Below are 230,686 nucleotides of genomic sequence, written 5' to 3' on the forward strand. Positions count from 1 at the left end.
CCCAGCTACGAACTTTCCAGTAACAGATGGTTCGGGAGGGGAGGGTTTTACCGGCGTATTCAATCTGATTGGTAGTATTACCCGTTACCTTGGCGGAATTCCATAAATCAGCTTTTTCGGCATTCAATAAAGCGGTCGACGATGCTACCAGTATCTGATAAGCCGTTTGAAGCTGACCGCGTCCGGTAGCCGTTAACTCCCAGCTTAAGCGGGGTTTATCGACGTCGACGACCGGGTTTTGTTTGTACTCAGTTCGTAAATGAACTGGTGTTAGGTTAGCGGAAATTGCCTCCGATGTCGTGAATAGAATCGTTATGAAGCACGTCATTAGCCAGACGGTCAGCGCATTAAGCCGGGCGAATTTCATAGAGTGAATGGGTATATGGACACTATAAGTAACAGACAGGCGGTGACCTACTTATAATACGGATTGCCCAGCGAGTCAATGTAAGCCCAGGGGTAATTCCATTTATCCATGTACACGTTTCCGGTCTGGAAGTTATCGTTGGCGGCCCGGAGTTTTTTCGCTAGAATACCCTCAAGTTGTTTCTGAGTCCCGGCCAGTTTAGGCTTATTGGCCAGATTCGTGAGCTGATAGGGATCCTGCTGGTTATCGTACAGCAGCCACGGGCCTTTCAGGTCGCGCACGTAGGTAAATCGCGCCGTACGAATTCCCCGATATTCGCGGCCACCGCGCCCATAATTCCATTGGTGAAACGGTACGATACAGGCAATCAGGGCGGCATCGTCCAGCCGGGGAGTACGGGGCTGGCGTATCAGGCTGGCAACGTTCTTCCCCTGTACACTGGCCGGAATGGACTGGCCACTCAGCGAAAGCACCGTAGGCATCACATCGGTAAGTGTGATGGGTACATCCAGCGTGCGCCCTTTCCGACTCAGTTCAGCGGGATACTTGAGCAAGAACGGTATCCGAATGGACTCGTCCCAGGGTTTCTGTTTGTTGATCTGATCGTGCGAGTACAGCATATCGCCGTGGTCGGAAGTGAACACGAAAATGGTGTTTTCATCCAGTTTAGCCCCTTTCAGCGCGGCCTGTAACCGACCAATGCAGTCGTCGAGGGCGTTGATATGCGCGTAATATCCTTTCAGAGCCCGGTTGGCTTCCATCGTGTCTTTGGCGGGTACATTGGGTCGCAGGGACAGGGATTTGTCGGCGTACCGCTGGCGGTATTCTTTCGGGGCCGTCTGGTACGGGTCGTGCGGTGGCCCCCAGGCGAGCACCAATAGAAACGGCTCTTTGCGCGACTGAGTCATGAACGAAATGGCCGAATCCGTCTGGCTGATGGCATCGTACTGCTGCCAGACAAACCGCTTGTTCACCTCGTTGTAGTAAGGCGAATTGTTGTAATCGTGGGTGCATTCCAGCCCCCGCCAGTACTCGAAGCCCTGCCGCCGATCGGCCGGAATCGGTGCCAGACGACCGGCTGCGAAATCTTTAGCCAGTCCCCCGTTGATGTGCCATTTACCAATGAATCCGGTTTTGTAGCCGTTTTTCTGGCATACTTCGGCCAGCGTCACAGCTTCGTTGCGCAGCGGGCGGTCGTTATAAAATACCCCGTGGGTGGTGGCATGCTGCCCCGTTAACAGGCTGGCCCGGCTTGGTGAGCAGACCGGCACTTCGGCCACGCACAGGCGGGCGTTGACCGATTCCTGGGCCAGTTTATCCAGATTCGGCGTGATCACCTCCCGATTACCCGCGTAGCCGAGGTCCTGCGCCCGCCACTGGTCGGCCATGACAATCACGATATTAGGTTTACGGATACCGGCCTGACTGGGCGTTGGCTGGGTAGGTGTGGGCGATGGTTTCCCGGCGATCAGACCGGTTAGCAGCGCACCGGCTACACAAAGGGATATATACTTCATAGCTGATTATCGGTTGGAGGGCTATCGAGCGGCTTCTTTGAGTTGGTCAAAAATGGGCAGCAGTGACTTCTTTACCGCTTTTCCCATGGGCTCAACCGCCAGATTACGGAGTTCCAGCGGGTCGGTTTTCAGGTTGTACACTTCTTCGTAGCTATCCGCCGGTTCGCGAAGGTTGAAATAGTGGACGTACTTTCGGTCGGCACTCAGCACCCCTTCGGATTGTGGGATGAATACGGCTGGGGTATTAAACATATGCTCGAAAAAGAATTCCGTTCGCCAGGGTGTTTTAAGCGATGCGCCATCGCGATTGTCCATAAGTTGCGTAAGGCTGCGGCCCTGCATCCGGCTTGGAACGTGCACACCCGCCATCGTGAGCAGGGTGGGAGCGAAATCAATATTGAGCGTATACTTGTCGGTGGTACGGCCTTTCCGGTCCGGTCGGCGGGGATCATAAATGATGAGCGGCACCCGGATCGACAACTCGTGGCCGTACCATTTATCGGCAAAGCCATATTCGCCTTCGTAAAACCCGTTGTCGCTGGTGTACACGATGATGGTATTGTCGGCGAGTCCGCGCTCCTGCAAGGCTCGGCGGAGATGGCCCACCACGTCATCAATGCCCGTAATCAGTCGGTTATACGATTTGGTCGTCTGCTGAAACATCGAATCGGTAGCGAATCGGCGGCTCCAGCGAATGCGGGATTCGTTCTGGTCGTTGTGCCGAAACCAGTCCGGAAACTGCCGGTAGTAGTTGTCGTCGGCAGCAGCGGGGCGTTTCAGGATCTGGTCGCGGTAGAGGTCGGTGAACCGCTCGGCGTAGGGGAATTCGGGGTTGGCCGCATCCTGCGCGTGGGGCGCTTTAAAGCTCACCGACAGGCAAAACGGTTTTCCGGCCGGATTTCCCTGAATGAACTCGTCCATTTGCTGGCCCATCAAGTCCGTCAGGTGAATTGGCTTTCCTTGCGCATCCTTTGCCGCATAGTTGCCCTGCCCGTCGAAGCCGCGCCAGTAATCGTATTCATTGACGGGCATCACATTTCCCACGCCATACTTGCCAATGAACCCTGTTCTATACCCGGCTTTGCGGAGTAGCACCGGGTAGGTCTGCGCCAGGGCAGAATCTGTAAAGGGTGTCACAAAATCCACAATCCCGTGCCTACGGGCGTACTGCCCGCTCAGGATACTGGCCCGGCTGATGCAGCAGATGGGCGTAGTCACGTACGAGCGCCTGAAATAGAACCCCTCCCGCGCCAGCCGGTCGAGGTTAGGTGTCTGGATTGTTTTGTTTCCGGCAACGCCCAGCGCATCCCACCGCTGGTCGTCGGCCAGCAGGAAAATGATATTGGGAGCTGTGGGCGGGCGCGATGCCGGATCAATCGGCTGCCGAAGACCGAGCACCACGGCCAGACCGACAACGGAGAGCAGGAGCCGTTTCAAGAATTTTTTAGGAAAGGGTTAGAAATAAAGTTGTTCATTTGAAAATGTCAAAGCTTAGCGGACCTCAAGTGCGCTGTTTTAGTGAGAGCACAGTGCATAGCAGCTTATCGACAAACAAGGCTGCCTTATCACTGTCAAATTGAAATTTTTTTAGGAATTTATGAACCTCTTTAAGATTTAATGTGCCTGTAAGTAATATTCCTCCGCCTGAAGACCTAAAACGGGTAACCAATTAGAACTTTACGTACTTGTTAACGTAAGGCTATCGTTCTCGGGAAGACGAGCGTAAAGCCAGGTAATTGTGACATTGATTAGCTGCTTCCGTCCGAATAATAGCCTTATCGTGATACAGTTGTCCCGATTTTCAATTGTTAATTCAGTCTATTGCATCTGTTAGCCCTACTTATCATTTGCCTGACATTCTCAGGAACTACCTCTCCGGAAGCCGTTGGCAACCCGTTTTACTTTAAATCAGGTATCAGGCACAGCCATCAATCGGGTCAAAAAAAGAAGAAGGTCGCTAAGGCGCTCCGGCAAAAGACCAGAGGTCGAAAAACCAGTGCGCGTAAGCCCGTTCAGGCCCGATCCAAGTCGAAGAAGACTCGCCAGTCTCTGTCTGCTACTAAACGAAATCGTACGATTGTTCCGGCCAAAAAAAGGAAACCCGTTGTTAAAAAAGTAGCCTTGCCCTTAAGTCAACGACTCGCTATTATGGGGAGCCGGTACGCAACCATCCCGACCCTAGACGGTCAACTTAGCGGAACGGTGTATTACCTGGCTTCCGGGCACGGTGGCCCCGATCCGGGAGCCATTGGCCGGTATGGTAAGCAGCTTTTACCCGAAGATGAATATGCGTATGATGTGACGCTACGGCTTGCCCGGCTGCTTATCCAGCATGGCGCAACGGTGTACATGATCGTGCAGGACCGGAATGATGGTATTCGGGATCAGGCGGTGCTGCCCATCGATTACGATGAAGTGGCGTACCCAAACCAGACCATACCCCTAAATCAAACCAGTCGGCTACGGCAGACAACGACGGCCGTCAATGGTGAATACGCCCGCCACAAAGGGCAGTACCAGCGGTTTATCACCATTCACGTCGATAGCCGTAGCAAAGGAGAAACGACCGATGTTTTTTTCTACCATCACCCGCAGAGTAAAGTCGGGTTGCGACTGGCGCGGCACATTCATAAAACGTTTCTGGCCAACTACCGGCGCCATCGCCCCGCCCGTCCCTACATGGGCCGGGTGAGCAGCCGGGGAAGCTTATACGTGGTGAAGAATAGCCACCCGCCTACGGTCTTTATTGAACTGGGCAACATCCAGAATTCGCTGGACCAGCGCCGGTTCCTCATCCCGCAAAACCGGCAGGCCCTGGCCAACTGGATGTGCCAGGGCATACTGACAGACTATAGGACGAGGTAGCTGATTTTAGTCTTTACTTCTTCATGGTCAAAACATTAGCCGGGGCGGATGCATCAGTTTCTACCGTTTTCTTCGCGTGCGAGGTGTCGGTGTTCAGGAGCCGGATACCGCCGGAACGCTCCCCGGCTATGTGCATCAGCAAGTCAGCTTTATCGGTAAAGTGAAAGGTATCTAGCGTAATGTCGCGGCTATTCTGTACCTGCATAACGGTTTTATTGCTGGTGAGCAGCGACACATTTTTCAGCCGGATATTCTCGGCTTCGATACAAACCAGCCCTTTGTGGCTTTGCAGTACCGCATTCTCGATCAGAATATCCTTCACCGCCATCTCGGGCAAACCCCGGATCAGAATAGCTGTTTCGGCACCTTTACAGGTCACGTTCCGAATCTGAAACGACCGGAACTGGGGCGTAGCCTCAGAAAGGGGCTGCGGTTGGATGACGGGTAGTTCATTGCTTTCGCCCTGTTGTGGCACCGGGTCTTTGGCGGCATAATACATGTCGAACAGAATAGCCTCCCCGGCAATATCGGTCATGTCGATCCCATCCACGAAGATGTTCTCGACCACACCACCCCGGCCCCGCGCTGTCTTGAAACGCAGGCCAACATCGGTGCCCATGAACGTACAGTTCGACACATACAGGTTTTTTACCCCGCCCGACATTTCGCTGCCGATCACAAAGCCGCCATGCGCATGATACACCCGGCTATTCCGAACGATGATGTTTTCGGTGGGAACGCCCCGTTTGCGACCCTGCTCATCGCGCCCCGATTTAATGCAGATACCATCGTCGCCCACATCGAACGTACAGTCGTCGACAAGCCCGTTCCGGCAGGATTCCAGGTCTAGCCCGTCGCCGTTTTGGGCATACCACGGATTTTTGACCGTAACCCGGCGAAGGGTAATGTCTTCACAGAGAAGCGGATGCAGGCACCAGGCGGGCGAGTTCTGAAACGTAACTCCCTCCAGCAGAATGCGCTTACAGCGGGTAAGGCTCACCATATTTGGCCGAAGAAAATCCTTGATGCCTTCGTAATAAGCCATCGATTGCCCCGCTTTGATGGGTTCGCTGGCCCCTTTCAGCGATTGCGCTGTTGGGTACCAGGTATCCTGTTTTTCGTTCAGTACGCCACCGGAAGCGACCAGTTTTTTCCACTGGTCGGCGGTGAGTTTGCTTTTCTTGACCATCCGCCAGGCTTCTCCGGCGCCGTCAAGTATACCTTCGCCCGTAATGGCAATATTCTCCAGGCCAACGCCCGAAACAGGAGCCTGATTCCGAACAGCCTCTTCACCCTCCCAGGTTGTGCTCACCAGCGGATACACATCCCGGCGGTTTGTGAACTGAAGCAACGCTCCTTTGGCTAAGTGAAGGTTTACGTTACTTTTCAGCGTAATGGGACCCGTCAGCCAAAGGCCACGCGGAATCAGCACGACACCCCCGCCAGCTTTATTACATTGGTCAATCGCCTTGTTGATGGCGACCGTGTTCAGTGTCAGACCATCGGCGACCGCGTCCAATTTGCTGATCGTAATCGTATCCTTTTTAAAGCTGGGCGTTACTGCTTTGGGTAGGTCAGGTGGGCTGGCCGACACAACTTGAGCGATGGCGGCAAGGCATAGAATAGTGAATCCTGTTGCTGTTTTCATAAGGGTCTTCTACTACAAAAGAGCCGGAACAGATTCTAGTCCACGGTTCCGAATCGGGTATCCAGTTGGAATTTCTCTCTAAAGTGACCTTAAATCCGGCATCCATTCAAGCGATATCCCCCTTTTTTTTGTGCAATCGTTGCCGGGAACGATGCCAAACTCTGGTTTTAGCTTGGCTTGAATGGAAGAACACACCGTCTTTGCTTTATCAGGCTCCAATTAATCGTGCTAAATAGTCCTGAAAAATTCACAGAAACTTTTACAGGCAACGATCTGGAACAGGAACTTTATGTACTTTTGACACAAAGAGAAAAATGATGTTTATGAAGCGGATATACAGCCAGCTTATTGCGCTACTACTGGTCGGGAACAATTGGGTACAAGCCCAGCAGGCACATGTTAATCTTGACTGGAACCCTCAAAAAAATACCCAGAACTTGCTGCCTTTCGGTGCCAGCGTCATCTCTCCCGAAGTTCGTGACGACCACACCGTTACCTTCCGGCTCAAAGCTCCCGATGCCAGAGCCGTTCTGCTGACCGGTGGTCCTATGCTGCTGGCCCTGAAGGCAAAAGATCCCATTCCCTTTCAAAAGAGCGACGACGGTCTGTGGTCGTTGACGGTTGGGCCGCTCAAGCCCGATATGTACGTATACAAATTTATTATCGACGGCGTGCAGGTTGTCGATCCGAACAATACGCTGACGGGCTTCAACGACCAGCCCGGCTATAGTAATCTGGTCGTTCAGGGCGATGGCCCCGCTTATTACGATGCGAAGCCTGTTCCGCACGGAGCGGTTACACGACACATTTACCATTCGGACGTGCTCAATGGCGAGCGGGAAATGTACGTCTATACGCCCCCCGGTTATACGCCTAAAAAGAAGTACCCGGTGCTGTACCTGATGGGTGGTAGTGGCGAACTGGCCTCCGGATGGGCGCTCGATGGTCGTGCCAATTTCATTGCCGATAATTTGATCGCCGAAGGTAAAATGGTGCCAATGCTCATTGCCATGCCCAACAATCAGGTGGTTCATCGCAACGATCCGGCGCATACCGAGAAGACGTTCCCACTATTGGAAGAGGAATTGAAAAAGCAGGTCATCCCGCTGATCGACAAGTCCTACAGCACCCGCGCCGACCGCAAAGGACGTGCCCTGGCGGGTCTGTCTATGGGAGGGCGGCATACGCAACTGGTTGGGTTGAAAAATCTTGATCTGTTCAGCGCCTTCGGTGTCCTGAGTGCGGGCGATCTGGAAACTGAAAAAGTTAGTGCGGCTTTTCTCAACGACCCGGCCGCGAACCGGAAGGTTGATTACTTATTGGTAGGGCAGGGAACCGGTGAGGTAGAAACCATCGGTAAACGGGCCGTAGCCCTGCATGAAGCGCTGCAAAAGCATACGATTAAACATGATTATTACGTCGGTGGCGAAGGGGCTCATGACTGGGGCACCTGGCGGCATCTGCTGTATTACAAACTATTGCCCAACCTTTGGCGGTAATGACAATGATAGCGAATGATAATAAACCCAAGTATATGAAAATCAATATAACCACTCCACGTTTGCTGGTAACCCTCGCTGCAACGGTTGTTGCAGTTGGCGCTCTGGCGCAGGCACCCCAGCGGACCCCCACGCCCAACGACACGCTCAAATCACCCAAAGTGCTGGACGACAAGCGGGTGATGATTCAAATTTACGCACCCAAAGCCAGCGAGGTAAGAGTGGGTGGTGATTTTCTGTCGGGCGGTAAACCCATCAGCCTGACCAAGAATGACGTGGGCGTCTGGTCGGCGACGACCGGCCCGCTCCGCCCGGATTATTATTCGTACACGCTCATGGTGGATGGCGTTCGGACGATGGACCCCAAGAATCCGATTATCAAACAGGGCATCAGCAGTTTGGAAAATATCATGCTCGTGCCGGGTGCCGAAACCGCTTTTGAGGATAACAAGGCTGTGCCGCATGGCGAAGTTCGGGAAGTCTGGTACTCGTCGAAATCGCTCAACATGATGCGCCGGATGCACGTGTACACGCCACCGGGTTATGAAAAAGGTAATACCAAATACCCCGTCTTTTACCTGCTCCACGGTGCCGGAGATGACGATTCGGGCTGGAATACCATTGGCCGGGCGGGTTTTATTATCGATAATCTGCTGGCTGCGGGACAGGCCAAACCTATGATTGTGGTCATGCCTAACGGGAGTATGCCGCTGCCCCCATCGAGTGGAATGAATCCTCAGGCCATGAATACCATCCGGTCCATGTTCGCCAATGATTTGCTCAACGACATCATGCCAACGGTGGAGAAAACCTACCGCACATTGCCCAATCGCGAAAATCGGGCGTTGGCGGGCCTGAGCATGGGTGGTTTCCAGACGCTGGATGTGAGCCTGACCCGCCCTGAACTATTCAACTACGTTGGGGTATTCAGTTCCGGATTTTTCGGGGCTTCCATCGACGAAGCCGAAACCAAATATGCCAAATCGCTGAACGATCCTTCGTTCAACAAGAACAAAAAACTGTTCTGGATCGGTATTGGTAAAGATGATTTCGTGATGGATGCCAACAAGAAAACGCTGGCCCTCCTCGACAAGCACCAGATCAAATACCAGTACAAAGAAACCTCCGGCGGTCACACCTGGATCAACTGGCGGCAGTACCTCAATGAGTATGTGCCCATGCTGTTCAAGTAAGTGAAACTTGATTTTTAAAAAATACCCCACCCCAAACGGTACGCCGTCGCGGCCCTCCCCTTTTATCAAGGGTATAGTTTGAGGTGGGGTATTTTCTTTTAACCATACCCATTCTACAACCTACCTCATGAACCCAACTCGATTACGTTTACTGCTTTGCTTCCTGTGCTTTTCTACCCTTTCCTTTGCCGCTAAAGTCGATTCGCTGGATGTGCCGTCGGCCGCAATGAAGAAGAACCTGCGGGCGGCTGTGGTGCTGCCGAATTCTTACGCCAAAGGCAAAGCCAATTATCCCGTTTTGTATTTGCTGCATGGGGGTGGCGGGAAGTTTAACGACTGGCTGAATAAAACGCCCGATAAAATGCTGCTGCATAATCTGGCCGATCAATACAACATCATTATCGTGACGCCGGAAGGGGAACCCTTAAGCGGTTATCTGGATAGCCCCATTCAGAAAGACAACCTTTTCGAAACCTACATCACCAAAGAGGTCGTCGAAAAAATTGATAACACCTACCGCACTATCCGCGACCGTAAGGGGCGGGTCATTACGGGCCTAAGCATGGGTGGTCATGGTGCCTTGTACCTGTCGGGCCGTCATCCGGAGGTTTACTGTGCTGCCGGTAGCATGAGCGGAGCACTCGATCTGTCAATCACGCATTGGAAAATTACGCCGGAGTTTGCAAAACAGATTGCGCCGGGATTCACCCGGATATTGGGACCCGTTGGGGCAACACCCGACTTATACGCGGCTAACTCGGTCGTGAACATGGCCGATAAACTGAAAGCCAACGCCCTGCCACTGATCATTGATTGTGGAGTCGACGACTTCCTGATCGAGCCGAACCGGGAGTTGCACCGTCGGCTGGTGTACAACCAGACTCCGCACGACTATACCGAGCATCCCGGTGCGCATACCTGGGACTATTGGGAGAATTCGCTCCCATCGCATGTCTTGTTTTTTAGCAAAATATTGACCCAAAACGGCATTGTTGTTCCCTGATCTACCCGTGACTTGTATGAAAAAACTTATTATCTGCCTTAGCCTGCTGGTTACCGGACTGTCTCAGGCGCAGAATTTTCCGGCGCGCACCCCGACGCCCAATGATACCCTGGTTTCGGCCAGAATTTTACCTGATAGTAGGTTGCGTTTTAGCATCTACGCCCCCAAAGCCACCGAGGTAACGGTGAACGGCGACTTTATGGCAGGGCAGCCAGCCGCCAGTCTGACGAAGCAGGCCAATGGCGTATGGGCAACCACCGTTGGGCCATTGGCTTCCAATCTGTATACGTACGATTTTATGGTGGACGGCATCAAAACGTTCGATCCGAAAAATCCGCAATATAAAGAGAGCCTGAATGGTCTGTCGAACCTGGTTACGATACCGGGAAAAGAGACCGATTACCTGACTGAAAAAAATGTACCGCATGGTCGGGTCGAGATTGTCTGGTACCCATCGGCTTCACTGGGTATAACCCGCCGGATGCACGTGTATACCCCACCGGGTTATGAAAAGTCGACGGCCAAATTACCGGTTCTGTACCTGCTTCATGGCGGGGGCGATAACGATGCCAGTTGGATGACCGTGGGGCGGGCCAATTTCATCCTGGATAACCTGCTGGCCGAAGGGAAGATGAAACCCATGCTGGTGGTCATGCCTGCTGGACATACGCCCACACCCGGTATACACATGGGCGCTGGCCCGGAGCAGGACCCGTTTTGCATTGATTTTATGGGTAGCGTGATGCCGTTCATTGAGAAGGAGTACCGCGTGTCGACCCGTCGGGAAGACCGGGCTATTGCGGGCCTGTCGATGGGGGGCATTCAGGTACTGAACATTGCCCTCTGGCATCCGGAGAAATTCAGCTATGTGCTTCCACTGAGTACCGGCTACTTCCCGCCTGTCATCAAAGAGCTGGAAGAAAAGTACCAGGCCGTGCTGAAAAATCCGGAAATCAATCGGATCAAATTAGTCTGGATTGCCATGGGTGGCCCAGCCGATATTGCCTATCAGAATAACAAGAACATGATGGCCCTCTTCGATAAGAACGGTATAAAATACCAGTATGTCGAAGTGCCCGGCGGGCACTCGTTCCTGGCGTGGCGAAATAATCTACACACCTTTGCCCCATTACTATTTCGCTAACTACCTGCGATCAGGGACTGGCTTCCTGAATCCCGCGTTCGTATCTCCCAACTTGTACACCCTTCATGAAAAGACGAAGCTTTCTTAAAAACAGCTCCACAGCCGGGCTGATGGCCATTATCACGCCAACCGGCATCCTGGACATTCGTAAAAAACAGGCTACACAACCTGCCGCCGTTGCCGAATCGTTCGCCGACGCCTTCCTCAATCCGCCAGCGTCGGCACGGGCGCAATGCTGGTGGCACTGGATGAATGGCAACGTCACCGCCGACGGAATCACCCGCGACCTGGAAGCCATGAAGCAGATCGGGCTGGGCGGGTTCCAGAACTTCGACGCCGGCACGGGTATTCCCAAGGGTCCTGTGGTGTATCTGAGTCCCGAATGGCTGGCGCTGAAAGAACATACCATTAAGGAAGCCGAGCGGCTGGGGCTGGAGTTTACCATGCACAACTGCCCCGGCTGGTCGTCGAGTGGCGGGCCGTGGATCACACCCGAACTCGGCATGCAACAGGTGAGCTGGAGTGAAACTTTCGTGACGGGTGGCCAGGCCGTAACGCTCCCGCTGGCGCAACCGCTTACCAATCTGAATTATTACCGGGATGTGGCGGTGATTGCCTACCCATCGCTCCCCGGCGAAGTATCGCTGTCGGCTGTTGTTCAGCAGGTTAGTGCCAATGGGAGTGGGGCGGTTTCTGCCGACGAACTGGCCGGAAGCAAAGGTGTGTCGATTATGGCCGAGGCCGAGGATAAACCTGTTACGCTGCTTATTGAATTTAAACAGCCCTACGAAGCGCGCTCCATTGCGTTTTTGAGTAAGCCCCTGGGCAAACCCCGACCGGCTGGTGGTTTTGGTGGCGGTCCGCAGCTAACGCTCGAACTGTCGGACGATGGGCAGACGTTTCGGAAGCTAACCTCGATTGGTACCGGGCGTTCGTCAGATCTGTCGCTGAGCCTGGCGGAGTTCCCGGCAACGAAAGCGAAGTTTTTCCGGCTGACATCGCCCGGAGCGCGTCAGTTCTCTCAGCTTCGTTTTTCGGGAGCGGCACGGCTGGCCGACTGGCGAAAGAAAGCCAACAGTGCCTTTGGTGTCATGGGCGTCACGCCCGATCCCGACGGCAGTACCAAAGCTGCTATCCCGCTGGATGCGCTTGTCGATCTCAGTTCATTCATAAAAGACGGAGTGCTCACCTGGACGGCCCCGGCGGGCAACTGGACGGTACTTCGGATGGGCTACACCCCAAACGGCGAGATGAACCGGTCGGCACCCGATACGGGCGTTGGGCTGGAATGCGATAAATACAGTGCAGCGGCCATTGATTTCCATTTCAATAAAATGATGGAAAATCTACTGCCAACGCTCGGGCCAATGGCAAAAAAAGGCCGCGTCGGGATGCTCATCGACAGTTATGAAGTAGGTATGCAGAACTGGACGGCGCAGTTTCCGCAGGCGTTTCAGGCCCGCTCGGGCTATTCGCTCCTGAACTATCTCCCGGCATTCACCGGGCGCATTGTGGGCGATGCCGATACCACCGAGCGGTTCTTGTGGGATGTACGCCGAACCCAGGCCGATCTCATCGCTGATAATTACTACGGACGATTCCGCGAGTTGTGCCATAAAAACGGTATTACGGCCTACACCGAACCCTACGACCGGGGGCCAATGGAAGAAATGCAGATTGGTGCCCGCGTCGACGTGAACATGGGCGAATTCTGGAATGGTCTTTCGGCGATCTTTCAGAACAACCTGACCATGCGCCGGACCACCAAGCTGGCGGCTTCCATCGCACACATCAACGGACATGCGGTTGGAGGTGGCACGCCCGAAAACCCGCAGGTGGCGGGGGCGGAAGCCTTCACCGGCGAACCCGAGTCGGCGCGCTGGCAGGAGTACCCTTTTGCTATGAAAGCCCTGGGCGACAAGATGTTCACGCAGGGGCTGAACAAGATTATTTTTCACCGATACGCGCACCAGCCCCACCCAACCGCCGTGCCGGGCATGACGATGGGGCCGTGGGGTATTCACTTCGACCGGACAACGACCTGGTGGAATCAGGGACGGTCGTGGCTGGATTACATTGCCCGTTGCCAGAGTTTGTTACAACAGGGGCTGTTTGTTGCCGATCTGGCCTATTTCACCGGTGAAGACGGTAATCAGTACACGAAAGTAGAGCCCCATGAATTAACGCCAACCCCGCCGGAGGGCTACGATTATGATGTTATCAATGCTGAAACGATCATAAAACGAGCCAGCGTATCGAACGGAAACCTGACCCTGCCCGACGGCATGAGCTACCGGGTGCTGGTGATGCAGGACCATAAAGCGTTGAGTATCGAACTGGTTCGCAAACTGCGGGAGCTGGTCAAAGGCGGGCTGATTCTGGTCGGTTCCAAACCCGCTACATCGCTGGGGTTACGGGCAAAAACGCAGGGAAATGATGAATTTCAACGGCTGGTGAACGAAATCTGGGGAGCTGGTAACGGTACTGAAAATCGGTTGGGGAAGGGGCGTGTTTTCTCTAAGCAGCCTATTCAAACGGTGCTGTCGGCGCTGGCCATCAAACCCGATTTCGAGGTCACGTCCCGCTCCGGCGACGCGCCCGTTACCTACATTCACCGGCGCATCGGGAAGACGCAGGTGTACTTTCTGGCCAACCAGCGACGAAGCCCCGAAGACCTGGTTTGCACTTTCCGCGTCGACGGGATGCTGCCCGAACTGTGGGATGCGGCAACGGGTAAACAGACGCCGTTGCCCTTTTATACTATGGCCAATGGGCAGATGCAGGTGCCGATTCAACTCGATCCGGCTGGCTCTGCTTTTATCGTGTTCCGCTCGGCTGCAAAACCAAAACAACTGCAATCGGTCAGCAATGGGAGCGGGCTTGTTCTGACGAATAAACCCTTTTCAACCCCCGCCCGGAAGCTGTATAAAGACGTTTCGAACAGCTTTGCCATCAGCCTGTGGGCCAAGCCGGAGTCGAACATCATGCTATCGACGAGTGGGTTTCTCGACACGGTAAAAGGCTCCTGGACGGATTTTTACGCTATTTACCCTCCCGCCGGTACGGACTTGTACGGAGAGGGTCATGCTGCCTGCGGGCTAGCCATCGGGCGAAACGGCGTGGTAGTCTGGGAGCGTACAACCGGAAATCCCATTCTTAAACTGGCCGCCCCGGTAGATATAGCTGGCTGGTCGCATATTGCGCTGATATACGCCGATGGTATTCCGGCGGTGTATGTTAACGGCAAACTGATTCAGCGCGGGAAAGCCGCCGGAAGCATCGTTCATCCCGGTTTGGGACAAGCGTACCTGCGTGATGGCGCGTCGTTCTACAACGGCGATCTGAGCGAACCGCAGCTAATAGCGGAAGCCATAACGGAAGACCGCGTTCGGCAACTCGCCAGCCAGCTCCGGCCGCAACTCGAAACCATGCCCGTTGTGCAGCTGGCCACGAATGGCGTGCCGGGTCTGCGCTTCTGGCAGAATGGCCGGTACACGCTGCAATACAGCGATGGCCGTAAGACGCCTATAACCGTTGCCGGAATTGCTCAGCCAAAGGAATTGACCGGTCCCTGGCAGGTCAGCTTCCCCCCAAATCTGGGTTCTCCGGCGCAGATTACCCTTCCCAAACTAATGTCGCTGAGCAGCCACGAGCAGGATGGGGTGAAGTATTTTTCGGGTACGGCCAGTTACCGTACAGCATTCACGGTGGCGGCCGGTTCGCTCGGGAAAGGAAAGAAACTCATGCTGGATTTGGGTCGGGTAGAGGTGTTGGCGGGGGTCAGGGTCAACGGCAAGGATCTGGGTGTATTCTGGAAGCGTCCGTTCCTGGTCGATATCACCGATGCCGTAAAACCCGGTGCCAACACGCTGGAAATTGCCGTCACCAATCTATGGCCCAACCGCCTGATCGGTGACGAACAACTGCCCGATCCCGACAAGTTTACCCCCGGCGGTGGGTCCAGTGGCATTGCCAGCCTGAACAACGGAGCTATTGTGGAGCTACCCGCCTGGTACAAAGAAGGGAAGCCCAAACCCGCCGATGGCCGGGTGACGTTCACCACCTGGAAACACTACAAAAAAGACTCACCCCTACTGGATTCCGGCCTCATCGGTCCGGTGGTATTAAAAATGGCAGAAGAAATTGCGGTATAAGTGGATTAAGAATAACCAACTATGAGAAAAAAGAGAATCAGTATCGGTTTACTCAGCCTGCTCACGGCCTCCGTTACCTTCGGTCAGAACTGGACCGAGACCAAGACGGGCAACTGGGTGAAAGTGACAAACAAAGGCGGTCAAACGCTCGGCTATTCGCCCACGTCGGGCGTGAAACTTCTGTCTGATAAAGGGTTTGCGTTTAAAGACCTGAACAAGAACGGGAAGCTGGATAAATACGAAGACTGGCGTTTGCCGGTCGAGGTGCGGGCCAAAGACCTGGCCACTAAACTAAGCGTCGAACAGATTGCCGGGTTGATGCTGTACAGCAAACACCAACCCATTCCGGCGGCTCCCGCAGGACCGTTTGTGGGCACCTATAACGGGAAAATCTTCGCGCAGAGCGGGGCCAACGTGTCGGATCTGTCGGACCAGCAGCGGGAGTTTCTGACGAAAGATAACCTCCGGCACGTCCTCATTACCTCGGTTCAAAGTCCGGAAGCGGCTGCCGCCTGGAACAACAACGCACAGGCACTGGTCGAAGGCCTCGGCATGGGTATTCCCATAAACAGCAGCTCCGACCCCCGGCACGGCACCCGCGCCGATGCCGAATATAATGCCGGAGCGGGTGGTGCTATTTCCATGTGGCCCGGCTCGCTGGGACTGGCCGCTACGTTCAACCCCAAACTGGTACAGAAATTCGGTCAGATTGCCGCTACGGAATACCGGGCGTTAGGCATTGCTACGGCCCTTTCGCCACAAGTCGACCTCGCCACCGACCCCCGCTGGAACCGGGCAAGTGGTACCTTTGGCGAAGACCCGAATCTGGCAACCGACATGGCTCGTGCGTATATCGACGGCTTTCAAACCTCAACCGGTGCCAATGAAATCACCGGCGGGTGGGGCTACGCCAGCGTCAACGCCATGGTAAAACACTGGCCGGGTGGCGGTTCGGGCGAAGGTGGCCGCGATGCACACTATGGCTACGGTAAATACGCGGTTTATCCCGGCAATAATTTCCAGACGCACTTCATGCCTTTTCTCAATGGAGCCTTCAAACTGAAAGGCAAAACGGGTATGGCGTCGGCTGTGATGCCGTACTACACCATCTCGTATAATCAGGACAAAAAGTACGGTGAAAACGTGGGTAATAGCTACAACAAATACATCATTCACGACCTGCTCCGGACGAAGTACAAATACGACGGCGTCGTCTGCACCGACTGGCTCATCACCGCCGATGAAACGGCTGTCGATGTGTTCCTGACCGGCAAATCCTGGGGTGTCGAGAAGTTGTCCGTTGCCGAGCGGCATTACAAAATCCTGATGAACGGCGTCGATCAGTTTGGCGGAAACAACGAAGCGAAACCCGTAACCGACGCGTATCAGATGGGCGTTAAAGAGCATGGCGAATCGTTTATGCGCGCCCGATTCGAACAGTCGGCGGTGCGGTTGCTGAAGAACGTTTTCCGCGTCGGGCTTTTCGAAAATCCATACCTGGACCCACAGGTAGCGCAGAAAGCCGTAGGTACGCCCGAGTTCATGAAAGCCGGGTATCAGGCGCAGCTGGAATCGGTGGTGATGCTCAAGAACAAGGCGAAGGCGTTACCCCTCACCAAAGGCAAGACCGTTTACATTCCAAAGCGGTTCACACCAGCGGGGCGTAATTTTCTGGGGATGCAAACGCCCGAGAAACTGGATTATCCGGTTAATCTGGCGGTCATCAAAAAATACTTTACCGTGACCGACAATCCGGCCGAAGCCGATTACGCACTTGTCTTTATCCAAAGTCCGAACTCGGGGGGTGGGTACGATTCGGAACAGGCTAAAGCGGGCGGAACGGGCTACGTTCCGGTAAGTTTGCAGTACGGCGACTACACCGCTCAGGCTACCCGCAACCCAAGTATTGCGGGTGGTGACCCGATGGAGACGTTCACCAACCGAACGTATGCCGGGAAAACAGCGAAAACCATCAACAGCAGCGACCTGACGATGGTTACCGAAACCTACGCCAAAATGAAGGGTAAGCCAGTCATTGTGGCCCTTCAGGTATCCAACCCAACGGTGGCCAAGGAGTTTGAAGCGCAGTCGAACGCGATTCTGGCGCATTTTGGCGTGCAGGACCAGGCTTTGCTGGAGATCATGACGGGCGCTCACGAGCCCTCGGCCCTTTTGCCCATGCAATTCCCCGCCGACATGAAAACGGTGGAGACCCAGGCGGAAGACGTCCCCCGCGACATGACCGCTTACAAAGACTCGGAAGGTAACACCTATGACTTTGGCTTCGGTCTGAACTGGAAAGGCGTGATTAAGGATGCCCGCACCGCTACCTACAAAAAGCCCGTTCTGAGTATGAAATAGGCTATTTATGTGCGTTAGGCTGAAAAGCCTGACAAACGAGGTTTTAAGAAACCTCGTTTGTAACTACGCTCGGCATAGTCTGTGACTATGTCGGTGTGTTATCCGGTCTCTGACCGGCTTGGTATATCTTATCAAGAAACGGAGAGGCTAATAGATGGTGTTAGATCCTCATACCTAACACCACTGAAGCTATACCGGTCAGAGACCGGATAACACCCGGCCGTAGTCACAGACTATGGCCAACGCCGTGGAGAAGCGGGTGATACTAAATTTTATAAACCAGAAATGGCGGGCTTTCCAGTCTGCCATTTCTGGTTTATAAACTGGTTGGTAGGATGATCGACTTTGCTTAAGGAATAGCGAGAGTGCTTGCCAAATAGCCAGTCTTAGGCAATTAGGTATAGATGCTATGAATGGTTAGCCTGCCTCCTGGCAATTGATAAGGTTTGACGCCCGATACTGAACGACTGAACTGGTTCGGTTGAAAGGTGAAGCAGATGGGGGCTCATGGTGAGAAATATACATCAACTGGCTTCTACCTTCTGGTATGAGGTTAATATCCCTTACTTATTGGATAATAATTGCCATCATCCTTATTCGTAAATACTTTTCCTTTGTATTGTTCAATACGTGAGGTTGGCGTAAAACTGACCTTATTTCCGTACTACCTGTATGTCTGATCGTAAGACCCGCCTTGCCATAATCCTGATCACCTCCCTGTTTTTTCTGTGGGGATTTGCGCTCAACTTAAACCCGATTCTGATTCCACACCTCAAAAAAGCCTGTCAGCTCAGTGATCTGCAATCGGCCTTGATCGACTCAGCTTCGTACATCGCTTATTTTCTGATGGCGCTGCCTGCGGGCCTTTTCATGAAACGGTACGGCTACAAATCCGGGATTACACTCGGCCTGCTGCTTTTTGCCTTTGGAACCTTCCTCTTTTACCCAGCCGCCGAACAACGGATGTTCGGATTTTTTCTGGTTGCCCTGTTCATTATAGCCAGTGGACTCACGCTGCTGGAAACGGCTGCTAACCCTTACATTACCGTATTGGGCGATAGCGACACCGCTACGCAACGGCTGAACTTCGCGCAGTCGTTCAATGGACTGGCGGCTTTTCTGGCCCCGCTCATGGGTGGTACGTTTATCCTGTCGGGCAAAAACCTAACGGAGCAGGAGCAAACGGCCATGTCGCCGGGACAGCTCGACGCGTACCTGAGCGAAGAAGCCGCATCGGTCCAAGTGCCTTTCCTGATTATTGGCATTGTGGTCTTAATGGTCGCCATTGTGCTCTGGCGTACCCCGTTGCCGGATATTATTGACGAAGAAGACACGCCCGAACAGGCGACAGGCTCTATTCTGGGCGAGAAAAATCTGATTCTTGGCGTTGTCGCACAGTTTTTTTACGTGGGCGCTCAGGTGTGTATCAGTAGCTTCTTTATCCGGTTCTCCGACAAAGTAGCGGGAGTAGACGAAAAAACGGCGGCCCTGTATTTATCCGGGTCGTTGCTGGCCTTTATGATCGGGCGCTTTTTTGGAACCTACCTGATGCGCTTCATCGCACCACCCCGTCTGCTGGCTATTTACAGCATCATCAATGTAATTCTGCTGGCGTTCGCCATTGTCACGGAGGGCATGGTGCCGATCTACGCGCTGGTGGGTGTCGAGTTCTTCATGTCGATCATGTTCCCAACCATTTTCGCGTTGAGCATCCGGGGGCTGGGGTCGAAAACGAAAATTGGCTCGTCGCTGGTTATCATGGCTATTGTGGGCGGGGCCGTTTTCCCGGTCATCATGGGCCGCATTTCGGATCTGACGACCATTCAGATCGCTTATGTCGTACCGGCACTTTGCTTCCTTGTCGTTTTCTATTTCGCGCTGAAGAACAGCACGGTAACCAACGTGAAACTGGCGGTGTCGCATTAATAAAGAGAGGGTAGTCGGGCGCTTCCGCTCGGGTTAATCCTTTTTTATAAATATTAAACCTGTTATGATGGATTCAGTAGTGTGTGTAACGCCCCGACAACTGGCGTATCAACAAGTGCAAAAGCCAGACCTGAAGCCGGGACATGCCCTTCTCAAGATCAGACGAATTGGCATATGCGGCACCGATTTACACGCGTTTGAGGGCACACAGCCTTATTTTACGTACCCCCGTATTTTAGGACACGAACTGGCGGCCGATCTGGTCGATGCGGATGATGCCCCCGGTTTTTCGATAGGAGAGGCCGTTACCTTTTTGCCTTATTTCAACTGTGGGTATTGCATTGCCTGCCGTACCGGAAAGCCAAACTGCTGCGTCCGGTTGCAGACCGTTGGTGTTCATATCGACGGCGGTATGGTCGAGTATTATTCCGTTCCGGTGCACACCCTGGTGCATGGGCAGGGACTATCGCATGACGAACTGGCGCTTGTAGAACCCCTGTCGATTGGCGCGCATGGCGTTCGCCGGGCCGACATTCAGCCGGGCGAAAATGTGCTTGTCGTTGGTGCGGGGCCCATTGGCTTAGGAACGATGGAGTTCGCCCGGATTGCCGGTGGAACGGTTATCGCGATGGATATCAATGCCGGTCGGCTGGATTTTTGCCGTACGCAGTTGGGTGTTCATCACACCATCAATGCCCAGTCGCCGGATGTTATAGAGCAACTGGCGGCTATCACTAATGGCGATATGCCTACGGTGGTCATCGACGCTACTGGTAGTTTACGCGCCATCAATACAGCCTTTTCGTACCTGGCGCACACAGGTCGGTACGTGCTGGTGGGCTTGCAGAAAGGCGAAATCAGCGTGAGTCATCCGGAACTGCACAAGCGGGAAGCTACCCTCATGAGCAGCCGCAACGCCACCCGCGCCGATTTCGACCATGTTATTGCCAGCATGAAAGCCGGTCTGGTTAAACCAACAACCTACATTACTCACCGCGTTAGTTTCGACCAGATAGTACGTGAGTTCGATAGCTGGCTGGACCCCGGCAATGGCGTCATTAAAGCCATGGTGTCGCTTGGATAACATTGCCTACTAACAGTTAAGTAAATTTTGCGCTGAACTTCCTTAAACTAGAAGCTCGAATCGCAACAACCCAACAGCCCCGCATGAAAAATAACCGCCGAGATTTTCTTCAACACGCTGCCGGACTGCTGGCACTTGGCACCCTGAGTATCAGTGAAGTCCTCGCCAGTCATTTGGATTTAGCCAACAAACGGGCCGATAAACCGTATGTGGTATTCGTTACCGGCGACCATGAATACAGTGGCGAACTGACGCTGCCATACATTGCTGAGGAACTGGAAAAGAACTACGGTATGCGGACGAAAGTCCTGAAAGCCTATCCAGACTACAATTCCGAAAAGGACATTCCCGGTCTGGAGGCTCTCAAAGAGGCTGATCTGGCGGTTTTTTTCCTTCGCTGGCGGCTGTTGCCCAAAGATCAACTTCAGTATATCGACGATTACCTGAAGTCGGGGAAGCCGGTCATGGGCTTTCGAACCACGACCCACGCGTTCAACTACCCCGATGGCGACGACCGTAAAAACTGGAATGCGTTCGGCGAGTTTGCGTTCGGGGCTCCTCCGGGCTGGGGTGGTAAGGCACAGCACACGCACTACGGCCACAAAAGCACGACCGACGTGACCATTATACCCGAAGCCGCCAAAAATCCGATTCTAACGGGTGTGGCTCCTTCGTTTCATGTGGCTTCCTGGCTCTATCGTGTTTTACCCGATTATCCGGCGAAGGGAGCGGTGCCCCTGCTCATGGGTAAATCGGTTAACCCCGACAAAGCCGCTATCGACAACCCCGTTGCCTGGACCTGGAAAAATCAGTGGGGCGGCAAAGCCTTTATGACGACCCTGGGCCATCCCGAAGATTTTCAGGTGGAGTCGTTCCAGCGCCTGGTCATCAACGCCATTCACTGGGAGCTTGGTAAGCCAGTTCCCAAACGGTGGAAAGGTAAATTAGCGATCGACGTTCCTTATGGCCATCCCAGTAAATCCTAACTTCTATGAAAGCCTTTGTTAGCAGAAAAACCAATGTTTACGCGTTGCTTGCCGTACTGGGCCTGTTAGGACTGGGCATCAGCGCATTCAAGTTTTATGCCTCGGATTCGCTGAAGCTCAAAAAAGAGGCCCATATCATGCTGATTGGCAACAATCTGGGGTCGAGGATGATGAACTACGACCAGTTTGAAACCGAGATGCAGGTTCGCTATCCGGACAGTATGCTGTATATCCGCAACATGTGCGACCCCGGAGATACACCCGGTTTCAGACCCCGTTCGAGCCGGTTCTCCCCTTGGGCGTTTCCGGGTGCCGAGAAGTTCCAGACCGAGTACGCCAATCCTTCTGATAGCCAGGGTGAGTTCGAATCGCCTGACCAGTGGCTGACCCGGCTTAAAACTGATATTATTATTTCCTTCTTTGGCTATAACGAATCCTTCCAGGGTCCCGCTGGTCTGGCCAACTACAAAGCCGAACTGGACGCGTTTATCAAACACACGCTGAGCCAGAAATACAACGGTAAAACCGCTCCGCAACTGGCTATCGTATCGCCCATTGCCTTCGAAGATTTATCGGCTACGCTCGATCTGCCTAATGGCAAGAAGGAAAACGCCAACATCTTGCTCTACACCAAAGCCATGAAGGAAGTGGCCGAGCAGAACAAGGTGCTGTTTGTCGATGCCTTTACCCCATCGCAGCAGTGGTACAATACCACCAAAGAGCCGTTAACTATTGATGGTTCTCAATTGAATGCAGAAGGGTATAAAAAGCTGGGACTCCTTCTGGCCGATAAGGTCTTTGGCAAGGCGGCTCCTAAAGCGGAAGCCAACCGGAAGCTGGTGCATGAGGCCGTAATGGAGAAAAACTGGATGTGGCATAACGACTACAAAATCCCTAACGGCGTTCACGTCTACGGGCGTCGCTACAATCCGTTTGGCCCCGACAACTACCCGGCCGAAATCGAGAAGATCCGGCAGATGACCGCCATTCGGGATACGGCCGTCTGGCTGGCCGCTACCAAAGGGCAGACGATTGATATTGCCGCTGCCGATGCGCGTACCCGGAAACTGCCCGAGGTGAAAACCAATTTCAACCCTGAGAAAAACGGGAGTTTGACTTACCTGAGCGGAAAAGAAGCTTTGACTAAGTTAAAGGTGCCGCAGGGCTATAAAATTGAGCTTTTTGCATCGGAAGAGGAGTTTCCTGATCTGGCGAAACCCATGCAGATGTCGTTCGATAACAAAGGACGTCTTTGGGTGGCGGCCATGCCCAGTTACCCGCACTACAAACCCGGCGACCCTAAGCCGAACGACAAAATCCTGATTCTGGAAGATACCAACAACGACGGGAAAGCCGATAAGCAAACTGTTTTTGCCGACCATCTGCACCTGCCGCTCGGTTTCGAAATCGCCAAAGAAGGGGTCTATGTCTCGCAGGGACCAAATTTCAAACTCTTCACTGATACGAACGGGGATGATAAAGCCGACAAGAGCGAGATCCTGATGAGCGGCTACGATGACCATGACACCCACCATAACAGTCACGCCTTTACCGTCGACCCATCGGGTGCTATTTACTCAGGCGAAGGTGTTTTCCTGCATACCAATGTCGAAACATCGTACGGGCCGGTTCGGGCGACAAATGGCGGTTTTTACCGGTATGCGCCCCAACTGCACAAACTGGAGCGGACGGCCCAGCTTTCGATCCCAAACCCGTGGGGAATTGCTTTCGACGATTGGGGGCAGCCCTTTTTTGCCGAAACATCCAGTCCCGACGTTCGGTGGATGATGCCCGGCACGGTGCTGCCCCGCTACGGGGAAGCCACCCACAAATCGGTGCAGTTAATTGAAGAAGCGCATCGTGTGCGTCCAACGTCGGGTCTGGAATTTGTTTCCAGCCGTCATTTCCCCGACGAGCTACAGGGCGATTTCCTGATCAACAATACCATCGGGTTCCTGGGCATGAAAGAGCATACGCTGGTTGACGATGGTACGGGTTACAAAAGCAAGCACCGGATGGATCTGGTCGTGAGCGAAGACCGGAACTTCCGGCCCGTCGATATGGAGTTTGCCCCCGACGGGTCGCTGTTCCTCATCGACTGGCACAACATCCTCATCGGGCACATGCAGCACAACGCCCGCGACCCCCTGCGCGACCACTCGCGGGGTCGTGTGTACCGGATTACGTACCCTTCGCGCCCGCTCGTGACGCCCGCTAAAATTGACGGAGCCTCGGTAGAAACCTTACTGGATAACCTCAAACTACCCGAATACCGCACCCGTTACCGCACCCGGCGCGAACTCCGGGGCCGCAATACGACCGAGGTGCTGGCCAAGCTGAAAACATGGGTGGCCGGACTGGATAAAAAAGACCCCCGCTACGAGCACCACCTGCTGGAAGGTCTCTGGGTGAGCTGGGGCATGGATAAAGTAGACCAGACGCTGCTCCGCCAACTGCTGAAGGCGAAGGATTACCACGCCCGCGCGGCAGCTGTTCAGGTGGTTCGCTACACCGGGCACCAGGTGCCCGATCAGGCCGATCTGCTGATGCAGGCCGCCCGCGACGAAAACAGCCGTGTGCGACTTGACGCTATCGTGGCCGCTTCCTGGATTGGTAAGGAAAAAGGATTGCCTATTTTAGCAGAAGCCGCCAAAAAGCCATTAGACGACTGGATGATTCACGCGCATAAAACGGCGGTGGCTCACCTGAAAGGTATGAACGTGCCAAAAGAAAAGGAAGTCCAGGAGGTATCATCACTGAAGGGGCAGGAACTGGCAATGTACAATCTGGGTAAGCAGATTTATGCCAAAGAAGGCTATTGTACCACCTGTCACCAGCCCGATGGAAAAGGACTGGCTGCTTCCGGATTTCCGCCCCTCAGCGGTACGCCCTGGGTAACAGGAAGCGAAGAGCGGCTGATTAAAATTGTGCTGAAAGGGGTGATGGGCCCGATTGAAGTGGCCGGTAAAAACTACCCCGGACAGGTGCCCATGACACCCTTTGGCGGGCTGTTGAAAGACAACGAAGTAGCCGCTGTGCTGACCTACGTCAGAAACGCCTTTGGCAACAAAGCGTCAGCGGTTAGCCCCGCTACGGTGAAAAAAGTTCGTGCTGCTACGGAACGGAAAGTGGATTTTTATTCGCCAACGCAACTGCTCAAGGAGCACCCAATGGGCACTGAAGACGGCGTTAAGTCGGCCAGCACGAAATAGTAATCGGGTTGAGTAGTGAAGTAAGGGCAATCTGTTGAGTTGAGCTCTAGCGTTAACCGATTACCTACAATTAATAGCTTTATTTTATGTCTTTATCGAACAATGCATCGGGTATGTCGGCGGGCCAGTGGGCACCAATTGGCTTCAATCTGTTAGTCTGGACGGCCGCCATATCCGAAGAAATGAACCCTATTGCCGAACGACTGAAAACGATTGGCTACGACGGCGTTGAATGTTTTATTGACCAGCAGGACGTTAGCGTCTATCAAAAATTTGGCGACCACCTGAAGCAGCTCGGGTTGCAAAGCACTTGTGTAACCGTGGTTGGGCCGGACGAGAATCCGGCCAGCGAATCGGCCAAAGTGCGCGAACAGGCGGTCGTTCAGTTGAAAGGGGTAGTCGACCGGGCGCATGCGCTGGGTGCAACGGTCATTTGCGGGCCGTTCCACTCCGCTTTTGCCACGTTCTCCCGACGCGAACCCCAACCCGACGAGTACGCTTACAGTGCCGAGGTGCTGCATGCCGTGGGCGATTACGCCAAACAGGCAAACATCGTCCTGGCACCCGAAGCCCTCAACCGGTTTGAGTGCTACCTCTGCAACACCATGAGCCAACTGGTCGAGCTGGTACGGAGGGCCGATCACCCCAACGTACGAGCCATGTTCGACACCCACCACGCCAACATGGAAGAAAAACACTTTCCTGACGCTATCAGGACCATTGCCCCTGTGCTGGCCCACGTCCATATCAGCGAAAACGACCGGGGCACCCCTGGCGACGGACATATTCCCTGGGATGATACCTTCCGGACGCTCTCCGAACTGAATTATTCCGGCTGGATGACCATTGAAGCGTTTACCCGCAACGACATCAATTTTGCCAATTCTATCAACGTCTGGCGGGAGTTCAGCAAACCGTGGGACATTGCCGAAAATGGTCTCAAGTTTATCAAAGCCATGCAGGCTAAATACACGAACGCATAACTATGCCTACACCTGTTTCTTTTCGCTTCGGCGCCGAAGCGTACACCTGGTTCATGAACAACAATGGTCTGACCCATGCTAACCGGCTGGGGCACATGATCGACATTACGGCGCAGGCAGGCTTTGCGGGTATAGAACCCATTTTCAACTGGATGGGCGATTTGCCCGACCCGGAAAGTCTTGGTCAGAAACTAACCGAACAGGGCGTTGAACTAGCCGCAATTGCCCTCGCCCTCGACTGGAACGGTATCGAAGAAACCGAACAGGAACGCTACGAAGCCGACCGGGCTATTAGTCTGCTGAAGCATTTTCCGGGGGCGCTGCTCTGCACCGTGCAGAAACCGACGGGGCGGCATGATCTCGAAACCCGCCGACGGAATCTGGTCAACATCGTCAACCGCGTATCGCGCCGGGCGGTCGATCAGGGCGTGCCATGCAGCTTCCACCCAAATTCACCTCATTCGTCCATTACGCGTACGGAAGAAGATTACCGTGTCATCATCGAATCATTGGATGCGTCGGTAACGGGCTGGACACCGGACGTGGGTCACCTCATCAACGGCGGCATGGACCCGCTCACCAAGATGAAAGAGTACGCGTCGCTCATCAATCTGGTGCATTACAAAGACTGGAACGGCGAGCCTGAGTTTGCCCTGCTTGGAAAAGGGAAAGTCGATTTCGTGAGCATCACCCAATGGTTGATCGAGCAGGAATACGATGGCTGGATCATCTGCGAAGACGAAGGCCCCGAAGCCATGGACGACCCGGACGGCGTAACCCTGCACGATGGACGCTGGGTGTACGAAACCCTGCTTCCATCGGTGTAGTAGTTGAGTGGTTGATTAGAAGAGTGGTGTCAGGTGTGAGCACCTGACAAGCGAGGTTTCTCAAAACCTCGTTCTCTTCAATTTACGATCGGTTTTGAGAAACCTCACGTGTCGGTCTCATAAAACCGACACCACATCAACTATTCCCCCCATTTCATTCACTTCACAATTCCACTACTTATCGACTATGCCTTACGTAGAAACCAACGGCATCAATTTATACTACGAAGAGCGGGGGAGTGGCGAGCCGCTGCTATTGATTATGGGCATCACCGCCCCCGGCTCCGTGTGGGCCAGACATGCTGATGACTGGCAGAATCACTTTCGCTGTATTCTCGGCGATAACCGGGGCGTAGGTCGGTCTGATAAACCGGCTGGGCCGTACACGACTGCCCAAATGGCCGACGACTATGCCGGGCTTATTGATACCCTCGGACTGGGAAAAGTACGGGTTGCGGGGGTGTCGATGGGGAGCACCATTGCTCAGCAACTGGCGTTGCGGCATCCGGATAAAGTGCACTCGCTGGTACTGCTCTGCCCCTGGGCCCGCTGCGACCGTACCGCCGAAGCTATCTTCCGGCATATGGCTACCATTAAGGCCCGGCTCCGTCCCGAAGAGTTTACCAACTATATTCAGTTCCTGATCTACGCCAAGCGTAGCTGGGATGATGACGCCACCTTTGCCGGGCTTTTGGAGGGACGGCAGCAGGCCGCTGTTGATGCAATGCCGCAGCCACTACATGGTTTGGAGGGTCAGGCTGAAGCCTGCATTACCCACAATACCCTGGCCGATTTACCGTCCATTGACAAGCCCTGTCTGGTTATTGGTGGCAGGAAGGATATTTTTACCCCTGTCTGGATGACCGAAGAAGTCGCGGGAGCTATTCCGAACAGCGAACTACATTTATATGAAGACGCTGGTCACGCCTTCCATTGGGAGTGTATTGACGACTTCAACCCGCGGGTGCGGGATTGGCTGCTGGCTCATTAACAGTACCAAAAGCCAACGCTACTCGGGCCATTTTTCCAGGCCAGCGGCTATGCGTAATGCCCGTTGTACATCGTCCCAGTAAAGCCCGCTTTCGTAGCCGGTCGAGATTCGGTCGCAGGTTTCCAGGAAATCGTTGGCATTCTCAAGCCATTGTAGCTGGAGCGAGGGCTGGTTGTCTTCAGGAGATTGCTGAACGGATGGGTTTTCCATGTGGCCAAAGGTATTATTTTTCAGCTTGTCTGCCCAGAGAAATGTGTCTTTTCTATACCTGAAGACTCGTCCATATTTAACACGCTGACTAACAACCTGAGAATCTCTCTCTATGTTCTCATTGTAAAGTGTATGATATAGGTATATTATAACGTTTGGCTACTCATTTTGAGTAAATAAGCGTTTTAGAGCTGAACGTCTAAGTTTATTTCTAAAAATAATAAACAAATGATGATGCTATCAGTTATATGATATAGATAAAACATACACTCAGCGCTATGAAAATTGCAGTAGAGAAGGGTCAGGACAAGACCTTGCTGGAAGATGGTCGCCAGCAGGTTACCATTACAGATATTGAAGAGGGCACCAGTGAATATAAAGGTATTCCGTTCTTTGCGGTACGTTTTGAAAACGAAGACGGCTATGTGTCACATCGATTCTATCAATCGCAGGCAGGCATGCCAGCCATTATCAGCCTTTTTGACATGGTCGGGATACCTGCCCAAGAGGGTAAAGAGCTTGATACGAAGCAACTAATTGGCAAAGAGCTGACCATTGAAGTAGGAGAGCGTTCCTACAATGACCCCGAGAATCATAACGAACGTGTGCTGAAACAGGCCGTTAATTTCCTGGCCAGCTAACGATACCCATTACCGACTATTCCGTCCCTTTTCAGGTGAGCCAACCCTAAATGGCACTAAAAAGCGCCTTATCAACTGTGTTGATAAGGCGCTTTTTAGTGCCGGGTGCTCTATAATAAGTTAGTTGCCCATGTGCTAAACTCTTGCGCAGGTTAGTCAGAACCGTCTAACTTACATCAAGTTAAGGCTCATCATGCCGGACAAAAACTGTAGACAACCGTCTTTCACCCGGTTAAATTCGTTGATCACATTCGTGGCGTGTCGTTCAATAGTGGCCGACAGTCCATATCGGGTGTCTTTGCAGGACGCATTTTCCGAGTGGTAAATGCACTCATTACTTTCACAGATAATATTACGGCGAAGCTGATTAATATCACCCTGAAGGTGATTCAGGGCGCGGTAGTAATCGACGGCATCGTAGCGAAGACTACGGCAGTTGTGTTGTTCCATCACGTCGTGCAGAAGAGACCGGAGCTGCAAAATTTCTTCCTCCTGCTGCCGAATGATCTGTTTCCAGTGCTGATTATCCTGATGACAGCCAGCGGTGGTGATGGGTGAACTTGTGGGAATGGGTTGGGCTGTAGGGGTCATATTTATGAGCCTTTAGTGGTTTTATGAAGGATGATTTCGACCTGTTGATACAATTCGAGAAAAACATCGGGACTATCGATCTGACCAGTGTGCCACCATAGTTCCTGCCCCTGTTGTAGTAAAACAAAAGCTGGTAAGGCACTGAAATTAAAACTGCGAACCACCTCCGGATGCGTGGTATCCGTAATTCGCATGATCTGAACTGCTGGATTTAATCCTGTCTGAATCGTCTCCATCACTTGGTCTACTTCGGCACGTTTTTTCGATTCCGAAGGTGTCACCACCAGCAGAACAGGCCGTTGAGATGCCGTTGTTGGCAGCGCAGAGTAAGTTACCATAACAATTTGCCGGTTGATGACTGTAAAATTGTTTGTTTTTAGAATGAGTGTTGTTGAGAGAGATCAACTCAAAAACTGATTTTACTCAGCTACGTAGCCTGACCAGGTACTTACTTTGCATTCAGAAATAATAAAACCGTATGTCTGGCGACTCATTTGAGGCTGTTTTCTCGCATGCTACCATTGCCATCATTGTTTCTGATGAGCATGGGCGTATCATGTCGGCTAACCAGTATGCCCATAGTCTCTTTGGCTATGAGCAGGGTGAAATGAGCGGCCTCAGTATTGATGTGTTAGTGCCGGCAACCGTTACCGGTCGCCATAAACAGTTGCGGGCCTCTTTTATGGCTGATCCACAGGTTCGTGCGATGGGCCATGGTCGGGATCTATACGCCCGACGCAAAGACGATACCGTATTCCCGGCGGAGATAAGCTTAAGTTATTTCCGGCAGGTCAATACGTTGTACGTGGTAGCGTACATACTCGATATCACATTTAAAAAGGATGCCGAGTATGCCATGCTGGAGCAGAAAAGACGGATTGAGCAGCTTAATGGCGAACTGGAACAGAAAGTGGTCAACCGGACGCGCGCGCTCATGGCTACCCTCCACCAGCTCGAACAATCTAAAGATGAACTGGCAAAGGCATTGGCTACCGAACGTGAACTGGGTGAATTGAAGTCGCGCTTTGTCTCTATGGCTTCGCACGAATTCAGAACGCCCCTTAGTGCCATTCTTACATCGGCATCGCTTGTTGAGAAGTACCCGCACGTTGAGCATCAGGAAAAGCGACTTCGACACATTCAGCGAATTAGAATGTCCGTAAACCACCTGAATGATATTCTGGAAGAGTTTTTGTCGGTGGGCCGGCTGGAAGAAGGGCGTATTGAGGCCCGGAAATCGTGGGTTGAGCTACCCCAGATTGTCAATGAGGCAATGGCCGATCTACAGGGTATGCTGAAAAATGGGCAGCAAATTCAGACGGAGTTCGACTGCCCGCAGCCCGTTTTAACGGATAAATCACTCCTGCGAAAGATAACGGTGAACCTGCTGTCCAATGCCATAAAGTATTCCGGCGAGAATAAGGTGGTTCAACTCAAGGTCCTGGTCCTGGATAAATTGATACAGATTATCGTCAGTGACGAAGGAATCGGTATATCGGAAGATGACCAGAAACGACTTTTTGAACGTTTTTTTCGCGCCAAAAACGCTACCAATTTTGAAGGTACCGGACTCGGCCTTCACATTGTTGCCAAATACATCGAACTGCTCAATGGGTCAATCGAACTGTCAAGCCGGTTAGGTGAAGGCACTACCGTAACTCTTTTACTACCTTATGAAAAATATTCTGTTAATTGAAGATAATGATATTATTCGGGAAAATACGGCAGAGATTCTGGAACTGTCCGGTTACCGGGTCACGACGGCCAACAACGGCAAAGCCGGAATAGAACTCGCGCTGGTCGACCGGCCTGACCTTATTATCTGCGATATTATGATGCCGGTTCTGGATGGATATGGCGTCCTGCATATCGTCAATAAAAACCCCGCGCTTACCGGAATTCCTTTTATTTTTCTGACCGCCAAATCGGAACGGGACGATTTCCGGCGAGGTATGGAGTTGGGAGCCGACGATTACCTGACTAAACCCTTTAGCGAAAGTGAACTCCTGAGTGCAATTGAAAGTCGCCTAAACCGATTTACAACCCTGCTTTCCGACAACAGCATAGGGGAGGAAGGACTGTCTCAGCCGTTTACGGATACGCAGTCGTCGGGCTGGTTTCAATCGCTGATCTCTGATCGTAAGCTGCACCGTGTACCCAAAAAACAATTCGTCTATAGCGATGGTGATGAGCCGACGCGGCTTTATTATCTGAAAAACGGACGGGTAAAAATTGTGCGGACCAGCCATGATGGTAAAGAGCTGGTGACCGACCTTTTGGGTCCGAACAGTTTCATCGGTTACCGTGCATTGCTGGAGAATACAAATTATACGGATTCGGCGGTTACGCTCGATGACTCGGAACTGATCTATATCCCTAAAAACGAATTTCTGCACATGTTGGGTACGCAGCCCGAAGCCGGTCGCCAGTTTGTTCATTTATTAGCGGGCCATATCAATGGTAAAGAAGAGCAGTTATTGAGTATGGCTTACAGCTCCCTGCGCCGTCGGGTGGCCGATACACTACTCCGGCTAGGTACTTCGCCGGACGGTGAGCCGGTACCACCGATCCAACTGTCGCGCGATGATCTAGCGGCCGTTATTGGTACGGCGACGGAATCACTGATCCGAATTCTGACCGAATTTAAACACGATGGCTTAATTGAAATGAGTAGCGCAGGTATCCGGCTTGTAGAGCCGGATAAACTACGACGAGCTAACTGGTAGTTGAATGGTCTGCTTTCCGGGCGGTTCAGAAGAAGTCCTGAGACAGGCGTTAGTTTAAATTCTATCGTTCGGATATAGGCAGTAGATGATTCAACTGGCTAAGGTTGTAAATTAGCGTTCTTTAGGGAGCGGAATTGTGAAGCAGCCAGAAAATAGAAAAATTATTCACATTGACATGGATGCTTTTTATGCATCTGTTGAACAGCGGGATAATCCTGAATTACGAAATAAACCCCTGGCCGTTGGGGGGTCTCGGCAACGGGGCGTGGTAGCTGCGGCCAGCTATGAAGCCCGCCAGTATGGCGTCCGGTCGGCTATGGCTTCGTCTATCGCCCTTCGAAAATGCCCTGATTTACTGTTTGTCAAACCCCGCTTTGACGTCTATAAAGCCGTTTCAGGTCAAATTCGGGCTATCTTCTCCCGCTACACTGATCTAATCGAACCGCTTTCGCTGGATGAAGCTTACCTGGATGTTACTGATACACTACCAGCCAACTCATCGGCTACCCAGATTGCCCAACTCATAAAAGAGCAAATTAAAGCGGAGACCCTGCTTACGGCATCAGCGGGTGTTTCATACAACAAATTCTTGGCTAAACTAGCATCTGATTATCGAAAGCCGGATGGATTGTATGTCATTAAGCCGCATCAGGGGCTTAGTTTCGTGGAGGGCTTAAAGGTCGGTCAGTTTCATGGCATCGGCCGTGTAACGGCCGAAAAGATGAACCAGCTTGGTATTTACACCGGTATGGATTTGCGGAAGCAGACAGAAGCCTTTCTTACCCGTCATTTTGGTAAAGTGGGCTTTTATTATTACTCCATCGCACGGGCTATTGACCATCGGCCCGTGACGCCCAATCGAATTCGTAAATCGGTTGGGTCCGAAAATACTTTTGCAGATGATTTAATGGATCAGACCCAGCTAATTGATCAATTATTGCCGTTGGTCGATAGTGTATGGAATTACTGCGAACGAACGTCTGTGCGCGGCAGAACCCTCACACTGAAAGTGAAGTATGCCGATTTTGAACAGATTACCCGCAGTCGCACATCGCTGAATCTGCTTTCCAGTAAAACCACCCTGATGCAGATTGCCGCTGATTTGTTGGAGACTCTGTTTCCGCTCTCGAAAGGTATTCGATTGCTGGGCGTGTCGTTATCGAATCTTCAGCCGGGCGAGCGGCCGGAAAATGGGCAGCTTACACTCGACTTATAAACTTGTTGTCTCGTTCTTACGCATCTTTTGCCACTAACGGGCTTATCGCAACGCTGATATAAAGAGGAAGTATCTATAAATTGGAGTAGGAGTCGGAACCTATAAGGGTAGGCGTTATGGCCATTTCCCAGACTTTTCTTCTATAACGAGCCAGTAATTGCTCAAATGCCAGGATGGTCAATTGCTGATTCCGATCAGAACAGACTTTATTGATTTTATACTTTCGCTTGCTCATCAGTCTATAAATGAAGCATATTATATTTGTTCAAATATATGGGGTAGTAGACACTAATTATGCTATATATTATCAAAACTGATTGTGTGGTAGATTTTACCCTATATAGTCTGTAGAAATATAAAAATATTTCAATTAAGCGGGTGGGTTATAAGAAAAGGCACCTTCTTGGCTGATTGCGCACAGCTCTGAACTGGTGAGCCGCTGTCCTTCAGAATTTAGTTGATGCGTACCAGAAGCGCACATTCTTACGGGTATCAAAAGGCGCAAAAAGGAGTTGCAACGGATGAGTTATGGAGTTGATGGAGGTATATATGGACAAGGATTGCCGTCTATACAAAAAAAGAAGAGTGGTCAGTTCTTTTGATTTACCTTTAACTACCGCCTAAAACTCCCTCTATGGTATTTATCATGCCTAAATCTTTGTCGATTACATTGCTCGTGGCTGGGATATTGATGCCATTTAGTATACTTGGATATATATATTCATTTTATCTGTATCCTATATGTCTACTTATTTTACTATATCTAATGATCAGAAGGGCGCGCAACCGCAAATAAAATCGAACCCGTGTTGATTACGGATTGCTGCATTGTCGATCGAAAAATACGCCCATTAGAAGTTCCACTGAGTCACTTACCAAAACATTTATATCCCCATTGAAGTAGTTTTGTAAACCTCGCTAACACTAATTTGCATGGATGCAGTCTACGAGTGGCTACTTCACAGTACGGGTAACGAAGGCAATTTTTACACTATCCTTAATTCCCATCAGGCGGCTGGACAGGGAAGAGAAAAGGTGATAACCGTTATGGCCAGACAACCCGATTTCAAGGTGGTGAACTTATTGATTACTCATAAGCACGCTAATGACGCTGACTCTTTCCTGACAGAGTGGTCGAAGGAGCATACCCAACAGCAGCAATTATCGTTTGCTGATCCAGCGGAGGTTATAGACTATCTGGCAACGGGGAAAGTGTCTGGCTCCGGGCTTGTTGACGGGAGCGTACAGGTGCTGGTAGGAACGCCTGCGGGTGAAGCCGGTACAATCACATTTGAACGGAACTAACAGGCGTCTGTTGAGTCATGTTTTAACAGGTATCACTCAGGTACTCAGGAATGAGCCCGGGTTGGTACCTTTTTTGTTTATTGCCTGGTAAACGGTCAGATTATGTATCTGCGTGTTATAAACGGGTATAACTGATTAATTGAAGAAGTATTTGAGTAGGATTAATTTATTAAAAAATGTAATAAAATACATAAGCTATATTTTAAGTAGAAAATGGTCTGTATATAGGCGAGTTATAGATATTATTGTATGATGCTGGCTGTCCCGGTTGGTTTGACCAATGCCCTTTGCGGTTTACCAATTCAGGAGGTTTGCAGGCTATATTAAACTAACTCGCTATGATGAATTCATTACTTGATTATGCCCGGAACAGACGCTGGAAATGGCTGCTTATCCCTCTCTTCTGCTTCATTGTCCAGTTTAGTTATGCCCAGTCGACTATTACAGGTACCGTAACCGATGCTGCCACCGGAGAAGGTCTGGCCGGTACAACGATCCAGGTTAAAGGAACGAACGTTGGGGCGACGAGCGACGCCAGTGGAAAGTACCAGATTTCGTTGCCCGCTACGGGTAAAGTACTGATTTTTTCGTTCATCGGTTATCAACCTACAGAAGTTACGGTTGGCAACCGTAGCGTTGTCGATGCGAAACTGAGCAGTTCCGATAATGCCCTTAGCGAAGTGATTGTGGTGGGATACGGTGTGCAAAACCGACGCGACGTTACTACAGCCATTGGCTCTGTCAAAGCAAAAGATTTAGCTAATCAGCCGGTGGCCAGTTTTGATCAGGCACTGGCGGCAAAAATCGCCGGGGTGACCGTAACGCAAACATCGGGTGCGCCGGGTGCGGCTCTCTCCATTCGGGTGCGGGGTACGGGCTCTATCAGCGCCGGTAACGATCCGCTCTATGTCGTAGACGGAATTCCACTGTCGCGCGATACCAAGTTTGCAACGGGCGGTACCAACACGCAGTTTCCCGACAATCCAATCAACGTACTAAGCACGCTTAATACCGATGATATTGAGAGTATTGAAGTGCTCAAGGATGCCTCAGCAGCCGCTATTTATGGCTCCCGTGGTTCCAATGGGGTTGTTCTACTAACTACCAAGCGGGGTAAGGAAGGTAAAACGGTGGTGAGTTATGACTCCTACCTTGGCGTTCAGCAGGTGTCAAAGAAGATCGATATGCTCAATGCTTACGAGTATGCGCAGCTGAGCTACGAAGCCAAGAACAATGCCTATATCGACCGGAATCCAACCGGAAAACCAACCGATTCGAATGATATCCGGAATAAAGGGGTAGGAGCGCCCAGTACACTTATCCAACCCGAAATCGTGCCCTACCTTTCCGGGCAGCCGGGCCTGACGAATACTGACTGGCAGGATGCCATCTTCCGGTCGGCACCGATTCAGAATCACACCATTTCAGTTTCGGGTGGAAAAGAGAACGTGAAGTTCTACGTGTCGGGAAACTACCTCGATCAGCGCGGGGTGGTTATCAACTCGGGTTTCAAACGGTACAGCGCAAGGGCTAATGTCGATGTGAAAAGCGGACGGCTTACGGTAGGTGTCAACCTGAATCCAACCTATTCCTACCACGATCTCATTAAAGCCGAAGGTCCCTACCTGGGCGAAGGCGTAGTGGGTCTAGCGTTGCAGATGGCTCCGATCTTCCCGGTATATAACGCCGATGGCTCCTATAATTTCGGTAATAACGGCTGGGGGTACGGTGCTACATCGATTCTGAATCCGGTAGCTATTGCCAACCAGGTGAGCGACAAGCTGAGTCAGCTCCGGGTATTGGGTAATACGTATGCGCAGTACGATATTTTAAAAGGATTATCGTACCGACTGAGCCTGGGGGCCGATGTCAACAGTTTTCAACGCGATTATTATCGGCCATCGACGCTTGAAATCCGCGACCGGAAGGGGCCATCCGTACCGACGGGCTTTTCCAGAGCCCAGAACTTTGTAAACTGGCTCGTCGAGAATACGCTGAACTACAACCGGTCGTTCGGGGTACACAATGTCTCGGCGCTGGCGGGTTTCTCGTCACAGAAGGATAGGCGGGTTGCCAATGAGTTAACGGCTACCAACTTCCCCAACGATTTGGTTCAGACGCTTAACGCCGGTCAGGTTTCGTCCGGGAGTTCGGATATTCAGGAATGGTCATTGCTCTCCTACATAGGTCGGGTTCAGTACGATTACAACGGTAAGTACCTACTGTCGGCGGCTATTCGGGCCGATGGGTCGTCGCGTTTCGGGAAAGATAACCGGTGGGGGTATTTCCCGTCGGTATCGGCAGGCTGGAACGTCTCACAGGAAACATTTCTGAAATCAGCTACCTGGCTGAGCGATTTGAAACTGCGAGCCAGCTACGGGCTGACTGGTAACTTCCAGATTCCAAACTACGGTTCGGTTAGTTTGCTCGGGTACCAGAACTACATTCTCGGCCCCGAAACCATTGTGAGCGGGTTGGCACCTACTAATTCGGCCAATGACAAACTGAAGTGGGAAAAAACGGCTATGTTCGATGTGGGCTTCGACGTGAGTTTCCTGCGCAACCGGCTGAATCTGACCTTCGATTATTACCACGCCAACACCTCCGATCTGCTCCTGAACGTTCCTGTTCCCCGCGCATCAGGCTTTAGTACGGAGCTGCAAAACATTGGTAAAGTCAACAACCAGGGTATTGAACTCACACTGGGGACCCGTCAGACGTTCGGGCGTTTCCGCTGGGAGGCCAGTGCCAACATAGCCGCCAACCGCAACAAAGTGATCGCGCTCGGACCCTCCGGCGACCCGATCATTGTGGCCGGTGGCGTAGCGGGTGCTCAGTTCATTACCCAGATCGGCCGCCCTATTGGCGAGTACTACACGATGATCAACGACGGTGTATTTAAGAATCAGGCCGAAATAGACGCCTATCCGCATACTACAACCACCCGCCCCGGCGATTTTAAATTCAGGGATAACAACGGCGACGGTAAGATTGACTTTAGCAGCGACCGGGCCGTTACGGGCAGTTACTTTCCCAAGTTCACCTTTGGGTTTACCAACAACTTCGCCTACCGAGGCTTCGATCTGGGCGTTGCCATTCAGGGCGTTCAGGGACATAAAATCCTGAACCTGATCCGGCGCTACATTTACAACATGGAGGGCAACGGCAACCTGTTCCGGGGAGCGCTGGACCGCTGGCAGTCGCCCGATAATCCGGGTAACGGGCTGGTTAACCGCGCTAATCGTCTGGCTTCCGGCTCCAATGGGGAAATCTCTACCTGGCACATCGAAAGTGGATCGTACGTGCGTATCCGCACCATTACACTCGGGTATGCGCTGCCAACGGCACTGCTTCAAAAAATTCGCCTGAGCCGCGCCCGCCTGTATGTGACTACCCAGAACCCGTTCACGTTTACCAAATACCTCGGCTACAATCCGGAGGTAAACAGCCGCCCCGACAGCGCCCTGTCATCGGGTGAGGATTATGGCACCTACCCATTACCCCGCACAACCTCGGTCGGCATCAACCTATCCTTCTAGCACTAGTTATGAAAAAGATAACCGTTTTACTAGCCTGCGTAATTGGGCTTTCGGCTTGCCAAAAAGACTTTTTGGACTTAAAGCCTTTATCGCAGCCAAACGCCGATAATTTTTACAAGACCGCCAACGACTTCGGCAACGCGGTCAATGGTGCCTACGATGCGCTTCAGAGTGCGAGTCAATACGGGGGTGATTACAACACCATCGTGGAGGCCAGAAGTGATAACGTTCTGGATAACGACCCCTCGTCGAGTGCCGGGTTGCGTTACAACATCGACCGGTTTATTGAACCAACCACCAACTCGGTCCTGCGGGATACGTGGGGGAGTTTGTACACCGGTATTAACCGTTGCAACCTGATTCTGGACAAGATCGATGCCGTGTCGATGGACGCGACCCTGAAAGCCCGTTACAAAGGGGAGGCTCAATTTATCCGGGCGTTGTCGTATTTCAATCTGGTTCGGTTGTGGGGGCGGGTGCCGCTCGTGCTCAAAGCCGGTTCAACAACCGAAGCCCGGTCGTTTGTACGAAACGAGGTAACCGAAATCTACGCAGCCATTGAAAAAGACCTGACCGATGCGGCTGCCGGTTTACCAGCCACCTACACGGGTGTAGACGTTGGCCGGGCTACGTCCGGTGCCGCCAAAGGCTTGCTGGGGAAGGTGTATGTGACCGAGAAAAAGTACGACCTGGCCGTATCGACCCTGCGTGACGTAGTGAACGGAACTACTTTTCGGCTGCTGCCGAATGTAGCCGATGTTTTTCTGGTCAGCAACAAGAACAATGCGGAGATACTGTTCGCGGTAAAGTTCAAAAAAGGTGGTTTGCAGGGCGAAGGGCACGGTTCCTGGTACGGCACCAGCATTGGCGACAACATTGAACCCTCGCTCCGGGCGGCTTATTTGCCAACCGATAAGCGGCTTCCGCTGACGGTTCAGGTGCCGGTACCAACCAGTATCAATGCCGTACCCCGCAAGTTTTACGATGAACTGTCGGGTACGAACGACGTGGGCAACGACTTTCCGGTGCTGCGCTTTGCCGATGTATTGCTGTTATATGCCGAAGCGCTGAACGAAGTGGGTTATCAGGCCGATGGAGAGGCATTCCGGACGCTCAACCTGGTCCGGACGCGGGCAGGTGTGCCTACGTACGCCAGTGCGCAACTGGCCACTAAAGAGGCCTTTCGTACGGCGATCATCAACGAGCGCCGGTTGGAACTGGCGCTGGAGAACGACCGCTGGTTCGATCTGATTCGCACTGGTACGGCCGTAGAGGCCATCAAGGTAACGGGCATCACCATGCCTGCTTACCGGACGTTGTACCCTATTCCGCAGTCAGAAATCGATACGTATAACAACAAAACAACCTTCCCGCAAAATCAGGGGTATTGAGGAAAGTTAGTAACCACAGAGGCACAAAGGCCACAGAGGATTGAGTTCTCTGTGGCTTTTGTGCCTCTGTGGTTAAAAATTTAACGTGAATTCGGGTTAGCCTGTTTGTCAGTTCTCTTGCACCTCTTTAATAATCATTTAGCTAATTACTTCATCGACGGGTTTCCGGCTCTTTCCTTGCGTAACGCTTGCCATACCTGACTTGCTGCGGCCCCTTCCTTTTCGCCAATGCTGGTTTGAATGATGGAAACCAGCTGCGTTAGTTCTCCCTCACTCAGCCCATTATGCAAGCCGATGTTCAGATGACTGCGTAACTGACTGTCAACACCACCCAGACTGGCTAGCGCCGAAATGGTGGCCAGTTCGCGCGTTTTCCAGTCGAGGTTGTCCCGTCCGAAAATGTCACCAAACAGGTGTTCTTTTAGAAACTGGTCAATAGCCGGGGCAAACTCAAAAATTCCCCCTTTTATGGGCATTCCGATGAGCTTCGTCTGGTTATCTGTTCCAAACTGTCGTCTGTTTCGATCCGCTGGCAGGAGCGACGGTTCTTTGCCGGCCGGATCGTTTATACCCCGTTGCTTACGTTCTTTCAGCACATCCATAAAAGCTTGCAGAGCGTTCAGGCTGCGGGGAAATCCGGCATAGGCGTACAGTTGTACCAAAATTTCTTTGATCTCGCTGACCGTCAAACCAGCATCCAGACCAGCATTCAGTGCTTTCGTCAACTGAGGTATAGTTCCCTGTGCCGTGAAGGCCGAAATGGTGACGATAGCTTGCTGACTTTGCGTCAATCGAGGGTCGGTTTGCATCGTTTGTTCAGGAACTGCTTTCGCTGGTTGTTTTGCTTGTAAGTCGCTGCCTGTACAGGCCAGCAAAATGCCCATTGCCAATGCTGTTCGACGTAGAATCATGCGGAAGCTGTTTGTTTAGGATGAATGTGAATGGCTAAGTAAACTGTAAGGGCTTTATCTTCACCCAAAGGTCTGTGTAGCCTAGCGGTCAATCATCTTTTGCGCCTGCTCAGAATACCTTCCGCCCTGCACGTCGATGCTGGAAAGAGCCGCTGCGATGGATGCGAGATCTTCGACACTCAGTGTAATGGACACGGCCCCAAGGTTCTCCTCCAGTCGGTGTACTTTAGTGGTCCCGGGAATGGGCACAATCCACGGCTTTTGGGCTAACAGCCACGCCAGAGCAATTTGGGCAGGTGTGGCTTTGCGCTCGCTGGCCATGCTACCGAGCAAGTCGACCAGTGCTGCGTTCGCTTTTCGGTTTTCTTCGGAAAAACGGGGAACCGTATTGCGGAAATCCGTTATGTCGAAGGCCGTTGTTTCGTCGATTTTACCCGTCAGAAATCCCTTTCCCAACGGGCTGAAGGGCACAAAGCCGATTCCCAGTTCTTCCAATGTGGGCATAATTTCCGCTTCCGGCTCGCGCCACCAGAGAGAATATTCGCTTTGCAGAGCCGCTACCGGTTGCACCGCATGCGCCCGGCGAATGGTGTTGACGCTCGCTTCCGACAGGCCAAAATGCTTTACCTTGCCTTCCTGAATCAAGTCTTTAACCGTACCTGCCACGTCTTCAATCGGTACGTTAGGGTCAACGCGATGCTGATAAAACAAGTCTATAACGTCAACTCTCAGCCGTTTTAATGAAGCTTCGGCAACGGCCCGAATGTTCTCGGGACGGCTATTCAGCCCGGCCTGTTTTCCATCCTGAAAGTTGAACCCGAATTTAGTGGCAATGGCTACCTTGCCTTTGAACGGTTCGAGGGCTTCGCCAACCAGTTCCTCGTTGGTATAGGGGCCATATACTTCGGCTGTGTCGAAGAGGGTGACGCCCTGCTCAACAGCTGCCCGAATCAGTTTGATGGCCTCTCCCTTTTCTGTGGCCAGACCATAGCCAAAGCTGAGACCCATACAACCCAACCCCAGGGCTGACACCTGTAGCCCATTGGTTCCTAATGTGCGCGTTTGCATACCAAGCGGATTTTAAATTAATGACTTAAATTCAACAAGGTTCGCTGGAAAACAGTCGTTTTCAAACATGATCTGTCTTCTGCACCTTTCTCGTTGTACAAAGGTCTTTACTTCTATCTCACCGGATAGTATACAGATTACGGGTTATACTACCAATATTACTGGTTCTGGCAGGATCAGGCTGCAAAACCCACGCAATGCACTAATTTTGAACTTGTTAAAACAAACCGTGCTATGGACCTTTTGCGACGATTTGAGACTGTCAATGAGTACAATATTTTCAACAATACAGAAACACGTCACCCGCTGGTGAGTGTGATTGATATGTCGAAGGCTAACCCAAGGCAAATTTCGACTATGCATTATGGGTTATACGCTATCTTATTAAAAGACGTCAAATGCGGTGATCTTCGTTACGGTCGGCATACCTACGATTATCAGGAAGGCACGCTGGTATTTATTGCACCCGGGCAGGTAATCAGCGTTGAAAATGCCGGAGAAGTTTATCAACCCAAAGGGTATGCAGTTGTTTTTCATCCTAATCTGATCCATGGTACTGCTCTGGGACGGCATATTCAGGATTACTCCTTCTTCGGGTATCAATCGAATGAGGCCCTGCATTTGTCTGAACGGGAAAGGAAAATTGTACTGGACTGTTTTTCGAAAATCGATTATGAATTAGAACATGCCGTCGACAAGCACAGTAAGCGATTGATTGTCTCCAACATCGAGCTGTTATTAGATTACTGTGTCCGTTTTTACGACCGGCAGTTTATCACCCGTGATACCGTGCATCAGGGTGTTCTGGAACGGTTCGAGGCCTTGCTGAACGCGTATTATCAGACCGATAAGCCCTTCACAATTGGGTTGCCTTCGGTAGCCTGGTGCGCTGGAGAATTGAACCTGTCGGCCAACTATTTTGGCGATCTGGTGAAAAAAGAATCAGGAAAAACAGCGCAGGAGTATATTCAGTCGAAAGTGATGGATGTAGCTAAAGCGCGACTCTTTGAACCCGACAAATCCATTAGTCAAATCGCTTATGAGCTGGGTTTTAAATACCCTCAACATTTCAACCGATTGTTTAAACAGCGGGTTGGTCAATCGCCCAATGAGTACCGGATGCTACAGCAGAATTGAGCGATATTAAGAACAGCATTACCATGACAGAAAACCTCTTAACTGTTAAAAGCTACCTAATTATGATTCGTTTCAGCCGATTGTGGCAGCTGATGACGGCTGGTCTGCTGCTTATGCTATCGGCTGGTCATACATTCAGTCAACCCAAACCGCAAATGGTGCGAATGGCCAAAATCGTTGTCGACCCAGCTCAACTGGAGGCTTACAAAGCGGCTCTCAAGGAGGAAATCGAAGCCTCTGTGCGCCTTGAGCCCGGTGTCCTGACGTTATATGCCATGACAGAAAAGGACAATCCCACGCACATCACAATTCTGGAGATTTATGCGAATACCGATGCCTACAAGGCGCATATTCAGACACCCCATTTCCTGAAATACAAAACCGGCACCAAGGACATGGTGAAGGCACTGGAACTGGTGGAGACGGTTCCGCTCGTACCCGACATGAAGATTAAATAGCGGTGCTGAACATGAGTGTATATAGGCTAATAACCACCTTCGGGCTACCCATCCGGGGCAGAACAAATGAATGCGTCAGTCAGAATCTGCCCCATACCTAAATTGACTATCTTTAGGCGGTATCTATTGACCAGCACCTACACATGACAAACTGTAACAGTATCGTTTACGTCTCTCTAATGCTATTGTTGGCAGTTGCCTGTCAGCGAGCGGCCACACCAACAACAACTATTCCGACAACGAAACGCGTCGTTATAACAGGAATCGACCCGTCTAAAAAACCCGGCGATGATTTTTTTAAATACGCCAATGGCATCTGGACTGATACTGCCCGAATACCCGAAAGTCAGGCCGGTGTAGGAGCGTATTCGTTCATGAATTACCCGCAGCGCATCCGGCTGCAAGGCATTCTGGACAGTGTTTCGTCCAGGCAATTTCCAGCAGGGAGTATTGAACAAAAGGTGGGCGATTTCTATGCGTCAGGCATGGATGTAACCGCCATTGACAAACGCGGGTATGAACCCATTAAGCCCCTGCTCACTCGAATCGACGCGCTGACCGATGTACCTGGGGTATTGAAGCTGGTGGCTGAAGAACAAAAGGCAGGAGATCGGTCCATCATTGGTTTTTACGTTGGCCCCGATAACAAGCGAAGTTCGATCAATATTGCGCAGTTCAGCCAAACCGGAATAGGCCTGCCTGAACGGGATTACTACTTTAAGACCGATTCATCGACCAGCTTGATTCAGAAAGCGTACCGAAACTACCTCACGCGCCTGTTTGAACTCACCGGCACTGATGCAAATACGGCCCGAAAAAATGCATCCGTTACCTACGACATCGAAAAACAACTGGCCACCGCGCATCGAACGAACATCGAACGTCGGGACGTAAAGGCAAACTATAATAAACTGGCGATTGCTGACCTTGCCCAAAAACAGCCTACTCTAAACTGGCCGACGTTATTATCTAACTTAGGCGTACAGGCTGATTCTGTCAACGTAGCACAGCCGGGATATTACGACAAGCTGAACACGATGTTAACGTCCGTTTCCATCGAAGACTGGAAGGTCTATTTGAAAGCCCATGCCCTGACCAACTATGCCGGTTACCTGAGTCAACCATTTGTGGACGAGTCGTTTGCATATTCGAAGATTCTGACCGGACAGGCGGCTAAAAAAACAAGGGCAGAGGAAATGACACAGGTGGTCGATGGATCGCTCGGCGAGGCACTGGCCCAGATATACGTAAAAAAATACTTTCCGGAAGAAGCCAAAAAACGGATAACGGCTTTGGTAAACAATCTCAAAAAGGCTTTTGAAGCCCGGATCAATAAGCTCGATTGGATGAGCGATTCGACCAAAAGCCGGGCGAAAGAAAAACTGTACGCCTTTACCGAGAAAATCGGCTATCCCGACAAATGGCGGGATTACTCGACGGTGGACGTAAAACGAGATGCTTACTTTGAAAACCGTTTGTCGGCAAACAAAAATGATTATCTCCAAAGCGTCGCCAAAGTAGGGAAGCCGGTCGACCGTACGGAATGGCATACCACTCCACCCACAGTAACGGCCTATAATAATCCTCCACTTAATGAAATCGTTTTTCCGGCGGGTATCTTGCAGCCGCCCTACTTCGATGTGAATGCCGACGACGCGCTGAACTACGGCGGTGTCGGTATGGTGATTGGTCACGAAATAACCCACTCGTTCGACGATCAGGGCGCGCAATTCGACAAAGTCGGCAACGTAACGAACTGGTGGACCAAAGATGATTACGCCAAATTTAAAGCCAGAACAAACCAGGTAATCGATCAATACAACAAGTTTACCGTGCTGGACTCGGTACACGTAAAAGGGGCGTTAACGGTAGGTGAAAACACGGCCGACATTGCCGGGGTGGCTATTGCCTACGATGCCTTCAAACTGACCGAGCAGGGAAAGAGCACAGCGAAACTCGATGGCTTTACGCCCGATCAACGGTTCTTCATCTCGATCGCCCGAATTTGGCGCGTAAAAACCAGAGATGCTTACATGGGCATGTACGTCAATACGAACCCGCACTCACCCGCCAAGTGGCGCGTAAACGGTCCGCTGATGAACTTCACGCCGTTTTACAACGCCTTCGATGTGAAACCTGGCGATAAGATGTACAAACCTGAAAAGGACAGGATTGTCGTTTGGTAAAAATAGGTCTGACACATAAAAATGGGAACCGCGACAAACGGTTCCCATTTTGACTACAAATACCCTCAATTAGACTACAGGCAGCGAATGGCAGGTTTCGACCTTTGATGTATCATTAACAAGTAAGGTATACGACATGATACATCACAACGAAATGGCAAGCAGTCAACCTGCGCTGACGCCTGTAGCATCTACTAAAGTCTGGTTCATTACAGGTACTTCGCGCGGATTTGGACGCGTTTGGGCCGAAGCTGCCCTTAAGCGTGGCGACAAAGTAGCGGCAACCGCCCGCAAGCTGGAAAGCATTGCCGACCTGAACGATACATACGGCAATAATGTACTGACACTCGCGCTCGACGTAACCCAGCCCGAACAAGTTAAAGCGGCCGTAACGCAAGCTCACGCTCACTTTGGCAAGCTTGATATTGTGTTTAATAATGCCGGGTATTCACTGGTTGGCACCATTGAGGAAGCCAGCGCAGATGATATTCGCGCTCTTTACGAGACGAATGTTATCGGGCCGGTTTCTGTCATTCAGGCGGCCTTGCCCTTATTGAGAGAGCAGGGTGGCGGTCACATTCTTGGTACATCGAGCAACCTAGGCCATGTAACCTTACCGGTGATTGGCTACTATTGCTCGTCAAAATGGGCATTTGAAGCAATTCATGAAAGTCTGGCTACGGAGGTTAAGCCGTTTGGCATCAACGTAACAATTATTGAACCGGGGGCCTATGCCACCGAATTTGGAAGTCAGGAATCGCTGAAGTTTGCTCAGGGACTCGACATCTACGCTGATTTCAAAGCCCATTTTTTCGGGAGTTTAGGCTCCCAGGAAAGAGGTGATCCAACGGCAACACCCGAAGCACTTTTTGCCGTTGTCGATGCCGAAAACCCTCCACTACGGTTCTTTCTGGGCAGTCATAATTTGCCCTCGGTACGCACGGCCTATGCGGAGCGACTGGCAACATGGGAAGAATGGGCGGAGGTTTCCAACTCAGCTCAGGATAGGGCCAATTAGGGAAGTACCTCCTCGGTCTGCCAAGACCCAGACCGAGGAGACAATTTTGTTTTGTCGGCAAAAAAGCCGCTGAGTAAACGTTTGCACATCTTTCCAGTATCGATTATCTTTTTTGCATACTAAGCCATGAAAAAAGAAGAAAACGGCCCTTATAAAATCGAATCGCTGGCCGATGCGCACCGCGCCTTTGGTTTGCCAACCCCTAAGCATCCGTTGGTTAGCCTCATCAATGGTGCCCATCACCCTGTAGCCATGAATGCAATCCCAGGTGCTCATGTGCTGGGATTCTACAAACTATCGTATAAACCAAAACTCAGTGGTCGGTTGAAGTACGGCCAGAGTTATTACGATTTTGATGAAGGTGGCTTATTATTCGCTTCGCCCGGACAGGTAATCGGCAGCAATCACGACGATGGGAGCATCTGTTCGCAGTATACGTTGCTCATTCATCCGGATTTCTTTTTAGGTTATCCGCTGGCCAAAACCATCAGTCAATATGGCTTCTTCTCGTATTCGACCAATGAAACGCTGCATCTTTCGGAAGATGAAAAAGCAACGATCATGGATCTCTTTAAAATGATCGAAAAGGAATTAAATAGCCGAATCGACGATTTTAGCCAGGACGTTATTATTGCTCAAATCGAGTTGATGATGAACTATGCAAATCGCTTTTACAAACGTCAGTTCATCACCCGTAAAGCCATAAACCATGATCTGTTACAAAAGCTGGAAGAGCTGTTGAATCACTATTTTACCGACGAAACGTCATTACGTCAGGGCTTGCCGACTGTCGCCTATCTCGCTGACCAGTTAAACCTGTCGCCTAGTTATTTAAGCGATATGCTACGGTCATTGATCGGGCAGAATGCCCAGCAGTATATTCACGACAAAGTAATCTCGACCGCAAAAGAAAAACTATCTACCACAAATTTGTCAGTAACCGAAGTGGCGTATGCATTGGGATTCGAGCACTCACAATCATTCAGCAAACTCTTTAAAACAAAAACCCAGCTGTCTCCCCTGGAATTCAGACGGTCGTTCAATTGAACAGACTATTGCATAACCTGCTTTTTCTGCTGACTAGCTTTAAGCCTACTTACAAAGCGCTTATTTCCATTACTCTTAACCTATGCAGCCCATCGAATCAGCGCTTACGCTCCATAGACAAAATAATAAACTTGCTATCCGTATTATTTCGCCCACGTTCGGACATCTTCCTCCCGAAATCGCCCAACAATATGGCCTGACGCACCGTAAACCGCATTACTTTTTTCTTTTTATGTTTGATGGGCAATCCCGACATGGTGTGGATCTCCAGCAATTCGATGTAAAGGCTAACGAACTCCTCTTTATCTTGCCTCATCAAATCCACCGCTTACCGGCCAGCAAAGAAGATACGAACTATGTCAAGCTGGGTTTTGATGACAACTGCCTTTCTCTATTACCCAAACAATATCCCTTTCTTATCAACCCGTTCAACACCCAAAAAATACAATTTACGGCATTGGCGGCTGCCCGATTAAAATCCATTTTCGATGTACTGCTCAATTTATTAAGTGCCCCAGAAACAGAACCTGAGCTTATCCTGGCCCACCTTAACAGCCTGCTAACCGAAATTAATTTGGCTTATTTTGCCACCGGCAAAAGTCTAGCCACCGACAAACTTTCTGTATACATCCGCTTCAAACTCTTTGTGGAAGATAACCTCACCGATCATATAAGCATCCACGAAATTGCCCGGCAACTCGCTCTCAACACCAATAGTTTATATACCATCGTTAAGCATTACTCCGGATTGTCACCCAAAGAATACATTACCAACCGGCTCATTCTGGAAGCCAAACGTCGTCTTTACTATGCGGAGAGTTCCATCAAAGAACTAGCCTACGACCTTGGTTTCAATGATCCTGATTACTTCTCCCGCTTGTTTAAAAAAGTGTCGGGTCAAACCATAGCGGCCTTCGTTCAGGATTTGTCAGGGAACTAATGCGTTTTGTCCAGTTCACGGCCTGACGTTCTCAAGACCTTTGTTCGCATACTAACAAGCAAGATGATGAACAGAAAACTAGGAACAAATGGCCCGCTCGTATCGGCCATCGGGTTAGGTTGCATGGGCATGTCGGGCGCTTACGGAGAGTCCGACGAAAAAGAAGCCATTGCCACCATCGAAAGAGCCCTCGAACAGGGACACAACGTTTTAGATACGGCCGATTATTACGGGGCAGGCCATAATGAGGAGTTGATTTCCAAGGCCATCAGTGGTAAACGCGACAAAGCGTTTCTCTCGGTAAAAACGGGTCAGTTATATACGCCCGGACCTAACGGGGCTATGGGCCCGGGTCCGGTAAGTGGTCATCCTAACTACCTTCGCAACGCCGTTTTTTATAGCCTCCGCCGTCTTAAAACGGACTACATCGATCTCTACACACCGGCGCGGGTTGATCCGGCAATTCCTATTGAAGAAACGGTCGGTGCACTCGCCGATCTGGCTCAAAAAGGGGTGATTCGTTACATTGGCCTTTCGGAAGCATCGGCCGATTCTATTCGTAAGGCCGCTACAGTACATGCCATCACCGCCTTACAGATCGAGTACTCACTCTGGAGCCGCGACATTGAAGCTCAAATTATGCCAACAATTCGGGAATTGGGCATCGGATTAGTCGCCTATGCCCCGCTAAGTAGAGGTTTTTTAAGCGGTGAAATAAGAACACCGGACGATCTCAAGGATAGTCGTGTCAACATGCCCCGCTACCAGGGAGAGAATTTCTATAAAAATCTGGAATTAGTGGAAACGATTAAAAGGCTGGCTATTGAAAAGAGCTGCACTGCATCTCAGTTAGCGATTGCCTGGGTGCTCGCTCAGGGAGACGATATCATTACCATCCCCGGCTCCAAACGCATTAACCATCTGGAGGAAAATATCGCTTCCAAAAATGTAAAACTCACCCAGGTCGACCTGCAACGCATTGAAGAGATTATGCCAGCAGGAGTCGTATCCGGCACCCGCTACCCCGAACGATACATGAATGCCCTGAATCGGTAAACGATTCTTTCTGTGCACAGCGATATACATCATCAGTAGCCGACGATACGGCAAAAAAACGTTAACGTCGGCTACTGATGATGTACCCAAATCGGTGCTGCCTAAATCCGCTTTTCCGGGTCGGCCTTGAAAGGCTGATTGTACTGCCGTTTGCCCGTGGTTTTATACAACGCATTGGCCACCGCACCAAATACCGGTGGGAAAGGCGGTTCGCCTAAGCCGGTTGGGTCGATGTCGTTTTCGACAAAGTGAACGTCGATCTGTTTTGGTGCTTCGTTATGGCGAATGAGCCGGTAATTATGAAAATTGCTTTGCTCAGGTGCCCCGTTTTTATGCGTCAACGCTCCGTAAAACGCATTACCAATCCCGTCGACAACCGCACCCTGCACCATGTTTTTGGCTGAATCGGGGTTTACCACGATACCGCAGTCGATGACACTGAATACCCGCTCCACGTACGGCTGACCATCGCGGGTCACCATATCAACCACGTGAGCCGCGTAGGAGTTGTGGCAGAAATAAGCCGCCACGCCCCGATGGTACTTCTCGTTGCCTCCCTTGTTCCAGTTCGATTTATCCCGTACCAGGGTGAGTACTCCAGCGTATCGGTCGGGGTCATACTCGTTGTTTTTACCGACTGGATTTTCCTTTGCCCGTTTCAATAGCTCCAACCGCAACTCGATGGGGTCTTTTCCCATAGCCTCGGCCACTTCATCCAGGAATGATTGCTCGGCGGCTGCGTTGAAGTTGGAACGCGGTGCCCGGAACGCTCCAATCGTGATATTGGACGGAATCTCCCAGCCCTCGGCCAGGTAATTGTCCACGGCTCCGGCCGGAAACCGGTTGGCATGTACCGGATGTTCGGGTATGCCGCCACCTTTGACATGGAAACCGATCAGGTTTTTATTGGCATCCAAAGCGGCCCGATACGTTGCCGTGTACATCGGGCGGTAAATGCCATAAGTCATATCATCTTCGCGGGTGTAGATCAGTTTGATCGGCGCTTTGACTTTTTTCGAGATCAGAGCCGCTTCGGTCATGTAATGCGCATACGCCCGACGGCCAAAGCCGCCACCCATCCGCGTCATCTGAATCTCGATCTTGTCGGCGGGAAGGTTAAGAACTTTTGATAAGGTGGGTTCTACCCAACCCGGTGCCTGTAGCGGTCCGACAAATACCGCTTTGTCATCCGTGACATGGGCAAAGAAATTCATCGGCTCCATCGTATTATGGGCCAGAAACGGGGCATTGTAGGTACGTTCGATAATCTGAGCCGCATTCTTGAACGCCGTTTCGGGGTCGCCGTCTTTCCGTAATAGCTGCGCTGGTTTTTTAGCCATCTCCTGCATTTTTTCGAGTTGGGCGCTTGTACTTTCGAGCCCACCCGGAATGGTGACCTCGCGTTTGCCGTCCCGTCCCGCCATCGTATCTTTGCTATCGCCGGTCGGCTCCCATTGGACAAGTAGCTTTTTGCGGGCATTCATGACTTCCCAGGTCGATTTGCCCACCACAACCAGCAGATCGTTGAAGGTACGGGTATCGAAACCGCCCTGTACAAAACCGTCTTCGTATAATTTCAGGCTGAAAACGTCTTTGATGCCCGGCATTTTCAGAGTTTGCGATGCATCGAACGATTTCAGTTTCATGCCAAAAGCCGGTGGGTGCTGAATCATGGCGATCAACATCCCGTCCGCCCGATAATCCAGCCCGAACAGCGGCTTGCCGGTAATTACCTTGAGACCCTCGACGTTTTTCTTCGAGTTTCGAACAATGGTAAAATCTTTCGGAGATTTTAGTTTCATGCCTTTGGGCACGGCAACAGTAGCGGCTTTGGTGGCCATTTCGCCATACTTGGCCGACTTCCCGCTCGAATGCGAAAGTACGCCTGCTTTGGCGGCTACCTCACCGACTGGCACATTCCACGTTTGGGCGGCTGCTTCGCACAGCATTTGGCGGGCGGCTGCACCGGCTTCGCGGAGGGGTTTCCAGTACATACGCACCGAATTACTGCCTCCCGTAAATTGGGGGCCTAATTTGGTATTGTCGTGCGGCCCCATTTCAACGACCACATTTTTCCAGTCGGCGTCCAGTTCTTCGGCCAGCATCATGGGCAAGGACGTCATCACATTCTGGCCAAATTCGGGGTTTGGGCACAGAAGTCTGATTACGTTGTCGGGGGTAATCTGAATATAGCCGTTCAGCTCGACCCATTGACCGGGCACGTTCAGAGCCTCCAGTTTGTCGGCCGCTTTAGCGCTTGACAACCAGCTAACGCTGAGCATCATACCGCCACCTGCGAGCATCGACGCTTTTAAAAAAGAACGCCTGTTATAAGTGGTTTTAGTCGTTTTCATGTCAGTAAGGGATAATGGAAAATGTAAAATGAGTAATGTAAAATGGCTGATAACCAGTAGTTAATTGTCCATTATTCATTATTCGCTATCCATTATTGGTTGAGGCTGATTTGATGGCTTCTTTGATACGCAGGTACGTACCACAACGACAAATGTTGCCACTCATGGCAGCATCGATGTCGGCATCGGTTGGTTTCGGATTGCTTTTCAGCAGAGAAGCCGCGCTCATAATCTGTCCCGCCTGGCAGTAGCCGCACTGCGCCACGTCGTGTTCCAGCCAGGCTTTCTGAACCGGGTGGTCGCCTTTGGCCGATAGCCCTTCGATGGTGGTGATGGCTTCTTTGCCAACAGCTGATACGGGTAGTTGACAGGAGCGAACCGCCGTATCGCCGAGGTGAACGGTGCAGGCGCCACACTGTGCCATGCCACAACCATATTTGGTACCAGGTAAATCCAGATGATCGCGGAGTACCCAAAGGATAGGTGTGGATGGGTCAACGTCCACTAGCCTGATTTTTCCGTTAATTTTTAAGTTATACTTTGCCAAGGTGTAAATGGGTTAAGGATATCTACAAAACGTTTACGTAGACGGCTATCTGTCAATAATTTCCCTTAAACGCTTGCCGGTACGGCTACAGAGATACCGCCCAGGCTAATTCCTGCCGGGAGCTAATCAACAGTGGTTAAACTAGAAAGGGAATGTACAAAGATCTGATTGATAGCTAAAAGAGACGGTATACAAATTACGGATGTTCCTACCATTTTTACGGATTCTACGGGGGTTAGGATGTCCGGAACCGCGCAGCTAAGGCAATGGGGCAGCACCCGGTAAATTTACTTTACCAATCCCAGAAGTCTAGACTATAGATTATACCCTCAATGAATTTCAAAGAGAAGCGTCACTTCGCCCCCCAGTTCGATCTGGTCGCCATGTTGCAGCGGGTAACCCATACCGAGAATATCGGCGCGATCCAGGCTGCCGTCCGGGTGGAAAATCTTGGTTTTGTTACCACTGGCCGGAAGTCCGCCGGGGTCGGCCAGCAGCGAATATTGCCGTCGGGCTGCATCGTAGCGGAGGGTCGCGTGTGCCCGGCTGACGGCCCCGTTGCCCGCCCCCCGTTCGGCATCGTAGCCGGGATCATGGTCGTTCAATATAACAATGTCATTTGTTCGAACATGCCCCGAAGCCGTTTGGGTCGAATGCCCCCGGCCAATGCAGTAGCTGTTCTTTCGAGTAGGATCGAGCGAATAGGCATCCTGCTCCATCTGCCCTTTCACCGCAACAAGACGAGCCAGCAGGGGCGAGGTATTTGGTCTGGTCTTGTCAGGAATTAGCAGGCCCAGGTTACCTTCCCGGTATGTACAGTCTGGGAGCGCATCAGAATAAAATGTATAAGCCAAACGCCAGTTGGCGGGAAGCTGAATGTAATTGTCGGCTAGTTGCCGGGCAAGTTCACTTCGAAATTTACCCTGCTGACTGGCCCATAGGGCAACGTTGTACACATCCTCCTCCTCGGCATTCGAGCAGAGAATACACAGGTCGAGGGCCGAAGGGGCTGTTTCGGGCTCGTTTTGATACGGTCGTAATTTATCGATGATAAACCTTAGCAGGCGGTCGCGCTGCTGCCCGGCGGGGGGAAGTCCCTTCGAAACGGGCTTCGGGATTTCTGAAGCTGGCTCCGATGCGGGTTCCGATTTAACGGCTTGAGCGGGTGTAAACCCGAATAAGTTTTTGACGCTATCCAGCAGGCTCATAGTTTTTCAGTGTAGTGGCATACCATCCATTTCCGTTTGAGGGAAACCAAAAGTAGCCGTTAAAAACTCCCTAAATACCCCTGTTGTTTCAGGATTGGGGCCACAATGCTGTTGGCAAGCTGAACGGCTTCTGCCGATGATTCGCCTAATTCAATGCGAACACTAACCACCGTATGTGACCGGCCATCGGGCGTTGGCGCGAAGAAAACATACCAGCCGTCATTCCGCCGAATGCCCTGTACGATGCGCTCCGGCGTACCGGTTTTACCTGCCACTCGCGCCACGCTGATTTTAGACCGGCCTTCCGACGGATTCGACTGGTCGATCATGAATGATTCCAATTGTTTCGCGTAGTCGGCTTGTTTGGCTACCGGCTGTCCACCTAATACGGGCTGGGGCTTTCCGGCCAGGTCCAGCACATACCGCGAGGGCTGTAGTATACCCTGATTGGCAATGGCTCCCGCCATACGTGCCAGAGCCGCCGGGGTGGATGTTAGCTGGCCCTGCCCCCAGGCTAAACCCGAAAACTCACTGCGGTATCGTCGGGGGTATTGGGCGCTGTTGTAGAGGTTCCGGCGAATGACGAACGATGAGTCGCGCCAGTGCTCGCGTATGGCGCTGCATTCGGGGTCGGTACGAGTGTCGGAGAAGGAGTAGCCCCCTACAAAGTCGATGTTCATGCCCGTGGCCAGATAGAGATCGGCCAGTTGGTTGTCCAGCTTGTGGTCGTTGGCAGTGCGGATAAAATACACGTTACTCGAGCGGACAATGGCCTTCCGCATATCCACTGTTTCGTTACAGGGTTCAGATTCCCGCGTACCCCGTCGAATAATTTCCTCGCACGAGATCCGGTAACTAACATCCGAAGCCGATGAGCCTAGTTTATTGAATGCGGCCATAGCCGTCAATATTTTGGCCGTTGAACCGGGTGCCGTGGGGTAGGTCATGCCCAGGTCCCGCTCGGTTACAAGATACGGTAGTTTTTGCCGGTCCCGGTCCGACAGCAGCATGGCGTCGGGGGTTTGCAGATTGGGAAGCGGATGCACGGCCGAGGTGAGCACATCGCCCGAAGCGGCATCCAGCACTACTACCGAGATACGCTTGTTCCGAAAACTGGATTTGGCCAGCGCATTCTGAATGGCCACCTGTAACTCGGCATTCACGCTGAGGTGAATATCGCGGTTTTTGGCTTTCCGTTCGGCTACTTCGCGGCTATCGAGTCCGGCGCGTAAAGCCGGGGCCAGTTCGCTGTAATCATAGACCGACAACGTTCGTGTTTGCTGTACCGACGGACTGAATCGGTCGGCCCGGAAATCGGTGGTGACCAGGTCTGTTTTACGGGGGCGGCTGTTGAAGCCTCGTAACTCGCTGAGGTGGGCAGCTTCGGCATAATACCCATTGCTCTGGCCCCAGAAGAGTTGCGTATTAAGATCGCCTACCCAGAAGAAAAGCTGGTTGCCAAATGGATAATACCGCTGTAGACGCTTCTTTGTCAGTCCCTCAACGACATCTCCTTTCAAGCCACTTTCCCGGAGCTTTTCGAGTTGCCGGGTCACAACATCCGGTGCGCTTGCCGCCAGAACGAGCCCGTTGCGGTCGTAAATGGTACCGGCAGCTATGGCTCGTGTGAGTCGTTCGATGCGGGGATTGTAGCTGTACACCGGGTCGCCGTTGCGCGTAATGACCCTGGCGGGCCGGATGATGTACTCACGACCCCGCCAACTGATGATCGGGAGTAAATGCCCAATCAGCACCACAACGCCCGCCAGGAATCCGACGATACCGGCCATCAGCACGATGTCGTAATGTTTTTCGAGGTATTCGCGCTGTTCGGCCTGCCCCGGTCGATGGGCCACGCTGAAGACGGCACCCATTGCCGTGAGGTTGATAATGAGGGAAATTTTGCCATAGCTCAGAAATGGCACGCTGATTCCCGTGAGTGGCAATAAGCCAATTGAACCGCCCGCAATGATCAAAAACTGTGTTCCGGTGGCGATGGCGATACCAGCAACCAGGAAAAAACTAAACGGCTGCCCCGCCCGGCGTGCGTGCAGGAACATTCGGTGGAGTAATATGCCAAAGAGCAGAAACACACACACGACACCCAAACCACCCAACTCTTCGCCTAAACTCGGCAGGATCATGTCGGTATGAGCGGCAGGAATGGAATTAGCAAACGCCTTGCCCAGGCCCTGCCCCGACCAGCCTCCCGATGCCAGCGCCCAGTAGCCATGTGCCAGATGGTCGCCCCCGTACACATCGTTGTTCCAGGGATTGAGCCACATGGCTTTTCGATCGGCAAGGCGGTCGCCAACGGATGGTAACTTGTCGCCAAAGGCAAACATAGCCATCACCAGCAGCAGCAAGATAGGAGCCTCGGCCAGGAGAGCTGCCCAACCCAACCCGGTTTTCGATCGGGCATCACCTTTGACGAACAAGTATGCAACGACAGCGCCCAGACTAAGAAGGGTAGCGAGCCAGCCCGGCAAGAGCCACAACGTCAAGCCGTAGCCTACCCCCGTTGCCAGCGTTAGCGGGAGATTTCCGCGGGCAATGCTGTAGAAAAGAAGGAAGGTAAAGCAGACAACCAGCGCCGGTCCCATATCGCCCAGCAATAGGTACAGTAGCATGAGTAATCCGGCACCAGCCAATGCACCAAAGCTCACAGCAAACCGCCACTGTAAATCGGGAAGTTGCCGAAGTTGCTGCTCGTTGGCCGCAAAGAAACCCGCAAAGAAGAGCAGGAGCAAGTATTTGGTTATTTCGCTGGGCTGGAATGTGAGGCCAAGAAAAGACAAATTGACGCGTACGCCACTGCCTTCTGGTCCCGACCCTAGCAGCAGGGTAAACGCGGCCAGCCCAGCGGCCAGTACCAGCCACGTCCAGCCCGAAAGCCTCACGGCGTTATGATTTCGGTACGAAAAAAGCCAGTCGTACTGCCAGGTAGCGTAGAAACGGCCAATGTTGAGTTGGGATAAAACGGTCATCCCTAGCAGGCCAAGTGCAATGCCCTGTACCGTTTGTCCAGCGTACAGCATGTCCTGCAAAGGGTCCTGAATGGCGAGTAGTGTCAGGACCGATAAGCCGGTCAGCAACATCAGAATGGGCAACAATAGCGGATCGGGCCGGAAACGGCGGATTGTCCAGAACAACTGTACGGCCCAGAAAGCCAGTAGAAACCCGCCCACAATGATCCACAACTGCCGGATAAAGGTATCTGGGTTACGAACAGTAAGTGCATGGTCGGTTTTTAACTGGCTGTATACGGTCGACCCAATCAGCCGGAGCTGATGCGCACGTGCGGTGAAGCGCACATCCTGATTGCCGCTGAGGTTTGATGCGCCTTTGCGGCTGCCGAACTCAAATCCAGGCTTCAACGGTACAACACTATAGCCTGACCCCGCCTTCAAGCCGGTAAAGGTGAATTTTCCGTCGGCATCGGTGCGGGCGTAAATGTATCGGTCGGCCAGGGTATCTGGCTGGGCAGTGGCGGGGTGGCGTTTCAACTGAACCAGCACGCCCGGCATTGGTTCGTCGTCGTGGGTAACTTTTCCACTGAAAGCTGCCGAACCGTTGCCGGTGTTTACACTGGACGGGTAGGTTTTGGGGTTCGTTAGCTCCCGGTTGTACAATACGGAGTCGAATCCCATTTGCTGCCGGGATAGCCGAAGGCGGCTTTGAAAGTCGGCCCCGCCAATGCGGCTACGCCATTTTACAGGGGCTACTACCGAAAATTGACGCTTGTTTATAGCCCCCAGATTATCGAGTGTCTGGTTCTGCGCCAGTTTGGCAGGGAGCGAGTCGGCAACGAGGGTAACATCTTTCGGGTCTGCGTAATAATTACCAGTGGTCAGAAGCTGTTTAATAGCCGTCGATTTCAGGCCTGTTGTCAGGTTGAGTGCCTGCCCGTTGGCATACGCTTGTTTTGCCTGATCAAGGGCTGGCCGGAAGTTGGTGTACAGCCGATAGAACAGCAGCAACAACATGACCGATGCGATAGGCAAATACAAGCGTTCGGTAAGTGATTTCATGCAGTAATGGTTAGTAGACAGGGGGGAGTACCTACCGTATTGAGTCCTGAACGGCCGTCGAATCGGGCGTAGCCGTTGAGCCGCTATTGGGCGTTGCTGCCGGCGGTACTGGCGTGATTTCTACCGAATCTGTCGTTGTTTCTTCTTCTGATTCCGGCTCTGTTGTGGTTGCCGAGTCTCTCCGAGGTGCAAAATCTTCGGTTTTCAGCGAATCCCGGTCAAGGGCGGTCGAATCAACCAATGTTGAGGCTGGCGTCTCTTTGTCGCGTTCTTTATAGTAAATAGCAAAGCCGATAATTAACCCGGCTACCACAACGGCCAGCGCAATCAGCCAGGTGTTTGACTGGGCAGCAGGCTCATAGTCGGGAGTGGATTCGTAGGTTTCGGCTGGCTGCGCTACTGGTATGGGTGCGGCCATCGTCTGCGACCGGGGTATGGGTATGGGTGCCTGCCGAATACCGGATCGGTTAGCCTGTAGCAACTCAACGTTGGCCTGGCCGAGTAGTAACGCCAGCTCGGTAATCTCGCTCAGCCGTTGAGCCGGGTCTTTTACGAGTGTCCAGTCAATGAGGGTTTTCAGGCTTGGCGGCAGGTATTGGCCCGATGGCAGTACCAGAGCAGGTGGTTCTGTTCGCAGTACCTGCCCCATAAAGGTGGCGATCCCGGCGCTGTCGGCCATTGAGAATGGTACTTTACCCATCAGGCATTCATAAAAAACGACGCCCAGCGAATAATAATCCGTGGCTACATCTACCCCCCTGGGGTTGTCGAACTGCTCGGGCGAGGCATATTCATAGGTCATCAGCGACTGCCCCGTCATGGTTTGGGTTTGTTCCCGTAGTCGGGCTACGCCAAAATCGGTCAGTAAAAAATGCAGTTCACCACTGGGCAGGGGCCGGTACAGGATATTCTCCGGTTTTATGTCGCGGTGGATAATCCCCTGCGGGTGAATGGCGTGGAACGCTTCGGACATCTGCAAACCTAACCGAATGGTGGTGGCAACCGGTAACTGACCTTGTTCCTGAATGAGCGTCCGCAGGTTACCGCCTTCTACCCACTCCATCACAATAAACGGGAGGGGCATATCCAGTTGCACTTCTCGTACCCGCACAACATTAGGGTGACGGATACTGGTCATAATTTCGGATTCGACCCGAAACCGACGAAGGGTTTCCGGGTCGGTATTCAGGGTAAAATGCTTGATGGCTACTAAATCGCCCGAGTCCAGATGCCGCGCTTTCAGTACGCGGGCATTGGATCGACCGAGTTCGCCTATGATCTCGTAACCCGGGAAATGGGTGTTGACGCTTACAGTTGGCATTGGTATTTTATTAAAACAACTCAGATTGGGATGAAGTCAGGGAATCGGTAGCCGGAGGAATATCCGGCGACTCGTAACTCGTAACTTTACAGGATACGCGCGTTCCTCGGTCACTGTCCGGAGCCGACTTGGATGGTGATGAATTTGGCTCCACCAGATTGAAATACACTTTTTCGCTTTTATACAGACCACCGTTCTCCTTGTAATAGTTCACCTGAACTACTACGTAAGTAAACGATAATCGGGTTGGATTAGTCAATTGAACCTGCAAATGTTTGATGCCGCCAAACAAGCCGACCTTAAAATCAGTTGCTTTTGCCCGAACGCTTCTCACCGCCCTAAGCGCTTCCTTACGAAGTTGCTCTTGCCGACGAGCTTCCTCTTCCTGTTGTCTGATTCGGGCGGCAGCGGTGTCTAAAGTGGTTGTTGCGGCAGGATTTCGGGTGGTAGCTGGTTCGGCCTGAAAGGAGTTGCTTTCCGGCTTAGGGTCGCGTTTCGCCGTGATGTAATACACTCCCGCCAGGATCAGAACCACTAAGGCAGCGAAGGCCAGAATCCGGCTGTTACCAATCTTCTTTGAAGGGCTAGGCTCCGGTCGGGGAGAAACATGGGCTGTCTCTAGAGAGGGCGCTGACGGGCCGGGTTTATTCAAGACGTCCGGTTTGGAAGCCGCTACAACTGGGGGTGCTGCGGCAGACCGGTTCGACCGGCCAGCTTCCAGATAAGCCAGTTCGGCCTGTTTGAGTAGCCAGGTCAACTCATCCGGGTCATTCAGCCGGTCGGCGGGGTTCTTCCTGAGCAGACTCTCCAGTACGGGCGTAAACAGACCCAGCGACTGGCTATTCGCCGAGACGGTCAACGGGGGTGGGGCATCGGTGAGTACCTTGTTCATGAAGGTAACTATACCTGAATGGTCGCTCATGACAAACGGGACTTTACCCGTCAGGCCTTCGTACAGTACCACGCCCAGCGAGTAGTAATCCGTGGCGGTGTTGACGCCTTTGGGGTTGTTAAACTGCTCTGGAGAAGCATATTCGTAGGTCATTAGTGACTGCCCCGTGAGCGTGTTTGACTGTTCGTGCAAACGAGCCACGCCAAAATCAGTCAGCAGAAAATGCAGTTCACCGCTGGGCAGGGGCCGGTAAAGAATGTTATCCGGTTTTATGTCACGGTGGATAATTCCCTTCGGATGAATGGCCCTGAACGCGCTGGCCATTTGCAGTCCGAGCCGAATAGTGGTTGGGATGTCGAGGTGCCCCTGTGCTTTGAGAAGGTCGCAGACGCTGCCGCCTTCGATCAGCTCCATAACAATAAAAGGCAGCTCAGCCTCCAACTGCACCTCCCGGACTTTCACAATATTTGGGTGGGCAATGCTGGTCATAATGGCCGATTCCCGCTGAAATCGACGGAGGGTTTCGGCATCGGTATTCAGTGCGAAGTGTTTGATAGCGACCAACTCGCCCGTATCCAGGTGACGTGCCTTGAGAATTCGGGCATTGCTGCGGCCCAGTTCACTCAAAATTTCGTAGCCTGGAAACTGGGTGTTAAAGCGCACGGTAGTCATCAGGGACGCAGGGGTTTAGTCGGAGCCGGAACGGGAATCGATTGCTTCTGTACAGAAACCGTAATGATGGTGTTCAGGCAGGTATCCTGCCGGATAGCCGCCCGAACGGGTACACCGACTTGCTTGAAATATACGTTTTTTAGTTGAAGGATCGCGTTGCCATCTGTCTCAATACCGGTATCGAAACCGCTGATAACCAGATTGTCGAGGCTGATAGCACCGTGCCGGCTCACGCGCATGGCTACCGTGGCGTTGGCTGTATCGGCAGGTATAAGAACGGTCAGCCGGTTACTTCCCAACACCGCCACCAATGAATCGGTGAGCAAGAGCGGTTGGTTGATGCGAAGTGTGTCATCGGTCAGTACCAGCCGATGATCAGTGCTTCGGTAGGCCGCCTGCACCAGGGAGTCGATTTTAGGGGTGACTGGCACGGTCAAGTCAACCGTATCGGCCGTTAATTCGGCAGTGTTCAGGCTATCGGAGGGGATGAAGGTGGTTTTCGATGGCCAGGATTGATACCAGTAAATGCCACCCGCCAAACACAGTAGGACAATGATCATAGCAAGCCAACGGCCCGTCGACGACTGCCTGACCGGCTCTGGTTTTACGGGTTCTGCAGCCGGAGATACAGTTGGTTTATCGGCTCTGGCCGGGTGAATGGCAGCGCTCGCTTCGGCAGCCGCGGGCTCATTCGCCGGTGTGGTGTTGCGGGCCAGTACAACGGTAATGTTATCGTTGCCGCCCTGCTGATTGGCTACCCGGATTAATTCGGATAATTGCTTGTCTAACGAAACGTTTTGATTCAGGACCGCTTTTATCTGAGCCTGAGTAATCATATCCGTAAGGCCGTCGCTGCACAATAACAGTTGATCGCCCGGTAGAAACGTTGTTTCACCCGATTCCAGAAAATCAGGATCATCGACCCGGTGCGTAGCCAAACCCACTTCGCGCAGAATTTCGTTACGGCGGGGGTGAGCCATCGCTTCGGCTTCGGTCAATTCATTAGCGTCTTCCCGAACGCCCACCAGGGAGTGGTCATGCGTGAGTTTGGTCAGCTCACCCCGCCGGTAGCGATACAGCCGCGTATCGCCCACGTGAGCATAGTACAGTTTATTGGTACTGGTATCAGCCAGAGCGGCTGTTAGTACGCAGCACATCTGCCCCAGTTTAAGGTCTTGCTGGCGTTGTTCGTTGATCTGGTTATTAGCAAACACAACCGCTTCGCGTAGCATGGACAAAGGGTCTCCATTGGGTGTTGCCATGTAGCGCTCAATGGCTTCCCGGGCAATGGCGGCAGCCCGGTCGCCCCCGGCATAACCGCCCACACCATCGATTACGGCCAGTAATGCGTTCGACTCTGACCAGAGTGGTGTGCAGATAAAGGTGTCTTGATTGTCCTTTCTGCGTTGGCCAACATCCGTTAAGCCGGCGATTAGTAAGTCATTCATTCGAAACGAAAAAAGAGTCAGATATGTAATTCAGTGCTACTACAACTCTCCCAATACCGGTTGGTTTGGTTTTAACGGGGTAAGTCCTGAAAATGCCTGAACACCAGATAAAGGACGAACACAAACAGGAGTAGGACAAGCAGAAAATCGATCATGGCGTCAGAAGTTGCGCTGGAAATGAAGGGTTACCATGCTGTTGAGCAGAATCTGGGCTTTATCGGGTAAGTCAAGCCATTGAGGATTAGCCGGTTCGCTTCGGGCGATAAGATGCTCGTTGACCCGGGTTTCGTTGCGGCTGAAAGAGGCAATCTGAAACGAGTGTGTCGAGTCGTTATACCGGATTCGGGCATGTGGGTTAGACACGTAGGCCGATTCAAGCAGCAGGTAGTTCGGGAAGTGTTGATTGTCGGGTTCTTTACGGGCAACCACAATTTCCCGATCACGCATTAGATAGGTGTCTTCCTTATTCAGCTCGGCAATGTAAAAGCTAATCTGCGCCAATCCCGCATCGATACTACGGGGCAGAGGAGCGGCTGCTGGGGCACCCCGCAATGGTACGCTGACCGGTGCCTGCGCGGCAATAGTTACCGGGCTGTCGAAATTGAATTTCACCACAAAGGCGCCGGGCTCACGGAAATCAATATGCTGAAAAGCATGAATATCGACGTCAACTTTTTCGTACCGGTTTGTTTGTTTTACCCGGCGGGTTACATTCACTTTTTCGGCAGCGACACCGGCAGGGCCATTACCGGGCAGAATACCCGTTAATGCGCCAATAACTTTCAACTCGGTAGGGCCAACCGGCTCGCCGTTGAATTCCTGACCGGCACCAAACTTGAAAAACCAGCTCGATGCCACCGGCGACACCCGGCCATACTGACTCTTGTGCGAATCAATAATGGCTTTAAATGCCTCAACCGCTTCGTTAACCACGACAGGAAAGGCGTTTTGCCGCTCTTCATAGATGTCGGGGTGCATAATAATCAGGAAATGAGCATTGAACAGTAAACTTGTTCCGAAAGACTCCCGGTGCAATGAGTCTTCGAAGCTGGCGATTAGTTCGTCCAGAATGCGTTTGTTAGTAACGGTAGATGTGGAACGGGTATCGGTTTGGCTGGGTGGTATTATCAGGCTACTCAATTTACCGAGCCAACCACCGGGCTTATTTGCCATGTGCAGACTGTTTTTGGGAGGGATTGTCTTTTTATAAACGTCAACTAGGGTGGCTTTCTTTAGTTTGGCTGTCGGAAAATTTATTACTTATGCGCTTGCCGGAGTATGCCCACCTAATTCTGAGCTATCCGAGTAGAGATACCTGCTTTATTTTTTGAAACAATAAGATAACGTGAATAATGGCTGTAATCTCGATCGATTCAAGCCACTATTCACGTTATTGAGCGATTTAATGTCGTTTGATATTAATTTAGTTACTTAGTTATAGTTACCGTTTGCCCAGCGCGGCCAGCGGCAGTGAAGGCTTTAAATTTAACGTTACCGGTTTGGGTAACCGGTTCACTGTAAACTTCGCTTTTGGCGGTAGGCTCCGTTCCGTCGGTGGTGTAGCGAATAATCAGCCCAGGAAACTGGACGTTAGCGGATACTTTGCCATTACTAACTTTAGCACCCACAGCAGGTATCCGGTATTGATACCCTCCGGCAAAAACATCCAGGCGCGGAAGCTCCCGTTTCCCGACAACATGTACGAACTCAGACCAGGCCTGGTTGTAAAGCTGATCACTTTTTGCATCGTCTTTCTCACGCGCCCAGGCAGGATCTTTAGCCCAGGCTCGTTCGGCAACGGCGAGCAATTTTGGCAAAAGTTTGTATTCGAATTGCTGGGGGGTTCGGTTTGTTTCGGACCAGAGGGGGGCCTCGATACCGACCAGATTTGCCTTCCCGGCTTCGGTGACAGCTTCCCGGCTTTTAATCATGGAGGGAGCAATGCGTTTTCGGGTGAAGTCGTCTTTCAGATTTCTCAGGTAATTGTAGGGAATAAACGAAAAGGGTTTGTCAGTATCGACATATCCGCCCCAGTACTGGCCTGGCTCTTCCGAAGAGGGGTTGTAGGCGAGGTCAAGATACATATGGGTCACGCCGGTCAGAATGACTTTATATCCGGCGTTGGCCATTCGATAGGCAAGGTCTTCCGCCCCGGAACCCGGACTGTTTTTCCAGACGTTGACCCGGAAGTTTTCGGAGGCAAAAGCCTGGTTTGGTACCCAGGTGACTTTGCCATTTTGAGTAACCTTTTTCAAGCCAATTTCCTCCCAGCCTGACAAAAACAGACCGCGACTTTTTACTATCTGGTTGATTTTCCCGAAATAGTAATACCATAAATCGTCGGTCGTTTTTACGGCAGGATTGCCCGCCATCAGCTTCTGCACAGCAGGCGATTTCTGCCAGACGCCTTCCGGAACTTCATCGCCACCAAAATGGATGGTTTTCAGTGGAGCATCTGCTTCTTTATACATAACCCGCAAATCGTCGACTACTCGCTCCATAAACGTATATGTTGATGGTAACGACACATTGATAACGTTGTCGTTCCAGCCCTGTACCGACCGATAGACCGATTTATCGGCCACATCTCGCAATAAGTAGCGCTCGGCCTCGGCCTTGTTTCCTGCCTTCAGTAGTTTATCATAGCGAGCATCCATCGCTTTTATGGCAGCTCGGGCATGTCCCGGCGATTCTATTTCCGGAATTACGTCAATATGCCGGTCACGAGCATATTTCAGAATTTCTATGAAATCGGCTTTACTATAGAAACCGGTTCCTGATGTATTGCTGGTCGACGGGCCGGAGCCATAGGAGGGAATCAGGTTCTTCTGCTCGTCGGTTGTATGGGCCCGTTTGGCACCAACTTCAGTAAGTTCTGGTAAAGAGGGCATCTCGACCCGCCAACCTTCGTCTTCACTAAAGTGGAAATGAAAGGTGTTCAGTTTGTACAGGGCCATGACGTCCAGCACTTTAAGGATTTCGGCTTTAGGCTGGAAGTTTCGGGCTATGTCTACCATCAAGGCTCGGTAGGGAAAGCGGGGTGCATCGGATACCACAATCCCCGGAATGGTAATAGACCCTGTTTTGCCAATGAGAGCAGCCGCTGGTATCAGCGTTTGTAGTGACTGAATGCCGTAAAACATACCCGCCCGCGTTGTTGCTGACAGGCGAATGCCGTCCTGATTAACCGTTAATTCATACGCTTCGGCACCGAGCCCGGCTTTCTTCTGAAGAAAGATGGCTTTTCCAGAACCCTGCTCCTGAAGAACTAGCTTAGTACCTAAAATCGGCGTTAAAGCAGTAGCCAGAAACTCGGCTTCGGGTCTGAATTCTTTTTCGGCGGCAATGACCATCTGATCGGTTAGGACAAAAGGTGTTCCCTGCTTCTGATACGAAACGGGCGTTGGAAACACAGTTGGTAACCGATCCTCTGGAATAGTCTGTATCTTCTGGTTTTCTGTGAATAGCGTCTCGGCCAGGCTACGATCCGATTTCTCGAATATTTTACCGGAATTGATAGCTACTTCGACTGGGAAAGCCTGCTCCGGGTTTTTGTCGAGAACGAGGTAGAACCCAACCGGGAAATCGGTCTTATTGCGGATCTTTCCTGCTAAAACCTCCAGTCTGGTTGATTGTCCGGGAGGGAGCGCTTTGAAAGCAGGACCGGGGCTTATGTAATGCAAATCGCCATTGAACAGCGTTACTTTCGCTATTGTAGAATCGAAAGTAGCGGGCGCTCCGCCATTGAAAAATAACTTCCAACCTGTTACGGGGAGTTCTTCATCACCTGTATTCGTCAGGGTTAATACCGATCGTGAGCGAGCCTGGTTTTGGTAGTTATTGTCAATTAGTTCCAGCGAAATTTTCAGCCGTTTGGGCGCTTCATCAGCAACTGCAGATTCGGATTTATCTGAATCGGAAGACTTCGAGCAACTGAAAAGCAGGGATATACATAAAAGCAGGAGAGAGAGGGAACGCGTTCTCATAATGTCAGGGTCGGTTGCAATATAACAGATACAAAGGCGGGTAGAGTTATGTACCAGTGATCTTGCACCATACATAACTCTACCCGTGGAAAGGCAAGTTAATCAAAAAATCAACGTACTTTCTTTATTTCCTGCATAGCAGGCAACTGGTGCCCGAACTTTAGCAGCGGATTTGATTCTTCTGCCACTCGTAGTGGTGTAACAGGAAGTTATTCGATTGCGTCTTCTTTGTAGTGCCGTATGTCTAACAGGGTTACTGTTTCGTACCAATAGGTTCTTAAGTTACTAAGGTACATTTTCCAATCTGCGTAGCTGAACGGCTTTATAGTAAATGAAGAAGCGCCAAAGGAGTAAGCACGCTCTACCAACGTGGGCGTTTTGTTTGCCGAAAGCATTACTACCGGTAGTACTCTTCCTTTGGGGTGGGCACGTAGCAATGCCAAAAAATCTAATCCATCGACTTTATCCTGAAGGTCGATATCGAGCAATACTATTTTGGGCCCTTTACCCTGTAGTCCTTCAATATACGTTTTCGCTTCCTCAAAACTGCTGACATGTATAAAGATTGCTTCCGGAAAGTTACTTTGTGAAGCTCGCTGGAGTACATCGGCAATTAATGGATCATCGTCTACTAAAAGGATTGGAAATGGATGAGACATGTTTTTTTTTGGCAGTTCTAAAGCTTAATGTGATGAATGTGAACGGAGTGAGGTGCTTGTTGATCCAGACACCTTCATACTACATTGTCTCAGAAAAATAACTGACCTATTCAGCTGAGTCGTTTGAAATTGGGTATACAAGTGAGTTAATTTTTAACCGCTAGGTCTGCTGTTTATCGACAAGGCTGGCCTTATACCCGAGGAAGGATTGACAAGCTTAGTTTTACAGTCTAAAAATAGCTTTAGTTCCTGAAGTGGCCTAATTATCGGCCAAAATTAGTTTTGAGTAGTCATATATACTTATTAGTACACTGTTAAGTTAATTAATAGTATAAACTTTTGATGCTGTTAATCAGGTAAATATGTATATAAAAGTTTAACAGAATTAAGCTATTATAAAAAATTAATATGTTTACGTATTTAGTTAGCAGCCATCGCTGGTCAAAAAAGGAGTAAATCTGGAGAAAGCTACTGCGTGAGCACTGCTGACTGATGGTAACTACTAATTTAAGTAGATTTCTCTTCTCTATTAGGCGTCAATAAGGGTACCAGGTTCTTACGATAAGCTCTTCCAAGTGGTATAATATCTTTATCGATCAATACGGTATTAGTTGAGATAGCTTTAAGAAAATCTGTATTGACGATATAGCTGTTGTGAATTCGTAGAAATCGTTTATCTAAGTCTTCCTGCATTTTACTAAGCGAGCGTTTGATGGTGAAACGCCCCTGAACGGTTTTAATGAAAGTGTAATTTCGCTCGGAGTAAAGGAACAGGATTTCGCTTAAATCAACCCGTATCTGTTTATTCTGAGCACCGCGGATAAATAAGTGCGAACTGGGCTGGAGAGAAGTTTGAGAGGGGACAGGGCTGAGGATATTATCCAGTAAAGAACGGAGGGTAAGCGGGTGAAATGGCTTGATCAGGTGTCCTCCTACACCAAGTGCCCGTGTTTGTTCATACAGCTTATTCTCGTGGGAATTTGTTGTCATTATGAATTGCTTACTTAATGTTGAGAATTGATTAAGTAAGATTAATCCATCCGGCCTACCATCGAAAAACAGATCACAAATCATTATCTGTGGACGTTGATCCCTAATTATACTCGCTGCGGAATCTATATCGTGCGTTAAATAAGGCGATGTGAAGCCCATGTTCACCAGCACTTGGTTCAACCAGGACGCATCAATTAAATTGTCTTCAATAATAAGAATAGAGGGAGTTCTATAGCTATCCATATAATTCTAAAGAGGTCAACTTTTACATGAAGTGTATGGCTGTGAAAGTGCATTGAGGTGCTAATACACTATCAAAGGACAGTTTTGGGAATACTGTTCTCATATACTAGTCATCAACCAGCGCAAGTATTTAGTTAATACGAGATACCCGCCGAAAAGTCACACCTGTTAATATACAATTTGCCGTCAGCGGATACTTGGCTAAGATACGTTCACTAGAAAATCACACATATTGTCATTTGTGTTTGTGAAGTCTACTCTGTGTAAGGTTAAACTATGAGTTACTGTATCGTATGTAGGGTGTATTCCTAGTGTTAAGACAAGCGTTTCTGAAGGATACAAAAATTTGAGTATCTAAACGTTTTAATTGACCAACTGAATAAGTAAGCGATATAGACTGTTCATTTTTTACTGTATAAAATGATATATAAATATGAGTAAGTAAAACTCTACGTATGCCTGAGCATTACGCTTATTATTTAGTCGAAATAAATGCTGAATGTTTACCAATATTGGTTGATTGTCCTCAGAGTACTTCTCTTTCAAGACGTTATCCCCACCATTGAAAATAACTTGTTTATATTTCACTGTCAAATGCCAGTTTAGCTGAACGTAAGCTAGTTGTGTGTGTACAATCAAGTTGTAAAGTAGCAGGTACATAAAATTATACACAATTAATTACTTGACAGATATAGATCGTTTTGACGGTTAAATTATATGATCTAATGTAACACCTTATTAGGTACCGAAAGTCAGGTGTATTTGCTATTGAACAAATGTTAAGTAGACCACTTTTTATGGTTTAAGCTTAAGCATGGCACGAGGAGAATTTTAGTAACTTAAGAATCTAATATTTATTACCCATCCGTACTTACCACTTAATCAAGAATATGAATACGACTTTATCTGACGAAGACATGATTCGTCACTATCTGCCCCATGAGCCGAATAGTTGTTTCGAAGTATTGTATAAGCGTTACGAGGCTAAAGTATATCGTCATTGTTTGTCAATGATAAAAGATGCCGATCAGGCTCAGGACTTTACGCACGATATATTTCTAAAAGTTTTTGTTAAACTTAATGCTTTTCAGGAGCGCTCCAGTTTTTCGACTTGGTTATACACAATTGTAAGTAATCATTGCCTGGATCAGATTAGAATAGCCAAACGTTTAAGCTTAAGCTCAATTGATGATGATTCTCAACTAAATGTACCCGACTCAAATTGGGCGCATATTCAGGAAGATAAACTTCAACTTTTAAAGATGGCTATGAATTCACTGGCTGTTAAAGAACAAACATTACTGCGATTAAAATATGAACAGGGGCTGAGCATTGATGACATTGCCAAATTGTACGCTATTACATCAAGTGCTGTTAAAATGCGTCTTAAACGCAGCCGAGAAAAAGTACAGTTAATGTACGCTCAGCAAAGCAAACTTTAACTAAACGAAGATAAGTTTACTTAAAGTACTCAGTTTTTCTTCTAAATTCCGAAGCCTGGCCATTTATTAATTAGATCAGGCTTCGGTATTATTTTTTATGTTTTCTTTAAGACAAACTATTGATAAGGGGTATACTTTTTTGCAGTAGGTAACCTGAAATAGGTAAGTCAAATGCTAGAAGTTTTTAATATAAATATGAAATTTCTAGGTCATGACTTACGTAGAATAATGAGTATATAATTCATCTACCAGTGTACGAATCATTACTTTCAGCGAGTTGGGTTGCTCGACTTGAACTTGATTGCCATACATAATTAGCCAGCGGGCCAGCCCTTCGGCATAGGGTGTTTGAAAGTGTATACGGACAAGGTCTCCAAGATCTTCTTCGTGCTGAAAACCATAGGCATACTTTTGCTCCTGCATGTACCGGGTAGCTAGTTTCTGAAAAACAACCGTAGCTGCCATAACGGGCAAATCTTGCTTGCCAACACGGTCGAGGTATTCCTGTAACGATAGATGCTCCCGTCGCGAAAAACGTTCGTCTGTATCGGTAAGTTGGCGAATGCGATCTACGCGAAAGTCCCGGTAATCCTGCCGGATTTGACAAAAGGCAATCAAGTGCCAGTTCATGCGGTAATGATACAGCCCCACCGGTTCAACTCGGCGCTGGGTTTCGGCGTTGTTATAATGCGAGTGGTATCGAAGATTCAGCACATGCTGTTGCGCAATAGCGTGCTGAATCTTATTGAGTGAACCTTCTCCTTCGGTTGCTGGGTTTAAAGGCTTCGCAATGTTGATATGGGCCTCCAGACTATCTAGATATTCCTGATCGGGACGTTTCAAAACGGATTTTATTTTATATAAGGCCGATTCGAACTCTGTCCGAACGGATTGATCCGTCCATTTCTCAATTAGTTTGCCTCCTAAAAGCAGGGCACTCGCTTCGGCGTTTGTAAACATGACCGGAGGCAGGTGATAATCGGTAAGAAAATAACCGACGCCTGCTTCAGCCCCGATAGGAACGCCCGCTTCTTCCAATGATCGGATATCGCGGTAAACCGTACGAAGGCTGATACCGAACCGGTCGGCCAATTCCTGGGCGCGAATAACTCGCTTGGTTTGCAGATGAATCAGGATAGCCGTTAAGCGGTCGAGACGGTTCATGGCGACGGAAAGAGTGATCTCGCTCGCAAATTACAATCCTTCATTTGAACAAGTCGGCATTTTTTTGTGTAGAATGGCTAATAAACGTATGAACAAAATGAAAGATCTCCGTATCAAGAATAACACGCACCGTCATCAGTTTGAACTGGAAACCGATGGCAAACTGTCTATCGTCGCGTATCAACAGGTAGACGACGAAACACTGGCATTAACGCACACGGAGGTCGATCCTGCTTTAGAGGGGCATGGCGTTGGCTCCCAACTGGTTGACGAAGTGTTGCAGTATATCGAAGAGAATAAGCTTAAAATCGTACCACTCTGTCCGTTTGTTGATGTGTACATAAAACGTCATCCTGCTTGGAGCCGGGTGGTCTCGACTGCATATAACACCAGCGATTTCTGAATCGCTGGATAAATAGCTTACTGGTAATGATCTAGTCTGGTTACTGAAGTACTCAGGATTAACGCTTTCATAAAGCAGGGATACTTCAGGATCTGGTTTTATTTTTTGTCGGTGGGCCGAGCTTTGGGTGGGTGTAGAGGGGAAATGCGGTCTCCTTTTCTCACCCATCGCCAGATGTCCAGAGGCAGAGCCGGATAAATGGAAATGCCAATGCTGTAGTAACTTCCGTTGAAATTCTGGTCAATATCGGTCTGGAAAACTGAAACCCGGTACCCAATCTGTGCCGTAAGACCAACCCAGCGTGTGGCCTTCCACTGGGTATAGGCACCCGCCTGAAGAGGTACAAAAAAACTCCGGCGCGAACGGTCAATGGGGTAGTCTTTTGTCAGATTTAACGGAATTGCATAGGCTACGCCACCCCCAAGCTCGACCGGAAAACTAACCATCCATCGCTTGTTGTTGATCAAGTTCCACCAATACTGCGTACTAACGAACCATAAATCGGTGCGGGTGTAATAAGTGAGATTAATTCGTTGGGCTGCGTCGCGTCGCCAGTCGATCAGTCGTAAATACGTTGCATAATTGATCCAATAATACCCGATGGTTAACTGATGCCGCTTGGGACCAAATTCAATACCAGCGTTGATACCCCATACGTTAACGTGCTGCTTCTCAAGAAATGAATCGCGAAAGTCGAGGTTAAACGCGGGCTTAATCCGAAAGTGAAGTGGCCGAGTAGTATCGGCCGACACAACCGTATCGGACTGGGTGGTGAGTAACGAAAGAGTAAGTAAATAAGCCGCCACCATGTTGATTTCCTGGCCAAAAATCGTCCCGAAGGGTAGATAAGTTATATGATCGATTACAGAACGCGAAAAAAAGGATCATACCACCAATATCATACCGTTTAAGCTCCTGATCGGAGTAGATAGCCAACTCCCATAGCCGTGTGAATTAATTTATGATCGAAGTCGCGGTCAATTTTCTTGCGCAGAAAATTGATGTACACTTCTACTTTATTGGTACTGCTAACGGTTGGATTATCCCACACTTTTTCGAGTATCTGCGCTTTTGTAACAACGCGTCCCGCATTTTTGATTAGAAATTCGAGCAACTGAAACTCCCGCGCCGTCAATCGAATGCGCTGATTGGCCCGGTAGGCTACTTTTTCCGCTATGTTAAGCTCAAGGTTATCGACGGTAAGTATAGAAGGTGCGTTAAAGCCCCCCGTTCGTCGGCGATGCAGGGCATAAATGCGGGCTAGTAATTCGTCGGAGTCACATGGCCGAACAAGGTAATCGTCGGCACCCGCATAAAGACCTCTGGCTTTATCGGCCGACTCTCCGAAACGAGACAATAATAAAACCGGGGTTGAATCATTTTCCTGCCTAAGCCTCCTGATCACATCAAGACCATTCATTCGGGGCAGGTGCGTATCGAGCACAATCATGTCAAAACGGGCGTGCAGCCCCATTGCCAGACCGCTGTATCCGTCGCTTGCCAGTTCGAGAGTATACTGTCGTTCGGATAGCGTTCGGTGGAGGACATCGAGGTAATCTGCATCACTTTGAATAAGAAGAATTTTCATGCGCCCGTTGAAGTTAGTTGGAATTCAACAGCAAAAGTGAGTACCCGACTTTAAAGCTGGTTTAAAGTTCAATTAAAACTTCTTTAAAATTCAACTCAACCAAATCAGAATGTTCCTGACAAGAGCCACCTGTTTTTTTAAGACCTTATTAATTAGACTTTAACAACACCTTAACAAACGCGTTGCTATTTGCCCCCGAAATCAGCCGGGCAGGTTTTCCGGCATGCATTGTTCTATGAATCGGTTACGCTTAACTACATGTTCCGCTTTTGCACTCCTTGCCTTTTGGCTGTGCACATTGTCTTCTTTGCTGGCGCAAACACCGGTAGCCGGTGCTTTACCGGATACCATCCGGCAAAGTCTCCCACAACTCGAACAGCAGTTTCTGGAGAGAAATTTTCAGCTTATTGCTCAGCGTTATCAAATTAATATTGCCGATGCAGCCATTACACAGGCAGGGTTGCGGCCTAATCCAAATTTATGGTTTCAGGGTAACCTTTTTAACCCTAACACGGGCAAGGTGTTACCGTATGGGCCGCCAACCCAGGCTGATAAAAATGCCGGAATTTACAATAGCGGCTATTATGCCGTTCAAATACAACAGGTTATCTTGCTGGCTGGTAAACGCAGTAAACTGGTTTCTCTTGCCGAAAGTAACAAGTCTTTGTCCCGGTTGGCATTTCAGGATGTCATGCGGACACTCCACTACCAGCTATACACTACTTACGCCAATTTATATTATGACTTACAGGTTCTACGTCTGTTTGACGATGAACTGGCTCGACAGCAGCGGCTACTTGAATCATATCGAATTGTTCTCCGAACCGGAGGTGTACCAGCGTATGAAGTGACCCGACTGGAAGTGGCTATCCGTGATTTGCAGGCCAACAGTGCTAATTACCGCACACAAATTGCTGATGAGCAGGCTACGCTGCGGGTTTTGTTGCGTCAGCCTGCCGGTACGTTCATTCTGCCAACCGAACTGCCTCCCTTAAAGACCACGCTCCCGGTTCTGGCAACGGCGCTCGACTCTGCTCTGACGAATCGACCCGACATTGGCCTGTCGCAGGAGCAGATCAATAATGCCGAACGAAGCCTTGCGCTCGAAAAAGCCCGCCGGACGCCAGACCTGACGACTGGACTGTTATTTGAAAAGTATGGGAATGCCTATAATAACTTTACCGGCTTTCAGCTAGCTATGGATTTACCAGTTCGGAACCGCAATCAGGGGGCTATCCGATCGGCGGAGACGACCCTGAAAAGCGTGACGGGTGGATTGGAGAATCAGCAAACGATTGTTCAAAGTGATGTATTGAATGCCTTTGATAAACTGAAAACCTATTATGAGCAACTCAATACCCAGCCTGAAGGGTATCTTGACCGAATCCGGAATATTTCGGTAGAAGCTACGAAAGCCTACAACGCACGAACCATTGGTTTGCTGGATTATCTGGACAAAATCAGAACGTATCAGCAGGCACAACTGAATAACATTAACCTGCTCAACAACTTGTACAATACCCAGCAGTTGGTTAATTACACCACCAGCACCCGCTTCTTTTAGCGTAGAAAGGTTTTTGCTGATTGGTCCAGCTTTGCGTGTAACCGTACAAGCCAACCGAAAATACTATAGAGAAGGGGCTCTCTCCTGTGCCGGGACAGACGCGGATTTCTGCCTAAGTTGTTTGGTCGTTTTTCGGGAGCCATCATGACTCCAGCCCGGTGGGCCGAAGATATATCCCAACGCAGCTCGTATCGACGGTGCACGTTGAAGATCCTGACCGATGGATACCCATTCGTGAAAGGCAATTCGAACGGGGTTGTGTGAATGGATATTGGTGGTTAGCCCATAAGTTGGTCGGCTTTGCTCTTGGGCAAAGGTGTCGAAGATGCGGTCCCAGATGATGAGGACACCCGCATGGTTTTTATCCAGGTAATGGAGGTCCGAACCGTGGTGTACCCGATGATGTGAGGGGGTATTGAAAATAAATTCAATAGGAGCTGGCAACTTGTTGATGTGCTCTGTATGAATCCAGAATTGATACAACAGACTTATGGATTGCATGGTCATAACCGCCACCGGCGAAAAGCCGACGAGGGGCAGCCATAACCAGAACACAAAGGCACCTGTTATGTTACCTGTCCAGGTTTGGCGGAGTGCCGTACCCAGGTTATACTTCATTGAGGAGTGATGCACCACGTGCGATGCCCAAAAATACCGGCTGCTATGGCTGATCCGGTGAAACCAGTAGTAGCTGAAATCATCCGCAAAAAACAGGATCACCCAGGCCCACCATAGGGTTAAATCGATTGTGTATAACCGAAACTGATAGATTAGCGAAAGGGCGCTAAATACAATAGCCTTGCCGACAAACCCGATGATGACATTCCCTATCCCCATGCTCAGGCTACTGAACGTATCCTTCCGGTCATAGTAATCCTTATGCTGAATTGCCGTTAGAATAACTTCGGTAACAAGCAGAATTATGAATCCGGGAATGGCGTATTGGATTAGATCACGCATAAAATACCTGTATATAATGCAATTTAAGCATTAATCATCGCTTCTACGTTTATTTTTTTGTGAGCGGTATGAAAAAGGCCCGGCAGACAGAGTGTAAGATTTCTGTTTGCCGGGCCTTTGATCCTGATTAAAAGAACTATCGGTTCATTGAGATTAAAAACTCTTCATTGCTACGCGTACCTTTCATATGGCCTAGCAGAAAATCCATGCTTTCCATAGGATTCATGTCTGCCATATGCTTACGAAGAATCCAGACACGCTGCAATGTCTCTTTATCCAGTAACAGGTCTTCACGGCGCGTACCCGAAGCCATAACATCGATAGCCGGATAAACGCGTTTGTTAGCCAGTTTGCGGTCGAGCTGAAGTTCCATGTTGCCGGTACCTTTGAACTCCTCAAAGATAACCTCGTCCATTTTAGAACCCGTATCAATCAATGCTGTAGCGATGATGGTAAGTGAACCGCCATTCTCAACATTTCGGGCCGCACCAAAGAAACGCTTAGGCCGATGCAGTGCATTCGCGTCGACACCACCCGACAGAATCTTGCCCGACGATGGAACGACGGTGTTATAAGCCCGCGCCAGACGTGTAATCGAATCCAATAAGATAACTACATCATGACCACACTCAACCATCCGTTTCGCTTTTTCAAGAACCATGCTCGATACCTTCACATGCCGGTCGGCCTGCTCGTCGAAGGTTGATGAAATCACTTCGGCGTTTACACTGCGCGCCATGTCGGTCACTTCCTCGGGACGTTCGTCAATCAGTAGTACGATGAGGTAAACCTCCGGGTGATTTTTCGTGATGGCGTTGGCAATTTCTTTAAGAAGAACTGTTTTACCAGTTTTGGGCTGGGCGACAATCATACCGCGCTGTCCTTTACCGATAGGAGCAAACAAGTCCAGGACACGAGAGGAGTAGTTCTCCGGGCGGTTGCTCAAATGTAGTTGTTCTTCGGGGAAAAGTGGGGTCAGGTACTCAAACGGAATCCGATCCCGGATTTCCTCCGTCGTTTTGCCGTTAACCGTCGATACGCGAAGCAGTGCAAAATACTTTTCGCCTTCTTTTGGCGGACGAATGGCACCCCGTACGGTATCACCGGTTTTTAAGCCAAAGAGCTTGATCTGCGAAGGAGATACATAAATATCATCGGGGCTGGCTAAGTAGTTGTAGTCGGCAGAGCGTAGAAAGCCGTAGCCGCCATCCTGCATGATTTCCAGTACGCCTTCGTTGTCGATGATACCATCAAATTCGCGAATATGCTGGTTATACTGCCGCCTTATCCGATTCTGGTATTCCTGAGCTTCCCGCAAAGGTTGCGAAAGCTGAGGTTGAGCAGGTTGGTCGCTCTGACCGGATTCCGACTGAGGCTGCCCTTCCTGCGATTCGGCCGGTGCTCCTGCGGGCTCGACGACGGCGGTTGTTTCTGCGGCAACTGGCTGGCCTGATGGCTGCATGTTTGCCGCGTTGTCTTCCGTTACAACCGTCGGTGTCATGAACTCCTCATCGGCCTGACCACCATAGTTCAGGCCCGACTCATCGGTTACAATACGCTGGGTACGGGGCCGTTGATCCCGGCGTTGAGAATTATCGCGTGGGCTATCGCTACCATTTCGGTCGCGGTTCGCATCAAAACGAGGGCGGGCATCCCGTGGGCCTTGCGACGAGCCATCTGGCCGCGGGTTGCGCTGCTGGTTTAAATCCGGACGGCCATTGCCGTTGCGGTCACTACGGGGTGGGGGTGTCCGGAAATTACGGTCAGATGATGAGCCATCACCTTCGTTGCGATTGCGAACGGGTTGGTTAAACGAATTAGGCCGTTGCCCGGGATTCACAATGCGTTCCCGATTTTCACGGGGTTGACGTACCGGTTGGGGAGTCTCAGGCGCTGGTTCAGCGGTTGTGTTTTCGCTGGATGAAACTGGAGCCACAGCCGGAGTAGATGTTGTCTGCTCTGTAGCGGGCGAGGCTGTTATAGCGTTCACATCTGTAGACTTCTCTTCTGCCACTGTGGGTTCGGAGACTGTCACCACTTCCGCTGCATCACGCTCGCGACGACCCCGCTGACGGGGTTTGGCAAGCTCGGGAGAGGGTGTTTCTGTGGCAGAAATCGTCGTTGTGTTTTCTACCGCTGTATTTTCTACAGGAAGGCTAACCGGGGCTGCATCGGCTGATGGAACGGCCTTTGTACGACGTCCACGACGCGGAGCTTCTTCTACTGAAGGCGTTTCCTCAACAGCCACCGGGCTTTCAGACTGTTGCTTTATGATTTCGTAAACGAGTTTTTCTTTTGTGAATTTGCTGATATTACGAATGCCAAATTGCTCGGCAATGGGGTGAAGCTCCGAGAGAAGCTTCATGTCTAATTCTTCTTTCTTAAACATAGAGGTCAGGTTAGCAATAAACCTTAATAGGACCGACAAAGCGGCAAGAATGAACGTATGGGATTTGTTGAATGAATTGGCCGTTTCAGCAGGCAAGTTGGCAGACGAATACTAGTCTAAAAGTGGGGTCACTGACTTATCAAACCAAATTAACCTAAACAGGTTCAAGCAATTACGTGATGAAAATAACTCTAAACTATAAATTGGGGTGGTTTGTCTAATCCAAACACAACCGCCTGGTGGGGCCAGACGCGGAGGTTGTCAAAACGTTTGGAAAACGGAGGTCCGCCGTAGCTATGAGCGCTGCTTTGGTAGAAGCACTACTTGCCGACCAGATTGATGGTAGCAAAGATAGTATTTTGTTCCGATTTTATCATCATAACGTTATTCTGATGTAAATGTTTCCTGAGCGGTTTTTTTATTCAATAAGTCCGAAAACTTTTATGCCGTTAAAAATCCTTAAATCAACAGGGAATGACAAATTTTGTTCACGATAAAACGTTGCTCTAGCAGACGGAAATGGAAACCAGGCATCTTTACGACTCGTCGATGGCCGATATGAATCTTGTCGTTGATTGGGGAAATTCACGACTGAAGACAGGCAGTTTTGCTGGCCCGGACTTGGTAGAGGTTGGATTATATGACTCAGTAGAAGCTTTGCTGGACGACTTCATCAAGCGTCCCGTAAAACAAGTGCTGGTTTCCTCAACTAGTCGGCCTGCTGAAGAAATAAGGCGCCGGTTTACAGGACTGGATATTAACGTTCAAATACTGGACAGCCAAACGCCGGTACCCATACGCAAAGACTACGATACCCCCGCTACACTGGGGGCAGATCGGGTGGCTGCTGCGGTTGGCGCTGTGACCTTGTTTCCGGGTCAGGATTGTCTTGTTCTCGATCTGGGTACCTGTCTGACGGCAGATGTTGTCGATCGCGAATCGGTGTTTCAGGGAGGGCTCATTTCGCCGGGAGTACATATGCGCTTTCGGGCTATGCACGAGCAAACCGCCCGGTTGCCCCTGGTTGATGTTCCGGTTGACTTGGCGGAGGGCTGGCCTGTATTAACGGCTAAGAATACCCAGCAAGCCATGCAGAGTGGCGTACTGAATGGCCTGGCTCTGGAAATGAACGGCCTGATTGAAAACCATCGTCGGGAAAGACCGGGTATTGCCGTACTGTTATGCGGGGGTGACGCATCTTCCTTTGAAAGTCGTCTTAAACCCCCGATATTTGTGGTGCCTGAATTGGTGCTGATTGGATTGAATCGAATTTTACGCTATAATGTTGAGAATTTACAAGCGAATACGCCAGACGTTAACGCATAGTTTGCTGGCTGTTGCCGCGACATCGCCCATGGTATTGGCACAGGGATTAGGGAATTCCCCTTATTCAGCCCTGGGTATTGGAGAATTGTATAGCCCTGGCAATATCACCAACATGGGCATGGGCGATGTGGGCATCAGTAATGCCAACGCTTTCTATTTAAACCTGCAAAATCCGGCTCTGTTAGCCCGTAGAGGCCGCTTCACCATATTTGAAGTAGGTTTGATGGGGCAGTCAAAATCAATTAGTCAAACGATCAGTAATAGCCTTAAGAGTCAGAGTAATTTTGGGGCCAACTTAGGCTATCTGGCTTTGTCGTTTCCTGCTAACTCGCGATGGAATATTTCGCTTAGCCTGAAACCCTATACGTATGTAAATTACAACATTCGGAAAGTGGAAGCCGTTGCCGGAACACCTTATACGGCTGAGTATAACTATACTGGTAAGGGCGGGTTGAATAAAGTTACGTTCGCTAACGGATTCAGGGTTACTAAAAATATTTATGCGGGCGTAGAAGGCGCATTTCTGTTCGGTAATATTACTAACTCCTCAGATGCAAGAGCCGTTGTTAGCGGTAGTTCAGATATACGGGTTACGCACTTAAACAGAGCAAACTACAGCGATATTGTCTGGAAGCTTGGGGCAGCCTGGCGACCTAAGTTAAATAATACATGGACACTCAATCTGGGTGCTACCTACGATCCGCAAATGCGGGTCAAGGCAACACAAACGGATATATACCAGCAGACAACCTTAACCGGTCAGGCTATTTCGGCTCCTGACACCCTGCGCCTTAACTCGAATGCACAGGCTACCTTGCCTCAGCAAATGCATTTTGGCGTAAGCATCGAGAAAGGGAATACACTTCTTGTTGGCGTTGATGTCGGTTTTCAAAAGTGGAGCCAATACCGGACTGCGGAAAACAAACAAGGTAATCTGGCCGATGGAACGAATGTTGCCGCCGGACTTGAGTATACTCCTAAGCCGACATCTAACCGGTACCGCGATTTGATCACCTACCGGGCAGGATTTCAATATAACAAATTGCCTTATCTGGCGGGAGGCACGCAACTTACGGATGTGAATGGTAGTCTAGGTATCTCCTTACCACTTGGCGCTTATTATGTAAACCACTTAACGCTTTCTCTGGTAGGTGGGCAGCGAGGAGTGTTATCCGGTACGCAAATCAAAGAACAATATGTACGTATCGGGCTGGGTTTCTCGCTGAATGACGTATGGTTCCGGAAGCAGGTTGTTGATTAACTGGATAGACGTGTTGCAGGTCAATATGATGGCCGCAGCTGCCGTATTAAAGGTGACAGAAGCAGATAGGCACAGATCTTTTCCTGTGAGTATCTGCTTTTTAACTGTATACTAAATTGCTAACTCAAGCCGCTTCTAAATGGGTGACATAATCTCTAATACATATAATAAAATGGTATCCCGGTTCGAAGAAAGACTGTTTATCACAAGCATTATTCTTTTTTTGTCCTGTATGCTGTTCGCTTGTGAGGAAGCCAAAAAAGCGAAAAAAGTCAATCCGTATTCAGGGCCGATTGAGGAAATAAATGATGTAAGGCTGCTCTACAGTGAAGCAGCAAAGTTAAAAGTCAAGCTAACAACGGCCAAACAGTTCCGGTATAGTAACGATGATCGACGTTACCCCAAGCCTGTAAATATTGTCTTTTACAACCCTACGGGTGAAGAAGTAACGACAATTCGCTCCGACTCCGGTCGCTACGATAAAGCCAAAGATGTGTATGTGGTAATGGGTAATGTCGTAGTCGTTAACAAGCAGAAACAGGAAAAACTGCTAACGCCTGAACTGAACTGGAAACCTCAGACAAAGAAGGTGTATACTGAAAAGCGCGTCACCATTCTGAGTCAGCTGACCGGTGAAAAACTCTATGGGATTGGTCTGGACGCGAATCAAGACTTCAGCCAATACTCAATTCGGAAGCCAACCGGCGTCTTTAACGTTGAAGGGGGAATTTAAAATAATTGTTCGACAGCTGAACCGTCGAACAATTATTCTTACTGTTTACACTGTTCGAGAATTGGTGTTACGGCTTTAACGTCGGTTATTTTCGTTTCGCCAGCCCATTCTTTATAGATGTATGTTATAATTTCCGCTATTTCGAGATCACTCAGCTGTGGTTGGGCAGGCATTGGACGATTGTACGGTTTCCCGTTAACTACAATAGGACCTTTTTGGCCGTACCTAATCAAACAAATGACACGTTTCTTATCTTGCAGATAATCGGATCCCGCAATGGGCGGGTAAAGGGCAGCCAAACCTTCTCCTTTATTCTGGTGGCAGTTGGCACAGTTGTTTTTATAGAGAAAAATGCCTTCGGTAATATACCGTTGCCGTTTAATTTCTTCGTCGCTCTGGCAGGAAAGCAAGTTGATAAGAAAAAGCCCTGCTACTAAAAATCCGATTAGTCGAATCATTTTTTATACTCGGCTAATAACCGATTCATGTCATTCATTAATTTATCGACACCATCTTCGGTTGTGCCGTCGTAAATACCACGGATGTGCTTGGCTTTGTCGACCAGAATAAACGCTCCGCTATGCACAACGCCACCGGGTGCAGTAGAATCGGACTGGGCCGTAACCATGTAGCTATTCTGACCAATGTCGTAAATCTTCTCCCGGTCGCCCGTTACAAAAAGCCACTGGCGGCCTGTTACTCCCAGGTTTTGCGCAAACTCTTTCAGAACAGCCACCGAATCGTGAGCCGGGTCAATGGTGTGCGACAAGAGCATAACATCCGGATTACCCTTAAACTTTTCGTATACCCGTTTTAACTGAACCTTCATTTTAGGGCATATCGTTGGGCAACTGGTGAAGAAAAAATCAGCTACGTAGATCTTATTATCAAGGGTTCTGGCCGTAACCGTATCGCCAAACTGACTCACAAAGCTGAAGTCTGGAATAGACTGGTAGACGGAATCGGTTACTGATTTACCATTGACCACTTTAGTTACGGCCTCCCGCTGGCCTAAAATAGGAAGGCTGTCTCCGGACGATCCGGTACAGGCCTCAAGCAGGCTACAGATACAAAGCAGGGTAATCCAAATACTATTTTTTACCCAAAAACTGGCGGGCCTGTTCAATGCTGGTATTAACTTTTGTTTTGACATCGGTGATTTGTTCTTTTTGCCCGTTAAGGTAACGAAGGGCGTCGTCAGAGGATAATTTGGTAAGTGTATCGCCATTGTACCGCCCCATCCAATCCATCATGAGGCTATCCGCAATTGTTAGGTTTGTTCGTATGCGTGAGGCCTGTTCCCGCTCTTCATCGGTGCGTAGCGTAGTAGCTGCTGAACTGTTATCTTTCAGACTATCGAGCGATGCAATGCGCTGGTTTAGTTGTTTGCGCAGCTTCATGATGTCATCAATTTTAGGCATGATCTGGTCATGAATGGCAAAAACTTCATTTTCTGCTTCTTTAACGGTGTCTTCCGCCGATTTACACGCGTAAAACTGTCCGGATGCTATAAGTAGCCCGGCAAAGGCAAGGAAACGCTGGTTCATTGTGTAGCGATGTTAAGGGTAGTTAGATTAGGTAGTAAAGCCCCACGTCATTTGACCGTTGACGTAGGGCGTTGTTTTAAAATTTCACGGGCATTCTTGAGAGCACTGGCCGATGGGTTTTTCCCACCAATCATCTGGGCGATTTCATTGACGCGCTCATCCAGGGACAATCTCTTGATTCGGCTAACTGTTTTTGCGGCCGAATGGTCTTTGTAAACGAAGTAATGCGCAGTGCCCTGACCCGCTATCTGGTGGAGATGGGTAATGGCAATAATCTGGTGGCTGTGGGCCATATCACGCATCATGTTCCCCATCTTGATGGCGATTTCACCGGATACGCCCGCGTCAATTTCGTCAAAAACGATGGTTGGCAGGGAGCGTTTGCTGGCTAGGATGTACTTGATCGCCATCATCAGCCGCGAAAACTCACCACCAGACGCTACGTTTTTTAACTGCTGAGGTTTAACACCTTTATTGGCACTGAACAAAAACGAAATCGTATCAATGCCTGTTAAGCTGGGCTTACTGGTTTCGGCCTGTATCTTCAACGATGCATTCGGCATTCCCAGGTCGTTGAGCAGTTTACCAATCTCGCTTTCTATGGCTTGTAGAACGGCCTTCCGGGAGGAGGATAATGCATCGGCGCTAATTTGCAATTGGGCGCGGGCGGCTTCGGACTGTGCTTTGGCTTCGGCAAGGGCGTCGTCCAGATTCAGGACTTTGCTTACTTTTTGGCCAAGGTCATTTCGCAGCGCAATCAACCCCGCCACGTCTTTTACCTGGTGCTTAGTCTGGAGCTGATACATCAGGTTTAAACGCTCCCGGATGGTATCGGCACGGGTATCGTCTATTTCAACCCGGTCCTGTTCAACGCTTATTTCGTCTGCCAAGTCGCGCAACTCAATAAGGCTGCTTTGCGCCCGTTGCAGCAGTTGTTCGTATTGGTTAGACAGCTTGCTGATATAAGTCAAATTGCTGACCGTGCCCTTCAGGAAGTCGATAACTGACTGCTCTGTATTGTCCAGATATTCATACGCTACCTGTAGCCGCTCCTTGATATCTTCAGCGTTTTCCAGAATTGTCAATTCCTGTTCAAGTGTTTCCTGCTCATCGGGCTGTAACTGGGCTTTCAGCAGTTCTTCGTACAAAAAGTTGTTGTAATCAAACTCTTTGCGCATGGCCGAAGCCTCAGACTGGAGCTGGTCATAATGCGTTCTTTTTGCCCGGTAAACCTGATAGTCGGAGCGATAGGTGCGTAGCTGCGCTTCATTCTGGGCGTAGGTATCTACTATCTCCAACTGATATTCGTTAGAGCCCAGCAGTACCGAATCGTGTTGTGAATGAATATCCATCATCTCACTCGTAATCCGTCGGAGCGTATCGAGGTTTACGGGTGTATCGTTAACAAAGGCCCGTGATTTACCACTCACACTAATTTCCCGACGAACGATGCATGTATCCGAGTAATCGAGTTCTTCGTCGTCGAAGATCTGCTCGATCCGATAGCCGGATACGCCAAATGTCCCCTCAATAATACATTTCTGTTCGGGGTTGTACAAGACGCGTGTATCGGCCCGGTTGCCAAGCAGCAACCCAATAGCACCGAGAATAATTGACTTTCCTGCGCCTGTTTCGCCCGTTACGATGTTTAGTTCGCGGTCGGGCGAGAGCTCCAGTTCGTCAATCAGCGCGTAATTCTTTATGAATAGATGCGAAAGCAAAATCAGCGAATAGTTAGCAGTGAGTAGGGGACGGCAAATAAAAACAAAGTTATGTGCCGTCAGTAACTCACTGGATTAATTTCCGGTAGTTTTCTGTTTTAGCCGGGTCGAGGAATGACAATAAATCGAATGCCTGTTTTCGCTCGGCTGGTGTTCCTTCGTAGAGGATATTGAACAACTCCTGCGACTTAGCATCAAAAAACGAATTGATTAGAACAGAATTCGGTAGTTGCAGGCCAATGGTGCGTATGGTATTCAATAAGGCAATGGTTTGTTTGCGAACCTGCACAGGGTTGGAGGCAAAGATGTCAAGACCCTGGCGATGGTAGGTGTAGAGACCATCTCGAAACGGTAGCAGTTGCTGATTCTGAAGGTTCTCAACAAGCCAGTACCGATTTCGACGGTCGCCCCCCGTTTGCCACGAACCATTGGGTGATCCCTGTTGGGCCAAATTGGTAATGGCATAGGCGCGTTGAATAAACTGATTTCCTCCCTGCTTGTTGAACGTATCATAGTCGACAGCCAGAATAACATTGGCATAAAATGCCAGTAAAGAGGTAAGATCGTCTGAAAACTGGTTTTCCCGATAATAGACAGGCGTTGTAGGCAGATAAACAAAGTTAAATGCCCGGTCAACATAGCTGAACGTAGTCGTCTCGTACGTTGTGCCGTATACAGGCCGTGTCACAATGATCTGTGCCGTTGCTTCGAACGCTCCCTGGGTCAACGATTTCAACAGGTTGATGTTCAGAGAACAGTTGATCCGTTCAGCCACCGAAAACTGGTCGTTGCTCCACCGCCGGTTGTTCATAAACTCGGTGATGATGCCTTTCAACTGGTTCACGTAGGAAAAATCAGTTTTCTGTTGGGCAAATAGCTGATCAGAATTTATTGTAACCTGGCAATTCAGCTCCTGAGCGCTTGCCGAGCCTGCCAAACAGCTTACTAACAGTAAAATGCGTATTACTTTCATGGATGAGACCCTACTATGTCATAGCGACTTTACGACTAACATAACCAAATCCAATGCCACTTCGTCTTTTGATTTAAGTGGAAATTCATGAGTCTGTTCGTCCTTATCTATAACGGTAATCTTGTTGGTGTCGTGCCCGAAACCGGCTCCTGAATCACGAAGTGAATTTAATACAATCCAGTCTAAATTCTTAGCATAAAGTTTTTTAAGCGCATTCTCGTGCTCATTGTCCGTTTCCAGCGCAAAGCCCATCAGCAACTGCCCGGCTTGCTTTCGCTTTCCAAGTGTAGCCGCAATGTCGGTGGTTTTCGTTAATTCAAGAGAAAAAACAGCTTCATTCTTCTTAATCTTCCGGTCAGCCGGATGAGCGGGGGTGTAATCTGCGACGGCGGCACTCAGAACAATGATCTGAGCCATACCAAATTCCGATTCCGTTGCCTCGAACATTTCCTGCGCCGACCGGACATTAATGCGCTTTATGCCGGGCGAGGGGAGGGGTAGGGCAGTTGGTCCACTCACCAGCGTTACCTGAGCCCCGGCTGCGGCAAATGCGTTTGCAATGGCATAGCCCATCTTTCCCGTCGAATGATTGCTAATGTACCGCACCGGGTCGATGGGCTCCTGGGTTGGTCCTGCAGTAATTAGCACGCGCTTTCCCGACAGAATACCCGGGTTGACTGGTTTTAGGTCGAGCTTACTTGTCCAGAAATCAGTTAACACCTGAACAATTGTTTCGGGCTCTGCAAGTCGACCTTCGCCTACCAGGCCACTGGCCAACTCGCCATGTTCTGCCCTGATAATATGATTGCCAAAGCTCTCCAGCCGACGCAGGTTGTCAACCGTAGATGGGTGACTATACATGTCGACATCCATTGCCGGGGCGAAAAATACCGGGCAGCGGGCAGACAGATAAACCGATGACAGCAGATCATCACAAAAGCCCGTTGCACAACGGGCCAGTGTATGGGCCGATGCCGGTGCAATCACAAGAGCGTCGGCCCAAAGTCCCAGATCAACATGGTTGTTCCAGCTACCGTCGCCGGGACGATCTGATGCCGTATTCACAAACGTCGAGAAGACAGGACGCTTTGATAACGTAGCCAGCGTGAGCGGGGTAATGAATTGCTGGGCCGATGCTGTCATGATAACCTGCACCTCGGCACCGGCCTTTATCAGGAGCCGAACGAGTAGTGCCGATTTATAGGCTGATATACTGCCTGTTACGCCTAAAAGAATACGTTTCCCCGCAAGTGACATTCGTTAATGATTGTTGGTTAACAGGTATTGGTAAAAGGAGTCGGTAAGGGAATAACTCAATAACCAGATATAAAACACCAATGACCGCACAGCGATTACCGTGCGGTCATTGGAAGATCAATACAAAATAAGTTATTACTGAGCGTCTTCGTCGTTATAGCGCCAGTATACTTTACCTTCCAGAAACTCATCGGTGGCAATGGAAGTCGGCTTGGGCATGCGCTCGTAAAACTTGGAGATCTCAATCTGTTCCCGGTTTTCGAATACTTCTTCGAGGTTATCGACCGCCGAAACGAACTCGGAAAGCTTGTTGCTCAATTCTTCTTTATTTTTGGTAGAAATCTGACGGGCACGCTTCGAAATGATCGATACCGATTCGTACAGGTTCCCGGTTTGAGCCGCAATCTTGTCGTTATTACGGGTGATAATAGATGGATTTGTTGCCATAATAGAGTATAATCGGTATTTGGTATATAGTCACCAGAGTTAGGGCGTTGAAGTAATTGACTACAAACTTCAGCCCGTAAACTGTATTAATTTGCTGCCGTCACCTTTGCAGGGCGATTGGCATCTTTTAATCGCGCTTTTTCCTTTTCACGTTCCTGTTCCAGCTTATCCAGACGATCAATCTCTTTCTGACTGGTTTCAAACATTCTCTCCGACTGTTTAAGGAACTGGCTGTTTGGGTATTTGTCCACAAATGCCTGATGATAACTGATCGCTTCCTGATAACGTTCCTTTTGTTTTGTTTCCAGGCTATTCTGTGCCAGACTAAACTCGGCATCAACTTTCAGATAAGCCAGTTCTTCGTTGTATTCCGAATCTGGAAAATCCTTCTGGAAGTTATTGATGGCAATGACTGCGGATTTGTATGAGGCAATATTAAAGCCACTGGTTTTGTAATAGAGCTTGGCTTTTTCATAGGCTTTACGCTCCAGTTTTCCACGTAGTTCCAGAATCAGCTTTGTCGACTCCTCTTTGTATTTGCTGTCAGGATAAGCATTAATGAAATCCTGAAGGGCCGATGTTGCCGTCAGCGTGTTAGACTGATCCAGGTTAAACGAAGGCGTGTCTTTGTAAAGCGAGTAGGCATACATATACATGGCCTCCTGCGCATATTCTGAACGCGCAAACGTCTCATAAAACTTCTTAAACAGGGTAGCACTCAGCAGGTATTGCTGTTGCTGGTACTGCGTGTAGGCATAATAAAACTGAGCCATTTCCGACTCATTACTACCCTTCAGTACCGGAATCAACTCTTCGAACAACAGGCCTGCCCGGTACCAATCTCCCTTTTTGTAATATTCAAGAGCACCTTTGTACTTCGCGTCATCACTACCACTTTTCTGCAGTTTTGAAAATGGGCTGCATGAGCCAAGCAGAAATACGACTCCAATCCCTAGCAGGATTTTACCAATATGACGGTTTTGCATATGCTTGCAAAGATACAAAAAAAATAAAGGCTTCATCGATTTAACGAGGATGAAGCCCTGCATAGTACTGAAAATGATGGAGGATATCGGCTATTTTAGCTTATTTTAACAACAAGTGCCCGGATTACTGATGGCGTACCAATAGTCGTTTCGTAGCCACTTTTTTTCCATCAACGGACAACTGATAAAGATAGTAACCCGTATCCAGATGGCGCGTACCGATCCGAACTTTACGTTCGTTGTGCTCAAGTTCATACTCGGCAACGGGAGCACCAAGCAAATTAAGCAGAACCAGTTTTGCATCTCCTATGCCATTAAACTGATATTCTATCTCAGCAACGTCATCGGCCGGGTTGGGATACGCGTTTGATACCCATAGTTTTTCAGTTGTATAGAGCCGGTTTTCTGCTTTTCCTTCCTGAGCTACAACTGATGTTCGGGGTGCACTCTCCACCGTTGGCGCACTTTCGGCAGCTGTTGCATGGGTTGGAATTTTTGCTCCGCTATGGGTCATCATAATTGAGCGATAATGCTCATTGATGGCGCTATTTTTATGCAGGGTTATGGACCGGTCCAGACCAGATAAGGATGGGCTTGGGGCGATCGAAAACCGCTGCGTTGGCAAGCCCGTTGTTGGTTTGCGTACAGATGAGGTCCGACCCAGTTCTAGTCGGCTTCCTTTCCGCGCATCAGAATCCCGCTGGGCGACCTGCGCCTGGAGCGGGGCAACTGCGGTTAGCAAGCCCATCAATACACCAATAAGTATAATTTGTTTCATGTAAGTCTACTTCAGGTACACACCTATACAACACAAACCTATTCATCTTAAAAGACAAAGTCAACGGGCTATTGTCTAAAAAATTGTTAAAACAGTCAATTATTACCTTTTCGAACCAATTTTTGAGCCAAAGGTTTAATTGTACTCTTATTTTTTAATGGTTTTCTAATTATTGGTTGCTCTGCCGGGGGCGTTTCAAGCCATAAAACCTGATTCTTAGTTGGTTTTTCGGCCTCCCGCCACCGGAAACCATCTAGTTGCTGCACATCAGGTGTTAATTCTTTTGGCGGAATAAGTTGAGAATCCGGATGCCCGTAAAACCTGATTCGCCCAACCTTGTTCTCCTCAAATTCAATGTTCATTCGGCTCGATTCTACATGATTTAAACCAATTAATTTATTCTTTTCATCAACGGCATAATAAAGACTTTGCCCGTTGCCATCTACGAGTACACGGTCCAGAACTGTCTGCTCCTGATTAAGTACCGTGGTAGACGCAGGTGAACTGCTTTTAGACGTCAATACGCGTTTAGAGATGGTATTCGTTGCAGCGGTAGATACCGATCGTGGAGAATTTGTTTTGGACGCAACCAGAGCCGGTTCTTCAGCTGCTGAATTCAGGGGTGTAGACGTGATTTTAGTCTTGAAAAAAGCGGTTATGGTACGGCCTTTTATTTGGTTATAATTCTTCAGTGTATCGAGGGAAATCACGAATGATTTTGCCTTCAGATACATCGTTTGAATCTTGTTATTTTTAAGCACCGCCCGCATGGAATCGGCTTCCATCTGGTATTTATTCTGACTCCAGACAATGGGTTTTTTAAAGAAATAAATCGTTGAATCTGCCGTGTCGTAAATGAGCGAATCGCACTTGCTTTGCAAGTCTGATTTATATAAAATAACGTTTTTCTGGCCGAGTAATCGGCGGGTATTTGTTAGTTTATTATCAAACGAAAATAAGGTATCGGCCCGCAGATAGAGTGTGTCTTTGGCGGCTTCGTTGGCCAGACTTTTGGCAACAGCGTGACCGGTTACCCGCGAGATGCCGGCCTTCCCATTGTATCGGACATGATCGCCCGTAATGACGGCTTGCCGGTCTTTGGCAACCATGATCACATTGCCCTTGGCAATACCTAACTCCGACACGTTATCGTAATAGAGAGAATCGCCCGTCAGGCGGTATTTAGGCGTTTCAACGGTGGCTCTCCGCTGGAAATTTGATATACCGGATGTGGTGTTGTACTGGCCTGCCACTGCCGTTAGAACCCCGTCTTTGTTGGTTATGCGCGTCGGTCCCTGAAAAGTGGCGATTCGGGTTATGGAATTGTACAGCAGTGAATCGGCCGTGAGGGTGCCCTTGGTATTAACCAGCCGAACATTCTGGCGGAAGGTGAACAATTTGGTACGGGTATCGTAATAACCTTCCCGACTTGTCAGCACGTTTTCTTTGTCGACAATACGGCCGGGTGTGGGGTAGTGCGCAATGCCCGACAGCATGTCGTAGTCGAGTTGTGCTGTTGTGAGCGTCATTTTTCGGTCGCGTAAGCTTACCCGCCCCCGTACATTAGCCTGACGGGTGTTACCGTAATAGAACAGCGTGTCGCCCCGAACCGTAATGGTATCGCCCTGAATAATCTGCACGTTGCCATACGCTTCAATGACATTGGTCGTTGCGTTTTGAATGGCAAGATCACAATACATCAACATCCCTTTTTGGCGAAACCGGACATTATTGTATATTTTTCGAACAACCTGGCCGGGCACATTCATTCCTACCAGACTGTCGGAACCTGGTAATAGCTCAACTTTATCGGCTGCGCTACCAGGCGTTGAGGGGCGCCCGGCCGGAGGAGCGCTAACCTGTGCCAGCAAATCGGCTGAAACAAGTAACGAACCAAAGAGGACGAAAGCGACAAGAAAACGGGTAAGCAAACGAATCATAGTGACAAAACTACGGCTTAGGGCCGACTCCAAATGATTGAAAACGGATTTTTAGGATTTATTAACGACAATCAACTCTTCAAATCAACCGATCGGGTGCTTCTGGCGGTTAGCGGGGGGATCGATTCGATGGTCATGGCGGAGCTGTTTTATCGGTCTGGTCAACCGTTTGCGATAGCTCACGTTAACTTTAGTATGCGCGGAGCCGCTTCCGAAGCTGATGCTGTTTTTGTTGAAAACAAGGCCAACGGTTACGGGGTTCCGTTTCACTTGATCCGTTTCGATACGAAGGCTGTTGCTCATGAGCGGGGTATATCCATTCAGATGGCCGCCCGTGAACTTCGATATGCCTGGTTTTCTCAATTGCTCAGCGAGTTTTCGTACACCTGTCTGGCAACGGCCCATCATAAAAATGACGTTCTCGAAACCCTGTTACTCAACCTGACGCGCGGCACGGGATTAGCTGGTTTACATGGTATTCTGGCAAACCAAAATCAGGTTGTGCGTCCTTTGTTATTTGCAACCCGTGATCAAATTGCTACCTATGCAGCCGCCAATAGTCTGGAATACCGGGAGGATAACTCAAACGCTGATGTTAAATATGCCCGCAATCGAATTCGCCACCATGTTGTGCCCGTTCTGACTGACCTAAACCCCGGACTTTGGCAAACGCTGCCTCGAACGGTTGAGCGGCTGAGAGCCGCCGAAACACTCATGAGAGCTGAATTGGATCAGTCCTGGCAGGCCATTGCTGAGGTAGGGGCACGTTCTATTTTACTTCCTCACGACAAGCTACTTGCCCAGTCGGAACTCCCTTTTCGACTAATGGAATGGGTAAAGCCATTCGGGTTCACGAGCGATCAGGCATCATTGCTGGTTACCTGTCTTACGCAGCCCGTGGGACAGATATTTCGGTCGGCTACGCACCGGATAACCCACGAACGAAACGGCCTCCTGATTGAGCCGATCCACCAGCCTACAGAGATTGAGGTTCAGCTAACCGACTGGCCGGATACTCCTGTTCTGACCGGGGATCGTTTTGCCTTGACGATCGATGTAGTTGAAAGGCCGGCTGATTTCACTATTCCGACTGAACCCGAGGTGGCCTGTCTTGATGCTGACCAGCTAACGTTTCCGTTAACGATTCGTCTTTGGAAACAGGGTGATAAGATTCGCCCTATTGGTTTAAACGGGCATAAACTGGTCAGTGATTTATTGAATGATCTGAAATTAAACCGAACGGAACGCGAGCAAACCACTGTGCTTCTATCGGGAAATGAAATTGCCTGGGTCATTGGTCGACGAATAGCGCATCCGTTCCGCATCAGTAGCAAAACGCGTCGAATTGGTCGATTTACGTGGAGAGAAGTGTAAATCTATTGCTATTCAGTGAGTTATATAGTATGGTATTGATGCTGGCAAGGGGTTCGCTAATAGCTGTCGAAAAATTGGCATTCAATTTGTAGCTAATTGAGCGAGCCCATATTTTTATAACTCACTACTATTTATGAACCGAGTTGTACGTTTCCTGCTACTTGCAGGGTTAGCTTTGTCGAGTCTGACTGTTCAGGCCCAGAGTGCGCGGCTACGAGCGGCAAATAAGCAATTTGATGATCTTAGCTACGTCAGTGCTGTGCGGGCGTATGAAGAATTTCTGCGGACAGACAAAAAGAGAGACGCTGCCGATACACGCGATGCGTTGATCAAACTTGGCTATAGCTATCGTAAGCTACAGGATACGCGCAATGCCGAGCGTATTTATGGTGAGCTTGTAAAAACCTACACCGACTTAGATAGTGAAATATACTTGTACTACGCGCAGGCACTAGCCTCTAATGGTAAGTATCGGGACTCGCAAAAAATGTACAGCCAGTACGGAGAGAAGCAGGCTCAGGATTTGCGGGGCCGTCGTTTTACCGTGTCGTATATGGATATGAGTCGGTTTTATCAGGACTCTTCTTCCTATCGAATCCAGAACCTTCCGATCAACTCCCGCCAGGCTGATTTTAGTCCGATGTACTATAAAGGTGGGCTTGTGTTCGTGTCGTCGCGTGATGAAACGGGTGTGATCAAGCGTGTGTTCAGCTGGAACCAGACGCCGTTTCTTGATTTGTATTTTCACCCCGATACGAATCAGCTTCGGGTACCTGGAGCCGGTTTGGTTAATGCCGCTGTATTAGGTGGCGGCACCGAAACAAGGGAAGAAAGTGGTGAAGCCGCCGGTGAAAATAAGGCACTGTCGAAAACTGAAATTTTCAACCGGACGCTCAACACCAAATATCACGAAGGGCCAATGACCTTCACCAAAGATCAGAATGTGATTGTCTTTACCAGGAATAACGCCAGCAAGGGCAAATCGGGGAAAAGCTCGGATGGTGTCAAAAAACTCAAGCTTTATTCCTCTATCAATAAGAACGGTAAATGGGTTGATATACAGGAATTGCCTTTCAACAACAATGAATATTCTGTGGGACATCCCGCTTTTTCGCCTGATGATACAAAATTATATTTCGTATCGGATATGCCGGGCGGCTACGGCGGAACGGATATTTACGTTGTCGAATACACCAATGGCCAATGGGGTAGCCCGGTAAACATGGGTAAGGAAATCAATACCGAAGGCAATGAAATGTTTCCGTTTGCCGCCGAAAACGGGAGTTTGTACTTCTCCTCCGATGGGCACGAAGGGCTGGGTGGCCTTGACGTGTTTATGGCCGAGTTGAAAGAAGGAATTGCCTATAAGGGTGTTCAGAACGTCGGTGCTCCCATAAATTCAGAGAAAGATGATTTCGGGTTTATTACCGATAACAATGGCGCGAGTGGCTATTTCAGCAGCAACCGTAAAAAAGGAATCAGTGATGATGATATTTATTCATTCAGGCGGTCGTGCAAACAACTTAATATTCTGGTCTACGATGCTAAATCCGGTATGCCGCTTGAAGGTGCTGATGTCCGTATTCTGCGGAATGGCGTTAACCAGGATCTACGTATAACGAACATAGAAGGCCGGGCGGACTTGTGCGTAGATTCAAACACAGAATATGAATTCAGGGCTATTAAAGAAGGGTTCGCCATGAACAGCGTTCGCTTTTCAACAATGACACAATCTCCAAAACCATTGCTGAATGTATCAATCTACTTGGAGCGCTCTGAGAATACAGTAATAAAAGGGGTGATTAAGACAGAGGTGAACCAGATGCCGGCAACGGGCGTGAAAGTGACGCTTCGTAACGAAAAGGATAATTCGGAACAAACCGTGACGACAGGCCCGGATGGAGGCTATGAGTTTGATGTTAAACCAAATGCGCCTTATACCATTATAGCGCAGAAGGATCAGTACGCAACTAAAAAGGCCCAGTATAACAAAACGAAACGCAAATCGCAGGTCCTTACCGATTCGCTCGGGTTGTATGGCGTAGGAGATGTCTTTCAGCTGAAAAATATTTACTATGACCTTAATAAGTTTTTTATTCGTGCTGATGCGGCTCGGGAGTTGGATCATGTACTGGATATTCTGAAAGAATATCCGCAAATGCAGATAGAGCTACGTTCTCATACCGATTCACGAGCAACTGATACCTACAATATCCGTCTATCGGAAAGCCGTGCCAGGGCCGCTATGGATTATCTGGTAGCAAGAGGCATCTCTGCAACTCGGATAGTTGCCCGTGGTTATGGCGAATCTGAGATCATAAATGGTTGCATTGATGGAGTGAACTGCTCAGAGGGTGAACACCAGCAAAACCGTAGAACTGAATTTAAGATTTTGGCCGTACAATGAATAGAACTCAATTATAATGAAAATGAAGAAGGCCTACCACAAGCGGGCCTTCTTCATGTAGGTGCTATCTAGGAAGACTTAACGTGTTTTTTATGGACTGTTGTGCTCGTGGCCGTGGTCTTGGTTGGCGTAGCTTTTTTAACGGTCGTTGTAGTTGTTTTACTTACTGGTTTCTCTTGTGATGGGGCAGTGGCAGACGCAGTGCCTCCGTACAGTGCAACTGCTATGAAAGCAGCAAAAATGGTCGTTTTCATACGCTTGAGAATGGTTTTTTTCGTTATTGCCCGCCACCCTGGCGGACTTTTCGGGTGAAAGGTCGGCCAGATGAATTAAATGCCGATGAATGATAACTTAAAAAAAGGTTAAACTGTTAGCACCCGAATGGTTACCGACAGTTGTCCCACGTGTCGCATGGTGTGCTCGGCGGCATGTGTTAGCAAGCCAATGACCGTTGAGGGCAGTTGTGCCCGACCGACACCCCGCGTCTCGGTCAACGTTTTTTCATCAACCGTCTGTAAATAAGCGAGGGATTTCTCGACCTGTTGGTTAAATTTCACAGCCAGTTCGGGCGTCGATAGGGTTGTCTCGTCCGGGTTTCCTTCAGAGCGTAATGAGGCTAACTGCTCGTCTGACAATGCTTCCTGCCGGGCATAGGTGAACAGCCGGTCGAGTACACCGGTCAGGTGCTGCAAGTGAAAACCCACCGAAGCCACATTGGCCGGACGCACCCAAAGTAACGCTTCCGGGAAATCGGTCATCAACGCACTAACTTCTTCACAAGCCTGCATCAGCGCATGAGCAACGGGCTGTACCAACGGAGGCACATCTGGAAGTGGTCCCCGTAGCCATACTTCGCGTGTTTCTGTAACCATAGCGATTTAAATTACGGTACCACCATCTGCATAGAATAAGCTGCCTGTGCTGTACGACGACGCACTGGAAGCCAGAAAAAGGGCCAGTGGGCTAATCTCATCCACCGTTCCCATGCGGGCAATAGGTATACGATTCGTGAAATGATCCAGAATTTTTTCGTTCTGCCAGAGAGCCTGACTGAATTTGGTTTTTATCAGACCTGGGCAAATGGCATTGACCCGTATACCATCAGGTCCCCATTCCTTTGCCAGTACTTTCGTCAGCATATTGAGCGATGCTTTACTCACGCTGTACATGCCAAGACCTGGGTCGGGCGTGTGTCCGGCAATGCTGCTGATCATGATGATACTACCGCCACCCCGTGCTTTCATGCTTGGATAGCAAAGTTTGCTCAACTCAAAAGGGGCTTTTACGTTCGCCTGCATGATCTTGTCGAAAGCGGCTCCATCGCAGTCGAGGGATGGGCCGAAGACGGGATTCGACGCGGCATTATTGATAAGTATATCAATGCCACCATACGTAACTATACTCTTGTCGACCAGTTGCTGAAGCTGATCCATATCGCCCACATTGGCAGCAATGCCTGTTGCTTCGCCACCTTCTAACCGAATTTTGTTAGCCAGTGCGTCGCAGGCGTCCTGCTTACGGCTGCTGATAATAACGTTTGCGCCAAATTTGGCAAAAACACGGGCCATGTCTTCGCCAATACCTTTACTGGCACCCGTTATGATAGCGACTTTACCGGTAAGGTCGAACATTGCTTTTTCAGAAGCTGCAATTTGTTGTGGTTCCATATGTAAAACGATAGTAAACACAAAAGTCGCCAAGGATTCGCAAATACCCGATAATATCGTTTTGCATCCTTTGCGACTCTATAAGTGGTATACTGTTACGGTTATTTCTCGAAGAAACACACCGAACCGCCTACCCAATCTTTGTTCTTATTAAAGTTAACCCCAATCATTTCACCCCGACTCAGGCGGCTGAGGTTGGTTAGTAACGTTGGGCGTTTATCTTCTTTAGGCCAGATAAATAGCATTCGGATTTCGCATTTCACCAGCCCGTCCGGCGATTGAATGACGGGCTCGTATTTAACCTTTTTCTGTAATAGATAACCATCCCGTTGATGTAAGGGTATCGCGTCGAGATCCTCGGCAGTAATGTTCAGCTTCACGCCACTACCCGCAAATGAAAATAACGGTTTCAGGACGTAATTTTCCAAGTCTTTGGGGTAACTGCTTAAGTCAGACAGGTAATAGCTAGCGGGTACGTAGGGACTTCTCAGTAAAGGCAAGGTGTATTTACTAATCCGGAAAAACCAGTTTGGGTGCCCTACCCAGTCAACATCAACATCATCGGTGAGGTGAAAGTCGGTCTGTAGATCAGGGTAGTTTTGCAGATCATCGAATATTAGACGGTTATAAATTCGTCTGATCTGAATTAAACGGCCATCTTTTTCATAAAACAGCTTCCGTCCGTCTTTTTTAATTTTGCTGATACAAACCGCCGGGATGCCCAGGTATTTTTCTGCCAGAACAAAATCAATACGCGTTTTCTGTTTCTCTGGATAAATCTCTAACAGTATGACCTCTTCCGGTTGGCAATCGCCCACGATCATCTGGCGCAACTGATCCAGATAAGCTGCATTATCAGCAACTGTAAATAAGTGAGAGAGATTTTTCGGAATGGGATAAAGACTCCGGAAAAGGCTTGCCAAATAAGGCTGAAAACAATACAGAGACGGAAAACCCTGAAATTCAATTAGCTGAGGAGTTAACTCACCCTGCTCGTCTATGCAAACCGCAAAATCGACCGCCATAAACTGTGTATGCCCATCTTCATTTGGCACGCGTTGTTCAGTGGGAATGGCCTTGTCCGTCAGGGCTTTAAAATCATCGCGGGTGACGACAGCAATAATATCGTCGCAAGCCAGTAAAAGCTTATCGGTCAAAACTTTGGGGACGAAGATGGGGGTTTCAGCTACCCGAAAATCCAATTGGTTGGGATAATCGGTTTCAACTTTAGCCAAAAAAGCCCGGTAGCTCTCCGGGCTAAAGGCTTCATTAAAGGCGTCTCTGACAGGCTTTATCATAAGGCGTTGGGATAAATCAGACCGATACCAATTAATCTCAGGTCGGCAATAATTTTATGGTCGATAGCTGTTTCTTAAAGAGCTATCGACCATACGAAAGAAAACTATGCAACTTCGTGCTCTTCGACGGTAGACGATAACGACCGAATGGCCTGACGCAAAAATCCGGGAAGAATAACCGACTCGGTCAAAGGTATTTTGTCAGGGTCCTGAAGGTAAGAAACCATGTCGTCGTATTTCTCCTGGCCAAAATTCAGCACGATATGATTGCGTTTTTCGGGTTGTAAGAAGTAGCGTAGCATCCCCTCGTTGTCGGCTTCGGGGTGGAACTGCGTACCGATGATTTCGGGAGAAAATCGCATGGCCATAACCGCTCGGTCCAGCAGTACATGCGGCCTGATTTTCTCCAGACACAAGATATCCGCGCCCATTTCGGTCATTCGCTCAGCGTCGGGACTAGTAATTTGATAATCGCGGGAGTCGACTGCGAAGAATGGATCGGGTAAGCCTTCCAGCAACGTTTCCGAATCACCTTCATCTGTTTTATGCACCGGAAAAATACCAAATGATGTTGACTTACGGCGGCTTAACAAACCCAGACCGAGGTGGCGAACAACCAGTTGGAACGAATGGCAGATCAGGAAAACGAATTTCTTCCGGTCGTTGTGAGCGTTCCAGTCAAAAATCTGGTCAATCAGCTCAAAATAGCGACTTTCCCATTCATCAGATGAGGCCATCGGGCTACCGGGGCCACCCGACGAAATATAAATATCGTAGTCTAAATCGGGGAGTTCGTTATTCGCCCGAACATCAAATACATCGAATGCCAGCTCGGCATGGTCGTTTCCCTGTACGTTTCGAATTATGTGTAAAATACAACGCATGCCTTCATTGGCATGGTTGTTATTCATATCGAGAACAGCAATTTTTACTAAGCTCATAGAGTGTGTGTTACGGCTAACTGCTAGTTAATTATCCTTTAAAAATAAACTACCTGATGCCGAAAGAAGTTTCCTGAACAATGTAATCGACTACCTGCTTGAGGTCGTTTGTCTGTTGGAAAACAGCTAATTGACGGTCGGCGCCGGTGCCCATTTCCAGGATTTTAAGAACATATTCGCACTCTGCACGGCTACCGAGTTCATCAACGACATCGTCGATAAAGTTTAGCAGTTCGTGGATCAGTTCATGGGTTGGTACTTCAATTTGCTTACCAAAATCAATCAATTTACCTTCAATACCGTACCGGGCAGCCCGCCATTTGTTTTCGTTGATCAGGATACGACGATACGGACGGAAGTTGAGGTTTTGCTGGTGAAGCTTGTAAATTTTAGCTACCAGCGCCTGCATGATGGCCGCCAGACAAATGGTTTCATCCACCCGCATTGGCACATCGCAGATACGAAACTCAATGGTGTCGAAGAACGGATGTAGCCGTATATCCCACCAGATTTTCTTGCCGTTGTCGATACAGCCGGTTTTCACCAGTAAATTGATGTACTCATCGTACTCCGCTGCCGAAGAAAAGAAATCCGGGATACCGGTGCGGGGAAACTTGTCAAATACCTTTGATCGGTACGATTTGAAGCCCGTGTTACGGCCCCGCCAAAAGGGCGAATTGGTCGATAGGGCGTAAATGTGCGGTAAGAAATAGCGTACCGCGTTCATAATCTGAACGCCTTCATTCCTATTTTCGATGCCTACGTGTACGTGTAACCCAAATATCAGGTTCGAGCGGGCCACATCGCGCAGTTCGTCGATCAACCGGTCGTAACGTTCATTGGGGGTGATCAGCTGCTCTTGCCAGTCTGAGAAAGGGTGTGTTCCGGCAGCCGCAATCTTTAGATTCTGGTTGTCGGCCAGCTCCAGGATCATCTTTCGGAGATACGTGACTTCCTGGCGGGCTTCGTGAATATTATTGCAGATATTAGTACCAACCTCAACGACGGCCTGGTGCATTTCGGCCTTTACGCGCTCCTGGAGAACAATTTGGCCGCCATCAACAATCTTTGACATGTGAGACCTTAACTCGCCCGTAGCCGGGTCTATTGTCTGAAATTCTTCTTCTATTCCTAGGGTGAAAACGGGCATATACGTTAAGGTTAGTGGCTGGCAGGCTACCGCAGAGGGCCTGAACTAGGGGTAAGATACATTTTTTTTGTAAACCTGATACGCTATAAATGGTTTTTTGACCAACTGAAAATCAAACCAAACACAGTATGAGAACGCAGCAAGAAAAAAAACTGATAACAAAGTATTGGCTATTTGGTGGGGGCGGTGCCATGTTGCTGGGTAGCGGACTTGCCGTGTTACTCCACGGTTCCAAAATGAAAGAAGTCAATGTTGATCCCTGGTTTTGGGTGAGTACGGGTGGTTTTGCACTTATTATGACCGGTTTGGGTTTCATTGGGGATGCGAACCGTTTCCGAACAATGGTCGACGTTTTGCGCGAGCTGGATAAACGGGATCAGGAGTAACCGTTAAGAACCCGCTAAATTGGCTATACCAGTTAAATAACGGTCAGAAGTTAGGATTTTAACTCACAATTTCTGGCCGTTATCTAACTTATTCTGTTCACATACCCACCATGGCTGAAACGCCCGGACGAACCATTCTTGAGACAGTAAAGCAGTACGGAAACCGGCTGTCTCGGTTTATTCGCGGGCAGGTGAAATCAGAGGAGGATGCCGAAGATATTTTACAGGACGTTTGGTACCAGCTCGCCAGAGTTGTTGACCTCGACGGCATCGAGAGCGTAAGCGGCTGGCTGTTTCAGGTGGCCCGAAACAGAATTACCGATACCTATCGGAAGAGAAAAGACGATTCATTATCTGATTTGATGGGTGATGAGGATGACGACGATTTCCGCTTTCGGGAAATTCTTCTGGCCGATGCCGAAACCCCCGAGGATCAGTTTTTTAAGGATATTTTCTGGGAAGAACTAATGAAGGCGCTGAATGAGTTACCCGAAAATCAGCGGATTGTTTTTGTTCAGAATGAACTCGAGGACCGAACCTTGCAGGAGATTGCCGATGAGACGGGGGAGAATCTGAAGACGATCATCTCCCGGAAACGCTATGCCGTTCAGCACCTTCGGAAACGATTACAACGCCTATACGATGAACTTGACAACCTATAAGCTATGAGAACTCCTTACAGGCGGATACGATTTTTTGTGCCAATCTTCATACTACTGGCGTTGCTGGGCGTTTCTTACGCCGTTTACTGGCTCTGGAATACGGTGCTGGTTGCGGTTGTACCCGTTAAGTCGGTAACGTTCTGGCAGGCAGTGGGGTTATTGGTCCTATCCCGACTTTTATTCGGAGGGTTCAAATTCGGCCCGCGAAACGGAGGCTTCCGGGGAGCAGGTGGCGGACTTCCCTGGCGGGATAAATTGCGTCAAATGAGCGACGAAGACCGAAGGAAATTCAAGAGTGAATGGAAGAAACGATGCCATGATAAGTCTGGATCGTAAATTATACCAGTTTTGGCTCAATCCACAAAGCCGTGAAGCAGCCAAGAAATAAAATGAGCCACACCCAGTCCGGCACCCTGGCTATGGTGGTTCGGGAGGGTTGCAGGGATGATAATGTAGCCTGCGCATGAGCCAGCATAAACCGGCTGACCATCTGCCGGTCGGCTATCGGGTCTGATCGGTTACGCGCGTTTACGAAGAGTGCCAGCGAATCCTGCGCCGGTTGCCAGCCGGTATGTCTGAACAGCGATAAACCAACTGCCGAACGTTCATTGACGGGCGAGGGTATAAGAACTACCGTATCCTGACCAATGAATAGTTTCTGCGACGAGCCAGTCGTGTTATTGACAAGAACTTCCTGTTGCAAACCGCTATACACCGGTGAATTTACCTGAATTGTGGGCTTGTCAGAAGAGGATAGTCGGGCCAGCACCGCCGTCCAGACCCGGTTGTACCCGATGCTGTCGCCACTGAGCGATAACGGGTAGGTTTCGCTTAATAAACTAACCCCAATACGTCCGGCAGATCCGCGTGTGCTTCGCTGCACGGCAATCGGGTAACCGGCTACAGCGAACTGGTTTAGACTTTCCGAGAATCGGTAGGGGAGTGCAGTCAGCCCATTGCTAACCGGGACGGTCGCTTCGTTGCCTGTTTTTCTTACCTGCCAGCGGCTACCTAATGCCTGATTGATCACCCGGCTTTCGGTTTCTGGATTGGTGATGTTGATGAACAGAACGGCTTTCCCATCGGCAACGGCTTTACGAACGGTCGGATTGACGGCATTGGCGGACTCCGTGATGATAAGATCTGGCGTGGTTTTGTCAATGGATTTACCCGCTTTGTTGATGCTGACGTTGCTGCTGATATTCTTCGATAAGGTGGTCGATACCTGAACCGTATGTCCCTGTTTACCCAACCAACCCGCTAATGTGTTGCTTTCGAAGTCGGGGCTGTTGAGTAAAAACAAAACGGTAAGCGGCTCAATTGGCCGGGTAAAGTATCGAACCGTGTCGAGGGTATTTTTGCCCAGGACTAACTCCGTTTGGGTGCGCCCACGCGAAAAAGCGGGAAATTGAAGCGAAAATGGCTGCACACCCGCGTGCAGGGCCACACTGTCGAGTGTTCTGCTGCCAAATTTTATCCGAAGCAAAGCCTCCTCCGACGATAGAATCCGGCCCGTTACCCGCTGAATCTCGCCCTGTCGAACAACGCCTTTCCAGTGCAGACTCTGCACTGAATTTGGCTCGGAATAAGGTATCCATTGCAGAGCCGACTGGCTGATCTGGGTCAGAGTTGCCGTTGGAAATCGTTGGCCAATCAGGGTCAATGAATCGTACTCGTCCTTTAAATTCCGGCTGGTAATACTTTCCTGAAGGTTGAGGCTGTCCCGAACCTGACGGGCTACGGCTGACGGCACTTCGTCGCCAACGAGCAGTACATGCGTGGCCAACCGTTCACGTTGCCATTCAAACTGGAGAAAATAGCCAAGTACAACCAGCCAGAGAAGGATATTCAGACCTGTCCGAAGGGATTTTCGGCCGGTAGATATTGATTGGTTGCGGGCAATAAGCCAAAGCTGACCAACCAATAGAATGGTTAACGCCAGGACGATAAACCAGGTGATCGGGTCGGTCCAGTTTACAGGTGTTTGCATTCGAAATTCAGATAAATTGGCGGCTAGTTGATATGCTGCCAGAACGCTTGTTGAAGGGCGCGATCACTGACGTAAGTTGGGCCGGTTCGTTCCGACGTCCCCGTTAGCGCGTACAGTTTTGTTTTAAGCTGCATTTTTTCGGCGGGATTGAGCGATTTTCCACCCGCTAATTTTTGTAGCGAAGTCAGCACCGACCAGTTTTGCAGCCCACTATTGACAACACCGTTAGCCAGCGCGTTGCCAAGTTGTTGCATCGTTTGTCGCTGTTGCGGGCTCAGAGTTGATAGATCGAGATACCCGATAGCCTGCGCTACCAGCAACTCAATTCGTTCTTTCGAATAAACCCGCTCCTGGTTAAAGCCCGTTGTCACGTTTTTGAACTCGCCCGTTAATCGTGTTTCCTTTTCTTTCGTCTGGGGTGGGTCGAAACCGGTTTTCTTGACGTACGACCGGGCTTTCTGCTGCGATATTTTTAAATACTCCAAGGCTTTCTGCTCAAACGGCAGGGCTTTTTCGGGTTCGTACATGCGCAAATGCAATTCCGACTGCCACATCTGCTCCAACGCCATTTTCAAGATCGAACGGGTCGATTCTTCGTGGAAGGTGTTGGTTTCGGCATTGTCGTGGGAGTGAACGTATTGCTCCATCAGGGCTGCCACCGGGTCTTTGTCATTATCGGGGCCAGATGGGCCGTGGTCGTGGTGCGGCTCCTCAACGTGGTGTGCTTCGCCATGCTCTTCGCCCGTGTCGTGGGCGTGAACGAATCCCTTGAGTGGATCGCCATCGTCATCGGTGGGTTCAATATGCCCGCCCCCGGCCGATGTCTCGAACTCTTCGCCCAGAAACTGGCCATAACGCAGCCGCAATACTTTCTGATCGAATCCGATCTCATTCGACTGGCTCTTAAATGCATGACTGACACTGCCTTTGGTAGTCAAGCGTTTCCGGCTGGCAATCAACTTTTCGGTGTCGATAATAATCTGTCGCTGACTTCGGAAATACTCAGGCATAATGTTCACCGCCATCGTTGCCAACTCGCTTTCTTCCACTTGGGTCGTATCTTTATACACCAGAAAATAGGTGTCGGACTTGGTGAAGTTAGGTTCGGGTTGGCGGTTGTCGAAGGCTGCCCAGTAATAATACAACTCGTCGCCGGGGGCAAATTTTAGTTCGTTTAGATCGAGCGTTTTAGTCAATCTGGCCTCTTTGAAATTGGCCTGACTCAGCGGAAACTTCACCTCCCGGAATTTGACATTCTCGCCCGATCCCCGTGCCACGGTAGCAACCAAGAATGTATTGGAAACCGAAAAATCATCTGAAATCCGGGCTCCTACCGTCAGTGTTTTTGGGTCTTTGATAGTATGAAACTGGTACAGTTCTTTCGAATCCGGCTCAATTTTAGGAGCTAGATCGGGTTTTGCTTCCAGCCGGTAAAAGTCGGATTGATACACAACGGAATCTTTTTTGCCTTCCGTTTGCCAATAGGCTTTAATGGCATACAGGCCGGAGTTGATCAGCCGATCCTGATGCGTATAGTTATCACCGGTTTGACGAAAGGGGATTTCCTGCCCGCGACCATTTACTAGCCGAACAGAAAGCTGATTGGTATGACTGAATTGCACCTGCCACGAAAGAACCGCCCCCACAATGCTCGATGCATTCAAATTCGATGAGTTTGTCTCGGGAAGCCGGGTGTAAGCCGGGGGCTGAATGCGGAGGGCTGCCGATTCGAAGGAGGGAGCCTCGGCTTTTTTGTCGGGTGTAAATGTTGCCAGAAAACCTTTGGCCACAGGGCGTCCTTCGACGTCCGTATTTTTTAATAAAGGATAACCGAAGTAAACGCCTAACGCTGCCAGTAAAATCAGTCCGTAAGCACCCGCTTTCGCCAGCACGACCATCGGGATACATACGTTTTGTATATGGGTGTTCAGCCGGTCGAGTTGAAGTTGTTCGGCTAAATTAAGCTCGGGCTTTGTCAACAAGGGAAGGCTATATTCGACATCACCAACGGCCCGGTGGATAAGGCGGATGGCCTGAGGTTTCTTGTCCTGATACAGCTTGCTCAGGAAAACACCTATACAAAAACCCGCCAGGGCAAATACCAGGGCTATAACCGATGGCCCCGTAAACGTGGCGGTCAGAAAATAAGCTGAAATAGCCAGCAACAGGCACCGAAGCAGAGCATTAGCATAGAGTTGGTACGTGACCGACGAGACAAGGCGTTTCAGTTCGTTCATGCGTTTTTTGTTAAGGCGATCCAGCGTTCAACGGCTAACAAACTAACGAATAACAAAAAAAGGCCATGCTGTATGCCTGCATGTTGTTCGGTTGTAGGTTTGTTCGTTGGAACAAATAGGAATTTTAAGTCACTGGCACTGAGGGAAGCGTTGGTCAAACTAAGCCCATAATGGTGCAGTAACTGCAACCCAAGCCATTCGGGCAACTGCCCCGTGGCGGCCCGGTCCGACGTTTGGGGTGTTAAGGACTCGTTTGTGAATGTTACGTTAGTCTGTCCATCAATTTGGGCCATGTCCGAAACGGTATAAAGTGTTTGAACGGATGGCTTTAACGGTTGTTTATCGGTCAGTATCCAGTCGTAACTGCGATTGGGTGTCAGTTTTTCATCAATCGAGAAGTCAAATCCGTACACATCCGCCAGAGCGGCTACCGCGGCTTTAACGGTTTGCTGCTCCTGCGCTTTTTGATAACGTAGCAAAACGGCTATCGGTCCCGAATGGGCGGGTGCCGACTTAAATTTTAACGTTGGGTCAAGGGTCGGAAGGCTTACCAGCTTTCCCGTTCGGTTGATGAACAGCTTACGCTCATTTTTAACCACCAGATACGGACGAGGCTGAGCCGATGAATCGACCACTGTATGCAAACTGAATTTGGCGGGTACCGAAATGGCGGGTACACCGGCCAATTTTTGATTATTGACCAGGTAAAGGTGGAGTTCGGTGTTTTTAGTATCCAGCCGGTTAATAGCGGTTTGCAATTGTAACGTGCTGAATCGGGTAAATGGCTGACCAGCGATCGGCTTGTCGTCCATCTCACTCAGACGCTCATCGGCCCAGATAACTTTCTCCCCTTTCTTGCGGGCGTCGGTGAGTTCAAATTTGTAGTTGTCTGCAACGGCTTGGCTTGGCTGTACCAAATGTACTTTCTGAATGGCGGGTGGTTGTTGAAACCAGTTTAGTATGGGTTGCGCTAATAGAAAGGCTAGCAGGATCAGCAGCAGGCAACGAATAATTAGCAGGGGAACATTATCGAGCCGAAAGCCGCGGCTTTGTTGCTGTTGCTTCTTGATGAGCCACTGTGTAGCCGCCCAGGGCAGGGTTTTTCCTTGCTTCTGGTGCCAGAAGTGAATGGCCACCGGAATCGCGACGGCTAATGCACCCCACAACAAAAACGGCTCAACAAACTGCATAGGAAATGACTTGGCTTAACTGGTTAAAAACTGTTTTAACACCAGAGCGATTGGGTCGCTCAGGCGAACGCGGATGAGCCGGACGTGCGGAATGCGCAAACTTTCTTCCAACTTTGTCAGATATAATGTTGCCCGTTCGCGAACGGTTTCCCGAATGGCATCAGCCTGTAATTCGATTTCGCGGCCTGTCTCCAAATCCTGAAATCGGTAAAAACCGTTCATTGAAAAATTAACTTCTTCATCGCCCAGTAATTGAAACAAAACGACTTCCCGACGAGGAGCCGCTACGCTCTGAATAAGTTGCACCCATTCATCGTCAATCTGCAAAAAGTCTGACGCGATGATGAGCACTTCGGCCTGTTTACGCCCGAATTCAGGAATAGACGGGCTTCGATTGTCCCAGGCACCCGTAGCCGAACTGCCTTCCAGCGTCGCTACGATTTTCTGAAATGCCTGTTTTCCTGCCGGCACCAATGCCTGAACCAAACCGTTTTGCAGCGAGAACAGGCTTAGCTGATCGCCCTGCCGATTACTCAAATAGGCCAGTGAGGCTAGTAGGATTTTGGCATATTGCAACCGGCTTACCTTCCCTTCAGCGTAATTCATCGACCCCGACAGATCGATAAGGAAACGAACCTGTTGATTGCTCTCTGTGGCCGATTCCCGAACGAGGTAGTGGCCCGATTTGGCGAACAGCTTCCAGTCAATGCGTTTCGGATCATCGCCGGGGGCGTAGTGCCGGAACTGCTCGAACTCGGTCCCAATTCCCGACCGCCGACTGGTTTGAATACCCAGCAATAACTCGTCGCTCACCAGTTTACTGGCCAGTTGAAGGTTGTTGAGTTTGAGGAGTTCGGTGATGAGCATCAGAAAGGGTTATTTCACAGTCGACAGTAGTTCCTTTATTACCTGATCGGTGGTGATGCCTTCGGCTTCGGCGCGGAAGTTAAGGGCAATTCGGTGGCGTAAAATCGGGTAGGCCAGTGCCTGTATATCGTCGGGTATGACCGAGAATCGCTCGTTCAGTACGGCTCTCGCCTTGGCACACAAAACCAAAGCCTGCCCGGCCCGTGGCCCTGCACCCCATTCGCCCCATTGCTTCACAAAGGATGATTTCGTTTCGGCAGGGCGCGACGCCCGCACGAGCCGGTTGATATAGTCGATCAACTCATCGCTGATGTGTACCTGACGGGTCAGCTTTTGTAGCTGGATGATGTCTTCGTCAGACAGGATCGTTTGCAGTTCCGGGCGGGCGGTGCCGGTTGTGCTTTTCAACACTTCCAGTTCTTCGCGCTCCGACGGATAGCTGAGCTTGATGTACAGCAGAAATCGGTCCAACTGAGCTTCGGGTAGGGGGTAGGTACCGGCCTGCTCGATGGGGTTCTGGGTGGCGATGATCAGGAACGGTTTGGGTAGCATATAATCATTGCCGCCGTATGTAACCTTATACTCTTGCATGGCTTCGAGCATGGCCGCCTGCGTTTTGGGAGGTGTCCGGTTAATTTCGTCGGCCAGCACAACATTGGCGAAGATCGGCCCCCGATTGAAAACGAACACCTTATGACCCGTCTCGTGATCATCTTCTAGAACCTCTGTACCCACAATGTCGCCGGGCATCAGGTCGGGCGTGAACTGAATTCGTTTGAAACGCATCGCCAGCGCATCGGACATGGTTTTGACCATGAGGGTTTTGGCGAGGCCGGGAACCCCTTCGAGCAGACAGTGACCGCCCGCCATTAGCGAAATAAGCACTTCGCTAATGGCTTCCTGCTGTCCGATAATAACTTTCCCGATTTCCTTTCGTAGCTGGGGCAGCTTGGCCACCAGGGCTTTGTAGTGAGTTAAGTCTGTTGAATCCAATGGTTTATCTTTCAGGTTGTATGAAGGAAATGTATAGTGAACAATGAATAATGGACATCACATATCGGCTGAAATTGCCTTAAGAGACTACCAGCACTATTTAGTCATTATCCATTGTACATTAATACTAAGCGGTGAGCGCGTAGGTAATTATATTGACGCCGAATTTAGTGTTGTCTTCGGCTAGAAATCGTTTGTTTCGGAAATCGTAATCCCACTCGCAGCCGTAATCTTTATTGCTGTATAAGACACCGATCCGGCCGTTTACGGTGATGGCTTTCAGGTAGTCATGTACAAGGTCGTCGCCCCAGCCGTTCAGCTCAAAGGAAGTAGTTGGCGGACCTTCATCGAACTTGAAAAAACAGGTGTAAATGGGATGGGTATTTGGGATTTTCTGCAAGGCTTTCGGGCCGAATGTTCGGCCCATTTCCTGCTCAAAGGATTTAGCAAATAAACCGTCGACATCGTGGTTACAATCGTCAACAAACACGAAGCCGCCATTCTGTACGTATCGTTTGAAGTGGTCACGCTCCTGTGCTGAAAACTCGACCAGCTTGTGCCCACTCAGGTAGCAAAAAGGGCTTTTAAATAAGTCGGGACTACTCAACTGCACCACCTTTTCTTTCTGATCAATCGGGAGCGTTGTGTATTCAACCAGCGAATGCAACAGGTTCGACGGCATCCGTTGGTCGGTGTCCCAATCGCCGGACGTGTACTGAATACGGGTAAAGAAAAAAGGTTTCAAAGGCTTTTGTTGAGAAAGTATTTAAGTCAGCGTAATTGTCATTCGCCACTTGGCTGGCCAACGATATTACTATTAGTGGTTATTATTACATTCCTTTTAGTGAATGAGCCAAAAACACGAATAACCAGCTGTAAAAAAGGCTTTCTTAGCTTAAAAATAGCTGTTTTTAAGCTTCATGCCTACATTTTCATTGGCTTTTCCATCACATAATCATCCATTATAAAGCCGTTGCCAATGTCGATCGTTTCATTGTCAACGATGAAAAAATCCATCCGTTCATAAAACTGAACGGCCTTGTTATACTTGTTTACATTTAATGAGAGAGTGTCGTTACCATGAGCTGAAGATAGCTCAGCCACCTCGTTAATAAGCAGTTTTCCTACGCCTTTGCCCTGACTGGCGGGAAGCAGATAAATCTTGTGAATCTTGGTTTTGGACAGCCCTTTATAATCGAACTCGTAGGACGTAAATCCAAGGTAGGTCTTACTCTCACTTTCCTGAGCCAGCAGAAAAACGTGGTTCTGCTCATTCACCTGACGATTAAGAGCGTCCATACTGTACATCATATCGAGCATATAACCGATTTGGTCAGCAGAAAGAATCTCGCCGAAGGTTGACGGCCAAGTCTGGTAAGCAATGGCGCGAATGATGGGTAAGTCGTGTTCGGTGGCTGGGGTAATGGTAATCATGTAGTCAGTAGTGCGTTATTAAGCAGGTCGGCTCATTAGGGCGCGTGGTGTTTCCAGATTAGTCTGCTTATCGAAAATGGCTTTCACCGGAATGGAGAAGCCGGGTATAGTCAAGGCAGTTAGGGTATCATCTATATAAGCAACCGCGACAGAGGCAAAGGCCATCGTTGCTTTGTCCAACTGATACTGTTCTGCCGATTTTCGAACCGGGTCAACCCAATAAGGGCTTTCTCAGAATCAACAGCTCCTAAATTATTAAGGTGAACATGGACGCGCAGCAAGGTCATTAAGTTGGCTGTAGCATCCAGGTGCCGTCGTTTTACGGGCGAGTGCATGATAACTTCACCATTAATGAATTCGGCTTTAATATCGTCGCGCAGCCATTCCCGAAACGCCCGGCGACGTTGAGCTTCATCGGCCAGAATAGCTTGCGCCTGTTCAATGACTGATTTGGCATCGGGAGTCTCTACTAATTCGGCAACGCGGGTATCCAGCATAATTCGTTCGTTTTATGATGAAGTTACGAAAAAATAGGTTGTTTAAAGATCTAGTGCCGACCGTCGATGCGTTGAACCGTTCCGGTCGGGCGAGGACCATAAGACATACACCCGACCGGAACGGTTCGACGCATCGACGGTAATTACTACATCTTCACCATGAACTACCTTTTAAACGATGGCTTACACTGCATCCGATAAACTTGTGAAGGTGAACTCCCGGATTTTCATGGGCGGAATGAGATAGTTCTGATCTGACTCAGTACTGACTACCCGTTCGGGTTTGCCCAATGATTCCAGATTGTTCAGCATGATTACCGGGCTTTCGTTGAACCGGAAGTTTTTGACCGGATGCTTAATCTTGCCGTTTTCGATGTAAAAAGTCCCGTCGCGGGTGAGGCCCGTGAGTAAAATGGTTTGTGGGTCTACTTCGCGAATGTACCAGAGCTTGGTTACCAGAATGCCCCGCTGGGTGCTTTTGATCATGTCTTCCAGCGAAGCCGAACCGCCTGCCATAATCATGTTGTTAGGATAGGGAAGTGGCTTTTTACCTTGCTTTTGTGCCCAATAACGCGAATAAGCCAAGTTTTTGACAACCCCCTTTTCAATCCACATCGTTTTTGCCTGAGCCTGCCCATCGCCCGACCACGGTGATGCCGGTAATTCTGGATGCGTCGGGTCGGAGTAGATCGTAACGCGTTCGTCAACGATTTTATCGCCCAGACGCGATTTGCCGCCTGCTTTGCTGAAATACGACCGGCCTTCATCGGCTGATCGGGCATCCATGTTATAAAAGATGTTCTCCAGCAGAACGACAGCTGCCGTCGGTTCCAGAATGACAGTGTATTTACCCGGCTCAATAGCCCGCGCTTCGGCCGATCCTTTGGCTTTCTGAATGGCAATACGGGTGGCTGCTGCGGTATCTAGCTTGTTGAAATCGCTGTAGCCACGGGCTACATAACCTGATCCTTTACCGTCGTTAGTACGGACCGTCAGGGAGAAGTTGACGTTGGTGCTGGGGTAATAAGCAAAGAGCCCTTTGGAGTTCATCATGGCCGAATAGCCGTAATTATCCTGCAGGAAGCCAGCAGCCGCCAGCTTTTCGGCGCGAGACAGTTCAAGGCTTTTAGCCACTACCTCGGCTCGGGTGTCGGGGGTAACTTTAGCTGTTGAATCGAAAAAGCCGTTCGACTTTATGTATTGCTGAGGACCCAGAACACCCATATACTCGGGGTTTTCGGGTGCCAGTTTAGCCAGCTCTTCCGCTCGACGCACGACTTTTTCCAGTGACGCATCATCGAACTCATCAATAGTGGCTACACCGACTTTCTTGCCAAAAGCCGATTGAACCTGTAAGTTCTGATTGATGAGCGAGCCACTGGTCGACACTTCATTTCGGGCATAGCGCAGATTCCCCCGCTCTTCACCAATCAGGTTTACCTCGCATTCGTCAGCTTTCGAGTAGCTGAGAACTTTCGTGAGCAGTGCTTTCGCTTCTGCTTCAGTAAGTATGATAGCCATATGTTTTGGGCCACAGAGATGCACCAAGACGCACAGAGTTACACAGAGATTTTCTTGAAAAGATTCTTTGTGTAATTTCGTGTCACTTGGTGTATCTCTGTGTCATAACGTTTTAGATTTTTCTAGCCGTATTGATCACATTGACGCCGTTGAAGCGAGCGGTGCTGCTGCCGTGCGAAACGGCGCTCGACTGTGAGGGTTGCCCTTTGCCATCGAAGAAGGAGCCGCCGAGCCGGTAATCGCGTTCGTCGCAAACCTGCGCGCAGGAGTTCCAGAATTCTTGGGTGTTCGACTGGTAAGCCACATCTTTCAGCATACCCGCAATTTCACCATTCTTGATTTCATAGAAGAGCTGTCCGCCAAACTGGAAGTTGTACCGCTGTTGGTCAATCGAGAACGATCCGTCGCCGATGATGTAGATGCCTTTTTTAACATCCTTAATCATTTCCTGAACGGACAAAGGCGTTTTACCAGCCGCCAGCGACACGTTGGCCATGCGCTGAAACTGGACGGAACTCCAGCTGTCGGCATAGCAGCAACCCTGCGATTCTTTCTCGCCGATGATGTGCACCTGATCACGGATGGCCTGATAGTTCACCAGCGTACCATCTTTTACCAGATCCCACTGCTTGGTTTTCACTCCTTCGTCATCGTACCCAACGGCACCCAGCGACCCAACCTGGGTTTTATCAGCGATGAGGTTGACCTGCTTGCTGCCGTAATTGAAGTTCTTCGACTGCCATTTATCAAGCGTAGCGAAGCTCGTTCCAGCAAAGTTGGCTTCGTAGCCCAATACCCGGTCCAGCTCCAGCGGGTGACCGACGGATTCGTGGATAGTGAGCCACAGATGCGACGGGTCGAGGACGAGGTCGTACTTCCCGGCTTCTACCGACTTGGCTGCATGTTTGGCGCGGGCCTGTTTGGCGGCTGCCGTTACATCTTCCAGCATGTCGTAGCCTTTGTTATAGCGAGTGGTGATGCCCGTTACTTTATCGGCCGGGTTAACTTGCAGGTATTCGTAACCCATACCCATTGGTGAGCTAAGGGTGTTGCGCGTCTCAAATTTCCCCGTCTTGGGGTCGATGGCGGTAACGGTGAAGTTGGGCCAGATGCGGTGAATATCCTGATCGGCATAGGTACCGTCGCTGGAAGCAAAATATTTCTGCTCGTTCACCATAAACATGACCGAATTCACGTAGTTCGCTCCGTTTTGCAGGGCCGCGCTGTTAACCGATAGCAGCAAATCAACCTTTTCTTTAATGGGCACTTCGAATGCGTTGCGCTTGATCGGCGCTTTCCACGATACTTCACCGTAGCCTTTCTGGGGAGCCAGTTGCACCGGCTCTTTCATAAGTCGGGCGTTGGCTTTAGCAATGGCTACCGCTTTCTCGGCGGCTTTAGCCATAGCAGCCTCGTTTTTGGCATCGACAACGGCGGCAAATCCCCAGCAGCCATCGGCAATCACCCGAACGCCAACGCCATAGGATTCGGTATTGACGATGTTCTGTACTTTATCTTCGCGGGTAATCACGAACTGGTTCAGATAGCGGCCAATACGCACATCGGTATAGCTGGCACCTTTGCTCTTGGCCGCATTCAGGGCGGCATCGGCCAGGCGTTTTTTGACGGCTACGTCGATGCCGGGTTCAATGAGGGCCTCGGGGCTAACGGTTCGGGAAAAGGCCGGAAGACTGGGCAGCAGGATGCCCGCAGCACCCATGCCTATAAGTTGGTTGAAATCTCGACGGTTCATGTGTTTTTAGTTGGGTCACAGAGATGCACAAAGAGACACAGAGATTCACAGAGAAAAATTTGTAAATCGTTTGATGCCGTCGCGCAACATCTTGACGCGAAAATTTATAAGTAAGCCTAAGCGGTAGTTGCCAAATTTTAGATAAGTCAGTAATTGGGCCATGTATAAGTCATTGAGATCTTCTACCGTTTTAAGGTCAATAACTAACTAATTCTCAACAAGCAAGTCTAGTCGATAGCCATGTTCCAATACAATATCCTCGTAAACAATTGACATTGGTTTTTCACGCTCCACGTAGAGGCCAAGTGAATGAAGTTCGTAAAACAAACATTCCTGGTATGCCGATTCAAGTAGGCCGGGGCCAAGTGCCCGATGTACCTCAATAGCTTTTCCTGTGACGATTGTTGCTAGTTCATACTCCGTGTATCTCTGCGTACCTTGGTGCATCTCTGTGGCAAAAATTTACACAGCATCAGACAAACTCGTGAACGTGAAGTCCCGAATTTTCATGGGCGGTATAAGGTTGCCGCCGGCGCGGACGGGTTTGCCCAGCGCTTCGACGTTATTCAGCATGATTACCGGACTTTCGTTGAACCGGAAATTCTTGATCGGGAATTTGATCTGACCGTTTTCGATGTAGAACGTCCCATCACGAGTCAGGCCCGTATAGAGCTGGGTTTGTGGGTCAACGGCGCGGATGTACCAGAAACGTGTGACCAGAATGCCCTTGTCGGTGCTTTTGATCAGGTCGGCCAGCGATTGCGTACCGCCCAGCATAATGAAACCTCCCGGTGCCGGAACAGGCTGAACGCCCTTCTTATCGGCCCAGTAGCGCGAGTAGAACATATTCTTCACCACGCCCTTCTCAATCCAGGTTTGTTTCTGCTGAGGCAGGCCATCGCCACCACCGCCACCAAAACGGCCACCACCTCCTCCGCCAAAGGGCGAAAGGGGTAAATCGGTATTCATGGGATCGGAAATGAAGGTAACGCGCTCGTCAAATAGCTTCTCGTTTAGTCGGGTACCGCCCCCCTTTTTGCTCAGGAAACTACGCCCTTCGTCGGCCGAACGGGCGTCCATACTACGGACCATGTTCTGCAGTAACTCAACGGAAGCGGTCGGTTCCAGAATAACGGTGTATTTACCCGGCTCCAGGGCTCTGGCATTGGCCGAAGCCATCGCTTTTTGCATGGCAATCTCGGTAGCGGCCTTCGTGCTGAGCTTGCTGACGTCGTTTACATCCGGGTTAGCATAGCCCGACCCCAAGCCATCGGCGGTACGGACGGTAATCGAGAAATCGACGCTGGTGGCCCGGTTGTAGCCGAACAGGCCTTTAGTATTCCCAATGGCCGAAAAACCGGTAGTGTCCTCCATGTACCCAGCGGCCGTTAGGTTTTTCTTGCGGCAGGGGTCAAGGCTATCGAAAGCGGCCTGTGCGCGGAAATCAGGCGTGATTTTCGCGGTACTTTCGGCATAGGTGCTGGTTTCCAAATACGTCTGAGGCCCCAGCATCGGCATATACTCCGGGTTTTCTGGGGCCAGTTTGGCGATTTCTTCGGCCCGGCGAACCGTCTTCTCGAGCGACGCATCGTCAAACTCGTTGATGGTCGATGTACCGGACCGTTTTCCATAAACGGAGGTCACGGCCAGCGCCAGGTTGTCTGACTCACCGCTTGTCGAAACAGAGTTCCGGGCGTAGCGGATGTTGCCGGTACGGCCACCTGTCAGGCTGACGCTCATTTCATCCGACTTCGAGTAGCTCAGTACTTTATCAATTATCTTCTTTGCTTCTTCTTTGGTTAAGATTGCCATTATTTTAGTTCATTAAGTGTAGAAGTGGAGTAGTAAACCAGGAAAGCAGAGGCCCCTGTTGACGAACCTACTAACTGCACTAGTTTACTAGTTTACCATTTTCACTATATTTTCCGGCCTGTATTAATCACATTGACTCCGTTGAAGCGGGTAGTTGGACATCCGTGCGATACGGCACTTACCTGAGCAGGTTGCCCTTTACCATCGAAGAACGAACCGAATGTACGATAATCGTCCTGGTCGCAAAGCTGGGCACAGGAGTTCCAGAATTCCTGGGTGTTCGACTGGTAAGCCACATCGTCGAGCATACCCGCAATTTCGCCATTCTTGATTTCGTAGAAGAGCTGTCCACCAAACTGGAAATTATAGCGCTGCTGGTCAATGGAGTATGAGCCGCGTCCGATAATATAAATCCCTTTGTCGACCCCTTTGATCATATCAGAAACGGAGCGTTTTTCGGTACCTGCCTTCAGCGATACGTTCGGCATCCGCTGGAACTGCACGGAGTCCCAATTGTCGGCGTAGCAGCAGCCATTGGATTCTTTTTCGCCCAGAATGGCCACCTGATCGCGGATAGCCTGGTAGTTGACCAGAATGCCGTCCTTGATCAAATCCCACTGTTTGCAAGGAACGCCTTCGTCGTCATAACCAACGGTGCCGAGGGTGTGAGGCTGAGTCTTATCGGCAACGATGTTGACCAGTTTGCTGCCGTAGTTGAAGGATTTGGTTTTCCACTTGTCCAGTGTAGCAAAGCTGGTGCCGGCGTAGTTGGCTTCATAACCCAATACCCGGTCGAGTTCGGTGGGGTGACCAACAGATTCGTGTATGGTCAGGCCGAGGTGGTTGGGATCTAAAACAAGGTCGTACTTACCCGGCTGTACCGTCTTGGCGGTTAATTTCTCTTTTGCCTGTTTTGCGGCCAGAATCGCATCTTCCAGCATATCGTACGAATTCCGATAACCGACGAGTCCGTTTGGTGCTTTGATTTTTTCAGAAGCCAGCCCATCCAGATATTCATAGCCCATGCCCATGGGCGAACTCAGGGCGTCTCGGGTTTTAAATTTACCGATGGCCCGATCAACGGCTGATACCGTGAACGTTGGCCAGATACGGTGCACATCCTGGTCGATGTACGACCCATCCGTTGAGGCAAAGTACTTCTGCTCGTTTACGAAGAACAAGTTGGACGTAACGAACGCTGCCCCGTTTTTTATCGCTTCGCCGTTCACGTTCATCAGTAGATCAATTTTCTGCTGAACCGGAATTTCGAAGGCGTTTTTCTTAATGGGCGTTTTCCAGACGACTTCTCCAACCCCCTTCTGGGGAGCTAGCTGCACAGGTTCGGACTGGAGTTTGGCGTTGGCTTTGGCGATGGCTACGGCCGTTTCGGCACATTTGGCAATGCCATCGGGCGTTACGTTGCTGGTAGCCGAAAAGCCCCAGGTGCCGTTGGCAATTACCCGAATACCAACCCCGAAAGACTCCGCGTTGGAAATGTTCTGAACTTGTTTTTCCCTGGTGAAGACGAACTGTTGAAGGTAGCGGCCAATGCGAACATCGGTGTAGGTAGCACCTTTACTTTTGGCGGCATTGAGGGCAATATCCGCTAATCGTTTCTTGGCCGCCGTGTCGATGCCTACGCCCCGGCCACTTGCCTCAAGTAAATACTCCGCCGATACGGAATTGCCGAGGACCGGAACACCAGCCGCTAACAGACTGCCAACACCCAGGCCAGACAATTGAATAAAGTCTCGTCTTTGCATGTATAAAGAGAATGATTGTTGATGGTTGAGCCTACGTAGTAGCCCGGAAAAAGCACGAATATGGCTAAAAAAGGCGAACCGATTAATAAAGAAGTTTCATTTTGTGACGAACGGTAAGTCTATACTCTCTGGAAATCCCCAATATTATTCCGTATAATTGCTTATAGACAGTTAATATCTGTTTTAAGGTTTGTCTCTACGTAAGTTACAACAACTGATTCGATGGCATTAGACCTCTAACAAGTTCGGGCGTAGTTAAACGAAATGTGCCGGGACCGGTTAAGAACCAGCCTCGGCACAATTGATGTAGAAAGTAATTGGTTATTTCTTTGCCTTTTTAGGCTTGTCGTCGTCTTCTTTTGCGGCTTTCTTGGGCTTCTCCTTTTTCGATTCCTTCTCCGCTTTAGGCTCTTCGTTTGTTTTCTGCCCCTTCAACGATTTTACTTCGCTAACAGGTTCAGCAGGCTGCTGCATCACTGAATTACGCACAAACGAACCCCAGGTCAGATTATCCTGACCTTTCTTGACTCGTTTGGCTCGTTCAATGGCCATGTTTGCAGCGGCTTCAACCACCCATTCGAAATTTTCCTGACCTACTGAATGAATATCGGCATCGGGAGCCGGGTTGCAAAAGTCAATGGCGATGGGGATACCATCACGCACGGCAAACTCAACCGTGTTAAAATCGTAACCCAGACCGTGGTTCAATTTCAGCACATAGTCGGTCATGGTTTCCAGTAATTTTTTACCAGCGTCGCCGGTGGTTTTCATTTCGGCTGCATAACGCAGGTGGTGCGGATTCCGCGGCTCATAGGGCATGATGCGTACATCTTTACCACCAATGCAGTAACAGCGGAAATAGTCGGTGAAGTCAATCGCTTCCTGATAGAGCATGACCAGTTGGCCGGTTTCGTCGTAAGCTTTGAACATCTGCTCCGGATTATCGACTTTATATACGCTCTTCCAGCCCCCACCGGCATGCGGTTTCATAAAGGCTGGGAAGCCGATGTGATTGAAAATGCCTTCCCAGTTCATGTGCTTTAGGTTGCGAAATGAATTATGATTGGTATCGTCCGGGCGTTCTTTGGAAGGTAATAGGATGGTTTTAGGAACCGGAACCCCTAATTTAACCGCCAGCGCATTGTTAAAAAACTTCTCGTCGGCACTCCACCAAAATGGGTTGTTGACAACGGCTGTTCCCGTGAGGGCTGCGTTTTTTAGAAATGCTTTGTAAAAAGGAACATCCTGAGAAATCCGGTCAATAATCACCGCATATTCGGTTGGTACACTTTGCTCAACCTGATCAATACTGACAAACTCGGCTGGGAACTGGCTTTGTTTTTCATTAACACGGTCGACAAATGCCTGTGGAAAGGTGTTCTCCTGGCCGAATAAAATTCCTATTCGATTCATAAAGCTGATGGTTAATTAGTTGTTTCTGAAAGTAAACTATACTGGGATGATGTTAGCACAATAAGTTGGCTCTTTGCCAATCCTGTGCGGGTAAATGTAAGAAAAAAAAAACCGGCTTTATGACCTGGCTCTACGGTTGTTATCCTGTATAAGCGGACAGTTCACTACCGATGTTTCGGTGATAATAACACTCATTTCAAGCATTAATTGACTTATTAGGTAGTGAAACGCGTGCGTAAATTGATTACTCAAAAATAATATAGTAACGAGCTTTAATTTCTTTTTAATGTGTTTATAATTTATTTTATTTGCTTACTCTCAGGTCTAACTCCCTAATCAATAATGAAATACAATTTCAATTCCTCCACCCCAGCTAAGTCAAAAAATGGCAACCTATTAATAAGTTCGATAAGTATTGCTTTGTTAGCGTTAATGGTTTTTCTGTTCGGAATTAATTTTTTAATCAAGTTTGGAGTGGCGCTTATAGCTGTAATTATGGTTGTTTCTGCCGCACTTTTGGTGAGATCGTTATTCTGACACCGCATTGTCAATCATCCCGGAGCTATTTAAAACAGGTTCAGTAATGCTCTGACCTAAACCGAGGGTGAGTTGTAAGTATCAATCCTGCAAGACCACTTATGATGGGGCGCTTAGATCATGCTCAGATAACGTGGAAATTGATCTTTCCAGACGGGCCAGTCATGGTTGCCCCAAGGTGTTACGTCGAGTTTATGGCGGATGTTCTTACGGCTTAAAATACTCGACATCTGATAATTATCATCTTTGCAAAAATCATACTCCGACGTGCCCAGTACGATGTTCATGTTGTATAACTCATTGTTTTGGGCATTGGGCATAAAGTCGGGTGGATTGTTGAAGTATACATTATCATCGTAGTACCCACCCAAAAACGATCGAATGTTGAACGCTGCGCCCATGGTAAGCAGATGGCCTACCTGCTCGGGATGCCGGAAGGCAAAATTCAACGCATGGTAACCCCCAAAGGAAGCTCCCGATACGCCGACTTTCTGAACATTGCACTCCCGCTGAATACCCGGAACCAGTTCTTCGTGCAGAAAACGATCGTATAAAACATGGTTCCAGATTCGGGCACCGGGATGCAGGTGTTTGGCGTACCAACTGTCGCGGTCGATGCTGTCTATACAGTACAATTTAATTTTTCCTGTTTCAACAAACCACCGGGCAGTTTCGGTCAGGCCAAAATCTTTGTACTCATAATAATGACCCATTGAGGTCGGAAAAAGAACCACCGGATAGCCCCAGTTTCCATAAACCAGCATCTCGATATCGCGGCCCAGATGGTGCGAGTACCATTTACGATAATCTTCCTGCACGATTGTATCTATTTGTTGAGGAGGTACTAAAATCGGATGAAAATAGACGAAATAGCTGGTACGGACAAAAAATGGCCTGGAATGAGCTGAAAAAATCTCAATTTTGCACCTTGTGATTTTACTTTTTCTGACTTTTCTGGCGCTTATGGCTGATCATCTACCGGCCTTCAACCACATCGAACCCGGCATCGTAACGGTTCGGCGCGATGATTCTCTGCATTCTGTTCCCCTTAATCGAACAGTTCATTTAACGATTGTTCTGCCACCCGATTATCAACAGTCGACCGGGGCGTACCCTGTTTTGTATCTAAATGATGGACAGGATTTGCCGCGCCTGAAAATGACGGCTGTGCTCGATTCGCTGTATCAGAATAACAGTATACGGCCGTTCGTTCTCGTTGCCATTCACGCCGGTGACCGGATTCAGGAATACGGCACCGCTGCGCAAGCTGATTATCTACACCGGGGCAGTAAAGCAGGATTGTACACCGATTTTGTCCTGACAGAATTGCTGCCTTACATTAAAAAACAGTACCGGGTAAGTAGTGAACCGAGCCAGTCGGTATTTGCCGGGTTTTCGCTGGGGGGCTTGTCGGCTTTCGATATCGTGTTTCATCATCCCGAGCGATTTAGCCGGGCCGGGGTTTTTTCGGGGTCGTTCTGGTGGCGTAGTAAAAGTACGGCTGATGGATACCGGGATGAGACCGATCGCATCATGCACAACCTTGTTCGAAAAGGACGTTACACCCATCACCTCCAGTTCTGGTTTGAAACCGGTACTGAAGATGAAACCAGCGACCGAAACAATAATGGGATTATTGATGCTATTGATGACACGATCGACCTTATTGATGAGTTGGTCAGGAAAGGATACGACCGGAGTAAAGACATTCGGTATGTGGAAATAAACGGGGGAAAGCATAATCAGGAAACATGGAGTGAAATTATGCCTGATTTCCTGACTTGGGCATTTCCCCATAAGTAGTTGATAGAGATAAACCAAAATATACCTGAACCTATGAAAACGTTGATCGTCATGAAGGTGGTTGCAGTGGTTGTGCTGCTTGCCTGTAAAAGTCCCGATGTTCTCTTCCTGAAGGGTGCGCCACCTGTTGCTGGTGTACGGAAACTGGTCTGGTCCGATGAGTTTGATAAATCAGGGTTACCCGACTCAACCAAATGGGGATATGAGGTGGGTGGAAACGGCTGGGGTAATAACGAACTTCAGTTTTACACAGCCCGGCGTTCAGAAAATACCCGGGTCGAAAACGGGAGGCTAATCATTGAGGCCCGTAAGGAAGCCTACCAGGGCAGAAACTATACCTCTGCCCGCTTACTCACGCAGCCTAAATCGACCTGGACCTATGGCCGGATTGAAGCCATGGCCAAACTGCCAAAGGGCGTAGGTACGTGGCCGGCCGTTTGGATGCTCGGTAAAAACATATCAACTGCAGGCTGGCCAAAAAGTGGCGAAATTGACATAATGGAACACGTTGGATTCGATGAGGGTGTTATCCATGGAACAGTTCATACCGAAGCGTACAACCACGGCAAAAAGACGGAGAAAGGAGCGGCTATTACTTTACAGGATGTAACAACCTCTTTTCATTTATACGCCATTGAATGGACGGCCGACAAAATTGATTTTTTCGTCGATGATCGGAAGTATTATACCGTTGAAAAATCTGTTTTAGGAAACAGTGAAGCGCAGTGGCCGTTTGAACAACCGTTTTTCCTGATCATGAACGTAGCCGTTGGCGGTAACTGGGGCGGGCAGAAGGGTGTCGATGAAACGATATGGCCACAGCGTATGGAAGTCGACTATGTAAGGGTGTATCAATAGAAACGGATAGGCGCCTGGTTGACAGTACAACTCGATTGCTTTTTTGTGTAGTTTGAGAGTCCATATAACTCCCTCACACACGATGCATCGACTGTTATTTACTCTTATTTGCTATGCGTCTTTAGCAAATGTACATGCACAAACAACGTTTTCAGTCTCATTTCCGAGCACGCAGAGCAAAACGGCTCTCGACGGCCGAGTGTTACTTATTCTGGCTAAAACCAATAAGCTGGAACCCCGTGAACAAGTAAGCGACGCCGTCGAAACAGCCCAGCTTTTCGGGGTAGACGTAAATGACCTTAAGCCCGGCCAGATGGCGGTTGTTAATGCCAGCGTTTTTGGTTACCCCAGGCGTAGTCTTAAAGACCTACCATCCGGCGACTATTACGTACAGGCAGTCCTGCATAAATACGAGACCTTTATACGTAAAGATGGACATACAGTAAAGCTGCCGATGGACAGGGGAGAGGGCCAAAACTGGCGAACAGCGCCGGGCAATCTATTTAGCAAGCCGCAGCGAATCAGTATAAAGGCTGGTACGAAACAATCATTTGCAGTAGTGATGAATCAGGTAAACCCACCTCTGGAAGAGCCCAAAGACACTAGGTTTATCAAACACATTAAAATACAGAGCAAACGCCTGACCGAGTTTTGGGGGCGTCCTATGTATCTTGGCGCCCACGTGTTGCTTCCCGCTGGTTTTAACGAACACCCCGAGGCTCGCTACCCGATCTGCATCAATCATGGCCATTTTCCCGCCAATTTCGACGGGTTCAGCGAAACACCGCCCCCAGCCAACATGGACACGACGGACTACATTGAACGGTTCAAGATACACGGCTATAAGAGAATCGTAGCTCAGGAAGCGTACGATTTCTATCGCAAATGGACGAGCAAGGATTTCCCTCGGATGCTGATTGTCGAAATCCAGCACGCTAATCCGTATTACGATGACTCGTACGCTGTAAACTCCGAAAATCTTGGTCCTTATGGCGATGCGATCATGTATGAGTTACTGCCCGAAATAGAAAAACGCTTTCGGGGAATCGGGCAGGGTTGGGCCCGGTTTACCTATGGTGGGTCAACGGGTGGCTGGGAGGCTCTGGCAGCACAGGTGTTTTACCCGGATGAGTTTAATGGTTGTTTTGCTGCCTGTCCGGACCCCATTGCGTTCGATGCGTACACTGTTTTTAATCTATATAAAGATAAAAACGCCTACTACGCTGAAGGCCCGTTTCGGCGGACGCCCCGCCCCGGTCAGCGAAACTACCTTGGGCAAGTGAAAGTAACCCTCGAAGAAACTAACCACCGCGAACTTGCCCTGGGTACGCATTCCCGTTCGGGGGATCAGTTCGATATCTGGGAGGCCGTTTATTCGCCGGTTGGTCAGGATGGCTATCCGAAGCGAATCTGGGACAAGCTGACTGGCGAAATAGACCCCAAAGTAGCTGCGTACTGGCGTGAGCATTACGATTTGCTCCACATACTCCGTCGCGACTGGAAAACTCTCGGCCCCAAAGTAGCGGGCAAGATTCACATCTACTGTGGCGACATGGACAATTATTACCTTAACAATGCTGTCTACTTAATGGAAGACTTTCTGAAAAGCGTACAGAACCCATCTGCCAGCAGCGAAGTCGCCTACGGAGATCGGGCCGAACACTGCTGGAATGGCGACCCCACACAGCCGAACTACATTAGCCGACTACGCTACAACACCCTATACATCGACAAAATCATGAAGCGAATTGAAACATCAGCCCCCAAAGGGGCCGATTTGAAAAGCTGGCGATACTAATTTTGGAGGAGTTAGGAGCGAGGAGTTAGAAGTAAGGAGTTGCTGACGCGAAAATACTACTGGCATCAGCGACTCCTTACTTCTAACTCCTCGCTCCTAATACTACCTTACACCTAACTCCTTCAAGAATGCCATTGTATCGACACCATCAGCATAGTCGTTTAAGCCCGGACGCTGGGTTTGTCCGAAGGCTACACTACGGGGATACCAACTCTGAGCTGACGCAACAACCTGAATTTGTTCAGCATGAGTGTCCAGCCAGGCCGTAGCATCCGCCTGTGTTTTGTATGTCTGGAAATAAACGACTGAAATAGGGGAGACCAGGGCGTCATTTTCGGTCAGCAATAAATAGCCATTATCCAGATGCGGTACCGCGTTTATAAGATAAATCGACTTGTTGTAGTCATAATTATTCTGGTACTTATGGTTATTGAGGTAGATAGAGACCTGTGGCTCCAGCGTACGGAGCATAGGCGTGAAATCGTAGGGTTCGCCATTCGGGCCTTCCGGCACCAGAATCGTTGATACATTCCGACATCCCAGACCATAATAGTCGGAAATATCATGACCGAGCTTTAAAAACTCGTCTTCATTTTCTTCGCCCATCAGCAAACCAACCGATGTCCGATTCTTACGAATGATGTTCGGCTTTTTGGCAAAGTAATACTCGAAATAGCGAGCGGTGTTGTTACTCCCCGTTGCGATGTAGGCTTCAGCTGCATTCAGCCGGTCAGCTTCTTCGATAAGGTCGCTAAATCGGGGGTCAATCTCCTTTAATTTTTGTATTAAATAATGGATAAGTACAAAATCTTGGCTGCTCAGCTTGGCCAATAGTTTATGGCCACTCATCAGAACGCAGAGCATATCGTGGAAGCCAACCGCCGGAATATTTCCAGCCATGACAACACCTACTATGCGTGCTTGTTGGGTAGGATCTTCATCCAATTTAATGTCGTATTGGTTTATCCAGGCCGAAAGTTTATCGGCCGTTAAAAACTCATTGGCAATTGCACTAAGGGCATTTTGGGAGTTTTCGGGGGTAAACCAGTTATTTTTGTAATAGGCTTGCTGGACAATTTCAGTAAGTTCGGGTTGTGCATTGGCCGAGCGCAGAAAATCGCCCAGGGCAACGAACGTATGCAGTCGTTCTGATAAAAGCATGAATAGGATAAACAAATGGAATACCCCATCAACTAATGTAATTAAATATTAGTTTGGCGACAACCTTTAAATAGTTATATTTGTTGTTCAATTTACAAGGCTATCATTTTACGTTTATAAATAAATACTGCTCATGGCAATCATGATCACCGATGAGTGCATCAACTGTGGTGCCTGCGAACCCGAATGCCCCAACACAGCTATCTATGAAGGTGGCGTTGAATGGACCTGGGGTGGGGGAACCGAACTGACCGAAGTTGATTTTGGCGATGGCACGGTTGTGAGTGGTAAGGCACCACAAGCTCCCGTCTCCAACGAATTCTATTATATAGTATCTGACAAGTGCACGGAGTGCATGGGTTTCCATGAGGAGCCCCAGTGTGCTGCGGTTTGTCCGGTGGACTGCTGCGTGCCTGATCCGGAACATGTAGAAGATGAAGAAATTCTGTTAGCCAAGAAAGCTTGGCTGCATGCCGAGGCCTAAATAAGCCAGTATATCGTTTTAAAAGCCCAATCAGTTCGCTGATTGGGCTTTTTTGCATTTTAATCATATTAGTCTAATGTATCCGTTATTTAGTGGACAAAAAATACATTCTTCAGGACGAATAATATTTGGCTTATAAGTAGTTATACAAAATATGTTAAAAAGATGTATTTTCTTCTAATTAGAGTATTTTAAATTTAAAATTTGGGATATTTTCAATATAATTGACCAAATTCTGAAAATAATCATAATTATTTTAGCCTTACTATTGCATAGGATAATTTATTGAACAAAATTTGCTTCGAAATAAGACCACAGTAAAGATTATCTACAACCGAATAAACAGTATGAAAAAAGTAATTTTACTTATTAGTTCTTTGCTTTTGGCTTTTACCGCTAACGCACAGGATTCCACCACCGCAACTCCAGGAAAATTCACCTTCTCGGGGTACATGGATACGTACTACTTTGGTAACTTCAACAACCCTAAAAGCCAGTCTAACCTGGGCTTGAACGGTACAGGGGTTGGCAACGCACGGGCGTTTGATCAACGGGCGGGTCAGTTTGGTATCGGTTTAGTACAGGCGAAGGCAGTATACTCAGCCAGTAAGGTCGATGCTGTCATGGATTTGACGTTTGGGCCGTTTTCTGATCTGGGAAACTATGGTAACTATATTGGTCCCCTGGGGCCGGGCTCTACTTCCCTAGCAATCAAGCAGGCTTACATTACCTACAAGGCAACGGACAAACTGTCGTTTACGGCGGGCCAGTTTGGTACTCACATTGGCTACGAAGTAATTGATGCTCCGGTTAACTACAACTACTCGCTGTCTAACCTGTTCAACAACGGTCCTTTCTATCACATTGGTCTCAAAGCGCAGTATGCTTTCAGCGACCGGGCTTCGTTGATGGTAGGTTTAGTAAACAACGTTGATAATCTATACGATAACAACAAGAAGAAGGGCTTTATCAGCCAGTTGTTCTTCTCGCCGGTTTCTGGCTGGAATGTGTATTTAAACGCTATCGTGTCGAACGAAGCATCGAAAGAAGTTGGAAATGTGTCGGCCGATAATGCTAATTATCAACTGTTCGATCTGACCACTACGTACCAGGTTACATCGAAGTTTTTCTTAGGTCTTAATGCCGCAACAGGCTCACAAAAAGGAGATTATCAGGGATATGGCGGGCCAACCACGTCTAAAAGCTGGGGCGGTGTAGCTGTATATTCTAATTATGCTTTCACCGACAAATTTGGCCTGGGCGTACGTTACGAGACGTTTGACAACAAGAATGGTGCTCGTGCCCTGACCGATGCTGCCGGAAATGGTGCCAGTGTAAACTCGATCACTGTAACGGGAAACATCACCGCTGCTGATGGACACCTTCTCCTCAAACCTGAACTGCGAATTGATAGCTACTCGGCTAATAAGTTTGAGAAGAACGATGGTTCGCTGACAACCTCACAGGCGACGCTAGGCATGGCCGCCATCTTTAAGTTCTAGTATCCGTCGCTAACGTTCTTAACCCAACTTTTTTCAGTACAACAAAAAACCTCAATTACTATGCAAAAGCCCAATTACATTCCTCTCGCCATATTGCTGGTTATCAGCTTAGTGGCTGTCTTTGTGCCCGCTGTTCCGACCCAAATTGTTACGGAAGGGATAAATTCCGGTGATACCGCCTGGATGCTTGTTGCCACTGCGCTGGTTCTATTAATGACACCTGGTCTGGCGTATTTCTACGGCGGCATGGTAAACAACAAGAACGTTATTTCGACCATGCTGCAAAGCTTTGTAGCTATGGGTGTTATCAGCATTTTGTGGGTTGTAGTTGGTTTTAGTCTTGCATTTGGTACCTCAATTGGTGGCTTTGTGGGTAACCCAATGGACCACTTCATGTTCAAAGGTGTGTTGGATGGCAAACCTTGGTCGCTGGCGGCTTCTATCCCCTTAGTCGTCTTTGCTTTCTTTCAGCTTAAGTTCGCCGTTATTACTCCCGCTCTTGTTACGGGTTCCATGGCCGAGCGTATCAATTTCCGTTCGTACGTTCTGTTCATGATCCTGTTCAGCCTGCTCGTCTATGCCCCACTGGCCCACATGACTTGGCATCCAGATGGTATTCTGTTTAAGATGGGTGTTCTTGATTTCGCCGGCGGTACGGTTGTACACATGTCGGCCGGTTGGGCTGCGCTAGCTGGTGCCTTGTATCTGAAGCGTCGGAAGTCGCATCTCGAAGCCAGCTATTTCCCACCAGCTAACATCCCATTCGTACTATTAGGTACAGGTTTACTGTGGTTTGGCTGGTTTGGTTTCAACGCGGGTTCGGCAGTTGCTGCTTCGCCATTGGCTGCTTCGGCTTTTGCTACCACAAACACGGCAGCTGCGTCTGCTGGCCTGGCTTGGGTTCTGTTCGATGCGGCTAAAGGAAAGAAAGTATCAGCTCTTGGCTTCTGTATCGGTGCTGTAGTTGGTCTGGTTGCCATCACACCAGCCGCTGGTTTTGTAACTATCCCAACCGCTATTTTCATTGGTACGATTGCCTCCATAATTTCGAACTACGTGGCTCACCTGCGGTCAAAATCAACGCTTGACGATACGCTTGATGTATTCCCCTGCCATGGTGTTGGTGGTATGGTCGGTATGGTCATGACGGGCATCTTCGCGAGCAAAGGTATCAACTCAGCGGTTGTTGATGAAGGGCTGGCGTTTGGTCAAACCAAACTGTTCATCACGCACATGATCGCTCTGGTTGGTGTATCGGTCTTTGCCTTCGTAATGTCGTACGCACTATTGAAAGTAACTGATCTGATTCTGCCCCTGCGTGTAACCGAAGAAGATGAGAAACTAGGTCTGGACGTAAGCCAGCACGACGAGTTCCTCATTGAAGCGTAAATCAATGTATGATTGACGCCGACGAATTAGCTAACATACATCGTACATAAAACATAATATACCTATCAACTGAGCCACAGGCACCCTGTCTGGCCTACATGTCTGACAGCTTTATCTGTGGTTTTGTTGTACTCATGGAGCCGTTCCCGCTTGGGAGCGGTTTCCTATTTAAAGGGCTTGGTAGTTCGCTAATCAATCCGTTTGTTAGGCAATAGGGTAGTGATTAAACCGCTCTCAAGCGGTTGTTTTTGGGGTTATGATCCACTTTAGCCAAAACTTCCAATAATAGAGGAATATACATACTGAAACGGCCCCGAAATCCTTTCTTCAGGCCGTACAAACCTTCAACTGGGTCCCCCTCCGAACACCCGCCATGGAAAGGGCCCTTTATTAGCTGGTTCTTGTTCCTATTGTCTGTTCCATTGTTATGGTAGTTTTGGGTTGCACTGGTTGTTGTTTTTAAGCAAACACTAGCGCGAGCAGGGCTAGTATAGCTGGAAGTGCTTGTACAAAAAATATAGAACGTTGGGCCGTGAGCGCACCAAATACGCCGGCAACAATAACACATCCCAGAAAAAAATAAGCGACGTTCATACGCCAGGCGGCATCTTCTATAAGTAGGGACCAGACTAAACCAGCGGCCAGAAAGCCGTTATAAAGCCCTTGATTAGCCGCCATCGACTTTGTTTTTTCGAACAGATCAGGTGGGAATGATTTAAACGTTTTTTTTCCCTGCGTTGTCCAGGCAAACATTTCCAGCCACAGTATATACAGGTGTTCAAGAGCTACAAAGCCAATGAGTAGTTCAGAAATTAGTTTCATAAAGAAAGGATATAGGGTAAATGTATTATAAGAAAGGTTAAAGCTACCATAAATACGCAACATATGGTATTAGCTTGTACTGGTAACTAGATGATTAACAATAATTTATGGTCTCGCTCTTTAAGTAGGAGTAGTCATTTATAAAGGTATGTAATAAAAAAGCCGGTAATAATACCGGCTTAGTTTACAACTAAAATCTAACTGGTCTAATGCCTTTCTAATACCGCTTCTGGCTCTGTTACCTCCATCAAACCCTCCGCATTGACATCACTCAAGTGTACTGCTAAGGTTTCGTTAATTAATAAAGGATCGTATTTTGCCACTACCCGAACATAGTTTTCAGTAAAACCCTGCATCTTTCCATCAGCAATATCTTCTTCGAAGAGGACGGTTGCATTTCGGCCAACCTGAGCGTCATAAAAAGCCCGGCGTTTCTTGTCGGACAAAATGTGCAACATTTTTGATCGTTCCGCCCGTGTATGACCAGGTACAATTGGTTTAATGGTTAACGCTGTTGTATTTGGCCGTTCAGAGTAAGTGAACACATGCAGATACGAGATTGGTAATTCATTCAGAAACAAATACGTTTCCTTAAACTCAACATCTGTTTCGCCAGGGTGCCCAACAATAACATCGACGCCAATGCAGGCATGAGGCATCAATTCTTTTATTTTCTCAACCCGGTCTACGTACAATTCGCGCTTGTAGCGACGGCGCATCAGGCCCAGCACGCGGTTGCTGCCCGATTGAAGCGGAATATGAAAATGCGGCACAAAACGCTTCGATTGGGCAACAAAGTCAATAATTTCGTCAGTCAGCAAGTTTGGTTCGATACTCGAAATACGAAACCGCTCGATGCCTTCAACCTCATCCAGTGCCTGAACAAGGTCGAAAAAGGTTTCCGTCCGCTGGCCGTTAATCAAGCCAAAATCACCTATGTTGACGCCGGTCAATACGATTTCTTTTACTCCTCTTTCGGCAATCTCATGGGCTGCCTGTACGACGTTGGCAATCGTATCGGATCGACTTTTACCTCTGGCTAAAGGAATCGTGCAGTAGGCGCAGGGGTAATCACAGCCATCCTGTACTTTCAGGAAGGTACGTGTGCGGTCGTTGAGTGAATAAGCCGCATGGTAATCGAGGGCCTCTTCGATGGGTGAATTAAACACCTGCGCCGGCTCGCCGGTGGGTACCTTCACAAAAGTCGGCATGAGTTCGTGCAGGCGGAATTTTTCAGCCGCGCCCAATACCGCATCGACACCCGGTATCTCCGAAATCTCTTTCGGTTTCAACTGGGCATAGCAACCCAAAATGGCTACGTAACCTTCTGGATTTATTTTCTGTGCTTCACGAACAATCTTCCGGCATTTTTTGTCGGCATTGTCCGTCACGGAACAGGTGTTGATGATGAAAACATCGGGTTGCTGATTGAATTCCACCCGTTCAAATCCCTGCTGTTCCATAAGACGGGCCAGAGTAGAGGTTTCGGAGAAATTCAGTTTGCAACCGAGTGTATAAAAAGCAACTTTTTTCACGGCAAATAATGTATCCTGCAAAAGTACAAAAAAACGATGGGGTGGGTTCCGTTTTTCATGGTTCAGCCGGTAGTTTAAGCGATAACCCGGCTTTTTTAGGTATGAGATACCGTTTATTCATACTCCTGATTGGTAGTTTATTTATTGTAGTTCAGCATCGTCTTCAGGCACAGCAAAAACCGGTTAGCGAAACGGTTAGCTATGGGCCAGACTCTCAGCGCCAAGCCGGTGTTCCAAAAGGTGTTGTAACGAAACACACCTGGAAAAGTAAGGTATTCCCGAATACCATCCGCGAGTATTATGTGTACGTTCCTGCTCAATATGACCCACAACGTCCGGCTGCACTGATGGTGTTTCAGGATGGTCATGCGTATATAAAAGAAGATGGAGATTTTCGAGTGCCTATTGTATTTGACAATCTCATTCACCAGAAAGCCATGCCCGTTACGATTGGTTTGTTCATCAATCCCGGCCAGCATGGCGAAAAGCTACCAAAAGACCCTTTTCGAGCCGATAATCGAAGCTTCGAGTACGATACGGTGACAAACCAATATGACAGACTGCTTGTCGAAGAGCTTATTCCCGAAATCAGTAAGACTTACAAACTGGCCGATTCACCTGCCATGCGGGCCATTTGTGGTCTTTCATCGGGCGGCATCTGTGCCTTTACCGCTGCCTGGCAACGACCTGACTACTTTCAGAAGGTGTTAAGCCACATTGGAAGTTTTACCAATATCAAAGGAGGATATGTCTACCCATCGCTAATCCGGAAATCCCCCAAACGACCGATAAAAGTCTTTTTACAAGATGGAAACAACGATCTGGATAACCAGCATGGTAATTGGTGGCTGAGTAATCTGCAAATGGAAGCGGCTCTTAAATTTAGTGGCTATGATTACAAATTTGTGGGCGGGACCGGTGGACATACGGGTAAGCATGGCGGCTCAATTCTTCCGGAATCCTTGCGCTGGTTATGGGCTGATGTTGCTGGCAAATGATCGTGTAGACGCTGTAGCTTTGTATTTTTGTTGAACCTATGCATCTATTCTATCAACCAGAGATCATTGCCGGAGAAGCTACTCAACATTTAACGGAAGATGATTCCCGCCATGCCATCAAAACATTACGGTTGCGGGCTGGCGACGCGATTACCGTTACGGATGGACACGGAAACCAGTATGCCGCCGTTATTCATGAAACGGATCTTCGCCGGTGCGCCTTTCGCATAAAAGCTGTACAGACGACGCCACCCCGACCTTTCTCGATCAGGATTTGCGTGGCCCCCACCAAAAACCTGGATCGGATCGAGTGGTTCGTTGAAAAAGCGGTAGAAGTGGGTATCGAGCAGATCAGTTTCTTTTTCGGTCAACATTCCGAGCGACGGGTGTTGAAATTGGAACGCATAGAAAAGATCGCGATTGCTGCTATGAAGCAGTCATTACAATCTTTTTTGCCTAAATTAGACGATGCGGTTCCATTTGGCGAAATGCTGAAAACCATAGGGGATGAGCAACGGTTTATTGCTCACTTGCCAGCTAACCAGCCCTCTGTCAATTTGGCGAAACAAGCGACCGAAGCCGGGCAGTATGTTGTTCTAATTGGGCCGGAAGGTGATTTTTCTGAAAAGGAAATACAGCAGGCCATTGCGGCCGGTTTCCAGATGGCATCCCTGGGTCCTAACCGGCTACGGACCGAAACAGCTGCGCTTACAGCCTGCCAGATATTGAATTTTATCAATCAGTCACCTATGGGTTAAGCTTTTAGTTGGCCCGTTTGTTGAGTAACTAATTACCAGCATCAGTTTGGTCGGAAAAGCAATGAAAAAACTACTTATCGTTTTCGTTCTTCTACATTCTTCAGTGATCATCGCGAATGCGCAATACGCCTATAAAATTGCTAAACTAAAATATAATGGGGGGGGGGACTGGTACGCGAACAAAACTTCGCTGCCCAACCTGATCAAGTTCGCAAATGCTAACCTGCGCATGAATATATTCCCGGAAGAGGATATTGTTGAACCGGGCAGCCCTGATATTTTTGGATACCCTTTTGTACACATGACGGGTCACGGAAACGTCACCTTCAGCGATGCCGATGTACAGAACCTACGACGCTACTTGATGTCGGGTGGTTTTTTACACATTGATGATAACTACGGGCTGGATAAATTTATCCGACGTGAAATGAAGAAGGTATTTCCTGAGCTTAACTTCATCGAACTGCCGTTCAATCACCCTGTTTATCAGCAAAAATTTAAGTTTGCCAGCGGTTTACCTAAGGTACATGAACATGATGCCAAGGCTCCCCAGGGGTTCGGCCTCATCTACCAGGGCCGGTTGGTTTGTTTTTACAGTTATGAGTGCGATTTGGGGAATGGCTGGGAGGATCAGAGTGTCTATAATGACCCTGAACCGGTACGGCAGCAGGCACTTCGCATGGGTGCTAACCTGTTGCAATACGCAACAACCACAAATTAATTAAAGTATTATTGCTGGAAGACAGGCCAAAACGCTCTAAATTTCGTTAGTTTTGTAGGAGTATTCCCATGTTATCAGTAAACTTCACCTTTTAATAATATTACTGTGATTGTACTGGCCGCGTTCATTGGGCATTGGTATTTGTCCCTGTTCTGCCAAACCTTTTTCCTGCATCGTTATTCCGCTCATAAAATGTTCTCGATGAGCAAATTTTGGGAGCGGTTTTTCTATGCACTTACCTATGTTTCGCAGGGTTCGTCGTATCTGAGTCCACGGGCTTATGCCGTGCTCCACCGGATGCACCATGCCTTCAGTGACACCGAGAAAGACCCGCACTCTCCGCACCATACGAAGAACATCTTCACGATGATGTGGAAGACAAAAGATATTTATAATGCCGTGCTTCACCGCAAGCAGCCTGTAGAGCGGCAGTTTGACCGAAACTATCCCGAGTGGAGATTTATTGAAAAAGTGGGCGATTCGTGGGTGTCACGCGCTGGCTGGGCTGTACTATATAGCGTCTTTTACATTTTCGCCTTTATCTATCTGGATATGCACTGGGCGTTCTTTTTCCTGTTACCTGTTCACTTCGTAATGGGACCTGTACATGGAGCCATCATCAACTGGAGCGGTCATAAGTATGGTTACTCAAACTTCGACAATCAGGATCAATCGAAAAACTCGCTTATTCTGGACGTAGTAATGATGGGTGAATTGTTCCAGAACAACCACCACAAGCGGCCTAACGCAGCTAATTTTGGAGCCAAATGGTTCGAATTCGATCCTACCTTCCCCGTGATTGGCCTGTTGCATAAACTGCATATCGTTCGTTTAAGACCTTCTGCCGAAGCTAAAAAAGCGCAGTATGAGGTGGGCCACGATCGTCGTGTTGAAGAGTTGCAGAAAGAAGTAGAAGCTTAAGGCTAAAACGATAGTTCTGATTTATAAAAAAAGCTCCGGCCATTAAGTCGGAGCTTTTTTGTAGTATTAAGGGTAGTAATTTATATACAGTACTACAGCAAATGTTTGGCGATATCGTGCCAGGTTTTTACCCGCTTGAATTCGGTGTCTTCGCGGTTGTGCAGTGCATCGAAGAGCAATCCTTCGCCCTGAAACGTTTTGAGATTTCGGGGTAGGTCATCAATCAGATAGTCGGTATTTAATACACTTTTATCCCCCAGAAAAATGTAGTTATGCCAGGAAATGTCCGGAAAATGCTCCTGTAGCCAATCCCACTTCTCTCGTAACGAGTTTGGGAATTCTTGGGCGGCCGAGGCTACAAACACGTCATATTTTTGCATTAACTGAGCAATCACTTCTTTTGCGCCTTCCATAACCGGAATGTCCCGGAAAAAACCTGGCTCGTAGACTCGCTCCGATATGGCTTTGTACTCATGCTCGTCAAATAACTCATGGAACGACTTTTCCTTTAGTTCCTCAAGGGTGTAGCGAGGCACTTCGCCTTCAAGGTACAGTTTAATGAACTTGGCGTGAGTGTCGGCCATCACATCATCCATGTCAATCGCAATTCGTTTTTTCATACTGTCAGGTCGGACGGGCGTTCCCGCCGGGATTTTAACCAGATTCTAAAAATTTAACAAGATTACTACAACGACAGCGGAGCTGTCAAAATCATAAGTAATCTCATTTAATCCTTCAAATCTTGATAAAAACTTGGTCAGAGTTTAAGGTTTACATCAAATTTCTCTAAATAATCTGCCACTCGACGAACGAACTGACCGCCCAGCGAGCCATCGACTACGCGGTGGTCGTAGGAGTGAGACAGGAACATCAACTGTCGTATTCCGATAAAATCGCCTGCGGCCGTTTCAATAACAGCGGGTTTCTTCACGATGGCACCAAAAGCCATAATGGCTACCTGCGGTTGCAGAATGATGGGTGTACCCATCAGGTTGCCAAATGTGCCGATATTAGAAATCGTGTAGGTACCACCCGCTAGGTCGTCGGCTGTCAGTTTGTTTTCACGAGCCCGTTTAGTCAGGTCATTGACTTTTTTGGTTAAACCGACAAGGTTATATTGATCGGCATTATGAATAACCGGCACTATAAGATTGCCACTCGGCAAGGCAACCGCCATACCAATATTTATCGACTTTTTTACCAGAATGTTATCACCTTCAACAGACACGTTGATCATCGGGAAGTCTTTGATTGCCTTCGCGATGGCGTCCACCAGAATTGGGGTATACGTCAGGTTCTCACCGGTTTGCTGCTTGAACTGATCCTTCATGCGAGTACGCCACTGCACAATGGGCGTCAGATCTGCTTCAACGAATGAACTGACGTGTGGTGAAATCTGCTTCGATTCTACCATCCGTTGGGCAATCATTTTCCGCATCCGGTCCATTTGAATAATGTCGGCCTGTCCGTTTACGGAACCGTTTGACTGACTATCTGGCTGTTTCGGCGTAGCTGGTGAACCCGCAGCGTGAGGTAGCTGGGCTTGAAAAATGGCGGATGAAACGGTATGTTCGGATTGCTGACCTTTACCCGAAGGTGAAGGTGCCCGGCCCTCAGCGCGGTCGATAACGTAGGCTAGTATATCTTTCTTGGTGACCCGATTTTCGGCACCCGATCCCGGAATACGGTCGAGTTCATCGCGCGAAACGTTTTCTTCCTTAGCGATATTCAGCACTAGGGGAGAGTAGAAACGGTCGTTGAAAATGGGCGTGTCACCTGCTAACGTTTTGGCTGATGTGGCTACGGCCTTCTCCATAGGAGCGGAGCGGCTGCTCAGGGCGGCAATGCTCGTTTCCAGTTCATAGGCAGCCGTAGTGATTTCCGGCTCAGGCATCAGATCGGGCTGAGGAACTGGCACGTTGGCAACATCACCCACGCCTATAGGTGTCTGGTCAGCACTAACTGGCGACGACTCATCCGGTGCCGATTGTTTTGAGATAGTCTCGGGTTCGACAGCAGCGTCCGTTTCAATGCGGGCTATGGATGCACCCACCGCAACGACATCACCCTCTTTAACCAGAATTTCCTTCAAAATGCCGCTATTCGAGGCTGGTACTTCCGTATCTACTTTATCGGTGGCTACTTCCAGTACGGATTCATCAGCCTCAATACGGTCGCCCGGCTGCTTGAGCCAGGCAATAACCGTACATTCCATTATACTTTCGCCCATTTTGGGCATAACCATGTCGATGAGAGCCATGTTTTTTAAGGAGTGAGGAGTTAGGATCGAGGAGTGAGGAGGACTGACGCGTTATTTGCTGGCATCAGCCCTCCTTACTCCTCGATCCTAACTCCTAATACTGATTCAATATTTCTTCCCGCAGCATATTCAATACATACATTGTTGTTAGCTGAATATTCTGGTCGCGGTACTGACCTAGCTTTAGGAGTCTGGTAATGGTGCGCTGTTGGGTTGAGCAGGCAATCCAGATCGTACCCACGGGTTTATCGGGTGTACCGCCATCCGGACCGGCTATGCCGCTGGTCGCTATGCCCACGGAGGTGCCAAGAGCCTCACGAACGCCTTCGGCCATTTGACGGATGGTTTCTTCGCTCACGGCCCCATAAGCTTCTAGTGTTTCTGGCAGCACGCCCAACTGATTTACCTTTACGCTGTTGCTATAGCTAACAACACTGCCCCAAAAATAAGCAGAGGAACCCGGTACTTTCGTTATTTGTGCAGAAACATAACCACCTGTACAACTCTCGGCTATGCCCAGGGTTAATTGCTTTTCGATCAGAAGTTTGCCAACAACGGTTTCAATTTCGTCATTATCGAAGCCATAAACGTTTTTCTCAATCAGAGGCATCACCTTCGCTATTTGTTCGGCCAGTTGGCTATCAAGCAAGGAATTGTCGCTGCCTGTTGCGGTCAGTCTTAATTTTACGCCCCCAAAGCTGGGCAGATAAGCCAGTTTAATGTGTTCGGGCAGCGCATCCTCCCAGGCTTCAATTCGTTCGGCCAGAAACGATTCGCCAATACCGACCGTCCTGATCATCTTATGCTTGATGATTGGGGCTTGAAAATGAGCGGTCAGCTTTGGCAGGATTCGATTAGCCATAAGGTGCTTCATTTCAAACGGGACACCGGGTAGCGATACATATACCCGATCCTGGTGCTCAAACCACATACCGGGCGCTGTTCCCCAATCGTTCTGAATATACACAGCGTTGGCCGGAAGATCGGCCTGCCCGCGGTTGAGGTCGGTCATTGCCCGGCCCCGTTTCTCGAAAAAGCTGGTTACCAGCGCCAGCGCTGTTTCATTCCGAACCATCCCAACGCCGAAATAGGTACAGAGCGTCTTCTTGGTAATGTCGTCCTTGGTAGGCCCTAGTCCACCCGTGATGATGATGACGTCAGCACGCTCGTGTGCTTCGGCAAGAACTTGTAAAATAGCTTCTGTCTGGTCGCCTACTGACGATTTGCGAACCACGCGGACCCCAATATTCGTTAACTCGGTTCCGATCCAGGCGGTATTCGTGTCGGTGATTTGTCCAAATAATATTTCGTCGCCAATGGTGATTACTTCGGCGCGGACGGTGTTGATCATTTTAACTGAGTAATAAGAAAAGAAGAAATAAAGAAAGTGTGACGTTTTACCAATCGGGTTGTCAACAAATCACCGAAAAATTATCAATAGCCACTTTACTTTATCCATTCGGTGCTGTCAAAAGTACGAAAAAACGATTTAGGCCCATTGACCGTTATAAAATGGCAACCTGATTAATTCAATTCTATGATGAAGAAAAAAGTTTTCACAGCCGCCTTTCTTGCTCTGGTAAGCAGCCAGGTCGTTTTTGGACAGGACACAACTAAACAACAATCGTCGGGTGGCGGCATTTTTGGTAAAGTGCTAAAGGCAGTAACCACGGCCACTTCGGGTACAGGGGGCGGTTTGACAAGCAGTGATATAGCTTCTGGTCTGAAGGAAGCCTTGCAGGTTGGTATCAGTAAAGGATCTGATCAGGCGTCGGCTGTGAATGGGTATTTCAAAAATCCCCTGCTGAAGATCGCTTTTCCGCCCGAAGCGCAGAAAGTTGCCTCAACGCTGCGGCAAATAGGACTCAGTAAGCAGGTTGACCAGTTTGAACTATCGCTCAACCGGGCCGCCGAAGATGCCGCTAAAAAGGCTAAGCCGGTATTCATAAAAGCCATTACATCCATGAGCATTCAGGATGCGGTGGGCATTCTGCGGGGTCAGAACGATGCCGCAACGCAGTATTTACGCCGTACTTCGGGACAGCAACTGGTTACAGAGTTTACACCCATAATCGATAGTACCCTGAGGAAAAATAACGCGACCAAGTACTATGCCGATTTGGTAAACACCTATAACAAGGTGCCCTTTGTGCAGAAAGTAAACCCCAATCTAACCCAATACGCTACTAATAAAGCCGTTGATGGGTTGTTTATTCTGGTTGCTCAGGAGGAACAGAAAATTCGTGAAAACCCGGCCGCACGGGTCACCGACCTGTTGAAGAAAGTATTCAGTAAGCAGTAATAAATGTAACCCAGGCAGAACCCCGCGTTTGTGATGATTGGCCGTGAAACCTAACCGTCACAAACGCGGGGTTCTGCCTGGGTTACGACTCCATAAATGAGTCATTATTTATATACTCAAGCTTGTTGTTCCAGACCAGGGCGATCTGGGTGGCCCGCTGGCGAACCTGTTCTGCCATTTCGCCCGTAAATTTTTCAGAAAGAGTGGCCGTGAAGAGTTGAAGCCATCGCTCAAAGTGCTCAATGGTCAGCGTATGCTTCTGGTTGATAATTAGATGCGGGCGAAACGGATGGCCGTTATAGGCGTTGTTTCCCAAAATTAGTGATTCCCAGAAGGCATACATCTTAGGTAAATGATGCGACCAGTCGACCTGAGCTACATCGGTAAAAATAGGCCCGATAAACGGATCGACCTGCACTTTTTCGTAAAACGAATCCACCAGAAATCGAACCGCTTCCGGAGAATCCAATGGTATCTTTGACATGGATGTTCTCTTTCCTACAAAACCGTGGTTCCATCAGAAAACGTTTCCTGATAAGCACTTTCATTAAAGCCCAGAGCAATAATCTGCCCATCGGCTTCAATCAACGGGCGACGGATAACGGATGGCTTTTCCATCATTAGAACAATGGCACCCGCGGCACTAGTGGGTTTATCAGCATCAGAAAGCTTCTTCCAGGTCAATCCCGACCGGTTTACTAATTCTTCCCAGGGTTTCTGGGTTAGCCATTGTTCAATCGTTTTTGAGTCGATACCCTGTTTTTTGTAATCGTGAAATCGATACTCGACACCTCGCCCGGCTAGCCAGGTCCGTGCTTTTTTCACCGTGTCGCAATTTGGAATAGCGTATAATGTGTACATGATGGGTAAAATTTGAGACGAAAGTACCGAAAATGACCGTTTCAATTGTAGCAAACATGGAGGTTGTTCCTGTTCGAGTCGCGGGTTTACGGCCATACTACGTATTTTTGTATCTATGAAAAAATCAGACATCCATTTTTCGGTTGAACTAGACAACCAGAATATTCCCGACAAGATCTACTGGGAAGCAACGGATAACCCAAATGAGGGACTAAGTGATACACGTGCCATCGCCATTTCTCTATGGGATCATTACCACAACAGTACGCTCAAAATTGACCTTTGGACGAAAGATATGGAGGTAGTCGACATGAAGCGCTTCATGATCGAGATTATGAGTGGTATTGCGGATACGGCGCTTAGTGCAACGGGAGACAAGCGCATGGCAGATGATATCGAGAATACCTGCAAAGTGTTGAGCAAGCGGCTGGAGGAAGAAATCAAGCAGCAGAATCAGAATCAGCAACAGCAGCAGTAGCCGACACCAGCCTGATAAATTTGGTCGTTAATTTGCTAAGATATTCCTCGTAACGACTGCTATTTTTTATGAAAAAGATACTTCTGCTACTTCTGGTAGCCCATATTGCGCTGGCTCAGAAACCGGGCGGTATTGAGTTCAAAACAACGCCGATAAACAGCATTTTCCAGGAAGCCCGCCGGGCGGGAAAGTTAGTATTTGTCGAAATCTATTCGCCGACCTGCCATACCTGCCAGAGCTTTATTCCAACACTGGCCGACAGTCGGGTGGGGAAACTCTACAACACTAAGTTCGTGAGTACCAAGCTAGATATTAACGCGCCTGCTACCCAGTCTTTCCTGGCAAGTCGTCGGTTGTTTGTTCCATCGTTACCCCTGTTTCTCTACTTCGATCCGCAGCAGAACCTGATTCACTTTGCTATGAGTAATAACTCAACGGATGAAGTGATTCGGCATGGAACCAATGCGCTGGATCCTAAAGTGCGGAGCCAGGGGATGAAAGCACGGTATCAGCAGGGCGAACGGTCGGCCAACTTCCTGATCGATTATGCCATGTTTGGCCGCGTCACGAAAGATACCGTTGCGAATATGGCCGCTATGAATGAGTACGCACGTCAGCAGTCGGTGGCTACGTTTGCCAGTCAAACAAACTGGCTGGCTCTTCAAAAACTTGTTCTGGACTATGAAAATCCAATGTTTCAGTACATGCTGAACCATATGGATACGTACCGGAAAGCCTATGGGGCCGAGCAAACGCTGCAGGTTGCTGAAAATATTCTGATGTCATCGCTGTTCAGTGGGCGCGGAGCACAGTACCCAATTGCCAAAATTGTTCAAATCCGGCAGGACCTAATCAAAATAGGAATCGACACAAAAGTAGCGTATAACCGGACGCTCCTGCCCGAAGTAAATGCCTATTTTCGGGCCCGTCAGACAGCAAAAGCTGTTGAACGGATGGATAATCAGGTAAACTCCAACCAGTTGAGCGTTCCGGAGTATATATACATCAGTCGATTGTTCAACCGGTCGAGCCCCGACGCCGTCGATGCACCAACGGTTGTAAAATGGGTTAATAAAGGACTTGCACTGAAGCCAAGCTCTAAAGAACAGGCTGATTTATATTATGAATTAGCGGAGGCCTATCGGCGGGGAGGAAAAACGGGCGATGCCCAGAAAGCGGCTCAGAGATCAATGGAGATGGCCCAGGCAACCCAATTGGATACCCGCCGAAATGTGGAACAGATGGGGAAACTGAAGTAGCGGATTGTAAAAATAAGTGGAGATTCTCAAGGGCAGCTAGTTAACTCTCGCCCTTGAGAATCTCCACTTATTTTTGTTGGTATACCGGCCGGGTAAAAGGGGGCTGGAGTAGAATATGGAACGAGTTTTCGTCGCCTAAAGAAACCGCCCGCCGGAGGTCGTTTTCCGCCTGGGGTAACTGACGGACCTGAATGCGGGCCAGGGCCCGCCATCGGTAGGCATCGGGCTTATCATCCCGGAAGTGCCAGACGGCTTTATCGAATTCTCGAAATGCCTGTTGGTAATCGCCGGTATTATAGAAAGCAACACCCCGGTCAAGATAGCATTCTGCTAATGTATTGTCTCGGTTGATGGCCTGTGTCAGGTCGTAAATAGCCGAATAGTGGTTCTCCTGAATCAACTGGCATTTACCTCGGTAAGCGTAAGCAATAGCTGACCTGGGATATTGCTGGACGGCATCGTCGAAGTAACGATACGCATCCGCAAAATTGCGGTTCTGGACCATTTCTATACCTTTTCGGAAACGTTTCCGGTCTTTGTCCGACGGGGTGTCGTGGTCCATCAGGAAGAACCGAATGGTTAGATAGATTCCGAAAAGCAGACTTAAAAGTACAACTTCCATAACCGAATCTGGTTTTTTCTGGCCTTGCGAATTTAAATGTTTTGGTATGGCCTGACAAGCCATTTGTTCAGATTAATTGTGCCTGAACAGCCTTTGGTAAACTCTTTTTTATTAACTCATAAGAGTGGTCAATCCATTCCTGTACATCAGAGGAACGAACCCGGCCATCAATGGTGATGGTGTTCCAATGGGTTTTATTCATATGATAACCGGGTGCTACCGCTGCATGTTCTTCCCGTAATTGAACCGCTAACTCGGGATCACATTTGAGGTTGATTGTCGTTGGCTGACTTTCGGTTGCCAATAAAGCAAACATCTTACCACCTACTTTAAAAACGAGCGCATCGCCACCGAACGGGAAAGACTCGGTAACACCCGGTTTGCCGATGCAATACTCGCGTAAGGTCTCGGTATTCATCGGACGCAATGGCGAACGGTGTACACAATGATTGCCATCAGAAACATCAGAATAGAAATTCGATTGATGCCGTGCATCATCCGAAGATTTACGCTGGTGGGGCTATTCGGGTCGGGTTTACGAAATACCCGGAGAAAATAGGCGAAAACAGGACCGATCTTTAAATAATCAACGAATTTGTTCACAAGCTGAAGTGGCTAAATCACCGCTGATTGCGGCTATGGATGACTACTGGAAAATACCGTGTCGAACACAATTGTTCTATTTGGAAACAAATAAAGTGGGTAAAAAATTACCCACTTTGCCAAGAATCATTGATTAAAGGGCATTTTCGAACGTGGGCTCCAGCCAGCGATCATCCTCCCGGATTAGCTCGATCAATTCATCAACGGCACGATCTGCCGGAACGGATTTCTTAATGACTTGCTGACCCCGATACAAGGCGATTTTGTCACGCCCGATGCCTACATAACCGTAGTCGGCGTCGGCCATTTCGCCCGGTCCATTTACAATACAGCCCATAATGCCAATCTTAACCCCTTTCAAGTGGTCGGTACGTTGACGAATAAGGGCCGTTGTTTCCTGTAGGTCGAACAGCGTCCGGCCGCAGGATGGACAGGATATATATTCCGTTTTGGTAATACGAGTCCGGGCAGCCTGCAAAATGCCAAATGACAGGTTGTTGAGTCGTTTCAGATCGACGTCGGCAGGATTCGCCTGTGGTGCCGACAGCAAAATGCCATCGCCAAGTCCATCGATGAGCAAACCGCCAACGTCGGTAGACGCGTAAAGAGGAACCTCTTCTTCCGAAACGGCTGGATATCCTCTGTTAATAATAACGGGAGCGGTAATACCGCGATTAATCAATTCAACGACCAACCGGCGTAACTCGGGCATCGCGTGCGCGTTGTCAGTCGAGATCAACAGAACTACCGTTGTATCTGCCTTAAGCGTAGTAAACAGTTCATCAGATGAGGACGGTAACGAAACCCGAACGAAATTCAGACGAGGATGGAGTTCGCTCTGCGTTGCCCGGGCTGCCAGGTATTCGGCCGTGGTCAGCAAAGGAAAGACGTTCGTCTGATTGGGGCTTGTCTGCCAGACGGTATAATCAAGAACTTCTTTGAGGCCGTTGGGCAACATGAACTGTGCCGGGTAGGAGCCTGTATATATATAGTCGGCGCCAAGATCATTCATACGCCACTTATCAGGCTCGGGTAGATAAAAATGACCAATCGGGTGCAGGTTTTTGTGTTCCCTCACGGGCACCCGGCTGTAATCGGCAATTACGCGGGGTACATTTTGACCGCCAATGTTGGCCACCTCATGGGTTAACCGTCGACAATATTGAAAAGGATTGATCGGGTAGGTGGTAACAACCGGAATAGGCTGGCTGGTAGCTGCCCGGTTGGTGTATCGGTCAATCAACGCCTTGGCCACCGGGGCTTCCCGTTCCGGCTCTTCGGTAAGCGAAACCCGAACGGTGTCACCAATGCCATCTTCGAGCAGGGTACCAATGCCCAGTGCGGACTTGATCCGGCCATCTTCGGCTTCACCGGCTTCGGTTACGCCGAGGTGTAGGGGATAGGGTTTCAGTCCCTCCTCATCCAGACGTTGAACCAGCAACCGATAGGCCTGTACCATCACCTGGGGATTGCTCGACTTCATCGACAACGTAATATTGTAATAGTTTTCGGCCTCGCAGATGCGTAGGAACTCTAGGGCCGATTCAACCATACCTACGGGTGTATCGCCGTAACGACTCAGAATACGGTCAGATAAGGAGCCATGATTAGTGCCGATACGCATGGCCGTACCATATTCTTTACAGATACGAACGAGCGGCAAAAACTTGTCCCGAATACGTTCCAGCTCGGCTGCGTAGGCGGCATCTGTATAATCAATGAATTCGAAGCGCTTCCGGTCGGCATAGTTGCCGGGGTTGATACGTACCTTCTCTACGATCCGGGCGGCCAGTTCGGCGGCATTGGGTGTAAAATGAATATCAGCAACCAGGGGAGTAGTGTAACCTCGTGCCCGGAGCTCTTTGCGGATATTCTCCAGATTTTGTGCCTCTTTGACACTGGGAGCTGTAATGCGAACATACTCACACCCCGCTTCAATCATCCTGATGGTCTGCTCAACAGAGCCTATTGTATCCATTGTGTCAACCGTTGTCATTGACTGTACACGAATTGGATAATCGGAGCCCATAGGTACATCGCCAATCATAACCGTACTGGTTTTCCGGCGAACATACTGCGTAAGTGAAGGCGTATAAAGAACAGGTGAACCAGCCCCTTCCGGCAAACTATTTACGGGGGTTGATGATGAAGAAAGCAGCGAATTTAGCATACAGGTTTCGGCAGAGCCGTTTGACCGGGCAAAGGTACGGAAAAAGCAATTTCCGTCACCTAGTCCGTTTGCAAGGGAAACATAAGGCTGGGCTTAAATGTTCGGCTACAATTAGAAGATATGGCTGAAGATATAGTATTGATAATGAGTAGATTGTCTTTTAAAGGAAAAACAAAATACAGGTTGGAGGAGTTGACACAATCTGGTAAAAGAGTCTTTTTTCCAAAGGAATCTATATACAACCTGTTGATCAAGTCTTACAGATATGAAAACGAAACTAGTGAATACCCTTGCGCTGGCCTTATTGATTACCGTTGGCGCGTATGCTCAGGATACCACGGGGTTGAGCAAAAAAGAGATTCGGCAGCAGGAGCGTGCTGAACGAAAAGCCCGCGTAAAAGGTGAATTGCAAAATGCCGGTCAAAGTGTTGGCGATGCGGCTAAGGAAGTGGGTCGCGGAGCAAAAGAAAAAGCAAAGGTTGCCGACGAAGCCGTCACAAAGGGAGCCCAAAAAGTAGGTACAACCGTAAACAAGGGTTTAGATAAGGCAGAAAATGCTATTGTAAGCGAAGCAGATAGAATTAAAGCGAAACGTGATTCGGCTCGTACCGAAAAAGCGCGTCGGGATACGCTATAGTGATAAAAGGAGTCTGAGCGCAAATGGCCAATCGAATACTCGATTGGCCATTCTCTATCATTCCAGCTTAGCGCTAATACTGGCGTATTTACCCCGCCAATGTTTCCACCGTTTATGGGACCACAGCCAATCGGATGGATTGCGCCGTATAGACGCTTCAAGGACATCTCGGTAGCCCTCCATAATGGCGCCAAGCGGTAAATCGTCGTAAGGAGGCTCGGCAATAAGTCGGAACGTGACCTCGTAATAACTCCGACGAACCCGGACGATATCGAAAAAATAAACAGCCATTTTCCGGCTGCGGGCCAGCCGTTCAGAACCGGGATAAAAGGGGGAGTCCTGGTGCAGGAAGTTAGTCCAGTAAGCTTGTTCGGGTACATCGGGAACCTGATCCGCTATTAGCCCAATGATGCGTGGAATATGTTTACGAAGGACCATTTGGCGTGGCAACGAGTTCATGGGCGTAGGAACGGGTCCCAAATGCGAGCGAATATGAACCATCAACTGCTCGAAGAACGGGCTGGATAACGGTTTGTAAATACTGTCTACCGGCATTTTATTCAGTACGAGTGCTGCCGGGATCCATTCCCAGTTAGCCTGGTGAGAACTCATGCCAATGATTGTCTGCCCTGCCAGAATCTTCTCCTGAATCAATTCGATATTCGGGAATTTGATGTGCTTTAGGAAAAATTCGGGTGGCAGGCTGGATTGTTTGATACTCTCGACAAGCAGATCGCCCAGGTTTTTATAAAACCCCCGGGCAATCTGCTTGATTTCTTCCGGCGATTTTTCCGGGAAGGAGCGGGTCAGGTTGTCAAGGACTACGTTTCGGCGGTAACGAATAACGTGTAGCAACAGAAAAGACAAAACATCGGAAATGCCATATAATACAGGAAGTGGCAAACGCGATAGCAGTCGGAAAAATATCATTTGACGAATGTAGGGCCGACGTTCGTGTAAACTCTCGTCGGCCTGAAAATTAAAAAAATACTACTATCAGTTGTTAGTATCGCTTTTTTGCGTTACTTGTGAACGGATACAAAATAGATTAATTGAAACTAAATCAACCCGAGTCTCAGGAAAACGAACTGCTAATCGAACTACATTATTTGCCTTGTATCGATTACATATCTGGTTTAGTGCAGTTCGAAAGTGTGCAACTTGAGGCCCAGGAACATTACCAGAAGCAAAGTTACAGAAATCGGTGCTACGTTCTGACGGCTAACAAAGTTGACGTCCTCACGGTACCCGTTTTTCAGGGAACCCATCACCAGCCAGTTCGTGATTTACGGGTGGTTAATGATCAACCTTGGCAACTGACCCACTGGCGATGCCTGCAGGCTGCTTATGGGAAAGCGCCATTTTTTGAGTACTATGCCCCTTATTTCGAGCCCGTGTACCAAAAAAAATGGACTTTTTTATTCGATTTGAATTATGAACTGCTGACAATTTGTCTGAAATTGATTAGATTTAAACGATCTCTGAACCTGACAGAATGGTACGATAAGACGCCCCCGATCGGCCTATTTGACGGTCGGTCAATAGTAAATCCAAGAAATGGGCCGGAAACGTATGTATTCCATCAGCCAGTCGTTTACCAACAGAATTTTGGCCAAGAATTTGTACCGAATCTTAGTATAATTGACTTGTTGTTTTGCCAGGGACCGGCCGCTCCGGATGTGTTACTGGCAGGGCTTCAGGAGTGAACAAATCCTTAAAACTCTTCGTTAGGCCTATAGTACGGTTACCTAAGGAGACCCTAAAACGAATGGAAGCAAAATTCTCAAACCGCGTCAAGGAAGTTATCACGCTGAGTCGGGAAGAAGCCTTGCGCTTAGGCCACGATTACATCGGCACAGAGCATCTGTTGCTGGGTATGATTCGTGAGGGTGAGGGTGTAGCGGTCGGGTTGCTGAAAAAGCTTGGCATCTCGCTCGACGAACTCCGGGTTACTATCGAACAGGCTACGAAAGGAACAGCCACCAACAACGTGAAAAACTTAGCGAACATTCCGCTGACCCGTCAGTCGGAAAAAACGCTCAAGATTACGTATCTGGAAGCTAAGATTTTTAAAAGCCCGCTTATCGGTACGGAGCACCTTTTACTGTCGATTCTGCGCGATGAAGACAATGTCGCCACGCAGATTCTCAACAAGTTTAATGTTAACTACGAAGTCATTAAAGAGATGCTGGAATATCAATCAACCGGAAGCCGCCCCACTATGGCAAGCGATACCGACGATGATGATAATGACCGGGGGATGTTTGGTGGCAGCAGCAGTTCGAGTTCAGGAAAAGATCCAAAAGGCTCCGAGAAATCGCGCACACCCGTGCTCGATAATTTTGGCCGCGATCTGACCAAACTCGCTGAAGTTGGCAAACTCGATCCGATTGTTGGTCGTGAAAAAGAAATTGAGCGCGTTGCTCAGATTCTGAGCCGCCGGAAGAAAAACAACCCAATCCTGATCGGTGAGCCTGGCGTTGGTAAAACCGCCATTGCAGAAGGTCTGGCATTGCGTATTGTACAGAAAAAAGTATCGCGGGTGTTGTTCGGTAAGCGGGTCGTTACCCTCGATCTGGCATCGCTTGTGGCAGGTACCAAATACCGGGGTCAATTCGAAGAGCGTATGAAGGCCGTGATGAACGAGCTGGAAAAATCGCCGGAGGTGATCCTGTTTATCGACGAACTTCACACAATCGTTGGTGCAGGTGGTGCTTCGGGTTCGCTCGATGCATCCAACATGTTCAAGCCGGCCCTGGCCCGTGGCGACATTCAATGCATTGGTGCCACAACGCTTGACGAATACCGTCAGTATATCGAGAAAGATGGTGCGCTTGCCCGTCGTTTCCAAATGGTAATGGTCGATGCCACATCCATCGATGAGACGATTGAGATCCTGAATAACATCAAGGATAAATACGAAGATCACCACCACGTAAACTACACTAAAGAAGCTATTGAGGCTGCGGTGAAATTGTCGGAGCGGTATATCTCGGATCGTTTCCTGCCTGACAAAGCCATCGATGTGATGGACGAAGTGGGCGCACGCGTTCATATCTCAAACATCACCGTTCCTGAAGATATTCTGAAACTCGAAGAACAGATTGAGAATATCAAGAAGGAGAAGAATCAGGTTGTCAAAAGCCAGAAGTACGAAGAAGCCGCTCAGCTTCGCGACAAGGAAAAACGCCTGATCGACCAACTCGACCGTGCGAAACAATTGTGGGAAGAAGATACGAAGAAGCGTCGGTACACGGTCAACGAAGAAAACGTTGCTGAAGTCGTAGCGATGATGACGGGTATCCCGGTCACGAGCGTATCGAACGATGAAGGCAAGAAACTGGTGAACATGGGCGAAGAGCTGAAAGGCCGCGTTATTGGTCAGCAGTCGGCCATCGACAAACTGGTTAAAGCCATTCAGCGGACGAGGGTGGGTCTGAAAGATCCCAAGAAGCCGATTGGTTCGTTCATCTTCCTCGGTCCTACGGGTGTAGGTAAAACAGAATTGGCTAAAGTACTGGCTACTTATCTGTTCGATAAAGACGATGCACTGGTTCGTATCGACATGTCGGAATACATGGAGAAATTCAGTGTAAGCCGGTTAGTTGGTGCACCTCCGGGCTACGTTGGTTATGAAGAAGGTGGTCAGTTAACCGAAAAAATCCGCCGGAAGCCTTATAGTGTTGTCTTGCTTGACGAAATCGAAAAAGCGCACCCGGATGTGTTCAACATTCTGTTGCAAGTGCTTGACGATGGTATTCTGACGGATGGTCTGGGCCGCCGGGTCGACTTTCGAAACACGATCATCATCATGACTTCCAACATTGGGGTGCGTGACCTGAAAGATTTTGGTGCAGGTATTGGTTTTGCTACTAAAAAATCGGCTGAAACCCAGGATGATCTCATGAAGAGCACCATTCAAAGTGCACTTCGGAAAGCGTTCTCACCTGAGTTCCTGAACCGTTTGGACGATGTAATTGTGTTTAATTCACTACAGCGTGAAGATATTCACAAGATCATTGATCTGATGCTGGGTAAACTCCTTAGCCGCGTGACGAACCTTGGCTACACCGTTGAACTGACGGAAAAAGCCAAAGACTTTCTGGCTGAAAAAGGGTATGATCCACAATACGGTGCTCGTCCGTTGAGCCGTGCCATCCAGCGCTATCTTGAAGATCCCGTTGCAGAAGAGATTCTGAAAGGTGAACTGAAAGAAGGCGATGTGATCATGGCCGACTACAGTGGTGAAGGTGAAACCTTAACCATTACGGTAAAGAAACCAGAAGTAGCGGTTGAGTAATCATAAGGTATAGATTATAACTAAAGCGGCCTGACTCTTGGAGTCAGGCCGCTTTAGTTATGTAACAATGCTGCTTTCCTGCTGCGCTTTTCTTAAATACTCTTTGCCTTTACCATGTCAATGTAATACTGGGAAGTACGCATGGCGCTGGCCAGAATAGTCCAGGTAACGTTTTTGTCGCCCTGTGAAACGAACGGGGCGGCATCGACAACAAACAGGTTCTTCACATCGTGTGCCTGCTGGTATTTGTTCAGAGCTGACTTTTGCGGGTCATTTCCCATGCGAACTGTACCCACTTCATGAATAATACGGCCGGGCGCGGCAAGGCCATATCCATGTGCTGTATTAGGACCAGGTTTGGGACCCAGCGCAATACCGCCCATTGCATGAATGATTTCCTCGAAGGTGTCCTGCATGTGTTTGGCTTGCTTCACTTCGTAGTCCGACCATTTGTAGTGAAAACGCAGCGTTGGAATGCCGTATTTATCAACCGCATTCGGGTCAATTTCGCAGTAGTTGCTTTCCAGAGGAACAGGTTCGCCCCGGCCCGACATGCCAATATAGGCGCCATAAAATCGTCGGTAGTCGTCTTTCAGGCTGGCTCCGTATCCACCTGCCGTTTTTGTTTTACCATCACGGCCTGGAATCATACCGTTAAGCGATTCTATACCACTGCCAAAGCCATAGCCGGGCATACCCATGCCACCACCGTATTCGATGTGATAACCCCTGGGGAAATCGAGTTTTTTGTTATCCAGCCACCAGGGTGTAAATACGTGCATGCCACCTACGCCATCTTCGTTGTAGCGTTTGCGGTCCATAAGCGCCGGGATAAAAGCTGAGCGGCTGGCACCCGTCGAGTCGTTGAGGTATTTCCCTACCACACCGCTGCTGTTTGCCAGACCATTCGGGAAACGCGAGGATTTTGAATTCAGGAGAATTCGGGCCGATTCGCAGGTACTTGCGCCCAACATAACAGCTTTGGCACGAACGGTTATCTCTTCCAGTGTCCGGTTGTTGACATAACTCACGCCCGTAGCGAGCCCGGTTTGCGGATCGGTCAGTACTTCGCGTACCATGGCTCCATTGATGAGCGTTACATTACCCGTTTTAACTGCGGGAATACACAACACGGACGAAGCTGAAAAGTCGGCATAAGCCTGACAACCCCGATTGCACTGATGACAATAGAAGCATGAGCCCCGGTCTTTATTGATGGGCTTGGTCAGAATACTTAACCGAGATGGAATAACCGGAATACCAATGCTCCGTGCGCCTTTCCGAATCATTAACTCGTGCAGTCGTGGCTTGGGCGGGGGCAGAAAAATGCCATCGGGTTCATTCGGAAAGTTTTCAACCGAGCCAAAGACGCCAATGAGCCGGTCAACTTTATCGTAATACGGTTTGAGGTCGTCGTAGCCGATTGGCCAGTCGTCGCCCACACCTGATAGCGATCGGCGCCGGAAATCGTCGGGGCCGAAGCGCATAGAGATACGGCCCCAGTGGTTGGTGCGTCCGCCGAGCATCCTCGACCGGAACCAGCCAAATTCCGTACCGGACTTTGCCGAATAAGGCTCGCCGTCTATTTCCCAGCCGCCCCAGGCTGCATCGAAATCACCGCCGGAGCGAGCTTCGGTACTGGCACCACGCCGGGGCGATTCCCAGGGCCATTTCAGTTGGGTGATGTACTTAGGATCGGCCGGGTCATAATAACCACCTGCTTCGAGCAGAACAACTTTTGCGCCTGCTTTAGCGAGCATGTACGCAGCCATGCCGCCCCCTGCACCTGAGCCGACTATAGCTACGTCGTAGACAAGGGGGGCTTTTTTGAGTTGAGGAATATCCATCCGGTAGCGTTGCGATAGGGTAAATAAGTGATATCTCGATTTCCCTAATAAGCCGAATTGGTTGCGAGTTTACTCTAAAAGCCCTTCACTCACCGCTTTGCCTTTACGGCCTCTCCAACGTTGTCTGTATTGATAATATCGACACCCAGTTTTTTTAATTGCTTCCAGCCATTTGGCGTATCGGGAATGGCCCAGAAACGAAAGGGTTTGTTATCACTATGAGCTCGTTTTATGACCCGCTTAAGCTTATCGCGGTCTGCATCGGGTATGTCGCCTATACCATTCCAGCGCGAGTATGATTGGAAATTATCGCTGATCATAGCTACCCGCTGTAATGTTTCCTGATCATATACTTCGCTGGGCCGACCATCGAACTGAAGAAGTGGGTAATCGAGATATGTATTGATTTTGGGGCGTTCTCCGCTGATTATGACCTGAATCGCTTTCGCATTAGCCGACCGGTTAAAGCAAACCAGATTTTCCTGTAGCTTTTCCAACAGTTTTGGCAACACCCCTGTAGGGTTCTCTTTAATATCTAAAACCAGGGCAAAGGTGTAATCCCGCTCGGAGCTGGGTTTGTCTTTGTATTGCTGAAACAAGCGGGCAATGGGTTGTAAATATAGAGAATCCAGCGTTGGCGGTGTTTGTGGGCTTTCTTCAGGCTTTTCGTGGGAAACGACCAACTTCCCGTTCCGTAACCAAATATCGGCCTCGATAAAGTCGGCGCGCTGCTCATAGGCTTCTACGAATGGACGCACTTTGGTATAATCGTTGTGCGCATGAATTTTCTGAGCCAGTGTAGTCGACGCCGACGACAGCAGGAGGGCTAGGACAAGACGATAGTTCATGGTGGATTATCTGTAGTTTCGACAAAGTAACACAGCTTATCGGCGAAACCAAAACCAATGCGTACCTTGTCGTTTTAGACCAAACCACTATTTTTGACTAAATTTAGTAAGCGTCATCACTTATTAAATTCAAGAGAATGTTCTCTACTTCATTTAGAGTCTCCATTCGTCATTGTCTATTTATTATTACCCCGTAAAATGGATTTACTGAAAGGAAAAGTTGCGTTGATTACCGGTGCGTCGCGCGGAATTGGCCGGGCTATGGCCGAGAAATTTGCAAAAGAAGGTGCCGATGTTGCCTTTACCTACCTGTCGAGTGTAGAAAAAGGGCAAGCGCTGGAAGAAGAACTCAACGCGTTTGGCGGACGGGTAAAAGGTTACCGTTCTGACGCATCAGACCATAAAGCTGCCGAAGAACTCATTGCTCAGGTACTCGCCGATTTTGGCAAGCTCGATGTGCTCGTTAACAACGCAGGCATCACGAAAGATGGCCTGTTGATGCGCATGACCGAAGAACAATGGGATACCGTAATTAACGTTAATCTAAAGTCGGTCTTTAACCTGACTAAAGCGGCCATCAAATCCATGATGAAAGCGAAGTCCGGTTCTATTATTAATCTGACATCTGTTGTTGGTATCCGGGGCAACGCGGGGCAAGCTAATTATGCCGCGTCGAAAGCCGGTATCATAGGCTTTACTAAATCTGTTGCGCTTGAATTGGGCTCCCGGAACATCCGCTCCAATGCCATTGCACCGGGTTTTATTGAGACCGAAATGACGGGCGAAATCAATGAAAAGGCACTGGAAGAATGGAAACAGCAGATTCCCATGAAACGGGGTGGCCAACCTGAAGAAATAGCTGATTGCGCTGTTTTCCTAGCCTCCGACCTCTCCCGCTACATCACCGGTCAGGTGCTGCAAGTGGACGGAGGAATGCTTACTTAGTAGTAGGAGCGAGGAGTTAGTCGTCTCCTAATTCCTCGCTCCTTACTCCTCACTCCTTATAAGAATGAACTTTATTTTCCAATCCTCACCCTGGTGGATCCTGGTGTGTCTGCTCGTAGGGGCCGTGTACGCGTTTGCAATGTATCAGCCGCTCCCGCGCCTTGTAGGCAGTGGTACTGCCATGGGAGGGTTCGACAAGCGAACTACTTATGGGCTCGCGGCCTTACGGTTCGTCGTCGTCAGCTTTCTGGCCTTTCTGCTCCTCAATCCGCTGATTCGGAGTTTGCGGACGCTGACTGAAAAGCCGAAGGTTGTGCTGGCCATTGACAATTCTGAGTCCGTAGCAGCCGCCGGTAGGCCCGCGCTGACCCGGGCGCTGACAAGTTTGCAATCGCTTCAGCAGCAACTGGCCGACAAAGGATTGGATGTATCGATTCGTACGTTTGGCGATTCGGTGACAAATGGTGATTTGACGCAACTGCCCTTTACGCAACGTACCACCGACCTAGCCGGACTGCTATCGGGTGTGCGCTCGGATTATGAAGGGCGTAACCTGACCGATGTCGTTCTGGTGTCTGATGGTATTTTCAATCAGGGCTTGTCACCAACGTTTGGGCAATACCCGTTTGCGGTGCAGACCATCGGCCTTGGTGATACAATCCCGAAAAAAGATATTCAACTGAAGGGCATTATTGCCAACCGCATAGCCTATTTGGGGAATCAGTTTCCGGTAAAGGCTGAGGTGGTTACCAATGGTTTTCAGGGCCGAAGTGCAACCGTGGTGCTGCGGCAGAATGGCAAAGAATTGAGTCGTCAGTCGGTTAATCTAGGAAAGAATGACACGTTCGATCAACTGACGTTTCAGGCTACAGCGACGCAGAAAGGTGTTCAGCATTTTGTGGTTGAAGTGCTGCCCCAGCCGGGGGAGTTCAGTACGCGCAACAACCGTCAGGATGTGTACATTGATGTGATCGACGGGAAAGAGAAAGTGCTGCTGCTGGCCCTGTCGCCACACCCGGACATAAAAGCCCTTCGAAGTATTCTGGAGAAGAATCAGAATTACGAACTCGATATCCGAATTCTGACCGGTACCCCCGCCGAAGCCACCCCACCCGCTGACAAGACGTATGATCTGATCATATTCCACCAGATTCCCGACAATGGGAGCGTAGGTACCGCGCTGCTGCAAAAGTATCTGGCAAAGAATACGCCCGTACTGTTCGTTTTGGGGAACCAATCATCAATGGGGCCGTTCAACACGTCGAATCCGGTGATGCAGATAAACGCCCAGCCCAATCAGAGTGATAAAGTGACGGGCTTTTTTAACCCAGAATTCAAGCAACTCAATCTGGACCCCGCCCGACTTGATATTCTTGCCAAGTTGCCGCCTTTGCTTGTACCTTATGGCGAGTTTCGGTTGCAGGCTGGCAGCGAAATTGTTCTCTGGCAACAAGTGGGCAGTGTCCGTACGACTAAGCCCCTGCTGGCACTTAACGTAACAAGTCCTCGTAAAACGGCAGTGCTGGCGGGTGAAGGCTTATGGGCCTGGCGGCTTGAGGAGTTCGCCCTGACCGACAAACAGGAAGTGGTTGATGAACTAATTCAGAAAGTAATTCAACTGATTTCGGTTAAAGAAGACCGCCGTAAACTACGCGTTTATCCAATCCGAAGTGAATTTGTGGCCGGGGAGAAAGTTATTTTCGAGACTGAACTCTATAATGATATTTACGAGCGATTGTTCGATAAGCCGGTTCATCTCGATATCACGGATGAGAAAGGGCTGACCCGTTCGTACAACTACACGCCAACCGAAGCAAATAGTCGGTTTGAAATCAGCCGGTTGCCCGAAGGTGCCTATAGCTTCAAGGCGAGTGTTACGGTCAATAATAAAGCGGAGCAGTCGACGGGTCAATTTGTGGTGCGTGACCTGCAACTCGAAGCCATCAACACCACTGCCGATCATGGCTTACTTCGGCAACTGTCGCAACAAACGGGCGGGCAGTTCTATAACGCCAGCCAGACAGACGCGCTCGTTCAAACGCTGATAAACCGTCCGCACCCGGCCAGGCTAACAAGCACCGAAGAGATGAACGAGCTGATCAACTGGCGTTGGTTGTTCTTCGTTGTACTTACCCTGGTGGCCGTCGAGTGGGGTTTACGGAAATTCTACGGCGGGTATTAGGTATTTGTAGTGCCGACCAGGACGGACGGCACTACAAATAATTGGCGGTTATGAAACGAACCGCGCTTTTACCTGATCTTCCAACTTTTGCCGCTTCCCGGCAAAATAAGCGCCCCAATTCGTAAGTTGACTGATGAGCTGATCAAATGCAAAGGACTGTTGCAACAGGAGCATGTTCAACTCGAATATACCAAAATTCCCCTCCTGATTATTCCCCACTCGCTGCGGCCTCGGCCCGCAGGGCGTACTGCACAAACCGGATGTCGCTGAACGAGATATCGCTGCCCAGGGCCTGCCGTACTTCGGTCAGGGTTTCGGAGGGATAAGTTTCCAGGTACGAGCGGATACTGGCAATTTTTTTAGGAGATAGCACCGATTCAACGTCCAGATCGCCCGAGCCCACGTAGCGAACTAGGTGACTCTCGACCGTTGAAACGGCCAGACTTCGCTCGGCGGCAATCTGGTCGATGCTTTTGCCCGATTGAAAGAACGCCAGCGTAATGGCGGGCGACAGTTCCTTGGGCTCTTTTGGAGTTTTTGGCTCTTTGATGGGCTTTTCTTTGGGGACTTTACCTTTAGGCGTTGCTACACTGGCTACCCGGCCGCCGGGGTTCTCCTGAACGATGCGGAGAATATCGGCACCAATCTGGCGTACTTTCGTTTTGCCAAACCCCTTGATAGCCAATAGTTCGGCCTCGGAAGTTGGACGAATCCGCGCCAGTTCAACGATGGTTTTCTGGGGTAGCACCATAAAGCCGGAGGTGTTGTGTTCACCAGCCATATCGTTTCGCCACTTCATCAGGGCTCCGTACAGTCCGCCACGTGAAGACCCTTCCGAAGCGCTCGTCTCGGTGGGTTGGGGTTCCAGTTTTTTGCGCTCGGGCTGGAAATCCAGTTCGGCACGGTTCCGGGCCTGTAGATAGCTTAACGCGTTGAACCCCCCCCGGCAACTTTCAAAACTAAGCAGCTTACTGAACAGTTCTTTTTCCAACTCATCCAGGGCTTCCAGCAGCAAATCGCGAACCTTCTTGTTGTCGCAGTCGGTTGGGCAGCGCTGCAGCAGCGGCAACAGGTCGGAGCCGAGCAGCGACTTAAAATAGGTCCCCGCTTTGCGGACTCGCTCCTGCAAAGCCTCGTTATGTTCCGGCAGCTTTTCGCTGGCGAAATAGCTGGGTAACTGTTGCTGAAATCGCCCCGATACATCGCTGGCTTTTTCGCGCAGCAGATCGGTCAATTGAGCGAGTATAGGCGGACATTCGGCGTCCAGACTGCTAGCGTGTTCGTTCACCACCCGCCGACAACGGTAAAGCAGGGAGTTGGCCCGCTCGAATGAGAAAAGTTCGCGCAGGAGGTGTTGCTGATTCGTTAGTTTCGCCTGATGCAGGTGTTGCTCATTGGGCGTTTGCTGTTGAACCTGCTGGTGGAAATCTTCCAGTTCAAGTTCGGTTTTGATGCTGTGCGCCGGAATGGGTTTCCGCAAAACCAGCCCATCCAGTGTTTTACAGCGGCTTAACGCTACATACACCTGACCGTGAGCGAACGCCGACGAAATATCCAGAATGGCCCTTTCAAACGTCAATCCCTGGCTTTTGTGAACGGTGATGGCCCAGGCCAGTTTGAGCGGCATCTGCCGGAAGGTACCAATCGGCTCACTCTTTATCTCTTTGGTGGCTGGGTCCAGAGTATATTTTATGTTCGTCCAGTCAACGGGATATACGACAATTTCCTGCCCATCCTGGTGGCTTTTGACGTAAATAGCCGAATCGTCCATGTCGGTAATTCGCCCGATCTTGCCGTTGTAGTACAGCTTTTCGCGAGACATATCGTTTTTGATGAACATCACCTGAGCGCCCACCTTTAACTCAAGGCTGGCTTCGGTGGGGTAGGTATGCGCCGGAAAATCCCCCTCAATGGTTGCCGTAAACGTGCGCGGCTTGCCCTTCAGCTCCAGTAATTTCTGGCTGTTTATCTGCTGGGCGGCCGTATTATGGGTCGATAATGTAATATAGCCTTCATCCTCAGCGGGTGAAAAGTCGGGAATATATCGTTGATTCAGGTTGTCGAGCTGAGCGCGGGTAACGGTCTTCTCCCGGATACTGTTGAGCAGGCTGATGAATCGCTCGTCGGACTGCCGGTAGATGTGCGTCAGCTCGATAGGCACGTAGGATGTCTGTCGCAGGGCTTTACTTCCGAAAAAATAGCCGGTATCGTAATAGGGTCTCAGCAGGGCCCAGTCTTCATCCTTAATGACCGGTGGCAGCTGCTGCATATCGCCGATCAGTAATAATTGAACACCCCCGAACGGAGCTGAACTGGATCGGTAGCGCCGGAGAACTTCGTCGATGCCGTCGAGCACATCGCTCCGAACCATACTGATTTCGTCAATGACCAGCAGGTCGAGGGTACGAAGTAAGTTGATTTTTTCCTTGTTAAACTTCTTGCCTTCGCGTTGAGTGGTTCCCGGTGTTATAGGGCCAAATGGAAGCTGAAACAGCGAGTGAATGGTCACGCCCCCTGCATTGATGGCTGCCACACCGGTTGGTGCTACTACGGCCAGCCGCTTGGCACTGAGTTGCTTGATTTGTTGAAGAAACGTCGTTTTACCGGTTCCGGCTTTCCCGGTCAGGAAAATATTTTGATTGGTATGCAGGACAAAGTTGTGAGCCAGGTCGAGCTTTTCATTTACGGAAACGGTCATAAAAACGCACAGGACATAATAGGCAAAGATACTCGTTTTAGAGACGAGTTCCAGCCATTTCGGTCATCTATCCACTACCCTTACTCTCGGCTTACGGCAATCATGACGGCTCCGGCAGCCATGAGTATGGCCCCGGCAACGATCTGCCAAGTAACTTTTTCTTTCAGAAAGACAACTGCCAGAATGACGGCAATCAGTAGCGACACATTGGTAATTGGCGATACCTGAGCCGCATTGCCCAGTTTCAATGCCCGAAAGGAGAGGAGCGAGGATATACAGGTGAGTACACCCGCCGAAATCAGGTAGATCCAGACTTTTCGCTCGATGCGCGTCACATCGGGCAGGTTGCCCTGGCTAATCACAACTGTCCAGGAAACAATAAGAATCAACACAGATTGAATAGCAAACGCCAGACTTGAATCGACGTCTTTAATACCGGCTTTGGATAAGGTGACAACCACCGCTGCGGCTACGGCAGCCATTAATGCAAAAAGAATCCACATAAGGTTGATGACAAAGGGAAAAACAGATATCTGATTATTACGTGTAACGCGTAATGCCGTTCCACACTATAACTCACAATGTCTTCCTATAAAGCAAAAAGTGAGATAAAATGATTTAATAATCTGACAGAAAGAGTATTTGACGATATCCCGGCTATTTTTGGCTTCACTAAATGTTTCCTCATTCACGTCAGTTACGAAGCGTATGGATTCCAGAAGGGACTTTCTCAAAAAAGCTGCGTTATTATCTGCGGGCTTGTCCGGTAGTTTACCCGAATCGATTCAGAAAGCGTTTGCCATTAACCCACCAGCCGGAACAACTTACCTGGATGCCGAACACGTGGTCATTCTGATGCAGGAAAACCGCTCGTTCGATCATACATACGGCGCACTACAGGGAGTTCGGGGCTTCAACGACCCACGGGCTATCCGGTTGCCCAATAGCAACAAAGTCTGGCTACAGACCAACAAAGCGGGTGAGACATATGCCCCCTTCCGGCTCAACATGCGCGATACTAAAGCGACCTGGATGAGTTCGTTGCCGCACTCCTGGGAAAATCAGGTGGATGCCCTGAACGGAGGAAAGAACGACAAGTGGCTCGACGCCAAAAAGTCGGGCAACAAAGCATATGCTGATATGCCCCTCACACTAGGCTACTACAACCGGGACGACCTGCCGTTTTATTACGCCCTGGCCGATGCCTTCACCGTTTGCGATCAGAATTTCTGCTCATCATTGACGGGTACAACGCCTAATCGGCTGTACTTCTGGACGGGTACCATCCGTGACCCTCGCAACCCGCAGGCTATCGCCAACGTTCGGAATGAGAACGTGGATTACGACGCGGAGGTGAGCTGGACAACCTTCCCTGAGCGGCTGGAAGCGCTGGGTATTCCCTGGAAAATTTACCAGAACGAGATCAGCTTGCCAACCGGGCTTGAAGGCGAAGCCGATAACTGGCTAAGTAACTTCACGGACAACCCCATCGAGTGGTTTTCGCAGCACCGGGTACGGTTCCATCCCGCCTATTACGCACACATTCAACAAGAGGAAAAACGCCTTCCCGAACGCATCAAGGCACTGGAAGGTAAACTGAAAAGCCTTACTGAAACGGACAAAGATTACCCCAAAATAAAACGGGAACTGGATAATCAGCAGAAATGGCAGAAAATAGTCGAGGTCGATCTGGTTACCTATAGCCCGGAGAAATTTGAACAACTTTCACTGGCCGAGAAAAATCTTTGCCGGCGGGCCTTCACGACCAATGTCAATGACCCACACTACCGCGCATTAACCCCGTTAACGTATCAGGATGGCGACGCGACCCGTACAGTGAACGTCCCGAAAGGCGATGTGTTGCACCAGTTCCGGGAAGATGTTAAAAACAAAGCCCTGCCTAGCGTTTCGTGGGTGGTGGCCCCCGAAAACTTTTCCGACCACCCGTCGTCGGCCTGGTATGGTGCCTGGTACATATCCGAAATGCTGGATATACTGACTCAGAATCCGGAGGTTTGGAAAAAGACGATTTTCGTGCTGGCCTACGACGAGAACGATGGTTATTTCGACCACATCCCCCCGTTTTTGCCCGCTCACCCCGACCAGCCCGAGACGGGAAAAACCAGCAAAGGCATTGACACCCGCGCCGAATTTGTGACGCAGGAGCAGGAAAGTAGCCGTAAGAATCGGGGACGAACCGGTCCGATTGGCCTTGGTTTTCGCGTGCCGCTGGTCATCGTATCGCCCTGGAGCCGGGGCGGGTATGTGTGTTCGGAAGTATTCGACCATACCTCGACACTACAGTTTCTGGAGAACTTCCTGAGCCACAAGAAGGGCAAAAAGATCGAAGAGTCGAATATAAGTACCTGGCGTCGCACCGTTTGCGGTGACCTGTCGTCAGCTTTCCGGCCCTACAACGGCGAGACGATCAGAATGCCGAAATCGGTGGATAAAGAAGCGTTTATTGAGGCCATTCATAAAGCGCAGTTTAAGGGTGTGCCCACGAATTACAAACGCCTGACCGAAGAGGAGATTCGGCAATGCAACACCCGCCAGGCATCACCTTATCTGCCAACGCAGGAAGAAGGTGTCCGCAAGTCCTGCGCCCTGCCGTATGAGTTGTACGTGGATGGGCTTGTAGCGGACAAACAACTTTCGTTGCGGTTATCGGCAAAACAGGAGGCTTTCGGAAAGCAGTCGCTTGGGGCACCGTTTCAAGTCTACCAGCGAAAATCGGACGATGTTTCGTTACGGTCGTATACCGTTGCGGCAGGGGACGAATTGCGAGATATACTGCCCCTGTCAGACGATTTTCAGGTGTCTGTATACGGGCCAAATGGCTTCTACCGGGACTTTAAAGGCAGTACGGCCAACCCGGCTATCAAAATCGTCTGCGACTACGAGAAAGACGCGAAAAAGAAATTTACCGGAAATGTATTGGTAAAACTTAGTAATACCGATCCATCCCGGACGTATACCGTTCAGATTCTGGACAACGGATATCAAAGAAAACCACAGCCGCTTGCTCTGGCAAAAGCCGGGACTGCCGGAGCACAGAAGTCGCTGGTGCTTTCCCTGAAAGACAGTCATAACTGGTATGATTTCAGCGTAAAAGTAACCGGTTTCGACGCCTTCGAGCAACGTTATGCCGGGCGGGTGGAGACCGGAAAAGCGGGTTTTAGCGACCCATTGATGGGAAAGGTGCCCGTTCTGGCCAGTCGGTAACGGATAAATTCGTAAGTTGTAGCGTGTTGGTATGGGTGGTGTCAGGTTCTCAAGCCTGACACCACCCATACCAACACGCTACAACCTGCCAACCTGCCATATGCCCAGCGAAACACCAACTCTCAAAAAAGCATTAACACCCGTTCACTTATGGGCTATTGGCGTAGGGCTGGTTATCTCGGGCGAGTATTTTGGCTGGAACTACGGCTGGGGCGTGGCTGGAACCGTAGGGCTGCTAATTGCAACCCTGATTATCACCCTGCTCTATTTCACCTTCATTTTTAGCTTTACCGAACTCACAACGGCCATTCCCAATGCCGGTGGGCCATTTGCGTATGCTTTGCAGGCTTTTGGGCCGTTGGGGGCGTTACTGGCCGGGTACGCCACGCTTATCGAGTTCTTGTTTGCCACGCCCGCCATTGCGCTCGCCCTGGGCAGCTATGTCCATTTCCTGTATCCGGTTGTGCCGGTGGTCTGGTGTTCGATTGGTTCATTTGCGGTGTTTACCGTCATCAATCTACTCGGGATCAAAGAAGCCGCCTGGTTCTCGCTGATTATGACCATCATCGCCATTGGCGAGTTGCTGCTCTTTATTGGTGTCGTGTATCCGTATACCCGCATCGATACGTTTCTGCATAACCCGATGCCGTTTGGATGGCCGGGGGTATTTGCGGCTCTGCCGTTTGCTATCTGGCTGTTCGTTTGTTTGGAAGGCATTGCTATGGTGGCTGAAGAAGTGAAAGACGGCAAGAACACCATCGCCAAAGGGTACATATCGGCCGTGTTGACGCTGACGTTTCTCGCCCTTACGGTCATGATTAGCGTGGGCGGTATTACTAATTGGGAAAATCTCGACAAACTCGATTACCCCATGCCTGAAGCCATTGCCATTGTGCTCGGTCGGCAAAATCCGCTCACGCAGTTTTTCGCCAGCGTCGGCCTGTTTGGCCTGATTGCTTCGTTTCATGGCATTATCATCAGCTACTCCCGCCAGATTTTTGCGCTGGCCCGAAGTGGCTTTCTGCCGCATGGGCTGGCGCAGGTTAGTAAAACCCGAAAGGTGCCCGTTTGGGCCTTGGTCGCCGGGGCGGTATTCGGAATTATAGCCCTCGTTGCGCTTGACACTAGCAAGCTGGTCATCCTGTCGACCATTGGGGCTGTGGTGGTTTACATCATCAGCATGTTGTCGCTGTTCCGGCTCCGGCAAACCCAACCGGAGCTACCCCGGTCGTTCAAAGCTCCATTTTACCCCTTCTTTCCGGCCATTGCGCTGTTGCTGGCGGTTGTAACACTGGGAGCCATGATCTACTTTTATAGCGGACTGAGTTTGTTGTTTTTCGGTGGGCTGGTCGCGATAATGGTGGGCTTTATCGCATCTGGCCGCTATCGGAAAATCAGGCAGGAGTGGGCCGGAGCAGTTGAAAAGGTTGTCGACTAAACGATCAGGAAGTTCAGGTTATGCCGTATCCATTCACTATCGGGTCTTTTACCTATCGCTTTGTCGATCTGAAAGAACTGCTGGCTAAAGCCAGTCCGCTGCGTTCGGGCGATGGGCTGGCCGGGCTGGCGGCTACCAGTTATGAAGAGCGGGTAGCTGCTCAACTGGCCCTTGCCAATGTGCCGTTGACCACCTTTCTGACCGAAGTCGTCATTCCCTACGAAACGGATGAAGTTACACGCCTGATTATTGATACCCACGACAAACAGGCCTTTGCACCCATCAGCCACTTTACCGTCGGCGACCTGCGCGACTGGCTGCTGAGCAATGAAGCCGACACCCCGGTGCTTCGGCAGGTTGCCTCTGGCCTGACGCCGGAAATGGTGGCGGCTGTATCGAAACTAATGCGGAATCAGGACTTGATTCTGGTCGCGAAAAAGTGCGAAGTTGTCACCAGGTTTCGGAATACCCAGGGGATCACCGGCCATTTGTCCGTTCGGCTCCAACCCAATCATCCAACCGACGATACCAAGGGAATAGCGGCCAGCATCATCGACGGGTTGCTTTACGGAAGTGGCGATGCCATGATTGGCATTAACCCCGCCACCGACAGTCCGGCAGCTACAGCCCGGTTGCTTTACATGCTGGATGGTCTGCGGGAGAGATTCGACATGCCCACTCAGAACTGCGTGCTGAGCCACATAACTACCACCCTGCAACTGGTTGAACAACAGGTGCCGGTCGATCTGATCTTTCAATCCATTGCCGGTACCGAGAAGGCAAATGCAAGTTTTGGGGTGTCACTTTCTCTCTTGCAGGAAGCTTACGAAGCCGGTCTTTCGTTGAAACGGGGTACTGTCGGGAATAACGTCATGTACTTCGAAACCGGTCAGGGAAGTGCCCTCTCGTCGAACGGGCATCATCACGTCGATCAGCAAACCTGCGAAGCGCGGGCTTATGCCGTAGCTAGAGTGTACCAGCCATTTCTGGTCAATTCGGTGGTTGGCTTTATCGGTCCTGAATACCTGTTCGATGGTAAGCAGATTATCCGGGCGGGGCTGGAAGATCATTTCTGCGGGAAAGTGCTGGGGTTACCGATGGGTATGGATATTTGCTACACCAACCACGCCCAGGCCGATCAGGACGATATGGATACGCTGTTGACCCTGCTTGGGGTGGCCGGTATCAACTTTATTATGGGCATTCCGGGGGCCGATGATATCATGCTGAACTACCAGTCGACATCCTTTCATGATGCCCTTTACCTGCGTCGGGTACTCGGCCTGCGACCGGCACCCGAGTTTGAGCAATGGCTGCTTCGGCAGGGAATCATGGACAATCTCGGTAACCGCCTGTCGGGCAATACACAAAAACAGTTATACGCAGCTTTAGTGGACTAAACCGCATGGACGAAACGAAAAAAACGGGCATGGAAGCCGATGACTGGGAGCCGTTAAAAGCGTATACCAACGCCCGAATTGCGTTGGGGAAAACCGGCATTTCGATTCCATTGAAAGAGTCGCTTCAATTCAGGCTCGCCCATGCCCATGCCAAAGATGCCGTCTACTCTCAGTTAAATGTGCCGGAACTGGAGGCCACGTTGTCGAAAATAGGCTTGCCTGTTTATTGCCTGAAAAGCAAGGCGGAGAACCGCGACATGTACCTCCAGCGCCCCGACTTTGGCCGTTTGCTCAGCGCTGATTCCGTTCAACGGCTTCAGAAACTGAACAGCCCGTCCGCCGATGTCTGCCTGATAATTGCCGATGGCTTGTCGGCAACGGCCATCATGAAAAATGCGGGTCCGGTTGTTCAGTTGCTAGTGGAAAAAGTACGACAGGAGGGTTACTCGCTGGCTCCGCTACTCGTAGTCGAACAGGGGCGGGTAGCTATCACCGATGCAGTAGGGGAGTGGCTGCGCCCCCGGCTGGCCATCATTTTCATCGGCGAACGGCCGGGCCTCAGCTCGTTCGACAGTATGGGCGCTTACATCACCTACGCGCCACAGCCGGGATTGACCGACGAGCGCCGGAACTGCATTTCAAACATTCGAGAGCAGGGATTACCGCCCGAACTGGCCGTGAATAAGCTCATGTATCTGATTCAGGCGGCCTTTCGTATGCAGCTCACGGGCGTGACCCTGAAAGACAATAATGCCCTCGATACCAGCGTCGTTTATCCGCAGCTGCCAGAGTGAAATTGACGAAGAGGCAGCCCTTTGACCATCTGGTCAACTGATTTATAAATCCATGGGGAGGGATTTTTGGTTATATCCGTTATACTTTTGACAAGTCGTTGTTGCACAGGAACTCCGCAACGAACGACATTTGACCAACGACCATCATGAATATAGGCGATAAAGTCCGGTTGCTCCGGGCAAAAGAACAGGGTGTAGTGTCGCGCTTTTTGCCCGACGGAATGATCGAAATTGAAATTGAAGATGGCTTCCGGATTCCGGTGATGCGTTCGGAACTGGTGCCCGTTTCGCCACTGGAATCCGAACGGTTGCTTAAAACCACGAGCTATGCGCCCCAAAGAACGGTAACGCCTTCGGCACCGGCTATTCTGTCGAACCAAGGCATTTATCTGGCGTTTATGGCCGTAAATGATCGGGAATATACACTCCATCTCATCAATAATACCGATTGGGAGTTTGCGTATGTCCTGGGCGAGGAGTCGGCAGGGGCGACGGGCGGTGTGCAGTTCAGAGGGCTCCACAGCGGGTTGCTGAAGCCGAAGTCGCAGCAGAAGATGAACGATCACTACGTCCATGCTTCGTTTGAAGACTGGCCGACGTTTGTGGTGCAGGGCCTTTGGTTCCGGGCTGGGAAGTCGTCGCTGCGGGCACCGCTGGTAAAACGTTTTAAAGCCCGTACCACAACGTTTTTTAAGTCAAAAACAACCTTGCCAGTGCTGAATCTGCCCGGCTTCCTGACCCAACTGGATGCCGAAAGTGATCAGCCGCAAGCCTCCGCGCCGAATAGTAACCGAGCTCCGCAGCCCAAACGTATCAGCCCCGACGAACTGAAGGCCGAAATGCTAAAGCCTAAATCGGAGCTGGAAGATATATCGTTCGAACGCCCATCTGCAGTGGTCGATCTGCACGTTGAGAAGCTATTACCCAACGGAACCGGCAACCGGAACCCGGCCGACTTGCTCAAACTTCAGCTCGACACTTTCGAAAAAACGCTCGAAAATGCCATTGCCAGTGGTATGAACGAGATTACCTTTATTCACGGTCTTGGAAGTGGTTCGTTGCGAACAGAGCTGCATAAACGCTTGGGGAAACACCCTAACGTTCGATTTTTTGAAGATGCCCAGAAACAGAAATTTGGCTATGGTGCCACAAAGGTTACGATTAAGTGATTGTTACACAGAAATGCATAAAGAGAAAAAGAGGTATGCAGAGGCAGTAACTCAACTTATACATACGAATGTATTTCATATTCTTTGTTTATCGTTCTGGCTGAGTCTTTTTGTCGTTTCCTGCCGTCCGTCGAGTAACCGTCTGAATCCTAAAGCGCCTAAAGAAGTCTATAACACTACCAAAATGGAAGTCCAGAACGAACGGTTTTTGTCGACAGCTCACGTACCGGTTTCTATTGCGCTGAGTGATATTGAACACCAGATCAATTCGCAGGTCAGCGGGTTGATTTACGAAGACAACAGCCTGACGGACAACGGTAACGATCAATTCTTGACGAAAGTCTGGAAGCGAGGCACCATCCTGGTCAATGCACAGGACAGTCTTTTTCATTTTACGGTGCCCCTGCGTATCTGGGTCAAAGCGGGCGTATCGGTGCTGGGGTTCACGCAGTACAAAGAGACGGAATTTGAGATCGACCTTCGGTTTAAAACAAAATTCGACCTCGACCGAGACTGGTCTGTCAGCACCCATACCGAAGCGGATGGGTATGGGTGGGTGAAGCGGCCAACGATCGGTTTTGTGGGTCTGAACATTCCCATTACCAATTTCGTGGGGCGGATGATCGATAAAAACCTGGGCAGTATCACCAAAACGCTCGATCAGCAAGTTCGGCGGAATATAGATCTTCGGACGCCCGTTCTCAAAGCCTGGAATCTTCTTCGCGAGCCGTATCTGCTTTCCGACAAATACCGGACGTATTTGCAGGTGGTGCCCAAGCGGGTGCTCATTACGCCCCTTCGCTTCGAAGGCCAGGTCATTCGCTCAACAATCGGTATTGAGGGATATGCCCTGACCACCACCGGAGCAAAACCCGCAGTCAAACCAGCCGTGTCGTTACCCGATTTGACGGTGGTGGCGCAGGTGAAAGATGATTTTCAGATCGGTTTGCTGAGTGAGGCCACATATCAGGAAGCGGCTAAACTAGCCGCCGATGAGTTTGTCGGGAAGTCATTTTCGTTCAGCGAGAATCGCTATTCGATTACCGTCACGAGCATGGATATGTACGGCCAAAACGATAACCTCATCATCAAAGCGGGGCTGAAAGGGACCATCAACGGAGATATTTACCTGAGTGGACGGCCTTACTACGACCCCCGTGACCAGACTATCTCGCTGAAAGACCTAAAGTACGATCTGGATACCCGAAATATTTTGCAGCAGTCAGCCAGCTGGCTACTGAAGGGTACGTTTGCCCGTACCCTTGAAAAGCAGATGACCATTCCGGTTGGGAGCCAGCTAACAGATATGCAGAAACAGATTCAGGAGCAGTTGAAAAATAATCAGGTCATCAAAGGGGTGGTCATCAATGGTCGGCTCGACGAAATAAAACCCGATCAGGTTTATCTGACTCCCACCGCCATGCTGGCCGTTGTGAACGTCCGTGGCCGGGTGGAGGTAAAGGTTGAGGGGTTATAGTGGATTAGATGAAGTAGTAGAGTGAGTGGAGCAGGTGAAGTCAGTTCTGACTCCTACACCTACCCGCGCTCACTCCACCACTTCCTAAAACCGCCACTTATCCTTATCTTTGACCTTCCTAATCAATACAAGTTGGCTTATCGCGTCTAAGCAATCGGGCGAGGAAAGTCCGGGCAGCGCAGGGCACCCTACTTCCTAACGGGAAGGCGGACGGTTGGGAACGGCCGTTCGACAGCCAGTGTCACAGAAAATATACCGCCCGGTTTCGTGAAGAGTGAAGCGGGTGTAGTAGGTTGAGTGAGTGAATACCCATTTCACCTTCTTCATTCTCTACACTCTTCACGAAACCGGGTAAGGGTGAAAAGGTGGGGTAAGAGCCTACCGCTCGCTGGGCGACCAGTGGGGCAGGATAAACCTTAGGGGCTGAAAGACCAAATATGCGTCGGACGTGGGGCGGCCCGTCTCCGTTTCGGAGTAATCCGGATACCGACGCGGGTAGGTCGAACGAGGTGGCCGGTGACGACCATCCCAGATAAATGATAAGCCATTCGGGCGGGCCGTCAGGCTCGTCTGGAGGACAGAACCCGGCTTATAGGCTTGTATTGATGAGGTTTTTTACAATCGGTTGAGGTTTGTTGATAAAGGTTTGTATTGATATAGAATATCGTCAAACGTTTATCAACAAACCTCAATTCTTTTTTGTACCTTTGCGGCCACGTTTTACAAGGGGGATGCGTCTCCCGTCAAAAACAAACAAGCACAAATGGCTGTTAAAATTCGTTTAGCGCGTCGTGGACGCAAGAAAATGGCGATGTATGACATCGTAGTAGCAGAGTCAACCTCTCCTCGCGATGGCCGGTTTATCGAGAAAATCGGTTCATACAACCCCAACACCGACCCATCGACGGTCGTATTAAAGTCGGAACGGGCCGTTTATTGGCTTATGGTTGGTGCTCAGCCGACCGATACCGCTCGTTCGGTATTGTCGCACGAAGGCATCATGTACCGCAAGCACCTGCAGGTAGGTGTAAACAAAGGCGCTATTTCACAAGACCAGGCTGATGAAAAATTCGCCAACTGGAAAGGTGAGAAAGAAAACCGGAAAGCCGGTGCTGCCGACACCAAAACGCAAACCAAAGAGCAGGATCGTGCTGCTCGTCTGGAAGCGGAGAAAAAGGTGAACGAAGCACGTGCTGAAGCTATCGCTAAGAAAAACAAAGTTGAAGAACCTGTAGTAGAAGCTCCGGCTGCTGAAGAAGCACCCGTAGCGGAAGCGCCTGTTGCCGAAGAAAATCCGACAACGGAGGCTCCGGCTGCTGAATAATTTTTCGACGGAAACTGTTATGAAAGAGCCTGTTCGTTGTTGGACAGGCTCTTTCTATACGTAAAACGGCCAACCGGCATCCCGGTGAAAGCCGTATTCCAAGCGGCTTACCAGCCGCATTCTATTATGACTAAAGACGATTGCTATCAGCTCGGACATATCACAAAAACGCACGGCGTTAGTGGTGAATTAGTGCTTTTTTTAGACGTTGACAACGCAGCCGAATATGCCGATCTGGAGTCGGTGCTGCTGGAGGTTAAAGGGGAACTGATTCCTTATTTTATCGAGTCTATCGCCATCGTAAAAGGAAGTCGGGCCATCATTGCCTTCGAAGATGTCGATACTATTGAGCAGGCCGAACGACTAATTAACTGTGGCGCTTTTTTGCCGCTTGATGAACTGGAGCCAATTACGGACGAAACCCGTTTTTATTTCCACGAAATTGTCGGGTATCAGGTAGTTGATGCCGAAGCTGGCGAGTTGGGGATTGTGCAGGGTGTTTATGCCATGAACGCACAAGATTTAATCATGATGGATTATCATGGAAAAGAAGTCCTGATTCCTATCAATAGCGACATCGTTCTGACAGTAGACCGCACCAACCAAAAGTTGAACGTGGCCCTGCCCAATGGTTTGCTGGAAATTTATATGGAAGATAATGCCAAGCCTGGCGAAGGTGAACAGGTCAACGGCGACCACGACGATACGGATGAGGATTGATATAATTACCTGTTTACCCCGGCTGCTGGACAGTTTTTTTGCCCATTCCATTTTGCAACGGGCGCAGCAGGGCGGCTATGTAGAGGTAGTCGTTCACGATTTACGCGACTATACCGCCGATAAGCATCGGCGTGTAGACGATTATGCGTTTGGTGGCGGGGCTGGTATGGTCATGCAAATTGAGCCCATTGCCCGATGCATCCGCACCTTACAGGCCGACCGGGTCTACGATGAGGTTATCTACATGACGCCCGATGGCGAACGGCTGAATCAGCAGACAACCAATACGCTTTCCTTACGCCAGAACCTGATTATTTTGTGTGGCCATTATAAAGGCGTCGATGAGCGGGTTCGGGAACTGTTCATTACCAAAGAAATTAGTATCGGCGATTACGTACTGTCGGGAGGGGAGTTAGCCGCCTGTGTATTATCCGACGCTATTATTCGCTTATTGCCCGGCGTTCTTAACGACGAAACCTCCGCCCTGACAGACTCTTTTCAGGATAATCTGCTTGCTCCGCCCGTTTACACACGTCCGGCGGAGTTCGAAGGGTACCGCGTACCAGACATTTTACTGTCGGGTCACGAAGCTAAAATAGATGAGTGGCGGCACGAACAGGCCCTGGAACGGACGAGGATACGGCGGCCCGATTTGCTGGAGCCGTAAGTTCGAAATTAGTAAAAAACTGATTTGCTGGATTTGAGTTATTTACTTACTCAAATCCAGTTTTTTTATGCAATTATTAGTTGTTGGTGCCACCGGAGGAACCGGGCGTCAGGTGGTGGAGCAGGCGCTCGAACAGGGTCATTTTGTAACAGCTTTCGTGCGTGATCCAGCCCGGCTGCCTGTGCAGCATCCTAACCTGACCGTAGTTGTCGGCGATATACTCAAACCGGAAACCATACTACCAGCGGTTCGTCGGCAGGATGCTGTTATTTGCTCTTTAGGCGGACGACCTGGCCAGCAAGACCTGGCCGTGTTTGAAGGAACCCAAAATTTGATAGCGGCCATGTATCAGGCGGGCGTAAAGCGTCTTTTCGTTGTCTCTTCATTAGGCGTTGGAACAAGTTATGAAGAAGCCTCACTGCCGAGCAAACTATTCATCAAAACGTTTCTCCGTGGACCAATTGCCGAAAAGGAAAAACAGGAAAAAGTGGTACAGGAAAGTAAACTGGACTGGCTTATCGTCCGACCGACAAGTTTGACTAACGGGCCGGTTACAAAGCAATATCGACTTGGTGAGCACTTGCCGTTTTCGTCATTTGCGATGCCCCGAATCAGCCGTGCCGATGTGGCCGCTTTCCTGCTCGATCAGTTGGATAATCCTACAAATCTGCACAAAGCACTAACACTTACGGGGCGATAGCTTTGGCCAACCTGTTACTCCGGATGGGAGTCTACAATGGTGCAATCGCAGCGTTTTGTGGCGGTAGACAGGGTAACTGGCTTGTCATAGATGCTGTGGGCCGGAAGGGTTCTTGAGAATGTGGTGAATTTCTCCTGTATTTCCTTGCCCGCAGCATCAAAAGCGACAATTTTCACTGACACATCCTTATGCGATCGTGAAGAAAGATTTTTAACGGTCACATTCACCGCTTTTGTTACCAGTATATTGTCCAGATCAGAACAGTCGACGGTTAAATCGATCGTTTCGGGCTTAAGCGAAGTATTGTTGTATTTCGATACCACGAAGAGGGCAACACCGCCAACGACGAGTACAAACACGAGTAATCTAAAAAGGACTTTCATTCGTTGAATTTTACGGATTGTTGTTTTCCAGTGCCTGCTGGGCTTCTTTTTCCCGGCGTTTTCGTTCGCGTCGTTCCTGCCGCAGTTGTTTACGGGTTTTTACCGTATCTGCCGGGGCTGTTTCATTCGAAGGTATTTCCGTCCGGTCAGGTTGAACCGTCGGCTGTTCGTCGCTACTGCGTGTATCGTCGCCTTTCTTTCCTTTAAACAGTCGACGGAAGAAATTGCCGATGCCTCCGGCTCCGCCATCTTCCTCATTAATGTCCGCATCAGCCGGGTCGGTCATTAAGCTGTCGCCCTGGAATAAGGAGTCAACGGGAGCCACCTGCCGACGCAGCCCTTCGCGCAATCGAACATTGTAGAAACCATACGCGCCGGAGTCGGGTGCAGTAAGACCCCGCCGGGCCATAATTCGACCGATAAGCCTGAAGTAACCCCGTACATTACGAACCTGCAACGTACCATCGGGCACAAACCAGTTCAGTGCTGCTTTAGGACGCGGAACCACGAAAGCCAGGAATATACTTTCGCCTAAATTAAGCTCAGAAGGGCTTTTGGCGAAGTAATAGCGGGAGGCTTCGCTGATACCGTAGATATTTTTACCCCACTCAATGATGTTCAGGTAGACCTCATACATCCGTTCTTTCGAAACGATGTGTTCGTTTTCGATGAGCCAGACAATCAGAATCTCTTCAATCTTACGGGAAATGGTTTTATTGCGGTTGAGGAAAGCATTCTTTACCAACTGCATAGAGATGGTGCTAGCCCCTCTCTTAAACGATTTTTCTTTGAAATTGGTCGCAATGGAAACCCGAAATGCCTTCTCGTTGAACCCATTATGGGTGAAGAAGTTGTAATCTTCCGACGTCAACAGCGCGTTCCGTAAGTCGGGCGAAATTTGGTTCAGCGGGGTGTAGTCCGGATTGGTAGGGCCTACGATAATATCCCGAACGGGTTTGCCTTTCTCGTAGGGCGTGTAGACGAAGGGGCGGTTGATCGCGCTGAAATCGGTCTGCCCCATCTTAAGGATTCGGAAATTATCCTGCGTAAGGCTGGAGTTAAACTTAACCGAATCGGGCAAGGCCGTATCGAAGTGAAAGGCCAGGTTATAGTTAAGCTTGCCGTCCACCTGCATACCCTCCAGCGATTCGAATAATCCCTGCGGAAACGAATTGAAGAGGGCCTGGGCATCCATCGGACCTGTGTTCAGCTGTACGTCAAAAATCTTACCCGGTGCCAGACTCTCGGCAGATGCAACATCCGGCAAGGTATATTTCAGGAACGGATGCGCACTGACTTCACCCAGATGCAGCGTTGATGAACTATCGATTCCCACGTAATTCTCACCCACAAACAGGTTGGCATCCATAGCGGCCCGGCTAATGAGTACATCCGTCCGAGCAATGGATGGGTGATTAATGCGCAAGTTTCGAACCGATCCGGCTCCTTCAAGCCGAAACTCTCCCCGCGAACGGTCTACATCGCGAAGTTCAGCCCGTAACGTATCCGCCTGAACCTTAAGGTTATACTTTTTTTGAATGTAAGGCAGCTCAATGGGTACTGAGCGGCCATTTTGCCCTTCGGCATATAAAGCCAGGTTATATTCGCGGTCGCTGGGGTCAGCCGTACCCGCCAAATGCCAAGTCGCCTGATTCCCGTTCAATTTAATAGTCGATGAAACGGCTTCGTTCTCAATGACCGCCGTTTGTGTTAATAGGCTAAGTGTATCGTTACCGACGTCAACACCCCGAAATTCCAGGTTATTGACATGAAGGTCATCGGGTATTTTAGAGAGTATGTTATCAATTAAATTCTCCGATACATCCGCCAGATTAGTCCGGCGTCTCGTTTCCGCTGGTGCCGAGTCAGTTGCCGTCGAATCCCGTTTTTTATGCAGCAGGAAATCTATATTAGTGAGCGAATCACGCTTGATGACCTGGATGAGGCCATTCTCGAGGGTCATGCCCGATAAGCCGATTTTGCCAGCCAGCAGTGGCCAGAAGCGAACGGCCAGTTCAACGCGCTGGATACGGGCCAGACTGTCGCGCTCTTCAGGAACGACAGAAATATCAGTAAACGCCAGTGAGCTTAATCCGGTGAATTTCGCAGAACCAATCTTAACGTCGAGGTTATAATCACGCTTTGCCTTTCGAATCCCTCGTTCGAGGGCCGTTTTTAACAAGGCTTCGCGTTTGGAGTACGCAATGCCAGCGCCGACCAGGGTCAGCAAAAATATACTTAAAAACACCCATCCTGCAATCCGGAGGGCTTTACGTTGACGATACGTCATGCTTTGTGTCTATGCTCGGAAGTGCAAAGATAGGGTTTTAAAGTAGTATTAGGAGTGATGAGTTAGTATTAGGAGTTAGAAGCCAGGAGTGAGGAGTTACTGACGCATGCAATAACCAGACGCGTAATTAACTCCTCACTCCTGGCTTCTCGCTCCTAATACTGATTAAAAGTCCAAATGGCAGTTTGTCCAGCCATCGTCGAAGCGGGTGCCAAACTGTTTGTAGAAGCCAATAGCGGGCTCGTTCCAGTCAAGTACCTGCCACATCATACCCGTACACTTCGTTTCGCGGGCCATTTCGATAGTTGCATCGAGCAACAGTTTGCCGATGCCGTATCCGCGGAACGCTTCGGTCACGACAATGTCTTCCAGATATAGCCGCTTGCCTTTCCAGGTGGAATAGCGGTAAAAATATAGGGCCATACCAACAATTTTCTGGCTGTCAGAATCTTCGGCCATGATCATCCCGAATAGTGGATTCGGGCCGAAACCGTCTTCAGCCATTTGTTCAACGGTGTTTGAGACCTGATCGCCAGCCAGTTCATAAACGGCTAACTCCATAACTAAGTCAAACGCTTGTGGGATGTCGGCACGCGTGCCGGGACGAATAGAAATCATGGGTGGGAGTGGGTTGGGAGATTAAGTAAATAATAGGGAGGGATGTTGAGCAACTTATTGAAAAGACTAAAATCAGTCATTGGTATCAAGAGCCCGGCTTTCCAGTCTACTTTTCCATTTGTTGAGGGCCGCCTGAAAATCGTCGGGGAGGTCAGATTCGAATTGAAGCCATTCCTTCGTGCGCGGATGTTTAAAGCCTAATGATCGGGCATGAAGGGCCTGACGAGGCAATAATTTAAACGCATTTTCGACGAAGGCCTTGTAACTGCCAACGGGTGTTCCGCGTAAAATCCGATCACCCCCATACATGGCATCATTGAACAACGGGTTGCCGATGTGCTTGAAATGCGCCCGAATCTGGTGCGTACGGCCTGTTTCCAGCTTGCACTCAACCAGGGCCACGTAGCCCAGGTCTTCCAATGTAGTGTAGTGCGTAACGGCCCACTTTCCTTTCGATTCATCGTCGTAAATGGCCTGTACTTTACGGTCTTTTATCGACCGGCCGATGAATCCGGTAATGGTGCCGATTTGTGGATTCGGTACGCCCCAGGTCAGGGCGTTATACGTGCGCTCAATAGTATGTTCAAAAAATTGACGCGCCAGATAAGTCATGGCAAACTCGGTCTTGGCAATCACCATCAGACCCGACGTGTCTTTGTCGATTCGGTGAACCAGACCGGGTCTAACTTCACCATGTCGGGACGTAGGCAGGTTTTGAAAATGGTAGACCAGGGCGTTCACCAGCGTGCCATCCCAGTTGCCATGCGCCGGGTGGACAACCATACCAGCCGGCTTGTTAATTACCAGCAGGTCATCGTCCTCAAATACAATATTGATGGGGATGTTTTCGGGCTTCAGATCCGTTTCGCGGGGCGGGTGCGGCAGCGATACGGTAATAATGTCCGAGGGTTTGATTTTATAGCTGGCTTTCGTCGGTTTGTCGTTTACCCGAACCGATTCGGCATCGATACCGGCCTGAATTTTCGTGCGCGTGGCATTCTGCAGCCGGTCCATCAGGAAGCGGTCGATGCGCAGCAGGCTCTGGCCTTTGTCCACCACAATACGGTGATGCTCGTATAATTCGTCGTCTTCTGGTAATTCGTCTTCCGTTTCCGCCACCGTTTTTATAACTAAAAAACCTATTCACTTTCAAAAAGGCTATAGGTTTGTAATGAATCGTCAAAAATACGTAATATGGACGAACTTGCCCGTCAACTCGCCAATTTGGTCGGCAACTCACCGCTTAAATTAATTGAAGCTCCGTTTCCGGAACCAGTGCCCATCCGTTTATTTCTTAAGCGGGATGATCTGTTGCACCCTTACGTATCGGGTAATAAGTGGCGTAAATTAAAGTATAACCTACTGGCCGCTCGCGCCCGGAAACTGGGTACGTTACTGACGTTTGGGGGCGCGTATTCCAACCACCTCTACGCGACGGCAGCCGCCGGACAAGTATTCGGTTTTCGAACCATTGGTATCGTGCGGGGCGACGAACTCGCAGGAAAGCCGCTCAACAGCACATTAGCTTTCTGTCGGGCCGCTGGCATGCAGCTTCATTTCATCAGTCGGGAAGACTATCGACGCAAAGAAAATGCCGATTTTCTGGATGCGTTAACGGCCCAATTCGGCCCCTGCTATGTAGTACCCGAAGGCGGAACCAACGACCTGGCCATTCAGGGAACAGCGGAAATCATCCCCGAAATAATTGCCCAACTCGGCTGCATACCCGATTTTGCGTGCTGCCCCGTGGGTACGGGCGGCACAGTAGCCGGACTGGTGAAATCTGCTACTGAACAGACGGAAGTGTTAGGATTTATGGCGTTAAAAGTACCCGACAGCCTCTGGCTTCCGGTGGAAACAACGCCGAAAGCCAGAGGCTATCGGGTACCTGATTATCACTTTGGCGGATACGCCAGAACGACGCCAGAACTGCTGAATTTTATCAGCAATTTCGAAAAGAGAAACGACATCCTGCTGGAACAGGTTTATACCGGGAAGATGCTTTACGGGATTTACGACCTTGCCCGGCAAGGCTATTTCCCCGAAGGAGCCACCGTCGTAGCGGTTCACACGGGTGGGTTGCAGGGCAGGAGTAAGGCGCTGGATTTAATTTAGACGGCTGTCTGGCGACGGAGAGAATGCTGTCGTTTTCGCCAGAGCCAGATAACTGCCAATAAGCTTAGTATGCTAACAATAAGCCATTTTAGCGTTGTTGGCTGTAGTTTTATGCTCACCCAGTTTCCTGCTGAATCAAGCGTTAAAAATAAACCCCATCGTTTGGCAAAGGCATGCCCATTCGAAAACTGACTCACTTCATCGTAGTTGGCAGGAATGATTTCGTGACCTGACGTATCCATGAAACCAAATTTCCCCGCCCGCCTGACAACGGCTCTGCCATCCTGAAAACCAAGGATGGTTTCATAATAAAAGGCGGAAAGTAGTTTACCGGTTGTGTCAATGAGTCCCCAACGATTATTTCGTTTAACAATAGCACGATCCAACTGATCAAAAGGGCGAGCATCCTGAAATTGAAACACAATTGCGAGCTTACGTTGGGCATTCAGGCAACCCCAAACGCCGGATTTCTTCACCCAGACGAATGATGTTTGTGAAGGATACGTATCATCAAACTCAAATGGAACAACCACGTTTCCGGTTTTTGTTTCTATGAAACCAAATTGATTCCCCTGCCTTACACGGCGGTAACTTTTCCAGAAATAAGCACTGTCTGCATCTATATCATCATAAATCAGCGGCACCTTCAGGCGCGCTGATGCGTCAAGGAATCCCCATTTTCCGTTCTTTCTAACAGGGCGGAGGTATCCAGGAAAGAAAGGGGCAATGGTATCGTAGATGAAAGGGACGAGTAGACGCCCCGATTGATCTATGTAGTTTCCATAAATCGTTTCGCCATCAACGTCATAAAGTTGGGTGTGATTGCCATTATTACGACCATCATCGTAAGGGGGAAGCCAGAAACCTTGCTTTGGCACCTCCACGAACGCTAAATTTCCTTGGAATGAGCTGCTACTGTACACGGGATTTGGCCTGAGAGCGACTTTTCCTTCTTTGTTAAAATAGGTGTATGCATTGCCCCATGAAGTGGATGTCTGATGCGATTCCACTAAACCCAGGCCATCGTGGAAATCTGAAACGTAGGTATACTGGACCGGTATAACCAGGCGACCGGTTTTATTGATATAACCATATGTAAAGTCGGAGAGAATTTTGCCAAACTGATTGATCTCTCGTTTACCCCTACCAACAATAGCCATACCCTCGCTGAAGTTATAAATCGTGTCATACTCCAGTTGAGTGAGTAATCGGCCTGACGAGTTAGCAACACCCATTTTGCTGCCTTTTGAAACAATTAACAAATTGTCGGAGGCTCTGATCGTTTCAAAATGATCAAAAAGAGTTGATGAGATTGGCTGAGCCTGAGAATTATCTAATCCTAATGTTAGCAGGATAAGATGTAGTGATCGGAGCAACTTTCTCAAAAATTTCATAGATGATTATTTGTTTAAATTTATTTATTCTTGGTTAAAGACAAAAGCGAAGTGCCCTTCTTATAGTTTAGATGAGGAAATGCCATAATTTGCCGATCTTAAGGTTAATTCATGATGGAAACGATATTCACTACCGAGCGAGTCAGGCCGTTACTGGCTCAGGTTCGCCAGTTTGTCGAAACTGAGCTTATTACACTCGAAGACGGCTTTTCGCATCAGAATCTACGCGCTATTTTGCCCATTCTCGATCAGAAACGGCAGCAGGTGAAGGATGCTGGTTTATGGGGTCTGCACTTGTCGACTGCCGAGGGCGGACATGGTCTGACACTCTGCGAATTTGGGCAGATCAGCGAAGCCCTCGCCCATGCGCCGTTTTTCGGTCATTACGTCTTTGGCTGTCAGGCACCCGATATTGGCAATACGGAGCTGCTGCACAAATTTGCCTCAGCCGAATTGAAAGAGCGCTATCTGAAGCCATTGATGGCGGGCGAAATCCGTTCGTGCTTCTCCATGACTGAACCGGAATTCGCGGGATCGAACCCCACGCGTATGGCTACACTTGCTGTGCGAGAAGGGGATGAGTACGTTATTAACGGGCGGAAATGGTTTACCTCTTCGGCCGACGGAGCCGCCTTTGCGGTAGTGATGGCCGTAACAAACCCCGATGCCGCTCCACACCAGCGTGCCAGCATGATCATCGTCCCGACGGATACACCGGGGTTCAACATTGAGCGGAACATTCCGGTGTTTGGTGAAGCGGGCGAAGGCTGGTTCAGTCACGCCGAAGTAACCTACTCAAACTGCCGGGTGCCGGTAGCGAACGTCATTGCGGGCGAAGGGATGGGGTTTCGACTAGCGCAGGAACGACTGGGGCCGGGTCGGGTCCATCATTGCATGCGCTGGATTGGTAATGCCGAAAAAGCGCTGGACCTCCTGTGTAAACGGGCGGCTACCCGCGAGATTGAAGACGGCGTAATGCTCGGCGAAAAGCAGTTCATTCAGGATTTTATTGCCCAGAGCCGGGCCGAAATTGATGCCAGCCGTTTGTACGTACTCAATACGGCACACATGATCGATACGGTGGGGGTGAGTAACGTCCGGGATGCTGTGTCGGCCATCAAGTTCTACGTGGCAAACGCGTTTCTGCGGGTACTCGACCGAGCCATTCAGGTACACGGTGCTCTGGGCGTTACGGATGATACCGTACTGTCGGCGATGTATCGGCACGAGCGGGGTGCCCGGATCTGGGACGGGGCCGATGAAGTGCATAAGCAAAATCTGGCTATCAGTATCCTCAAAACCTATGGCTTGGATGTTAAAAAGAAAGCCCGTGAACTGCGTCAGTTTCGTCAACTGATGGAAGCTGAGCGAATGATGAATGCAGAATGATATTTTTATGATTAGTCCTGATTTACCCCGTTCGGTTCGTTCGGGTGAAGAACTTGATTTGCCAAAGCTGAACGACTTCTTTCAGGCCAATGTGCCGGAAGTAGGTACCGTAACCGCCGTTCAGCAGTTTTCGGGTGGTTTCTCCAACCTTACTTATTTGCTTCAAACGGCCGATCAGGCCTATGTGCTGCGTCGGCCGCCGTTTGGGGCTACTATCAAAGGTGGGCACGATATGGGGCGGGAGTTTCGGGTATTGTCGCTTTTGCAGGGTCATTACGACAAAATACCCCGGCCGGTGGTCTATTGTGAGACCGATGATGTGCTGGGGGCGCCGTTTTATATTATGACTCGTATAACGGGTGTGATTCTGCGGGCGTCGATGGCACCAACGCTGAATCTCCCTCCTGAGCGTATGCGGCAACTATCCGAAGCCCTGGTCGATAACCTCGTAACCATCCATAATCTTGACATAAGCAAAACGGGTCTTAATCAATTAGGAAAGCCTGAGGGATATGTGCAGCGGCAGGTAGAAGGATGGATAAAGCGGTACCAAAACGCCGAAACAGATAAAATTCCGGCGATGGACACTACCGCTGACTGGCTTCGGCAAAACTATCCCGGCGAACAGGCCCCCGCGTTTTTGCACAACGATTACAAATTCGACAACGTCCTTTTCGCGGCCGATGAAACAGCGGGTGAACCTTTGCCGGAAATAAAAGGGGTGTTGGATTGGGAGATGGCTACCGTTGGCGACCCACTCATGGATTTGGGCGCTACGCTGGCCTATTGGTCTGAAACAAGTGATAGCTCGGCCTACAGAAATTTCAACCTGACCTGGCTTCCGGGTAATCTGACCCGACAGGAGGTTGTGCGTCGCTACGCTGAGAAAAGCGGTCGTGATTTGAGCGACATCCTGTTTTACTACGTGTTCGGGCTTTATAAAAACGCCGTAATTGCCCAGCAGATCTACGCCCGCTGGAAACAGGGGCATAGTCAGGACGCGCGTTTTGGCCATCTTTTGCCCATGATCATGGAGCTGGCAACCAAGGCCGCTAACGCTATTGAAACGGGCTTGTTGTAGGGGCCGGTACGCTGGCCCGGCGCAGTCGGTCATTCATCGCAAAGCCTAATCCTGCATTCGGCAGGGGTTCGGCGTAGATCAGATCAATCGGCAGGGTGTCTAATTCCCGAAGGTAGGCAAAGAGGTTTTTGGCCGCTTCGTTCAGGTCACCCGTAGGCGAGAGAATACGCTGATTGCTGGCCGGAATACCGCCAAACGGCTCCCGGAAGGCCAGGGCCCCGATTCGTCCGGCCGGTTGGGGACTTTCTCCGGGCGATAAAAGCACAAGCGGTTTCCGGGGGGCATAATGGCTGCTCAACATGCCCGGTGCCTGCGGGTTCGACGTTGAATGCGTGCGTACCGAAACCGATCCGATAACGGCCTCAATCTGGTCGAGTGCCATGCCGCCCAGTCGAAATACGGTAGGCACATTATTCTCAAATCCGACAATCGTCGATTCTATCCCTACTCCGGCCGGTCCGCCATCAAGAATGTATGGCACCTGATCGCCAAGCTGATCGGCTACATGCTGGGCTGTGGTGGGACTGATATACCCGAAAGGGTTGGCACTTGGTGCCGCCAGCGGGAAATTGAGCGAGCGCAGCAGATCGAGGGTGAGCGGATGGTTGGGAATGCGGACCGCAACACTGGAAAGGCCCGATGTAACGAGGTCTGGGATAAGGCTTTGTTTGGGAAGGAGCAGGGTTAACGGGCCGGGCCAGAACGCTTCGGCCAGTTTTCGGGCTGGATTGGGTATATCGGTGACAAACTGGCTAACCTTGTCGATTGAGTCTGTATGAACAATGAGGGGATCGAAAGAAGGACGATTCTTTACCTGAAAAATTCGTAAAATGGCGTTGGTGTCGAGCGCGTTACCGGCTAATCCGTATACAGTTTCGGTAGGGATACCTACCACATTTCCTGATTCCAGAAATTCTTTCGCCTTCTTCCTGTCAGTTCCTATCTGTGCCATGATTTTGTGGCGCAAAGATAGCGAGAAATTGTAGAGCAGACGGACCCCTACGCAACCTTAAAATCTATTGACTTGGATAGAAGGCTGCGCAGGGGTCGTCTTACATGGCCGATTAATGATGTCCGCCGGGACCGTGTACGTGGCCGTGTGCCAGTTCATCCTGCGTTGCATCCCGAACGTCAACGACTTCAACATCGAAATGAAGGCTCTGGTCGGCCAATGGATGGTTGGCATCAACCGTAACGGTTTCCGGGCCGACATTGGTAACTGTTATAACCTGTCCGTCGTTTGCTTCAAACTGCATTCCCACTTCAATGGGCTGCCCGCCAAACGCCCGGAGCGGAACTTCTTCTACCAGTTGAGGATCACGTTTGCCATATCCTTTTTCCGGAGCAACATCCAGTTTGAGTTTATCGCCGGCTACGCGGCCTTCCAGCCCTTCTTCCATGCCGGGAATCAGGTTGTTAGCTCCGTGAAGGTAGTACAGTGGGTCGCGACCCTCGCTCGAATCCAGTACAGTACCATTGCTATCACGCAGGGTATAATGGATAGCTGCAACTTTGTCTTTTGTAATATTCATGATCGGTTTTGCCCTATGTTGATTCTTTTTTGATAACAAGTGAACGGGCAAAGTTGCTGTAATTTTTTGGTATAATTTGTTCAGACTACTACCAGAAAAGGCATTTGGGCCTAGAGCGGAGGTTTAATCATAACTTGATTTGTACCAGAAAGAGCTTAAAGTCTGGTAACTATGCCGGTACTTGTTGTCTGGATGCCGCCTTGAAAAAGTGCTGAACCGGTCCGGGTAAGCTTGAGGAATACTAGTGCGTATTAACGTTATCCTACTTGATTTATCTGATCCAAATCCTCCGTTATAAGTTCCTTATTGATCCATGCTCCGGCTTTAGAACCATTGGCTACGGCTATAGATACCTGCCGGAAAAGAGTTGTTGCATCGCCCGCAGCAAATACATCAGGCATAGTTGTTTTACCAAACTCTGTGGTTTCGATCAGCCCGTTATCGGTCATGGCACAGCCTAACTGGCTGGCAATGTCGGTATGCTGCCGAAACTGAACGCGGGAAAAGAGGGCTTTCAACTGCACCTGGCTACCATCATTGAACCGTAGCCCGGTTAGCATACCCGCATGATGCTCAATAGCATCGAGTGGGGATTCTATAATCGGTATCCTGAGCTGTTGTAGCATTTCCTGTTGTGTATAGGTCAACGTTGAGGGACCATTGGTAAACAGGGTAAGCTTGCTCGACCAATGCTGGATCAGGGTGGCCATTTCGTACCCTACCTCGCCGTTTGCCAGTACTCCCAGTGACTGGCCGTGTACTTCATAACCGTGGCAGTATGGACAGTGAAGCACAGAGCGGCCCCAGCATTCGGCAAAGCCCGGTATGTCGGGCATTATATCGAACAGACCTGTTGCCAGTAATAATTTGCGGCTAGTGAACGACTCGCCCGATGCCGTCGTGACATCGAATCCATCTTCCGTTTGTACGGCCGTTACAACTGTCTCTGACCGGAACTGAACGCTAGGGTAGTGGGCCAACTGGTCGCGGGCAATGCTTGCCAGTTGGGCCGGGGTTTCGCCATCGCGTGTCAGGAAACCGTGCGAATGGGGTGTTTGACGATTGCAGGGTTGCCCCGCGTCAATGACCAGTACCTTTCGTAAGGAACGGCCCAGTAACAGAGCGGCACTTAGTCCGGCATTGCTGCCGCCTATGCTAATTACGTCGTATGTAGGCTTGTTTGTTGTCATGTTGTTTGTATCGTTTATTCCAGACCAGAAATGGGGTCTTTAAATGGTTGTGGGTATTGAATTTGGTGAGTAGGGCAGCATGATATTAGGAACATGCAGTGATTCCTAATATGCAACATTGTTGCAAATATGGTAAAAGTTTATTTATTCCAAAGCATAGTTTGTAATTTTTGCAACGCTGTTGCGTTTTTTGACTGCACTTATTTGGATCTTGAATGAACCTATACCTGCCTACACGAAGTTTTGACGGCAAAGCCGCCATGCAGAAAATAGCTATCTTTGTCTTATGAACGAGCGATTCAAATATTGGCTCAAACGACTTGGCTGGGGTGGGTTCCTTTTCTTCCTTATCAAAGGACTCTTGTGGCTACTGATTCCGTACCTGATTGCAAAGGGTATTTTATCCAGGTAAAACGTTAACTACTTATTTCACTTTCGTGACTATTATTTCGCTTGGGGCCGTTCAATAAATAGACGCACAGAGCCTTATGCAAAGTGTCGGTAACGCGTTGTATATTCAGTAACATAAAATATAGACTGAATATACTTATAAACGTTTACTGGCATTATGCAGGTAGGTAGAGAAGACCGTCCACGTTGGTTACCAACGGGAGTCGTGCTGGCTGTTTGTTTGCTAGGGTCTCTTTGTGTTCAGGCAACACACATTATTGGCGGAGATGTGAGTATGCGGGCAATTGGCGCCACGCCTGGCCTTTTCAAGCTTCAGTTAAATCAGTACTGGGATGAAACTAAAACCAGTTCTGGCAATCGGGATCAGTCCGTTACATTGCTGGTTTATCGAAAGCGAAATCCCATTCTTGTCGAGCGAATTACGCTCCAGCTTCAGGAAACGGTTCCTCTCACGTTTAATAATGCGGCCTGTGCTGCGTTGCGTCAACTAAGTTTTACGCAGGCCAAGTATTATCTTACTTATCAGTTCGATGTAACAAAGTATACCGATCCGGACGGTTACTACATGGTGTGGGAGCGGTGTTGCCGAAACGATAACCTCACTAATGTGAACAGCGGTATAGTGGCGGGTGTAGCTATGGTATTTTATCTGGAGTTTCCGCCCATGACCAAAAATGGCATAAGTTTTACCAACTCTGCGCCTGATTTTCGGGTACCCAATGGCGATTATATCTGTATCAATAAACCATTTACATTTGATGCCGGGGCCACCGATGCCGATGGCGATCAACTGAAATACGCACTCGTTACTCCTCTGAATGGTTATACGACCCGCCTGTTGCCAGTAAGTTCTGATGAATCGCCAAGGGCCAGTTACCCGACAATCCCCTGGGGATCAGGGTACGGCCTAACCAATATTATACCGGGAAATCCCCCCTTACGCATCAATTCGGCTACGGGCCAGCTAACGGTTCGGGCCGACAGGGAAGGACTTTATCTATTCACCGTACAATGCGAAGAATATCGCAATGGCGTGCTCATTGGTGTTGTGCGACGTGATTTTCAGCTGCCCGTCGTTGATTGCTCCAAAAATACGCTTCCTCCGGCAGTTGTTATGGCAAATGGAGCTCCCGCAACGGACTTGAACTGGTGCTCTACAAATACGCTGGTACTCACTGTTGAAAAGAATGCCGTCTGGGCCTATCAATGGCAAAAAGATGGGGCCAATCTGCGGGGGGCAACGATGGATACCCTCAAGGTGACAGAATCGGGGGTGTATACCGTGGTTAAAAGTCAGGCTAAGGTGTGCGCCAACGATACCATGTCGCAAGCGGTAAAAGTTACACTCACGAAAACGTCACCTGTCAAATTAACCATAACCTCCCCGGCCCCTTATTGCACGGGCGACACCCTGACCATACAGGCCGATGGACAGCCCGGCTCGCAATACCAGTGGCGTCGGGATGGGAGGTCGGTTACAGGTAACAAGCCAACAATAAGGGTTTACGAATCAGGGGTTTATCAAGTGGTTTCGAAATCCGAGACTGCAGATTGTGATGGTCTGGATAGCATACAGGTGACGATACATGCACGGCCTACCGCTCAGTTAAGCGCATCGGCCGGGAAACTATGTCCCGATTCCTCTGTTCAGTTGACCGCCACAAGTTCCGATGGATACCGGTATGCCTGGCAGCAAAACGGGGCTTCCATAACGGACACTTCCCGTTTGCTACAGGCACGTCAGGCAGGTACCTATCAGGTTACGGTTACGTCGCCGATGGGTTGTACTACTTTATCAAATACCATTACGCTGGGTCAGTTCGATCGTCCGACGGTTGAGTTCGATTCACTGTCACCGGTCTGCGTTACCAACGCCACTGTTGTGCCGTTACAGGGACAGCCCGCCGGGGGCGTTTATGGTGGTGTCGGGGTTCAGGGGGGACGTTTCGATCCGGCTGTTGCCGGGGTGGGCAGACATCAACTGACCTACTCCATTACATCGGCTGACGGGTGCCGTGCTTCTGCCAGCCGGTGGGCCGTTGTTACGGCAGCGCCTAAAATTACGGGCGGATCCAGGTATGGCATTACCAAAGGGGCTACGGTTCAGCTACTGACGCAGAGTGATCAACCCATCCGGCAATACCGCTGGGAGCCACCCTTGGCACTGAGCCGAACCGATGTAGCCAGCCCGGAAGCCAGTCCGGTCGAAACGACACCTTATCAGCTAACGGTAGTTGGAGAAGGAGGATGTCTGGCCACCTTTGCCACCCTTGTCGAGGTTATTGAACCGCTTTACATACCGTCTGCTTTTTCTCCCAACGGCGATGGTGTGAACGACAGCTGGCTGATCCCCAACATTAGCTCCTTTCCGCAGGCCGAAGTATCCATTTACAATCGCTGGGGGGAGTTGCTCTTTTATTCGAAAGGCTATACACAGCCCTGGGATGGCACATACCGGCAGGAAAACGTAAAAACAGGTACATATACCTACCAGATTTGGACGGGGACCGGGCCTGTGTCTACTACTTACAGGGGGCAGCTGACTGTAATTCATTAATGGGATTTATCCCTTTCGCTCAGTTTATCGGGCTTTCGGGCAATTTTAGTGGGTACATAGACCGTTTAATCAACAAATAGGGGCGTTCGCTTCGGGCTTGTAGGTAAGACGAGTCATGTGTTTCACTATTAACTAAATCCAGATGAACAGGAAAACATATTTTGGCTGGGCGGTGGCCACTGTCCTTTTTATTGGCACGCATGCCTCTATTATGGCACAGAGCCAAAATGCGGCAGCACAAACCAATACGACCATCACTACGATGAAGCCGGGTAGCTCAACCGGGAAAGATCTGGCCATCAGTGCCGCTAAGTCTGCCAACCACACCATTTTATTTCGTGCCCTGCGCGTATCAGGGCTTACGGAGCAAGCCAGTGGAAAAGGTCCATACACGGTGTTCGCACCAACAAATGAAGCCTTTGAAAAGCTACCTGCCGGTACGATGGATGAGTTCTGGAAGCCAGCGGGCAAGCCCAAACTGGTGAAGATGCTCGCTTACCATGTTGTGAAGGGAAAATTCACCGCCGATCAATTACAGGATGGACAGAAACTCAAGACCGTAACGGGGGGTACCTTAACCGTAGGCAAACAGGGCGATAATATAACCATCACGGATGGGGCTGGCAATACAGCTACGATCAACCAGGCGGATGTTGAAGCGACCAATGGCATTGTGCATTCAATTGATACAATACTAATGCCGACCTCGGCAGGACAGTAATGGGTTGAACTGGTTGACGTAAATAACACCAGTATCCAACACGAAACGCGGTGTCTCGACTTAAGTCAGAGCACCGCGTTTCGTTTGCTATTAGTACCTGTTTTTAGTGGGTAGCAAGCCAGGTGAAAATTGAGCCTGTCGGATATATTTACAACCATCAATGCGATTACGGTGTTATACAGGGTAAACACACTGAATAAATAAGCATGGATACAAGAGGAAGAAAGATTGGAATTATCGTAGCGGTGGTAGCGGGTCTAGTCATTCTTTTCCTTGTTGGACGGTATTTTATCAAGAACGAAGCCGAAAAGTCGAATCAGTCCAAGATTGAGAAAGAGGAAAAAGAAGTATCCGAAAAAGAATCCCGGCAAGTGGCTCAGTCACTACATCAAGCATGTCAATATGCGGCTTCCGTTGGTATCGACACATCGCGTTATGGGGTAGGGGGCAGTGCAGACGAAAATAAAAGCAGACTGGCAAATTTGCTTCTGGAGGTTAGATACGGTAAAAAACCGTCTCGTTTGGAATTCAACGGCCTGAAAGAATCAGTCGATTCAACCTGGGCAGCCACCGCCAACGCCAGTGAGCTGGAGAGTATGACGACTTTTGCCCCTTACAAACAACTCGTTGGGCATTACAATCGGTTGCGGAAAGCTAACAAGGCGAACTCCGCCATAGCTGATTCATTACGACTGATCCGGCAAACGCTCAACTTCTACCGGTATATCAATCGGTTCGATCCCGATCAGTTTGTGCTGGTCAATATTCCGGCGGGTGAGTTGAATGTGTTTGATCGAACGGGTAAACGACTGCTGCCCATGCAGGTCATTTCTGGTAAACCTGACAAAATGACTCCCTGCATGGTCACATACATTCAGGACATTGTTATGTACCCTTACTGGAATGTGCCTCAGAACATCGCCCTTGATGAGATGCTGCCCCGCATGAAACGGGATTTATCCTACATCTACAACCAGAACCTTCAACTTCTGGATGAGAAGAATAAGGAAGTCGATCCAGAAGAAATCGATTGGGAATCTCTCTCCGAAACGAACTTTCCCTATCGTGTCCGGCAGGCGTCTGGTTGCGAGAACTCGCTGGGTTTGTTGAAGTTTAATCTGGCAAATCCATTGGCTATTTACTTACATGATACCAATAGCCGTGACCTGTTCAAAAGTACCAAAGACCATTGGCGTAGCCACGGTTGCGTACGGGTTCAGAAACCCGTCGAACTGGCCAACCTGATACTTGGGGCTAAAACCTTCGATGCTGATTTTATGAACAAGTGTCTGATCGATCAAAAGCCCAAGACACTGCCAACAAAGAAGTTTCCGGTGTTCATCACCTACAACATTGCTGATGTGGATGCAGCCGGTAAACTCCATTTCTATAAGGATGTGTACTCGTTAGCCAAGTAAGCCGACTGCTTCAGATAGTCAGGATTTGGGGAGTAAACAAACAGGCAGGAGCCACCTTTAACGGCCTGAATTATACCTTTAGATTCCGCGTAAGGCACAGCTGGGCAACCCTGGCTGCGTCCTAACCGGCCTGTTTTGCGAATGATGTCTTCGCAAACGTAATCAGCACCGTGTAAGACAATGTTCCGGTTATAAACGTTGTCGTTGAAGCCCTTCTCCAGCCCTTTCAATTGCAGTGAAAGGCCATGTTTGCCCATATAGGTATTTAGCGTCTGGTAAAAGCCAAGACTGCTTTGGAAAGAAGACTCTGTATTGGAAAAGCGATTCGCCATCAGGTCACCCGAGTTGCGACCGTGAGAAACGTAGGTGTTGTAGAGCAGCTTCTTGTTAAACAAATCAACAACGTACAGACGTTTGTGGCTCGACGGCTGGCTGAGGTCAACAATCGTCAGCATCGCTTTGGCCGTGTCTATTTTCTGCCACCCACGCAACGCATATTCAAAAACGCTTTTCTTTAAGCCGACTTTGCTTAGATTTAGCTGATCGTATACGTCGAGGTGGGCGATGGATTTGCCGCTTTTAACGTTGGTAACGGGCGTTACCTTAACAGGCGAGTTTGGTATGCTTTTAAGTCCGGTGCCAGCAAAGTAAACGAATACCAGAGCAACCATGACCAAAAGGACACTCATCATACCTACAAACTTTCGATGTCGGGATTTATGAGAACGCATACAGATTCAACAAGCTTACGGCTGTTTTGATTCGATGAAGATACCACTTTTTTGCCAAATATAGGTAACATGACTCCTTACGAACAAGCCGTCGAAACCGAACTGATTCGCTGGCAACAGGCAATGCAGAAGCCTCCAACCGCCTTTGGAAGACTCTCAACCTCAATCCAGCGTCGAATAAATCGGATTATCCCCGACCGCATTCACGCCATTGTTACCGCTACTATCAAGCAGATGACTAGGGCTGTTTTGTTCGGTGCCGAATTCCTTAATCGGGCACCTGTACAGGGGCAAACGCTGACACAACGGGATGCCGCCGTAGCCCGACGAATTGAATTTTACAAGAAAACGAGTGCGGCCGAAGGGGGTGTAACGGGGGCGGGCGGTATTCTGCTCGGTCTGGCCGACTTCCCGCTGCTGCTTAGTCTGAAGATGAAAATGCTATTCGAGATCGCCAGCCTCTATGGGTATTCGGTAAGCGATTATCGGGAGCGGGTGTTTATCCTGTACGTTTTTCAACTGGCGTTTTCAAGTCAGGAACGTAGGCAACAGGTGTACCAGCACATTGCCAACTGGACCGAACACAGCCGGGAATTACCAGAAGATATTAATCAGTTTGACTGGCTTACGTTTCAGCAGGAGTATCGTGATTATATTGACCTTGCCAAGATGGCGCAACTCATACCGGGCATTGGAGCCGCAGTGGGTATTGTGGTCAACTATCGACTTGTAAATCAGCTTGGGCAGACGGCTATGAATGCCTACCGAATGCGGTTAATGAGTAGTGCCGAGCATCGGCTCGGCACTACATAGAAACGTCTTATCGTTTCTTCCCTTTATAATTGCCGGTAAACTTCGGAACACCGGAGCTTTCTTTCTTGGGGCTACCCAGTAAACGCTCTGCCAGATCCGGCCGTTTGAGCTGGTTTAGCCGATTGCGTATCCAGTTTTTGTACTCCGGTTTGTACCAGAAAAAGTAATTGTTCTGGGCCTTTTTCTCTTCCCGCGTCTTGGCCGTTTTAACCGGTTTCAGCGTATAGGGGTGAACGCCCGAATAGTAGATTACCTCGGCCACGGTCATGGGCGTAGGCGTAAAGTCCTGAACTTGTTCGAGTTGAAAGCCCATATCTTTCGTTTCGGCGGCCAGGTTCGCCATGTCTTGCTCTTCACAGCCGGGGTGCGACGAAATAAAGTACGGAATCAGGGGTTGCTTGAGGTTATACTTCTCCTGAATCTTGTCGTATTTCTGTTTGAACAGCTTGAAATACCGGAACGATGGCTTGCGCATCACACGAAGTGTATCATCGGCCGTGTGTTCGGGGGCAACCTTCAACCGGCCCGACACATGGCGCGTAACCAACTGCTCCATGTATTCGTCGTGGTTGCCGTCACTGTTGTTTTTGTTGAAGTCGTCGACCAGCAAATCATACCGCACTCCCGAACCGACAAATGCTTTCTTGACCTTGGGGTTGGCGTCGACCTTACGATACAGCTCCGTCATAGGCTTATGCGAGGTATCAAGGTTCGAACAGATAACCGGGTGAATACAGCTCGGGCTCTGGCAACGGGCGCAGATAGACTCATCTTTACCCTTCATCTTGTACATGTTGGCCGATGGGCCCCCCAGGTCGGAGATGTAGCCTTTGAATTCGGGGTGTTTCGTGATTTCGTCCACCTCTTTCAATACCGATGCTTCACTTCGTGAGGCCACAAACTTGCCCTGGTGAGCCGAAATAGTACAGAAACTGCATCCCCCGAAACAGCCCCGGTGCATATTGACCGAGAACTTGATCATATCGTAAGCCGGAATTGGGCCACGCTTTTTATATTTCGGGTGGGGGAGACGGGTGTAAGGCAAATCGAAGGATTTATCGATTTCGGCCTCTTCCATCGTCTTGAACGGTGGGTTGATGACCAGTATCTGATCGCCTACCCGCTGCAGAATCCGGTTAGCCTGCCATTTATTCGACTCAACTTCAACAATCTTGAAGTTAGCCGCGTATTTGATTTTATCTTCCAGACAAACCTCATGGCTGGCCAATTCGACCGAACTCCAGTCGTTATAGTCCCGCAGTTCGGTGCTGGCATCGTGCATGAATGCCACCTGATTGATGTTCCGCATCGACGAAAAAGGGACACCCTGCCGGGAAAGTTTCAGAATTTCGCGGAGGGGTTGTTCACCCATACCATAGACTAGCATATCGGCTCCGGCATCGACCAGGATAGAGGGCATTAGCCGGTCCTGCCAATAGTCATAGTGTGTAACCCGACGCAGGGAGGCTTCAATGCCACCGAGTAATACGGGAACATCGGGGTACAGTTCTTTCAGGATTTTGGTGTATACGATGGTAGCGTAGTCGGGCCGAAAACCCGCTTCGCCACCGGGCGTATACGAATCATTGGAGCGCAGGCGTTTGTTGGCCGTGTAATGGTTGACCATGGAGTCCATGCACCCGGCCGTAACCCCGAAGAAGTATTTAGGCTTGCCAAACTTCTTAAAGTCGCGCAGATCGTCTTTCCAGTTCGGTTGAGCAATAATGGCCACGCGGAATCCTTCGCTTTCCATTATGCGGCCAATCACAGCCGTGCCAAAAGCAGGATGGTCGACATAGGCATCTCCGGATACGAGGACAATATCAACTTCATCCCAGCCTCTTTTCTCGACTTCTTTCATTGTCAGAGGCAGCCAGTCTGTAAGGGGTCTTTCAATCATGAGCGTGTAAACTATCTGTCTGAAAAACACCGAATCCTGAAAATGATTCACTAAACAGTCCGGAATCCCATTTTCATGGCTTTCCGGCTACACGGCTATTCGTTACGTTACACCGATATTACGACTTCCTCTTCATTGCCAGTGTTCATATCATAGGTATCCATTTTCGGAATGGCTATTTCTTCAGCGCAATGACCTTCTCGAAGGCCGGTTTTGGCTGGTTATTGCGGTCGAACAACAGTGGATAATTGGTCCGCCCACGAATCGGCCAGCCGTTCAGCCAGCTATCGCCATCATTGACGCCCCAGAAGGTGACGCGAGTGACTTTGTCTTTCAAGCTTACCGTAAAGTTGCCAGATCCAAAGATAGGCCTGACCTGTGCAAATACTCAACTAATTAATCATCCCCACCAAATTGACGACGACGTTCTTCTTCAGCCGCCTTTTCATAAATTGTGATATACCATTCCAAATATTTAATATGTTCCAAGAAGGGTAGTTTTTTTGGCATCTGCTGGACTTGTTGGAGAACCTGCTTTAGCCGGTCGGCTCGCACTTGATCAAAGTTCACTTTCCCGGACCCAGATAGCATACCAGGTGCCCAACTGATTTTCTTAAAGTCTTCTACAGATTGGTTGTAAGTCAGAAAAGCCCGGACGCATAATAGCCATTCATCATACTTGTGTATATGTTGAAGAGCTTGTATCATGTTTCCAATCTCACTCACATTATTTGCATATATTTTTATGTATTCATCTAGGAAAATATGCGTAAGCCCTTTTTGTTCTTCGCTCACATGCAGAAAAAAAGGCTCGTAGTTTCGGCCATACCATACAAACCGTTCTTGGTTTACCATAATGTGTACTATCTGTAAAGCCCATTTTACCGCATCGGGCAGTGACCAAACAAAAGCCAAATTTTCGATCTGGGGATGATCTGTCGATTCAGTATCTGATTGTTTGTAGTGAGCCTCAATTAAATTAATCAAAAACGATGGATCGTGTGACAGAATCGCTTTCAGGTTATTATGTGAATAGTCGAAACCTGACGCTGATAAGCGTTCCATTTTGAACAATTGTAGATAGACCTTCTTGAGTAGAGGTAAATCTGATTCATTAAATAAATCAATGCGATCTTCAAAAAAATCGTGCCATAGCGAATATCGCATACCTATCTGTTCATGCCTAAAGGTTAAAATAGTTAAGATGTCTTGGTAGATAGTTGGACGTACTGCTCGATAATTCATCCACCATTTGTCAGGTAGATAAAAACCATCAATAGACTGCTCTTGGAAACACTGAATAAGCTTGTTGGCCCAGTCAATGGTTACGGCAGAAGCCGGTATCATACTGAAGAAGTTTAGCTGCCATTCAGCATTACGGTACTTGGCGCCAAAAAACACACTGAACCACTCTTCTGGCACTGCAATCTCGTAGTTAAAGGCCGCTCCGACTATACGGCTTACTGGGACGGTTAGTGGCCATTCTCGTAATGAAAACGCGGCAACCGTCTCTTTAAACAACTCAGGATTATGCTGTCTAATTCCGCTCAATATCGTCTCTAATGGGTGGTCAAGCATGGACGAAATATTGACCGGTTTACTGATCAAGTCGAAAATCTCATCAAATAATTGTTCAATCTCTAGTAATGACTCAGGATGTAGCTTTTCCCATAATTCATTTTGTTTCTTTAATCTATACTGTTCTGGCTTTTTCCACATCTCATCATCAGCATCACGCCCTCGATGGCGACGCCAGTCAAGTAGCAGGTAAAGAGAATACTCGTGGTTTTGAAAGCGTTCTGCCAGTTGATTCGTTTGGGTAGATTGTAGATTACTGCGGTTTAAGAAGCGAACGTATTCGTTTACGAAGTGGCAATCATCGAAATCGTTTGTCCTTAGATGTTGCTCAATTAGTGGTATGATATGACCCTTGTCAAATTCCCTTAGTAACTCGTTGTCAAGTGGTGAGTAAGAAGATGTATATGAAAATAAAACGGATCGGCACTCTTCAGGATACTTTGAAAACTGATCGCTGACAAACTCCCAAAGCGTACTGCGTAATGAGCTGAAGGGCTCCTGCACCGGATATGGCATTGTGGTAATTGTAATACCATGTCCTCTTGATATTGTACTTCGAAACTCAGACTGCAAGAATGAGGGTAACACAGCAAAGAGTAGACTACGGGCTGCTTCATGACCAGATTGCATTTCATCTATAAGATACTGAAGCAAAAGAGCCTGCCTTAGCTGCATGTATTGCCCGTCTTCTGGCCTAAAAGCCAACCGATCTTTAATTAAACTGGTTAGTAGTGGCACCAAATCGGGAGTACTTTCCGCAAACTTAACCAGTAGTTCAAGTGCTATGTTAAAAAAGTTATTGAAGCCACTGAAGAAGTTAAATAGCAATCTTAACCGGTCCTTCAACGGTCCCTCATCCGTTTTCAATCTCCATAAAATATTCTTTTCACGCCACTGTTTTTGTAGAGATGGCAAATTTTCAGACAGTACTAATAAGTAGTCAAGCGTTTCGGTTGGTAACGCTATGAAAAAAACATCTAAAAACTTGTAGGCCTTGGCATCGTCACTTCTGATCGAACTATAATACTGATTTGTAACAAGTTTAATGTCATTGATAATTCGTTCTTGGTCGAACGCGTTGATAACCCCATAAAATGCATCGCGGATGCGCTGTGGATAATCCTCAAAAAACTCAGTTAACAGAGCTTCGACGCTGAGTAGCTTTTTATCAACGAAAACTTGATACACGGCGTAGATTGCCAAGTTCTGGTCAGATAAACGAAAAAAACTCTGGTCAGTAAGGTAAACGTCAGCTAGTTCGTCTTTTTCTAAACCTACCAACTCAGCCGCTAGTATATCACGAGTCAAACCAAAAGCTGAGGTCAACTGACTAACGAACGACTCTTGTAGTAAGTCAATTTGCCTAAATACAGCCAATAAGCCAAGCACTTTCAAACGAGTTGGATCAACCAATAGCGATTTGTTATCACTATCAGTCAGGCTGTCATAATAGCTGACGTACAAATCAGTAGCATCGTTGAGAGCATACAGATTTTGCTCTTTTAGAGCTAGCTTGGCCGCCATAATTGCCAAACGGGGATTGCCGTTGGCCAAATCACGAATACGTTGTTGAAACCCATGATTGCCTATTGAAAATGGTTTTTCTGCAATTAACTTCACAATTTGCTCATCTGTGAACTTTTCAATAGAGTACCAGTCCCAGCGGTAAGGCTGTAGGTGTTTACTTACAACGTCAAACGCATAATCGCGAACTGTTAGGATTATTTTGAAAGAGACCTCAGGTCGAGCGTACAAGTGTTCCAAGGTTTCAAGCAAAATAGGTGTCTGCCTGTTAGCGTCATCAATTAGAAAAATATATTTCTTTCTGGATTGAACTAGATCGCTCAGATCCTCCAAAAGAGAAGCGTATTTATTCGCTATACAAAATGGTTGATAGTCTAAATTAATTTGACAGTATTTCTCTAGAACTTCCAAAGCTAAACGAGTTTTCCCTACGCCCTGCCCTCCAGTAAGAACTGTCACATCCTGACTGTTAATTTTGCCTAACAGGAGTTGTAGTTCATCTTCTCGATACCGAAGTGGGTTTGACAAGGGATTATTCTCTCCTACTGCCTTACGGGCATGTTCCCCGATGAATTCGTCAGGTGTCTGTAGCTGTAAAGTGTCAAAGGCTATGTCTAAATAGCGACGAGCTAATTGACGAAAATCGTTATGAATAGACAAGGCTAATTCACCCAAGCCTATGATTTCCAACTTAACCTGCTTGGGGCAGCTTTTGCGTAATGCCTCCTGTTGTTTGGGCGTTAGTTTGCTGGCATGAATGATGAGAATGCGATCAATTTGGTCAACGGATAGCCCCGTTTCTTTTGCATTTAAGCATTTAGCTACATCGCCCTGTAGTTTCTTCAGAACACCTGTCTGTTGCTTCGTATACTCAATAAGTACATATTTTCCATTGGGCAAAATGACATAGGTATCAGGAGTACCCTTTGTTGTTTGCATCCTACCTATCTGCGTTCCCGTGCAAGTTATATGCCGGAAATCGGCTCCATATCGGCAGAACAAATATTCATCGCAGGTGCGTTGGAAAGTAGCCCCATCGATACGTAATAATGCTGTTTCAATATCAGTAAGTCTCTGTCTCATTCAGTTAATTTGATGAAGCATAGGTATGTAAATAAATTTTCAATACCTATGCTTCATTAAGCAATTAACTTCCAGTACGTAGGAAGATTGTGCTTACCTCTTCAGTGCAATGACCTTCTCAAAGGCAGGCTTGGGCTGGTTGTTGCGGTCGAACAACAGTGGATAGTTAGTCCGGCCACGAATCGGCCAGCCGTTCAGCCAGCTATCGCCATCATTGACGCCCCAGAAGGTGACGCGAGTGACTTTGTCTTTGTGCTTCAGGAACAGCTTGAACAGAGTTTCGTAATCAGCCGCTAACTGTTGCTGAACGCTGTCGGGCAGACCAGCCGTATAGGGATTCGACTGCTCGTTAGCAGTCATACGCGCCCCTACGTCGGCTCCCTGGAAATTGCGAGGCAGCACCTCGATATCCAGTTCAGTAAACATCACCTTCACACCCAGAGCGGCATATTGCAGGATGCTCTCTTCGATGTCCTTAAATGGTACTTTGCCAACGTGCCAGTGACCCTGAATACCCACGCCATCGATACGCACCCCGGCTGCCTTGATCTTTTTGATGAGTTCAAGGCAGCCCGCCCGCTTTTTGGGTTGTTCGTTGTTGTAATCGTTGTAATACAATTCCGTTTTTGGCGCTGCCTGCTGGGCCAGCCGGAAGGCTTCCGTCACGAAATCGTCGCCGAGGTGTTGCAGGAATACCGATTTACGCATGGTGCCATCCTCGTTCAGGGCTTCGTTGACAACATCCCACGAATATACCTTGCCATTATAATGCCCGGCCACCGTTTTAATGTGATCGGTGAAGAAGGTCCGAATAGAATCAGCACTTTTGATACCACGAATGAACGGCGGCAGTTGGCTATGCCAGATCAGGGTATGGCCGTTGATTTTAATCTTATGCTTCTTGCCGAATTCAATCAGCTTGTCTCCCATCGTGAAATCGTAGGTGTCCCACTTCGGGTGAATCAGCGCCGACTTCATGATATTTTCGGGTGTGGCCATGTTGAATTGACTGGCGATGAAGGCCGTTGTTGCTGGGTCACGCTCTTCGATCTGAGCGTTATTGAGGCAGGTGCCAATACCGAAATCCTTCTTGAAGGCGTCTTTCAGAGAGGGGATTTTTTGAGCGAATGATGTGATGGGCAGCGCAACGGTTGCCAGGAAAAGGGCCGCTGTACTTAATGCGGTGGTGGTTTTTTGGGAAAGCATAGTATTCATTCAAGCTTGAGTGTTGATCCTAAGTTAAGCGTTGACAAAAACCTATAAGGTCTGAAAAGAGACCTTATAGGTTTACTTATTACTTAAACAGCACCTGACTAAACTGCATTAAATCGTGCCGCCAGACGGGCCAGGTGTGCCCACCGGCGTATTCGCTGTAGCTGTATTTGACCCCCATCTCGTCGAACTTCTTCATCATGATCTGACAGTTCTGGTAGGCGATATCCTCCTTGCCGCCCATCGAAATCCACAGGTTCTTGAGGTTGCTGTTGATGGTCGACGCGTTGTCTTTCATGAAGGCATACTGCGGATCGGTTAGCTTGGGGTTGTTGGCGAACCAGCCCGAACTGAATACGCCCAGACTGGAGAACATATTGGTATTTTTGATACCCGCATACAGCGTCTGCAACCCACCCATCGATAGGCCCGCGAGTGCCCGGTTCTTCGCGTCGGTCTCAACCCGGAAATTGCTTTCCACGTAGGGAATTGCCCCCAACTTTAATTCATTTTCAAACGCTTTCAGTACGTTTTCGGTGAAACCCGCCAGACCACCGGCGCTTACGTTACCGTCGAGCATGGCAATGACCATCGGTTTGGCTTTCCCCTCGGCGATCAGGTTATCCAGAATCATATCCGTTTTACCCTGTGTAGACCAGCCGCGCTGATCTTCGCCCCCGCCGTGCAGCAGGTAAAGCACCGGGTATTTGTCGGTCGCTTTGTCGTAGCCCGGCGGGGTGTAGACGTACATTTCGCGCCAGCTGTTGGTCGCTTTAGACAGATAGCGTTTGATGCGTATGTCTCCGTGGGGGACGTCTTTCATGGCGTAGAAACCAGCGTCTTTGTCGGGTATTTCTATGCCGCTGGCCATGCGACCCATGCCGTAGAATGTTTCACTGGCCGGATCAACAACGGCAACACCATCGATAAGGACGGAGTAGTAATGAAACCCACGACTGATGGAGTCGGTGGTAGTCATCCAGAAACCGGCGGTGTCTTTCACCATGTCGTACTTTTTGCCCAGATCGACCTGCACTTTCTGGGCGTCTGGGGCTTTCACGCGGAAAACGACGCGGTTGTCGGGTAGAATCTGCGGGTACTTGGCGTTGCGGATGTTGGTGGCCGCCGGGGTGCCCAGCACGCTGTATTTGGTCAGCGACGCCACATCGACGGTCTTGAACAGAAACTGCGAGAACATGTACAGACCGTTTTTCCAGACTTTGAAATCATGCCCGCCCGGCTCCACGTAATAGATGTGCAGCACGCTGTTCTGATACAGGTAATCGTGGGTACGTTTACTGAACGAGATCAGACCGTCGGCATCTCCGCACGAAATCCAGAGCAGTTTTAGCTTTTGTTTAGCGTCAGCGGGGTTCGGCACCAGTTCTTCAGGGCGTTTGGTGTTGGGAGCCGATGAGAAGCCGCCCACCCACGCGAACCTGTCCAGATTACCAAGCCCGAAATTCAGAGACTGCCCACCACCCATCGACAGACCGGCAATGGCGCGGTGTTCGCGGTCAGTAAGCGTCGGGTATTTCTTCTCGATGAACGGAATTAGGTCGGTCAGTAGGTCTTTTTCGAAGGTGGCGAAGGCTTCGACTTTGTCCTTCTCAAAGATATTACCCACCGCCCGGTCGTCTTTCATAGCTCGTCCGTTGGGCATCACCACGATCATGGGCTCCAGCTTGTTCTCGGCGTACAGATTGTCCAGAATCACCTGCGGTTTGCCACCGTTCAGCCACTCTTTTTCATCGCCCCCAATGCCGTGCAGCAAGTACAGCACCGGGTATTTTTTCTTTTTGGTAAAACCCGGTGGCGTGTACACCAACGCTTTGCGGGTTGTACCTACGGTTTTCGACGGATAGCTAATCGAATCCAGCTTACCCGTGGCGATACCCGCACGTACCTGATCGAAGCCTTTTGGCGCTTCTTTCTCAATTTTCTGGGCGAAGCTGCTCCCGCAGAAAATACCCAGTATGGCCGCTAATGTGATGAATCGTTTCATGCTTGTTAATTGATAACCGGTCTGTTTGGGCCGTTCAGTGTGGTTTATTTCTTGAAAATCAGGCTGACGTACTGCCGCAACGACCGACGCCAGGTTTGCCACTCGTGCGATGTACCCGGCGACTCATAGTATACGTGCTTGATGCCCGCTTTGTCGAGCGCTTCGTGGAAGCCTTTTACGCCGGTGTACATCCGCTCGGGCTCCTTCGTGCCGATGCTCACGTACACCAGTTTCATCTTTTTGTTGAACGCATCGGCGTCGGCCCAGGCACCGTCATACGCCTGTTTGATGTCGGCACCCGGCTGCAACCGACCCGCCCCGCTGAACCCGCCGATGTAAGCGAATTTATCGAGGTTGGTCATCGTGGTCTGGAACGTCTGAAAACCACCCATCGACAGTCCCGCCATCGCCCGGTTGTCGCGGTCGGTCAGCGTGCGAAACTGCTTATCGATCATCGGAATTACTTCCTTCACCAACAGCTCGGGAAACACGTTGCTGTTCATGCTGGCCGGACCCGTGGCTGTTTTGTTGATGGGCCGCGTTGGGTCGGTAGCGTAGCCGCGTTCCATCACCACGATCATGGGCGTTGCCTTACCTTCGGCAATCAGGTTGTCGAGAATAAAATCCATTTTGCCCTGCGTCGGCCAGCCGGTTTCGTCTTCGCCCGAGCCATGTTGCAGGTACATAACGGGGTAGCGCTTCTTCGTATTTTCGTCATAACCCGGTGGGGTATACACGTTGGCCCGGCGCCAGGCTTTGGTCATGTCGGAGTAGTAGTTGACCGAACGTACCTGACCATGCGGCACAGTATGGGGCTGGTAATAGTCCATGTCCTTGTCGGGAATGTCGATGCCGCTCGCCATACGGCCCATGCCATAAAACGTCTGGCTCGACGGGTCGCAAATGGCTATCCCGTCGGCAATGAGTGAGTAATAGTGAAAACCCTCGACGACAGGCTCCGTCGTGACGGTCCAGAAGCCGCTGGTGTCTTTCACCATATCGTACTTCTTCACCAGGTCGATTTGCAGCTTGCGGGCGTCGGGCGCTTTCACGCGAAACACCACCCGGTTATCAGGCAGAATCTGCGGGTATTTCTGCCCCGGAATATTGGTCGAAGCCGGTACACCAGCGTTCTGGGCCTGTACCGTCAGGGATATAAGGCAAATTAGTAATGCGATGATTATTTTCATGGTATTTTTATGATAAAGGTTTAGAGGTTTTGGATCAAAGCTATAGCCTCTAACGGGGTAGGTTGCTGGCTGGGCCCGGCTATTGCGCATAACCAGTCGATGTTAAATTCCTACGGTATATAGCTTAGTACGAACTAACCCAATCGTTTGTCAGGTATTCCATTAGCTGCTTAACGGGTCTGTGGCGTTATGATCCGGTACTTTCCACTCAGGTGCATGAGGCTGAACACATACAACAGCCCATCGTAATACGGGTCGAAATAGCCATCGTCAAATGGCTCAAGCTTTGCTTTCCACAAGGCATGCACAAAGGCAAGGCTGTTCTTCTCTTTGTTGACCAATGACAGCGTAGCCGATGTAGACACCAGCCCCAGCGAGTGGCGCAGTTTTTTCACCGGTCCGGCCTGCAAAATGAACTCGGGGCGTGAGCCGTCCAGGTTAAACTGATCGTCATACGTGTCCATGCCTTTGGACCGCAGAAAGTTCTGGAGTCGTTTGGCGTAATCTTCCTGCCAGGCTTTGTCTTTTCCCGACCAGGTATAGTCCATGGCGATGTTCATAGGCACCCGCCACGAATCGTAGCGAAACGCCGAGGGTGACCAGCGGGTGTCGTGCGGCTTCCCGCTAAACTCCGTGTAGTCGGCGTTGAGGCCCGTAACGGGGTGGCAGGCCCGGTGCAAAAACGCGCGCGATGTATCGGCGCACACCCTGTAAAACTGTTCGTGGCCGTCTTTGGCGTACGTGGCCCAGACCTCGTAAAAGGCGGGCAGGTGATACGATGGGTCGGTCCAGTTGTACATGCCTCCTTCGGGCACAAAGCTGATCTGCTTAGCGTCGGTGTTGATGAGGTTATAGATGTTGCCAGTGCCATCTTTCTCCCAAATCGCATCCAGAATTCGCCGGGCTTCGCCGTAGTAGTTGATACCTGTATTGTTGCCCCATTTGTTGGCCGCAAACAGCAGACTCGTAACGTAGTACAACTCACCATCCGACGCCGACCCTTCGGAGTTTTTCTTCATCGTCTGCGGGTTGATGCTCCAGGCAAAATAGCCCTCTCGTGGCCCGCTCTGGTGTTGCAGGTATTTCTTAGACCACCGCCAGATGCGGTCGAACACGTCTTTTTTGTCCAGCTGCACGGCGATCATCATGCCATACGACAAACCTTCGGTTCGAGCGTCCTTATTCTTCACATCCGACACGTAGGCCATCGTATCGCCAACTTCAAAATAGACCTTATTGGGGCCTTCAAAGACATCGTGATAGGCCTTAGCCAATTTTGCGTCGATGTCGGCCTGTTTGTAGCCCGCTTCACGAAACAGGTTGCGGTAGATTGGCTGACCTGTGTTTTTACGCTGGCCGAAAACGACTCCCTGTCCGCTACAGAGCACGGCTAGTATAAGCCAAAAACTTACTTTTAAAACTTCTTTTATCCGTATTGATCGTACCATAAATAGGTTGAGTAGGATACGTAGCGATGAAGCCAATTTTTAATAAACCTATAAGGTCTGATAAGAGACCTTATAGGTTATAATGGGCTATCTTACTTAAACAGCAGCGGAGCCATCTCATGCAAACTCCGGCGCCAGGTCAGGAATTCGTGGGCTGTTTTATCCGATACGTAGGCAACAGCATTATATCCGGCGGCTTTCAGGTCGGTGGCGGATTTATTCACGCCATCGGGCCGCTCTTTGCTACCGCAGCTGATGAACACGAGCTTCGGTTTAGCCTTTCCGTTAAGGTCGTCTGGCGCATAAACGCCACCACTCAGCAGGCCGTAGTATCCAAATGTTTCCGGCTTGTTGAGGGTAATCGCTTTGGTTTCCATGCCGCCCATCGATAGGCCCGCCATCGCCCGGTTATCCCGGTTAGCCATCGTGCGGAAGTTGGCATCGACATATGGAATCAGTTCGTCGACGAGCACCGTCTGGAAACCATCGATCTTAAAATCCCGGATTTTACCCCATTTCACTTCGTTGGTCATGCCGTAAGTCATCACGATAATAAACGGCTTGGTTTTGCCTTCGGCGATCAGGTTGTCCATGATCAGATTCGCGTGTCCCTGGTTGCTCCAGGCCGTTTCGTCTTCGCCCCAGCCGTGTTGCAGATACAGCACCGGATATTTTTTTGATTTCTCTTTTTCGTATCCCGGTGGCGTGTACACAAATGCCCGGCGGGGTGTGCCGGTGCTTTTCGAGGGGAACAGAATCTGCTGTACGTTGCCGTGGGGTACGTCTTTCAACGCGTAGAAATCCTGGTCGTGGGCGGGAATCTCAATACCACTTTCCCAACGAACGGACCCGTAATAATTCTTGGCACCGGGGTCGTTGAACTTCCCGCCGTCGATGGTTACGTTGTAGTAGTGAAAGCCTTCATCCATAGGCCCTTCCGTGGTAGCGGTCCAGTAGCCGTCGGCCCCTTTTTTAAGGATGGTACCACCCCGTCCGCCAAGGCCCAGGCTCACTTTTACGCTGTCGGCTTTGGGCGCGTAGATGCGGAACCGGGCATAACCCTGCGAGTTGACCTGCGGGTACTCCTGCCCCGGCTGGTTGAGCGAGGACGGTTTAAAATCCTCCGCGATGGCTGATGCCGTTTGCGAATAACTGCTGATGCTGATCATCGTGGCTACCACGAATACAGCTAAACTTTTGAGAGTCATTTGGATATTGGTTTTAAGGGTATTATAAAAGAATTTACAGGCGACACTATCTCTATATTCCATTGATTTTCAGTACAAAAACAGAAATCACTCATGGGCTTCTGCGAGTTTTTTCGCCCCATCAGGGCTTAGTAGCGCAGCGTTGGTAGAAAAACTCACCGAACCCGTTGCGCACCTACGGCACGCGGGAAGAACCGGCGATTTATGTTTTCTTCCGACGCTGCGCTGTCAGGCCCTTAACGGGGCGAATTGATCACCCCGGCGCGTTTCGCCTAACCCATTCATCGGTAGTTTCCGATCACCTGAAAAGCTGCGGCAACGTGTTGGCGAGGTACAGTTTGCAGTTCATCCAGGTATGCCCGCCCGGCACGATCAGCGGTTCTACCTTGATTTTTTTGTCCTGAAACATCGCTATGTTCTTCTTCACCGGCTCGTACAGAAAATCCTCTGTGCCCACGCTGATAGTGAACAGCTTCAGTTGGCTGTTGAGCTTGTTGGCATCCGGCGACCAGTTTGAGAAGTTTTTCTGAAACTCCTCGGTAGCCGTGTAGGGCGCATACGAACAGATATAGGCGAATGTGGAGGGATTAGTCAGGCCGATGTTCAGCGTTTGACCGCCACCCACCGAGAACCCGGCCACGGCCCGGCCTTTGCTGTCTTTGATGACCGGGTAGTTGGCTTCGACAAACGGCACAATGTCGTTCACCATATCTTTGGTAAAATCAGGCATCGGGGCCGGGCGGACGTTGCCGTAGGGCATCACAATCAGCATGGGCTTGGCCTTGCCCTGTGCGATGAGGTTGTCGGCAATCAAGTTGGCGCGGCCTACTTTCGTCCAGGTTTCCTCGGTGTCGGAGCCGCCGTGAATCAGGTATAGCACCGGGTATTTGGTTTTGCCGTTGGGGTTGAAACCCGGTGGCGTATAAACCAGCAACTGCCGCGTGGTGCCCAACGTGCCCGATTTGTAATAGCGGTAGCTGATTTTGCCGTGGGGTACGTTCTGCAACGAATGTATCAGCGGCTGATCGCCGGGCACGTCGACGATGCTGCGTTTGAAGCGTTCGTTGGCAAAAATGTAGGTGTTGCTCGGGTCGGCCAGCGATACACTGTCGACCATAAAGCTGTATGGGTAAATGTCGGGTTTGACGGGCGGCACGGTCACGCTCCAGATGCCCGAAGTATCTTTAGTCATGGCGACGGGTGCCGCTAGAAACTCGCCGGAAACCATCACTTTTTTTGCGTTTCGGGAGAAATACCGGAACGTGATACTGCGGTCGGGATGCACATCGGGCGAACTGATGGCTGGTGGCCGTTGCTGGGCCAGCACCGAAACGCCCGAAAAAAGGACGGCCAATAGACTAAATAGAATGCGTTTCATGGGCGGATGGGTTTATGGTTGGAACAGCAATGGCGTGGTGGCGGCAACGTAGGTTTTTACATTCATCCAGGTATGGCCGCCGTCGGTGACCAGGCTTTTATAATTCACCTTTTTTGCCTTCAGGTAGTCCATAAATTCCACCGTGCCTTTGTATAGAAAATCATCACTCCCGACGCTGACCCACAGCAGTCTAAGTTGCTTGTTGGTTTGGTCGGGCTTGTTCACGATCTGGCTGAAATTGCCATCCATTTCCTGGGGCGACAGGTACGAGCTGTAGGCGCACACATACGCAAACTTGTCCATGTTGCTGAAGGCCGCACGGAGCGTTTGTCCGCCCCCGCGCGAGAACCCGCCAATGGCCCGGTTCTCGCGGTTAGGAATAGCCCGGTAGCTTTTCTCGACATACGGAATGACGTTACTCACCAGATCGGTCGTAAAATCGTTGGCACGTTTCACCGCATCGGCTCCGTCCCGAACGGTCGGATCGGCGGGTTTCGTACCACCCTTTTGCTCGGCTACACGAGCCGCGATGTTCCCGTACGGCATTACGACAATCATCGGTTTTACCTTGCCTTCGGCCAGCAGATTATCCAGAATCAGATTGGTTTTGCCGACTTTAAAAAAGGTTTCTTCGGTATCCGTCGTACCACTGATGAGGTAATAAACAGGGTATTTCTTCGACGGATTCTGGTCATAACCCGGTGGGGTATACACGACCAGCGAGCCGGTTGTGCCCTCCATCGACGGGTAGTATTCGTAATTGATCGAGCCGTGAGGAACATCGCGCATGGCGTGAATCAGGGGCGTATCGCCGGGCACGTCGACCAGGCTGGCTTTGAATCGCTCGTTGGGGAAGAACGCGACGTTGGCAGGGTCCATGACGGATACACCATCTACCCGAAAATTGTACGGATAAATATCAGGCTTCACGGGGCCGACCGTCACACTCCAGATACCCTGCGCATCTTTGGTCATGGCTACGGGACCTTTTTCAAACTGTGCGCTCAGTTCCACAGCTTTGGCCTGCGGAGCCTGGTAGCGGAATGTAACGGTCTTGTTGGCATTTACCTGGGGCGACACCACCAGCGGCCCGCGTGGCGGCTGGCCAATTACCAGTCCAGATGTCAGCAGCAATACAGACCAGCAGAGCAGCAGGAATCTTCGTGTTTTTGTATGCATAGCTATGTTCAGGTAATGACACTGGGAGCAGTGTCGGGTTTTAGGAAACGGGTACTGGTCAATGGTTACTGAAATAATTTCTGGGCGATAGTCGACAGGTAGAGCTTGCAGTTCATCCAGGTATGGCCACCGTCCGAAATCAGGGTTTCATGTTTGATCTTTTTCTCATCAAGCACTTTCAGGTAGTCGTTGATGACCGGGTACAGCATATCGTCTTTCCCGACGCCAATCCAGAACAGTTTTAGTCGTTGGTTTGTGAGGGCGGGGTTGGCAAAAGCCGTGGCGTTGTTGCGGTCGAACTCCTCTTTTAGCATACCGGGCGCAAAACCGCACACCCAGCTAAATAGGTCGGGATTATTCAGGCCGAGAAAAAGCGTTTCGCCACCGCCACCCGAAAACCCGGCAATGGCCCGGCTGTCTTTATCCTTTTTTACCCGGTAGTTCTTCTCGACAAACGGGAACAGGTTGCCCATAAAATCCTTCTTGAACTCCTGCAGATTGTCCCAGTTGCGGAGGCTCCCCGACGATTTGCTGATGACCGGATACGCCCGTCCATAGGGCATCACAACGATCATCGGCTTGGCTTTCCCCTTCGCAATCAGGTTGTCCAAAATGATGTTAGCCCGCCCTACTTTGGTCCAGGTCTCTTCCAGATCTGTAGTACCATGCAACAGGTAAAGTACTGGATACATTGCCTTTGCGTTGGTTTCGTAACCCGGCGGGGTGTACACCACCACGGGGCGCTGCCCCAGCTCCGGCGATGTGTAGAACCGATACGATACCGTGCCGTGGGGTACGTTCTGCAACGTATGCACCAACGGCGTAGCACCGGTTATTTCGACTACGCTATTCTGAAACCCTTCATTTGGGAATATCGCCGAGTTTTTGGGATCAGCTATCGATATACCATCGACTATAAACGAATACGGGTACATATCCGGCTTTACCGGTGCGGTTGTCACGCTCCAAACGCCATTCGCATCTTTGGTCATGGGTAGGGGACTCTTCGCAAACTGCGCATTTAATTTCACGTCTTTGGCTGCCGGAGCAATCAACCGAAACGTGACCGAATTGTCAGCGTTCACCTGTGGCGATTCTACCACAGGTGCGCCGGGCGGTTGGGCCATTGCCCCGCTGTATAGGCAGAGTATGGACAGAAAAAGCCACAGGTGGCGGATTGCTTGCTGGCTCATGGATAGTTAGGAATTAGGTTTAGTCGAATTTCATTGTGTAATGATGTCTATTTCTGCGTAGCCCGATGCCGACCCATCCTGCGTGTTTTTCAGGGCCGTCAACTTCACATACCGGGCTTTAGTGGCTGCAAACGGTTTAGTTTGCCACACGGGACTGATTTGATGTTGGAAAACTCGCCTTCGCTGACTCGCTTCCAGATTTTGTTGTCGGTCGACACGGCAAACTCGTAATGGGTGATGATGCTGGACTCTTCCCACCAGTTTTGAGCAGGCAGATACCGGAAACCGGTCAGGGTTTCTTCATTGCCCAAATCAATGACCAGATCAGCGGGCAGAGGTTGACTTTTAGGCTGCTGCCAGGACGTACCGGGGTTACCGTCCAGAAGCTGATAGGCCGATTTAGCGTCGGTATTGAGGATTTTCCACCCAGCGCGGGCAATCTCAAATTTCTCTTCACTGACAATGCTGCTTTGCTTCGTGAAGGGGTTGTAGGCAATGGCCTTTAGTTCGACTTTGCCGCTGCCGGTTTTTACCGGAGCCATGTATTTAGCCGCTTTTGCCGTTGGCGTACTTCCATCCAGCGTATAATACAATTCCGATTCGGTATCGCCCGGCTTAATCTGAATGTCACCCGCCTGATTACGGGTGATGACCGGTGGCGATAGAATCAGGGGCGCATTGTACACCGCCAAATTCGAGATCAACGGACTGCCTTTGGCATCCAGAATCGTCAGGCGCAGCTGCGTGGCTTCGACGGTCGGAAACCGCAGAATACGTTTGTAGCCAATGGTCGTTTGTTTATCGATCTCTTTCCAGTTGCCATCGACCAGAGCCTCGACTTTGAACGATTTGACCCGTTGCCCCAATCGAATGGGTTCCTGAATCAGAAAGCGATTGAACGCCGTGGGTTTGTTGAATGTCAGCGTCAGCGATGCATTGCGCACGTTATCGTTAGTGGCCCAGTAGCTTTCCGGGTCGGCATCAATTGCTTTGCTGGCGTCGTAGGTCGCGCTTTTCCCGCGTACCTCAGAGGCCGTTGCTTTCGCCTGTTTGGCCAGATTCATGGCAAAGGCTTCTTTCCTGGCTTTGGCGAAGGCCTTTACGGCTTTCTCGTCTAACTCGTTAATCAGGCCGTTGGGCATAATCGGGAAATTGAGCAGCAGCGTCCCGTTTCGACCGATAGAATTGTAGTACGTATCCATCAGTTGGGGCAGGGTTTTCACCTTTCGGTCTTCGCGTTCGTGGTAGAACCACTCGGGCCGGATGGACGTGTTCACCTCGCCCGGCACCCAGGCATTCCCGTTCTCAACACCATGCCGTAACATTTCCTCGGGTACATCGCCGGTGGCATTCAGTAAGCTCCAGTTGGTTTCGCCGACGTATCCGGCTTCGGTGCCCACCCAGCGCAGGTCGGCGCGGTCGCCCCCGTCGTTCCAGATCACGATGTTTGGCTGGAGTTTCCGGACGAGCTTGTAGGTATTCGGCCAGTCATAATACGTTTTGGCGTCGATTTTACGGGTCTCGTTAGCCCCTCCATAGTAGCCCGATCCGCCATTGGCCCCGTCGTACCAGACTTCAAATATGTCGCCGTAGTTGGTTAGTAACTCCGTTAGCTGGTTGCGGAAGTAGGTGATGTATTCTGGTTTTCCGTAGTCGGCATGGTTCCGGTCCCAGGGTGAGAGGTACACGCCGAATTTCAGGCCGTATTCCTTACAGGCATCGGCCAGTTCGCGCACGATATCAGCCTTTCCATTGCGCCAGGGCACATTCTTGACGGAGTAGTCGGTGTATTTTGACGGCCAGAGGCAGAAACCACTATGGTGTTTGGCCGTAAAAATGATGCCTGTCATACCAGCCTCCTTACAAATTCGCGCCCACTGTCGGCAATCCAGTTTGGTCGGGTTGAACAGCTTCGGGTCTTCATTACCCAGCCCCCAGGCCATGTCGGTATAGGTGTTGATCGAAAAATGGATGAACGCATAGTACTCCATTTTCTGCCAGCGCAACTGATTCGCATTGGGCAGCGGGCCAACAGGCTGGGGTGGAGTTGTCTGGGCAAATCCGGAAAGACCTGTCAGCAGAACGAGAGATAATCGAATGAAAAAGGATTTCGACATAGTTGGGCAGGTCAATGCATGATTAGTTTTTAATCCAGTTATTCAGCTTCATCCAGGCAAACAGGGGCTCCATCCAGCCGGGGTGACGGAAAATGAACCCGTGATCACCCTTGGGATAGATGTGCATTTCGACCGGCACTTTCTGACGTCGCAGCGTTTCGAAATACAGAATGCTGTTGTCCACGTCGACCAGCTTATCGTCGGCCGCGTGGGTCAGGTAGGTTGGGGGCGTGTTAGCGCGCACTTGAAGTTCGTTAGAAAACAGCTCTACGTCGGTCTGAGAGGGGTTTTTGCCTAGCAAAGCATCGTGCGAGCCACCATGCGTCAGGCTGTCGAGCATGCTGATGACTGGATAAACCAGAATCTGGAAATCAGGACGAAGGCTGGTGTTGCTGGCATTGTCGACGTACGCCTTTTCAAAATGCGTGGCCGCTGTGGCCGCCAGGTGTCCACCCGCTGAAAAACCCATAATGCCTATTTTCGTGGCGTCGATGCCCCATTTGGCGGCCCCTTCGCGCACCAGTTTGATAGCTTGCTGGGCATCCTGCAAAGGACCAACCTTTTTGTCGTGCATAATGGCATCGCTGGGAAGCCGGTATTTCAGTACAAAAGCTGCCACGCCTTTTTCGGCCAATGCTTTTGCCGTATTGACCCCCTCGCCGTTGTATACGACTACGCCATAGCCACCTCCGGCAATGACGATGACAGCCGCTCCGGAGGCTTTGTCTGGCGCGGGTTTGAAATACTCCAGCGTGGGCTTGGTGATGCCCTTTAAAATTCCGGTCTCCGCCCCTGTTTCCTGCACATCAGATGCTTTCGAATTGGGAACGGCACCCGAATAGAGCGGGATTATCTCCTGGGCGGTTGATACAAAAGGGATAAGCCACAACAGACACAGCAACAATGTGCCGACTTTTAACCCCCAGGCCCCTATAGGGGGAGTGTGCCGAGGCTGGATTGCTCCCCCTTTAGAGGACTGGAAGGGGATGCCCCCCATATAAAAACATCTTTCCATAAATGGCTTATTTGTTAGTTGCTAGCCGTCTGTTTATAACCCAGTAACGACAGCATCTGGGTTGCATACCGTTTCCCCAATTCCCGATAACCGGCGGCATTGAAGTGCAGGTCGTCAGCCGAGTCGGTGCAGCCTGTTGATGAAATCACGTGGGCATTTTTGATCGTTTGCGGGAGTGTAGCAATGATCTTGTTCATGCTCGCACATTTGCCATTCTGGTCAGCGCCGACCGTTTCGCCCGCCAGCAGCGGTACTTTTTTGGGCTTCAGGTCCAGGTCATTCATCAGATTGTCGTACACGACTTTCACCTTTTTGGTCCACAGCGTATCACCGGTGTTCGACTCGCCCTGATGCAACAGAATACCTTTGATTACCCCGTCTTTCTGCGCCAGTTTCGCCATCTCGACTAGTCGACCATACGGGTTTCCGTCGTATTCCTTAATCATGTTCTTCATCCAGCCGGGTACGTTGGTGGTATACGAGGTATACTGATCTTTGTCAAACAGCTCGATTTTACAGCCACCGACGGCCACGTTGATGACACCGATTCTGACCTTTTCGGGCAGGTTGGCCACCAGTTCGCGACCGAAATAATCGGCTGGGGTAAGGCCCGTCCGGCAGCGGCACAGTGGCGGTTTGGCGGTGTACCAGTTTCCTTTTGTTCGGTTGATGGCCGGACAGTCAACGGCTTCCATCACCTGAAAACGAGGGTTCACATTGACGGTATCCTGTGCTTCAATTTTGGCGTTCCCCTCCATGTTTGATTGCCCGAAGCAGAGGAAGATGTAAAAGTTTTTGTCCTGAGCAACGGCGTTCAGACTCAGCAGAAATAGCCCCATCAAGAGGAAACTACCAAATTGATTTTTCATGGGTTTAGTTGGTTTAGGAATAGTAAGTTGATAAGGAGCTTGCCAGGGATTAAGGCTACTTCATGGTAGTATGGTTTTTTTCTGAGTCAACTAAATCAGTTCACCAGAAGCACGGCCCCGTTTGTTGGAATTGTCCAGTCCACTTCCTGATTTTTCTGGAGTTTTGCGGTTGTTACGTTGCCCGTCAATTGCGCATCGTCGCTGTATAGTTTATACGTTGTTCCGGCGGCAATCATGGGTAATTTGATTTTCAGCTTGATCGGTTCTTTTTGCGCATTTAGACCAGCCACGTACCATTTCATGCCCTGCCGACGCGCCAGCACCACGTATTTGCCCGGATACCCGTCGATGTAACGGACCTCATCCCAGGTAGTCGGCACGGTTTTCATGAAGTCGATGGCCCAGGCCGGTGCGTCGGTGAGGTTGTTCGGCGCCAGGGCGAAGTGCTGCACAGCACTCTGAAACAATACCGCTGTGGCCAGCGCGTACACATCAGATGTCACGCGTCTGGAGCCCCGGTTTGGCGTGTTCGTAGCATTGTAGAATTTGTTTAAGGCACTGCCGCCGAAATCCATGCTGCCCACCGTGTTGCGGATAAATGGATGGATGGTGGCGTTGAACGCTTCCATATCGCAGCTTCGTTGTGAAAAAGCGAGGTTTTCGCTGGCCAGAACGGCTTCGCTGGCGGCATAGTTGGGGTACATTTTTTCCCAGCCGCGAGGCAATGTCGACCCGTGGAAAATGCACAGGATGCCGAAGTCGTTGGCGTCGTACAGAATGTCTTCGTACAGTTTCATTGTCTCCTGCTTATCGCCACCGAAAAAGTCTACTTTGATACCTTTCACGGCTATACTTTTCATCCAGGCCATCTCTTTCCGTCGGGCAATGGTGTTGTCCATGATACCCCGTGGCCCTTGTGGGGCGTCGTTCCAGTAGCCGTTGGAATTGTACCAGAGATACAGACTTACCCCTTTGCTGGCCCCATATTTGGCTAGATTAGCTATTTTGTCTCGTCCAATTTGGGTATCCCAAAGGGCATCGACCAAAATGGTTTTGTAACCCATAGCCGCGCTGAAATCGATATATCGAACTTGTTCATCGTAGACCGTCCGGCCGTCCATGCCAATAATCCAGCTCCAGCTACCCTTTGTGTACTCGTATTTTTGGGATGCCTCGTAACGGGGCTCGACTACATCGAAGGGTACGGTCGTTTCCACAATCGGGGCCAGTGTTTCGCCGATCGTAATGGTGCGCCAGGGTGTTTCGCCCGGTAATGGAATACCCGGTGCAGAGGTGCCGATGCCGTTGTTTTCATCCGGCATCGGGAAGCCAATTGTATACAGTCCACCGGTACGACCCAGCAGGCGGCTCGCGCAATACCGGCTGTCGACACCCGTCTCCGAAATCAGCACCCAGCCGTTGGTGTTCACCTTGAATAGACAGGGAAACGTGTAGCCATTGCCGCGGCCGTTCTCACCCAGGGTATCGTCGACCGTATACGGAATCTCGTAGCTGGGCATGGTTCGGGCAAAACCCACCATCGCTTTGCTTTGCGCTGATAGAAACGTGGTTGTTCCTGCGGGCAGTACAAAACCCGATGCCTCCTCATTGATCACACAGGAGCGAGACGCTTTTTGCGGATAGACTTTGTACTTAAACGCCACGTCGTTGTTACTAACCCGAAACGTAATGTCGATAGCAGGAAGGTTGTCTTTTGAATACGAAAACACGCCTTCATTGGCAACGTAATGAACCTTGCTTTTCTTGATATTCGGTAATTCATACGACCGGTCGATGGTGGTCAGGCTCGCCGGTTTACCCATGACAAGCCCTTCCGAAAAGTCGCCCACATTCGTTTTTACACCCAGTGGCGATTTAGTCAAAAACGGTTTCTGGTTTAAGGAAACGCTGTAGACCGGCTTGCCATTTTCCAGCGAGACGGCCACCACTAGTTTCCCATCCGGGCTGCTCACCGTTGTGGTTTGCGCCTTTGCCCAGAGGGTGGCTAACAGCAAAAGACAAAGTGTATAGTTCATTGGAGTACTTGAAACGAAGAGGTTTTACTTTCCTGAAAGGGTAGGCGTAATCCGGAAATAATCGAAGTCGGCAAAGCCCCCGGTTTCTGGTCGGACCGCCGACGCGGTGGCGTAATTGAACAGCCCGAACCGGTAGCCCATAAAGTGTGGAATCGTATACGGCATTTTCAGCGGCTCACCAATGGCGGTCCAGGCTTTGCCGTCGAGGCTGTAGAAGAAATGGGCGATGTCTTTGCGGTCGTTAAAATCACATTCGGCTTTCAGGTACACCGTTCTCTGGCTCAACGGAACGCGCTTCACCTCAACCGGCTTGCCCGAACTGGCACTTACCATCACAATTGATTTTGCGCCGTTTTCCATCTTCACACCTACTAGCCCGTAGTTTTTTTGCAGCAGACTCAGACCGGCGAAGTCGCCGTCTTTCAGATTTGATGCATCGAGCATGGTTGAGCCCGTACATTCGGGGCCGATGGTGCGCTGGGTTAGCGTGTTCCGGGCCATGACAAACGAGGTGTCGGTCCGGTCGGTTTTCAGGCGCAGAAAACCTTTCCGTTTCGAAACCGACCAGAGAGCATTGTCGGGGTTGTGGTTCCACTGCCACACGAGTGGTAGAGCCGGGTCGCCTTTCTTGCGGGTGAATTCGTCGGAGTTGACGATGCCGGGAATCAGACCTTCACTGGCGGGGAGGTCCAGTGTTTCGGGTACTTTGCCGTTTTCGCCCAGCACCGGCCAGCCATCTTCCCACTTGACAGGCACCAGATATGGAATGCGGCCCACGCCACCAAAATCGCGGAACAGGTACGCGAACCAGCGGCCGTCGGGCGTGTCGATTAGCCCGCCTTGTGCCACCCCCTTATCCTGCAACGCCACACGGCCTTCCCACGGACCGGTGATCTTGTCGGCCCGGTGGATGATCACCGTCCGCATGCCGCCACGGGGCCACGAAATATTGAACAGGTAATATTTACCCTTCACTTTGAACAGCTGTGATCCCTCGGCGGGCAGTCCGCCACCGGTGCCCGATGGGGTGCTGGCGTTTTCGATGATCACCTGTTCTGGCGTGCCGGGCTTCACCCCTGAGGCATCGGCATTAAGTTCGACCAGCCGGAGTTTGCCCGCGCCGTAGATCAGGTACGTTCGACCGTCGTCGTCGAAAAACAGGCTGTGATCGTGATACGACGGTTTGAGCGACACTTCTTTCCACGGGCCTTTCTCAATGTTTTTGGTGGTGTAGATATGCGTTCTACCGCTGGTCTGGGCGAAGGTTGTCGCGTAGTATAGTCCATTGTGATAACGCAGGCTGCTAGCCCATGACCCGCGCCCGTAGGTGCTTTTGCCGTTATTCAGGCTCATCGCATCGACAGTCGTCAGCGTATCGTAGGCGTAGCCGACCAGTTGCCAGTTAACCAGGTCTTTCGACTTCATGATGGGCAGCCCCGGACTCAGGTGCATGGTGGTGCTGCTCATGTAATACGTATCACCCACCCGAATCATGGCCATGTCGGGCACGTCGGCAAAAATGACCGGGTTCCGGGCCGTTTGGGCAACTGCCAAAATCTGTGTCAGCAGCAACACAATTGTCAGAGCAAGTCGAAAGGGCATGATCTTGTGTAATATTCTACTAATGAACATCTTACTAGTAATCGTTTCTGTGTTTTTGTCATCCCGACGAATGACAAAAAAGCACGGGATGACAGGCAACTAAGCTGACTACTTTTGGTTTGATCGGTATTTATTGCAGTGGCCCGATCAACTCAATAAAATTTCCGTCGGGGTCCTGCACGAAAACGAAATGTGCTTTGTCGTTCAGGGGCGTTGGGGTGCTGCCCAGAAACGGCACCTTCATCTTCGTCAGCCGGTCGATGATGGGTTGCAGGGCTTTCACCTGGATGGTGATGTACTGCATGCCGGTATCGTCCAGAATGTATTTCGGCTTGGGGTGCGACGCTTTTGTGCCAAAGCTCATCAGCTTCCAGTCGGTTGATTCGGGGCTGTTTTCGAGCTTCAGGATGGTTACGTTCGTCGCCACGCCGTTGGTCAGTCCGGAGCGTTTGCCGAAATCTTCGTTGATCGTAAAGCTGCCCGTTTTGACCATGCCAATGCCATTCACGTAAAAATCAACCGAGCGGTCGAGATTGGCCACAACGACGCCAACACCAATCGTTTTACTGCTGAAATTAGATTGCGCATGGGCACTCAACGCACATAAAAAAAAGAATAGTGTTGTTCTGACACATTTATAAGCAATTGTCATGTTTTGGTCTTGTTAAAAAGAGGAATTTGTTAATTTGTTATAAGTCTGATTTGGTGAAAGCGAGGGGTATTCTTTCCATCCTGAGCCTTGATTGTCAACGTGATCACTTCATTATCATCGGCTTTTAATCGAATTGTTTTACCAGCTCTGGAAAGAATTTCGGCCGGTTTACCGTTGATCAGAAACTGCATAGTATCCGGCGTTGTATTCTCTAAAGTATAAATATCAATATATTTACCCGTCCGGGTCTTATTCTGTAACTGGTAAGTAATGTACGATCGGGTGCGTCGCCAGAACTGCTCATCATCGTAGCCCGATTCACTCTTTTCGCCTTTATACTGGTGATCGACTTCGGGCTGCTGTTCCCCACAATTTACCTTATCGACGGTCAACGCTTCGAGGGCCAGCGCTTCGGCTTCCTGCTGTTTCATCCGGGCTTTCTGCTCGTCGTAGGCTGCCTGTGAAAACGTCTGAAAATACATCTGATAACGCGCGTCGTGTACCTCGTAAAACGGTTGCAGCGTGAGCGAATCCAGGGTAAAGCGTAGGTTCTCAGTTGGTTTTACCCGGTTTAGGTACGTTGCCGGGTCGCCGACCAGCGCGTAGGCACTGGTGATTGGGTAAAGCTTGCCCTTTGTTTCGTGGCCCATTCGGCTGTCATCGGCAAAAAGGCCGGTCAGGTCGGCGGTCGATGTTTTAGCAGCTAGTACGATGGGACCGTTGACAAACGCCGACCAGTTAGACCCGTCTGGCAGTTGCTCTAGCCGGGTGGTGGTTTTGAAGCGCACCGTTACTTTATCGCCTGACTTCCATTTTCGGTTAATGGCCACGTAACTGGCTGGCTTTCCGTCAATTGATTGTGCCTTGCCATTTACCAGAACGGTAAGGTTCTCGGCCCATTTCGGGTAACGGATGTTCAGTGAAAATTCCTGTGGTTTAGCTGTCTCAACGAGTAACTCAGACTGGTTCTGGTACGGAAACTCAGTGCGCTGGGTCAGCTTGAGCGCTTTATTCGTCCAGTTCACCGTCGATGGAATAAACAGGTTAACGAACAAGTCGCTGGCCGAGTGGCTGTAAATCAGTTCGGCGTATTTGGTGTGATTTTCCAGACCCGAGCCTACGCAGCACCACATGCTTGTTTCCGGCTGCGAATACACCCGGTAATGGTTGGGCCGAATGGGCGTAAAATAGACGAACCCACCTTTCTCCGGGTGCTGGCTCGACAAAATATGGTTGTATAGTGTCCGTTCGTAGAAGTCGACGTAGCTAACATCGTTTTTGTCCAGAAACAGGGCTTTGCTCAGTCGCAGCATGTTGAACGAATTGCAGGTTTCCGGCCCCTGATTCGACCGTAACAGCTGACTGAAATCGGTTGTGGGGTTAAAATGCTCCCGCACGCTGTTGCCCCCAAACGCCACACTGCGCGTCTGTGACACGTTTTGCCAGAAAAACATAGCCGCTTCCGACCAGTCCCGTTTGCCCGTCAGTGTAGCGATCTTCTCAAACCCGATCACCTTCGGAATTTGTGTATTGGCGTGCAATCCAGTCAGTTTATCTTCGTGGGCTAGCAGTGGTTCCAGGATAGCCCGGTGCGAGATACGCTGCGCCGTTTCGAGGTACTTCTTGTCCTTCGTCAGGATGTAGAGATCGGCAAAGGTTTCGTTGATGCCCCCGTGTTCAGTGCGCAACACTTGTTGAATCTGCTCGTCGGAGAGAGGTTTGATCAGGTCAACGAACCAGTCGCCCAGCCCGATCAGCACCTGCTTCGCCTGTTTGTTACCAGCGTACTCACAGGCATCGCGCAGACCCGCAAACAACTTGTGAATGTTATAAAGCGGCACCCACGTGTTGTTCAGGCCGAAGCTGCTGCCGTCGATATCGCCCTTGTGAATCCGTTCCCAGAACACCTTTCCCTGCGGAATGCCGCCCACGTACCCGTTGCCATTTTTCGCCTGACAACGGGCTAGTTGATCGATCATGTAATCGAGCCGTTTTTTCAGCTCAGGCTTACCGGTCGAGGCATACATCATGGCCAGCGCTGAGAGGTAATGCCCGCCGATGTGCCCATCCAGCCCCGAACTTTCCCAGTTGCCGTAACGTGGTGCTTTTTCCGGCAAGCCGGCGTCGATCAGGTACGGAGCCAGCAGTTTATCCGGGTTCAGCGCCAGAATATACTTCAGGTCAACATCCTGCGCGTTTTTGAACGGCCCGCCTGTCAGCTTCACCTCCTGCAAGGCAAACGGCTGCATTTGCGCCAGCGTGTTTAGGCTGAGGAACAATAGGAGGGCGGTATGGAATATGGTCGATTTCAACGCTTTATCGATTATTTATACATCGGGTCATCGCCTTTGTATTTCAGATACTTGAACGAAGCCGAATTCTCGGATTTCTCGCCTGATGATGTAGCATATAGGCCATACACGCAGCCAATGAAGCTGTTGGCCACTTTGGTGCTCAAAAACTTGCCGTCAACCTGGTCTTTTAACAAATTCCAGTTCTTTCCATCGGTCGAGTAATAGAAGCTATACAAGGCACCTTCCGACTGTATTTTGAAGCTTACCCTGGCAGTAGATGACGTTAAAGGGATTTCAGTTACTAATTCCAGGGTCTTGTCTTTACTCTTGAACAACTGAATCACGTCTTTGCCTGCGTTTTTTGATTTGGCCGCGAAGTAAAAATGACGTTCGTCCTGAAAAATTACCAACCCCGCTTTCTCATTATCCGCTTTTGGCGAAAAGATTACTTCGGTTTCGGCGGTGCTGTATAAATGTTGTTGACGCTTGCCCACAAACGAAGGATTTCCCATGTCAGAAATTGTTTCTGGTTTGAGTGTAAGCGTAAGCCCATTGGCCTTGGACGTTTTAAACGAACTGCTATCCACCGTTCTCAAAAAAAGCATCGACAGATCGAGCCCTTTGTCGAACGTCATTGTATATCCGAAGTTGCCGTTTTGCGGTAAAGCTCCTTTCTGCTTTACTTCTTTGATGTTGGTTTTGTACTGGTATTCAATGGCTTTTTCGCCGTGTTCGATCATTGGCCAATCGTTTACCCACGTCAGTGGAGCAATGAACATTTCGCGGCCTGTGTTATAGTAATCGCCTTCGTAGGGACGTACCGCCAGGAAAATCGAATACCATTTCCCATCGGGACCTTCGATAAACTGAGCGTGTCCGGCCGACGTGATCGGGTTGGGTCGGTCGGCCGGTAAGCCTCTTTGCGTCAGCACCGGATTGCCATCAAACGGCACATAAGGCCCCCAAACATCTTTGCTGCGCAGTGCTACCTGCGAGTGATTGACGGAAGTTCCGCCTTCGGCCGCGTAGAGGATGTACCAACCGTTATGCTTTAAAATATGAGGTCCTTCAATCCAAACCGGTTTTTTGGACAGATCGACGCCCCCATTCACCAGCTGCTTTTCTTCGCCCAGCACGGTCAGGTTCTTATAATCGAACTCATACATTCGGATGGTGCGATGGCCCGGATACAGGGGTTTGCGGTCAGGCGCATCGCTGTTATAAATGACGTAAGCTTTGTCGGTTTCTTCATCGAAATAAATGGATGGGTCAATTCCTTTTACCTGCGGAATTTTTACCGGGTTGCTGTAAGGACCCGCCGGGTTTTTGGACGTTACGACAAAATTTCCATCATGGTCAATATCCGTACACGTTACGTAGTACGTCCCTTTGTAATAACTGATGGCCGGGGCAAACAACCCGCGCGTCATACGCTCGCCCATGAACTCTATTTGCGAAGGGCGATTGATCACATTGCCGATCTGCTTCCAGTTTTTCAGATCACGGCTGTGCATGATCGGTAAACCCGGGAAATAGGAAAAAGTAGAATGAACTGAATAATAATCAGGCCCCACCCGCACGATGCTCGGGTCAGGGTAAAAGCCGGTCAGTATAGGGTTGACGAGCGTTGTTTGCGCTGTCAGCGAATGGCTCAATACACAGCACAATGCCGTAAAAATAGCCGTAGTCAGGTTCTTGAACATAAGTATATAAGGCTTACAGGCAGTGTACAAAATCACAAAAAAGATGAAAGAGGATAAAGCCCTGATCCTCTCTCATCTAATCCTTTATATGAACTGTGGTATGTTAATAACCCGGATTTTGGGTAAACTTAGGCCCATCGACCACACGGTCGATCTGCGTCTGAGGAATGGGGCGCAGCATGTGAAAATCCTTAATATACGGGGCGGCTTCCGGATTCCAGGCCTGTACACGACGTACCAGCGATCGGGTACGAACCAGGTCATGCCACCGCTGCCACTCGCCAAACAACTCGCGGCTGCGCTCATCCAGAATAAAGTCTACCGTTACATCCGCAGCCGTGATGACCATGGACGCAGCGGCTGCTGTGTTCTGAGCAGCCGTGTTGGTTTTTTTGAAAGCAGCGCGCTGGCGCACAACATTCAGCAGATCGGCAGCCTTGCTGGCATCACCCGCTTTCAAGTATGCTTCGGCCCCCGTCAGATACACATCCGAGAAGCGATACAGCACAACCGGACGAGTCGATGGGTCGTTAAAGTTGGCACCCCGGCTGGGGTCCATGAATTTCTTCAGCGCCGGAAAAATACCGTTGTTCCACAAGCTGGGAGGTACCACGATCCCTTTGAAAGGCCGCGTACCGACAAACTGGGGCGCGCCTGCCACCTCAAAATCGGGGAGCCAGACGGCGGTGTCGGCCCCAACAACGGTTGTATAGCTGATACCCCGTTTGTTGTTGGCCGCCGTAGCCGTGTTGGTAACCGCCGTATTGGCGATGTAGACCGTGGTAAACGAATTGGCAAAGCGGGTATCGACATCCCGTTTGGTAAATGCCTGATCAAGAAAATAACTTTTACCCGCATTCGGACCCGTTTTCAGTCTATCTGTATTGGGGCGCATCCGCACGTAAGGACGTCCGTATTGTGAGTCACGAATCATGCCGGATGTGCCATTGTTTACCAGAGTTCCGGATGCATTCACAAACGAGTTGATACCACTGTTGTTGGGGTAGTTCCAGTTCGTGAACCAGGGCGTCAGGTTTTGCGCGGCTCCACCACCGGCGGCTCCACCGACTGTATAATAACCAAACTTTGGATCGAGCACGTGATCGCTCACAAACATGGTTTCCTTGCCGTAGTCGTTGGCAGGCACAAACGCGTCTCCATAGTCTGCCCACAGATCAAGCCCATAGGCAGCTTTGTTGGCAATAATGTCAGAGCAAATCGTAGCGGCCTGAGTAAAATCAGACGCCGTATTATTGAGCCAGCCACGGGTCAGATACGCTTTGGCCAGCAGCAGTTGGGCTACGGGTTTGGTAGCGGCTTTACCGAGGAACGGAGCGGTTGGCGTATTCGGCAGATCGGCGGCAGCTTCGGTTAGGTCCTTAATGATCTGCTCATATACCTGAGCGGCTGGCTGGCGCGACGCGGCCTGCGAAGGAACTGTAATGAACGTGGTGTTAAGCGGCACATCGCCCCAGGTCTGCACAAGATAAAAATACCAGAACCCACGCAAAAACTTGGCCTGGGCCAGGTATTGCTTGCGGGTAGCCTCCGGCAAGTCGATGGTAGCGCCGTACTGCAATACGCCGTTCAGGGTATTGATATCCTGAAACGCGACGCCCCACGCCGAGCCGAAGTTACTTCCGTTGAGGCCGTTGTAGGTGTAGGGAGGGACTCCGCCAGAGCTGGCACCCTGCAAAAAATCGTCGGTACCGGCCTGCATTTCCACGGTGAACCCTTCGGTACCCCACTGCCCCCGAATGTCGTTGTACACCCCGGCAATACCACCCAACACCCCGGCGGGGCTATTGAAGTAGGAGGGAACAATCTGGGACTGTGGGTTCTCTTCCAGTATTTTTTCGCAACCCGTATTGAGCAAAGCCATGAGGCCAGCGATGGCCCAAACTTTTATATGTTTCATAGGAGTGTCAAGGATTAGAATTTAAGATTTACGCCGAATGTAAATTGGCGAACCGGTGGGTTGTTCAGGTTTACCGCGATCTGGCGCTCCGGTGTTGCCCGGTTTCCCGACTGGTCATTGAGCGTTGACTGACCCGAAGCATAGCTATTGCCCTCCGGATCGATAGCCAGTTTGTCGCGTACCAAAGGCGAATACAGAATGAGGGGGTTGGTCGCGTTAAAGTAAACCCGGGCCGAACTGGCACCAATCTTTTTGATCAACTGGCTGGTGAAGGTGTAGCCTAGGTTGATACTTCTGATTTTAACGAATGACCCATCGTAGTAACCCAGCGTTGAGCCAAAATTAGCCACAGCACCACCAGCATCGGGAGCGGGGAAGGCGTTGGTTGGGTTGGTATCCGTCCAATAGTCAGTTTTCACCTGATTTACCCGGCCCTGGTTGTAGAACGCAAACCCGCCCGATCCGGTGGAGTTACCCGTCAGGTAAGGTACGACTACTTTCATGCCCATCCGGGCGAAGGTCACAATCGACGCATCGAAGTTTTTGAAGGTAAAGCGGTTGGTCAGGCCACCTTCCCACTTGGGCTGAAAATTGCCTAGAATCTTGCGGTCGCTGGGGTCAATTTTCCCGTCGCCGTTTACGTCTTCAACCCGAATTTGACCAGGAAACTGCACGGGTGAGGTTTGCTTGGCTAGGGTACCATTTTCTTTGTCGGCCGTTTGCCAGATACCAATCTTATTGTAGTCATAAATGACCGACAGCGGCTCTCCTACAAACCAGCCTGCACCCACATTGGAGAGTTCGGTTGGGGTGGTGAGCTGGGTGATTTTTTCCCGGTTAAAGAAATAGATCAGGTCGGCACTCCAGTTAAAACCGCCGGGCTTTCTAAAAATCTCAAACGTCAGCGATGTTTCTAAACCCCGGCCTTCTGTTTTACCCAGGTTCTTCAGCGTCGAACCGGCACCATTGCTGGCAGGCAGTGGCACCGACAGCAGAATGTCTTTTGTTTTCTGAAGATACCAGTCGACCGTACCCGTAATCCGGTTATTCAGGAAGCCAAAGTCGATCCCCACATCGACCTGCGAGGTTGACTGCCAGCCCAAATTACTGGCGGGCAGGCTGGTAACCGTATAGGCCAGTTGCTGCCCGGCCGTTCCCAGGCCAAAGTTGTAATAACCCGCCGACAGAGCACCCAGTGTCGAGTATGCCCCTACGTTCCGGTTGCCGGAGATTCCCCAACCACCCCGCAGTTTCAGGTTCGAAATAGCGGGAACGCTTTTCATAAACGGCTCGTCGATAATGTTCCAGCCAGCGCCAATGGCGGGGTAGTTAAAGTAACGATTCTGCGGGGATAAGGTAGACGAACCATCCCGGCGCATGGTTAATGTCAACAGATAGCGGCTGTTGTAGCTGTAATTGACCCGACCCATGTAGGAGAGCAGCCCTGTTTCGGCGAACGAGTTGCCAAAGTCTGAGTTAGCCACAGGCTGGCCCGACGCCAGCGAGAAGTTCGACGTTTTGATGTAGTCGGCAGGCACACCGGTCACTGTAAACCGGCTACCCAGCGAGTGGTTTTGGGTCACTTCGTACAATCCTGTAAAGCCCAGTTTATGCTTGCCGAACGTTTTGTCGTAATACAGCAGGTGCTGGAGGTTAATGTCCCAGTATTCCGTATTGCTGATCTCGGCGTTGGACGACGATTGAACCGTTGCAGAGTTAAAATAGGTAAGTGGTCCACCGTAGCCATTGTAGTTCGACTGGCTGAAGTTCAGACCGGCATTGAACCGATACCGCAGACCTGGCAGAATGTTCACCTCGGCATACAGGCTGTTGAACGTTCTAATAGATCGCGTACGGCCCAGATACGCATCTTTTTTCGTGATAATGGTTAGCGGGCTGATTCCGGCCGCGTCGATTGACCCTTCCGACGGAAACAGATTCACCGTACCATCGGCATTATAAGGAGACGCTAAAGGCGTTAGCCGAACCAGACCACCCGGTACGCCACCACCACCGGGGGTGTTGGTGTAGGTCAGCGTGTTCAGGGTATTCAAACCGATCTTGATGCTTTTCCCAAGGCGCTGGTCGATAGTAGCGCGGATGGTATACCGTTCGAATTTCTGGCTGGGTATAATACCCGTCTCATTAAAATAACCAAGGCCTAGTGAGTACTGCGTATTATCAGTTCCGCCCTGCATACCCAACTGATGGTTGGTATTGAAGCCGGCTTTGTAGATCAGATCCTGCCAGTCTGTCGAAATACCGGCGTCCAGGGCTGCCTGCTCCTTAATGGTCAGTGGGTAGGCCGTGGTTCCGGGAGCCGTACGGTTGTATTTGGCTGCCTCCTGTTTGAACTGGGCATACTCGGGGCCATTCATGATGTTATACTTGCCCATGATGGTGGTGATGCCATGGTAGCCGTCGTAGGTAAATACAGGTTTACCTACTTTTCCCCGTTTGGTGGTAATTAGAATAACGCCCCCCGCGCCCCGTGATCCATAAATGGCGGTAGCGGAAGCATCTTTCAGGATTTCCATATTGGCAATGTCATCCGGGTTTATATCATTCAGACCGCCGTAGGGAATACCATCGACCACCACCAGCGGACCATCCAGTCCATCACTTGACGAACCCTGACCGCTTGTTAGCGTTCGGTTTCCCCGAATCCGTATTGATCCTTGTGAACCCGGTGTTGACCCGTTGCTGACAATCGTTACCCCGGCCGCCCGGCCTTTCAACTGGTTCACGATGTTCGGGGCAGGGACTTCTTTCAGCGTCGCTTCGTTTACGGACACAACAGAGCCCGTCACGTCCCGTTTGCGCTGGGTACCATAGCCTACTACAACAACCTCATTCAACGTTTTGTCGTCAGTTGCGAGGGTAACGTTAATGGTCGTCTGCGAGCCAACGGCTACCTCTTTCGTCAAGTAGCCGATGAACGAAAAAACCAGCGTCGTTCCTGCGCCGTCTGGTACAGTCAGTTTATAATTACCGTTTACGTCGGTCGTGGTGCCGCGATTGGTCGATTTTATCTGAATATTTACGCCTGGTAATCCTTCTCCGTTATCGCCCGTAACCCGGCCGGTGAGCTGCACGTCCTGTGCTTCTTCCGTTCTGAGTTCGCTGGTTTGGCTTTGCTGAGGGAGTGTGACCGGGGCCGTTTCTCGTTTTATTAGAATCTGCTGACCAATCACCTCGTATTTTAAGTTGAGGGGCGTCAGAATATGATCCAGCAATTGAGAAAGCTGTTCATTGCTAGCCTGATAGGTTACTTTTCGCTTCGACTGAATGATTTCCCGGCTGAACAGAAACTGAACATTAGCCTGTTTTTCAATTCGTTTAAAGACCGTCTCAACGTCCTGATTCTGAGCCGAAATGCTGACTCTTCGGCCTAAAAGTTCCTGCGCGTTGCCGTCGAAGGCAAAGCTGATGTTGACCAGGGCGAATACAAGCAAGATTTGTAGACTTGTGATTTTCATAATCCTGACCCAAACACTGCGGTTAAGTAAAATGGAATGCATAAGTTTGTGTACGTTGTTGTTCTTTGCTGAAGAATGGACAAAAAATTCCCTTACCCTTGCTGCAAGGGTTTTGTGTTGGAAGCACAAAAATTGGGAGAATTTACGGGCGATAGTGTTGGAAGCACTGTCGCCCTTTACCGTTAAAGGAGATGTTGATGTTTATATCATAGAGTTGTTTAGTAAGGGGTTAGGGACCATTAATTACAACCGGCGCTCTTAATGACGACCTGGTTATTTACGACGCTGTAACTGGATTCAACTGTCTGGCAGATCAACCGGATTTTTTCAAGAAACGGAACGTCGTTCAGCTGTCCGGTGAAGGTGCAGTTTTTAAGTAAGTCATGATCATAAACGATAGGCATATGATACGTAGCCTCTAATTGAGAAAGGACTTCCGGAACGGGTGTGAAGTCAAACTTGAATGGCTGGGAAATAATGTCTGATTGACCGACCTCCACCGGCTGACTTACCTTTTTTTCGACCTTGTTCGTTTTCGTGTTGATCTTGAGTTGCTGATTGACCACCAGCGATACTTCTTTCTGAGGTGAACCGGCAGCGCCAACCGGCGTCACCGATACTTTCCCCGTCTTGACTTTCACAAAAGCGTTGGATTCATTCACAAACGAACGAACCTGAAAGCTTGTGCCCGTTACCCGGGTCGTCAACCGATTCGTATACACAATAAATGGTTTCGCCGGATTTTTGGCTACTTCGAAAAATCCTTCGCCCTGGAGGTAAACCTCCCGCAGATCATACATTGGGCCCATCCGAAAACGAATCTGGCTGTAGGCCGACAGCAGAACCGACGACTGTTCTGGAAGTAGAACAGTCATTGAGCGGTCCGCTGCATTTCTGACCACTTTCCACTCACCCGTCTGGATGCCACGTGTTTCTTTGGTACCTGCTATATCGGTTACTGACCGGATGAATGGTTTACCTGCCTGCCACCAGATCAAACAGAACAGAACGCTGGCTGCCGCTACCCAGCGCCCCCACTGCCAGCCTATCAATGGTTTTACCGGCGTGTCTTCATCCGGTATATGATTTAGAATCTGCTGTATTTTGTCTTTTACCTCTTGATCTGAGAGGGGAGTTGTTTTTCCCTGGAGGGTCAGGAATACAGCCACGGCTTGCTCATACAGATCAACCTTCTCCGGATTCTCAGACAGCCATTGTTGCCAGGCCAACTGATCTTCCGGTCGTCTTTCCATGAGCCAGGTCCGGAAAGCATCGTTTCTTAAAAAATCTTCGACGGTCGATAACTCTCCAACTGGAAGGCTCATTGGTACTTTTCAGGTATTTTTATTGATAGTATGGGGATTACCCCCAATGATACCCTTCCTAAAGCAAATTTTTTTTCAGAAAAATGCAGACAAGGAAAAAGAGAGGTACAAGCCACTTGGTACGCAGCTTGCCAAGGGCTTTTTGCAGAAAGTTGGAAACCGACTGCCGATTCACTTCCATGACTTCGGCAATCTCAGGAATAGACAGGTTCTCGTAATAGCGCAGGTATAAAGCTTCCCGTTCGCGAGCTGGTAGAGTAGCCAGTTGCGCTTGAATGGTATGCGACAGGATGGCCAGCGACTCCTGCCGAATCAGCAGGGTTTCTGTATTGGTATCTTCGGCCAGGGAAGACTCCCAGTCCAGCTCTTCAAATGCTTGTTTCTTTTGAGCCCGCAGTGATTGCAGGATGTGATGTCTCAAGGCCTTTAACAGATAGTGCTTAACCGATTCTGTTTCATTAATCTGGGTACGATTTTGCCATAGTTGCAGAAAAAGCTCCTGTATACAGTCCTCAACGATTGATCCATCGACCATAAATTTTAACCCATAATGCTTCAGCGTGCGATAGTAGCGCTCGGCCAACTGACCCAGTGCCTGTTTATTGCCCTGACGATAGGATTGCCATAAGATCTGATCCTGGATGTTGGGAGTCTTGAGGTTCACTTAATTATACGTTGGTGAAAAATGGTACTGTTCTAGTTAAAGGGTAAGATTGGTAGGCTTAGAAAACAAATTTCAGGTACAAGTTGATGACTACTCACTATATCGTGTATGATTGACACTATTTTGAATATGCAATATAGATACCATAGCTTTTTAACTATAGTTTTCAGTTGCCAGTAGCGCGAAACTCCCTCACAGAGAAAAAATTAACCTTCGTTGTGAAAAGTATGGTGTTTGTTTACAACCAGGCAAAAATGAAAAACGGGGATCTTCTTAAAAAGAATACAATTCTACAACAATATAGTTATAGTAAATTAATGTATTTTAACCTATCCTGACTCTATTTTGATGCCGTAGGTTTTTTGCGCCGTTTTTAAGAATCGGCTGAAGCGTGATAATCACTGTTAGCATAAGCTGTGGGAAGTAAGCCCGTAATCAGTTTGACCCAGATAAATTTGAGATCTTTTATTCCTACTTCACATCTCAGTCAGCAGTGGCGACACGGTCAGCCAGGGTTATATAATGTCTGCTGTTTAATTCGACTTATAGCCTAAAAAGTCTACAGTAGATGTATCGAAACCCATAAAATGACGGTTTAGCTCACTCACTAAACGCAGGCCGTTGGCTGAATTAGTGAAATACACAACCCCATCCCGGCGCTGTCTGCTTCCTACTATATAGCATTTATATGTATCGTTGTCGCCCCAATGCCAGAAATAGTCTGATTCGGGCGTGCGCTCCAGACCAAACCCGAGTCCCCAATGTAGCGTTGGGGACAGGCTCTCTCCGCCCGAGAACGATTTGGGAAGCCGTACCTGAAACGACAGCATTTGATCTATAGTGCCCGGTTTGAGACCTCGGGAGGTCATAATGGCTAGTACGAATCGGGCGTAATCATCGGCAGTGGTTTGCAGGGAATAGGCTGCATTTGCCATATTGGATTTATACTTTGTTTCAGCCTGTCCCTCCTGATCATGCGGCAGGCCAAAGTTGGCATCGAAGGCCGGGTTCCATATATAACTGCTTCGAGTCATTTTAAGGGGGGTAAACACCTGCTCTGTCATGATCGTATTTAATGGCTTACCCGAAATTTTCTCTACGACTTTCTGCAGATAGACATATCCTTCACCTGAGTAGCCAAACCGTTCGCCGGGGGGCGCTACCATGGACAATTTAGGTAATTTCCGATTTTTGCGCCAGTTCGGAAAACCTGTTCTATGGCTTAGCACTAGTCGGGCTGTTATCTTTTTATAGCGCTCATCGTCCGCAGCATCGGGGTAGGGCAAATACTCGAATAACGGCTTATCCAGATCAAGCACCCCCTGTTCAACTAGCTGAAGTACAGCGTATGCAAAAACCGGCTTACTTAGAGAAGCAGCCTCAAAAATGGTTTCGGAAGTGACCCGCTGAGTAGAGTCGGATTTCGTCAGGCCGTACCCCTGGCTGTAGTATAGCTGGCCATCCCGTATGATGGTTATCGACAAGCCAGGCACGTGTGCACGGTCCATTAATTGTCTGACAAACTGGTCGGTCTGGTGGTTCAACAGGTTGGCAGAAGTTACCTGTGCGCTGGCTGACACCGTACTCAGCCAGCTAATAGACAACCAAAAGCAACGAAAAGAACGTAACATAGAAGTCATGGAATAGCCTATATACAAAAGAGGTAGATTGCCTGAATCTGTTGCCTGAAGCTAATCATTATGCCCATAACTTTCACAGTCGACCGTTCGTCGTGTGGTATCCAGTCCTGTTTTTACCTGTATCGGCTTCAGGGTTAACATGTACTTAGTATTGGTTGAGAACTGGAGCCGAATTTATACTGGCTATCGTAGGCCAGACCCAGTCCAACGCTGGAAAGTTTGTTTTCATCGGCAATGGCTGCTTTGGGGAAGAGCCGCCTAAATTCGGTCTGGATTGATTTTACTTCGGTGGAACCACCCGTCAGAATGACCAGGTTAATATCGTCGTTGCTAACACCCGCGAGTTGAACACACTCTCTGGCCGAAAGGGATATCTTCTCCACTTCCTCCGCAATGGCTTCTTCGAATAGAGCACGTTGCACCGGTATGAAAAAGCCGGTTTCGATGAAATCCATGGGAGCCTTGTGTTCGTTTTCAGCCGTTAGGGCAATTTTGGTTCCTTCGGCGGCCGACAGCAAAGTATGGCCGGTTTCGTCTTCAAGCACCTGTAATAGTCGTCGGTAACGGGCTTTGTCGTGCGACTGGTGGAGTAACTGCCGAACCTGCTGAATAATTTTGGGTGTGTACAGAAAGTTGACTTTACTCCATTCGGCCAGGTCATGAAAAGGTTTCAGAGGTACCTCCAGCCGCTTGTCGCCGTAGGTACTCCGGTAGCCTATTTCGGGCATGATGGCCGCCAGACTCAACTCTTTGTCGAAGTCATTGCCTCCCACCCGAATTCCGGTATTGGCCAGAATATCCTCCGAGCGGTCGGCTTTGTGAATGTATTGGCTGGCGAGTTTAATCACCGTAAAATCCGATGTTCCGCCCCCTAAATCGGCAACTATCGCCAGTTTTTCGCTGCTTAGTCGGGCTTCGTGGGCGAAAGCGGCTGCAATTGGTTCGAACTGGAACTCAATGTTTTTGAAACCGATGCGCTGGGCAATGGCGTGTAATTCGGCCTGCGCCTGAATATCCGCCTGTGGGTTATTGTCGACAAAGTGAACCGGCCGCCCCATGACTACATTGTCAATCTCCTGACCAGCTACCGTATCGGCTTTTTCCCGTATGTGCTGTAGGAAAGACGTGATGATGGTTGAGAAGTTCATGGATGCGCCATTAACCAGAGTTCCCTGTTTCATGAGCGACGTTCCCAGAACTCGCTTAAGGCTCCGCATGAATCGACCGTCCTGCCGGTCGAGGAACATGCCGATGGCTAACCGGCCATAGAACGCTTTGTTGTCGGTGCGCCGAAAGAAAATTGCGCTGGGTATAGTTACCTGCGCCTGCTCAACCGGTACAAGGCTGATTTGGCCGTCGTTGGCAATGGCAATGCTTGAATTGGATGTGCCAAAATCGATTCCGCAAGAAATGTTTGTCATTCGTAGCTGTCTCCACCAGCCCTATATTTAGGCTTCTTACTGTTTGTATAATGACAGAAAGCGACCAAAAGACGGACTGTTTACTGAACAAAAGGGCGCAAATGTACGCTTAAAAGTGGTTGCTTGTTGTCAAAAATTTGGACAGTTACACATTAAAACGCATAAGCAACCTGTGTAAGCAGACTGACTTCAAAGGAGGAGTTGTAAGTATTGGCTCCCCCGATTTGTCCGAACTTGTAAGTCCATATAGGTTGCGCCATGAGTGTACAGCGCTTGTTGATCTGGTAACGTCCGCCAATGCCAGCCAGGAGGTGTAGTATGGGACGGGTGCTGGTTTCCAGTTTCAGGTACTGCGTCGACTCGCCGGTTCGGTGAACCACAATGCGCGATGGTAGGGGTATGTCTGTCATCAATCCGAACGAGAAATAAGGCGACAGGCGGTTCGTTGACGACACATAGTTCAAGAGTAGAGGAATGCGGACGGCCCGGTTGTGAATGGTCGTTGTACCGTCTCCGGCGGCTGTTTGCCGGGCCTGTCGGGTGGTCAACTGCTGAAACCAAATGCCTGAGGAAACTGACCAGCCAGGTACATAGTTGTACAGGACCGAAACGCCAGCCGAATAGCCCGTTGCCCAGCGGATGCCGTTTATATAGACAGGCTCCACAATCTGGCCGTCGCTGTTCGGATAATAGTATCGATGTATATAATTCGTATGGGACACACTCGGCGCAACGGTTGCCGAAACCAGTAACTTCTGCTGGCCCATACACAGGGCCGTCGGCAACCAGAGGAGGAGCAGAAGAAAAAGAAATTTCCTTTTCATAACAGAGAAAGCATTTTTCAGAACGGTCGATAAAGATAAGCGCGCAACCAAACCGTGAAGTAACTTAGCCTGAAATTTACGAACCCACCACCCTCCGCTTATGCTTTTCTTAAGCCTTAGTATTCTGCTTTCGGTGCTTCTGCTGTTGAATTTTCGGTTGTTCCCGCGCTACAATATCAATACCTTCCAAGCCATTGTTTTCAATTACCCTATTTGTTTCATTACTGGGTTTCTGCTACTACCGGCCGGACAATCATTTTCCATCGACTTTTCGCAAACCTGGACTTGGCTGGCTTTAGGGCTTGGGGTAGGGTTTATTCTGACATTTTTGTTGTCGGGCGCGTCTACACAGCGCATGGGCATTACGGCAACCTCACTGGCCAATAACCTGTCGCTGGTGATACCGGTCTGTTTCAGCCTGTTTGTTTTCCAGGCTGGGGGCGGGGCCGCTGCTTTCGATTCGCTGAACTACCTTGGTCTGGTACTGGCTCTGGTGGCGGTTGGCCTAAGTACGTACAAAAAAGAAACAACCGTTGAGCAGACAGCAGGAGAGGCATCGTTAAGACCTAAACGGCTGGGGCTGAGTACGCTGTTGCCGGTGGCGGTTTTTTTGTTCTACGGCGCAACGAATACCATGATAAACTACATGAATCTGCGCTATATTCCATCTGCTGACAAAACCGTTCAGGTAACCCTCACGATGGTTGTTGGGGCTGTTGCCGCCGGACTGCTCATGCTGCTGTTGCGGATCATTCAGGGAAAAGAACGAATCCAGCTTCGGAGTCTGGTGGGGGCTGTGACATTGGGGGTCCCGAATTTTTTAAGTTTTTATACCCTGTTACTGGCGCTATCGGCATTTGGGAGCAACGGGGCATTTGTTTATCCATTGTACAACATCGGCGTCATATTGCTGGCTGCGCTCGTTGCCGCGCTGTTTTTTCGGGAACATTTATCGACGGCCAACAAGATTGGTCTTGCCCTGGCTGTGGTGGCTATTGGCTTGATTTCGTGGCAGGAGTTGGCGAAAATATGAGGCCAAACAGAAAAATAGTGTTGACAGGGCTTCAGTGTATGGCAATGGGGCCGGGTGAATGGCCTAAGTAAAAAAGGCTTAGAGTCATCCTTTGACTGAAGATCGGTTGCCTGATTTGTCTCACGTTCGAAACGGTTATGCTTACAATAAAGAACAGTCTCTCTATCCTTGCAATTGGCGCCGTGGTTGCCAGTTCGCTGGCCTTATTTATCAGCAGCACGAAGAAGCAGGAGTCTGCTTTACCACCAGCCCGCCCCAATATTATCTTTATTTTTTCGGATGATCATACCGCTCAAGCCATCAGTGCCTATGGCAGTAAACTCACGAAAACACCTAACATTGACCGCATTGCAAAGGAAGGGGCTATTTTGCATACTAATGTGGTCACCAATTCTATTTGCGGACCAAGCCGGGCTACCTTGCTCACGGGTAAATACAGCCACCTGAATGGCTACAAGCTGAACGAAAAGGTATTTGATGTGAATCAGCCGGTCTTTCCGGAAGAATTACAGAAAAACGGCTATCAAACGGCCTGGGTGGGCAAAATGCACCTCGGCAGCTTACCAAACGGCTTCGATTATCTGAATGTGCTGCCCGGTCAGGGGCATTATTACAACCCGGATTTCATCAATTCGAAGAATGAAACGGTTCGTTACCCCGGCTACGTGACCAATGTTGTCACGAAGTTGTCGATCGACTGGCTCAATCAGCGCGACACGTCGAAACCGTTTTTTCTGGTAGTAGGGCACAAGGCCACCCACCGCGAGTGGTTGCCTGATGCACCGGACCTTGGAGCGTACGACAACGTTAATTTTCCATTGCCTCCTACGTTTTATGATGAATATACCGGTCGGGAAGCCGCTAAAGACCAAGACATGACCATCGACAAAACGATGCGGCTAAAAGAAGATTTGAAGGTTCACGCCGATTACGAAAAGAGCGGTATTTTCAA

The 230,686-nt window shown here is 49.8% G+C and carries 183 protein-coding genes, 1 other RNA gene and 3 pseudogenes (2 of these 187 running past the window's edge); 78 read left to right on the forward strand and 109 right to left on the reverse strand.

The window, feature by feature from the left end:
* The 3 genes in view from NT073_RS11450 to NT073_RS11460 are tightly spaced (at most 47 nt apart) and all read right to left on the reverse strand, a layout consistent with a single transcriptional unit that may run on beyond the window.
* Positions 1-367, reverse strand: partial view of an alpha-L-rhamnosidase gene (locus NT073_RS11450; protein WP_297373113.1) — the 5' portion only. The gene continues 2,489 nt to the left of window position 1, outside the view; only the first 367 of its 2,856 coding nucleotides appear in the window; it begins with the start codon at positions 365-367; the stop codon falls past the left edge of the window.
* Between the two features lie 47 nt (positions 368-414).
* Positions 415-1,884 (reverse strand): sulfatase, encoded by a 1,470-nt coding sequence (locus NT073_RS11455; protein WP_297373115.1) that lies wholly within the window; start codon positions 1,882-1,884, stop codon positions 415-417.
* Positions 1,885-1,905: 21 nt separating this feature from the next.
* Positions 1,906-3,321: a sulfatase gene (locus tag NT073_RS11460; RefSeq protein WP_297373117.1), complete on the reverse strand. Its 1,416-nt coding sequence runs from the start codon at positions 3,319-3,321 to the stop codon at positions 1,906-1,908.
* A 384-nt stretch (positions 3,322-3,705) separates the two neighbouring features.
* Here NT073_RS11460 and NT073_RS11465 point away from each other — a divergent pair, with 384 nt between their 5' ends.
* Positions 3,706-4,749 (forward strand): N-acetylmuramoyl-L-alanine amidase, encoded by a 1,044-nt coding sequence (locus tag NT073_RS11465; RefSeq protein WP_297373119.1) that lies wholly within the window; start codon positions 3,706-3,708, stop codon positions 4,747-4,749.
* Between the two features lie 13 nt (positions 4,750-4,762).
* Here the strand turns inward: NT073_RS11465 and NT073_RS11470 are convergent, their stop codons facing one another.
* Positions 4,763-6,397 (reverse strand): glycoside hydrolase family 28 protein, encoded by a 1,635-nt coding sequence (locus tag NT073_RS11470; protein WP_297373121.1) that lies wholly within the window; start codon positions 6,395-6,397, stop codon positions 4,763-4,765.
* Positions 6,398-6,720: 323 nt separating this feature from the next.
* On the opposite strand from NT073_RS11470, the gene NT073_RS11475 reads away from it, so the two are divergent.
* The 13 genes from NT073_RS11475 to NT073_RS11535 all read left to right on the forward strand — a co-directional run bounded on the left by NT073_RS11475 (position 6,721) and on the right by NT073_RS11535 (position 27,760).
* Positions 6,721-7,896, forward strand: coding sequence for an esterase (locus tag NT073_RS11475; RefSeq protein WP_297373123.1), 1,176 nt, complete (start codon positions 6,721-6,723; stop codon positions 7,894-7,896).
* Between the two features lie 35 nt (positions 7,897-7,931).
* Positions 7,932-9,089, forward strand: a complete 1,158-nt coding sequence (locus NT073_RS11480) for an esterase (protein ID WP_297373125.1) — start codon at positions 7,932-7,934, stop codon at positions 9,087-9,089.
* Between the two features lie 127 nt (positions 9,090-9,216).
* The gene (locus NT073_RS11485; protein ID WP_297373126.1) at positions 9,217-10,092 is read left to right on the forward strand and encodes an alpha/beta hydrolase family protein; all 876 of its coding nucleotides are present in this window, start codon (positions 9,217-9,219) and stop codon (positions 10,090-10,092) included.
* Between the two features lie 16 nt (positions 10,093-10,108).
* Complete coding sequence (locus NT073_RS11490; RefSeq protein ID WP_297373128.1) at positions 10,109-11,236, forward strand: esterase; 1,128 nt, start codon at positions 10,109-10,111, stop codon at positions 11,234-11,236.
* A 65-nt stretch (positions 11,237-11,301) separates the two neighbouring features.
* A complete protein-coding gene (locus NT073_RS11495) occupies positions 11,302-15,390 on the forward strand; it encodes a glycosyl hydrolase (protein WP_297373130.1) in 4,089 nt (1,362 codons plus the stop codon).
* 21 nt (positions 15,391-15,411) lie between these two features.
* On the forward strand, positions 15,412-17,751 hold the full coding sequence (locus NT073_RS11500; protein WP_297373132.1) for a glycoside hydrolase family 3 N-terminal domain-containing protein: 2,340 nt from the start codon (positions 15,412-15,414) through the stop codon (positions 17,749-17,751).
* 672 nt (positions 17,752-18,423) lie between these two features.
* On the forward strand, positions 18,424-19,677 hold the full coding sequence (fucP, locus tag NT073_RS11505) for an L-fucose:H+ symporter permease (protein ID WP_297373134.1): 1,254 nt from the start codon (positions 18,424-18,426) through the stop codon (positions 19,675-19,677).
* A gap of 67 nt (positions 19,678-19,744) precedes the next feature.
* Positions 19,745-20,761, forward strand: coding sequence for a zinc-binding alcohol dehydrogenase family protein (locus tag NT073_RS11510; RefSeq protein WP_297373807.1), 1,017 nt, complete (start codon positions 19,745-19,747; stop codon positions 20,759-20,761).
* A gap of 83 nt (positions 20,762-20,844) precedes the next feature.
* Complete coding sequence (locus NT073_RS11515) at positions 20,845-21,747, forward strand: ThuA domain-containing protein (RefSeq protein WP_297373136.1); 903 nt, start codon at positions 20,845-20,847, stop codon at positions 21,745-21,747.
* Positions 21,748-21,752: 5 nt separating this feature from the next.
* Positions 21,753-24,959: a PVC-type heme-binding CxxCH protein gene (locus tag NT073_RS11520; protein WP_297373138.1), complete on the forward strand. Its 3,207-nt coding sequence runs from the start codon at positions 21,753-21,755 to the stop codon at positions 24,957-24,959.
* Positions 24,960-25,045: 86 nt separating this feature from the next.
* Positions 25,046-25,942, forward strand: a complete 897-nt coding sequence (locus NT073_RS11525) for a sugar phosphate isomerase/epimerase family protein (RefSeq protein ID WP_297373140.1) — start codon at positions 25,046-25,048, stop codon at positions 25,940-25,942.
* A 2-nt stretch (positions 25,943-25,944) separates the two neighbouring features.
* A complete protein-coding gene (locus NT073_RS11530; RefSeq protein WP_297373142.1) occupies positions 25,945-26,769 on the forward strand; it encodes a sugar phosphate isomerase/epimerase family protein in 825 nt (274 codons plus the stop codon).
* 187 nt (positions 26,770-26,956) lie between these two features.
* On the forward strand, positions 26,957-27,760 hold the full coding sequence (locus tag NT073_RS11535; RefSeq protein WP_297373144.1) for an alpha/beta hydrolase: 804 nt from the start codon (positions 26,957-26,959) through the stop codon (positions 27,758-27,760).
* A gap of 18 nt (positions 27,761-27,778) precedes the next feature.
* Here the strand turns inward: NT073_RS11535 and NT073_RS11540 are convergent, their stop codons facing one another.
* Entirely contained in the window at positions 27,779-27,970 is a 192-nt protein-coding gene (locus NT073_RS11540) for a hypothetical protein (RefSeq protein ID WP_297373146.1), read from the reverse strand.
* 278 nt (positions 27,971-28,248) lie between these two features.
* Between NT073_RS11540 and NT073_RS11545 the strand changes: the two genes are divergently transcribed.
* Positions 28,249-28,611, forward strand: coding sequence for a hypothetical protein (locus NT073_RS11545; RefSeq protein WP_297373148.1), 363 nt, complete (start codon positions 28,249-28,251; stop codon positions 28,609-28,611).
* A 171-nt stretch (positions 28,612-28,782) separates the two neighbouring features.
* On the opposite strand, the gene NT073_RS11550 is transcribed toward NT073_RS11545, so the two are convergent.
* The gene (locus tag NT073_RS11550) at positions 28,783-29,202 is read right to left on the reverse strand and encodes a hypothetical protein (RefSeq protein ID WP_297373150.1); all 420 of its coding nucleotides are present in this window, start codon (positions 29,200-29,202) and stop codon (positions 28,783-28,785) included.
* 2 nt (positions 29,203-29,204) lie between these two features.
* Entirely contained in the window at positions 29,205-29,540 is a 336-nt protein-coding gene (locus tag NT073_RS11555) for a thioredoxin (protein ID WP_297373152.1), read from the reverse strand.
* A gap of 140 nt (positions 29,541-29,680) precedes the next feature.
* On the opposite strand from NT073_RS11555, the gene NT073_RS11560 reads away from it, so the two are divergent.
* The 6 genes from NT073_RS11560 to NT073_RS11585 all read left to right on the forward strand — a co-directional run bounded on the left by NT073_RS11560 (position 29,681) and on the right by NT073_RS11585 (position 39,379).
* On the forward strand, positions 29,681-30,898 hold the full coding sequence (locus tag NT073_RS11560) for a PAS domain-containing sensor histidine kinase (RefSeq protein WP_297373154.1): 1,218 nt from the start codon (positions 29,681-29,683) through the stop codon (positions 30,896-30,898).
* The gene (locus NT073_RS11565) at positions 30,876-31,928 is read left to right on the forward strand and encodes a response regulator (RefSeq protein WP_297373156.1); all 1,053 of its coding nucleotides are present in this window, start codon (positions 30,876-30,878) and stop codon (positions 31,926-31,928) included. Before NT073_RS11560 ends, NT073_RS11565 begins: the two co-directional genes overlap by 23 nt.
* A 136-nt stretch (positions 31,929-32,064) precedes the next feature.
* Entirely contained in the window at positions 32,065-33,144 is a 1,080-nt protein-coding gene (dinB, locus tag NT073_RS11570; RefSeq protein WP_297373158.1) for a DNA polymerase IV, read from the forward strand.
* 933 nt (positions 33,145-34,077) lie between these two features.
* The gene (locus NT073_RS11575; protein WP_297373160.1) at positions 34,078-34,449 is read left to right on the forward strand and encodes a hypothetical protein; all 372 of its coding nucleotides are present in this window, start codon (positions 34,078-34,080) and stop codon (positions 34,447-34,449) included.
* A 338-nt stretch (positions 34,450-34,787) separates the two neighbouring features.
* Complete coding sequence (locus NT073_RS11580; RefSeq protein WP_297373162.1) at positions 34,788-37,988, forward strand: TonB-dependent receptor; 3,201 nt, start codon at positions 34,788-34,790, stop codon at positions 37,986-37,988.
* A gap of 8 nt (positions 37,989-37,996) precedes the next feature.
* Positions 37,997-39,379 (forward strand): RagB/SusD family nutrient uptake outer membrane protein, encoded by a 1,383-nt coding sequence (locus tag NT073_RS11585; RefSeq protein WP_297373164.1) that lies wholly within the window; start codon positions 37,997-37,999, stop codon positions 39,377-39,379.
* A 146-nt stretch (positions 39,380-39,525) separates the two neighbouring features.
* Here the strand turns inward: NT073_RS11585 and NT073_RS11590 are convergent, their stop codons facing one another.
* Together NT073_RS11590 and NT073_RS11595 are read right to left on the reverse strand one after the other, a co-directional pair.
* Positions 39,526-40,290 (reverse strand): carboxymuconolactone decarboxylase family protein, encoded by a 765-nt coding sequence (locus NT073_RS11590; protein ID WP_297373166.1) that lies wholly within the window; start codon positions 40,288-40,290, stop codon positions 39,526-39,528.
* An 81-nt stretch (positions 40,291-40,371) separates the two neighbouring features.
* Entirely contained in the window at positions 40,372-41,358 is a 987-nt protein-coding gene (locus NT073_RS11595) for an aldo/keto reductase (protein WP_297373168.1), read from the reverse strand.
* 234 nt (positions 41,359-41,592) lie between these two features.
* Between NT073_RS11595 and NT073_RS11600 the strand changes: the two genes are divergently transcribed.
* From NT073_RS11600 to NT073_RS11630, 7 genes are all read left to right on the forward strand, one after another.
* A complete protein-coding gene (locus NT073_RS11600) occupies positions 41,593-42,495 on the forward strand; it encodes a helix-turn-helix transcriptional regulator (protein ID WP_297373170.1) in 903 nt (300 codons plus the stop codon).
* Between the two features lie 62 nt (positions 42,496-42,557).
* Complete coding sequence (locus NT073_RS11605; protein WP_297373172.1) at positions 42,558-42,953, forward strand: putative quinol monooxygenase; 396 nt, start codon at positions 42,558-42,560, stop codon at positions 42,951-42,953.
* A gap of 143 nt (positions 42,954-43,096) precedes the next feature.
* Positions 43,097-45,139: a M13 family metallopeptidase gene (locus NT073_RS11610; RefSeq protein WP_297373174.1), complete on the forward strand. Its 2,043-nt coding sequence runs from the start codon at positions 43,097-43,099 to the stop codon at positions 45,137-45,139.
* A gap of 154 nt (positions 45,140-45,293) precedes the next feature.
* Complete coding sequence (locus NT073_RS11615; RefSeq protein WP_297373176.1) at positions 45,294-46,157, forward strand: SDR family NAD(P)-dependent oxidoreductase; 864 nt, start codon at positions 45,294-45,296, stop codon at positions 46,155-46,157.
* A 126-nt stretch (positions 46,158-46,283) separates the two neighbouring features.
* Positions 46,284-47,204, forward strand: a complete 921-nt coding sequence (locus tag NT073_RS11620; protein WP_297373178.1) for a helix-turn-helix transcriptional regulator — start codon at positions 46,284-46,286, stop codon at positions 47,202-47,204.
* 82 nt (positions 47,205-47,286) lie between these two features.
* On the forward strand, positions 47,287-48,144 hold the full coding sequence (locus NT073_RS11625) for an AraC family transcriptional regulator (protein WP_297373181.1): 858 nt from the start codon (positions 47,287-47,289) through the stop codon (positions 48,142-48,144).
* A 66-nt stretch (positions 48,145-48,210) separates the two neighbouring features.
* A complete protein-coding gene (locus tag NT073_RS11630; protein ID WP_366107238.1) occupies positions 48,211-49,200 on the forward strand; it encodes an aldo/keto reductase in 990 nt (329 codons plus the stop codon).
* A gap of 101 nt (positions 49,201-49,301) precedes the next feature.
* Here NT073_RS11630 and NT073_RS11635 read toward each other — a convergent pair whose 3' ends face one another.
* From NT073_RS11635 to NT073_RS11685, 11 genes are all read right to left on the reverse strand, one after another.
* A complete protein-coding gene (locus NT073_RS11635; RefSeq protein WP_297373185.1) occupies positions 49,302-51,554 on the reverse strand; it encodes a molybdopterin cofactor-binding domain-containing protein in 2,253 nt (750 codons plus the stop codon).
* Between the two features lie 85 nt (positions 51,555-51,639).
* On the reverse strand, positions 51,640-52,101 hold the full coding sequence (locus tag NT073_RS11640; protein ID WP_297373187.1) for a (2Fe-2S)-binding protein: 462 nt from the start codon (positions 52,099-52,101) through the stop codon (positions 51,640-51,642).
* A 329-nt stretch (positions 52,102-52,430) separates the two neighbouring features.
* Positions 52,431-53,309, reverse strand: a complete 879-nt coding sequence (locus tag NT073_RS11645; protein ID WP_297373188.1) for an FHA domain-containing protein — start codon at positions 53,307-53,309, stop codon at positions 52,431-52,433.
* A gap of 59 nt (positions 53,310-53,368) precedes the next feature.
* The gene (locus tag NT073_RS11650) at positions 53,369-57,340 is read right to left on the reverse strand and encodes an FtsW/RodA/SpoVE family cell cycle protein (RefSeq protein WP_297373190.1); all 3,972 of its coding nucleotides are present in this window, start codon (positions 57,338-57,340) and stop codon (positions 53,369-53,371) included.
* A gap of 31 nt (positions 57,341-57,371) precedes the next feature.
* Complete coding sequence (locus NT073_RS11655) at positions 57,372-58,661, reverse strand: serine/threonine-protein kinase (RefSeq protein ID WP_297373192.1); 1,290 nt, start codon at positions 58,659-58,661, stop codon at positions 57,372-57,374.
* Between the two features lie 10 nt (positions 58,662-58,671).
* On the reverse strand, positions 58,672-60,225 hold the full coding sequence (locus NT073_RS11660) for a serine/threonine-protein kinase (RefSeq protein WP_297373194.1): 1,554 nt from the start codon (positions 60,223-60,225) through the stop codon (positions 58,672-58,674).
* Positions 60,225-61,673 (reverse strand): protein phosphatase 2C domain-containing protein, encoded by a 1,449-nt coding sequence (locus tag NT073_RS11665; RefSeq protein WP_297373196.1) that lies wholly within the window; start codon positions 61,671-61,673, stop codon positions 60,225-60,227. The genes NT073_RS11660 and NT073_RS11665 overlap by 1 nt, the downstream gene beginning before the upstream one ends.
* A gap of 159 nt (positions 61,674-61,832) precedes the next feature.
* On the reverse strand, positions 61,833-62,846 hold the full coding sequence (locus NT073_RS11670; RefSeq protein ID WP_297373198.1) for an FHA domain-containing protein: 1,014 nt from the start codon (positions 62,844-62,846) through the stop codon (positions 61,833-61,835).
* Between the two features lie 254 nt (positions 62,847-63,100).
* A complete protein-coding gene (locus NT073_RS11675; RefSeq protein WP_297373200.1) occupies positions 63,101-65,659 on the reverse strand; it encodes a family 20 glycosylhydrolase in 2,559 nt (852 codons plus the stop codon).
* Positions 65,660-65,868: 209 nt separating this feature from the next.
* On the reverse strand, positions 65,869-66,318 hold the full coding sequence (locus NT073_RS11680) for a response regulator (protein ID WP_297373202.1): 450 nt from the start codon (positions 66,316-66,318) through the stop codon (positions 65,869-65,871).
* A 507-nt stretch (positions 66,319-66,825) separates the two neighbouring features.
* Positions 66,826-67,554 carry a LytTR family DNA-binding domain-containing protein gene (locus NT073_RS11685; RefSeq protein ID WP_297373204.1) on the reverse strand — a complete coding sequence of 243 codons (729 nt, stop codon included), beginning with the start codon at positions 67,552-67,554 and terminating at the stop codon, positions 66,826-66,828.
* 890 nt (positions 67,555-68,444) lie between these two features.
* Here NT073_RS11685 and NT073_RS11690 point away from each other — a divergent pair.
* Positions 68,445-68,996 (forward strand): RNA polymerase sigma factor, encoded by a 552-nt coding sequence (locus NT073_RS11690; protein ID WP_297373206.1) that lies wholly within the window; start codon positions 68,445-68,447, stop codon positions 68,994-68,996.
* A gap of 216 nt (positions 68,997-69,212) precedes the next feature.
* Here the strand turns inward: NT073_RS11690 and NT073_RS11695 are convergent, their stop codons facing one another.
* Positions 69,213-70,160, reverse strand: coding sequence for a YafY family protein (locus NT073_RS11695; protein ID WP_297373208.1), 948 nt, complete (start codon positions 70,158-70,160; stop codon positions 69,213-69,215).
* A gap of 97 nt (positions 70,161-70,257) precedes the next feature.
* Between NT073_RS11695 and NT073_RS11700 the strand changes: the two genes are divergently transcribed.
* On the forward strand, positions 70,258-70,563 hold the full coding sequence (locus NT073_RS11700) for a GNAT family N-acetyltransferase (protein ID WP_366107239.1): 306 nt from the start codon (positions 70,258-70,260) through the stop codon (positions 70,561-70,563).
* 98 nt (positions 70,564-70,661) lie between these two features.
* Here the strand turns inward: NT073_RS11700 and NT073_RS11705 are convergent, their stop codons facing one another.
* Positions 70,662-71,372: a hypothetical protein gene (locus NT073_RS11705; RefSeq protein ID WP_297373212.1), complete on the reverse strand. Its 711-nt coding sequence runs from the start codon at positions 71,370-71,372 to the stop codon at positions 70,662-70,664.
* A 98-nt stretch (positions 71,373-71,470) separates the two neighbouring features.
* Positions 71,471-72,151: a response regulator transcription factor gene (locus NT073_RS11710; protein ID WP_297373214.1), complete on the reverse strand. Its 681-nt coding sequence runs from the start codon at positions 72,149-72,151 to the stop codon at positions 71,471-71,473.
* Positions 72,152-72,386: 235 nt separating this feature from the next.
* Here NT073_RS11710 and NT073_RS11715 point away from each other — a divergent pair, with 235 nt between their 5' ends.
* The gene (locus tag NT073_RS11715) at positions 72,387-73,715 is read left to right on the forward strand and encodes a TolC family protein (protein WP_297373216.1); all 1,329 of its coding nucleotides are present in this window, start codon (positions 72,387-72,389) and stop codon (positions 73,713-73,715) included.
* A 63-nt stretch (positions 73,716-73,778) separates the two neighbouring features.
* Here the strand turns inward: NT073_RS11715 and NT073_RS11720 are convergent, their stop codons facing one another.
* Positions 73,779-74,675: a sterol desaturase family protein gene (locus NT073_RS11720; protein ID WP_297373218.1), complete on the reverse strand. Its 897-nt coding sequence runs from the start codon at positions 74,673-74,675 to the stop codon at positions 73,779-73,781.
* A 136-nt stretch (positions 74,676-74,811) separates the two neighbouring features.
* Positions 74,812-77,064 (reverse strand): transcription termination factor Rho, encoded by a 2,253-nt coding sequence (rho, locus tag NT073_RS11725; RefSeq protein ID WP_297373220.1) that lies wholly within the window; start codon positions 77,062-77,064, stop codon positions 74,812-74,814.
* 519 nt (positions 77,065-77,583) lie between these two features.
* Here rho and NT073_RS11730 point away from each other — a divergent pair.
* The 3 genes from NT073_RS11730 (at position 77,584) to lptC (ending at position 80,384) form a co-directional block, all read left to right on the forward strand.
* The gene (locus tag NT073_RS11730; protein ID WP_297373223.1) at positions 77,584-78,390 is read left to right on the forward strand and encodes a type III pantothenate kinase; all 807 of its coding nucleotides are present in this window, start codon (positions 77,584-77,586) and stop codon (positions 78,388-78,390) included.
* The gene (locus NT073_RS11735; RefSeq protein WP_297373225.1) at positions 78,347-79,651 is read left to right on the forward strand and encodes a hypothetical protein; all 1,305 of its coding nucleotides are present in this window, start codon (positions 78,347-78,349) and stop codon (positions 79,649-79,651) included. Before NT073_RS11730 ends, NT073_RS11735 begins: the two co-directional genes overlap by 44 nt.
* Before the next feature lie 172 nt (positions 79,652-79,823).
* Positions 79,824-80,384, forward strand: a complete 561-nt coding sequence (gene lptC / locus NT073_RS11740) for an LPS export ABC transporter periplasmic protein LptC (RefSeq protein WP_297373226.1) — start codon at positions 79,824-79,826, stop codon at positions 80,382-80,384.
* Positions 80,385-80,422: 38 nt separating this feature from the next.
* On the opposite strand, the gene NT073_RS11745 is transcribed toward lptC, so the two are convergent.
* From NT073_RS11745 to NT073_RS11790, 10 genes are all read right to left on the reverse strand, one after another.
* Positions 80,423-80,842 carry a cytochrome c gene (locus tag NT073_RS11745; protein WP_297373228.1) on the reverse strand — a complete coding sequence of 140 codons (420 nt, stop codon included), beginning with the start codon at positions 80,840-80,842 and terminating at the stop codon, positions 80,423-80,425.
* Positions 80,839-81,537: an SCO family protein gene (locus NT073_RS11750; RefSeq protein ID WP_297373229.1), complete on the reverse strand. Its 699-nt coding sequence runs from the start codon at positions 81,535-81,537 to the stop codon at positions 80,839-80,841. Before NT073_RS11750 ends, NT073_RS11745 begins: the two co-directional genes overlap by 4 nt.
* Positions 81,476-81,931, reverse strand: a complete 456-nt coding sequence (locus NT073_RS11755; RefSeq protein WP_297373230.1) for a viral A-type inclusion protein — start codon at positions 81,929-81,931, stop codon at positions 81,476-81,478. Before NT073_RS11755 ends, NT073_RS11750 begins: the two co-directional genes overlap by 62 nt.
* 47 nt (positions 81,932-81,978) lie before the next feature.
* Positions 81,979-83,652, reverse strand: coding sequence for a DNA repair protein RecN (recN, locus tag NT073_RS11760; protein WP_297373232.1), 1,674 nt, complete (start codon positions 83,650-83,652; stop codon positions 81,979-81,981).
* 67 nt (positions 83,653-83,719) lie between these two features.
* Positions 83,720-84,625 carry a DUF4835 family protein gene (locus NT073_RS11765; RefSeq protein WP_297373234.1) on the reverse strand — a complete coding sequence of 302 codons (906 nt, stop codon included), beginning with the start codon at positions 84,623-84,625 and terminating at the stop codon, positions 83,720-83,722.
* An 18-nt stretch (positions 84,626-84,643) separates the two neighbouring features.
* Positions 84,644-85,882 (reverse strand): bifunctional phosphopantothenoylcysteine decarboxylase/phosphopantothenate--cysteine ligase CoaBC, encoded by a 1,239-nt coding sequence (coaBC, locus tag NT073_RS11770; protein WP_297373236.1) that lies wholly within the window; start codon positions 85,880-85,882, stop codon positions 84,644-84,646.
* A gap of 135 nt (positions 85,883-86,017) precedes the next feature.
* A complete protein-coding gene (locus NT073_RS11775; RefSeq protein WP_012925907.1) occupies positions 86,018-86,329 on the reverse strand; it encodes a DNA-directed RNA polymerase subunit omega in 312 nt (103 codons plus the stop codon).
* 86 nt (positions 86,330-86,415) lie between these two features.
* Positions 86,416-87,315, reverse strand: a complete 900-nt coding sequence (gene bamD, locus NT073_RS11780) for an outer membrane protein assembly factor BamD (protein WP_297373276.1) — start codon at positions 87,313-87,315, stop codon at positions 86,416-86,418.
* A 124-nt stretch (positions 87,316-87,439) separates the two neighbouring features.
* Positions 87,440-88,093, reverse strand: coding sequence for a T9SS type A sorting domain-containing protein (locus NT073_RS11785; RefSeq protein WP_297373278.1), 654 nt, complete (start codon positions 88,091-88,093; stop codon positions 87,440-87,442).
* Positions 88,094-88,188: 95 nt separating this feature from the next.
* Positions 88,189-90,033: an OstA-like protein gene (locus NT073_RS11790; protein WP_297373280.1), complete on the reverse strand. Its 1,845-nt coding sequence runs from the start codon at positions 90,031-90,033 to the stop codon at positions 88,189-88,191.
* Between the two features lie 33 nt (positions 90,034-90,066).
* On the opposite strand from NT073_RS11790, the gene tilS reads away from it, so the two are divergent.
* Together tilS and NT073_RS11800 are read left to right on the forward strand one after the other, a co-directional pair.
* A complete protein-coding gene (tilS, locus tag NT073_RS11795; RefSeq protein ID WP_297373283.1) occupies positions 90,067-91,407 on the forward strand; it encodes a tRNA lysidine(34) synthetase TilS in 1,341 nt (446 codons plus the stop codon).
* Positions 91,408-91,540: 133 nt separating this feature from the next.
* Complete coding sequence (locus NT073_RS11800; protein ID WP_297373285.1) at positions 91,541-93,814, forward strand: OmpA family protein; 2,274 nt, start codon at positions 91,541-91,543, stop codon at positions 93,812-93,814.
* 362 nt (positions 93,815-94,176) lie between these two features.
* On the opposite strand, the gene NT073_RS11805 is transcribed toward NT073_RS11800, so the two are convergent.
* From NT073_RS11805 to NT073_RS11825, 5 genes are all read right to left on the reverse strand, one after another.
* Positions 94,177-94,686: a DinB family protein gene (locus NT073_RS11805; RefSeq protein ID WP_297373288.1), complete on the reverse strand. Its 510-nt coding sequence runs from the start codon at positions 94,684-94,686 to the stop codon at positions 94,177-94,179.
* A 6-nt stretch (positions 94,687-94,692) separates the two neighbouring features.
* Positions 94,693-95,481 (reverse strand): glucose 1-dehydrogenase, encoded by a 789-nt coding sequence (locus tag NT073_RS11810; RefSeq protein WP_297373290.1) that lies wholly within the window; start codon positions 95,479-95,481, stop codon positions 94,693-94,695.
* 101 nt (positions 95,482-95,582) lie between these two features.
* Positions 95,583-96,779, reverse strand: coding sequence for a hypothetical protein (locus tag NT073_RS11815; protein WP_297373292.1), 1,197 nt, complete (start codon positions 96,777-96,779; stop codon positions 95,583-95,585).
* A gap of 104 nt (positions 96,780-96,883) precedes the next feature.
* A complete protein-coding gene (locus NT073_RS11820; protein ID WP_297373294.1) occupies positions 96,884-97,720 on the reverse strand; it encodes a homoserine O-succinyltransferase in 837 nt (278 codons plus the stop codon).
* Positions 97,721-97,769: 49 nt separating this feature from the next.
* Positions 97,770-98,870 (reverse strand): carboxylate-amine ligase, encoded by a 1,101-nt coding sequence (locus tag NT073_RS11825; protein WP_297373296.1) that lies wholly within the window; start codon positions 98,868-98,870, stop codon positions 97,770-97,772.
* Between the two features lie 128 nt (positions 98,871-98,998).
* On the opposite strand from NT073_RS11825, the gene NT073_RS11830 reads away from it, so the two are divergent.
* The 3 genes from NT073_RS11830 (at position 98,999) to NT073_RS11840 (ending at position 100,254) form a co-directional block, all read left to right on the forward strand.
* On the forward strand, positions 98,999-99,256 hold the full coding sequence (locus NT073_RS11830) for a hypothetical protein (protein ID WP_297373298.1): 258 nt from the start codon (positions 98,999-99,001) through the stop codon (positions 99,254-99,256).
* A 110-nt stretch (positions 99,257-99,366) separates the two neighbouring features.
* Positions 99,367-99,918: a sigma-70 family RNA polymerase sigma factor gene (locus NT073_RS11835; protein WP_297373301.1), complete on the forward strand. Its 552-nt coding sequence runs from the start codon at positions 99,367-99,369 to the stop codon at positions 99,916-99,918.
* A 3-nt stretch (positions 99,919-99,921) separates the two neighbouring features.
* Entirely contained in the window at positions 99,922-100,254 is a 333-nt protein-coding gene (locus NT073_RS11840) for a hypothetical protein (protein ID WP_297373303.1), read from the forward strand.
* Position 100,255: 1 nt separating this feature from the next.
* On the opposite strand, the gene NT073_RS11845 is transcribed toward NT073_RS11840, so the two are convergent.
* From NT073_RS11845 to NT073_RS11915, 15 genes and pseudogenes are all read right to left on the reverse strand, one after another.
* On the reverse strand, positions 100,256-101,908 hold the full coding sequence (locus NT073_RS11845; protein ID WP_297373305.1) for a hypothetical protein: 1,653 nt from the start codon (positions 101,906-101,908) through the stop codon (positions 100,256-100,258).
* Between the two features lie 23 nt (positions 101,909-101,931).
* Positions 101,932-104,145, reverse strand: coding sequence for a DUF4175 family protein (locus NT073_RS11850; protein WP_297373310.1), 2,214 nt, complete (start codon positions 104,143-104,145; stop codon positions 101,932-101,934).
* Positions 104,142-105,335: a BatA domain-containing protein gene (locus NT073_RS11855; protein WP_297373312.1), complete on the reverse strand. Its 1,194-nt coding sequence runs from the start codon at positions 105,333-105,335 to the stop codon at positions 104,142-104,144. The genes NT073_RS11850 and NT073_RS11855 overlap by 4 nt, the downstream gene beginning before the upstream one ends.
* 15 nt (positions 105,336-105,350) lie before the next feature.
* A complete protein-coding gene (locus NT073_RS11860; RefSeq protein WP_297373314.1) occupies positions 105,351-106,202 on the reverse strand; it encodes a DUF58 domain-containing protein in 852 nt (283 codons plus the stop codon).
* A 9-nt stretch (positions 106,203-106,211) separates the two neighbouring features.
* Entirely contained in the window at positions 106,212-107,195 is a 984-nt protein-coding gene (locus NT073_RS11865) for a MoxR family ATPase (protein ID WP_297373318.1), read from the reverse strand.
* A 127-nt stretch (positions 107,196-107,322) separates the two neighbouring features.
* Positions 107,323-107,940: a DUF4159 domain-containing protein gene (locus NT073_RS11870; RefSeq protein WP_297373320.1), complete on the reverse strand. Its 618-nt coding sequence runs from the start codon at positions 107,938-107,940 to the stop codon at positions 107,323-107,325.
* A 179-nt stretch (positions 107,941-108,119) separates the two neighbouring features.
* Positions 108,120-108,629, reverse strand: coding sequence for a GNAT family N-acetyltransferase (locus tag NT073_RS11875; RefSeq protein WP_297373322.1), 510 nt, complete (start codon positions 108,627-108,629; stop codon positions 108,120-108,122).
* Between the two features lie 131 nt (positions 108,630-108,760).
* Entirely contained in the window at positions 108,761-109,126 is a 366-nt protein-coding gene (locus NT073_RS11880) for a Uma2 family endonuclease (RefSeq protein WP_297373324.1), read from the reverse strand.
* 183 nt (positions 109,127-109,309) lie between these two features.
* On the reverse strand, positions 109,310-110,647 hold the full coding sequence (locus NT073_RS11885) for a TldD/PmbA family protein (RefSeq protein WP_297373326.1): 1,338 nt from the start codon (positions 110,645-110,647) through the stop codon (positions 109,310-109,312).
* 112 nt (positions 110,648-110,759) lie between these two features.
* Positions 110,760-112,400, reverse strand: a complete 1,641-nt coding sequence (locus tag NT073_RS11890; protein WP_297373328.1) for a TldD/PmbA family protein — start codon at positions 112,398-112,400, stop codon at positions 110,760-110,762.
* 45 nt (positions 112,401-112,445) lie between these two features.
* Positions 112,446-112,847 (reverse strand): annotated as a pseudogene (locus NT073_RS11895) (GxxExxY protein).
* A gap of 15 nt (positions 112,848-112,862) precedes the next feature.
* Entirely contained in the window at positions 112,863-114,212 is a 1,350-nt protein-coding gene (locus NT073_RS11900) for a TldD/PmbA family protein (protein WP_297373329.1), read from the reverse strand.
* A gap of 104 nt (positions 114,213-114,316) precedes the next feature.
* Positions 114,317-115,975, reverse strand: coding sequence for a TldD/PmbA family protein (locus NT073_RS11905; RefSeq protein WP_297373331.1), 1,659 nt, complete (start codon positions 115,973-115,975; stop codon positions 114,317-114,319).
* A gap of 321 nt (positions 115,976-116,296) precedes the next feature.
* Positions 116,297-117,388 carry a hypothetical protein gene (locus NT073_RS11910; RefSeq protein ID WP_297373333.1) on the reverse strand — a complete coding sequence of 364 codons (1,092 nt, stop codon included), beginning with the start codon at positions 117,386-117,388 and terminating at the stop codon, positions 116,297-116,299.
* Between the two features lie 650 nt (positions 117,389-118,038).
* On the reverse strand, positions 118,039-118,743 hold the full coding sequence (locus tag NT073_RS11915) for an alpha/beta hydrolase-fold protein (protein ID WP_297373335.1): 705 nt from the start codon (positions 118,741-118,743) through the stop codon (positions 118,039-118,041).
* A gap of 145 nt (positions 118,744-118,888) precedes the next feature.
* On the opposite strand from NT073_RS11915, the gene NT073_RS11920 reads away from it, so the two are divergent.
* The 3 genes from NT073_RS11920 to NT073_RS11930 all read left to right on the forward strand — a co-directional run bounded on the left by NT073_RS11920 (position 118,889) and on the right by NT073_RS11930 (position 122,384).
* A complete protein-coding gene (locus NT073_RS11920) occupies positions 118,889-119,728 on the forward strand; it encodes an alpha/beta hydrolase-fold protein (RefSeq protein WP_297373337.1) in 840 nt (279 codons plus the stop codon).
* 33 nt (positions 119,729-119,761) lie between these two features.
* A complete protein-coding gene (locus NT073_RS11925) occupies positions 119,762-120,586 on the forward strand; it encodes a glycoside hydrolase family 16 protein (protein ID WP_297373339.1) in 825 nt (274 codons plus the stop codon).
* Between the two features lie 82 nt (positions 120,587-120,668).
* A complete protein-coding gene (locus NT073_RS11930; protein WP_297373341.1) occupies positions 120,669-122,384 on the forward strand; it encodes a hypothetical protein in 1,716 nt (571 codons plus the stop codon).
* 102 nt (positions 122,385-122,486) lie between these two features.
* Here the strand turns inward: NT073_RS11930 and NT073_RS11935 are convergent, their stop codons facing one another.
* The gene (locus NT073_RS11935; RefSeq protein ID WP_297373342.1) at positions 122,487-123,545 is read right to left on the reverse strand and encodes an acyl-CoA reductase; all 1,059 of its coding nucleotides are present in this window, start codon (positions 123,543-123,545) and stop codon (positions 122,487-122,489) included.
* 133 nt (positions 123,546-123,678) lie between these two features.
* Between NT073_RS11935 and NT073_RS11940 the strand changes: the two genes are divergently transcribed.
* From NT073_RS11940 to NT073_RS11950, 3 genes are all read left to right on the forward strand, one after another.
* On the forward strand, positions 123,679-124,029 hold the full coding sequence (locus tag NT073_RS11940; protein ID WP_012925946.1) for a 4Fe-4S dicluster domain-containing protein: 351 nt from the start codon (positions 123,679-123,681) through the stop codon (positions 124,027-124,029).
* A gap of 347 nt (positions 124,030-124,376) precedes the next feature.
* The gene (locus NT073_RS11945; protein WP_297373343.1) at positions 124,377-125,531 is read left to right on the forward strand and encodes a porin; all 1,155 of its coding nucleotides are present in this window, start codon (positions 124,377-124,379) and stop codon (positions 125,529-125,531) included.
* A 60-nt stretch (positions 125,532-125,591) separates the two neighbouring features.
* The gene (locus NT073_RS11950; protein ID WP_297373344.1) at positions 125,592-126,920 is read left to right on the forward strand and encodes an ammonium transporter; all 1,329 of its coding nucleotides are present in this window, start codon (positions 125,592-125,594) and stop codon (positions 126,918-126,920) included.
* Between the two features lie 223 nt (positions 126,921-127,143).
* Here the strand turns inward: NT073_RS11950 and NT073_RS33360 are convergent, their stop codons facing one another.
* From NT073_RS33360 to mtaB, 3 genes are all read right to left on the reverse strand, one after another.
* The gene (locus NT073_RS33360; RefSeq protein WP_366107240.1) at positions 127,144-127,488 is read right to left on the reverse strand and encodes a DUF6855 family protein; all 345 of its coding nucleotides are present in this window, start codon (positions 127,486-127,488) and stop codon (positions 127,144-127,146) included.
* Positions 127,380-127,742 (reverse strand): DUF1304 domain-containing protein, encoded by a 363-nt coding sequence (locus NT073_RS11955; protein ID WP_297373345.1) that lies wholly within the window; start codon positions 127,740-127,742, stop codon positions 127,380-127,382. The genes NT073_RS33360 and NT073_RS11955 overlap by 109 nt, the downstream gene beginning before the upstream one ends.
* Before the next feature lie 206 nt (positions 127,743-127,948).
* On the reverse strand, positions 127,949-129,277 hold the full coding sequence (gene mtaB / locus NT073_RS11960) for a tRNA (N(6)-L-threonylcarbamoyladenosine(37)-C(2))-methylthiotransferase MtaB (RefSeq protein ID WP_297373347.1): 1,329 nt from the start codon (positions 129,275-129,277) through the stop codon (positions 127,949-127,951).
* A gap of 101 nt (positions 129,278-129,378) precedes the next feature.
* On the opposite strand from mtaB, the gene NT073_RS11965 reads away from it, so the two are divergent.
* From NT073_RS11965 to NT073_RS11980, 4 genes are all read left to right on the forward strand, one after another.
* On the forward strand, positions 129,379-130,275 hold the full coding sequence (locus NT073_RS11965; RefSeq protein WP_297373350.1) for an alpha/beta hydrolase-fold protein: 897 nt from the start codon (positions 129,379-129,381) through the stop codon (positions 130,273-130,275).
* A 38-nt stretch (positions 130,276-130,313) separates the two neighbouring features.
* On the forward strand, positions 130,314-131,033 hold the full coding sequence (locus NT073_RS11970; protein WP_297373351.1) for a 16S rRNA (uracil(1498)-N(3))-methyltransferase: 720 nt from the start codon (positions 130,314-130,316) through the stop codon (positions 131,031-131,033).
* Between the two features lie 61 nt (positions 131,034-131,094).
* Positions 131,095-131,754, forward strand: coding sequence for a DUF4159 domain-containing protein (locus tag NT073_RS11975; RefSeq protein ID WP_297373353.1), 660 nt, complete (start codon positions 131,095-131,097; stop codon positions 131,752-131,754).
* A gap of 105 nt (positions 131,755-131,859) precedes the next feature.
* Positions 131,860-132,675 (forward strand): acyl-CoA desaturase, encoded by an 816-nt coding sequence (locus NT073_RS11980; RefSeq protein ID WP_297373355.1) that lies wholly within the window; start codon positions 131,860-131,862, stop codon positions 132,673-132,675.
* 92 nt (positions 132,676-132,767) lie between these two features.
* Here NT073_RS11980 and NT073_RS11985 read toward each other — a convergent pair whose 3' ends face one another.
* From NT073_RS11985 to NT073_RS11995, 3 genes are all read right to left on the reverse strand, one after another.
* Positions 132,768-133,295, reverse strand: coding sequence for a 5'(3')-deoxyribonucleotidase (locus NT073_RS11985; protein WP_297373356.1), 528 nt, complete (start codon positions 133,293-133,295; stop codon positions 132,768-132,770).
* 137 nt (positions 133,296-133,432) lie between these two features.
* Entirely contained in the window at positions 133,433-134,935 is a 1,503-nt protein-coding gene (locus NT073_RS11990) for a dihydrolipoamide acetyltransferase family protein (protein WP_297373357.1), read from the reverse strand.
* Between the two features lie 94 nt (positions 134,936-135,029).
* Positions 135,030-136,286, reverse strand: coding sequence for a competence/damage-inducible protein A (locus NT073_RS11995; RefSeq protein ID WP_297373359.1), 1,257 nt, complete (start codon positions 136,284-136,286; stop codon positions 135,030-135,032).
* Between the two features lie 186 nt (positions 136,287-136,472).
* Between NT073_RS11995 and NT073_RS12000 the strand changes: the two genes are divergently transcribed.
* The gene (locus NT073_RS12000; RefSeq protein ID WP_297373360.1) at positions 136,473-137,237 is read left to right on the forward strand and encodes a DUF4197 domain-containing protein; all 765 of its coding nucleotides are present in this window, start codon (positions 136,473-136,475) and stop codon (positions 137,235-137,237) included.
* 82 nt (positions 137,238-137,319) lie between these two features.
* Here NT073_RS12000 and NT073_RS12005 read toward each other — a convergent pair whose 3' ends face one another.
* Both NT073_RS12005 and NT073_RS12010 read right to left on the reverse strand, forming a co-directional pair.
* Positions 137,320-137,721 (reverse strand): group III truncated hemoglobin, encoded by a 402-nt coding sequence (locus tag NT073_RS12005; RefSeq protein ID WP_297373362.1) that lies wholly within the window; start codon positions 137,719-137,721, stop codon positions 137,320-137,322.
* Positions 137,722-137,735: 14 nt separating this feature from the next.
* A complete protein-coding gene (locus NT073_RS12010) occupies positions 137,736-138,098 on the reverse strand; it encodes an ArsC family reductase (RefSeq protein WP_297373365.1) in 363 nt (120 codons plus the stop codon).
* Between the two features lie 115 nt (positions 138,099-138,213).
* Between NT073_RS12010 and gldC the strand changes: the two genes are divergently transcribed.
* Both gldC and NT073_RS12020 read left to right on the forward strand, forming a co-directional pair.
* The gene (gene gldC / locus NT073_RS12015) at positions 138,214-138,576 is read left to right on the forward strand and encodes a gliding motility protein GldC (RefSeq protein WP_297373367.1); all 363 of its coding nucleotides are present in this window, start codon (positions 138,214-138,216) and stop codon (positions 138,574-138,576) included.
* 68 nt (positions 138,577-138,644) lie between these two features.
* Entirely contained in the window at positions 138,645-139,835 is a 1,191-nt protein-coding gene (locus tag NT073_RS12020) for a thioredoxin family protein (protein ID WP_297373369.1), read from the forward strand.
* A gap of 67 nt (positions 139,836-139,902) precedes the next feature.
* Here NT073_RS12020 and NT073_RS12025 read toward each other — a convergent pair whose 3' ends face one another.
* From NT073_RS12025 to ispG, 4 genes are all read right to left on the reverse strand, one after another.
* Positions 139,903-140,457 (reverse strand): tetratricopeptide repeat protein, encoded by a 555-nt coding sequence (locus tag NT073_RS12025; protein WP_297373371.1) that lies wholly within the window; start codon positions 140,455-140,457, stop codon positions 139,903-139,905.
* Positions 140,458-140,524: 67 nt separating this feature from the next.
* Entirely contained in the window at positions 140,525-140,875 is a 351-nt protein-coding gene (locus NT073_RS12030; protein WP_297373373.1) for an MmcQ/YjbR family DNA-binding protein, read from the reverse strand.
* Positions 140,872-141,060, reverse strand: a complete 189-nt coding sequence (locus tag NT073_RS12035; protein ID WP_297373375.1) for a DUF6728 family protein — start codon at positions 141,058-141,060, stop codon at positions 140,872-140,874. The genes NT073_RS12030 and NT073_RS12035 overlap by 4 nt, the downstream gene beginning before the upstream one ends.
* A 133-nt stretch (positions 141,061-141,193) precedes the next feature.
* Positions 141,194-143,230, reverse strand: coding sequence for a (E)-4-hydroxy-3-methylbut-2-enyl-diphosphate synthase (gene ispG / locus NT073_RS12040; RefSeq protein WP_297373377.1), 2,037 nt, complete (start codon positions 143,228-143,230; stop codon positions 141,194-141,196).
* A gap of 265 nt (positions 143,231-143,495) precedes the next feature.
* Here ispG and NT073_RS12045 point away from each other — a divergent pair, with 265 nt between their 5' ends.
* Positions 143,496-143,867 carry a hypothetical protein gene (locus NT073_RS12045; protein WP_297373379.1) on the forward strand — a complete coding sequence of 124 codons (372 nt, stop codon included), beginning with the start codon at positions 143,496-143,498 and terminating at the stop codon, positions 143,865-143,867.
* 57 nt (positions 143,868-143,924) lie between these two features.
* Here NT073_RS12045 and NT073_RS12050 read toward each other — a convergent pair whose 3' ends face one another.
* Positions 143,925-144,797 (reverse strand): lysophospholipid acyltransferase family protein, encoded by an 873-nt coding sequence (locus tag NT073_RS12050; RefSeq protein WP_297373381.1) that lies wholly within the window; start codon positions 144,795-144,797, stop codon positions 143,925-143,927.
* A gap of 224 nt (positions 144,798-145,021) precedes the next feature.
* Here NT073_RS12050 and NT073_RS12055 point away from each other — a divergent pair, with 224 nt between their 5' ends.
* On the forward strand, positions 145,022-145,573 hold the full coding sequence (locus NT073_RS12055; RefSeq protein ID WP_297373383.1) for a WbqC family protein: 552 nt from the start codon (positions 145,022-145,024) through the stop codon (positions 145,571-145,573).
* A 62-nt stretch (positions 145,574-145,635) separates the two neighbouring features.
* Positions 145,636-148,167 carry an ATP-dependent Clp protease ATP-binding subunit gene (locus NT073_RS12060; protein ID WP_297373385.1) on the forward strand — a complete coding sequence of 844 codons (2,532 nt, stop codon included), beginning with the start codon at positions 145,636-145,638 and terminating at the stop codon, positions 148,165-148,167.
* Between the two features lie 92 nt (positions 148,168-148,259).
* On the opposite strand, the gene NT073_RS12065 is transcribed toward NT073_RS12060, so the two are convergent.
* Together NT073_RS12065 and NT073_RS12070 are read right to left on the reverse strand one after the other, a co-directional pair.
* Positions 148,260-150,014 carry a GMC family oxidoreductase gene (locus NT073_RS12065; protein WP_297373387.1) on the reverse strand — a complete coding sequence of 585 codons (1,755 nt, stop codon included), beginning with the start codon at positions 150,012-150,014 and terminating at the stop codon, positions 148,260-148,262.
* A gap of 89 nt (positions 150,015-150,103) precedes the next feature.
* The gene (locus tag NT073_RS12070; protein ID WP_297373390.1) at positions 150,104-150,862 is read right to left on the reverse strand and encodes a phosphatidylinositol-specific phospholipase C/glycerophosphodiester phosphodiesterase family protein; all 759 of its coding nucleotides are present in this window, start codon (positions 150,860-150,862) and stop codon (positions 150,104-150,106) included.
* A 198-nt stretch (positions 150,863-151,060) separates the two neighbouring features.
* Here NT073_RS12070 and fabG point away from each other — a divergent pair, with 198 nt between their 5' ends.
* Both fabG and NT073_RS12080 read left to right on the forward strand, forming a co-directional pair.
* Entirely contained in the window at positions 151,061-151,807 is a 747-nt protein-coding gene (gene fabG, locus NT073_RS12075) for a 3-oxoacyl-[acyl-carrier-protein] reductase (RefSeq protein ID WP_297373391.1), read from the forward strand.
* A 64-nt stretch (positions 151,808-151,871) separates the two neighbouring features.
* Positions 151,872-153,989 carry a VWA domain-containing protein gene (locus tag NT073_RS12080; RefSeq protein ID WP_297373393.1) on the forward strand — a complete coding sequence of 706 codons (2,118 nt, stop codon included), beginning with the start codon at positions 151,872-151,874 and terminating at the stop codon, positions 153,987-153,989.
* Between the two features lie 48 nt (positions 153,990-154,037).
* Here the strand turns inward: NT073_RS12080 and NT073_RS12085 are convergent, their stop codons facing one another.
* From NT073_RS12085 to NT073_RS12095, 3 genes are all read right to left on the reverse strand, one after another.
* Positions 154,038-154,163 (reverse strand): hypothetical protein, encoded by a 126-nt coding sequence (locus NT073_RS12085; RefSeq protein WP_297373395.1) that lies wholly within the window; start codon positions 154,161-154,163, stop codon positions 154,038-154,040.
* A 34-nt stretch (positions 154,164-154,197) separates the two neighbouring features.
* Positions 154,198-156,687: a helix-turn-helix domain-containing protein gene (locus tag NT073_RS12090; protein ID WP_297373397.1), complete on the reverse strand. Its 2,490-nt coding sequence runs from the start codon at positions 156,685-156,687 to the stop codon at positions 154,198-154,200.
* A gap of 80 nt (positions 156,688-156,767) precedes the next feature.
* A complete protein-coding gene (locus NT073_RS12095; protein ID WP_297373400.1) occupies positions 156,768-157,190 on the reverse strand; it encodes an EamA family transporter in 423 nt (140 codons plus the stop codon).
* A 205-nt stretch (positions 157,191-157,395) separates the two neighbouring features.
* Here NT073_RS12095 and NT073_RS12100 point away from each other — a divergent pair, with 205 nt between their 5' ends.
* The 11 genes from NT073_RS12100 to NT073_RS12150 all read left to right on the forward strand — a co-directional run bounded on the left by NT073_RS12100 (position 157,396) and on the right by NT073_RS12150 (position 169,601).
* Positions 157,396-159,912, forward strand: a complete 2,517-nt coding sequence (locus NT073_RS12100; protein ID WP_297373402.1) for a phosphocholine-specific phospholipase C — start codon at positions 157,396-157,398, stop codon at positions 159,910-159,912.
* 100 nt (positions 159,913-160,012) lie between these two features.
* A complete protein-coding gene (eat, locus tag NT073_RS12105) occupies positions 160,013-161,350 on the forward strand; it encodes an ethanolamine permease (protein WP_297373404.1) in 1,338 nt (445 codons plus the stop codon).
* Positions 161,351-161,370: 20 nt separating this feature from the next.
* Complete coding sequence (locus NT073_RS12110) at positions 161,371-162,750, forward strand: ethanolamine ammonia-lyase subunit EutB (RefSeq protein ID WP_297373406.1); 1,380 nt, start codon at positions 161,371-161,373, stop codon at positions 162,748-162,750.
* 5 nt (positions 162,751-162,755) lie between these two features.
* Positions 162,756-163,544, forward strand: coding sequence for an ethanolamine ammonia-lyase subunit EutC (gene eutC, locus NT073_RS12115; protein ID WP_297373408.1), 789 nt, complete (start codon positions 162,756-162,758; stop codon positions 163,542-163,544).
* Positions 163,545-163,690: 146 nt separating this feature from the next.
* Entirely contained in the window at positions 163,691-164,713 is a 1,023-nt protein-coding gene (locus tag NT073_RS12120) for a Smr/MutS family protein (protein ID WP_297373410.1), read from the forward strand.
* A 184-nt stretch (positions 164,714-164,897) separates the two neighbouring features.
* Positions 164,898-166,190, forward strand: a complete 1,293-nt coding sequence (locus NT073_RS12125; RefSeq protein ID WP_297373412.1) for a DUF4403 family protein — start codon at positions 164,898-164,900, stop codon at positions 166,188-166,190.
* A 124-nt stretch (positions 166,191-166,314) separates the two neighbouring features.
* Positions 166,315-166,798, forward strand: an RNA gene (gene rnpB / locus NT073_RS12130) — RNase P RNA component class A.
* A 155-nt stretch (positions 166,799-166,953) separates the two neighbouring features.
* Positions 166,954-167,514, forward strand: coding sequence for a 30S ribosomal protein S16 (locus tag NT073_RS12135; protein ID WP_297373414.1), 561 nt, complete (start codon positions 166,954-166,956; stop codon positions 167,512-167,514).
* Between the two features lie 126 nt (positions 167,515-167,640).
* A complete protein-coding gene (gene rimM / locus NT073_RS12140) occupies positions 167,641-168,234 on the forward strand; it encodes a ribosome maturation factor RimM (protein ID WP_297373810.1) in 594 nt (197 codons plus the stop codon).
* Positions 168,224-168,901, forward strand: coding sequence for a tRNA (guanosine(37)-N1)-methyltransferase TrmD (gene trmD / locus NT073_RS12145; RefSeq protein ID WP_297373416.1), 678 nt, complete (start codon positions 168,224-168,226; stop codon positions 168,899-168,901). Before rimM ends, trmD begins: the two co-directional genes overlap by 11 nt.
* Before the next feature lie 67 nt (positions 168,902-168,968).
* The gene (locus NT073_RS12150) at positions 168,969-169,601 is read left to right on the forward strand and encodes an NAD(P)-binding oxidoreductase (RefSeq protein WP_297373419.1); all 633 of its coding nucleotides are present in this window, start codon (positions 168,969-168,971) and stop codon (positions 169,599-169,601) included.
* Positions 169,602-169,615: 14 nt separating this feature from the next.
* On the opposite strand, the gene NT073_RS12155 is transcribed toward NT073_RS12150, so the two are convergent.
* The 4 genes from NT073_RS12155 to NT073_RS12170 form a co-directional block, all read right to left on the reverse strand.
* Complete coding sequence (locus NT073_RS12155) at positions 169,616-169,984, reverse strand: hypothetical protein (RefSeq protein WP_297373421.1); 369 nt, start codon at positions 169,982-169,984, stop codon at positions 169,616-169,618.
* A gap of 10 nt (positions 169,985-169,994) precedes the next feature.
* Positions 169,995-172,274, reverse strand: coding sequence for a transglycosylase domain-containing protein (locus NT073_RS12160; protein ID WP_297373423.1), 2,280 nt, complete (start codon positions 172,272-172,274; stop codon positions 169,995-169,997).
* 165 nt (positions 172,275-172,439) lie between these two features.
* Complete coding sequence (locus tag NT073_RS12165) at positions 172,440-172,892, reverse strand: GNAT family N-acetyltransferase (RefSeq protein ID WP_297373425.1); 453 nt, start codon at positions 172,890-172,892, stop codon at positions 172,440-172,442.
* A 72-nt stretch (positions 172,893-172,964) separates the two neighbouring features.
* The gene (locus NT073_RS12170) at positions 172,965-174,011 is read right to left on the reverse strand and encodes an RluA family pseudouridine synthase (RefSeq protein WP_297373427.1); all 1,047 of its coding nucleotides are present in this window, start codon (positions 174,009-174,011) and stop codon (positions 172,965-172,967) included.
* A 75-nt stretch (positions 174,012-174,086) separates the two neighbouring features.
* Between NT073_RS12170 and NT073_RS12175 the strand changes: the two genes are divergently transcribed.
* Positions 174,087-175,007 carry a pyridoxal-phosphate dependent enzyme gene (locus NT073_RS12175; protein ID WP_297373429.1) on the forward strand — a complete coding sequence of 307 codons (921 nt, stop codon included), beginning with the start codon at positions 174,087-174,089 and terminating at the stop codon, positions 175,005-175,007.
* On the opposite strand, the gene NT073_RS12180 is transcribed toward NT073_RS12175, so the two are convergent.
* Positions 175,004-176,401, reverse strand: coding sequence for a WG repeat-containing protein (locus tag NT073_RS12180; RefSeq protein ID WP_297373432.1), 1,398 nt, complete (start codon positions 176,399-176,401; stop codon positions 175,004-175,006). The two genes, NT073_RS12175 and NT073_RS12180, sit on opposite strands and share 4 nt — an antisense overlap.
* Positions 176,402-176,515: 114 nt before the next feature.
* Between NT073_RS12180 and NT073_RS12185 the strand changes: the two genes are divergently transcribed.
* Together NT073_RS12185 and NT073_RS12190 are read left to right on the forward strand one after the other, a co-directional pair.
* Positions 176,516-177,790, forward strand: coding sequence for an acyl-CoA dehydrogenase family protein (locus tag NT073_RS12185; RefSeq protein WP_297373813.1), 1,275 nt, complete (start codon positions 176,516-176,518; stop codon positions 177,788-177,790).
* The gene (locus tag NT073_RS12190; protein WP_297373435.1) at positions 177,780-178,871 is read left to right on the forward strand and encodes a phosphotransferase family protein; all 1,092 of its coding nucleotides are present in this window, start codon (positions 177,780-177,782) and stop codon (positions 178,869-178,871) included. Before NT073_RS12185 ends, NT073_RS12190 begins: the two co-directional genes overlap by 11 nt.
* Here NT073_RS12190 and NT073_RS12195 read toward each other — a convergent pair.
* The 3 genes from NT073_RS12195 to NT073_RS12205 all read right to left on the reverse strand — a co-directional run bounded on the left by NT073_RS12195 (position 178,849) and on the right by NT073_RS12205 (position 181,593).
* Positions 178,849-179,823, reverse strand: a complete 975-nt coding sequence (locus tag NT073_RS12195; RefSeq protein ID WP_297373437.1) for an L-threonylcarbamoyladenylate synthase — start codon at positions 179,821-179,823, stop codon at positions 178,849-178,851. The two genes, NT073_RS12190 and NT073_RS12195, sit on opposite strands and share 23 nt — an antisense overlap.
* A 112-nt stretch (positions 179,824-179,935) precedes the next feature.
* Complete coding sequence (locus NT073_RS12200; RefSeq protein WP_012925996.1) at positions 179,936-180,403, reverse strand: peptidylprolyl isomerase; 468 nt, start codon at positions 180,401-180,403, stop codon at positions 179,936-179,938.
* Positions 180,404-180,660: 257 nt separating this feature from the next.
* The gene (locus tag NT073_RS12205) at positions 180,661-181,593 is read right to left on the reverse strand and encodes an NAD(P)/FAD-dependent oxidoreductase (RefSeq protein ID WP_297373440.1); all 933 of its coding nucleotides are present in this window, start codon (positions 181,591-181,593) and stop codon (positions 180,661-180,663) included.
* A 286-nt stretch (positions 181,594-181,879) separates the two neighbouring features.
* On the opposite strand from NT073_RS12205, the gene NT073_RS12210 reads away from it, so the two are divergent.
* The 4 genes from NT073_RS12210 (at position 181,880) to NT073_RS12225 (ending at position 186,700) form a co-directional block, all read left to right on the forward strand.
* Entirely contained in the window at positions 181,880-182,005 is a 126-nt protein-coding gene (locus NT073_RS12210; protein ID WP_012925998.1) for a hypothetical protein, read from the forward strand.
* 156 nt (positions 182,006-182,161) lie between these two features.
* Positions 182,162-184,561, forward strand: a complete 2,400-nt coding sequence (locus NT073_RS12215; protein ID WP_297373442.1) for a gliding motility-associated C-terminal domain-containing protein — start codon at positions 182,162-182,164, stop codon at positions 184,559-184,561.
* Positions 184,562-184,703: 142 nt separating this feature from the next.
* A complete protein-coding gene (locus tag NT073_RS12220) occupies positions 184,704-185,282 on the forward strand; it encodes a fasciclin domain-containing protein (RefSeq protein WP_297373444.1) in 579 nt (192 codons plus the stop codon).
* Between the two features lie 206 nt (positions 185,283-185,488).
* Entirely contained in the window at positions 185,489-186,700 is a 1,212-nt protein-coding gene (locus NT073_RS12225; RefSeq protein WP_297373447.1) for a L,D-transpeptidase family protein, read from the forward strand.
* Here the strand turns inward: NT073_RS12225 and NT073_RS12230 are convergent.
* Complete coding sequence (locus tag NT073_RS12230; RefSeq protein WP_366107241.1) at positions 186,670-187,431, reverse strand: murein L,D-transpeptidase catalytic domain family protein; 762 nt, start codon at positions 187,429-187,431, stop codon at positions 186,670-186,672. The genes NT073_RS12225 and NT073_RS12230 overlap by 31 nt on opposite strands.
* A 69-nt stretch (positions 187,432-187,500) precedes the next feature.
* On the opposite strand from NT073_RS12230, the gene NT073_RS12235 reads away from it, so the two are divergent.
* A complete protein-coding gene (locus NT073_RS12235; RefSeq protein WP_297373448.1) occupies positions 187,501-188,244 on the forward strand; it encodes an EcsC family protein in 744 nt (247 codons plus the stop codon).
* Between the two features lie 7 nt (positions 188,245-188,251).
* Here the strand turns inward: NT073_RS12235 and NT073_RS12240 are convergent, their stop codons facing one another.
* From NT073_RS12240 to NT073_RS12365, 26 genes and pseudogenes are all read right to left on the reverse strand, one after another.
* Positions 188,252-190,144 carry a YgiQ family radical SAM protein gene (locus NT073_RS12240; RefSeq protein ID WP_297373450.1) on the reverse strand — a complete coding sequence of 631 codons (1,893 nt, stop codon included), beginning with the start codon at positions 190,142-190,144 and terminating at the stop codon, positions 188,252-188,254.
* A 175-nt stretch (positions 190,145-190,319) separates the two neighbouring features.
* Positions 190,320-190,478, reverse strand: a pseudogene (locus NT073_RS12245) (endo-1,4-beta-xylanase); the annotation flags it as partial.
* 62 nt (positions 190,479-190,540) lie between these two features.
* Positions 190,541-194,329 (reverse strand): hypothetical protein, encoded by a 3,789-nt coding sequence (locus NT073_RS12250; RefSeq protein WP_297373452.1) that lies wholly within the window; start codon positions 194,327-194,329, stop codon positions 190,541-190,543.
* A gap of 93 nt (positions 194,330-194,422) precedes the next feature.
* A complete protein-coding gene (locus tag NT073_RS12255) occupies positions 194,423-195,535 on the reverse strand; it encodes an endo-1,4-beta-xylanase (RefSeq protein ID WP_297373818.1) in 1,113 nt (370 codons plus the stop codon).
* An 88-nt stretch (positions 195,536-195,623) separates the two neighbouring features.
* Positions 195,624-197,546, reverse strand: a complete 1,923-nt coding sequence (locus NT073_RS12260) for an alpha/beta hydrolase-fold protein (RefSeq protein ID WP_297373454.1) — start codon at positions 197,544-197,546, stop codon at positions 195,624-195,626.
* 44 nt (positions 197,547-197,590) lie between these two features.
* On the reverse strand, positions 197,591-198,736 hold the full coding sequence (locus tag NT073_RS12265) for an alpha/beta hydrolase-fold protein (protein WP_297373456.1): 1,146 nt from the start codon (positions 198,734-198,736) through the stop codon (positions 197,591-197,593).
* A gap of 170 nt (positions 198,737-198,906) precedes the next feature.
* Positions 198,907-200,184 (reverse strand): glycosyl hydrolase family 8, encoded by a 1,278-nt coding sequence (locus NT073_RS12270; RefSeq protein ID WP_297373458.1) that lies wholly within the window; start codon positions 200,182-200,184, stop codon positions 198,907-198,909.
* Between the two features lie 92 nt (positions 200,185-200,276).
* A complete protein-coding gene (locus NT073_RS12275; protein ID WP_297373460.1) occupies positions 200,277-201,392 on the reverse strand; it encodes an alpha/beta hydrolase-fold protein in 1,116 nt (371 codons plus the stop codon).
* 298 nt (positions 201,393-201,690) lie between these two features.
* Entirely contained in the window at positions 201,691-202,770 is a 1,080-nt protein-coding gene (locus NT073_RS12280) for an esterase (RefSeq protein ID WP_297373462.1), read from the reverse strand.
* 12 nt (positions 202,771-202,782) lie between these two features.
* Positions 202,783-203,949, reverse strand: coding sequence for an esterase (locus tag NT073_RS12285; RefSeq protein ID WP_297373464.1), 1,167 nt, complete (start codon positions 203,947-203,949; stop codon positions 202,783-202,785).
* A gap of 65 nt (positions 203,950-204,014) precedes the next feature.
* Positions 204,015-205,142 carry an esterase gene (locus NT073_RS12290; protein WP_297373466.1) on the reverse strand — a complete coding sequence of 376 codons (1,128 nt, stop codon included), beginning with the start codon at positions 205,140-205,142 and terminating at the stop codon, positions 204,015-204,017.
* Positions 205,143-205,172: 30 nt separating this feature from the next.
* A pseudogene (locus tag NT073_RS12295) lies at positions 205,173-207,259 on the reverse strand (alpha-L-fucosidase).
* A gap of 22 nt (positions 207,260-207,281) precedes the next feature.
* Positions 207,282-208,274, reverse strand: a complete 993-nt coding sequence (locus tag NT073_RS12300) for an alpha/beta hydrolase (RefSeq protein WP_297373468.1) — start codon at positions 208,272-208,274, stop codon at positions 207,282-207,284.
* A 14-nt stretch (positions 208,275-208,288) separates the two neighbouring features.
* A complete protein-coding gene (locus NT073_RS12305) occupies positions 208,289-209,143 on the reverse strand; it encodes a sialate O-acetylesterase (protein WP_297373470.1) in 855 nt (284 codons plus the stop codon).
* 95 nt (positions 209,144-209,238) lie between these two features.
* On the reverse strand, positions 209,239-211,179 hold the full coding sequence (locus tag NT073_RS12310; protein WP_297373473.1) for a glycoside hydrolase family 97 protein: 1,941 nt from the start codon (positions 211,177-211,179) through the stop codon (positions 209,239-209,241).
* A gap of 24 nt (positions 211,180-211,203) precedes the next feature.
* Positions 211,204-212,781 carry a glycoside hydrolase 43 family protein gene (locus NT073_RS12315; RefSeq protein ID WP_297373475.1) on the reverse strand — a complete coding sequence of 526 codons (1,578 nt, stop codon included), beginning with the start codon at positions 212,779-212,781 and terminating at the stop codon, positions 211,204-211,206.
* Between the two features lie 130 nt (positions 212,782-212,911).
* The gene (locus NT073_RS12320) at positions 212,912-213,433 is read right to left on the reverse strand and encodes a VOC family protein (protein ID WP_297373478.1); all 522 of its coding nucleotides are present in this window, start codon (positions 213,431-213,433) and stop codon (positions 212,912-212,914) included.
* Between the two features lie 29 nt (positions 213,434-213,462).
* Complete coding sequence (locus tag NT073_RS12325; protein WP_297373481.1) at positions 213,463-215,745, reverse strand: glycoside hydrolase family 127 protein; 2,283 nt, start codon at positions 215,743-215,745, stop codon at positions 213,463-213,465.
* 11 nt (positions 215,746-215,756) lie between these two features.
* Positions 215,757-217,430 (reverse strand): glycoside hydrolase family 43 protein, encoded by a 1,674-nt coding sequence (locus tag NT073_RS12330; RefSeq protein ID WP_297373485.1) that lies wholly within the window; start codon positions 217,428-217,430, stop codon positions 215,757-215,759.
* A 103-nt stretch (positions 217,431-217,533) separates the two neighbouring features.
* A complete protein-coding gene (locus NT073_RS12335; protein ID WP_297373488.1) occupies positions 217,534-219,348 on the reverse strand; it encodes a RagB/SusD family nutrient uptake outer membrane protein in 1,815 nt (604 codons plus the stop codon).
* 14 nt (positions 219,349-219,362) lie between these two features.
* Positions 219,363-222,869: a TonB-dependent receptor gene (locus NT073_RS12340; RefSeq protein ID WP_297373491.1), complete on the reverse strand. Its 3,507-nt coding sequence runs from the start codon at positions 222,867-222,869 to the stop codon at positions 219,363-219,365.
* A 197-nt stretch (positions 222,870-223,066) separates the two neighbouring features.
* Positions 223,067-224,152, reverse strand: a complete 1,086-nt coding sequence (locus tag NT073_RS12345; protein ID WP_297373494.1) for a FecR family protein — start codon at positions 224,150-224,152, stop codon at positions 223,067-223,069.
* Positions 224,153-224,210: 58 nt separating this feature from the next.
* Positions 224,211-224,816: a sigma-70 family RNA polymerase sigma factor gene (locus tag NT073_RS12350; protein WP_297373497.1), complete on the reverse strand. Its 606-nt coding sequence runs from the start codon at positions 224,814-224,816 to the stop codon at positions 224,211-224,213.
* A gap of 533 nt (positions 224,817-225,349) precedes the next feature.
* Positions 225,350-226,447 (reverse strand): serine hydrolase domain-containing protein, encoded by a 1,098-nt coding sequence (locus tag NT073_RS12355; RefSeq protein ID WP_297373500.1) that lies wholly within the window; start codon positions 226,445-226,447, stop codon positions 225,350-225,352.
* A gap of 143 nt (positions 226,448-226,590) precedes the next feature.
* Positions 226,591-227,877 (reverse strand): Hsp70 family protein, encoded by a 1,287-nt coding sequence (locus tag NT073_RS12360; protein ID WP_297373503.1) that lies wholly within the window; start codon positions 227,875-227,877, stop codon positions 226,591-226,593.
* A gap of 152 nt (positions 227,878-228,029) precedes the next feature.
* Positions 228,030-228,701, reverse strand: coding sequence for a PorT family protein (locus tag NT073_RS12365; RefSeq protein WP_297373506.1), 672 nt, complete (start codon positions 228,699-228,701; stop codon positions 228,030-228,032).
* Positions 228,702-228,801: 100 nt separating this feature from the next.
* Here NT073_RS12365 and NT073_RS12370 point away from each other — a divergent pair, with 100 nt between their 5' ends.
* Together NT073_RS12370 and NT073_RS12375 are read left to right on the forward strand one after the other, a co-directional pair.
* Positions 228,802-229,734, forward strand: a complete 933-nt coding sequence (locus NT073_RS12370; RefSeq protein ID WP_297373509.1) for an EamA/RhaT family transporter — start codon at positions 228,802-228,804, stop codon at positions 229,732-229,734.
* A gap of 137 nt (positions 229,735-229,871) precedes the next feature.
* Positions 229,872-230,686, forward strand: the 5' portion of a protein-coding gene (locus NT073_RS12375) for a sulfatase (protein ID WP_297373512.1). 754 nt of this gene lie beyond the right edge of the window; 815 of the gene's 1,569 nt are visible here — the first part of the coding sequence; the start codon lies at positions 229,872-229,874; the stop codon falls past the right edge of the window.

Origin of the sequence: Spirosoma sp. (assembly GCF_026391055.1) — a bacterium.
In the GTDB taxonomy this organism is placed as follows: domain Bacteria; phylum Bacteroidota; class Bacteroidia; order Cytophagales; family Spirosomataceae; genus Spirosoma.

Coding starts and splice junctions, on each gene's coding strand:
- NT073_RS11945 (WP_297373343.1), top strand. CDS start 124,377: ATGAAAAAAGTAATTTTACTTATTAGTTCTTTGCTTTTGGCTTTTACC.
- NT073_RS12080 (WP_297373393.1), top strand. CDS start 151,872: ATGAACTTTATTTTCCAATCCTCACCCTGGTGGATCCTGGTGTGTCTG.
- NT073_RS11745 (WP_297373228.1), bottom strand. CDS start 80,842: ATGATTCGACTAATCGGATTTTTAGTAGCAGGGCTTTTTCTTATCAAC.
- NT073_RS11735 (WP_297373225.1), top strand. CDS start 78,347: ATGTTGAGAATTTACAAGCGAATACGCCAGACGTTAACGCATAGTTTG.
- NT073_RS12180 (WP_297373432.1), bottom strand. CDS start 176,401: ATGAAATTTTTGAGAAAGTTGCTCCGATCACTACATCTTATCCTGCTA.
- NT073_RS11690 (WP_297373206.1), top strand. CDS start 68,445: ATGAATACGACTTTATCTGACGAAGACATGATTCGTCACTATCTGCCC.
- NT073_RS11715 (WP_297373216.1), top strand. CDS start 72,387: ATGAATCGGTTACGCTTAACTACATGTTCCGCTTTTGCACTCCTTGCC.
- NT073_RS11755 (WP_297373230.1), bottom strand. CDS start 81,931: ATGAACCAGCGTTTCCTTGCCTTTGCCGGGCTACTTATAGCATCCGGA.
- NT073_RS11515 (WP_297373136.1), top strand. CDS start 20,845: ATGAAAAATAACCGCCGAGATTTTCTTCAACACGCTGCCGGACTGCTG.
- NT073_RS11775 (WP_012925907.1), bottom strand. CDS start 86,329: ATGGCAACAAATCCATCTATTATCACCCGTAATAACGACAAGATTGCG.
- fabG (WP_297373391.1), top strand. CDS start 151,061: ATGGATTTACTGAAAGGAAAAGTTGCGTTGATTACCGGTGCGTCGCGC.
- NT073_RS11490 (WP_297373128.1), top strand. CDS start 10,109: ATGAAAAAACTTATTATCTGCCTTAGCCTGCTGGTTACCGGACTGTCT.
- NT073_RS11615 (WP_297373176.1), top strand. CDS start 45,294: ATGGCAAGCAGTCAACCTGCGCTGACGCCTGTAGCATCTACTAAAGTC.
- NT073_RS11790 (WP_297373280.1), bottom strand. CDS start 90,033: ATGATTCGTTTGCTTACCCGTTTTCTTGTCGCTTTCGTCCTCTTTGGT.
- NT073_RS11825 (WP_297373296.1), bottom strand. CDS start 98,870: ATGCCCGTTTTCACCCTAGGAATAGAAGAAGAATTTCAGACAATAGAC.
- NT073_RS11985 (WP_297373356.1), bottom strand. CDS start 133,295: ATGAAAAAACGAATTGCGATTGACATGGATGATGTGATGGCCGACACT.
- NT073_RS33360 (WP_366107240.1), bottom strand. CDS start 127,488: ATGTGTTATTGTTGCCGGCGTATTTGGTGCGCTCACGGCCCAACGTTC.
- NT073_RS11630 (WP_366107238.1), top strand. CDS start 48,211: ATGAACAGAAAACTAGGAACAAATGGCCCGCTCGTATCGGCCATCGGG.
- NT073_RS11470 (WP_297373121.1), bottom strand. CDS start 6,397: ATGAAAACAGCAACAGGATTCACTATTCTATGCCTTGCCGCCATCGCT.
- NT073_RS12265 (WP_297373456.1), bottom strand. CDS start 198,736: ATGAAAATAATCATCGCATTACTAATTTGCCTTATATCCCTGACGGTA.
- NT073_RS11880 (WP_297373324.1), bottom strand. CDS start 109,126: ATGCTGGATACCCGCGTTGCCGAATTAGTAGAGACTCCCGATGCCAAA.
- NT073_RS11550 (WP_297373150.1), bottom strand. CDS start 29,202: ATGACCCCTACAGCCCAACCCATTCCCACAAGTTCACCCATCACCACC.
- NT073_RS11810 (WP_297373290.1), bottom strand. CDS start 95,481: ATGGAACCACAACAAATTGCAGCTTCTGAAAAAGCAATGTTCGACCTT.
- NT073_RS12000 (WP_297373360.1), top strand. CDS start 136,473: ATGATGAAGAAAAAAGTTTTCACAGCCGCCTTTCTTGCTCTGGTAAGC.
- NT073_RS11900 (WP_297373329.1), bottom strand. CDS start 114,212: ATGGCAATCTTAACCAAAGAAGAAGCAAAGAAGATAATTGATAAAGTA.
- NT073_RS11935 (WP_297373342.1), bottom strand. CDS start 123,545: ATGCTTTTATCAGAACGACTGCATACGTTCGTTGCCCTGGGCGATTTT.
- NT073_RS11635 (WP_297373185.1), bottom strand. CDS start 51,554: ATGAAAACGACTAAAACCACTTATAACAGGCGTTCTTTTTTAAAAGCG.
- NT073_RS12275 (WP_297373460.1), bottom strand. CDS start 201,392: ATGACTCTCAAAAGTTTAGCTGTATTCGTGGTAGCCACGATGATCAGC.
- NT073_RS11965 (WP_297373350.1), top strand. CDS start 129,379: ATGAGATACCGTTTATTCATACTCCTGATTGGTAGTTTATTTATTGTA.
- NT073_RS11540 (WP_297373146.1), bottom strand. CDS start 27,970: ATGGAAAACCCATCCGTTCAGCAATCTCCTGAAGACAACCAGCCCTCG.
- NT073_RS11475 (WP_297373123.1), top strand. CDS start 6,721: ATGAAGCGGATATACAGCCAGCTTATTGCGCTACTACTGGTCGGGAAC.
- NT073_RS11840 (WP_297373303.1), top strand. CDS start 99,922: ATGAGAACTCCTTACAGGCGGATACGATTTTTTGTGCCAATCTTCATA.
- trmD (WP_297373416.1), top strand. CDS start 168,224: ATGAGGATTGATATAATTACCTGTTTACCCCGGCTGCTGGACAGTTTT.
- NT073_RS12135 (WP_297373414.1), top strand. CDS start 166,954: ATGGCTGTTAAAATTCGTTTAGCGCGTCGTGGACGCAAGAAAATGGCG.
- NT073_RS12370 (WP_297373509.1), top strand. CDS start 228,802: ATGCTTTTCTTAAGCCTTAGTATTCTGCTTTCGGTGCTTCTGCTGTTG.
- NT073_RS12045 (WP_297373379.1), top strand. CDS start 143,496: ATGAAAACGAAACTAGTGAATACCCTTGCGCTGGCCTTATTGATTACC.
- NT073_RS11620 (WP_297373178.1), top strand. CDS start 46,284: ATGAAAAAAGAAGAAAACGGCCCTTATAAAATCGAATCGCTGGCCGAT.
- NT073_RS11585 (WP_297373164.1), top strand. CDS start 37,997: ATGAAAAAGATAACCGTTTTACTAGCCTGCGTAATTGGGCTTTCGGCT.
- NT073_RS11655 (WP_297373192.1), bottom strand. CDS start 58,661: ATGCCAACTGTAAGCGTCAACACCCATTTCCCGGGTTACGAGATCATA.
- NT073_RS11710 (WP_297373214.1), bottom strand. CDS start 72,151: ATGAAAATTCTTCTTATTCAAAGTGATGCAGATTACCTCGATGTCCTC.
- NT073_RS11970 (WP_297373351.1), top strand. CDS start 130,314: ATGCATCTATTCTATCAACCAGAGATCATTGCCGGAGAAGCTACTCAA.
- NT073_RS12320 (WP_297373478.1), bottom strand. CDS start 213,433: ATGACAATTGCTTATAAATGTGTCAGAACAACACTATTCTTTTTTTTA.
- NT073_RS12300 (WP_297373468.1), bottom strand. CDS start 208,274: ATGGAAAGATGTTTTTATATGGGGGGCATCCCCTTCCAGTCCTCTAAA.
- tilS (WP_297373283.1), top strand. CDS start 90,067: ATGATTGAAAACGGATTTTTAGGATTTATTAACGACAATCAACTCTTC.
- NT073_RS12200 (WP_012925996.1), bottom strand. CDS start 180,403: ATGAATATTACAAAAGACAAAGTTGCAGCTATCCATTATACCCTGCGT.
- NT073_RS11765 (WP_297373234.1), bottom strand. CDS start 84,625: ATGAAAGTAATACGCATTTTACTGTTAGTAAGCTGTTTGGCAGGCTCG.
- NT073_RS11700 (WP_366107239.1), top strand. CDS start 70,258: ATGAAAGATCTCCGTATCAAGAATAACACGCACCGTCATCAGTTTGAA.
- NT073_RS11485 (WP_297373126.1), top strand. CDS start 9,217: ATGAACCCAACTCGATTACGTTTACTGCTTTGCTTCCTGTGCTTTTCT.
- NT073_RS11855 (WP_297373312.1), bottom strand. CDS start 105,335: ATGCAGTTTGTTGAGCCGTTTTTGTTGTGGGGTGCATTAGCCGTCGCG.
- NT073_RS12090 (WP_297373397.1), bottom strand. CDS start 156,687: ATGACCGTTTCCGTAAATGAAAAGCTCGACCTGGCTCACAACTTTGTC.
- NT073_RS11575 (WP_297373160.1), top strand. CDS start 34,078: ATGGATGCAGTCTACGAGTGGCTACTTCACAGTACGGGTAACGAAGGC.
- NT073_RS11730 (WP_297373223.1), top strand. CDS start 77,584: ATGGAAACCAGGCATCTTTACGACTCGTCGATGGCCGATATGAATCTT.
- NT073_RS12150 (WP_297373419.1), top strand. CDS start 168,969: ATGCAATTATTAGTTGTTGGTGCCACCGGAGGAACCGGGCGTCAGGTG.
- NT073_RS11750 (WP_297373229.1), bottom strand. CDS start 81,537: ATGTCAAAACAAAAGTTAATACCAGCATTGAACAGGCCCGCCAGTTTT.
- NT073_RS11455 (WP_297373115.1), bottom strand. CDS start 1,884: ATGAAGTATATATCCCTTTGTGTAGCCGGTGCGCTGCTAACCGGTCTG.
- NT073_RS11610 (WP_297373174.1), top strand. CDS start 43,097: ATGACAAACTGTAACAGTATCGTTTACGTCTCTCTAATGCTATTGTTG.
- NT073_RS11835 (WP_297373301.1), top strand. CDS start 99,367: ATGGCTGAAACGCCCGGACGAACCATTCTTGAGACAGTAAAGCAGTAC.
- ispG (WP_297373377.1), bottom strand. CDS start 143,230: ATGCTAAATTCGCTGCTTTCTTCATCATCAACCCCCGTAAATAGTTTG.
- NT073_RS12240 (WP_297373450.1), bottom strand. CDS start 190,144: ATGATTGAAAGACCCCTTACAGACTGGCTGCCTCTGACAATGAAAGAA.
- NT073_RS11940 (WP_012925946.1), top strand. CDS start 123,679: ATGGCAATCATGATCACCGATGAGTGCATCAACTGTGGTGCCTGCGAA.
- NT073_RS12365 (WP_297373506.1), bottom strand. CDS start 228,701: ATGAAAAGGAAATTTCTTTTTCTTCTGCTCCTCCTCTGGTTGCCGACG.
- NT073_RS11565 (WP_297373156.1), top strand. CDS start 30,876: ATGAAAAATATTCTGTTAATTGAAGATAATGATATTATTCGGGAAAAT.
- NT073_RS12340 (WP_297373491.1), bottom strand. CDS start 222,869: ATGCATTCCATTTTACTTAACCGCAGTGTTTGGGTCAGGATTATGAAA.
- NT073_RS11645 (WP_297373188.1), bottom strand. CDS start 53,309: ATGAGCCTGCTGGATAGCGTCAAAAACTTATTCGGGTTTACACCCGCT.
- rho (WP_297373220.1), bottom strand. CDS start 77,064: ATGTTTAAGAAAGAAGAATTAGACATGAAGCTTCTCTCGGAGCTTCAC.
- NT073_RS12185 (WP_297373813.1), top strand. CDS start 176,516: ATGGAAACGATATTCACTACCGAGCGAGTCAGGCCGTTACTGGCTCAG.
- NT073_RS11930 (WP_297373341.1), top strand. CDS start 120,669: ATGCATCGACTGTTATTTACTCTTATTTGCTATGCGTCTTTAGCAAAT.
- NT073_RS12195 (WP_297373437.1), bottom strand. CDS start 179,823: ATGGCACAGATAGGAACTGACAGGAAGAAGGCGAAAGAATTTCTGGAA.
- NT073_RS12210 (WP_012925998.1), top strand. CDS start 181,880: ATGAACGAGCGATTCAAATATTGGCTCAAACGACTTGGCTGGGGTGGG.
- NT073_RS12175 (WP_297373429.1), top strand. CDS start 174,087: ATGGACGAACTTGCCCGTCAACTCGCCAATTTGGTCGGCAACTCACCG.
- lptC (WP_297373226.1), top strand. CDS start 79,824: ATGGTATCCCGGTTCGAAGAAAGACTGTTTATCACAAGCATTATTCTT.
- NT073_RS12085 (WP_297373395.1), bottom strand. CDS start 154,163: ATGCTCCTGTTGCAACAGTCCTTTGCATTTGATCAGCTCATCAGTCAA.
- NT073_RS11660 (WP_297373194.1), bottom strand. CDS start 60,225: ATGACTACCGTGCGCTTTAACACCCAGTTTCCAGGCTACGAAATTTTG.
- NT073_RS12190 (WP_297373435.1), top strand. CDS start 177,780: ATGCAGAATGATATTTTTATGATTAGTCCTGATTTACCCCGTTCGGTT.
- NT073_RS12095 (WP_297373400.1), bottom strand. CDS start 157,190: ATGTGGATTCTTTTTGCATTAATGGCTGCCGTAGCCGCAGCGGTGGTT.
- NT073_RS11600 (WP_297373170.1), top strand. CDS start 41,593: ATGGACCTTTTGCGACGATTTGAGACTGTCAATGAGTACAATATTTTC.
- NT073_RS12120 (WP_297373410.1), top strand. CDS start 163,691: ATGAATATAGGCGATAAAGTCCGGTTGCTCCGGGCAAAAGAACAGGGT.
- NT073_RS12060 (WP_297373385.1), top strand. CDS start 145,636: ATGGAAGCAAAATTCTCAAACCGCGTCAAGGAAGTTATCACGCTGAGT.
- NT073_RS12225 (WP_297373447.1), top strand. CDS start 185,489: ATGGATACAAGAGGAAGAAAGATTGGAATTATCGTAGCGGTGGTAGCG.
- NT073_RS11925 (WP_297373339.1), top strand. CDS start 119,762: ATGAAAACGTTGATCGTCATGAAGGTGGTTGCAGTGGTTGTGCTGCTT.
- eutC (WP_297373408.1), top strand. CDS start 162,756: ATGGACGAAACGAAAAAAACGGGCATGGAAGCCGATGACTGGGAGCCG.
- NT073_RS12280 (WP_297373462.1), bottom strand. CDS start 202,770: ATGAAACGCATTCTATTTAGTCTATTGGCCGTCCTTTTTTCGGGCGTT.
- NT073_RS12355 (WP_297373500.1), bottom strand. CDS start 226,447: ATGTTACGTTCTTTTCGTTGCTTTTGGTTGTCTATTAGCTGGCTGAGT.
- NT073_RS11580 (WP_297373162.1), top strand. CDS start 34,788: ATGATGAATTCATTACTTGATTATGCCCGGAACAGACGCTGGAAATGG.
- NT073_RS11950 (WP_297373344.1), top strand. CDS start 125,592: ATGCAAAAGCCCAATTACATTCCTCTCGCCATATTGCTGGTTATCAGC.
- NT073_RS11800 (WP_297373285.1), top strand. CDS start 91,541: ATGAACCGAGTTGTACGTTTCCTGCTACTTGCAGGGTTAGCTTTGTCG.
- NT073_RS11975 (WP_297373353.1), top strand. CDS start 131,095: ATGAAAAAACTACTTATCGTTTTCGTTCTTCTACATTCTTCAGTGATC.
- NT073_RS11680 (WP_297373202.1), bottom strand. CDS start 66,318: ATGTCTCATCCATTTCCAATCCTTTTAGTAGACGATGATCCATTAATT.
- NT073_RS11845 (WP_297373305.1), bottom strand. CDS start 101,908: ATGCAAACACCTGTAAACTGGACCGACCCGATCACCTGGTTTATCGTC.
- NT073_RS12110 (WP_297373406.1), top strand. CDS start 161,371: ATGCCGTATCCATTCACTATCGGGTCTTTTACCTATCGCTTTGTCGAT.
- NT073_RS12330 (WP_297373485.1), bottom strand. CDS start 217,430: ATGTTCAAGAACCTGACTACGGCTATTTTTACGGCATTGTGCTGTGTA.
- NT073_RS11605 (WP_297373172.1), top strand. CDS start 42,558: ATGATTCGTTTCAGCCGATTGTGGCAGCTGATGACGGCTGGTCTGCTG.
- NT073_RS11520 (WP_297373138.1), top strand. CDS start 21,753: ATGAAAGCCTTTGTTAGCAGAAAAACCAATGTTTACGCGTTGCTTGCC.
- NT073_RS12315 (WP_297373475.1), bottom strand. CDS start 212,781: ATGCCCTTTCGACTTGCTCTGACAATTGTGTTGCTGCTGACACAGATT.
- NT073_RS11720 (WP_297373218.1), bottom strand. CDS start 74,675: ATGCGTGATCTAATCCAATACGCCATTCCCGGATTCATAATTCTGCTT.
- NT073_RS11955 (WP_297373345.1), bottom strand. CDS start 127,742: ATGAAACTAATTTCTGAACTACTCATTGGCTTTGTAGCTCTTGAACAC.
- NT073_RS11530 (WP_297373142.1), top strand. CDS start 25,945: ATGCCTACACCTGTTTCTTTTCGCTTCGGCGCCGAAGCGTACACCTGG.
- NT073_RS11815 (WP_297373292.1), bottom strand. CDS start 96,779: ATGATAAAGCCTGTCAGAGACGCCTTTAATGAAGCCTTTAGCCCGGAG.
- NT073_RS11555 (WP_297373152.1), bottom strand. CDS start 29,540: ATGGTAACTTACTCTGCGCTGCCAACAACGGCATCTCAACGGCCTGTT.
- NT073_RS11500 (WP_297373132.1), top strand. CDS start 15,412: ATGAGAAAAAAGAGAATCAGTATCGGTTTACTCAGCCTGCTCACGGCC.
- NT073_RS11480 (WP_297373125.1), top strand. CDS start 7,932: ATGAAAATCAATATAACCACTCCACGTTTGCTGGTAACCCTCGCTGCA.
- NT073_RS12025 (WP_297373371.1), bottom strand. CDS start 140,457: ATGGAAGTTGTACTTTTAAGTCTGCTTTTCGGAATCTATCTAACCATT.
- NT073_RS11910 (WP_297373333.1), bottom strand. CDS start 117,388: ATGAATCGAATAGGAATTTTATTCGGCCAGGAGAACACCTTTCCACAG.
- NT073_RS12250 (WP_297373452.1), bottom strand. CDS start 194,329: ATGAGACAGAGACTTACTGATATTGAAACAGCATTATTACGTATCGAT.
- eat (WP_297373404.1), top strand. CDS start 160,013: ATGCCCAGCGAAACACCAACTCTCAAAAAAGCATTAACACCCGTTCAC.
- fucP (WP_297373134.1), top strand. CDS start 18,424: ATGTCTGATCGTAAGACCCGCCTTGCCATAATCCTGATCACCTCCCTG.
- NT073_RS11905 (WP_297373331.1), bottom strand. CDS start 115,975: ATGCAAAGACGAGACTTTATTCAATTGTCTGGCCTGGGTGTTGGCAGT.
- NT073_RS11535 (WP_297373144.1), top strand. CDS start 26,957: ATGCCTTACGTAGAAACCAACGGCATCAATTTATACTACGAAGAGCGG.
- NT073_RS12065 (WP_297373387.1), bottom strand. CDS start 150,014: ATGGATATTCCTCAACTCAAAAAAGCCCCCCTTGTCTACGACGTAGCT.
- NT073_RS12030 (WP_297373373.1), bottom strand. CDS start 140,875: ATGAATACCGAGACCTTACGCGAGTATTGCATCGGCAAACCGGGTGTT.
- NT073_RS11510 (WP_297373807.1), top strand. CDS start 19,745: ATGGATTCAGTAGTGTGTGTAACGCCCCGACAACTGGCGTATCAACAA.
- NT073_RS12235 (WP_297373448.1), top strand. CDS start 187,501: ATGACTCCTTACGAACAAGCCGTCGAAACCGAACTGATTCGCTGGCAA.
- NT073_RS12205 (WP_297373440.1), bottom strand. CDS start 181,593: ATGACAACAAACAAGCCTACATACGACGTAATTAGCATAGGCGGCAGC.
- NT073_RS12345 (WP_297373494.1), bottom strand. CDS start 224,152: ATGAGCCTTCCAGTTGGAGAGTTATCGACCGTCGAAGATTTTTTAAGA.
- NT073_RS12230 (WP_366107241.1), bottom strand. CDS start 187,431: ATGCGTTCTCATAAATCCCGACATCGAAAGTTTGTAGGTATGATGAGT.
- NT073_RS11785 (WP_297373278.1), bottom strand. CDS start 88,093: ATGAAACAAATTATACTTATTGGTGTATTGATGGGCTTGCTAACCGCA.
- NT073_RS12215 (WP_297373442.1), top strand. CDS start 182,162: ATGCAGGTAGGTAGAGAAGACCGTCCACGTTGGTTACCAACGGGAGTC.
- NT073_RS12020 (WP_297373369.1), top strand. CDS start 138,645: ATGAAAAAGATACTTCTGCTACTTCTGGTAGCCCATATTGCGCTGGCT.
- NT073_RS11670 (WP_297373198.1), bottom strand. CDS start 62,846: ATGGCAAATAAGCCCGGTGGTTGGCTCGGTAAATTGAGTAGCCTGATA.
- NT073_RS12070 (WP_297373390.1), bottom strand. CDS start 150,862: ATGAACTATCGTCTTGTCCTAGCCCTCCTGCTGTCGTCGGCGTCGACT.
- NT073_RS12260 (WP_297373454.1), bottom strand. CDS start 197,546: ATGAAACGATTCATCACATTAGCGGCCATACTGGGTATTTTCTGCGGG.
- NT073_RS12255 (WP_297373818.1), bottom strand. CDS start 195,535: ATGCTTTCCCAAAAAACCACCACCGCATTAAGTACAGCGGCCCTTTTC.
- NT073_RS11695 (WP_297373208.1), bottom strand. CDS start 70,160: ATGAACCGTCTCGACCGCTTAACGGCTATCCTGATTCATCTGCAAACC.
- NT073_RS11675 (WP_297373200.1), bottom strand. CDS start 65,659: ATGAGAACGCGTTCCCTCTCTCTCCTGCTTTTATGTATATCCCTGCTT.
- NT073_RS11685 (WP_297373204.1), bottom strand. CDS start 67,554: ATGGATAGCTATAGAACTCCCTCTATTCTTATTATTGAAGACAATTTA.
- NT073_RS11625 (WP_297373181.1), top strand. CDS start 47,287: ATGCAGCCCATCGAATCAGCGCTTACGCTCCATAGACAAAATAATAAA.
- NT073_RS11805 (WP_297373288.1), bottom strand. CDS start 94,686: ATGGTTACAGAAACACGCGAAGTATGGCTACGGGGACCACTTCCAGAT.
- NT073_RS12010 (WP_297373365.1), bottom strand. CDS start 138,098: ATGTACACATTATACGCTATTCCAAATTGCGACACGGTGAAAAAAGCA.
- coaBC (WP_297373236.1), bottom strand. CDS start 85,882: ATGTCACTTGCGGGGAAACGTATTCTTTTAGGCGTAACAGGCAGTATA.
- NT073_RS11590 (WP_297373166.1), bottom strand. CDS start 40,290: ATGATTCTACGTCGAACAGCATTGGCAATGGGCATTTTGCTGGCCTGT.
- NT073_RS11885 (WP_297373326.1), bottom strand. CDS start 110,647: ATGGCTATCATACTTACTGAAGCAGAAGCGAAAGCACTGCTCACGAAA.
- NT073_RS12335 (WP_297373488.1), bottom strand. CDS start 219,348: ATGAAACATATAAAAGTTTGGGCCATCGCTGGCCTCATGGCTTTGCTC.
- NT073_RS11860 (WP_297373314.1), bottom strand. CDS start 106,202: ATGCTCATCACCGAACTCCTCAAACTCAACAACCTTCAACTGGCCAGT.
- NT073_RS11665 (WP_297373196.1), bottom strand. CDS start 61,673: ATGAATGACTTACTAATCGCCGGCTTAACGGATGTTGGCCAACGCAGA.
- NT073_RS12360 (WP_297373503.1), bottom strand. CDS start 227,877: ATGACAAACATTTCTTGCGGAATCGATTTTGGCACATCCAATTCAAGC.
- NT073_RS12305 (WP_297373470.1), bottom strand. CDS start 209,143: ATGAAAAATCAATTTGGTAGTTTCCTCTTGATGGGGCTATTTCTGCTG.
- NT073_RS12310 (WP_297373473.1), bottom strand. CDS start 211,179: ATGAACTATACACTTTGTCTTTTGCTGTTAGCCACCCTCTGGGCAAAG.
- NT073_RS11820 (WP_297373294.1), bottom strand. CDS start 97,720: ATGAGCTTAGTAAAAATTGCTGTTCTCGATATGAATAACAACCATGCC.
- NT073_RS11875 (WP_297373322.1), bottom strand. CDS start 108,629: ATGATTACCATTACCCCAGCCACCGAACACGACTTACCCATCATTCGC.
- NT073_RS12270 (WP_297373458.1), bottom strand. CDS start 200,184: ATGGTACGATCAATACGGATAAAAGAAGTTTTAAAAGTAAGTTTTTGG.
- NT073_RS12160 (WP_297373423.1), bottom strand. CDS start 172,274: ATGACGTATCGTCAACGTAAAGCCCTCCGGATTGCAGGATGGGTGTTT.
- bamD (WP_297373276.1), bottom strand. CDS start 87,315: ATGCAAAACCGTCATATTGGTAAAATCCTGCTAGGGATTGGAGTCGTA.
- NT073_RS12050 (WP_297373381.1), bottom strand. CDS start 144,797: ATGATATTTTTCCGACTGCTATCGCGTTTGCCACTTCCTGTATTATAT.
- NT073_RS12100 (WP_297373402.1), top strand. CDS start 157,396: ATGGATTCCAGAAGGGACTTTCTCAAAAAAGCTGCGTTATTATCTGCG.
- NT073_RS12220 (WP_297373444.1), top strand. CDS start 184,704: ATGAACAGGAAAACATATTTTGGCTGGGCGGTGGCCACTGTCCTTTTT.
- NT073_RS11525 (WP_297373140.1), top strand. CDS start 25,046: ATGTCTTTATCGAACAATGCATCGGGTATGTCGGCGGGCCAGTGGGCA.
- NT073_RS11650 (WP_297373190.1), bottom strand. CDS start 57,340: ATGAAATCACTTACCGAACGCTTGTATTTGCCTATCGCATCGGTCATG.
- NT073_RS11995 (WP_297373359.1), bottom strand. CDS start 136,286: ATGATCAACACCGTCCGCGCCGAAGTAATCACCATTGGCGACGAAATA.
- NT073_RS11850 (WP_297373310.1), bottom strand. CDS start 104,145: ATGAACGAACTGAAACGCCTTGTCTCGTCGGTCACGTACCAACTCTAT.
- NT073_RS12125 (WP_297373412.1), top strand. CDS start 164,898: ATGGAAGTCCAGAACGAACGGTTTTTGTCGACAGCTCACGTACCGGTT.
- NT073_RS12290 (WP_297373466.1), bottom strand. CDS start 205,142: ATGAGCCAGCAAGCAATCCGCCACCTGTGGCTTTTTCTGTCCATACTC.
- NT073_RS11495 (WP_297373130.1), top strand. CDS start 11,302: ATGAAAAGACGAAGCTTTCTTAAAAACAGCTCCACAGCCGGGCTGATG.
- NT073_RS12005 (WP_297373362.1), bottom strand. CDS start 137,721: ATGTCAAAGATACCATTGGATTCTCCGGAAGCGGTTCGATTTCTGGTG.
- NT073_RS11705 (WP_297373212.1), bottom strand. CDS start 71,372: ATGGTGGCGGCTTATTTACTTACTCTTTCGTTACTCACCACCCAGTCC.
- NT073_RS11890 (WP_297373328.1), bottom strand. CDS start 112,400: ATGAACCGTCGAGATTTCAACCAACTTATAGGCATGGGTGCTGCGGGC.
- NT073_RS11920 (WP_297373337.1), top strand. CDS start 118,889: ATGGCTGATCATCTACCGGCCTTCAACCACATCGAACCCGGCATCGTA.
- rimM (WP_297373810.1), top strand. CDS start 167,641: ATGACTAAAGACGATTGCTATCAGCTCGGACATATCACAAAAACGCAC.
- NT073_RS11595 (WP_297373168.1), bottom strand. CDS start 41,358: ATGCAAACGCGCACATTAGGAACCAATGGGCTACAGGTGTCAGCCCTG.
- gldC (WP_297373367.1), top strand. CDS start 138,214: ATGAAAAAATCAGACATCCATTTTTCGGTTGAACTAGACAACCAGAAT.
- NT073_RS11545 (WP_297373148.1), top strand. CDS start 28,249: ATGAAAATTGCAGTAGAGAAGGGTCAGGACAAGACCTTGCTGGAAGAT.
- NT073_RS11560 (WP_297373154.1), top strand. CDS start 29,681: ATGTCTGGCGACTCATTTGAGGCTGTTTTCTCGCATGCTACCATTGCC.
- NT073_RS12155 (WP_297373421.1), bottom strand. CDS start 169,984: ATGAAAGTCCTTTTTAGATTACTCGTGTTTGTACTCGTCGTTGGCGGT.
- NT073_RS12285 (WP_297373464.1), bottom strand. CDS start 203,949: ATGCATACAAAAACACGAAGATTCCTGCTGCTCTGCTGGTCTGTATTG.
- NT073_RS11830 (WP_297373298.1), top strand. CDS start 98,999: ATGAGAACGCAGCAAGAAAAAAAACTGATAACAAAGTATTGGCTATTT.
- NT073_RS12165 (WP_297373425.1), bottom strand. CDS start 172,892: ATGATTTCTATTCGTCCCGGCACGCGTGCCGACATCCCACAAGCGTTT.
- NT073_RS11990 (WP_297373357.1), bottom strand. CDS start 134,935: ATGGCTCTCATCGACATGGTTATGCCCAAAATGGGCGAAAGTATAATG.